Here is a 230,686-nt window from a genome sequence, read left to right on the forward strand (position 1 = left end):
CGCCTCAGTGTCAGTTACAGACCAGAAAGTCGCCTTCGCCACTGGTGTTCCTCCAAATCTCTACGCATTTCACCGCTACACTTGGAATTCCACTTTCCTCTTCTGCACTCAAGTTCCCCAGTTTCCAATGACCCTCCACGGTTGAGCCGTGGGCTTTCACATCAGACTTAAGGAACCACCTGCGCGCGCTTTACGCCCAATAATTCCGGACAACGCTTGCCACCTACGTATTACCGCGGCTGCTGGCACGTAGTTAGCCGTGGCTTTCTGGTTAGGTACCGTCAAGGTACCAGCAGTTACTCTGGTACTTGTTCTTCCCTAACAACAGAACTTTACGACCCGAAGGCCTTCTTCGTTCACGCGGCGTTGCTCCGTCAGACTTTCGTCCATTGCGGAAGATTCCCTACTGCTGCCTCCCGTAGGAGTCTGGGCCGTGTCTCAGTCCCAGTGTGGCCGATCACCCTCTCAGGTCGGCTACGCATCGTCGCCTTGGTGAGCCATTACCTCACCAACTAGCTAATGCGCCGCGGGCCCATCTATAAGTGACAGCGTAAACCGTCTTTCCATCTTCTCTCATGCGAGAAAAGAACGTATCCGGTATTAGCTCCGGTTTCCCGAAGTTATCCCAGTCTTATAGGCAGGTTGCCCACGTGTTACTCACCCGTCCGCCGCTAATCTCAGGGAGCAAGCTCCCGTAGATTCGCTCGACTTGCATGTATTAGGCACGCCGCCAGCGTTCGTCCTGAGCCAGGATCAAACTCTCCGAAGAAATGTTTGACTTGCTCATTTGCTTTTTTGATAGTGTGTGCTCACTTAAAATTTAACGTTGGCGCTTTGTTTTGTTCAGTTTTCAAAGAGCAATTTCGTTGCCGTTTACTTCGTAAGCGACTTTTACATCTTATCACGTTTTCAACATTGTTGTCAACATGTTTTTTAAGTTTTTTTGTTTTGATGAAGCTGCGAAAGCTGATGTCCCGCAGCGACATGTATTAATATAACACCTATATTACTATTGGTCAACAATAAAAATACATTTTTTTAAAAGTTTTTTGACACCCGATAAAACCGGTGATATACCTCGTGACCTTTTGTCTCCGCTTTGATGACGTCGATTACCTTCTTCTCTATCAAATATTCCAATAAAACACCTAGGTCGACTGAATAAAACTTAACTTCCGGATGCTCCATAAGCTCCGCAATCGTCCACGGATCTTCTTTCGTCCCCATTATTTCGACCAAATGCTGTGAACCTGCATTCGTCCTCGAATAAATAAGAAATTCGCTCGCAAGGAAAAGAAGCTCCAATCTTTTTTCGAGAGTTTCCTCACTGCTGATCAATTCTTTATACAACTTATAGATCTCTGGTTCCATATGCTTCACTTGGTTCCAGACCGTAACCTCCGGATAAAAGCCTTGTTCTATTATTTCCAAACGGGCCAAGTGATGCAGGGAATGAACGATATGGTTGTATGCCTCCAGATAATGGCCTTTTTCAAAGAAGCTTTTCCCATCCATGTACCTGCGAATTAACTTCGCAAACTCCATCCCCATCTTTAACTTCCTTCCATAGAAGGGGAACTCCCGGATTTCTGTTTTCAAACGGTTCAAATATTCATTCCGGTCAAAAAGAACCTTCCCGTTATATATCCAGTCAACCACTTTGCGGTTCGTACCTAATAGAAGCCATTCTTTTAACTGGTCTTCCTTTACGATATGTAAGGCTGCCTTTTTATCCCGGTAAGTGTAATGTTTTAAAAACACGGCCTCTTCGGCTTCGTCTGCAATCACAAAAAGGATGTAGTCAAATGTATCGGTAATCGGGCTATTATCATCCCTTTTTTCTACTAACAAGATTCCAAGTGTAGATTTTAAACTTGCTCGCTCTTGATAAATCGGGCGAAGGATATCTTCCATCATAAATTCCTCCAAAACCTTTTTTTTTAGATTTTCGACAAAACTCTTCAAATTCCTGCTTATGTCCCTTACCCCAAACCATCTCAATTCAAAAGTAATATGTATCCTTTATTTCTTTTTTGTTCCATCCATTGTTTATGTTATAGTTAAAGTTATATTTTAGGAGGGACAATCCATGGCTAAATATTCTAGCAAAATCAATAAAATACGCACTTTTGCTTTGAGTTTGATTTTCATCGGCTTCATCGTAATGTACCTTGGGCTTTTCTTCAAAACGCATCCTGTTGTCATGACGATTTTCATGGGGCTGGGCCTTTTATTCATAATCGCAAGTACAGGGGTTTATTTTTGGATTGGAATGCTTTCCACAAAATCGATCCAGGTTGTCTGTCCTAACTGCAGCAAACCTACAAAAATACTAGGGCGTGTAGATATTTGCATGCATTGTGAAGAACCATTGACACTTGACAAAAAGTTGGAAGGCGAAGAATTCAACGAAAAATATAACCGGAAAAGCCTGCATGACTAAAGGAATTCGGCTAGCTGAATTCCAGAAGTCTTTAACAATTGTATCATTTCTTCATAACACGAAAAAAAGTTCCAACCAAGTGGAGGAACTTTTTTTAATGCGATTCTTTTTTCGCACATTCCGTACAGTCGCCGTAGATTTCCATCCGATGGTGACTAACATTGAAACCGGTGACTTGTGCTGCGAAATGCTCGACTTCATCCAATGCAGGATAATCGAAATCCACAATTTTCCCGCAAGTTTGGCAAATTACATGATAATGATTCGTCGTCACAAAATCAAACCTTGCTGAAGAATCACCATACGTAAGTTCTTTTACCAAACCTACCTCACGGAACACACGCAGGTTGTTATAAACCGTTGCCACACTCATATTCGGAAACTTGCCTTCCAGCGCTTTATATATATCATCAGCGGTAGGGTGGGACATGGAGCTTATCAAATACTCAAGTATCGCATGGCGTTGAGGAGTTATTCTTACACCGGTATCTTTTAAGGAATCCAACGCTTCTTTTAACTGAACTTCAGACACCGTCATCCACCTCTTTTTCTCATTAAGTATGCATTCTTAAATTATAATGTTTATAAATAGTGTACCTTTTATGCGTTGAATTTGTCAATAATTCAATGGCTTAACCATTCTTTTTAAGTTTATTCATGAACACATTGAATCTTTCCCATTTTTGCATTGAGTTTAGTATCCCCTGGATAAGTCGATTACGTTGGTGAAGTCTTTTCCAGCTTTCAGGTATTCACGCATATTTTTTTCGAATATGGCAAAGGTTCTTGGTAAATATTCTCCGCTTTTACTTGAAAGATGCGGAGTGACTGTAACATTCTCCATCCTCCAAAACGGATGCCCTTTTCCTAAAGGTTCCGGATCAAATACATCCAAGATGGCATGAGATAATTCCCCGGCATCCAGCGCTTCGATCAACATTTCATCATTAATCAGGTCGCCGCGGCCAATATTCACGAATACTGCAGTTTCTTTCATTGCTTCAAAGTGTTCTTTTTGCAGAAGGCCCTTCGTTTCATCCGTACTTGGCAGGACGGATACGATATAATCGGCTCCCGGTATGGCTTCCAATAAATTATCCAGGGCATAAAGGTGATCGATGGATTCCACTGGTTTCCCGCTCCGATTCACTCCTATCATCGTCATCCCAAAGGCTTTCCCAAGACGAGCCACTTCCCCTCCAATTGCACCCACACCAATAACGAGCATCGTCTTGCCATTCAATTCCCCTACTTCAATCTTTCTATCCCACAATTCTTCCTTTTCATTCTTCATAAGCAGTTTCAATTTCTTTTCATATTGCAAAAGCATCCCTATCGTATACTCTGCCATCGGGATTTTATGAATGCCTCTTGCGTTGGTCACCAGAATTCCCCGTTCCTCTATGGCTTTAAAAGGCATTAATTCCATCCCTGCACTCATGACCATGATCCATTTCAAGTTCGCAGCTTTTTCAATGATTTCTTCAGTTAAGTCTTCACCATATGTAATTAAGATTTCCGCTTCACGAAGCGGCCCACCCGTCCATCCTTTTTGATAAATGAAGCCCAAGTCAGGAAAAGCTTCCGTCATCTTCTTTTGGATGCCTTCATTCGGAATGACAGTTGAAAGTATTAACATGTTTATCTCTCCCTTTTAATTAACATAAAAAAACACGGGCTCTATGTGTCCCGCGCAACTTTCTCTGAGGAGGTATTCCCTTAATAAAGCATATTCAGGTGTCCCCTTTTTGAGTTGGACAAAAGCCTTAGCCTTATTAAAAAAGGCTTTATTTTAAGGAATTTGGGTTTAATGCATCTAATTCAGGCAAAATGAAAACGCCATCCCTTCTGATCAGGACGTCGTCAAAGAAGATGTCACCACCCCCATATTCGGGCCGCTGAATCAAAACCATATCCCAATGAATCGATGATCGGTTTCCATTATCCGCTTCTTGATAGGCAAGTCCAAGAGCCAAGTGCAGACTCCCGCTTATTTTCTCATCGAACAGGATATCATCCATAGGTTCCAATATGTATGGATTGATTCCAATTGCAAACTCCCCGATAAATCGGGACCCTTCATCAATATTCAGAATTCGGTTCATTTCAGAGTCACGATCGGAAGTAGCTTTAATGATTTTTCCCTTTTCCAAGTTTAATTCTATGTCACTAAAGGTGAATCCTTCATAGGTTGTTGGTGTGTTGAAGGATATCCTTCCATTGAGACTATCTTTTATGGGTGCCGTAAACACTTCCCCATCCGGTAAATTCTTTTTTCCGGCACATATGACGGCCGGCATACCTTTGATGGAGAAGGTCAAATCCGTTCCTGGCGAGACGATCCTGACATTGTCAGTTCGTTCCATCAATTGTTTTAACGGTTTCAAGGCCGTCTCCATTTTCCCGTAATCCATGTTGCATACATTCAAAAGAAAATCTTCGTACCTGTCGAAGGTCATGCCGGCTTTTTGCGCTAATGCGTTGGTGGGATAATTAAGCAAGACCCAACGTCGGTTGTTTACATAGAAAAGAGTGGGGGAATTCATAGCCTCCCCTTGAAGACGGTGCCTCTCGATGGGAACATCGGTCATTCCCACATCGTTTTCCTCCCCGGTGATGATGATGACCGCATCGATATCCTTATATTTCTTCAAGGCCCATTGCGAAGAGGTGTCAAGTTGTTCCTTTACATTCCCTTGTAACAGGTGGCGGCTTATTTCATCGTCTTCGAGTTCTACATATGGGTAAGCACCCACTCTATAAATTTCATCAATCAGCTCTTTCAATAATGGTTTCGTGTTGATATGACCCCGTATGAGGATTCTCTCTTTTGGCTGTAATTGTATCGAATGATGAATCAGCCTGGCTGCAAGCTTCGTTATTCGCTCATCCTTCATCTGCCTGTCCCTTATTTTTCGAGGTCACGAAGAGTTTCAAGAGCTTCTTCGACGTGGCCTTTGACTTTTACTTTACGCCATTCTTTGACTACCTTACCAGACTTATCAATCAGGAAAGTTGAACGTTCAATGCCCATATACTCCTTGCCGAAGTTCTTTTTCAATTGCCACACATCAAATGATTCAGCCGCTTCATGATTTTCATCAGCCAGCAGCAGAAAAGGCAATCCATGTTTTTCGATGAATTTTTCATGACGTGCAGCTGGGTCTGGGCTGATTCCAATGATGACAGCGTTCATTTCCTCAAATTGCTCATTATGGTCCCGGAAATCACAGGCCTCCGTCGTGCAGCCTGGCGTCATGTCTTTTGGATAAAAATATAAAACAATATATTTCCCCTTAAAATCCGATAGGGACACCATTTCACCATTGTTTGCAGGGAGCTTGAAATCAGGTGCTTTTTCTCCAATTTTAACTGTCATATTGAACCCTCCATTTCTTTCATTATGGTAAGAGTACCCAATAATCGAAAGAAACACAACTTTCATTTATCCTTCCTATCTTTGTGCTCCAAATCAATCACCGTCCGGATCACGAACGCTGCCGGCAGTGTATAACCGATGAAAGCCTGAATCGTAGCTATCATCCTCCCCATGCCAATCGGGGCTATATCTCCATACCCTACAGAAAACATCGTCATCGCACTAAAATAAAAAGAAGTCTTCAACTGTTCATAGAAAGTGCCATCCAATCGATTGCCCATATCAAGAATCACCGAATGATTCTGAAGTTCGTATAATAAATAAATCAGTGCAAATCCAACTAATATCGTCGCATATAAATTGCCTAGCCACAGCATATCCTCCAGAGAAAACTTCTTTCCTCCCGACTCAACAAGAAATAACGTACGAATGCTCATCACCATGCAAAAAATGATTCCTGCAATCAAGATGTAGAAAGTCATCCCCCACGCCCCATTTCAAAACGCCACTTCCTCTATACATACTCCCTGTCCAAACAATATATTCTTTTTTAGGAACAGACCCTTATCACCTACACACCTAATAGCCGCATACTTTTCCTGAATCTTTTTTTCATGTTGACCCTTTTGGTCGGATATGTTAAGATTGTCTAAATTTTTATAATAGTTTTTATTTTATAAATTTTTAGCCTGCAAACAGTTATCAAGGCAGGTTTTGTCAAATTTCATATGTGGAAATAGGTTCCTAATTTTAAATTAGGATTAAAAGGGAAGTCCGGTGTAATTCCGGCACGGTCCCGCCACTGTAATGGGAGTGTTAGCGCCATCCAATATGCCACTGATCCACAGATCGGGAAGGCCCGTCGCTAATGTTAATCCCTAAGTCAGGAGACCTGCCTATTTCGACAACACTGTTTTAACCTACGGGAGATAGGGAGGTGTTAGGGACCTTATAATTTTAAGGGGCATTTTGCATGCCTCTTTATTTTAAGCATTTCTAACCATCTCTTTTGACGGTTAGGAATGCTTTTTTTATTGCTCAATTAAATGAATATAGGAGGATGGGAATATTGAAAAGCAGTAGTTTGGGTTACCCTCGAATCGGGGAAAATCGTGAATGGAAACGTACATTGGAGTCTTACTGGTCCGGTAAAATCGATGAAGCAGAATTTACGGCACAGCTAAAAGCCATCCGTTTAGGCAACTTACAAAAACAGAAGAAGCGAGGCATTGATATCATTCCTGTCAACGACTTCACTTGCTATGATCAAATGCTCGATATGTCCGTCATGTTCGGTCTTGTTCCTGAACGTTATTCAGCCTATGAAAGCGGAAGCGTCCCCCTTTCCGTTTATTATTCAATGGCTCGCGGAAACAATGATGAAGTAGCTTCCGAAATGACGAAATGGTTCAATACGAACTATCACTATATTGTCCCTGAATTAAAGGTGCCACAGCTGACGTTAACAGAAAACAAACCACTTGCAGCATATCGGGAAGCCAAGGAAAACCTAGGGATTGAAACGAAGCCCGTATTGATCGGTCCTTATACTTTCATCTCCCTTTCCAAAGGCTTCAAAAAACAAGATATCCCTGGCATCATCCTGAGCCTGCTTCCCCTATACACGCAAATCCTGCGGGAGTTGGAGCAAGAAGGCGTGAAGTGGGTTCAAATGGACGAGCCTTCACTTGTTTCATCGATTTCCAAAGAAGATATGCAAACTGTTACTTACCTCTATGAAAAACTGAATGAAGCAGCACCAAACCTGAACATCATGCTACAAACATACTTTGATGCCGTGGAACATTACCAAGAAGTCATCGAATTACAAGTCCAAGGAATCGGTCTTGATTTTGTACATGACAAAGGGAGGAATCTAAGCAACCTGGAAGCATTCGGCTTCCCGAAGGACAAAGTGCTTGCTGCAGGTGTGATTGACGGAAAAAACATTTGGCTTTCTGATTTATCGAAAAAAATCCAATTGATCGAGACTCTTAAGACAATTGTAGCCGAAGACCAAATCTGGCTTCAGCCCTCTTGTTCCCTGCTTCATGTCCCGGTGACAGTTCGTAATGAAACCGCCCTTTCAAAAGAAGCGAAAGAGGCACTCGCTTTCGCTGATGAGAAACTTGAGGAAATCACACTCTTGGTCAAAGGGAATAATCAAGGCTTTGAAGCAATTGCCGAAAAAGTCGATGCCAATAAATTCACGCTTCAAACTTTAGCAAGTTCAAATGCCCGGAATCACGGAACTGTACAAGCCAATGTCGAAAAGGTTAAAACCAGGACCGCCGCCCGTCAGCTTCCATTTAAGGAACGTTACCAAAAACAACAGGAATTTTTCAAATTGCCTTTTCTCCCTTCGACTACGATCGGCAGCTTTCCGCAAACATTTGAAGTTAAACAAGCACGCGGGAAATTCAAAAGAGGAGAATGGACCGCTTCGCAATATGAAATATTCGTTAACGAAGAAATTGGCAGATGGATTGAAATCCAAGAAGAAATCGGTTTGGATGTCCTTGTTCACGGGGAATTCGAACGGACGGATATGGTTGAATACTTCGGCCATAAGTTAGGCGGATTCGTCTTTTTAGAAAAGGGTTGGGTACAATCCTATGGATCCCGCTGTGTGAAACCACCAGTCATCTACGGCGACATCCATTTCATCGAACCGATGACAGTCAGAGAAAGTGTATATGCACAATCACTGACGAAGAAGACGGTAAAGGGAATGCTTACAGGTCCTGTTACGATTTTGAACTGGTCATTTGTTCGTGATGATATTTCCAGGGAGAATGTTTGCTATCAGCTGGCGCTCGCTTTGGAAAAAGAAGTCATTGCATTGGAATCCGCTGGAATCAAAATGATTCAGGTTGATGAGCCTGCACTTAGAGAAGGTCTGCCATTGAAAAGAAGCGATCGCGACGAGTATTTGAACTGGGCTGTGAATTCGTTCTTGATATCCACATCAAGCGTGGAGGATACAACCCAAATTCATACGCATATGTGCTATTGCGACTTCAACAGTTTCATGGATGTCATCTCCTCCCTGGATGCCGATGTAATTTCCATCGAAACATCCCGTAGCCATGGGGAGCTTGCTTCCGCATTCGAGGAAAAAACGTATGAAAAAGGCATTGGTCTGGGTGTGTATGATATTCATAGCCCGCGTGTGCCGGCAGTGGAAGAAATGGTAGATATGATTGAACGTGGGATCAAGGTATTGGATAAAGACCAGTTTTGGATCAATCCCGACTGCGGACTGAAAACAAGGGGTATCCCGGAAACCGTCGCTTCCTTGAAAAACATGGTCGAAGCAGCAAAAATCGTCCGTGAAAACCTTTTAGCAAAAACAACAGGCAAATGATTGAAAAGAACGTTGCCCATCCAATACAGCAGTCCCGGACTTTTTTAACCGACCTTGTTTTTCCACCGGATACAAATCATCACAATACCATCTTTGGCGGTAAAGTAATGGCCTATGTTGATAAAATAGCCTGCATTTCAGCTATGCGCCATTGTCGAAAACCCGTTGTGACTGCTTCAAGCGACTCTTTTGATTTTTTGGCCCCCATCAAGACGGGGGATGCGATCAACCTTGAAGCTTATGTTACCTGTGCCCATCGCACATCAATGGAGGTATTCGTGAAAGTGGAGCGCGAGAACCTATTAACAGGTGAGAAACAGCTTACGGCCCGTGCTTTTTTAACGATGCTGGCCATTGATGAAGACGGTAAGCCGACAAACGTACCACAGGTCATTCCGGAAACCGAAGAGGAAAAGCAGCAATATGTTCAAGCACAAGCAAGATATATTGAAAGAAAGAATAAACGCAACTAAACAAAAACCCCTTCAACATGAATGCTGTTGAAGGGGTTAATAAACAACAATTTCAAACTTTTATATAAAGCCATTACTTATAATTTTAGGAGTGGTTGTTTCTTGAAAATATTTAAAAGGTAACTGAAAGGTAACATTCGTATTTCCCTTCAAAGAGGAAAACCCCAGTCTATATCAAGTGTATTAAGCAATTCTCCCCCAACTTTGATATCACCTTTTCTGATATACCAATACGCAATGTTGTGTACGTCTGATGGATCATTAATTTCAAAATTCAGATATTCTGAGTAATAACCCATCATAATATTTACAAAATCCAAACTATTTTTTAAATACCTTCTCACCAAGTCACACCTTGAACTAGTTGCCAATGTTAAAGCTCTTTCATAAAATAAAAACAAACACACCAATCAAAGTATCTAAAACAATGATCAATGTATTATTAGTTTTTGTTCTCATTCTTTCCCAATAATAAAAAGCACTTAACCCTAAATGGTCGAGTGCTTTTTCTATGTATATAGTTGTTTTTACGAAACAAAAGCCACCGACTAAGGTGACCAAATGTTCATTCTTCATTATTATTCATTTAAAAATTCAAGAAACTCACTAGAACTAATAACTCGGAATGAGTATGTACTGTCCACATCAAACATTCCACTTTTGAAATCATTAGAAATCAGGAAATCTGAATCTTTATATCCTATTGCACAATGAACAAACATAAGATCAGTCTTGTCCTTTACTTCAGGTATGTCTTCCATACCCACAGTATTTACAGAGCTACCATATAAAAATAATTTAGCTACACCTTCAATTAGTGCAATTTGTTTTTTCTTATCAGAACTCAAATATTGTCTAGCAAAGTTTTTTGTAACATACATTAATTCACCAATGCTATCTTGCGAAAAAGCTAAATAGATTTTCCTATTCTTCACTAAGTCTAATATTTCTTGACATTCACTATCGTTAAAAAACCAGGCTTTAATAAATACATTTGTATCGATTACTGTTTTATAAATTTTTTCACTCATCTTCTTTTATAGTCCAGTGCCTTCTCAATTTCTTCTTTAGATAGATTATTTTTATTGACCGTCTCACTAATAATTGATTTGATTTCATCCATAAAATCTAGAGTTTCTACATCTTCTTGGATTAAAGCAGCCATATTTTTCTTCTCCTTTTTCTGCATATTTACCACCTCCAGAAAAAAATATATGGGGGTATTAGTATATGCATTATTTACCCGAATTATACCATCACTAACCAAATTTTAACAAGGAATAAATAACATTTAGGTAAGCCATGCTTTTCAATTTTTACTATGTACTATCTTTTCAACCATCACCATGTCTTCATCAGATAACACTCCATTTTCTTTTGCATTGTTATATTTACAGCCATGTAACTGAATTAATGGAAAAAGAAGTCTTATCTAAACTCGAAGATATAAAAAAACCCACCAATTGAGGTGAGCTAAAAAAGGTAACGAAAAAGGTAACGAACCTTATATAATTTGGCGATTTTATATGACAGCACATATTATACAAACCCTATTAAATCAACATATATGATATGCGTCGTTACCTTAAAGTATTACTTTTCAACATGAATGCTGTTGAAGGGGTTTCTTTCAGTTCCCTGCCCCGCGGTACCTCTTCACTCCCTGATTCCATATGAATACGGATATCACGAAAAAGGCTACCCCAATTACAGGTGTGGCAAATGCATATGCATACCACTCTTCTTTTCTAAGGAAATAAGATGCCGGATAGACACCAACAAACGCGAATGGCAGCACCCATGTAAGGACAAAACGAATGACCTTATTATAAATATCAACAGGATAGCGCCCATAGTTCCCGATATTGTACATCATTGGCATGATGGAGGTTTTCGCATCCGACCAGAAACCAATGCTTGCTATCGCAACGAATATGGCTGCATAAGCAAGGGCCCCGCCTATAGCAAAAATGATGAAAAGAATCGGATCATACCACGCAAGCTGCAGATCCAATGAAATCCCCGAATAGAATATAATGATCAAACCGGTCACAACACCAAATAACGCTTCAAGCTCGATTCTTTCTAAAATGACTTGAAACAGGCTATGTATCGGTCTTGTTAATATCCGGTCCATTTCACCTTTGACGATATAACGGTCATTAAAATCCCAGATGTTGAAAAAGGCTGAAAAAAGGGCGAATGGGATAAGGAAAAATCCATAAATGAATATGATTTCTTCACGGCTCCATCCGCTTAAAAATTGCGTATGTCCAAAAACGACTAAGATAAATACTAGATTCACGACCTGATTCAGCAGGTCAGATAGGATTTCCATGAAGAAATCGGCTCGATATTGCAGTCTTGTTTTCATATATTGACTCACATATTGAAAAAACATCGATACATAAAACATCCCGTCAACCTCCTTGAATAATCAGCTGTTTTTTTGCGACTATCCATAAAAGCTGAATCGGTATTATGAGAATGATGCACCAAATTAACTGCTGTAAAAGCGCCATGCCAATTTCGCCTGAACTGTACCCATTCGTAAAAATCATGCTTGGTACATAGCTGATCCCTTGAAAGGGTAAATATTTCATCACTTCCTGCGCCCATATAGGATAGAAACTGATGGGCAGCAGCAGACCGGAAAATAAATCAATGATAACCCTTTTAGCGCGGATTAATCCGGCATTATTATATAAGAAAAAGGTGGTGATTCCCGTCAATAAGTTGATTTGTGTATTGATGATGAAGCTGAACAGCAAGGAAATGCCGAACATCCCCCACGTAGCCGGCTCGTGCGGCAATTCGATAGGAAAAATGAAAGCTACCAGCAGCATCCCCGGAATCGAGAAGAAGAAGAAACGGAATATCCCTTCCCCAAGCCCTTGCATCGTTTTCATGCCTAAATAGTTATAAGGCCTTATCATTTCAATGGCAACCTTGCCGTCTTTAATCTCAGTGGCGATTTCGCGGTCAATATTATTGAAATAAAAAGCGCGCGCCATCCATGCAACCGCGACATAGGTTGTCATCTGCATGCTTGAAAGTCCTTCGATGGAGCTTTTTTCTCCATATATCGCATTCCATAAGAAATAATAAGCACCGATATTAATGCTATAAATTAAAATGCCGGTATAATAATCCGTTCGATACGCAAGCATCATTAAAAAACGCATGCGGATCATGGCAAGATACTTCCCCATGGCCCTCCCCCTTCTTGATAGACACGTTGTTTCTTAATGATAAGAGAGTCAGACAGTGCCTTCTTCGTAAATATTGCGAACGATCTCTTCAATGGACGTTTCATGGATTTTGATGTCTTTTATTTTAAAATGAGATACGACAGCTGAAACAAGCTGTGAAATATGATCACTTTCTTCTTTCAACAAGGCAATGTAAGTTTGATTTTTCTCATCATAAACCCAGTTAGCGGTAAATGGGAGCGCTAATGATTGTAATTCCTTCAATGCGATCGGCTCGATGAATTGAAAATGGATCTGTTTTTCCTCAGCCCAGTTATCTTTCAAACTCTGCAATTCCCCATCATAGATGATTTGTCCTTCATCAAGCATGATTACACGCTCACATAATGCTTCAATATCTCCTAAATCATGTGTAGTCAAAAGGATTGTCGTATTATATTTCTCATTGATTTCTTTCAGGAACTCACGAATCTTCATTTTCACGAGCACATCAAGTCCAATTGTCGGCTCATCCAGGAACAGCAAAGGCGGATTGTGGATCAAGGCTGCCGCAAGCTCGCAGCGCATTCGCTGACCAAGCGAGAGTTTACGCACTGGTTTGTCCAGCAAAGGGCCGATATCAAGCGTCTTGATGACATGTTCCATATGATCGTCATATTGTTCATCCGTTACCTTATAGACCTTTTTTAACAGCCTAAACGATTCTTGAACTGCAATATCCCACCAAAGCTGTGAGCGCTGACCGAATACGACTCCGATTGTCTGAGTGAACTTTTCCCTTTCTTTATGCGGATTCATACCATTGACCGTGATTTCACCTGCTGTCGGTTCCAAAATACCTGTCAGCATTTTGATCGTGGTCGATTTCCCTGCACCATTTTCCCCGATATAAGCTACCATCTCACCCTTTTTTACAGTAAAATTGATATCATTGACGGCAGGGACGACCTTATAATTTCTGGTAAGTAAATCCCGGAAGGCACCCTTTAGCCCTGAACGGCTTGATGCCGACTTAAATTCCTTCCGAAGCTGTTTCACTTGAATTGCATCACTCATCCTGTTACATCCTCCGTAATCTCTTGTCCTAATGAATTAGTTTATCCAAACCAACCTTTTTAGACAATAAAAATGCTTGGATGCCATATACCATTTTCAGGGAGGAAATGGCCGTTGTACCAGATACATATATAAAGGAGACGAGTATGCTATGAATATCAAAAAATTATTACTATCCCAAATTGAAAAGGTCGTTTTCGACCTTCGATATGACTTCCTTTATGAAGATGAGTACGGTGAATTATTATGCCAGGTCATCAAAAGGGATTCCAGCGGGTCGATCGAAAGCACACCCATCAGTTTCCACCTTCGCATTAATGAAGAGAAAGGAACCGGGCAGCTAATCTATTACCAAGCCCAGGGCGAAATGAACCGCCAATCCTTCGACATCGAAAACCCTGACACCATCTTGGCCATTCTTACTTTCATAACAGGAGTTATGAAATCCGACTCTATTTCGCAAACAAAATGAAGGCCCGGAACCCTGATGCTTATAGGGCTTCAGCGCTTCCACCAGTGAATGAATCACATTTCCCGGCCTTCGACCCCAGATTTACGGACGGAAAAGTGCTATGATTAAGGGGAAATATGTTTATATATTTAGGAGGTTTTAAGATTGGATTTTAGTAATTCGGAGCTTTTACATAAAGAGGCATTGGAACATATCGTTGGCGGGGTTAACAGCCCATCCCGTTCTTACAAAGCTGTAGGCGGCGGTTCACCTGTGGCGATGGATCATGCCAAAGGTGCTTATTTCTGGGATGTTGATGGCAATAAATATATCGATTACTTAGCTGCATATGGCCCGATCATCACAGGTCATGCGCATCCACATATTACGGAGGCGATTGTTAAAGCAGCAGAAACGGGCGTTTTATACGGCACACCGACCAAACATGAAGTCAAATTTGCCAAAATGTTGAAAGAAGCCATACCATCCATGGATAAAGTCCGCTTCACCAATTCAGGAACCGAGTCCGTCATGTCCACCATCCGCGTTGCCCGCGCTTACACAGGACGCGATAAGATCATCAAGTTTGCAGGCTGTTACCATGGACACTCCGACCTTGTTCTCGTCGCTGCAGGCTCCGGCCCGTCCACTTTAGGTACACCGGACTCTGCCGGCGTTCCCAAAAGCATCGCACAAGAAGTCATCACGGTACCTTTCAATGATATTGAGCCATTTAAAGAAGCACTGGATAAATGGGGCAATGAAATTGCTGGCGTGCTGGTTGAACCGATCGTCGGCAACTTCGGAATCGTGGAACCAAGCCCCGGCTTTTTGGAAGAAGTCATTTCATTATCTCACGAAGCCGGATCACTAGTCATTTTCGACGAGGTCATCACAGCGTTCCGCTTCATGTACGGAGGGGCACAGGACTTTTTGGGAATTCAACCCGATTTGACCGCGCTTGGAAAAATCATCGGGGGCGGGCTTCCTATTGGTGCCTATGGCGGTAAAAAAGAGATCATGGATTCTGTGGCACCGCTGGGACCAGCCTATCAAGCGGGTACGATGGCAGGAAATCCGGCTTCCATGCTTTCCGGGATAGCTTGCTTAGAAGTACTTAAAGAAGAGGGGCTGTATGACGAGCTGGACCGGCTGGGGAAAATCCTTGAAGAAGGTATCCTGAAAGCAGCCCGCCAATATAATGTACCGATCACCATCAACCGCCTTAAAGGAGCGTTGACGATCTATTTCACGACAGAAAAAATTGAAAACTATGAGCAGGCGGAAAATACGGATGGCGAAATGTTCGCTAAGTTCTTCAAGCTCATGCTCAACCAGGGAATCAATTTGGCACCGTCCAAATACGAAGCCTGGTTCTTGACAATTGCTCACACGGATGATGATATCGCTTATACTTTAAAAGCGGTTGAACATGCATTCAAAAACCTAATATAATAAATCGAATCAGCATAATTATGCATTTTTTATACACCCTCAGGATGTTCATCAATCTTGAGGGTTTCTTATTTCCCTGTAATAAATCTTTAATATTGGCATTTGAAGCCACTCCTTACAAAAATCCCACCAATTACAGCATCCATTCCATTGTATAAAAAATTGATTTCTGAATATTTAAATGATATGATATGGATACATTTATACACTTTCTTTCAATCTATCAAAACTTGGACTATTGTTCGGGTTTACTAATATTTCCCCCATTAAACACATGCTACAGGAGGTGAAAGGCAGAGAATAAGGGTAACCTTATTCAAGCCACATATATGACCCAACAATGGACACCTGCTACATTCAAAGAATTTCACAAGGAAGAACATGATGCCTGCGGTATCGTGTCCTGCATCGAAAAAAAGAAGATCCCTACTAACGAAAACATCTTTGCCTGTATCGACGCCCTGGTTAAAATGAACCATCGCTGCGGCTTCATCAATGGTGAGGGCGATGGCGCCGGCATCCATATCGATATTCCCCGGGCTCTTTGGAAAAAGAAGCTTGAAGCGGTAAATGTCGATCCAAGCATCGTCGATCAAGATTCCTTCATAGTCGGCCATTTATTTTTAAGCAAAAAAACAGAAGCTAACGACTTAAAAATCGAAGTCAAGGAGAAACTGCTCCAACATGGTCTCTCATTGATATTCGAAACGGATAAAGCCTACCGTTCCGAGGCATTGGGACCGATTGCCATTCAAGAAGACCCAGTGTTCTGGCAATTTGCCTGTTCCTCCACCATCAATAACAACCAGGAGCTTTCAAATGTTCTTTTTGAGCTGACTTCCGACATCGAAAAAAGTGATTTCATCCATGTTGCATCTTTAAGCCAGCATCATGCGGTATACAAAGTGATGGGTGCTGGAGATACACTCCCTGCCTATTATCTTGATCTTGCCGACCCTTTGGCTGCCTCCACCATGACACTGGGGCATAATCGTTTTTCAACCAATACTCTATCAAGCTTCTTCCGGGTCCAGCCTTTCAGTGTACTTGGTCATAATGGCGAAATCAATACCATCGCCAAATTGCGTGATGAAGCGAAAATGATCGGAGTTCCCATCGCTAAAGATGGAAGCGACTCACAGGATTTAAACAAAACGATCGAAACTTTCATCTGCCGTCATGGCTACTCTTTATTTGAAGCTGTCGATCTTATGTTCCCGCCAATCATTAATGAAATCAAGGAATATCCCGAGCACTTACAAGACTTATATACGTATTTAAGGGAAGCATGGGGTCATTTTGCACAAGGTCCGGCAGGCATCATCTCCCGTTTCGGCGATGAAGCCGTGTTCTCAGTCGACTCTTTAGGCTTGCGCCCACTATGGAATATTGAAACGGAATCATCTTATATGTTCACTTCCGAACCAGGAATCATCCCTTCCAGTGAATATACCGGAGATCCGAAACCGATGGGGCCAGGGGAAAAAATCGGTTTGAAATGGAACGGCGACCGTATTGAATTGTACACTTACAAGGATTACCAGGATAAAGTATTTGAACTCTTCAATGATCGTTTCGTCCTTTCCAATGACCGAGTCCGCTTACAGCCCCAAGTGTTTGAAAAGGTTGTCTCCATGACAAATACGCAAGCCATTCATAATGGTCAGTATAAAGCCTTTGGGTGGGAAAGGGAGCATGTCCAATTAGTGGAACAGATGGCCGAAAAAGGCGCCGAGCCCATTCGTTCACTTGGTCATGATGCGCCACTCGCAGCACTTAATCCCCAACGGACCAACATTGCTGATTTCATTAAGGAAAGTGTGGCCGTTGTAACCAACCCTGCGATCGACCGAGACCGGGAAACCGAGCACTTCTCAACAAGAACGATCATCGGAAAACGTCCTTCCCTTTTCGAAGCGAATAAGGCAGGAAAGGTTACGGAGCTGCTGACTCCCTTATTGATTGAAGGGTCAACGGGTTATGAGTGCTCATCTATCGTATCGCAGCCAAGCTATGATCAGTTCATTAAATATAACCAAGATCAAAAACTCGTGCACTTCATTTCAAGCACGTTCAAAGAGGATGAAAACATCACGGATGCCTTGACCAGGATTACGGATCAAAGTGTCAATGCAGTGGATGAAGGAAAAACGCTGCTCGTTCTGGATGATGCCCTTGCCCATCAAAACGGCAACCTTTGGCTTGATCCCCACCTTGTCACTTCAGCCGTCGATCAAGCGTTGGTCCGCACAGGCAAGCGCCGTGATTGTTCCATCCTTTTACGTTCAGCATCGCTAAGGTCACTGCATGATATCATCGTTTCTTATGGTCTTGGGGCCAACTTAATCAGCCCCTATTATATGTTCCTTTCCTTATCTTCGGATGACCTCAAGGGGGTTACCAATCTATATAACTCCTTGACGAAAGGTCTTGAGAAAGTCATCTCCACCATTGGCATTCATGAGCTGCGCGGCTATGGAAGACTTTTCTCAAGCATCGGTTTACATGAGGAAATCGCGAAATATTTAAATGTGGCTAACTTCTTCGGATCCAATGATCTGGACTATAATTTTGATAAAATCAAGGCAGATGCCATCCAGCGTGCAGAAGATTACGGCAATGAAAAAGAACGAATGGGCAAAACCTTCCATTTGTTCCCAAGGATTTGGAAGTCTATCGGGGAAGTTGCTTCAACCGGGGACTATGATGCTTATCGCGAAAAGATCACCGAACAGGAAGAATCCAATCCTACGACGATCCGCCACTTGACATCTTTAAAAACTTCAGATGCTTCCATCCCTTCTGAAGAAGTCAGTCTTTCGGTCGGCGAACAGGAATTGCCGTTCGTCATAGCCTCCATGTCTTTTGGGTCACAAAATGAGATTGCTTTCCGGGCCTATGCAGAAGCTGCCGAGAGGTTAGGCATGATCAGCATGAATGGTGAAGGCGGGGAAATAAAGGATATGCTTGGCAAGTACCCGAAATCCCGCGGACAGCAAATCGCTTCCGGCCGTTTCGGTGTCAATGCAGAACTATTGAACTCTTCAAATCTATTGGAAATTAAAATTGGGCAAGGGGCAAAACCTGGTGAAGGCGGTCACCTTCCAGGTTCCAAGGTCACAGCGAAAATCGCAGAAGCCCGAAATGCAACAATCGGTTCCGATTTGATCTCCCCTTCCAATAATCATGATATATACTCAATTGAAGATTTGGCCCAAATGATCCATGAGCTAAAAACGGCAAACGACAAGGCAAAAGTTGCCGTCAAAGTACCAGTCGTTCCAAACATTGGTACGATTGCTGTCGGCGTCGCAAAAGCGGGGGCCGATATCATAACGCTTTCCGGTTTTGATGGCGGAACGGGTGCTGCCAGGATCCATGCACTCGCACATGTCGGTCTGCCAGTAGAGATAGGTGTGAAAGCCGCCCATAATGCGCTGCTTGAGTCAGGTATCAGACAGAATGTTGAAATTTGGGCAGACGGTGGGTTAAAAAGCTCAATGGATGTATTGAAGGTAATGCTGCTTGGTGCAAACCGTGTAGGTTTTGGAACCCTTTCGATGATTGCCGTCGGCTGTACAACGTGCCGCGGATGTCATCTTGATACTTGCCATGTGGGCATCGCCACACAAATTGAATCGGAAGCACAGGCGAAGGAACACGGGCTGCGCCGTTTTGTTCCACGAAAATTTGATTTAGCCGTTCAGGGATTAACGAATATGTTCAGTGCATTTGCAAAAGAACTCAAATCTTTGACCGGATCACTTGGGGTGAAGAATCTTCAGGATATCGTCGGACGTTCTGATTTACTGCAACAAGTTAAAGGTCAACAATCATTGGATTTAACCTATTTATTGAAAAACTTGGATATAACACCGTTCTCACATAAGGAAACTGCGGCGTATCTGAATGAAGGCTCCATGCAGGTAGCCGTTGGCGCTGAATATCTAGATTCGCATGTAGATGATCTGCAGCAATCCCGTAGCTATAGCTCGATCACTTCCGAGCAGCGTGTACTCGGCAGCAGGGTGTCCTGTCACCGTGTTAGGGGCAGATTGGACGGATCATACAAAAAACTTCCCCCCGTCCACCTATCCTACCAGGATGGTTCCATCCCGGGTAATGGACTCGGGGCATACAATACGGAGGGAATTTCAATCAGCGTGAATGGCGGTGCCCAGGATGGTATCGGCAAAACATCGATTGGCGGTAATATTGCCATCTTTAAATCTCCAGGAAAAGATGGAAAGTTCTACAATGGCTCTGTAGGCAAGGGATTTGGTTACGGTGCACAGCATGGTCTTCTCATTGCCCAAGGTGATGCCGATGCCAGGGCAGGAATCCGGCTTTCCGGAGCGGATATAATCATTGGAGGATTATTGAAACAACCGCTTCCTAAAAAGGAAACCGGCAATATTGCGGTAACTTCCAATATTAAGGGATTCGCTTTTGAATACATGACAAATGGAAGAGGTTTGGTTCTGGGAGATCCCGGTCCATGGATTTGCGCAGGGATGACAGGCGGTGTCGTTTATTTACGGCAACAGCCTGAATCTGGATTAACCAAAGAGGTCATTAAGAAGCGGGTTGCGAAAGGTGCAAAGATTTCCATTGAGCCCCTATCCGCAAGAGGCCTGCAGGATGTGGCCGAACTTCTGGGCAAATACACGGCCCTCTTGAAAGATCATGGCCAAACCGAAGAAGCGGCCTCTTTAGAGGCCCTGCTACAAAATCCTGAAGAGCACTTCCTTCAGGTCGTTCCAGTTAAAGAACAGGCGGATCCTGCTGTTTCCACGGAGTGATGCCGAAAATATATATTAATAAAGGCTGATGCTCTTTAATGCGAGCATCAGCCTTTTCCAGTCATATACCTCTGGAATGTCTTCAAACGATGGAAAAACAAACTTGAAAGCAATCAAGAAATTGCCTATCGTTTCTTTATATATTAAACTTGATTTTAGCTATTGTAACTCTTAGGAAAATCCTGTATATTACTTTTTGTTTACATCTTCTTATTTTCGTGTAAAGTACTAACAAATAAGTTAGAATACAACTTTAAGCAAAAGCCTATATATAAATAGAGCCACTTATCCATTACAATACAAAGAAAGGATTAACCCATATATGAAGTTTGGTGCCCGCATTCTCAAAACAGGAATAGCAATCGTTTTAGCGCTTTATCTCTCGGAACTGCTTAACCTTCCTGCTCCTGTCCTTTCTGGGATTGCTGCAATTTTTGCAATACAGCCGACCATTTACCGTTCATATCAAACGGTGCTGGAGCAAATTCAAGGAAATATCATTGGCGCATTGGTTGCTGTCTCCTTCGTTTTGTTGTTCGGAAATGATATTTTTATGATCGGTCTTGCCGTAATGGTTGTCATAACCATCAATTTAAAATTGAAAATGGATAAAACGATCGTCCTTTCCATCGTGACGGTCATCGCCATCATGGAAAGCCAGGAAGGGGAATTCCTGAATTTTGCCTTTATTCGTCTCTCATCCGTTTTGCTTGGAATCGTTTCTTCGTTTATCGTGAATCTAGTTTTCATTCCTCCAAAATATGAAGCAAAGCTTTATACACGCATTACAGATGTAACCGAAGACATCTTGAAATGGATTAGAATCAGCACAAGACATGCTACAGAACACACTTTATTAAAAAAAGACATCAGCCGATTGAAGGCGGAGTTACTCGATCTGGAACATATCTATTCCATGTACAAAGAGGAACGGGAATATTTCAAGAAAAACAGTGTAGCTAAAGCAAGAAAGCTTGTCGTTTATCGGCAAATGATCATAACGACAAAAAAAGCGTTTGAAACCTTGAAGAGAATTCATAAGTTCGAGAATGAAGTATATCAAATGCCTGAGGATTTCCAACGGAGCATCTTACAGCAGCTTGATTCCTTGATCCGCAAGCATGAACAGTTGATATTACTGCATATCGAAAAAATCAAGTCAATCGAGGAGATTGAAGATTGGGACCAGGATTGTTTAAGTCGTAAAGAGCTGCTCGCCCATTTTTTCGAACAGCAGAATCAAGTGGACGAAATGCATGATAACCTAGGCCATCTCTCTGCCCGCCTTGTACCATTGATTTCTGCGGTCATAGAATATGACGAGCAATTGGAACATCTTGAAAAGCTGATTGTCAGCTTCCAGTCCTTCCATAAGGAAGATAACGAAATATCTGTCCACTATGAAGAAGATTAAAAAAGACGGTTCCCAGGAACCGTCTTTTTTCGTCTCTATTTAGAGCATGCCCCTCATTCAATCATCCAAAAGGTTCTTATCTGCCGCCTTTTCAATCGTATCCAATTTCTTCAAAAGATCCTGCAGCTCATCTTCTGAGAATGAATTAAAGTTCTTGCCCATCAATTGGTTATGCTCCGCAAGGACTCTCCCCAAAATCGCTTCCCCTGCCTCTTTCAATTCAAGGTTGATGACCCTGCGATCCTTATCAGAAGGCTGCCTTTTTACATAATCCATTTCGACCAACTTATCTACAAATACGGTAATCGCACTTGGCTTAACGGTTAAGAAGTCAGCCAGCTGGGTCGATTTGATCGACCCCTCTTTTTTCAATATCAATAATATGAAAAACTGAGGCGATGTTAATCCATAAGGCTGAAGATTTTTTGCTACGATGGCCCTAAGCTTCTTCCTAATCCGAAAAATCTGCATTTCTATACTATTAGTTACTTCCCATTTAAATTCCAGCCTTCTCACTCCTTATATAGGACAATCCTACCTCTTAAATTTAATTAAATGGCATTCCAATGTCAACTTTACTTTCCATATATCCTTAAAACTAAAAAAAATTCAAATTTTTACTATTTCGCTGTATTTATTTCCCACCATTTTTCCGAATAAATTACATGACAAAAAATAATTAAACTGGTAAACTCTTTACTTAATAATATTAATACTTATAAAAGTTAATATTTATTTAATTTAACAAATAAACATTAGAATAGGAGGCGTTGTCATTTCTGGCTAGTGAACAGTATCGAAAAAAGGAATACATCATCAATATTTTTTGGAGGCGAAACAAGTGAATAGAGGACGTTTAGTTTTAATCAATGTCATTGGTTTGGTTATTATCATAGCGGTATTAGCCGGTGGGGCTTATTACTATTATGAAAGCACGAATTTCATTAAAACGGATGAAGCGAAGGTTTCAGGAGAGCTATATACCATCGTTGCCCCCGCTGCCGGTAAATTAGCAGATTGGGACTTACATGAAGGAGACAGTGTAAGTAAGGATGACAATGTTGCCAATGTAACCACTTTAGATGGAAAAGAAGCTGTAAAAACCGCAGCACAGGGTACTATCGTTAAAACACAAGTGCATGATGAGCAGCTTGTTCAAGCGGGTCAAACGCTGGCTCAGACCATCAATATGGATGATCTGTCCATAACGGCTAATATTGAAGAAAATAAATTAAAGGATATCGAAAAAGGTGACAGCGTAGATATTATCATCGATGGAGATCCCGATACTGTCTTCGAAGGTACATTGGAACAGATCGGTTATGCTACAACGTCCGTCTTTTCAGTGATGGGCAATCAAAACAGCAGCGGAAACTATACGAAAGTCACTCAAAAAGTACCAGTTAAAATTTCCATCAAAGCACCATCCGATAAAGTTCTGCCTGGAATGAACGCAGAAGTGAAAATTTCAACTAAATAAAATGGCTACACAGTTATACAGAAAGGAGGCTTTTCTTTAAATGGCTTCTCAAACCATCACAGTAAATGAAAACAAGGGAATGAAGCAGTTTGCCCCCATGTTAATTATCTTAATGCTAGGTTTGTTCATGGTCATTTTGAATCAAACCCTGCTTAGTGTCGCCATGCCCAGGATGATGGCAGAATTCAATGTAGCTGCGACTACGATTCAATGGTTATCAACTGGATTCATGCTCGTGAATGGAGCCTTGATCCCACTGTCCGCTTTTTTAATTGAACGGTTTGGCACGCGCATTTTATTCCTTGCTGCCATGTTTTTATTCACCGTCGGGACATTCATCTGCGGCATCGCACCCAATTTCCCAGTCATCCTTACAGGCCGGCTGATTCAGGCGGCTGGCGGCGGGATCCTGCAGCCATTGGTCATGACGATCATTCTTTTCATCTTCCCTCCGGAAATGCGCGGGAAAGGCATGGGAATCTTTGGACTTGCCATTATGTTTGCCCCTGCAATCGGCCCGACTTTATCTGGTTGGGTCATTCAGGAATATAGCTGGCGGGTCATGTTCTACGCAATGGTGCCATTAGGCATGATAGTCATGACACTCGCCTTTTTAAGTATGCGTAATGTAGCAGAACCAAAGAAAATCAAATTGGATTTGTTGGGTGCGTCTCTTTCCTTGCTGGGAGTTGCTTCCTTACTATACGGTGTCAGTGAAGCGGGTTCCAAAGGCTGGACGGATCCCATCGTTCTGGGAACGATCATCATCGGGCTGATCCTTTTGACGCTTTTTGTGGTTCAACAGCTTAAATCGGAAACACCTATGCTCGACTTCCGTGTATTTAAGTATGACATGTTCGTATTATCGAATATCATTTCCGCCATCGTCACAGTTGCCATGTTTACCGGGATATTCTTATTGCCTATATATTTGCAGACATTAAGAGGCTTCACACCAGTTCAATCCGGCCTATTGATGTTACCCGGAGCCCTTGTGATGATGGTGATGTCACCCATTTCAGGAGCATTATTTGACAAAATCGGACCTCGTCCATTAGCACTAATTGGTTTAGCGATTACTGCCGTCACAACCTTTGAGTTCGCTAAATTGACTACGGAAACTACCTATTCGACTTTGGTCATCATCTATGCCATCCGCGCACTTGGAATGTCTTTACTGATGATGCCGATCATGACTGCTGGGATGAATCAGCTTCCTAAGCATTTGAATACACATGGTACGGCAATGAGCAATACGCTGAAACAAGTGACCGGAGCCATTGGTACGAGCTTCGTGACGACCATTTATACAACCCGTGCATCTTTCCATGGAACTGCTTTAGGAACGGAAATGAGTACGAGTGATTCCGGTTTTGTTCAGAATTTCCAAACAATCGTTCAATCCATCATGAGTTCGATGAATCAAACTAGTGAACAGGCACAGGAAACTGCCATGTCCCTGATTTCTTCACAAATCCAGGGTCAAGCAAATGTGATGGGAATCAATGATGCATTCTTTTGGGCAACAGGCTTCGCAATTGCCGGTATCGTTCTTTCCCTGTTTTTGCGTGACGTTCGGAAGGACAAAGCAATGAAAAAAGCTAAACAAGAACATTTGGATGTACCTTTGCTTCCTTCACCAGTAAAAAAATCGGTTTAATTAATGGGGGAATAAAAATGAAGATCTATGTTGTTTACGACAGTGAAGGCAACCATACGAAAGCACTTGCCGAATCAATAGCTCAAGGGGCCGCCGCGGTCCCTGGCGCTGAGGTTCTCATTGACCATGTGAACGAGGCGGATGTTTATAAGCTCCAAGAAATGGATGCCATCATTTGGGGCTGTCCCGGTCATTTCGGCACCATCAGTTCGAGTTTGAAAACATGGATCGATAAACTTGGGTATCTATGGGCGGAAGGTGCGCTGATCAATAAAGTGGGTGCTGTGTTCTGTACGACGGCCACCGTACATGGCGGACTCGAGGCTACCATGCTGAACTTAATCACCCCTATGCTTCATCAAGGCATGATCATTGTCGGCTTGCCCGGCACTGTCCCGGAAAACGCCTTATATGGCTCCTACTATGGAGTAGGGATAAGCTGTCCGCCCGGTGTGGATGACAACATCACCAAAAATGACTTGCAGCTTGGAGAAGCATTAGGAAAACGGGTAGCCCATGTCACCCGTTCATTCATAAACGAGCTCTAGGAGGCTTGATTCAATGGGCATAATTCTAATTATCATCGTTGCCATATTAGCGGTTACGGGCTTGATCACATACAATATCAAAGCCTTATCGCCTGAAGGTAAGCCGCCGGGTGTCGAGGAAGAGAACTCATTGGAAGAGTCCGCTTTCTCTTCGGCTGATGATTCCGTTACCGAAATCATCTCCCCAACAGACAATGATGAATTGAAAATGAAAGATCAGGATTATCGTTTGGCACTTTCCAAGCTTCACAATCAAAAGCCAAATGATGAGCCAACTGCAGAAAAAAAGCCTAATCTTCGAAAAATGAAAGACGAGGAATACCGTGGTACATTGGAAGACTTCCGGCAAAATGGCGATTGAAGCACCTCACCCCATTCGGCATATTCGCCTTTTTGGGGGTTTTCAATTACTTTGGGTGAAAGGAACATCTCCTGCCTCTCACACCGCCTTTAGCTTAAAGATAGACCTGCAGGCTTAACTTATTTTCCTGGTTGACAAATATTCACAAAGACTTTAAGCTAAGGTAATGCAATACAAACATTTTTTTAAACTCAGCTTTTGTTGAGAGACGGAATTTTAAAAGGATTTCCTTTTTTCGTTCGTCACTTGCCTTTTTGGCAGGTGGCGATTTTTATTTTTACAGGGGTGAAAAACATGCAACTTTTGAAGTATTCCATAATGGTCTTAATCGGTTCGATCTCATATGGCACATTATCCACCATGATGAAGTTTGGATTCATGGATGGCCATTCATCCGGAGAACTGGTCGGCAGTCAATACCTCGTCGGTTGGCTGATTGTCTCCGTGTTATTTCTTTTTTCGTTTAAATATAAAGTTTCATGGAAGAGTGCCGGATTACTTTTAATCACGGGCATGATGTCCACTTTCGTCGGAAAGGCATATGCCGTTTCCGTATCCGAGCTTCCCGCTTCCATTGCCGTTGTCTTTTTATTTCAATTTACCTGGATAGGCGTCCTCATTGAAAGTTTCATAAATAAAAGACGCCCGGATAAAAATAAACTCATTGCCATTTTCGTTCTCTTCATCGGAACATTATTGGCAGGCGCGATCTTTGGTCAGCCTCTATCCGGCCTAAGCCTAAAAGGCGTATTGTTCGGTCTATTGTCTGCCTTGCTTTTTGCGCTATATATGTATTGCAACTCTCAATTCGCAGTTGGGGAATCTTCAATGAAACGGCTGTTTTACATTGCAACAGGTGGTATGCTGACTGCTGTATTCACAACTAACCCCGTCACACTTGTGACGAATCTTGTCCAAACGAACCTATGGTACTACGGTCTGCTGCTCGGCACATTGGGTGTTTTAGTTCCTTTCTTTTTCTTTGCTGTCAGTTTGCCCAAAGTGGGTGTCGGCCTTGGAACGATTCTTTGTGCTGCGGAACTGCCCTCAGCGATGGTCGTTTCCGTCATCTTTTTGCATGAACAGGTTACGTCACTGCAATGGTTCGGGATGTGCTTGATCATCGTAGGCATCGCCTTGCCTGAGGGAATAAAGCATCTGCCGCATTTCCTTCCTGACAGAAAAAAAACGCTGCATGAAAAAAGGATTTCATAACGTGCATGCACAAGTAAGACCATTCCCGTTAGCGGAATGGTCTTCTTTTGTATATTGTTTTTCCTATTCTTCTTAAGAATCCAATTGTTGTACTTGAAATAGGTTGTAGTAATGCCCTTGCTTTTTCATAAGTTCTTCGTGTGTTCCCATTTCCGTAATTTCCCCATTATCGATATGAACGATCCGATCGGCATGGGTGATGGTGGATAACCGATGGGCCACGATGATGGTTGTCCGGTCTTTCGCTAAAATATCCAGCGCCTCCTGGATGTAGTGTTCACTTTCCAAATCCAATGCGGATGTGGCTTCATCAAGTACAAGGATTGGCGGGTTTTTCAAAAATACCCTCGCAATGGCCACCCGTTGCTTTTGGCCTCCGGATAATTTAACTCCCCGCTCCCCGACTTTCGTTTCATATCCTTCTTTCAGACCCATGATGAAGTCATGGGCATTCGCCGCCTTTGCCGCTTCAAATACTTCTTCATCACTTGCATCAGGTCGTCCCATAAGGATGTTGGCCTTAACCGATTCGCTAAATAAGATATTATCCTGTAGAACCATTCCTATTTTATCTCTTAGGGAGCGGACTTGATACTTACGGATATCCGTCCCATCCAATAATACCCTTCCCTCCGTCACATCATAGAAACGGGAAATCAAACTGACGATCGAGGATTTCCCGCCGCCGCTCATCCCGACAAGTGCAATGGTTTCCCCTGGTTTGACATCCAAGTTTATATGTTTCAAAACGGGTGCCTCTTTTTCGTCATAAGCAAACGATACATCCTGAAAGGTTATTCTGCCTTCCACATGCTTAAGCTCTTTCGCCCCTGGTTCGTCATCGATATCATACTTCTCATCCACAAACTCAAAAACCCTGTCCATGGACGCCAATGTCTGGGTCATTGTCGTCGAAGAGTTAACTAAACGTCTGAGGGGATTATAAAGCCGGTCAATGAAACCGACGAAGGCAACCATGGTACCCAGTGACAATTGTTCATGAATGACCTGATAACCGGCAAATCCTATTACGAGCAAGGGGGCAATATCCGTGATCGTATTCACGACGGCAAATGACTTGGCATTCCAGCTTGTATGCTTTAGGGCCTTATCGAGGAAATTCTTGTTTTGCTTCGCAAACAATTCCTGTTCCCTGTCTTCTATCGCAAAGCTTTTGATGACTGACATCCCTGAAACCCGTTCATGAAGGTGACTCTGTACATCAGCTAACGCTTGGGATCGAATCCTTGTATAAGTTCTCAGCTTGCCAAAGAAATGCTTAATCGAAAATGCGTAAAAAGGAAGCATGATGATCGATACAACGGTTAACTTCACGTCCATTGTAAACATGATGACTATCACTATGATGATCGTTGCTATATCGAGCCAAAGGTTCATCAAACCCGTGATAACAAAGTTCTTCGTTTGTTCCACATCCGTGATCATCCTCGAAATGACCTCGCCCACCCTTGTATTGGAATAATATTTAAAACTCAGTTTCTGTATATGAGTAAATAAATCATTACGAATATCATATAAGATTTTCGTTCCGGTCCATTGCGCAAAATATTGTCTGTAATACTCAATCGGCGGTCTAACTGCAACGAAAATGAAAATCATGATGGCCATTGCCCATAAAAGGCGTTCGGATTTCACGGCTTTGGACAGGTCACCATTTCCGATGATGTCATCCACTATATACTTACTGAGCAATGGAAGCAGTAGCGGAATTGCGAACTTTAGCAATCCAATCAGTACCGTTCCGATTATCTGCCATTTATATGGTTTGACGAATTGCAAATATCTCTTAATGCTCCCCACGGAATACCTCCTTTTCTGAATCATTAAATCCAAATGAAAAAAGTCCATACCAGTCAATTTGGAATCTTATATGCACTGTTCAATTATATTTTCCTTTTCGATGATTAAGTATCAAAAGGATTTCATTCACTAACTTTCAAACACATTTTAAAGGAGGTTTAAAGGTTCCTGCATCGTGATAGATTGAAACAGTTGGTAGATACGTTACACAATGAAAAAGCCTGCCAATTAAGCAGCAGGCCTTTTCTATCATCGATAGGTTAAAAAGCGTTCATACCAACTATCAATAAACTCTGCGGAGAATGGTCCTTTTCGCTGGCGTATCATATAAATCAAATAGTCTACGTTCTGTTTCAATATTGAATCGATGGCATCCGGGTAATTCATTTCTTTCCGATGCCTTTCATATTCATCCTCATCCAGCAAATTAAACGTCATATCTGGGAATACTTTAATGTCCAGGTCATAATCAATGTATTTCAATGCTCCCGAATCGTATGTGAACGGCGAACTGATATTGCAATAATAATAAACCCCGTCCTCTCTCAACATACCAATAACATTAAACCAATACTTTGAATGAAAATAGCAAATCGCCGGCTCTCTCGTAATCCAGGTCCTTCCATCTGATTCCGTTACCATAGTACGGTCATTCGCTGCTATCACCAGATTTTGGGTCCCTTTTAAAACGGTTGTCTCTTCCCAGATACGATGGATATGTCCATTATGTTTATAGCTATGGATTTGGATTTTTCCTCCTTCGGCAGGAACAATCCCCATTTATCTCTCCCTACTTTCTATAGACACCCTGACAGCGTACTGTGCCCTATTCCGTTTGCAGTTGTTGTGTGTATTTAAAATATATACTTTTTTCCATTTACCCTATATTCCTATATTATAGCGATTTATTCATAAATTTAAAACAAAAGTGGCTAATCTCCCAGTGAAAATGTGTAAATAAGTCGAAAAAGTCTGACCATCCACCCATTTTAACTAAGAAATTAGCCGGTTATTTATCGTATGGCAGCCTGTCCTTGCTGAAAATAACGGATGACTTCTTCCGTTTGCTTCTCGAACATATCATGGATACTTTTCAATTCCTGCTTTTTGAGTTGAATCTCTTCCTGAATGGTGACCGCTTCACTCTCCTCTTCCAGTGCAAGGAGTTGCTTCTCTATATCTTGGCATCTTTCGATTTCGGATTGTAAAAGTAAAAGCTTATCCATCGTTTTCAACTGGTTGTTTATAAGCCGGTTAAATTCCTCCATGAATGCACCTTCCTAATCTGTATTTTTTCTATAGTATGTATATTCTATTTTTATCCTTTTTTTCCTTTGACATAAAATGTAAACACGACGAAACATTTGTCGAATCCAATGAAAGGCAAAAAAAAAGCACCCTTCAAAAGAAGGATGCTTTTCATCGGCGATTAGCCTTGGCTTTTATTGCTTTGAGATTTTTGGTTTTGTTGTTTCACTTCTTGAACGTTAGTTTCAGAAGCAAACTCTGTACCGAATTGGCCTTGTGCTTGACCTTGACCTTTTTTTTGCTGAGATTGCGCGTTTTGTTGTCTCACTTCTTGAGCGTTGGTTTCAGAAGCAAACTCTGTACCGAATTGGCCTTGACCTTGTTGAGATTGCGCGTTTTGTTGTCTCACTTGTTGAACATTAGTACCTGCTTGTGATTTATTTTTGTTATTAGCCATTGATATCACCTCCACAGATAATAAGATAACCATTATCCAAGAGTGTTATCCAACTAAAAACATTTAAATTTTTCCAGTTATATTAAACAAGCAATGAAATGCCTCCATCAACTATTACGGTTTGTCCACGAATCATACTGGCTCCATCGGAAATTAAAAACAGGATGGTATTCACCATATCTTCCACCTCGACCATCCGTCCAGCCGGAGTCTGATCTGCCGCCTCAGCAAGCATTTCATCCCGATTCGGGAAAGACTTAAGGGCATCCGTATCGATCACACCGCCTGAAACGGCATTGACACAAATATTTTTAGCAGCCAGTTCGACCGCTAAATATCTTGTCAGGGCTTCAAGCGCAGCTTTGGAAACTCCAACAGCTGTATAATTTTTTAAATAGCGAATGGATCCCAGTGAACTGATGCTGACAATTTTCCCTCCGCCGTTCCTCTCCATTAATTTCGCCGCTTCCTGTGCGCAGAAAAGGAGGGCTTTTGTATTGATATCCATGGTCCAGTTCCAATGGGATTCCTCCAGCTCCATCAATGGGCGCTGCACTCCAGAGGCAGCATTATTAATGAAAATATCCAAACGTCCATAATAAGCATCGATTTCCTCGAACATGCTTTTCACTTTCGCAACGTCACCGACATTTGCCTTAACTACAAGGGCTTTGCGCCCCAACGCTTCAATTTCGCCTGCCACTTCTAATGCTTTCGACTTGCTCCGGGCATAATTAATAACGAGGTCGTAACCTTCCTCTGCAAGCCTTATTGCCGTGCTTCTTCCTAAACCTTTACTGCTACCTGTAACGAGTGCCACTTTTTGTTCCATTCGTTTATTCATCCTTTCTGAGTAAACACCGAGTAATAAAAATCATTTTTTTAAGGAGTGTTACTGTTATGTATGTTGGACGTGATATGACAGAGTTGTCGATGATGAAAAAATCGGATTGGGAAAATAGTGAACTTGCCTATTTTCATCACTCCCTTCAACAAATGGTACCTTATTTAAACCAAGAAGGACAGAGTATCCATAGCGAAATCGTCAAAGAAATTGAAAATAGAGGCGGACTTAATAGACAAGAAGCAGATTATACCCATGGAACGAAAACCATTTACGATTGATTTTATACAGATATCGCTTTAATAATCAACAAAAGGAAGAGGATATCTTAGCGGATATCCTCTTTTTAGCATAATATCCCTGTTCCCACTGATTTTCAAATCGCACCCAAAGAATGCAATATGATTGAACCCACGAATGCTTGTGACTATAATCTTTTATTCAATACACTCTTTTTCTTTATACGCTCTCATCATTTTTTGGTGGGAAACCGGAAATGCTAACTCACCCATCTCTGCTTCACTTACCCACTTAAGTTGCTGTTCTCTTAATGTCTCTTCACTGATTGCTTCTTTGACCATTCCGATATACGTGTCCACTTTCCAAACGAGGTGTGAGAAAACATGTTCAATTCTCACAAGTGATTCAGTGATTTCTGGTTTGACGCCATACATTTCCTGAAACCGACTCTCGAAGAATTCCCTCTTATGCAAAAGGGATGAATGGTTTTCGAAATTCGGATATTCCCAAAGATTTGCAAGCAATCCTTCTGATGCTCGCTTGTGAATTAAAAATTCGCCTTTTTCATTCGTTAAAACGGCAGCTACAATTGGTACATCCCGCGTTTTTTTCTTTTGGATTTTTACCGGCAATTCCGACTGAACCCCAGCTTCAAATGCTAGACAATGACTTTGAACTGGACATAATAGGCAGGCAGGCTTACCTGGTGTACAAATCAATGCTCCAAGTTCCATCAACGCTTGATTGAAGGCAGAGGTATGCTCATGATCGATCAGCTTTCTGACGGCTGCTTCGAAAGTCTTTCTTGTCTTTGGCTTTGCTATGTCTTCATATATCATCAATATCCTTGATAAAACACGCATGACGTTTCCATCAACGGCTGGCTCCGGCTTACCGTACGCGATACTAAGAATCGCACCAGCTGTATAAGGGCCGACACCTTTCAATTTGGCTATTTCCTCGGGATCATCCGGTACAATCCCATTATAGGATGCTTTCACTTCCTGAACGGCACTATGCAGATTCCTTACACGTGAATAATATCCCAGCCCTTCCCATGCTTTTAGGATTTTCTCTTCATCGGCATTGGCAAAATCCTCGAGTGTAGGGAACCATTCCACAAACCGGTTGAAATAAGGAATCACCGTGTCCACTCTCGTTTGCTGCAGCATTATTTCAGAAACCCAAACACGGTACGGGTCCTTATTTTCCCTCCATGGCAATTCTCTTTGTTCTTCGAGAAACCATGAAACCAAATCTTTTTGAAATTCATCGATTTTTATTTTTTCTATTGTCGGGATCGTTATTTCTTTCACATCAGTTCCTCCAAAGATGTTACACTCTTATCAAAATTGGGAATACCTATAGTAGGCCATTCTTTTTTAATATCATGTTCATATTCATTTATTTGTAAAGGTTCACGGAAATAAATCTAAATTATATTCATTTGATGGTTAATATATAAATACGGTATGATGAAAGAAGACCATTTTTTTCAAATTGTGGCAGGGAGGTTAGATTTTTGGATACAGGTACTCACTTTGTCATGGGAATTGCTCTTGGAGGTCTTGCCACATTAGATCCTGTCATTGCGCAGAGCCCAGTCACTGCAAGTGCAGTCATAGCAGGTACGATATTGGGATCACAAGCTCCGGACATTGACACTGTTTTAAAATTAAGGAATAACGCTGTATATATACGAAACCACCGTGGAATCACGCATTCCATTCCCGCTGTTTTACTTTGGCCCTTGATTATCAGCGGAGCACTTTTCGCCATCATACCTGAAGCAAATTACCTACATCTTTGGCTTTGGACCTTTTTAGCCGTTTTCCTTCACGTATTCGTGGATATATTCAATGCTTATGGGACCCAGGCTCTTAGGCCGATTTCGTCAAAATGGGTAGCTTTAGGGGTCATCAATACATTTGACCCGTTCATTTTTGGAATACATGTTGCCGGCCTGATATTATGGGGCTATGGATTTCCTCCAGGCTATTTATTTCTTTCCATTTACGGAATACTCGTCATTTATTATATTTCCAGGTTCAGGGAACAGGCTTTTATAAAAAAAGTGGTCAAAAAGCAAATTCCTGGAGCAAGGAAAATTCTATTATCACCGACGATGCGTTTTCATCGCTGGAAAATTGCGGTGATTACCGAAAAGAATTATTATGTGGCACGGGCTGATAATGGATATGTGACGATTCTAGATACGTTCGATCGAGTGCCATTGCCTGAAAGTGAAATTCTTGAAGCCGCCAAAAAGGATATCAACTTGGCAGCCTTTCTGTCCTTTTCGCCGGTATACCGCTTTGAAATCGAACAGATAAAAGAATATTATGAAGTCCGTTTTATCGATTTAAGATACCGCAGCAATGGATATTACCCGTTTGTGGCAGTGGTCCATTTAGACAGCGAATTGAATATCTTGAATTCTTATACTGGCTGGATCTTTAGCGAAGCGAAACTGCAGAAGAAATTGAATATTATTTTGTAGTCACTGCGTATTGAAAAAGAGCTGATTCCAGGGAACCCCTCTGGAATCAGCTTTTTTAATGCAGTCGATTCTGCTGATTTAATAACTGTTGATATTTAGGGTTTTTTGCAATGAATTCGTGGAATTGCTCACCGTAGTTATCAATCCAGGTCCTTACAACGCGCGATGTCATTTCTTCTCCGGCATATTCATGCCCGGCCTTTGCATAGGTCGCCTCGAAATCTTCCCATAATAATTCCACCCAAGTCAAAGCTTGCTCATACGTGATGTGTTCATTTTTCTCAAGCAGTATCTTGGTTAATCTTTCATGGTAATCATTCATTAGAACCACCTCATTGCCAATATTTTTACAGAATGAACTATACTGTTCCATACCCATACTAGTAGTAAGCGGAAACGCTTCTGTCTTTAATCTGATGCTTGGAGGAGAAAAATTTGCGAAATAAACAAAAAGGATTCCCCAACCAAAACAATAATAAATTCCAAGGCGAGCCTCGTGCCAAAGCAAGATATGCTTCAAAGCGTGCAGATGGCAGTATAAATACACACCCTCAAGAAAGAATGAAAGCATCAAACGAGCGATCGAATTAAAAGATGCACCAGAAGGAATCGGGTACTTCCCCGGTTCCTTTTTATTTTAACATTGAAATCGGCAGTGCTTCTTCCTTACCGCTTCCACCTAAGCGGTATCCCCAGGCGAATACGCCATTCATATAATCAATTTTGAAATAGACACCGGGATCTCCGTCAATTTGATATATTTCACCTTTTTTGAAATCATCCGGATTTAACAAATAGGCCTTGGCCATCGTCACTTTTCGTTCCAATACTGAAAATTCATTAACCATTCCCAATTGCTCTGCTTTTCTTGCTTTTTCAGTCAACGCTGCAATTTCCTGCTGTAGTTCATAGGCGGACAACTTGCTGTATCTTACGTCGCTCATATATATGACTCCTTAAATGAAATATTAATTTACCTCTATATTAAACAAAATTTTGAGATTTGGCTATCAATGCACTTAATCCCCATCTGCATTGGAAAGATAACGCTCAATCAATTCTATTGGAAAACCTTTTCGGTATAATGCCTGCTTCATTTTTTGTTCATATTCGAAGCCTTCATGGTTTTTATATCGACGTTGCATTTTTTCGGCATGGTGGCAAAGAGAATCCCATTGTTCATCTTCATCCTTTTCAACCGTCACATCTTCAAGTGCTTCATGGATGACATCTCTAGGGAAGCCTTTCCGTAACAAGGTTTGTTCAACCTTCAGCCTTAAAGCTCGTTCGGAAATGTTTTTTTCCTTTTTGACCGCTTTTCCAGCAAGTTTGCTTGCATGTTCAATCTGAATATCATAGGGGTATTCCTTCAATGCCTCGACAACCAACTTTTCTTGCACCCCTTTTTCCTTAAGCTCGAGCTTAAGGGTAGTGGGCCCTTTATTGCCTCCATTCACATGGGTCCGTACGTAAGCCTTGGCAAATTCAAGGTCGTCTAAATAGTTAAAGCTATAAAGTTTATGTATCGCTTCCTTAATGATCGGCTCTTCCGTTTCCTTCTTTTTTAAATAAAGGCGAATTTCCGATTCCGAGCGCATCCGGTATGATAAATAATTAAGTGCATCGGTAAATGCTTTTTGGATTTCATCATGGAATTGTATTTCAGCCAAAAGCAGGTCATCAAGTTCCATACCCTTTTTCAAATGAAATTTCAATAGCACTTCTTCATCTACACTGAAGGCATATTTTTCGTCAACGAAAATGTTAAAACGATCTTTACGTTTCTTTTGGGTTGTTATTTTTGTTATGTTTGGCATAATTCCACCCCCACCCCTACTTTACCCCTTTACGTTTACCATTTCTATATATAGCATGTCTAAAAATGAAAAAAGAACATGGGCATGTTAAAGTGAAGGAAAGAAAGGGAAAGGAAGTGGTTTTCATGAAAATAGCCATTGCTGGTGGAAGCGGTTTTGTCGGCACAGCCCTTATTGATGAATTATCAAAAGAAAATCATGATATATATATTTTGACCCGTCATCCCGAAAAATTTAATAAACAGACTAATTTGACATATATCGGTTGGTTGTTGACCAAGGACGCAAAGCCGGAAAAGCACTTGGCGGGGCTCGATGTTTTCATTAACCTTGCAGGTGAATCTCTGAACAGCGGGCGTTGGACACCTGAACGAAAACGCCGGATTGTCGAAAGCAGGGTCGAAGCTTCCAAAGAGATGAACCGGATCCTTTCCATACTGCCCGATAAAGTGCCCGTCATCATTAATGCAAGTGCAATCGGATATTATGGTATTTCAGATGATGAAACCTTTAACGAAACCTCTGAATCCATTGGTGATGATTTCTTGGCCCGTACTGTTCAACTATGGGAAAATGAAGCGGCTAAATCACGATCTTATAGTAACAGGTTGATCCTGACAAGATTCGGGGTGATTCTTGGAGAAAAAGACGGTGCACTGCCAATGATGGTCCTACCATATAAACTATTCGGCGGAGGAAAGATGGGCAAAGGGAATCAGTGGCTTTCCTGGATTCATATCCATGACGTGGTCCGTGCAATCATCTTTTGCATGAACGATGCTCGGATAGAAGGTCCAGTCAATTTTACGGCACCGAATCCCGTTCAGATGGATACATTCGGAAAAACCATAGGAGCTGTCCTGCACCGGCCCCATTGGTTGCCCGTACCACCCTTCTTCCTCAAGAAACTGCTTGGGGAAATGAGCATACTTGTACTTGAAGGGCAAAATGTCCTTCCCACTAAACTTAAAGAGGAAGGATTCACCTTCTCCTTTCCAACCCTTAAAGAAGCTTTACAAAATATCTTAAAGGAAGATTCTCACGTATGAAAGGGTCATTTTAGGAAAAAATAGGGATATTAAGTGGAATGGAGATGATTTAATTGCTCAAAAAACACGATAAAGAGAAAAGTAACTTGACTAGTACACAAGCGATTCTTTATGCTCGCGAATTTAAAAAAGCAGATCGAGCTGGTGGATATACCGAAAAGAAATCCCGTCGTTAAGTTTGGTGTTTTTTCCCGTACATTTTGAACAGCCACTCAACACAAAATAAGCTGGAGATGATTAATGAATTCATCTCCAGCTTATTTTTATTCTAGGGGGCGCTAACATGGGACGCAACAATATACACCATAATCGAGATAAGAACAAACAGAAACTTCCTCAGGTTCCTAAAAACCTGAAAAGTGACGGACTTGACGTTGAATATTCTTCCGAACTGGCTGACCAGGAAGACATCGAGGCACAAGCCCGGGCAAATGCTGCTGACCGCCGTGCTCATAGTCGCCGCTTATAAGCAGGAGAAACCAACCAAGGGGCTGTAAATCAGCCCCTTTTGTTTTCTTTATTTACATAGCTTATCCACAGCCCTGTGTATATTGTGGATATATTCTGAAAATACTGATAAAAAACAAGTGCAATAAATCACCTTATCAACATGAAAATAATGTTATTTCTGGATAACCCTGTGGATTATGTGGATAAAGGCGATTTTAAGCTAACCACTCTGCATTATTGTTGTGGATAACTATTCTCTCTCCTTGAATTGTTCCACAGGATTATTATTTATATAATAACTATCTGCTACGATCTTTATTAAATGTCTTCCCTCCAAGTATCATCGCATGCCAAATGACTTTTCCAACCCTAACTTGTCAGTAGTTTTATCGCTATTGACCCCGGCATTAAAGAAGGTTCCCCAAACTCTTTCCATCAGCATTTTCTTCCAACTGTTTACGAAGCAAGAATTTTTGTATCTTCCCACTTGCGTTTCGAGGCAGCTCATTAATGAAGATATATCTTCTTGGACGTTTATAGTTCGCCAGTGTTTCACTGTTCTTACACCAAGTTTCTAAGTCGGATTCCGCCAGCGTTGGGTCTTTGGCTACGATGAAGGCCGTTACCATTTCCCCCCAATGACCATCTGGCTGACCAAGGACTGCACAGTCGAGAACTCCTGGATGCTCATATAATGTATCTTCCACTTCACGTGGATAAATATTTTCCCCTCCAGAAATGATCATGTCGTCCACCCGGTCCTTGACCCACAGATATCCATCCTCATCCAGGAAACCGATATCACCGGAATGATACCAGCCTTTGTAAAGCGCCGTTTCGGTCTCTTTATCTTTTTGAAAGTAACCCTGCATGATACATGGACCTTTCACAAGGATCTCCCCTGTTTCCCCAGGCTCCAGCATATCCTCGGGATCCGATGGCCCTTCGTCATTCGGACGGGCAATGATGATTTCATGACCGGAACATGCCTTGCCGGCAGAACCCGCTTTCCTAATTTGATCTTCCTCCAATAGGAGAGTGATGGCGGGACCCATTTCAGTCATTCCATAAGCTTGGATGAACTGGATTCCGAGTTTCTCCTGACAGGCCCTTACAAGTGAGGGAGCCATCGGGGCTGCTCCATAAAGCCCAAGCTTCAAACTCTGGAATTTATAATCATCCAAGTTTTCATGAATGAGCATGTTCCACATCGTAGGAGCAGCAAAAAACTTGGTGATCCCCTCGGATTCAATCAGTTCCATGGCTTTTTTTGGATTAAACTGATGTAATATGACATTTGCGGCACCGACCTGTACGCGAGGTAAAAAGGAACAGTGCAATTCGGCACAATGAAACATCGGTGCAGTAATCAAACCGATATCAGAGCGTTCGTACTTCATTGCCTCTATTAAAATCTCTGCTTGTTTGACCATATCTTTATGAAGGTGAATGACCCCTTTGGGACGTCCGGTTGTCCCGCTCGTATACATGATGGCATAGATATCATCCTCGTGAACATCCACTTCTTCTGGCTTTGATGAGATACTGGCCATTTTCTGGCGGTAACCTTTGGCATATCCAGGCACATCATCATCAATATACCAGAAGGCCGTTTCCGGAAATCGCTTTTCAACCGCGGCAACGTTCGCTTCCAATTCGTGTTCGAATAAAACAACCTTTGGAGCAGCGTCGTTCAAGATGAAGGCCAACTCTTCCGGCATTAAACGGAAGTTGATTGGATTAAAGATTGCACCGATTTTTGCACAGGCAAAGAATGCTGTTGCAAGCTCTTCATTGTTGTAAAGGTACGTAGAGACCCTGTCCCCTTTTCGCACCCCTTCCGCTTGAAGGGCCGCCGCCAACCTATTCACCTGCTCATTCCATTGAATGTACGTATAGCGGATATTTCTTCTCACGTCGTAGATAGCTTCTTTAATGGGGAATTCCTGAACCGTCTGATCAAAGATATTTTTAATCGTTACTGACATATCATTTTCCTCCTCAAGTAGGCCCACCATCAACAGGAAGAGTTCAGGCAAAGCCTGCGATGGTCGGCTTCATCCCTTTTCAGCTTTTACTTTCGTGCGAATTACGAATATTCATAAATGGAATGTCCAGATTCAGTCCAATCTTTCAATGATGGTCGCATTCGCCATCCCATGGCCTTCACACATTGTTTGCAGACCATAACGGCCGCCCGTCCTTTCTAACTCATGGATCATTGACACCATCAATCTGGCCCCGCTGCCGCCAAGAGGATGACCCAAGGCAATCGCCCCGCCATTTGGATTCAGTTTCTTCGGGTCTGCCCCCGTTTCTTTTAGCCAGGCAATCGGTACAGGCGCGAAAGCCTCATTCACTTCAAAGATGTCGATATCATCAATTGTAAGACCTGCTTTTTCCAAAGCTTTTTGGGTAGCCGGAATCGGCCCCGTAAGCATCAGGGTGGGATCTGACCCGACAACAACCCGTGTATGCACTTTAAAGCGCGGTTTCAATCCAAGCTCTTCGGCTTTACTGCGTTCCATCAATAATAAAGCGGCAGCACCGTCACTTATTTGACTTGAATTCCCCGCATGGATTAAACCGTCTTCTTGGAAAACCGGTTTCAATCCAGCAAGTACTTCAAGCGTAGTTCCACCCCTTGGGCCTTGATCTTCCGTAACTTCGATATGATTTCCTTCTTTATCAGTACCCGATACTGATATCATTTCACGGTTAAAATGTCCTTCTTTTTGAGCACGTATTGCTTTGGCATGACTCTCCACGGAAAACTGATCACAATCTTCACGTGTTATTTCCCACTTATCGGCGATTCTCTCAGCTGATAAACCTTGGTTGATCACCTCATAATGGTCCATATACTTTTGGCTTGTTACAGCACCTTGATAATTAGATCCCATGGGAACTCGTGACATGTTTTCCACTCCACCGGCCACTACCACATCCATATCACCCGACAAGATGGCCTGGGAAGCGAAGTGGACTGCCTGCTGACTTGATCCGCATTGACGGTCAATCGTCGTTCCAGGCACTTCAATCGGAAATCCGGCAATCAGTGCAGCAACCCTTGCTATATCACCGGCCTGTTCGCCCGACTGTGAAACACAGCCTAAAATGACATCATCGACAATAGCCGGATCGATGCCCGCCTTTTCAATCAGCTTCTTCAATACTTCCCCTGCCAGATCATCAGGGCGGACGTCTTTCAAGACACCGTTCCTTCTGCCTACTGGCGTGCGAATCCCTTCAACGATAACCACTTCCCGCATATACTCTCTTCCCTTCTCAGCCTTTTTATTGAATTAAAGACCCATATTCTTAGCGATGATCTTCTTCATGATTTCATTTGTCCCGGCATAGATGCTCGCTACCGGAACATCCCGATACCTTCTGGCAATCTTGTATTCCTCCATATATCCATAGCCGCCATGGAGCTGCATGCATTCAATGGATATTTTTCTGGCAGTCTCCGTCAAACGCCATTTTGCCATCGAAACTTCCGTTACAATCTGTTCACCAGCCACATGTTTGGCAATCAATTGATCTAGGAAGGCACGCCCCATTTTGATTTCCGTTGCCATTTCCGCGATTTTGAATTGAGTATTTTGAAACTGACTTACGGATTTTCCGAACGCTTCCCTGCCCTTCACATACTCAATCGTATCGGCCAACATATCCTCAGATGCGGTTTGAGCACAAATTGCCACCACAAGTCGTTCCTGCTGCAGTTTATCCATTAGGTAATTAAACCCTTTGCCTTCTTCACCAAGCAGGTTTTCCTTTGGAACACGGCAATCCTCGAAGATGAGCTCCGCTGTATCCTGACTGTGCAAACCAAGCTTCTTCAGTTTTCGCCCCCTGGAAAACCCGGGTGTATCCCTTTCGACCACGACTAAGCTAACGCCTTTATGTTTCGGAACGGCATTTGGATCCGTTTTACAGGCAACGATGACCAAATCGGAATGTATGCCATTCGTGATGAATGTCTTTTGGCCATTTACTATGTAATGATCTCCATCCAAAATGGCAGTCGTTTTAATATTGGCCAAATCCGAACCTGTACCAGGCTCTGTCATGGCAATGGCTGTAATGATTTCCCCCGTCGTGCATTTGGGAAGCCAGCGCTGTTTCTGCGACTCATTTCCGTATGCGGAAATATACGGGACGGTGATGTCACTGTGAAGTCCGAAACCAATGAAACCAGAACCGACTCTTTCCAATTCCTCATTAATTATGACGGCAAAGCCCCAATCTACCCCTGAACCCCCATAATCTTCTCCTAGGTCCGGACATAAAAAACCCTGTTCCCCCATTTTCACCCAAAATGACCGGGGAATGATCCTCTCTTCTTCCCATCGTTCATAGTGGGGAACTGCTTCTTTCTCTAAAAACTTTCGGAATGACTTACGGAAAATCTCATGATCTTCACTTAGGTATGGATGTTTCATCTGTTTTATCTCCTCTCCAATTCTTTGTCGGAGGCTCTTTTCCTGAATTTAGAATGGATTGCCCTGAAAGAATTAATAACTTACCTGGGTGACATTCTAATGGCCCCATCCAGTCTGATGGTTTCCCCATTCAGCATTGGATTCGTTATGATGCTTTCCGTTAGTTTAGCGTACTCTTCTGGATAACCGAGCCTTGATGGGAATGGTACGGTTTTCCCTAATGACGACCTAGCTTCATCAGGTAACGAATCAAACATCGGAGTATGGAATAGACCCGGTGCAATCGATATGACACGTATCCCTTTGTTGGCTAACTCCCTTGCAATCGGCAAAGTCATACCAACAATCCCTCCCTTGGAGGCACTATATGCGGCTTGTCCGATTTGCCCTTCAAAGGCAGCGACCGAAGCTGTATTGATAATGACCCCACGCTCCCCCTCTTGGTTCGGTTCATTTTCGACCATCTTTTCCGCAGCAAGCCGGATTACGTTAAACGTACCGACCAAATTGATTTGAATGACTTTTGAGAACGCTTTCAATTCGTGTGTACCTTTTCTGCCTATGACCTTCTCTGCAATTGCAATGCCTGCACAGTTGATGACCGTATTGATGCTCCCGAATTTTTTCATCCCTTCATCCAACGCCACCGATACGCTTTCTTCACTTGTTACATCCGTTTTAATAAATAGGACTGAATCTCCCAATTCCTGAGCCATTTTAGCGCCTTTTTCCTCAGAGAGGTCAAATATGACCGCTTTTCCGCCTTTTTTAATGATGTTTCTTACTGTCGCGGCTCCAAGACCTGAAGCTCCTCCTGTCACAACTGCAATCGTTTCTTGAATTTCCAAATCCTCACCCCATTTGTTTCTATTATATATATTCGTCTTTCACTATCATCAAAACCTATTTTCAAGATTAATTTCACCGCTTGCATGTTTTATCGTTCACTTTCAAGTCATGAAGGGTTTCGGTAAAGCCTTTGATTACCTGTTCAAAATCTTGCTTCAACCCATCCAGCTCTTTAATGCGTTCATTTATTTCGTTTAGCTTCTGTCCTGCAGTTTCAATCGTTTTTTCCAATTGCTTTATGCCTGTCCTATCCTTATCGAATAAAAGGACGATATCCTTTATTTCCACTAACGAAAAACCATACTTCTTACCGCGCATTATGATTTTGAGCTGTGCATATTCCTTCTTTCCATAAACCCTTTTTCCCGTTTCGGTACGCTTTGGTCTAAGCATACCAAGTTCCTCATAATATCGGAGGGTCCTTGTCGTCAATCCGAATTCTTTTGCTAAATCAGAAATGGTGTACATGTTAAAACCACACTTTGCAAAGGGATTATTTACCTTCATTTTAACATTGACGTTAACGTAAACTTCAATAATTATTCACAAAATTTATAATATATGAAACTGTATGAAAGATTTAAATTGATATACTAAGGGTATATTCTTTAAAGAAGGGAATGATCGCTCCATGCTATGTTCAAAAATATTAGTTGCTTATGATGAATCCGAATTGGCACTTAAATCTTTAGAAAAAGCGATTGAATTAGCGAAGCTGGATCCCGCTATCGAAATCCAGGTGCTTCACGCTGTTACGCTGCCAATCAAGCCAAATATATATGGCAATGCCTTTCAGGAAATTGAAGAATCCATGCTCAAGTATGGCAAGGAAGTGATTAAAAAAGCGGAAGCGCTTTTATCCGAAATACCGAATGCATCCCAAACATTTGTCGTAGAGGGTTCAGCCATCACGACTTTATTGGAACATGCAAAATCCCAGAATTGTGACCTTATCATCATGGGCAGCCGCGGATTGAGTGGCTTCAAGGAATTCCTAGGCAGCGTGAGTCACTATATCGTTCAACATTCCCCAGTTCCTGTCTTACTGGTCAAATAAAATACTCTTTATAGCCAGCCCTTTCCTAGGCTGGGTTCCCCTTGGAATCCAGCTTATTTATGCGTGCATGAACTCCAAACTTATCATGTTTTACAAACACTTCCGTTTGCAGGTAAAATGAAACTAATTTAAACGAGGATAACAGGTGACGCAATGGATATTAAACATTTGCAATACTTTATAGAGGTAACCAATTTCAATAGCTTCACTCGGGCTGCCGACCATTTATTCATTACCCAGCCGACCATCAGCAAGATGATTAAAAACCTGGAAACCGAGCTAGGCGTTGAGCTTTTTGATCGTTCACGCAAGCAACTGATCTTGACCGATGCAGGCAGGGTCGTCTTAGAGCAGGCAAAATTGATTGATAAGGCCTTTCACAATTTAGAAACGGAAATGGACAATTTATTAGGTTTGAAAAAGGGACATATCCGTATCGGCCTTCCGCCGATAATAGACGCTTCTTTCTTCCCCCGGATACTTAGCCGTTTTCACGAGGATTATCCTAATATTACCTTTCAATTAGTAGAGGATGGTTCAAAGAAAATAGAAGAATCCGTTCAAAATGACTTAATTGATATAGGCGTAATAGTCCTGCCAACCAACACCGCACTTTTTCATCATTTTGCTTTTTTGGAAGAAGACATCAACTTGATTGTTCATCCCTCCCATCCGCATGCTTGTGTGGAAGAAATTGATTTGGCCGACCTGGAAAACGAATCTTTCATCTTATTCAATAAAGATTACGCCCTTCGAGATCTCATCATTTCATCCTGTAATGAAGCTGGTTTTTCTCCACATATCGTCACGGAAAGCTCACGCTGGGATTTTATTGAGGAAATGGTTTACTGTAAACTTGGCGTTGCTCTATTACCTGAAAGTTTATGCCGTCATGATGAGCGCGTAAAGACAATCAAGGTTAAAAATCCCTCCATTAGTTGGAATTTGGGATTGATATGGAGTAAGGACCATTACCTTTCATTCGCTGCAAAAGAATGGCTGAAATATACGAGGGAAGCATTGTCCCATAAGCAGTGAATTATCTAGCATGATTATGTAAGCAGTATCATAGATTTAGGTTATGCACATGATAACATCTAACCATTTTACAATGCGTTACGGCGGGGTTAGACTAGTATAAGTAAAAAGCACGGTAATTGCTGGTGGATTCCATATATTCTTAAAAGGAGATATTCATGATCACTTTATCTAGTGTCGATGAGTTACAGGCAACAGAAGCAACTCTGGAGAAAATTAAATATTCATACCCCGAACTATTTGATAAACTGCACCATGTCGTTGCTTTAACACGGGCTCTTCAATTTAAATATCAATTTATGGGCACATTAATCATGGATGAAAACCCTAACGAATACACCCCTGAATTCGTTATGCCCTCCGTTATCGGATTATATATAGAGGAAGTTCAAAAGTTAAAGGATGATCCGAATATCCAGGTATTACTACAGACCTTCTCCCAAAATAAAATTATTGGATATGCCAAAATCAGCATGCTTGTGCTCGGTAAAAGCCCTGAATCGCTTTTAGGCGCATCATGCATCAAATGAAGCCCCCAGATATACTCCGAAAAAAACCTCCCATAATGGAAGGTTTCTTTTCTTTACATGTAATTAAAGTACTTTACTCAAAAAGGCTTTAGTTCTTTCCTGCTGGGGATTATTAAAAATCTCACTAGGAATATTTTCTTCAATAATATAACCTTCGTCCATGAAAATCACGCGATCTCCAACTTCTTTTGCAAACCCCATCTCATGGGTCACAACTACCATGGTCATGCCTTCCTTAGCCAGCTGCTTCATGACCTCAAGGACTTCGCCGACCATTTCCGGATCTAGAGCGGAAGTAGGCTCGTCGAATAGCATGATTTTCGGTTCCATCGCCAACGCCCTGGCAATGGCGACGCGCTGCTTTTGTCCCCCCGATAATGAATCCGGATATGCGTTCGCTTTCTCGGCAAGTCCGACTTTCTTAAGCAATTCCATCCCTCTTTGGGAAGCCTGTTCTTTGGATATCTTGCGGACCTTTATAGGCGCAAGCATTATATTCTCAAGAACAGTCTTATGTGGAAATAAGTTAAAATGCTGAAATACCATGCCAACTTCCGTCCGGACTTTATTGATATTGACCTTCTTGTCTGTCGTATCAAGCCCTTCAATGAAAATATGGCCTCCCGTTATCGTTTCAAGTTGATTGATACACCTCAGGAAAGTGGATTTTCCCGACCCAGAAGGACCAATTACCACGACTACTTCCCGAGGGGAAACGATTGCATTGATATTTTTCAATACATCATTATCGCCAAATGACTTCTTAAGATTCTCCACCTTTATCATTCTGTTTTCAACCTTCTTTCGAGTCTATTTAATACGAAACTTAAAATGAGGGTAAGGAATAGATAGATGAAGGCACACGCCAAGTATGGCTCCCACACTTTAAAGTACTGACTCCCCATCGCTTTCCCCCAATACATCAATTCCGGGGCAGCAATGACACAAAGCAGGGATGAATCCTTCAATAATACGATGAACTCATTTCCTAACGGAGGAATCATCCGTTTGAAAGCTTGAGGCAATACAATATGTATCATTGTTTGGACATGAGTCATTCCCAATGAACGGGCACCTTCCATTTGCCCTTTATCGATGGATTGAATGCCCGCCCGGAAAATTTCGGCAATATATGCGGCTGCATTTAACGATAAAGCAATGACACCGGCGGTTACTGCATTCGTTTCCCCGGTAAAAAAGGGCACAATTCCAAAATGGATTAAAAAGATTTGAACTAAAAGCGGTGTTCCGCGAAAAACCGTGACATAACAGTAAAATGGAAAGGCAAACACCTTGTTTCTCATGATTTTCCCTAAACCGATAAATAACCCCAAAAAGGTTCCTATGAGGATGGAGGAAACTGACAGCCCTATTGTAAGCAATGTTCCTTTTAATAAGAAAGGAGCATATTCAAAAATAATATCCCAGCGAAAACTCATTTTGTTTCCCTCCTAAGGCCAAAAAAACTGCGTAACTTCACACGTAAAGTTACGCAATCTTTTACTATCCATTTGTTTTTATTGTTGTGCTTTCAATGTTTCTATATCTGGATCAGTACCAAACCACTCTTTATAAATTTCTGCATATTTCCCATTTTCATAAATGGCATTCACGGCTTTATCGAATTCCGATTTCAATTCACTGCCTTTTGGGAACATAAGACCATAAAACTCCTCATTGAAACTTTTGCTGTCTTCAACAACTTTAAGTTTTTGATCGGGGTTATTTTTCACATATTCTTCAACAACCGTATTATCAGCCACGACTGCCGCAGCTCCGCCTTTTAGTAATTCCTGAATGGCCAGGTTATTATTTTCGAACTTTTTGATATCCTTGTGATTCTTTCCAAGGAGTTTCTCTACCGCTTCCTGTCCGGTAGTACCAGTCTGAACGGCAATGACGTTTCCTTTCAATTCATCTCCTGATTTTATATCACTATCCTCAGGAACGAGAATCTTGTTTGTGGATAAGAAATACGGAACCGAGAAGTCATAAGATTGTTTTCTTTCGTCATTCACTGTAATCGCAGATATGGCGACATCCGCTCTCTTACCTTCGATTTCAACAAAAATCGGATCCCAGCCAACACTTTCCAATTTAATTTCATAACCCGCTTCTTTTGCAACGGCATTGATGAAATCAACATCGAATCCTACAATCTTATCTCCTTCAAGATATTCAAATGGAGCATAGTTGGCGTCCGTCACGATCCTGAGTGTTTTCCCATTGGATTCTTCTTCTTTTCCAGTTGTCGAGACTTCCTTACCCTTCCCGCATCCTGTCATGACTAGTAACAAAGAAGCAACCATGGCAAACACTAAAAAAGAAACCTTTTTCAAAATAATCCCCTCTTCTCTCTCGTAAACTCTCTTTTTTTAAAAAACAGATAAATCTAACTTTAGAGAACATTCAGTATATTCTTTTAAGAATATTATACGTTTATTTGTTTTTTTATGCAATAAAAAGTCGATAAATAACTTTAGTAAAATAAAATTTTAATCAATTAACTTGGTAAATCAAAAACGCAGCTAAGCTCCAATCGGTAAAGATGGACCCTTTTACCCTTTACTCGAATGAATTGATATTATATTGAAAACAGATATCGCCACCTTTCAAAAGGTTTAATAGAACAAAAATAAGCAGCGGCCATATTAGCGTGGCCGCTGCTCGAATGATTATTATGGGACTTCCTTATTCCCCTCTTCAATATCCAACATATCCAACAGGAAGATGAAGATCGGTATTCCGATGATCAATCCCCATATCCCAAGGAAATGCTCGGAAAACAATAGGATGATGAAGGTGAAAAATGTTGGAAGATTTGTTTTTGCCGACATGAATTTCGGATTTAAAATATAGCTTTCAATTGCATGGATCACAACAATCATGATCAATACAGCAATCACTTTGGGCATGCCGCCGATACTATAGGCAATCATGCTAAGTGGAATGAGGGAGATGATGACCCCTGCAACCGGGATCAAACCCAGGAAGAAAATCATGATCCCTAGACCGAGCAACTGCGGGAAGCCAAGAATCCATAAGAAAGTTACAGATAGGACAGCATTCGTGATGGCTATCAAGAACTGGACCTCAATCACCTTTCCGAATGAATTGATGAATTTGACGCCAAAGTGGCTTAAGTTTATAAAGAAAGATTTAAATTTGGCCCGCTTGAATTTAGAAGTGAAGCGAATGATTTTATCTTTTTCCAATAAGAAAAATAGACTAAGCAACATGGAAATGAAAATTTGAAATGCCAGTTTACCGAAATCGGATATATAAAGATAGAGTGTATTCATCTGTGTTTGAAGATCGAGCGGCGATCGCAGCTCGTTCATTATATTAATGGCATATTGAATGACCCTACTATCTGGTGGATGTTGAAAGAAGAAAACGATCTGTGTCACTAATTCCGTGAATTGCAGCGTAATGACCGGTAGATATTTATAAAGAACGATGGCTAAACAAGAAATGACGACTGCATATAAAAAGCTTATAACAACCTTAGAGTTGATATGCATCACTTTATTCAGCCGAATCATGATAAATTGCTCCAGCCTTCCCATCAGGAAAGTGAAAACAAATGTGAATAACACGATATTAACCATACTGCCGATGCTTATTAAAAAGAGAACTAATACAATTAATGTAATTAACCTTGAAAAACCTTCGCTTTGCAAATACTCTTTTACCACTTACCTATCTCCTAACTACCGTTCTGCCGTTATAATTCCTTTACCTTTCATTTTACACGGAATTGAGGAATTCTACTACAATTACCTTCCATTGACAACAAAATTATTTGAATGATCAGTAAAACCCATGCTGAAGAAGCCGTTAAGATGTTTTCGAAAAATTCAATCTTTTATCCCAAGCCATTTCTGCATGAAAAAACATCTGCCAAATCGGCAGATGCCAGACCGTAGACAAACTCAATGAAAATCGAGTATGTCTACGGTTTTTTATTGGTTTTTAGATTTTGGACGTTGATTTCCACTCCAGGCACTCGCTTTCCGCGGGCGGTCCGGGAGCCTCCTCGGCTTGCGCCTGTGGGGTCTCCCCTAGACGCGCTTTTCCCGCAGGAGTCTCGCACCTTCCATTCCAATCAACTTAACTTTAGATAGAACCCCTTTTGTCTACAAACTCAACATCTGCCAAATCGGCAGATGCTAATCTTCATCCTTCACATCGATATCTTCGGGGATGGGTTCGTTATAATAATCCGCTAATTCCTTCTTATATTTCTCCATCTGTTCAAGATGCATATTAAACTGATCTTTAAAAATCAAATGCTGCTCTCCATCATGAACGGTGCGAATTTTATTTTGAACGATCAAACTTTCTATATAAGATTCCGGCATCGATAGATATTCCGCAGTCTCTTTTACTGTCAAGTACATGCCTTCACCCCTTTTCCTCTCTAACTATACTAGATATGAGGCATTATTTGAAGCGCTTGATTTTTAACTGAAAACCCCTTACATGCCAAGGAAAGGACGCTATCCGGTTCAGGGTATTGTCATGCAATCTCACCAGCTCAATCGATTTCCATCAATGGAACATTTTAGATAAAAAACTTACAATCCCTTCCAAGAACATGTAAGATAATGTTAAAGCAATATATCCATAGATTAAGAGGAGTGGACAAAAATGACCTTCTTTTATGTCATTCTTGCGGCAATTTTTGCTGTTTTCCTGGTCAATTTCGTTAAAGGGCTAAGTGAACCGGCTAAATTAGAACGCTATCAAAATGAATTCCGAAAATACCATGGTGAAACTTTAGATCTGCATGCAACGGAAATCGTTTCAGAAGCATTGATAGAAAAGCTTAATATAGCACTTGATTTCAATTATATGGAAAAGGTCAATACTGAATACCGCCTGAAGCATCCAAGGGACTCACAGTTAAAGGTCAATCAGGCTTGGCGTGAATTGAAACGCTACTTGATCATGACTGCTGTGTTTGGAAAAGTTGAAATGTTTAATTCAGTCATCGATGAGTTATGGCATATCATGCTGAACTATAGACAGGAATATGATGAGTTTTGCCAGGCTTTCATCGGTAGGACCATTCAGCACCATCCTCATTCAGAACCTGTTTTCAAACCCGATGAGCGCACTCTTTTTGACTTTTACTATGTACAGCTATTTACGGTGGACTCCCATTCCATTCAAAAATGGGGTAAATTTTTCAAACATGATAAAGGGCTAACGCTTCTCCGCGATTTTGAAACGTTGGAGCTGGAGCAGTTAAAAGAGAAATATATGCGTAAACCGACAAGTATACAAGCGGAACGGACCTTTGAATCTTTCACTTCCCAATTTAAAGAAAATCGCCCCATGACAGAATTGAATTGGCGGAAAACGTACGATCAGACTGACTACGCAGCTCCTGCCTATTTCACTTATGCAAGCACCGATGATTTTGACAGCGAATTTAAAGATATATTCGGGAATGAACCGAACACAGTTTCCTCTGGATCCGGCCATGCCGATCATGGTGGCCATAACGGTTCCCATGACAGCAGTTCTGATTCCTCTTCCAGCTGTTCTTCATGCAGTTCTTGTTCGTCTTGAGCTTTTCGCTTGGAGAAATCCAAGCGTTTTTTTATACCATTAGATGAACTGGATTGATGAAGCTTAGTTTTTACTCAATATAAAAGGAGTTACAACTGATATGCATGATAATGAGATACGAAAATTCAGACCAGTTTTTGTCTATGCAAATTTGGAAAACAAGAAAAAATTAGTACAAGGTTTAACTGAAGATCGAGTGAAATTAATTCAAGAACTAAAAAAATATAGAAATGTCCTTTCACCATTTTTAATTAATGTTTTGCAAACTAATATAGATCAGTGGGAAATAGAAATACATGATTGGCAAGAGGAAATAAAAAAAGTGGAAGAAGAGAAAGAGAGCTTTTAAGTGCTCTCAGTTTGCAGACAAAAGGGGTTCGAAATTTATATAAATTCCGAACCCCTTTGAATTATCGTCCAAGGTTAAGGGATTGGGGCTCTGCAAGCCCGCTCACTTAGTCCATTATTAAACATGTGCAATTGAGCTATTTTCTCCAAGTTAAAGGTAAGCATCGCCTTCATCGGAAATTTTCAAGTCAATTGACGCATTCCGTTTTCCTTATTCATTAATTCCACCGATTGAACCAATTCTTGATCCTTTGTTTATTTTTCTCAAGAACCTCCTTGGAAGTCCGGTTGTCTTTTTGTTTTTTCCATTCAAAGAAAGATGCAATTCCGATAAGCAGCCCTCCGCCGATGATTAAGTACAGCCACCATGGCATCTCGCTCCACATCGAATTGGTATTCATATAGACATTGAATAAAATCGTCCCAGTTCCAGCGATGAAATAGGATTTGTATTTCATCATGAATCCAAACAGCATTGCTGCCAATGACAAGGTTCCGATAATGAGGGCATCATATAAGGTGTTTCCTGCCATTGCATCAATGATCAAGGCCAAAAACAAAAGGGAAACTATACCACTTTCGATATATTGTGTGATTTTGCCTTTAACAAGGATTTTCCTCAGCAGAGTGGTGCTGACAATGAACAGCGGCAGAATATTAACCTCCTCCTCAAGTACAGGAGGGATCGTGAGCTGATCGACAATGACCCAATACGGATATAGACTGAACAAAATCGCTGCCGCCAACTGGAATTTCCTTTCCAACATGTCTGTCGTCGTGCTTCTCATCAAAATGAAATAGGCCGGAATCAGAAGTGCCGCGAAGATTTCCAAAATGAAATGTGCCGGTCCCCCCGTCAAAACATCCATGTTCATGGCAAGAAGAAACAGCAGACCATAGACTCTGTAAAAATCCAATTGAAGTCCTTCCCTGCCTTTATCAAGCAAGCCTTTAAAGTATTTCCTGCTTATCAGTACCATTATGGCCGTACACCCAAAAAGGACTGCCATTCCAACGAAAGGCTGTAATGTGTCGGCGTACATGATGATGATCCAATACGGATACAAACTGAGAACTCCCGTCAGCCAAACGTAGATGCCCTTTTCTTTTACATCCTTTGTGAAACTTCCAATCAAGATGAAGTAAACCGTGATCAAGAGCGATACAAAAACTTCGAGTAACGGGGTCAATGTTTCAGTTACTGGAAATCCCCGATTCATGGCCAGTAAAAACAGCAGGCCATATATCCTGTATGCATCGATGGTGATTCCTGTTTCTTCCTTTTTGATTAAACCATCGAAATAACGCCGGCTCAAAAGCAGCATCCCTGACATACAGCCGAAAAGGAACAACAATCCCATTACAACCGATAAGCTGTCGGCATACCCGACGATGATTACGAAGGGATACAGACTGACTAGTGCAGCAATATTGGAATAGATTTTCCTTTCTAGCTTTTCCGCTGTCAAGCTTCTCAGGAAAATGAAATAAGCGGTTAACAGCAGCGATACAAAGACTTGGAGTAACTGATGCTTAGTATCATTAAAAACCTCTGCATTCATATCGATCAAAAAGAATAAACCATAAATCCTGAAAGGATCAAAGCTGATGATACTTGATTCAATTTTCTTGAGTAATCCGCTGGAATACAGCCTGCTTAACAACAACATTCCTGCCATACAGCCAAAAAGAATTGCCAAACTCGTGGCGATTGGGAGTGTATGGGCATAGTCTATGATATTGATGAACGGGAAAAGGCCGATGATGGCCGCTATTCCCGAGTAAATGCTTTTTTCTTTCTTATAGATCGTGAATCTTTCCATTAGGATGAAGTAGCCCGGCAACAGCAGGGAAACAAAAATCCCCAAAATCGCAGAATCTGTATCGCTCATAAACACTTCCAGATTCAGAGTACACAGATATAACAAGCCAAAAATCCGATAATAATCAATGACTCTCTTCGTTCCGTCTTGGTTGAGCAATCCTTTGAAAAGGCGTCTGCTAGCCATCACCATCACAGCCATACATACAAGCAATACGATAATCGCCATAACCAGAGGTAATGTATTTACATACATATTATAGAAGATGTACGCCAGACCTAGAGGAACCACAACATAGTTCCGCCAATTCCTTTGCATGAGGAGATACCAGGCAAACAAGAGCTGTGCAGTCATCACCCCTACCCAGACCAACTCCCGGTTAAGCGGGAAGTCCCGGATTGCCGTTTCCAAAATGGATATGCTTATCCCTAAATGAATGAATGGAATAAGGTAATACTCCATGATGCCTTTCCAATTCTTATTGGATAACGCCCACAGAATGGTTATGAGTCCTGCTGTAATCATCAAGCATATTGATGTAATGAATACCATTTGCTCCATGTTTACGACAAATAAATGGACCTGCAGGAAAAGGACTGAAAACCCTAGGTACGTAAAAACATATTTTTCCCATTTCACGTGCGCCCTTAAAGCACTCAAAATATAAATCAACAGTTGTGCAACATATAGTAACGGTGAGCTTTCCGTATGAATAATGAGCAAATATCCAACAGGAATCGCCAGTAAATTGGCAAGGTGACTTGCGTAAAAGAAACACAGTTTCCCATTTTTCGAATATTTCCCAAGCCATTCTCCTAATAGGAAAAAGATAATGGGGCCGAGCAACACGAACGCAATCCTCAACACCATTGAAGCAAAATCAAAAACATCGTAGAGTGAAGCATATAAGCTGGCACTTGTAATCACGACAGGCACCCAGAATATTTGCTTCCTATGGATATGGACGGACCAGCCGTTTATTGCAGTAGCTACGGCAATCACTCCGCTTGCCTCCAAAGGATTCAGTGAATCGAATGGAATCGATATCAAGGAAAGGAAGGAAAGAATCTGTCCGCTATATGCAAAAACAGGAAAGAATTTATGGTATCCCTTTTTAAATGTGTAAGCTGCACCGATGGAAATCAGTGAAACACCCATTAAATAGACGCTGAGTGGGATATTTGACCGAACCCATTCTAAACTCTCCAACAAATATGGATAGAAAGCAACCAAAGCCAGTACGAAAGTGATTGGAAATCCGTATAAGGCGTTTTCCTTCATATGCTTTGATTCGTCTTTTATATATGTGATGAAGAAAAGCCCAGAGATCATGGCGAGCGCCGCACTAACTGCAAGCCAATCCATTTCGCTGAATTTAATAGTCAGTATCACTAACATGATCATTGGGGAGATAAGTAAGATACTCTTCTTAAACAGGCTGTACCTTGGGTGACGATTATATAAATATACTCCAAGATATTGAATGACCTGAATAACAAAAATCAGATTTAAGATGGTAGAAAAAGAGACTGGCAATGCAAAGAAAAGATATAGTAACGCTAAGTCGAAAATAACAACAGCCGGGTACGTGAGGCTTGAATTTCTCGAATGAAGGGAAAAATAGGTAAGCTGAGCGGAAACTAACATGAGCGCGACGAATATTTGCGCATAGTTCTCCTCGTACACCATCGCGTTACTATATAAGAAAACGATCCCGCTCCCAATCAAACTGGTGAACATGAAGTTTTTGGAAAGCTTAGTCATTTTGGATTTAGCCAGATATTTCGATAGCATAGTAAAAATGATTGGTACAAGTGCAAATGCAGTGATCATGTACTCACTTAAAAACGAGTTATAAACAAGATGGATATATCCATACGTGAAAATGGCGCTAAAAGCCATTTCATAATATTTTTTTTGGAATTTGACCGAAAAAATTAAAAACAAAACAGAAAAAACCATTAACGTTAGCGAATACAAAAAGTTGCTTGAAAATAACGTCAGGATTACAAAGGTCTCCACGATAATCTTAAACTGGATAAATTGAAAAATGAATGGTTTAAATAACGTTAATGCTTTTTGATTTTTCAACTGCTCAATATTCCATAATATTATTAAATTAAGAACGCCAATCGTCAAAAACATCCACTCGATAGTCGGCGTCACAAAAGCCAATCCGAAATAGCAGGTAATGCCAAACGTGAATATTGAAATGAAAATGAATATTTTCGACTTGAAGTAGTCAGCAATCTTACAATAAATGGCTAAGCAGAGTAATCCCCCAAGAAACCCCAGAAGCCCCCGCCCCCCACCATTAAGTGAAAGGTACTCTCCAAAAATCCGATAATATGAAGCTGATAAAATCGTAATCGGAATGAATAAACCCGCTAGCGTCAGGAATGCAAAAGAGGTCTGTTTAATTTTCAGCTTCGAAGCGATGAAGGCCATCCCTGCAAAAATGACGGATATCATTCCAATGAAGAGAACTTTCAGGACCGCATTCAGATCCCCCCATGAAGTGGTTGCTAAAATCAACCCGCCAAACAGAAGCAATATGACCCCAGTGAGCAGGATGACAGAAATATTCCGTTCCCTGATTTGCTCAGGTGTTTTCTTCGGCTTTGCCGGTTTTACCGGTTTCTCCCGTTTGATGGCCTGCTGTTGAATAACCGGTTTCCTATCAGTAATTTCCTTGACAGGTTCAAGGCTTTCCTCGAAAACGGATTCACTAGGAGCATACCCGGCCTTCTCATCTTTCATTTTCGATTCGTTCAATCCACTGGATTCCTGTAATTGCAATGAAGATTCTTCAATCAGGCTATCCTGAACCCTCTTATCGGCACTTTCGCCGATTATCGTTTCAGTTCCATGGGTGGATTTCTTTTTTACTTGCTCTAAGCGCTTTTGTTTATGGAGGGCTAATTGGAAATGCCGATTGTATGCCCTGCTAATCCGGATATATTCTGATTTAGGGATGAGCCGCCTTTCCCATAAAACATCCAGCTCTTCTTGGAAAATACGCTTCCTTCTTTCTAATGTCATTTCTTCGTTTGAAGAATCATTCATTCCAAGCTTCCCCTTCCTTCAAATAGACCTTCTATCATCTTATGTATATTCTCTTTTCGATAATAACAAACTTTTTCCATTTTTAAAATATTTAGGATAATGCACCAAGAGTGTTCCTGCTGACTCAAAAAAAAGAATGACTTCCATAGAAGCCATCCAACGTCCCTATATTGATTTTACTTTATCCTCGCTCCTGATAATGCATAAATAAACGATCATTGAAATGAAAATCGAGGCGGCTGCCGTGATATAGATGCTCCTATAGCCGAAGAGGAAGCCTATCTGCCCGAACACGATGGCTCCTATGCCCACTCCAAGATCGAAAAATGAAAAGTATGTGGCATTCGCCATCGCCTTCCGATTGGGTGCCGTCTTTTCAATCGACCATGCCTGCAGCGCAGGCTGGACAGAACCGAATCCGAATCCATAAAGCACTGCCGCAATGTAAAGGACCGCTTCACTCGGCATCCACGCAAGCAGGAGCATCCCAGCCATGATGAGTACTGTTGAAGGCACGAATATGGCTCGATGTCCCCTTCGGTCATATAATCGACCTGCGAATAATCTCGTGACCATGAGGGCCATTGCATATACTAAAAAGTACCACTGAATTCCATCTACACCTTTTTCCGCTGTATACAGGGGAAGGAAGGTTGCAATTCCACCAAATGTAACGGAAATGAAGAAAATGAGCAATGATGGCTGAAGGGCACTTTTTTCATATATATCAAACCTTTTGGCCCTGACAGCCGCGGAAGGATCACTTTCCCCTTTTTGATACCGAATAAGTGATGCTGTAACGATGGCAAACAATCCTAATAATGAACAGATCAAAAACAACTCTTGAAACGGAAGGACCGTAACTAGAAAAAGACCCAATGATGGCCCGAATGCCAATGCTAAGTTACCCGATAATCCGTAATACCCCATCCCCTCACCACGCCGTTTCGCAGGGATTATATCGGAAGCAATCGTTCCTGAAGCCGTTGAGGAAAATCCCCAGCCGACGCCCTGTACAATCCGCATCATGAATAACAAGCCGATGCTCCCCATAAAACCGAAGGAACCCACTGACAATGCAAAAATGGCTAAACCGGCAAGAAAAATCATGCGCCTTCCCTTCGTCTCCAATAATCTGCCGGCAATTGGCCGAACGAGCAAGGCCGAAAAAGTGAAGATTCCAAGGACAGCCCCCACCAGGCGATCGTCACCGCCAAGCTGTTCTACAAACAGCGGGAGGGTCGGCATCGTCATTTGAAAACCCATGAAGATGCACATATTTGCCAAACAGATCATGATGAAATCACGTGTCCAGATTTTATCAGTCCCTCTTACCCGTTCATCCACTAAGGTTTCCCTCATATCCCTTCACCTTCTAATTATAATAGTCATTGCCAGTTTACTAAAATTGGTTAAAATAAGCGAATGATTTATTTCGTGTACCTAAATATATATATATAAATAAAAGCCCAGTATGACACTGGGCTCCCCCTATATCTTTCATCTACCCGCCCTAACGAGTTTCTGTTCTTTTCTTCGCCGTTTATCTTGAAACATTTTTTGATCCGCTTCCATGAATAAACTATCCATATTTCCTTTTGAATGCGAACGGTAAGCATGCCCGAATGACATACTGATGTGAGGGCCTTTTTTTAGGGAGTTTTGCAAAAGGATTTCTTCCTTTAATAATTCACAAAGAGATTCCACTTCTCGCTTGCTTCTATCAATCAGCAGAATGGCAAACTCATCTCCTCCCACTCTCGCTAAAACAGCGATGTCCGAGAAAATCCGTTTCAATAGATTGGCCGCTTCTTTAATCAATTCATCCCCTTTCTTATGGCCATACGTATCATTCATATATTTCAGCTCATCTAAATCACACAGAATCATGGCAACCGGAGTATCAAAATCCAGATTGGATTTGGCAAATATATTATCAAAAAACTGTCGATTATGGATATTCGTTAATGGGTCATGGGACATTTGATACTCAATATCCTGTATGAATCTCACTCTTTCATCGATATTGCGAATGATTCCTTGAACGGCTACCAATTGCTCTTTTTCATATATAGGTGTAGCATATTCCTCGAACCACAAAAAATCCCCCTCGATATTTCTCCAGCGTTGAATGACCGGCTTAGTATAATCAATCCCACCATATATCTTTTCATTCAAGATTTCAAAGTCATCAGGATGAATCCTTCCGAAAGGGGAGGAAGGGTCATTGTATGCTTCTTCCAAGACACCTTGACCTAAAAGTGTATTGATGGATGGACTTAGGTACCTAAACTCGGAACTTGGGTTTGTTTCGTAGCAGTAGATAATATCCTGAGAACTTTCCACTATATTAAAAACCTTTTTTTGCACTTCGAATCCTTTCTTCTGATAGTCCTTTTCCCTTTTCTTGCGAGTGAAGATCGAACGTTTAAATATATCCAATGACAATTTATTGAATTTCATTCCACAGCCCCCATACTTTTGAAGTCATTTTCATTAAAATCTTTAGATTTGATGGCGGACTTACACACATTACTTTTAACATAATTATCCTTTATTTATTATAATTCCAAAACTTCTAAAAGGAAAAACTTTAAATGTTTTTCCTTTACTCCTTAAGTAAAGGGGACAGCTTCTAGCAATGACCGCATAATTGAAAAAAACCGATTCCAATTGGATCGGCTTTTTCATGCTTCACGACTATTTCGTTATCTCGATTTTCCCATTATTAGTTTCCAATTTCACTAGATTTTCACCTTTGCCAATGACAGTATCTCCCTCATACTTACCAAGGATATCCACTCTCCCATTGTCAACATGAACATCGAAAGTTGTATTTGTCGGTTCCTTCTCCGTTTTGATCATGATTTTACCATTATTACTTTCGAAGTCGATCTCCCTATCCAAGTCTTTCGTGACCAATGTGATTTTACCGTTATTCGATGACCCAACCAGTTTTCCTTCCACATTATTAAGCTCTACTTTTCCATTAGCAGATTTCACTTCAACTTTTTCGGTTATTATATCATTTAATTCTACCCGGCCATTTTGAGATTTCACTTTTAGATTTTCGCTTTTCAATCCTGATATTTGCAATTTTCCATTATCGGATTCGGCGACAAAGGATTTATAAGATTCATCAGGCACATACACCTTTAAATGTAGGGATTGAATATGAAAACCAAAGCTAAAGGTACGTCGATCTTTTAATTGTACCGAAAGCTTCTTCCCTTCCACATCTGCAGTGAAATCCAACTTGGAAACATCCATCCCTTTTGAAACCAACTCTATCCTGGTCTCCTTATCCTTCGTTGGAACGATCTCTACAGCTGCATTGTCAGTGTCGATCTGAATGTCCGTTACGATTTCCGATATCGTTTTTTCCTCTGTAGTAGTTTCCTTATTCGTCACTTGGGAAAACGTAAACATACTTCCTATTACTCCGATCAATAACAATACAAGTGCAAAGATCGATAATTTTTTTACATTAATCATTTTTCAAACCGCCTTTCACAAGAGAAGCGTTAAATTTTAAATAGCGAACGAACCCTTTAGTTAAAGCACTAGTAGCGACAAACATTCCCATGGCAATGAAAATGCCAATCCCACATAGTCCCAATGCGAAGAAAAGATCGAATAATTGAAAGTTACCTATCGCAAGGTTAAAAAGAACGCCAAACGGAGCTAGAATGAACGCTATCGCCGAAGCCCATCCTGCAATGACAACTCCGATCAATGCTATAAATGGCCCCAAAACGATCACTAAATTAAAGAATCCCAAACCAATGACTGCCCAAACTGCCCGCATTACATTACCTGCAGAAGTCGTTTGTTCGACCTGACCAAGACGATAGGATGCCATCAGTTCCTTGGAAATCTGTTTAGGATTCCCAAGCGATTTGGAGATTTCCTGCTCTGACTTTCCTTCTTCCTTTCCAATTTCGAAGTACTCTTCGTAATCTTGAAGGATATCTTCCCGTTCCTCTAAGGAAAGTCTGGTTAAAGAAGCATTCAATTGTTTTAAAAATTGTTCTTTATTCATTGGTTCACACCTTCCTTAATTAATTGATTGACCCCATTGGAAAATTCATTCCATTCCGTCAACAACTCTTGAAGGTATCTCCGGCCTTTGTCGGTTAATGTATAATACTTGCGCGGAGGCCCTTCTGTTGATTCTTGTAAATATGTCGTAAAATACTCTTCCTTCGTCAATCGTCGTAAAAGTGGATATACCGATCCTTCCGATATTTCAATTTGATCCGATATCTTCTGTACAAGTTCATACCCATAGCGATCCTGCTTATCCAATAAGACCAGGACACATAGTTCCAGGACACCTTTCTTAAATTGCACATTCATAGCACCAACACTCCTTCCAAGAGTTCTTTAGTATAGTTCAATAAACAGTACTGAACACCGAACAATACATCATATGTAAATAATTTACCACATGGTACTGTTCATTGCAAGGTACTATAAATATTTTTTTGGTTTTACATGCATTCCAATAAGGGTAGAAGAAAATTAACATTATATTCAAAGCTGCAAGAGAATACGATGTATAATAGTAAAATGTGGAAGGAGGAGTTACTTTGGCCAACAAAGAAATAACAAAAAAGCAATTCGAGTTTCTTGAACATGAATTTAATTACCTTGAAAAGGAAGGAGTCATCTCCCAGCAAGAGAAAGTGAGGATGTTAGATTCCTATGACGTAAAAGGTAATTTGAGCTTCATCACTATTCTATTATCCATTGGCGCACTTCTTTTAGGTTTGGGCGTATTGACCTTCGTAGCCAGTAACTGGATCTATTTAAGTAAAGCGGTTAAATTCCTGCTTATCATTGCATGCCTCATCGGAGTGAACTTTGCTGGCGTGAAGGTGCAGGTACGCTTTCCCAAAACGTCACGAAGTCTGCATTATGCAGGTATTCTGATCTTTGGTGCAGGGATTTTTTTAATCGAGCAGATGTTTAATATCAGCATCAATTTCAATAGTTCCTTTTTATTATGGGCGATCGGTACGGTATTCATTGGATATTATTTGAAGGATGTCTTCGTTCTCCTTTTTACATCTTTCCTGCTTTTCATTTATATTAACGGAAGTATATTCGTTGATGAAACGTCTTATCCGCTTGCCATTCTTGTATTTCTACCGGCTTTATACATTATGTTAAAGAAATTCGATTACCCTAAATATCTGACCTTTTTCATTAACGCTTTAGCCATCAATACAATTGCCTTATTTCTTATGGAATTCGTGCCTAAGCTGGAGTTTGAAAATTCGAATACGATTGTCCTTTCCATTTTGTTTGTACTGGGAATCGTACTTGCCTATATTCCGGTAAGAGCCAAACTACAAAACATCACCCACATACAAGGGCATATCTTACATGGTATAACCGCACTCTTCCTTACCTTTGATTTTTCAATCTGGTTCCCTTTAGCTTATTTCGTTTTTCTGCTTTATCTCATTCTAAAAGGCAGTTTGACCAGTATCGTGATAATATGTGCACTGATTTTCAGATATTACATCTACTCCTTTGACTTCCTGCCAAAATCGCTTACATTCATCATCGGTGGAATAATGCTTATCGGTTTTGGCTTCTTCTTTGAAAATCAACGAAAAAAAGGAGGGGAGCTCAATGAATAATCCGTTATTCCGGCCACTTATCGTATTTTCCATTCCAGTCTTGATTCTGTTAGTCTTGGCGATTCCTCCGGTCTGGACAACAATGACAGGAGATGTAATCAAGATCAAAACAGCCCCGGTCGACCCGACTGATTTGTTTAGGGGAAGCTATGTGGCTTTGAAATATGAAATTGAATCCGTTAAGCCATCACAAGTCGATGACTCGATTAAAACCGAGTTCCATACAAGAAATATGGGTGATTTTAAAAAGGTATATGTACGTTTAAAACAAAATAAGGATGGACTATACGTTGTCGATTACGTAACGAAAGAAAAACCCGGCAAAGGCGTTTACCTAAAAGGGGAATTGGAAATCCCATATGACCTGCAAAATGCTGAAACCATTCAAATCAGATACGGTCTGGACAATTATTTCGCATCCGAAGAAAAGGCAAAGGAAATGGAGAAGGAAGCATTGGCCAATCCTTCAGTCGCCGTCGTAAAGGTTCGTAATGGGAATGTTGTTTTAACGGATATCATCATTAAATGAATGAACCCGGAAATGACTAGCAAAAAGAGCATCGGTTTTTCGATGCTCTTTTTATTGCTGGACTTTTTTCATATGAATATCAGATGTTACTTAATGACACGTTTTGCCCCTATATATTTTTCTTTCCAATACTTATCACTCATTTTGACCACCTTGACCCCTTTGGTGGTGGTACCGATAAATGTACCATTTCCATAATAGATTCCTACAAAAGAGACCTGCCCTTTCTTACCTGTCGCATAGAAGACCAAATCGCCCGCTTTTAAATCTTTTTGCTTAACGGCCTTTCCCGTTTTATACTGGTCCGCACTCGTTCTTGGAATCTTCATTTCTGTGGCGGCATTTTTATATACATACTGGGTTAGACCGCTAGCATCAAACCCTTTAGGGGTCGTCCCCCCATATTTATATTTGCTTCCCACCTGCTTCTTTGCCAAAGCGGCAACTTCATCGCCATAATTGATAGAGGCTGAAGCATTAGCCGGACTGAATATGAATACCGTCAATAATGCTCCGATCAAAACTATGGCTGCAAGCCATTTTGAAACTGGTAAACTATAACTCATCCTTTTTCCTCCCTAAACTGAAAATGAACCACAATTTTAAATGTATGCTTCATTTCGGTTTTCAGACCAAAATCATTTTTAATTGGTGCGATCATCATTTTTGCAAAAAAACAAATAACCAGATAACGCCGTTGTGTAGCAAGTTACGGTGTTATCTGGTATATTCTACTCTTCAATAGATGAAAGAATAGTGCCCATTACTTAGGCTCCTCGTATTGTCGTGCATTCTCACTATCGCTTAGACCTTTAGTGGTATGATCGACCACACCGCCGACCCCAAAGAATGTAAGCGCTATGAAGTTAATGATGCCTAAAGCCCCGTTCAATGCATCATCAGTAATGGTAAAGCCTATAGGGGTAATGAAATTGTTTATGAACGCGGCAACCATCTGCGCCAATAATAAAAGCCCAGGAAGGAGTACCGTGAATATAAACGTCGGATTCTTAAGACGCACTTTCCAGTTGATCATTGCTTTTCCCCCTCTCTATCATATTAAGTCCGAAAATGGATGCGGACTTGCTATATATTATGCGGCTTGTCCTTTTTACGTTCGGAAATTCCATAAATCTCTCTAGTTTCCCATTACATAAAAAAAAGCCCATCGGTGGATGGACCTTCTCTCAAACTTCAAAGTAGTTTTTAAAAACACTAGAGAGCGCCTCACTTTAACAAGTAAGCAACAACTTCCTCAAGCTCTATATACTCCTTTGTGTGCCAGTTGATTCCTTCCTTTACTAAATAAGCTTCTGCCTCTAAAGGAAGTCACCGTCCGCAAATCTTTTCTCTCAATCTCCCCCGGAATGGATACTGCCAGCCAAAACCGTTTATACTGCTGAGCCAATTTATAACCTGAATATATTAAATGCTAGATTTTTCACACTCCATTTTTTCCTGCAAAAACATTCTGATCCGCTCAGCAGCTTCTGTCAATCTCTCGACCGGCTGGACCAAGGCAATCCGGACATACCCTTCACCCTGCTTCCCAAAAGCATCGCCTGGAACGACCGTCACCCCTGCTTTTTCAATCAATGCATAAGCAAAATCCCACGATTTCCAGCCAGCAGGAATTCTGGCCCAAATAAACATGGTAGCTGAAGTTTTCGGCACGTGCCAGCCCCCTTCCGCAAGACCTGATATCAAGGCATCACGTCGGGACTCGTATTCCTTAACCTGTTCGGACAGCAGCGAAAGATTGGAAGTTAGCGCCATCTCGGCAGCTTTTTGGATAGGATAAAAAACCCCATAATCGATGTGTGATTTCAACGTTCCCAGGATGTTCAGCACCTCTCGATTGCCCACCGCATACCCAATGCGGCAGCCGGCCATGTTAAAAGTTTTGGAAAGTGAGTTAAACTCAATCCCCACTTCCTTGGCACCAGGAATGGCCATAAAACTAATTTGGGGATGATCATCAAAAATCAATTCGGAATAAGCAAAATCGTGAACCACCATGATCTCGTTCTTTTTCGCAAACGATATGACTTCCGAAAAGAAAGCTTCATCAGCAAGGGCGGTGACAGGATTTCCTGGATAACTGATGATCATCATCTTAGTCTTTTTCACTATTTCATCCGGAATTCCGTTGAGCTGCGGCAGGAATCCATTTTCGGCAGTAAGCGGCATCGGATAAATGATTCCGCCGGCAAGCTCTACACTCGCTTCATAAATTGGATATCCCGGATCTGGCACCAGCACATAATCTCCAGGGTTTATCATCGCCGTTGCCAAGTGTGCAAGCCCATCCTGCGATCCCATCAGTTGGAGGACTTCCCTTTCTGCATCCAGCTCCACTCCATAACGCTTCCGATAAAAATAACGGACTGCCTCATGGAATTCAGGCGTACCTTTTAACGTATACCCATAGGAACTGGGATCCTGCGCATACTTCACAAGCGTATCCACTACGAAATCAGGCGGTGGTAAATCCGGACTTCCTACACTCAAATCGATAACATCCAGCCCACGTTTCATTGCATCCTGCTTGCGTTTCGCCAACTCTGAAAATATCCCTGTTGTGAATCTTCCGACTTTTTCAGATGGAGTCATATTCATTCTACAATTCCCCTCCATTAATGATTTCTATCTATCATTATAGCAATCAATCTCGAGTATTTTAAGAATTCATCAATATCTGTTCCAGAGCCTCATCAAGATGAGGGAATTTAAATGCATACCCCGCCTTTTCCAATCTCTCAGGTATGACCCACCGGCTTTTTAATATCAATTCCGTTTCGGTACCCATAAAGAAAGCCCCCATTTCAAGCATGGGTGTTGGACAGGGCAGTCCCATCCTAATATTCATGAGCTTTCTCAAATGAGCCATCCATTCACGATTTGTAACTGGATGCGGCGATGAACAATTGAATACCCCGCTCAAATCCTGATTCTTTCTTAGAAAAAGGACAATGTTAAATAAATCTTCTATATGTATCCAACTGAATTTCTGATTTCCTGATCCTTGATGACCTCCCAGTCCGAATTTAACCAAATTCCTATATGGGGTCATCACTCCCCCATCTCCCAATACAATGGCGATCCGTAAAGCGATTTGTCTCGTCCTGGGTAATCGGAAATCGAAAAATGAGCGCTCCCACGCTTTCGCAACATCTACGGAAAAGCCTGAACCGATTACACCATCCCCCTCTGTCATTGGTTTATCCTCAGCATGCCTGTATATCGTTGCAGTACTTGAGTTTATCCATAATGATGGAGGATTTTCACATTGTTCAATCGCCTTACCTATCACTCCAGTCGTATCGGTTCGTGAATCCAATATTTCTTTCTTATTCTTGGCATTGTAGCGGCAATTGACCGTTTTTCCTGCTAGGTTGATTAACATATCCGAATTATCGATCGTTTCCCTTATTCCTTCTATATCTTCCCAGCCAGTATGCGGGGTTTGCCTGGAGATGATCCTTACCTCATATCCCAAATTCCTGAAATGCTTTTCAAAGTATTGACCGACAAAACCAGTCCCGCCAGCTAAAACCACTTTCTTCAGCATATAACCAACCCGCTTTCTTTTATGAATGAATAGGTCCAATTAAAACCAATTTGGTCCTTTTTGTGAATTATTTCACAATTATACCACCTTATTACATTAATTGGTATCACGAATACATAACGCATGTAACAAATGGTGAACTTGTCCAAGCAAAAAAGAATATTACACATAAATTAGTAATGTGAAAATTTATAAAGCAAAGGGATGATTGCAGTGTCAAGCAAAAAACTAAGAAGAACTGGTGAATCCAATAATGGTGGATCCAATAATGGCGGATCCAATAATGGTGGATCCAATAATGGCGGTTCAGGTAATGGTAATTCCGAAAATGGAAATAGCAGTGTTAGGTCTGCCTTGAAAAGAATCTTAAAAGATTTATTAAAGAATAATAGAGGTACTTCAATCAAGGAACCTATTTCAATCAAGAAAATCAAAAGGGATTAAGAGATTTCTTTTTTGAGATTAACATGGAAACCCTTTGGAATCTTTTAAAGGGTTTCCATATTAATAAATAATAATAGGATTTTCCGCATTTTGGTTTAATAGAGAAAAAGGAGAAGTTATGATGTATTTTCGAGACTGGAAACCTAAAAAAGATATCAAGAAATTAACGGATATTACGGTAAGTAATTTTCGGGTTTCGTCTGATACAGTACATGAAATTTTGCAAAGGTCACATAAGGTACTTGTGATTTGTAATGATAAAGGTAAAGTAGTGGGGTTTCTTTGTTATAATCTTTATTTATATAAAGTCGCTCATGTTAATTATGTAGTCCTTGACAAGAAATATAGAGGAAAGGGAATTCTACAATCCCTTTTACCGAAATTAGTAGCTTATGCGAGAGAAATAGGGATCCTTGCAGTGTCCGGTTTGGTAAACAAAAATAACCCTGAAGCATTGCAAAAATTTAAAGACTTTGGCTTTAAACCAATTTTAACTTATCAAGATGACATTCTAATTCAATCCTTTATATAACAAGTGCCACCTGTCCCCTCTTTGCGTAATTAAAGAAGATAGATTGTGAAAATACAATGTGTTCCTCCATACAAAACTAGGGAATGAAATCGCCTGTAAATTCTGCTGGAATTCATAGGCATTTTCCTTGTACTCTCATAAATAATGGTAGGAATACGCAATAAATTCACTACCTCAAATAGTTAATTCAATTTTCTATTTTTTCAAATGAATCCCATTATTTCCACCTTCCATTAGTGTATAGTGAATGTATACCTGCAAAAAGGGGGATCTTTATGAAATCGATAGAACTTATCATCTTGAATCTGGAAGAGGTTAGAAGAAGAAACATTAAACTATGGACTTCAATACCTAAAGGCACACTACATTGGAAGCCAGACGACAAGGCAATGAGCTGTTTAGAAATGGTTAGACATGTCCTTGATAGTGAACATTACTATCATTTATCCATTAAAAATCAAGGCAGCTTACCCGTTTATGAATCACCATTTGAAAAACAGCCGCTTATCTCTGTCGAAGCCGAATTAAACTTTGCGGAACCTTACAGACGTGATTTTTTGGAAACAATCATATCCTTCTGCGAGGACGACTTATCCACTATTAAAATTGATCGCTCCGATATTGGGTATATCAGGGATTTAGGAGATATGTTGCTAAGGATCGCTTATCATGAATCTGTACATACTGGTCAATTATTAGACTACTTAAGAACTGCTGGAGTTCCCAGAATCAGCGTTTGGGATTAACTGCATCATTTTCAAAGGGTGTTTCATCACAATGAAGCACCCAGACTGTAGGCAAACTCGATGAAAATCGAGTTTGCCTACAGTTTTTTTGCTTGTACAATTTGGATGTTGATTTCCGCTCCAAGCACTCGCTTTCCGCGGGCGGTCCGGGAGCCTCACGGCGCCTTTGCGCCTACGGGCCTGATGCTCTACGATAATCAAACAATCCAGTGGATCATCAAGAACATGTTTCACGTTAGAAAATTGTGGAAAAGTAATGATATAGGAGGGATAAGAAATGTTATCAAAAAAACCGGCGGCCAGAATGGTCAGCGCCGTTATTCTAACCGGTTCACTTTTAGGAGCAGGTGCATCGTTTCCAACAGAACCGGTTGGGGCTGCATCTACAATGGATTCCGCTTCTGGCATAGCTAAGGAACACGCTCTTACCACCTTACATGAAATCTACAACAAAGCTTTTTCAGGGGAAATGCCTTATACTGCCGTGGGTTTGAAAATTAATGAAAACACCCAAAAAGAAGTATATGATGCATTTGGTCCTCCCCCTGAGCCAGGTAACCCAGATGAAGCTTTTGACTATTACCATGCAGAAATGGGGCATCCAGGATTTGCATTTGCCTATAACGATGACAAAACCATCTCACAAATCCGATATTTTGGGACAAATGTAGAACGGGACCATAACCTAGGAAGCATCACTCCTAAAGTTTTAGGAAAACAACTCGGCAGTGCTGACGAAATACGCCACATTTCCAGTACGAATGAAATAAACTACATTTACAAGACCGGAATTTATGAACTGCAATTCATTGTTGGTGAAGATCAAACTGTAGATCATATCAATCTACTCGAAGCTAATTAATATGTATGGCAAAATGGTTGTCGAAGGTTGCAGAGAATGCAAATTATCTCTGCAACCTTTTTTTGTTTCAAGCCCCTCCCCCTTCTTTCCTCTTCAACTTCAAAGCCGTGTCACTGCCAAAATCAGATAATGGAAGCAAAAGGTTCATTTCATTTACATAAACCATACTCACCCCAAACGGATTCTTAATATTTTTACAATAAAATTAGCTTGTTCAAAATTATTTCAATATATGGAGGGTGTCAGTAAAATGATTAATAAATTCAGGGCTTTCACAGTATCGGTTCTAAGCATAGCCATCCTCTTTCAGGGTCTTCCAGCCGCGGTTGCTGCAAAAGATGCAGAAGACAATCAGACAGATCCGGGAGGCAGATGGATGAAGGGGGAATATCATGCCCATACCACTCAGTCCGATGATGCCGAGGGATCACAGAGCCTTGAGAGCTTGCTGAATAACGCATTTGATAAGTATGGTATGGATTGGAAGGGAATTTCCGACCACTTGAGGATGTCTTCAAGGGATGCTGAGGGAAATTTGATTCCAGGCGGGCCGATACCGCTATCTCAGGGAATCATACAATATCAAGCCCCGAAAATGGAGCAACTGCAAAAAGAGGGCAAATTTAAAAATAAAGTCATCTTTTCAGGCCTCGAATGGGATATGCCCACATACGAGCATGTCGGCATAGGAATTCTGGGAGACCAGCCGAGCTCACCGAAAAGTCTGAAAGCTAGCAATCAGTTCGAATACCTGTTCACCAACCAGGATGAAAAGATGTTTGATCCTGATGATGTAGCCGTCTGGAAAGCACAGGATCAAAGAGCCAATAAGACATCCGAGGACGCTCGAACAGCATTGGCATGGCTCGAGAAAAATTATAAGAATACAAGTTATGCCATATTGAACCACCCATCAAGAAAAAGGGTGTACAACATATCTGATTTTCGCGACTTCAACAATATAGCCCCGGATGTCATGTTCGGATTTGAAGGTATGCCAGGTAACCAGATGGAGCCGGATAGAGGCGGTTTAAATCTGACAACACCGGAAAACCGGACCTACGGCGGTTCCGATTACATGCTCGCTAAGGTAGGAGGTGCATGGGATGCGCTTCTTGGGGAAGGTCGTAAGTTCTGGAACTTTTCCAATTCGGACTCCCATTTTGAAATCAGTGAAAACCGCCTATACTCAAGCGGCTACTGGCCAGGTGAATATTCCAAGAATTATACATGGGTAAATGGTTCATCGATGCAATCCGTCCTTGATGGCATGCGATCAGGGAAATCCTTCTCTGTTTTTGGTGACTTGATCGACGCCCTTAATTTCCAAGCTAAAAACGGAAACAACAAGGCAGATATGGGCGGGGATCTTAAAGTGAAGGAAGGACAGATGGTCAAGATTACCATCCGATTTAAGAGCCCCCAAAAGAACAATAACGGGGACCCGGTCAAGGTGGATCACGTGGATCTGATTTCCGGGGAAGTAACCGGGAAAGCAGATCCTGGAACACCTGCTTATAATAAAGACACCAATGATACGACAAAAGTGGTTAAACGCTTTACAAGTAAAGACTGGAAAAGCGATCGCGATGGTTTTCATGCCATCACTTACAAAGTCAAAGCAAATAAGGATCAATATTTCCGTTTGCGCGGCACGAATCTAGGGGAAAATGTCTCTGGAGAAACGATGGACGGTGAACCGCTGATCGATGCAAAGACTGAAATCGAGGATAACGAAACACGCTTTTCAGAAATAAACAAACGTAACTATAAAGACCTTTGGTTCTATTCAAACCCTATCTTCGTCAGTGTAGAGGATAAAAATCATGGTAAACACTAAGTTAAAAAGAATCCTGAAATAGTTCTGGACAGTCCAAAAAGCCCCTCTTCCACTTAGCTAATAGTTGACGTGGATAAGGGGTTTTTTGTCTCCTTAGAATGGATATCGGTTCAGTTCCTTCCCTGGATGACGATACACCTTTCTTTTAGTTTTATTTTCACTTCCATGCGTGAAAAACCGTATAATTCACCAAGTTTCATTAACACTAATGATATAAGTTATTTTCATTGACTTTTTTCCTTTTCTTGTATAGTATCACAGAGTATCAATCCCTATCAGATTACTAGGAGGTTTACCCAAATGAAAAAAATGGTTGCACTTTTATCGCTATTGTTAGCTTTCACGGTTGTACTTACCGCTTGTGGTACCGATACAAAAAATGAGGCAAACGATACCGGCAATAAATCTTCTTCACAAGAAAGTCTATATGATAAAGTCAAAAAAGATGGCGTATTAACTGTTGGAACAGAAGGTACATACCCTCCTTTCACATTCCACGATGATTCAGATAAACTAACGGGGTTTGATGTTGAAATTGCTCAAGAAGTGGCAAAACGCCTTGGAGTAAAAGCTGAATTCAAGGAAACACAATGGGACGGCATGTTTGCAGGCTTGGATGCAAAACGTTTTGATATGATCGCAAACCAAGTGGGCATCGATGAAGACCGTCAAAAGAAATATGATTTCTCTGACCCATATATTCAATCAGGAGCGGTATTACTGGTACACAAAGATAATACGGATATTAAATCCTTCGATGATTTAAAAGGCAAGACCTCTGCACAATCATTAACGAGTAACTACAATGATCTAGCCAAATCACATGGTGCTGAAGTTACAGGTATTGAAGGATTTTCTCAATCCGTACAGCTTATTGGTTCTAAACGTGTAGATGCCACGATCAATGACAAATTATCGTACCTTGATTATAAAAAGCAACACCCGGATGCACCTATCAAAGTGGCTGATGAGGAAGAAAGCGGAGTAGCAAGTGGTTTAATGTTCAGAAAAGACAGCGGCAAATTAGTGGAAGAAGTAAACAAAGCACTTAAAGCAATGCAAGACGACGGCACGTACGCGAAAATCTCGGATAAATGGTTTGGTGAAGATGTTTCTCCTAAGTAATATTTTTGCTGACCCCGAGCGTATGAACCAGCTTGTTTCCATCGCTCAAACCTCCCTCTATCCTATGATAGAGGGAGCTATTCAATATACGATTCCACTAACATTGATCACATTCGTTCTCGGCCTTATTCTTGCTGTACTTACAGCATTGGCCAGATTATCTTCCATAAGGATTCTTCAAATAATTGCGCGTGTATATGTGTCAATCATCCGCGGGACACCTTTACTTGTGCAATTATTTATCATTTTCTATGGACTTCCAAATTTAGGTGTAACCATCAATCCTTTCATATCGGCTATTATAGGATTCTCTTTAAATGTGGGAGCATACGCTTCGGAAATTATCCGGGCAGCCATTTTATCCATACCAAAAGGGCAATGGGAAGCAGGCTATTCAATCGGGATGACATATACCCAAGCTTTAAAGCGCATCATTTTGCCTCAAGCTGCACGGGTATCCATTCCCCCATTATCCAATACGTTCATTAGCCTTTTAAAAGATACATCGCTTGCCTCACTCATTCTTGTAACGGAATTATTCCGTAAAGCTCAAGAAATCGCTGCAAAAAACTATGAATTTCTACTACTTTACATAGAAGCAGCTGCTTTATATTGGATTTTGTGTACCATTCTATCTTTCATTCAAGGAAGTTTAGAGGACAGACTTAATCGTTATGTAGCAAAATAAGAACCGCAGTAGTTAAAGGAGATTTTAAAATGATCAACATTAAGAATCTTCATAAATCGTTTGGTGACCTTGAAGTATTAAAGGGCATCGATTTGGAAGTGGAGCAAGGTAAAGTCATTGTATTGATCGGTCCTTCCGGTTCAGGTAAAACAACCTTTCTTCGGTGTTTGAATCTCCTTGAGGTGCCAACGGACGGGACGATTGAAATCGATGCAACGGAAATGGACTTCAAAAAACCCGTTAGAAAAAATTCGATTACATCTTTTCGCAGTTTGACAGGGATGGTTTTCCAAAGCTATAACCTCTTCCCCCACAAAACAGCATTGGAAAATGTAATGGAAGGACCCATCATTGTAAAAAACATAGCCAAACAGCAAGCGAAGGAAACGGCTGCTGCCCTGCTTACAAAGGTGGGCTTAGGTGAAAAAATCGATTTTTATCCGTTTCAATTGTCCGGCGGACAGCAACAACGGGTCGGAATTGCAAGGGCACTGGCCATGGAGCCTAAGGTCATGCTATTCGATGAACCCACTTCCGCTTTGGATCCCGAACTAGTTGGAGACGTCCTGCAGGTCATGAAAGACCTGACGAAAGATGAAGGCATGACAATGATCGTGGTAACCCATGAAATGCGTTTCGCCCGCGAAGTCGCCGATGAAGTCATTTTCATGGATGAAGGAAAAATAATGGAGCGGGGAACACCCGAGCAGATTTTCACCAACCCTAAAGAAGCGCGCACACGAAAATTCCTCAATATGATTCAATAAAAAAACGGTGCTATTCAAGCACCGCTCGCAGCCCCCCCATTTTTTAGAAATGGGGGTTTTTGCCCATCATTATATTAATGAGATGCTTGGACCTGTTTAGTATGTGTCCGTGCATGGTATAACTGAAAAAGAATCAAAGCAAAAACGGAAAGGATGGCACCCGATATAAATGGTAAATCAATAGAAATCGAAAATAACCAACCGCCGATTGGAGGACCCGCAATCCTGCCGAACGAGTCGAAGGAAGATAGCAGTCCCGTGACACTGCCATGGCCCGTCATGGAACTTTTGGTAAGCAGTGCCGAAATTGCCGGCCGGATGAACCCATTCCCCACTCCGAAAATCGTCAGGAAGACCGCCGATGTCCAGAACCCGGAAGAAAACAGGATGAGAATGAAACCAACTGCCGAGACGATGATTCCCATTCGGATGACCGCGCCTTCCCCATATTTCTTTGTCATCCTACCCACTAATCCACCTTGAACGATCGCACTCCCAAACCCCATGATCATAAAGATATAGCCTAATTGTACAAGACTTATATCAGCCTTTTTGGCTGCAAAATAAGCAAAAGTCGTTTCGAGTCCTGCCATTGAAAGAGTGACGATCAATTGCAGAAAGAACATGGTTTTAAGAGACCCACTAAAGGCTTTCCACATGGACTCTTTATTTTTTGACTGCTGGGTCCTCTTTTCAACTGTATGTGATTCCTTCAGCATCGCAATCACTAAGAATAAAGTAATCAAAGAGGAAATTCCAGCAATGTAAAAAGGTAAATTCAAACTTGATTTGGAAAACACCCCGCCAATCGCCGGACCAAAGATGAAACCAAGCCCTGTAGCGGCCCCGATGATTCCCATCCCTTTTCCGCGATCTTCCGGCGTCGTGATGTCAGCCACATACGCCATTGCGGTTGGCATGTTTGCCGATGACAAAATCCCGCCAATGATCCTTGCTACAAATAATATCCATAAGGAATCTGCCGAGGCCGTGATAAAAAACGAAAGAGCCAAGCCAGCAATCCCGATTATCATGACAGGCTTACGTCCTATCCGGTCAGATATACGTCCCCACACCGGGGCAAAAAATAATTGCATTAATGAATAAACAGCCATTAAAAGTCCAAGCTCAGTAGGACTGCCACCAACCTTTTCGGCAAGAAACGGAATTACGGGAATGATGATCCCAAATCCGACCATGACTAAAAACATCACTAAAAAAAGAACGGGTAACACCTTTTTTGTTTCCATTATTTTTTTCTCCTTTTACTCTTCCACATTCGCTGCATACGGCAATGAATTCCTGAATCATATTACTTAGCATAATCTTCCTAACAATACTTTAAACAGTTTATCATACAACCTTTACCAAATCAGTATGAAGCACGATCTTCTTGCCCAAACCACCTTAACTAAATACAGAACAGACAACAGGATTCCTGATCTCAACATTAATTTTTCATGTAATGGCATTTCGTGAAAATAATGGATGAGTTTGTTAAAAAACTTTCCCTCCCCTTATTTTTTGTTAAGGGGTACTCTATACTGTAGGGTATGATTGATGTTTAGGAGGTAAAAGAATGTCTAATGATCAGTGGATTTTAATTATTGACGATGAAGAAGATTTGGCACGTCTCATGGAGACGGTTTTACATAAAGAAGGTATCCCGAATATTGTTACGGCGGGGACGATTGCGGATGGGTGGGCAAAGTTTCAAAAGTTCGATCCATCACTAGTCTTGCTAGATATTATGCTGCCAGATGGTGAAGGCTATGATTTATGCAAGCAAATTCGGGAAGTGTCGAATGTGCCCATTTTATTTTTGTCGGCAAAGGATGAGGAAATTGATAAGCTTTTAGGGTTGGCGATTGGCGGGGATGATTATATTACCAAGCCATTCAGTCCGAAGGAAGTTGCATATCGGGTAAAGGCGCAGCTGAGGCGTGCGGGCTTTTCAGAGGAAAAAGCTGCTCCAAAAAAATTTCAAGTTGGTCCTTTTGAGCTTAGTGCAAATGAAAATGAATTGAAAAAGGATGGCAAAACGCTAGAGCTCACAGCTAAAGAAATCGGACTGATGAGCTGTTTTATCCATCACCCAAATCAGATTTTGAGCAAGGAAACTTTATTTGAACATGTGTGGGGCGATGATTACTTTGGCTCTGATAATACAGTGATGGTTCATATTCGCCGTTTACGCGAAAAAATTGAAGCAGATCCTTCAAATCCTTCTTTTTTAATAACCGTTAAAGGACTTGGTTATAAATTACAAACAAAGGGTGAAACAAGATGAAGTGGAAATTGACACGGCGCTTTTTAGGATCCGTTGTGACAATTGTTGTAATCGTAGGGATCGTAAATACAATTTTACTTTTATGCTTACTCTTTGTTCATTTCGACACGGAAGAGGAATCTGCGGAAAACTTTAGCCGATCTTTTTCACAATATGTAGAACTGATAGATGACAAACCGATGGTAAATGAAGAAGGACTGGAAAAACTGCGGAACAATAACGCCTGGATACAATTTTTGAATGATAAGGGTGAACAAGTTGCAGCCTATTACACACCTCAAAAATTGCAAACCGTATATTCTCCTGTTGAAATCGTCCAAATGTATAAGTATAAAGAAATTGATGCAGAGACGACTGTTTTTGTCGGCGAAGCTCATGATTTCAGCTATTTTGTAGGGGTTAAAGATCGAGGAATTGGCCGATATGTAATGTCCTATAATTATGTTCACATTTTAAAGTACATCAACATCATACTTTTACTGTTTTTAACCGTGGATATTATTATCGCCCTAGTCATTGGGCTATTATTTGGTAAAAGATTAACGACACCACTTAACATTTTAATAGAAGGAATACAGCAGCTTCGCGAAAGACGTTTCAAAAAGATGAGTATACCAAAAGGCGTTTATGAGGATGTATTTCACAATATGAATGAACTATCTATAAAGTTGGATCAGTATGAAAAGGAACGTGATCAACTCGACCAAATGCGTGAGGAATGGATTAGCAATGTTTCTCATGACATGAAGACACCACTTGCTTCCATCCATGGGTATACAGAATTGATGAAAGATAATGCCACTGAATTAACACCACAGGAATTGTATGAGTTTACATCCATTATTAATAGACAGTCCGTATATATGAAAGATTTGTTGGATGATCTCAATTTAACGATGCGTTTGCGCAACCAACGACTTCCTTTGCAATTTGAAGATGTTGATATCGTTGGGTTTATAAGGGAAATGACGATCGAGCTTTTAAATGATTCACAATTTGGTGATAAACAGGTTGAATTTGAGGCAAATGTGGATAAAGCAACACATAAAGTGGATAAAAAATTACTGAAACGGGCGATTTTTAACTTTATCTACAATGCGCTCGTACATAATGATGAAAATGTAATCGTGAAAATACAAATTGATGATATTGGTCCACAATCGGAACTTCATACCAAAATTACCATTGCCGATAATGGCCGCGGTATTCCCGACAAAGACTTGGAACAGGTTTTTGAACGCTACTATCGAGGTACGAATACTGCCAGTACACATGGGACCGGTTTAGGAATGGCCATTGCAAGGGACATTATTCTGGCTCATAAAGGTAAACTTGATTTGACTAGCGTTGAAAATAAGGTAACCACAATTACGATACTTTTATAATTATTTAAAGGGCTGTCCATAATTTACAGACAGCCCTTCTTTCATTTATTTTGTTCGTGCCTTTTTTGGAATATCCTCAAATTTCACTTCATCATATGACGAAACCTCATCACCATTTTTCACGTACATCTTTAAGTAAGCGTCTTTTCGAAGGTTTTTTTGTGCCGTGAATTCAAGGGGTATCGTTTCACCATCTGCATTTTTGGCGTCCAGTTTATAAGAATAGTAAGTCATCACTGAACCATCATCCAGTTTGGTTTCATGTTGTACCCCATCCTCTGTAATTTGCAAATAATAATTATCGGCATTCATGCGGTTAAAGTCTATTTTAGTAAGCGCGAAGACCCCTGCCGCTCCCAGTATAAACAAAATGCCAACTACCATAATAAATTTCTTCATCTCGATCATCCTTCTGTTTTATTATTTTGTGTGATAATACGATTATAGGAAGCTACCGTTAAGATATAATACAGACCGTAAATGACCGTATAAGCGATCATCCAGATCAACACAGGTTTTGCCAGGTCCATCATCAATAAGCCCGAGAAGGCTTTTAAAGCAACCGCACTGTGCAATAACCCCACTGCAAGTGGAACGAAAAAGATTACAAACACTTGTGATGCAGTGGATTTCCGCATTTCTTTTGCGTTAACGCCCATTTTATGAAGCATATTGTATTGTGATTTATCTTCCTCAGCTTCCGTTAGAACTTTAAAGTAAATGATACTGCCTGTTGCCGCTAAAAAAACAAGACCAAGAAAGCTTCCGATAAAGAGCAATGAGCCTACACTTTCAATGCTTGTTTGAAAATCTTGAGGGGCACTGGAAAATAGGGCTTCTTCAGGCAATTGTTTTGCAATTTCCCCCGATAAATCAGTGGAAGCTTGATCAACCCCGATAACACGATAGCTTAGGGCTTCCCCTTCTTTTTGCAATGATTTAAATTGATCATTCGATACAACCACTGCTATGCCTGCTGTTTTCGCATTTAAAACTGTTTGTGTCTTAAAACTTTGGAATGTGATTGCCGTGTTGTTTTCTGTCGTGATGGTTTTGTCCTTATATATAGGTGAGAACCTTTTGTCATATCCAATATCTAAAATTACTGCTTTGTCATTATTCACAAGCAGTGCTTCCTTGCCTTGAACTTCTGCTAATTTGTTATATGTTTTTTCGTCGATAACCGTGTAAATCCTTTTATCAGAGCTATCGAATGCTGATCCCTTGCTAAGTTCTTTCGTATTAAATGTGACAGATAGTGCTTCAATATTTTCATCATACTTTGTATCTGACAATACAGCGCTCACTTGTTGATCGCTTTTTGCATCCGTAAGCTGATACATGAAGGTGTTCGGATCAACGGTCATAACTTGGTCATTTGCATTGTAATAAAGACCATAAACCGCACCGCCGGCCGTTACAGTTGTAGCACTTAACACCGCAATTACGGTCAATGTACGTGCATTACCCCGAATGCGATACAGCAGTTGCGAGATCGTCATTATATGAAGGCCTTTCCATAGCCATTTTTCATTTTTCTTAATCACGGCTAACACAAAGCCTGTCACGCTATGAAACAAGAGAAACGTACCGACAATAACTGTTGTCAATATAATGAGTGCTGTCATTAAAAACCCGACCTTTTCCCACACTTTAGAAGTAAAAAGATCTTGCATCGCCAACCAATAACCCATGACAATCAGGAAAATTCCCATAATGGCTACAATCATTGATGGCTTCGGGGCTGCTTCCCCTTTTTTCGATGCATGGAAGAGATCAATTAGTTTAAATTGATAAATTAAACGATAGCCCTGGAAAGATGTCACCAAGAAAATAATCAGAAATACGATAGAGGTGTTCAATGCTGCAGATACCGAAAAAGTAAATGGTGCGATGACATCATAGCCCATTAAATAGATCAAAACTGTCATGAACCCTTTTGAACAAAGAAATCCAAGTAAAATTCCCACAACCAATGAAACCAAGCCTAGCAATAGGTTTTCAAAGAAGAGCATAAAACCAATCTGACGATTACGTACGCCAAGCAATGCATATAATGCCACTTCTTTTTTACGTTTTTTCATGAAGAATGAATTGGAATAGGCAATGAAAATGGCAACGAAGAAAATCAGGATGACTGCAGCACCACTCATTAATGAACCTAATTTTTGTGATGAAGCCGTTTGTTCTGCAACTGTGTCGCTATATTTTAATGTTACAAATGTAAAATAGATGATAATGCTAAATACCATGGATGCGATATATAAAAAATATTGGGAGAGGTTTCGAGCAATATTCTTTCTCGCCAGACTAAATAACGTCATCTACCTCACCTCCAATTGTTGCAAGGACATCCATAATTTCTTGGAAGAAAGCTTTACGTGATTGGCCACGACGATAAATTTCTGTTGAAAGCGTCCCATCCTTGATGAAAATGATCCGCCGGCAGAAGCTTGCGGCATATGCATCATGTGTCACCAACATGATGGTGGAATTATTATTTTCATTCAGTTCACTTAAGCTTTCCAGCAGACCTGTTGCTGATTTTGAATCAAGTGCACCTGTTGGCTCATCTGCCAGGATCAATGCTGGCTCCGTCACAAGCGCTCTGGCTGCAGCTGTTCTTTGCTTTTGCCCACCGGAGATTTGGTATGGATATTTAGCTAATAAACCTTCAATCCCGAATACTTTAGCAATACGATTCACCAAGGCAGTAATTTCTTTCGCTGGAACTTTCGCAATCGCCAGTGGTAATAATATATTTTCCTTCACAGTCAATGAGTCTAGCAAATTGTAATCCTGGAAGATGAAACCAAGATTATCACGTCTGAAATCCGTTAAGTCAGCCCCTTTCATATCGTGAATGCTCGTATCATTCATATAAATTTCCCCTTCAGTCGGCGAGTCAATGGTTGCTAACAAATTGAGTAACGTCGATTTCCCCGCTCCAGAAGGTCCCATGATCCCTACAAACTCCCCTGCATGTATGTCAAAAGATATATTTTCCAGCGCTGTGTAGGCAGCGCTTGATTTACCATATGTTTTTTTTATATTTTTCACTTTTAATAATGGTTCCATTTGTTTCACCTCTTCAGTATTGTTGATACTTATACTTTACATGCCCATTCTTACAGCATCTTTGTGCCAACCTTACAGCAAGCTTAAATCCATAAAAAAAACGCCTGCCATTTAAATAGCAAGACGTTTTTTTATGGGATTTTTTTAAAGTAAAAGTATTTAACTTTGCTTCAGAAGCCTGCGATCGATTACAAAATTACCAAATGGAATGAATGAAACGATGAAAATCATCGCCATTTTTAAAAAGGACCATTTTGATATGATGCTTACATAAAGTAATAAAAGCCCAAATACGACAAATAAGAAACCATGGATGCTGCCTAAAATGAGTGTTGCTTCCCCAATATCCAATATGTACTTAATGGGCATACCAATGGCAAGCAATAAAACATATGAGATTCCCTCAATTATTGTAATAAACCGAAACCAACCAATAGCTGTCGAAAACATTCGCTCATCCCCTTATTCATTGTACAAGTACGGCACACAAATCCAGCTTCTTGTCCTAATCCAAAATCTGTTACTTCATCATATTATATTACTGTGACATCCACTAATAAATAGTACCAGGTTTGCCTAAAAATAGAACAACAAAAGCCCAATCCAAGGATTGGGCCAGTTAACAACACAAGGTTCAAATTTACTTAAAGACGTTCAATTTCGAAACCAATTCGCTCCCTCATCCATATGCACGAAGGGAATATCCGTATCAATTACACCTTTGATTCGTTTTAACTCAACATCTTCCCCTTCGAGCCATTTTGCAAAATCTATTGAAGTCGGCTCCTGGTTCCCTCCCAAGGCAATCCAAGCTCTCATTTTCTTAGGTAAATAAGCGGATGTATGAATCGTTCCCGCCCAGCTGCTATATAAATCCGAGAAGACACCTTGGTTGGTATCATTAAACAACCTATAAGCATCGTAGGCAGATGAAAGTTTCCCTTCGTGATCTTGGATGATCTCTAATCGGCGTTTTGAATCGATAAGATGGTTACGGTTTTCATTTTTCATGATTTCAAAGTGATTTGTACAGGCATTTGACGTGCGCACCTCTACATTTCTCGGGGAGGTTTCCACAATATAGGTACTTCCGCTTTTATCATAAACGACGTAAGTGAAAGAATGACGATGCGGGATTTCCTTCAACATCGCGACCGCTTCTTGAACGTTTGCACAAGATTCAACAATCAGTCTGCCAATCATGCAGCAAATGAAACCATCACCAGGATTCTTGCGATTCATGAAGTTATAGCCTATCACCAAACCTTTTTCATTCATTCCATCCATCCGACCAGTCCCTCGCTGACTCGGGCCGATGCTTGAATACCCTTGATCGGTTGGCTGGAATAGGACATAGCGTCCTTCATAGGTCTTTGGGTGGTAATCATAATTGCGAATGAGATAATCATCGCCTGTCATGATCGAACAGCCCGACCGAACATAATCCAATCGGTATCCACCAAACTCTTGCAGTACGCGGTCAATTGGCCATTTCAGCGCTTCTTGCAACCCCAGTAATTCTTCCCAAACTCCAGGGGCGAATTGTGTAATTGCTTTCTTGACCTCTTCTTCTTCAACCGTAAACCGAGGCTGCCTGATCTTCCACTGATCTTCACGATTTTTTACCGTTAGTGAATCTTTTAATTCCTCCCCTTGCATGTATCCAAACTCATAATGTGTACCCCTAAATTGTATGACATCACTATATATTTGCTTCACGGCTTATCCCTCATTTACAGTAGTTGCTATTCAAGTTAAGAATACTTGAAGTATTGTTGAAAATAAAGAAGATAAGCCTTCAATCATGTTATTAGTTGAGATATCAAGAAAATATTTTCCTGATACCTTACTATGGGTGGAGACACGAATAAAGGCAGTGTAACGGATAAAAAGCATCTTCATAAATTAGGAAAATAAGCGGTTTTTTCGTGCTATATTATTTATAATATAAAATTTTTGAATTAAAGGAGGGTCTTACTTTGAAGGTACTCATTGGAACAATACTTTTATCAATTAGCCTTTTATTTTGGTCTTTTTCTAATTTTGACAATTACTATCCAACAAGAGAATTTATACTTGTACATATAATAGTTAGTATCGTTGCCATTTTTATATTACTGTCATCATTAATACAATATATTAAAAACCCAAATGAAAAAATATAAAACCCACTTATACAATTGGTGTTTATCTCCCCACCCTGTTTAAACCATCTGAGTATTGCTGTACACTGATAGTCAATTCCTCACAACAAACTTCTTACTTTTACGGAATAAGTTAAATTTATTTAATTTGTAATATTTTTAAAAAGGCCCCTACTCTAAATGGGTAAGGGCTCAGGATTGATAAAGATATAATATTTTTTAAACACTTCTTCAACCTTTGTCAAATGTCTACTTTCAAACCCGTTAAATATAAGGTGTTGTAAAAAACTTATTTATTACGCCTATTCATTTTCTTAATTTTTCACGAATCTGTTTATAAGAAATCCAATTGTAACTACAATAACTAAAAAGCCAATTTGATATCATATATCAAACAAATTAATAATAGACACTGTAGTCCCATACTAATTCCCTTTTCTTACTGGCTAAAATTTAGATGTTACTGACTTATTTAGAAACAATTATTAAATCATTTCTATTTAAAAATTCATATAACAATTTCCATATAAGAAAGCCAATAACAGTTCCTAACACATTAAAAATCAAATCATCAATATCGACAGCACGATAGTTATAACCAACCCATAAACCAGCTAATCCTTGAAACAGTTCAATTGATAAACTTGTTAAGGTTCCGATGAATATAACTTTTCCTATTGTTTGTAGATTTGTAATAATCATTGGTAAAACAAATCCCATCGGAAGAAAAAGAATGATATTACCAACTGCTTGTTTTAAAAGGATTGTTAAACCAAAACTTAAAGAACCATAACTCATAGCATCATAAAAAATTTTAAATGGAATGAAATTATGTTTTAACCCAAACTGATCCTCTATCATTGTTTCTATAAGATATTGTTGAAATGGAATTGGAAATATCGTTATTCCAATAACAGTGCAAATATAAATAATAAACAATAATAAATACATAAATTTCAAAATAGATATACGTCTTTTTACAAGTGGAAACATTAATAGCATAATAGATAACGATACTATTATTAAACTAGGGTATAAAGCAGATAGCATAATTAACTCTCCATTTTTTTCATTTAATAACTTCTTGTACCATACCATTTTTTAAAAATTAGATGTCAGTTCCCTAACTAGTCATAGCTGCAAAATTGTAATTTTTTACAGTTTTTTTAAAAGAGAAAAAGGAAATACTTCTGCAGAAGGTTATTATCACCACTTCCACTTATATAATCGTACTGGTGGCCATTCATTTTATTATTAAAAGGATGATATAAATTATGAATGTAGAAATTGAAAAACTATACAAGAAATATCTTAACCGTTCGATACCAAATAAATTTTTATTTTCTGATGTAGAAAATGTTCTAATAAATGAATATCTTTCTAAATCACTAGATAAAAAAGAGATGGCTTTTCTGGTTGAACCAAAAGAATTGGATTTTTATAATAAGTGTTACATCATTAATAATGTTGAAATTCTACACAACTTATTTACAGATCAAGAAAAAAGTGATTTTCGAAGTTTAAAAGAATTATTCAAACAATATACACTTGATCCTTCTGAAACTACAAATGCAGAAATTGAATATACTCTTATTCAAGAAGGAGAATATTTGGTGATATTTTTAGGAGTTGACAGTGATGGTTACATTAAAGATTTCAAAACAATTGGGAATAGCGAGAGATTATTTCATAGATTAGTCGTCTTAATGGGAATCGAAAAAGAAGATTGCAACCTGGAAAATAGAGATTTTCATGATTATTTAGAAGCCCTTTCAAATTTAGGCTACTTAGATTAATTGTGGCCCTTACCGCAAAAAGCAAATGAAAATACAATTCTGCTTTTACTAACGATAGATAGCTCCTAAATATTGATTTAAACAAAAAATAGTAAGTCTTTCTAAAGTAAATCCTACACTTTTTAGACTATATTAATAAAAAGTCGATTCCTTAATGTTTAGGGTCGAATTTTTTTATGCCGAAGTAATTAAATGGGTGTATTATAGGAGTGATTTTATAATAGTATCTTTCTCATAATGCAGTCCACTTAGGTCACTCGCTTTAAATCAATCATAATTAGATCTATCTTGTCCAACTTCGTTCTATGCAGATTCTATTGCATCATTTTTCTATTTCGGCTAAGTTGGTTACCATACACAATAAACCAAATGAAAAAATACTCTGACCAATTATTCTCTTCTAAAACCCGATATTTACATCTAAGTGAAAATTAGATAAGCCTTTAAATTCATGAAACAACTCACCACCCCGTACCTCCCTCATAATCTGTAACTAGGTACATTTATGAGGGGGACGGATCATGGAGATGGAATTAACGGCACTCCATTGGATTTATGTTGTATTCATTGCATTGATAATCGGGTTTATGGTAAAACGTCGTGATACTACCCTCATCTGCATAATTGGTATTTTCCTTTTGGCTTTAGTGGCTACAGGCAGTTTAGCATCTTCGATAAGCGGGATATTCAACAGCTTCATTTTCGCAATCACGGAATTAATGTCCACGATTTTAATCATTTCAATCATCGTTGCCATGAGCACGGTATTAACGAAGTCGGGCATTAATGATGTCATGATTGCACCGTTTGCGAAATTCATTAAAAATCCTACACTTGCCTTTTGGGTAATCGGAATCGTCATGATGATGATATCCTGGTTTTTTTGGCCATCACCTGCCGTTGCCTTATTGGGTGCCGTTCTGCTCCCCGTTGCTTTACGGGCAGGTTTACCAGCCCTTGGCGTGCCAAATGCCACTAAAGGAATCTTTTTAATACAAGTTATTGTCTTTTTTGGAAACCTCAATTAATTTAAGAAAGGGTTTTTACTAAATAGCTCCTCCAACACCAGCCAAGATTTTTATGAACATAGGTGTTAATTGCACTAAGCAATAGCCAATTGAAGCACTAAACATCATTGGATAACCTCTTTCTTTGAATCCCATTAGGATCATTAACGAGGCCCCTGTGATTATTACGGATGCTATAGGTAAACTAAGGGACATCATCAAATCAACCAGTGGATCAAATGCGTGAATGACTTGCTGTTTAACTGCTCCGCTAACTGTTGTTGCAGGTACAGATAACCCTTGTGGTGCTTCTACGGCTGCCAATGCTAAAGGAGTTTTTGCTAACATTATAGCACCAGCTGTGGCAGCTCCTGCCTTCTTTATCACACTACCTATATCTTTCATAGTTTTACGCTCTTGGAAACTCTGGCCGCCCATATAATCGCTGTATTTAATCGCTTCAATTTTCATGTTGTTACCTCCTATTTTGTGAGGTTCATCTTGAAACTGGCAAATTATACGAATAAGAAAGCAAATAACGTACCTACACAATACCAACGGGTGGGTTTGAAAATAATCATAAGAGTAAACAAGAAAAGTATGGACAATAAAGTAACGGGAGCAATCACACTGATTCTAAATAAAGTACCGAATAAAAATGTCATATGATTTCCTCCACAGTATAGACATGGCCTTTCAACCCTCCTGATAATTCCATTAACTTTTTCTTTCGACCAGGGAATTTCGTTACCCATACCACATAAAAAGGATCTTTCGATACGGACTGAAGCTTTTTGTATTTTTGGATTTTCGCTTTATTAACTTGCATCGGTTGGGATATATCCACTTCGACAAACACCGGAATGTTGTTCTGTGACGTTTTAGCATCGCACACTATGGAAATATCCCCTGCTTTGATTTGCACCTCATTTTCCCACTCTTTTGGTCTTCTAAGGTGTATCCATAACTGATTCCGTGTAATGAAATGTTCTATGTTCGGTGTTTTCTTACGAATTATATTGTGATCCACATATTCGCGCCCGTTTTTATTTAGGTAATAAACTTTTTCTAATCCATTTCGGAATGAGCATATATAATCGGACATGCTATTTAGTATGCGGTTTGCGTTTCTGTCACCTTTTAAATTATGAATAGCTTGAATTTGTGTTTGAGTTAGATAATCAAAGCGTTTTAAACTCCAAAGAATGCTTTCTATCCTCATTTGTTTCTTTAAGCTGTTGTTCATTTATACCTTCCTTTCTTGGTCTGATATTTATATAAGGCGCAATCTGTTTATCTATTTCACTGTTTTTAATAAAAGGAGTTTGTAAGATCGTTTGCTTTGCCATCTTATAAATCCCCCTACCTGGTGTTTCCGGAAGCTCTTCAGCGCCTTTGGTATCAAGTACCGCATTTGATGCAATGGCACTATCCAAAACGTAAGTTAATCGGGCTGGAATGTTTCTTTTTATCTGACTAGCAACGGTTTGGACGGTAGGATACTGAGTCGCATAAATCACGTAATGCCCGGACCCTCTACCTTTACGGACTATGTTGGTTAATATCTCGACCGCCTCTTTATCCCCGGCCAGGTCCGCTGCTTCGTCTATGACCAGGAAGTTCCTTTCTTTTACACCAGCTTCGCTTATATCCTCGTAACCTTTAGCGATTAATACATCCCGGTAAACTCTTTCCATATCTTCTTCAACCTTCTTTAATACCCCTATAGCTCCTTCGTTATCAACCGCAAAACTTTGAACCTGTTTGCAATCTTTGAACCTGGCAAATGCCGGGCCGCCCTTTAAATCAATCAATGAAAATGTAACGTTGTCAGGCTGTGACAATATCAAACTAGTTATAATCAATTTCATGACCACACTTTTACCCGATCCAGGAACACCAGCTATAATTAAATGCTTCGTTTTATCGAAGTCGTGATAAATGAATTCCGTTCGTTTCTTCCCTATAAGAACTTTCCAGGTACCAGGCTCCAGCATTTCTTTATTCCAGGGAATCTTTTCATCCATTGGCCCTTCAAACACTTTCACTTTTAACATGCCGTCATATTCAATTTCAACTTCTTTATTAAGCATTTTCGTTTTGGTGAATACCTTTTTCAGCTGCTTAAAAATCGTTGTATCCCATTTCAAATCTTTAAGTTTTTTAATATCCATGAAGTGAATTTCCGTCTCCCGGCTCCTAGTGTTCAATCCATCCTCAATTACGCTTTTTTTTCTAAAAATATCCTCTGACCCTAAACCTAAGGGAAGTTGGAATACGTACATCATGCCGTTATCAATTTTTTCTTTCCTGATGATTCGGATTGTTTCGCCACCTTTGTTTAATCCAGCATTATTGAATATTTTTAAAATCTTATCTGAGTCACTTTTTACAGGTTTGTTTCCGTTTGATTTTACGTAAGAATACCCAGCCAGGCCGCCAAAAGCTAAAGTGCTTGCGATTTCAACTAACATTTGCTCACCATCCTTATTATTTACGGAGTAAATAGTTGTAGTTATTTGGAATTAATGTGAAGTTGATGAAATTAAGCTCTGGTGCATCATGAACCATACCTCCAATCCTTCCGTTTCTCTGTCTGTTGAAGAATATACTTAAGAATATTCCGACCACCGCCCAATATTACTTGTACCTTAAATTTAATTTTGATTTTTTGTTAAATTATATTTTGAAAGGTATTTCTTAAATGGAAGAGAATATCTTTGTAGAGGTGTAAAAATGAAAAGTCGAATAGGAGAATGTATAGACAAAAGTGGATTTAAAAAGAAATTTATAGCAGGTAAACTTGAAGTATCCCCTACACAACTATCTAATTGGATCAGTGGTCGTTCTTTTCCTACAATTGAAAAAGCCTTTAGGTTGGCTAAATTATTAGATGTGAAGGTCGATGATTTATATGAGGAGGATGAAATATGAAAAAAATATTTGTTTTATTATTAGTTATGTTTTTACTTACTGCTTGCGGGAAGGCTGACGAAGGGAAGGAAGTTAGTCCAGATAAAAGCAGTACTAACGAAACAACAGTTGAATCTGCAACTGTAGAAACCGTTGAGCCAACCATAACGTTTGAGGACGGAACCGTTGAAACTGAAGATTTTAGTTTAGCAATATCTGAAACTAAAATTATCCAAAGTCCAATGGAAGCTAATCCTGGGTTATTTGTCACTTTTACACTTACAAATAAAACAAAAGATAAAGATATTATTCCAGATGATACTCTCATGAGTTTACTGGCTCAGCAAGAGAATGGAACATCAAGAATTGATTTAAGTGAAAATTATCATTTTCTTGATGCGTTCGGAAGTGAAGATGATATTGAGACATACAACAAAATGGTTGATTTAGATAATGCCGGTTCAAACGCTTTACTACCTGGAAAAAGTGTTGAATACGTGGCAGCTTACGGATTAGACAATGATACTCACGATGTTACTTTTACAGCGATAGATCAAATTACTTTTGAACAAGTCGGAAAGTATAATGTAAAATTGAAATAATATATATTGCCCCTTACCTTTATGAGAGGGGCTTTCGTCATTCCTAATTACAAGAATATAGAGGGAATAACTATGAACATAAATATTAAGGTTTACTTACATTCAAAAGGAACTAAGTTTTTACAAAGTGGAAGCTTTCCTGTTGTGAATTCTGAATTTAAAAAGGATCCTGACTGGACGGCTGCCATTGCTGCCTATGAATGGATTCAGCAGATTAAAATTAAGTTCGCTGCCGGTGATGATTTTAGAATAGATGAGGTAATTTATAACGAGGATATTGATATTACGGAGTTAGTAAAGAAGGTAATACAAAAATAATCCCCCTACTCAATTCGAGTAAGGATTAATTATTTTGGAAAATACACGGAATTTTTTCACAGAAGAGAGTGGGAGTAATAAAATGGAGATTTCCTCAATAAAAGAATTTAAACATAAAAGCATTTTAACTATCACTGGAAATAATGGAGAACTTATTAGAAAAATAGATTTAATACCAGGTAATAAATACATTATAAATCCTTTGAATCCAAACAAGCTTAAAAATCGAGATAGGAATGTGATTTTAGTGAAGATAGAAAATGAAAAAAGAGGGATATATGGCAAAGTTAAGTATCTCGATACATCCCGTCCGGGTAAAGTTGAAATTAGTGACTTAGATTCAATAGTGTAATTATAATTGAAATAACTTCCACATTGGCTATTTATAATATAAAATCCCCTCACACTAATAGAAGGCTTTACAAAAAGCCCTTCTCAATTAAGAGAAGGGTCTTTTTAATCCTCTACAATCACATCAATAATCTCATTAAACTGAATATACTCAAAGGAACTATCTTTCTTCTGAATACGTAATTCTTTCGTGACAGGATGTATGTACACACAATAACCATGAAATTTTTGTTGATTTCCCTCGTTATGTAATCTAAATCTTATCGGTAAATGATATTCCATCGCATAGTTAATATTGTTTTCAAACTCTTCAACCTGGTATTCATCGAGGATAGGTTTCTTATTTAAGAAATAATCAACCTCACCCAGTTTTTTATTTAAAGCTTTATGTTCTGGCATTATCAATGCTGCTTGCCATTTAACGAGACCTCTATCACGAATTGTACTCATCAGAAAGATCCCTCCTTTCCACCTATTATACACGAACGTTTGTTCTTACAAAAGACAAAAAAAATTCCTTCCCCAATTAAGTTCGGGTAGAGAAATTTTGATTTTTGAACAGATATAGGAGACCACTTATTGTGGCCTTCCTTTATGCAGATGAATAAAAAAGAGAAATCTTTTGATAATAATAACTGGAGGTGTTTATATGGATGAGAATAGATTAGACAACTGGGAAATACAAGTTTCAAATTTCTTGGAACAGTATCGCTTGTTCCCAGAAGCATACGAAGAATTCACAGAAATGATTCTTACACCTAATCAGTTAGTTGCATCAGATGGTACACGACTTGAAACTGTTGATAGTATGCTAAAAAGAAAAGCTGAGTTTTATCTTGCAGAGAGAATTGATATATATCTAGATGTAGCAGTAATATCTCAGGATATTAAAACAGGTTGTAATTCAAGAGGATGTTATTGTAAAAAACGTAGGGTTGAAGGACAATGCTGGGCTTGGTTTAGTCACCCAAAAATTGAAGATATTGTGGGAGACATAGAGGAGTGTGTAAGAGCAGCTGTTACAGCCGCAATCATTGCAGCCATTTGGGCAGATCCTGATGCAGCAACGCCAGCATTTAAAGCTACAATTGTTGCTTGTTTGGAGTTGAAAGGTATTGAATGGGCCAATGAGATTGGTATAGGCTGTTATAAACATGAAGAGAGAGGTCAATGGATTCCTTGCGAAAACTAAAAAATATCATTAAAAGGGAGGCATATTGTGAATCAAGAATCAATTAAGAAAGTAAAACGGCCAACATTTTCTCTTGAATATGAAGAAAAAAACCTTAGGAATCTTGGCATAACTCCAATTAGATGGCTTGGAGATGAAACTCCATTTAGAACTGGAGGGATACCAGAAGGGTATATCGGTAGAACGTATTTTAGAGAATGGAGAAAAAGGGACCATAATCCTGACTATCTATCTTATGGACCTTATTTTGAACCAACAGGTCTGGGATCACTTGTCGAACTAATATTTTTCCTTGATTCTAGAAACTGGCAGGGGAGTGATGATGCTGTATTTACTGTAGACTTAGTTGACCATGCATCTGGTGGTACAAATTTAGTTGATCCTGTAACTTTTTATGTTAGAGATTTATCTCCAAAATTTGCATGTAATATATATCTTCATGGAGATTTAGAGTTAAAACCTGGAATGAGTATTGAATCACGTGTAGTGATACATGGAGGAGCAGATGTTAGATTTTATGGTCTTCATTATGGAGTAAATTATCTATAATAGGAATTTGGTTGTAAAAAATATTGAGATTATATGTTCAGATAAAAAGGACAGATAAGGAAATTTTTTGTTTTTTCTATCCTTTAATTTGTCTTATTTAGCAATAGAATACCACTTGGTTTAATGGCAAAGGTAGAGGGGATTTAGTTGAGTAAAACCTAAGTAAAAGAGTATTTTTATATCGAATATACTTAAACAAACCTGTCCCTTTAGTTCATAAGGAAATACATAAACACCTTTAACAGAGCTTTAACAAGAAAAGCCCCTCACTAAGAGAAGGGCTTTTTATGACGGAGGTACCATTTGGAGTTAGCAACATAATTATACTTTATCCACTCGTTTTCAAATTATTCATTCACGTAACAAAACCCTTTAAAACATACGATTCCAAGTGTTAGGGCCAACTCGTCCATCTTGGCTTAAACCTTGCCTCTTCTGATAAACTTTGACGGCTTTTGTAGTTTTGGGACCGTACTTTCCATCCACATCCTTTTCAGGCATGCCAGCAGCACGTTGGACCCTTTTGATATCGATTGCTTTCATCCCTTTTGTGCCTTCTTTTAATATGATCCCTGGATAAGGAACAATAGGCTTTGGTGTAACTTCCACTTTTACATCAGGTTTTTTGTTATTTTCAGGTTTTGCAATAACCTCTTTAGCATTTCCAAAGTTAATTTTCTGGCCTATTTTTAATTTAGTAGGATCGATACCAGGATTCGCTTTTATTAAATCTTCAACTTGAACGCCGCCTACTCCATCCTTATGCGCAATGCTCCATAATGTGTCTCCTTCTTGGATTGTATAAACATCGGGAGCCGGTGATGGTTTGGATGGTGTTTTTGAACCTTTCCAATCAAAAGCGTTTCTATAGTTATACTCACAACATGCTTTCCAATCATAACCAGGCATTTCATTATGGGCCTTGTCATATTTCCCTATACCATCTTTAACAAGTGCAGCGTGAAGTTCTGCAATACTGGCAATTGTGGCTTCATCCATAGTGTCATATCTATAATCCCCAGCAACACAGATTCCGAGTGAAAATTGATTGCTATTCCCCACATGGTAGGTCCGGTGGTTAATATCATTTGCATAAACAATCCTAGCCCTTTTACCATTCGGAGTATTAATTATATTCTTAGGCTCTATAACAAAGGCATAGCCACACCCAGGCCATCCCAGAGTATTTACATGGTAATTCGCAAAGCTTTCAGCATCAGATCCAGCCAAATCCTTCTTTGTTAACGAATGATGCCATACACGGTGAGTAATTGTTTTCGTGCGCTTTGAATAAGTGCCTTTTGACTTTAATTTGCCTCTTCTATCGACTAATTGTGGAAGATTATTAAAGTTCATTTCCCATCGTCTCCTTTTAATTTAAATTCATAAGAAAAAGCCACCCGATGGGCAGCTTATTTTAATCCATTCTTTTTCAAGACTTCTTCTTGTTTCTGAGACTTTTTAGTCAACAAATATTGATTCTTATATACGCCATACAAAGCAAATCCCAGGGGAATCACAGCTGTTAGAAAGTTAATAAATGAATTAATCGTATTTTCATTGAACCATTCAATTTGAAAATCTAAAGATTGAACAAATAAAAGCAGTGCACCAAGTGCACCGCCTATCATTGCTACATATTGTTTTGCTTTATCCATTCTATATTCCTCCTTATCCTTTCCAAACAGTGAAGACAATCGCTATTACACCGCCAATAACCGCGGATATAGTTGCTGTAACGATAGCGTTTGTAATAGTTCTCTTTAGCCATTTGGTATCTTCATTAATTTCCTTCAAAGTGTCCTTAATATCCTTGATGTCTCTTTCGTGAAAATCCGTAACCCTTTTTAATTCAACTATCTTTTCTTTGGATTCCTTATTATCTTTTTTTAGTTCTTCGATGTCTTTTTGGATGGTTTGCTTCCATATGTCCACTCCTATCTCCTCCAATGTCCATGACCCCCTTTAACATAAAATTCTCTCTATCTCTGTATGTCTAGGATGTTTATACAAAATAAAAAGCCGCCCTGTTGGACGACTTGAAAATTGTAATTAATAAATTACAATCCTTCTATCTTCTCACGCATTGAATCTCTTAGTTCTTTAATTTCTGGCACATTCATTACTAAAAATGCTGGATTTGCTTTTAAATCATAAATTTCCCCTCGAAATATTTTCTGTTGTCTTCTTATCTCGTCGTGCTTCTCCCACTTAGCTAATAATCCAATACCCGGTATTCCAAGTATGGATCCTACAACTCCAATTCCCGCCGATTCAATTACCTTTTCTTTCAATGACAGCTTTTGTTCTAATTCTTCATAATTGAAATCATTAGGATCAAAAATAATTCCATCATTATAGGAGAGCTTAAAGTTACAATAAGCTAGGATATAAAACATTATCAAAGCATCAATTTCTCCTTCAACCTCATAATGATAACTAAATGCATCCCAAAGCTTAACCGCACCTAACTCATTGTTTTCCAAATCTTTATGAAACTTAGATATTGCCTTTGCCTTATAAAAAGGCTGATGAAAATCTGTCACTTTTATTTTCCATTGCCAAGTAATATAACTAGAAACATCCTCATCTTTTAATAGTTTTGGGAACAATTCCTCCTCCCAAGATAAAAGTTCTTCTTTTATTTCATTTAGGTCTTCATCTGTTAAATTACGGTAATTTTGATTAATAAATGACTCATATTGTTCCCCTCTTAAGCTCATTCCCTATCTCCTTTCAGAATTTAAAATATAGGAGTGTCTATTTTACTTAAACAAGCCTCTTGGGAATATTTTTCATTAACAAAGAATAAAAGTCAATACAACTAATAATAATCAAAATTCAGCCCACCGGTTCAGTATGAAGTGTCCTGACATACTATTGTGGTAGCTGAGTGAAATATTGATCTTATCATCTTCATAGGTATTAAGATGAGTTTCTCTCTTTTTGTTTTCAATACCGCACAGTTTGTTCCGACTGTTCTAAAGTACCACTACTCGATAGGTGCTTAGAATTCCTCTGTTTCTTCTTCAGGTAATCCCAAAGCTGTTCGAACTTCGCTCTGATAATTTGAAGGAACCTTTTCGATGGATAAAAGCCCGTATCTAACTGCAGTAATATAAAAATTAGGCATTTGCGTTTCCCTCCAATTCGTTCATTCTTTGTTCCATTTCGAAAACTTTTTTCATTAATTCCGCATTAACTTGGGCCATTGTTTCTGTATTGACAATTAAAAAAGCCGTTACTTCAGCAAGGGAAGCAACGTCTTGATTGATTAGGGATTTACCTTTTTGTTCCTCGACTTCACGATCATATTCCTCACGAGTCTTTCCGACTGCTACCAAAACTCTATCTAATAATTCATCCATTACAGGCCACCAGCTTTCAATCTTTTTAAAACGTCATATAATAACATGGCGTTAATGCTAACGTTCGTTGCAGTATCTTCAACCTTTTTTGTGGTATCTTCTAAAGCGCCACGAATGTTATTGGCAAAGGATGCAGAAACGTTTGTCGCATTTGCCGTGAATTTATCACGATCGTAGACCAGGTATGTTACGGTGTATTCGGCTGTTGAATCGAACTTGTCCTTATCCAACCCCATCCTTTCACTACCAATTGCGAATGTATCCCTTAAAACAAAGTAAGAATTGTCAGTAATCCCATTCTTTCGAAGTCCTAAAAATTTCGACACCCTCTGTTTTAGAGCTGTTCCAGAGATAGCGTTGTTATTAATGTTATAAGAAGTTCCTCCCCCGTTTAATAGGAAGTTTGCTTTTTCCCTTATAATAACCCCACTTGTAACTTCTATCTGGGTAAGCCCATTTACGGATATATCCCCCTCGACTTTATCCGTCACACCCTCGGTAATAGGTGACGCTAATACATAATTTAATTTATATGGTGTGTAATTTGGGGCCTTGTTTGCTGATACATAAGCAAGGGTTTGTGTAGGTGCATCTGCTCCATCAACTAGTGACTTCCAGGCTGTCGGTTTTCCTATTCCGTCTATGGTCTTCGCTTGCCATCCATTAAAGTACGCTTTGATTTCGTCAGCTATCGGTGTATATGTTTCTCCCCAACCTGTTTCAGTATCAGAAAGTGATATATATAACTTATTATCATTGGCAATATTGAACTTATCGGCCACATCATAGATATAAGATGGCGATACATGTCTTAACGATTTCCCATCAAACTTATTTAATATATGAGTGGAGGCAATTGTATTAGCATTTACAAACACATTCCCACAACCGACTTGTTTAAATCCGGGATAATCATTTGTAAATAACCAGTTCAGAGATCCGTCTAAAGTAACGTCCTTCTCAATCTCTTTTCTCAACTTCCAATCCGGTCCATCCTTATATAACCGATCTTTTGCAGTACCAATCTGACCTAACTTAGTCTGTGCATACAAGTATGAAGGGTTTCTCGGAACAAATGGTTTCTTTACCGTTCCAACCGTTAACATCAAGTTTTTAAAAGTTACTTTACCAATAAATCCGCCCGTATTCCGAACACCTAATGTCATCATTTTTGCATTCACTGGCGGTTTTAAAATCGTTGGTTGTGTTCTATCATAAACACCGGAAATATATGCATTATTAGCATCGAAGTATTCAACATAGAATCCACCGTTCGCCACTTCATCCATATATGCAATATAGGATTGTTCCGCAATTATAGGGAATTTTGAAGCCATGGAACTCTGATTGCTTCCTGTAGAGTTTAATTCTAACTCATACGGAGAGATAGCTTTAGCGTTTGGATGAATTGTCCAATCATTAAAGGGAGGGGCCATATTTTCACCCTCTGCCATAATTACTGGGTTCTGTAAATGCTGTACACCCTGGACTTTTGGATAACGGTTAATTACTTCCGTATCGTTCCAATCAACTAGAATCTTTGCGTATTCATCGGAAGCCACTTCATACAAGGGTAAACAAGGATCATGCAAAACAACATCTGGCTTTAATTCTAATTCCAATTCCACATAGTCGGTGTTAATTGTGGAAGGTATTGTACCATCGGAGGGCTCTCCATTCACCATAAATGATGCAAAACCATCGTCCCCTACAGCATTTGAAAGTATCGAAGATATAGATAATTTTTGTACGGTACCTTGTGTATGACTCATCACTGTAGAGAAGTATGTTCCATTTCCCCACATCCTTAAAGTTGCTTTGTTCCCTGTAGGACTCGTTCCAAAACCATACCAGACAAATCTAATTTCTTTAAAATTGGTTCGTAACCAGCCCACTTTTTCTGAAAAAGTAGCTCTCGGAATACGTCCCATTTGCCGTTCGACTTCTGCTATGAGATCGAAAGAGAAAAGGTGCTGTGCCATATTTCCACTCTTGGTATTACTTAGAGATGTTACGCTTCCATCTAGTTTGGTTATAAAACCATAAATATTCCCGTCGCTTTCTATTGGAAAACTTGAAGGAGTTAGGAGCGTGTTTTCATTGCCAATTGCTCCATATTGCGTCCTTTTCATAATATGTGGATTTTCTAACGGGCTACCACTAACTTTTCCCTCAAAGTTAGCAATTCGTGTAATTTGCGGTTTCCCATTTTCGCCAGTAAACTTAGCCACGCCTTGATAGGTGTTATTCGTAAATTTCAGCCTTGTTTTTTTATCAGCAAGTACATAATTCTTGAACGGATCTAAGGGGGTATTTCCCATAGAAACAAGCGTACGTCCTTCAATCTGAATGTCCACAGGCGCGGTGTTATTTCCGTTTAAGATAGATACGCCATGCTGTAAGGTTTGGGTTGCTCTTCCTGACCCTTCCAGCTGGGCGTGTGCGTCTTCTATTCCTTTTTCAATCTTATTTAAATTTGTTGCACTTACCGGTGTTCCTTGTTGAATAATGGATCCGGTTGTCGCATCTACCACGTGATCTTTCCATTCTGTTTTTGCATAAACCATTTAACTCACATCCCTTACACTCTTTTGATTGTATATTTAAAGGCAACGAGCAATCCGTTAATTCCTGATTTAGAAATGTTGTCAGGTTGATCGTCAAAAATAGCGCCATCCTGATCCACTAATTGAAACTTTGTAATAGAACCACTAATTTCATCATTAAAGTACAAATAGAAAGTGATAATGTCACCACTTTCATTTATGTTAAAAATAGGCGTTGTCTTGGTTGAACCGTTGATAATATAGCGACCTTCTTTAATTAATCCTTTTACCCAATTCTTCATCTTGGTGTGTCCAGTTGTACTGATAGCCATTAAGAATTAACCCCCTTTCCTGCAACGAATGTCCCGCAGATATAATTCCATTTGGTTAACGCAGTAAATTGAGAGGAAGCTTCAATGTTTTGATCATAATAACGGCCTTCTTGTTCATATTTTTTTTCGTATCCCGTTAAAAGTTGTTGTGGCATTAAGCTTTCCGAAATAACTGGATATGAACTAGATACTTTTATAACTTCCTGGGAAGTGTCTAATGAACCTCCAAAATAGCTGGTAAAATCATTTGGTGGTGCTTTTAAGAAAGGTATGGTTTCTCCAGCATAAATAGCAGCCGTAAATGGATACGTACTGCTGCTTTTTTCTATAGGACTGGATTTAACTTGAACCTCTCTCTCAACAATCCGGCCAAGTGTCGATATAGTTGGCCATTTGCCAGCCACTGCCACACCACAAATCAACTGTAAATGAATATTATTGTTTTCTTCTTCGTTTCGGACAGCTTGAATTTGAAAGCCGCCATCCCCTTTAAACAAAACCCCCTCTAAACGAGAGCTCTTTCTTTTGGTTGTTTCGATAAGGCGAAACAACCGGGCGATATCAGCTTCACTTTTAAAGGTTTCATCCGTTTCAATTCTGAAATAATATGGATCTCCTCCATATTCAAACCATTCTCTTACTCTGGCATTTTTAAAGAATATACTTGCGACTTCCTCTATGGCTGCTGGTGTTCCTTTTAATTGATGGACGATTTGTGCTCTATCTATTAATGCTCTTTTTTCTTCCACCGACATTGTTGTTTCATAGAAATCCACTATTTCTTCATACGCGATGAAGTCCAATAAATTGTCGGGGATCCCTTCAAATTGCTTAATTAGTTTAGTTTTTTCATAAATCATCTGAAAGATGGGTGTCAAGGCATCTGCCATAGCCACTATTTCAGTATCCTTTTTTAAAGATGGGGGAATAAAATCTCGAAGTTCAAAGTTATTTAAGGTCTTAATCATTTATAACTCCCCCAAATGTAACTGTGACCAGCCTTGCTTTTCCGACTTGCGTTTTGGTTAGAGGAATAAAAGAAGAGGGACTGTTTATTGAAATTCTTTTCCCCCCTGCTTCCTGTATTCTGGCGTTTAATTCACTTGAATCGATTCCTCTACCCAATTTACTTTTTTGCCATATTTGATAATCTTCTATCGCTTGGTTAACGGCGTTTTGTATATCTGGAAGTACATTTGATTTTTCAGAGGATACATAATACGTAGCTTCAATGTCGTAAAAAATTTCTTCCGGCTTTTGAACAACTACATGATCAGTTAAAGGTCTAACTGTACGATGATTTAGCTTTTCGAATACCTGATTTATAATCAAATCATCTGGAATTGCCCCATTCTCTAAAAGAGGCACAACAATTATTCTTCCCTCGCTAGGCGAAAAAACGGAAACGTCGATGATTAATGAATTAGCTGATTTTGCATGGTAAAGGTAGGCATCTTCTGGACCTGCAGTACTATATTGTGAATTTGCACGACGAATACGGTCTGCGTAGGAATCATCATCTTCCCAATCGACCCCACCTTCAGTTTTCGTTAGATTATATGCTCTCGAAACCCAAGGTAAAGGATCAACTAAATCTGCTATTTGTCCAGGAGAAAAATCATTTCCCACTGTACCGACTTCTTCACATACACCAGGAATGTCGACTATAGTAGTACCGGATTTCACGACTTTTTCTTCAGTTGTATAGAAAATGATTTCATTGATAGAGAAACGGGTCCCATTTGGAATGGAGAAGTCAACCGGACTTTCCACTTCAAATCGAAAAGTGGTGGTTGCTGCTATCGGCTCCAATCGAAATACATTTTTCTTTACCCCTAAATGGTCCAAAAAGTTGTCTGTTGAATAGGCTAGAAGATTTTGTTTTCCGGTAAAGTCGATATTATTTGCCAATGTCGTACCAATAAAGGCAATCGAAGCAATAAATTTTCTTCGAGGATCGGATTCAGTTAACGTTACCCCTTGTAATGCTTCGAACTTTGAGATAGCCATATTCTCCAATTCTTCGGCATCGACTTCAACAAACTCAATATTTGGTAAATTAAATCTGGCTTCCATCATTAATCACCACCTTTACGCGGGGAAATATTTTACCAGTCTCAAACTCTTCGTCAAATGAAACTTCTTCAACAGAAATTTCAGGTATGGTTTTTTCTAGGACTTCAACAATTTGGGCAGACATAAGCACTTTTGCTTGTTCGCTTGGATCATCAATAGGGGGTTCCCACCCAAATTCACGGTCCATGAAACAAGTATTCATAACCGTAGAAAGGACAAATTGCGCATTTTGTAAGATTGCTAAGTTGCCAGTAGCTCCAAAATCGATATCTTTCAAGGGGATTATTTCATACATACTCAATCACCCTTTCTTCAAACTTGTATATTTAGAAACGGCTGATGTCCATTTGCCGCCGCCAAGGTCATACCAGGGGATGTCCGTTTTCTTAATTCCATAGACAGTATATTTCTGGTTTTTTCTAAGTACCTTAAGTATTCGTCCCTTTAATGATGGTTTTGCTCGACAATTTAACATGCCAACTTTAATTGTAATGACTCCAAGCTTTTTCCTTTTTGAAGAAGCCGGCTTTTTCGGTTTTGGCTTTGGTTTCTTCTTTACCGTTACAACCACTGGTTTTGGGTATTCTTTAATGGTTAAGGTGACTTCTATGGATAAAATCCGCCCTTTACCATCTATGTTGGTATATCCCTCTGAAATATCTTCAATATACCAATAGCTAGATGAAATTGGTTTTGTTCCAATAATAAAGGACCCATATTTACCTTTATCTTTAAACGACCGCAATGTATTTAATACTGTTGTGGGGCTAATCCCATGATAAGCACTTAATTTAATTTTTAATGAAAGACTGTCTTGTCCTGGACCAAGGAATTCAGGCATTGGTTTCCTTAGATTTACGTCATGTGTAGCCCAACGTGAACTGCCACTCCTTGAAAACTCGTCAAAGGTCAGTAACTTTTTAGAAGATACTTCAAATGTTACACCTGCAAAGCTTCCGATTTTGCCCATTCTTTTTCACCTACATTCCACCCAATATACAACCTGCAGATGACCCCACAGGTAAAAACAGACACCAGACAGGGTCTCCTACAGATGGAAGATAGTTGTCCCCTCTATCCAATATGGCCAGTTCAGCCGTTACGATTTCCTTATCTTCTCGAAATACCTTAGCTGTCATTCTGTCTGGATATACAGCTGATACACGGCCTATAGCCGCTATTTCCTTTGTTGAATTCATCAATATCCCTCCAGGCATTTTCTGAGCTCCAGGCCGGTTTCTGAACCGTTTCCGGTCTTACCATTAACGGATAAGATAATATACTTCCCGTCAAATCCTCCAAATTCAGCAAGATTTACCGTTTGACCAGCATAATAAGAATGGAAACCAGCTAATTTAATGGAAAAAGTGGTTCCATTTTTATTTTCTGCCCGTAATCTCTTCTTCGCTAAATTCTTAGCAGCTGCAGTGGACTTCACTTCTTCATTTACGATCAAAACCCGGTCAGACTTTGGCGGTTTTGATGGAGTAAAAGTATAGGAAATGGTTTTTGTCCGTTTCCTTTCTTTCTTCGAATTAGGAATTTTTTCGGTAACGGTATAGGTGTGAGAGACTTTGCAAGATTTATAGATGCTGCTCAATGTGTCATTCCCTGAATAATCCTTCACCCGGTAATCTGTCCGTTTAATGGTGTCCACAATCGCTTCCTTTTCAAATTTAACTTCATCGAAAATGGAAATGCTTTTATTGGCTACCTTTAAAGCGAAGCCTGCATCATTACAGAGCTTCATTAAAAAGGCTAAATCTGTTTCATATTCCTGGTCCACCCGGTCAAAGCTAGGGTTTTCCTCTGCGCTAAAGTACAATTTCATTTTATTTCTCTTAGCGATATCAGACGCTACATGTTTGAAATTGGTCTTTTCCCATGATCGGTTTTTTCGCTGCCCCTTCAGGGAACTGGATTGAGGAACGGAAGTCCCTCCGATATTCAGTTTATTCGGTGGGCCACTCACATTAATGTCATCAATTTCAAAGTATCCAAGTTTTCTTTTAGAAGATTTGGTACTGCCCCAATCAGAAGAAATAATAAGAGACGCTTCCAAGGAAGCGCCCTTTTTCGGCATCCATGTATTCATCCATTTACGTTCCCGATCACCAATCGATAGAGAAATAGTATCTGCCTGACCACTGAAGTTGTCAGAAAAGGAGACATCCGTAATGAAGGGGTCAATATCAACAGAAATGGTCTGATTATCATATAAAATATCCGTGGATATTCTCCTTCCATCCATTATGAATCCACCCCTTCCAAGGCCACTTCAGCAGTTTCTTCCTCTGCATAATCCCCTGTCTCATCCACAAAATCACCCGTCATCCACTCTGGGATATTTTCATAGTCATCTGTTTCCACTTCAGGAATATTCAAGACAACTCCGGCAGAAAACATCAAGACTTCACGATATTGTTGATTCTCTGCAAGGAGTAAGGGGAAAAGATACTCGCTCCCTAACAGTTCGAAGGCGATTTTGTCAAAGGTATCCCCCAAAATTGTGGTATAAGTCTTCAAAATATCGCCTCCTACGTGTTAAAAGACATACGGTCTTCATCCTTTTTGAATTTCTTCATCATTTTTTTGAACTCTTCGTACTGATCACCGAGAATTGTTTTTACATAATTCTCGATTTCCATTTTATCTGTACGTTCTGCTATGTGAATGACCGGTGCAAAAACAAATTGGTCGTTCGATTCACTATTCTTATTGTTCTGCTGATTGGTTTGGCCTTCAGAGTTGCCAAATGAAAGCAGTCTCGAAAGAATCGAATTGCTTTTCTTATTGTTGAATACACGTGATCCACCACGCATCTTCATAAGTTCGGGACCATCCTCGCCAACCCAAGCCCATTGTGAAGAATCAACTTGTCCGCCCTTATAATACCCTTTGTAAGCACCGCCCCGGGCCATACTTTTAATACCTGGAGTATTAAACACGGTTCCATAACGACTCTTAATGTATCTGATGGCTGCAACAGCATTATGAATGGGATTATAAATATCGTTCATACCAGCCATTTTATAGGCATTAAAGGTTGGATCAATCGTTTGGAATAATCCCTTACTCGGTATTCCGCGCTTGGCGTTGATATCCCACAAATTTATTGCCCGTGGATTATAACCAGATTCTTTTTGAGCTTTGACAAGCATAGCAGGTAACCAAGATAAAGGAGTCCCTGTCATATTTAATGCTTGAGTCACCCATGATTTTACTTGTGAAGGTGCTGCAGTACCGCCAGACCAATTCCCACCACCGCCGAAATCTGCCAGCTTACTTTTCAAGAATTTTTTGGCACTCTCTTTTATCATCTTAAATGAACCTGTTGCCATGTCACCGAAGGTGCCGGAAAAAGAAGGAACAGTCACATTATATTTTTCAAGCAATTTATTCATTAACTTCCCCGGATCCGATATATATTCATAAATATCGAAGGCGGTTTCTTTAACTTTTTTTGCTCCAGATTTTGTTTTATTGGCAATTGTTTTAGTACCATTACCTACCCATTTCCCCGCTGTTTGTATTCTGTTGGTAACCGTTCCACTATCATATGCAGGAATATTACTTAGAGCTTGTCGCGTCTCTTTGGCCGGGATAACGTGCGTACCCCTTGGTAAGTTCATAAGAGTGTCTGTCCCTGGGCTCAACCCTGTAAATCCAGAAGGAGTACGGTACAATTCCGGGCCTGCATTTGCCCCTTTTCCATCTCCAAGTATAGCTAGACCACCCGGATGGCCCGATGTACCTTTTGCGTATTGGGGAACGTCCCATTTACCAATCGTTATCCCAAGACTAAGACCCTTTTTACCCATGATGAAATTGAGTCCATCAATTACGCCATTTACGATTTTCCCAATGCCTCTTAGCATTCTATTTCCCATAGAAACAGTTCCATCAAGAGCTTTTCCAGCCATACTTTTTATACCTGAACCCATTTTACCTGGGAGAGCCTTAGCTCCTTCAACGATTTTTCCAAACTGCTCTTTTATACCAGACCACATTTCCTTCGCAAAATTAATGGCCTTATCCTTTATACTAGAAAATCCTGACTGTAGTTTCGGACCTAAATTGACTACCTTCTGCCAGACCGCTGTAGCTCCACCTGTGAAAAATTCTTTAATGGACGTCCACATTCCCGACACTTTAGTAATAGCCCCTGATGCTAAAGCCTTAATACCACCCAAGATCTTTCCTATGAACAAAAGGTTCACGTAATTCCAAACAACTTGGATCGCTCCAAAGAAAAGTTGTTTGACTCCTTCCCACATTTTCGAGAAATCTCCAGTAAATAAGCCAGAAAAAATCTTTATGGCGCCCATTATGATATTTAAGGCCCCTTGGATAATACCCTTCACATTACTCCAAACCGAATTAAGGATGAAAAGGAGGACCGGTGCTAAAAATTGAATGATTTTATTGATTCCAGAAAAAAGATTTTGCACCGCCTGGATAATTTGGGATCCATTTTCATTCCAAAATACAACGAGCTGCTTAATAATTCCACCTGCAAAGGAAACGATTTTACTGACGATTGGCATGATAATGGGGAGGATTGTCTGGACTACGCTTACAAGTCCCTTAAAAATTGCCCCTGCCACACCGAAAACTTTCGACAGTGCTGAGATTATACTGCTTCCGTTTTCACTCCAGAAGGCTGAAATCTTCCGGAACGTATTCAAAACAAAGGAGCCTACCTTTGATACGAGAGGCAAAACAAACTGCTGCACCTTCCCAAATATTTCGAGTGCTTTTGCTTTAAAAGCATCCATATTAGTCCCTGTAGATGTTAGCTTAGCAATAAATCCTGTAATACTTTCAACAACCTTTAGTACAGTAGATCCTAATGGGGCAAGGCCCACTATAAGGTTTTTAATAACTGTTAAGATATTCCCTACTACACCTAAAAGAACGGGACCATTTGCTTTTGCGTACTCAATGAAATTTTGAAAACCCTTAGAATTACTTAATCCTGCTGCCCATTCCTTAAACCTTGCAGTCATTCCGACTAGTCCTTCTTCCATACTTGCGCCTAATGGAGCAAAAGCCTGGAATAGACTCATCGTCCCACTTAAGGTGTTTCCGGCTACATGAGCGAAATTATAGAGGCTTTCCGCAGCGTTTGTAGTTAGCCACTCAAAAAAGCCCTTCATGGATGAACCTTTCAGTGCCGTATTAAATTTCTCTGTCAGTTCTACCACAACACCGGCTACATTTTGAATGGTAGGCCCCAGGAGTTTTAAACCATTTTTAGCGATTTGCAAGGATGTCCCAAACGCTTTAAAGATCGGTTTTTCAAAACCTTTAACAAACCCACCCCAAAAAGATTTGAAGCCCTGTAAGTTTTTTAAGGCACCTCTCTGTTCAGAACTCATGCCTGCATAAACAGCAGCTAGTTCCTTTTGTGCAGCAATACGTTCTTTTGCTGAGTCAGCCTTTGCGATTTTCTCTTCGATTTTTTCAACTTCTCCTGAGGCTTCTACTACTTTTCCAATGGCAGAAGCTGCTACCGCACCGAATGCAGCAGCTCCTATTCCTGCCGATGCTAATGAAGCACCTAAAGCCCCAACGCCCGCTATGACAGGAGCTGATGCCGCTGTCACGCCTGCTAAAGCAACCTTTACCGCAGACATAGCAACAGCCATCTTTACAGTAGATGCTGCTGTCTTGGTTACGGATTTTGAAACACCTATCATGCTTTTCTCTAGCAACCTAGAATTGTTATTGAGACTGGATAAACGCTTATTAGTACTGGCAATTGCCGCTTTCAAACTAGGACTTACGGAAGCGCCAAGTCTAAAAGCAATCTCATACATTTTTTGATTGCTCATTTCTTGCTCGCCTCCTCAAAGTCCTCAATGAATTCACCCAATTCAATCAGACTCATCCTCATGTAGCGCCCCCAACCTGAATTCGTGGCATAAGAAAGACGAATGCATGATTTTCTCAGCATTCGTCCTGTTATGTTTCTTATGAATTTACCGTTACTGAGCTCTATGATGCCTAATTGTTCAAAAAACCAATCACCTGGTTTTTAACCTTCATGACTTCCTTTGCAGGTAACTTATTAAAAAATTCGATTGGTTGTCCAATTGTCAGGGCTGCGATGATAAAGCAATATCCCATGCTCATTTCAGTTACCACAGCAAACTGCCCGCTAGCTGCAAATTGTTTGTCAGCTTCTAACAGATCTTCTCCTGTAAGGTCTTCAAGCTTTGATAGATCGATTTCCTTATATTCATTGCCCTCAAATTGATACGGTTTATTAAAAACTACGACTTTATTATTTTCTACCTTTTTATTTTCAGTTGTTTTCTCTGCATTCATTCCCGATCAGCTCCTTAAATTAATTTTTTAATATTCTTCAAGACGTCTTCACCATCTACGATATAAACGAAATTCAGCTTGTCTAATTCGAGCAAGGTCTTGCCATTTTCTTCAACCTTAATATATAAAACCTCCAGAGTGTTTTTGGATTCTGTAGCTGCACCTACGGCCAATTTACCAAGTTCAAGTCCTTTTGCTGCATATTTTAATGTGATTTTTAACCCTCGGTGACTGATCGTTCCATTGGATACATCAAAACTTTGCTGTGCAGCTCGTAATACTAAAGATTTCCCTCTGTTTTTCATTAATGAAAATGATTTTTGAAAAAGCGTTCGAAAAGCAATCTCGATGGTCAATGAACCGAAGTGACCAGGGTTTACACTGTCGAATTCCCCCAGAATACCAGCACCTGATACTGTTTCAGACATGGCTTCCAAATTAGGAAGGGTAACCTCACCAGCTAACCCCACAAGTTTTTCTGTATCATCGTACACGTTATAATTGACCACTTTTTCTGGAATTGGATTCCCCATGGTTATTCACCTCCGAAAATTGAGTTAGTTAATTTTGTTGGATCAAATTCCAAAATATTTACGATATGTTCAGCTGGTGTAAAGGCAGCGATTTTTTGTATAAAAGTAATTTTCCCTGCTAAAATATCTGATTGACTATTAAGTTCTTCACTAAATTCAATAGAAGCACCTGCGATTTGACCTTTAGCTTGATAGCCGTTTGCCCTTAAATTTTCACTATCTACGACACTTTCAATCAATCGGAAATTGAGGGGATCATCTACTCGTTCAAAGTATGTTTGAATAAATGTATTACCCCACCAATCAAACACCCTTCTGATTGCAATGAAACGATCCTTAGGATCTGTGGTATTTGGATAAGCTGCCGTATTATTCCCCCAAGATCTCCAACCATTCCAATTAATTGCGGTCACAATGCCGGATCCATTTAAGGAATTTGCCTGTGTTTGTTCCAAATAAACTTCTGTACCATCTGCCAAAACCGTACCAGAAATCGGAAGACGTTTATTAGACGGAGAAACAAATGGGACATCCTCATTTGAAGCGTCTAGAGAGGCCATAGAAGCCGCCATTACTGCACTGTGAGATAAAATTAAGTTTCCAATTTTGGTTTTCGGCCATAAAACAACGGATTTTTCACTTGTATAGGAATTATTAGCTTTCCAAGCCGCAGCATCTTCGTATTTTTTTACGACACTACTATCAATGTCCAATACATTCATACAGTTAAAATTCCCATTAATTTTTCTTCCCTTTGCATCTAAAACGAGGGCGACTTCAGGTAACTGGCTCCAACCTGGTGCTAAGAGTAGACCTGGAACCAATCCAAACATAGGGAAGACTTGACGGATGAGCTCTGCTCCACTGTATTTACCCGTTGCAGCATTATACCCACCGATAATGTCCTCTTTGTTGACTTTCGTTGGATCCAACTTGTCGAAAGTTGCTTTTACTCCAGCTGCAACACCAATAGCTCCCGTTGGAATGACAGAAATTACAGGTCTGTTATTTTTATTGAAAGCAATGGTGTAATCGGTATTTTTCACGAAGGTTTTTACACCATCCGTGCTTTTTAAGACGACTGAACTTAATAGAACACCATCAACGTCGATAATGCCTGAATCTTTTGTTAGGGTAATGGCTTGATCTGTTACAGCCGTTTTGTGTATGGAAGGATCCAAAACATTAATAAAGACAATCGGTGCCACTTGAAATAGTTTAAAGGACGCATACATGGATTCACAAAGGCTATAGGATTTAAAATTCTCACTGTATCCCAACCCTTTTACAGCTTGATCCCATGTACTAGCTAAAATCGGCTTATTAACGGCAGCTAGTGGATCTAAGGCCAAATGAATGGGTGCAGTTCCAATAACCACTTGAACACCCGAACTCGTTTGAATCGGTGGTATGACGGATGTTGCGTTCTCTTGAATGGAAATCCCGTGTTCATATACCATTAGTTTTCACTCCTAACATATTGGGTGATTTGGCTGTTCAAGGTATGTTCCATTGTTCCTTGAATAGTCAATTTTCGTCTCGATTCTCCTAATTGGGAAATAGGTAGAATCAAAGAGTTAATTGCAGGGCATTTTTCAATATCCTCCGCTAAGAATTGAGGGATTCCGTTATTAAATACGGTGAATTGTTCAAGCTTCCCATTCTTTAGGCTTTCGCCAATATAGATAACCAATTCTGTATTTTCTTTTTTGATTGCTGTATCCAGCGTTTCCTCTTCGTTATCCACTGGCCCTAATTCTATTTCTTCACTAATTGGGCCTTTTTTTTGTTTGGTCATATCAATTCCTCCACATCTTGTCGTGAGAAAGTCGAGACTGCCCACGTTGTTTCTATTCCTCCAAAAAAATAAGGAGCCACATCTTCCTCATAAATCGTCCATTTTATAGGATAATTCATTTCGAATTTTCTATTTACCAATGGATTTAATGTAAGATTGGTCGTAATGCGATTGATGATCCTCGTTACTTCCCGATATCCTTGATTGGAACTGTCATTATCAAATATTCCAATAATAAACATGATTTTTATATCTTCAGAAGAAACGTCCGTAACTTGGGTTCCTTCGTTTAATTGAATAATCACGTAGGGATACAAGCTTAAGTCCTCTTTCTTTTTTTGAGGCAAATGCTGTTCGAATACATTGAGTGGCACATCCTGATTGTTGGGATTTTTAAATGTTCTATTGGCAAATACCGCTTCCAATCGGGTTTTAAGTCCTGCTTGTAAGTCTATTGGAATCAAGATGAAGCACTTCCTTTATCCAGGATTCGATTAATTTCATGATCAAGGCGGCGATTGAAGGTTTCAGAGCCTTCTCGGTCAATGTTTTTTCGAATATCCTCATTCTTCAGCATTTGAGGAATGGATGGGCCAAATAGTTTTCTAACTGGTAACCTTGCCTTCCCTTTTCTTTCAAACACTTTAATTCCGTTTACATCCGCAACAAAAGCATGGAGGATTTGTTTCAATCCATCCTTTTTCACGCCAACTTTGATGGGTTTCTTCCTCTTAGGCTGTACATTACGAGGAGAAACCTTGAATTTGTCCAAGGGAATTAATTCCCCTCTCGATTCTACAATGGCGTTTAAATTGGACCGACTAGCCCTTGTTTTACTTAATGTACTCTTAATGTCTGCAGACTTTATGTTGTATTCCTTTCGAACTTCCTTACTGACATTGGAGGCAACATTTGTCACGGCACGGTTTAAGGAACTAGAGATAGCATTAGGGGCCTTTTTCGATAAGGCCCCTAACTTATCTTGAACGTCCTTTAACATCCGTTTATCTAAACTTACGGAAAAATCGTTCATGAATGATACCCCTTCAAGGTAATGGTATATACACCAGCATTTTCTGAGAGATAAAGGACCTCATAAAGGCTGTTATTGAACATCATCCGCTTTTCAACAAAGGGATCTTCTACAAAGTCTGCTTTTTTTGCATGAAAAAGGAGCTCGCCCATCGCAAGCCCCTCTCCACCACTTTTAAGATTATGTTTTTGCAGCTGCTCGTCATCGATCATGACCAGCATTGGTTGACCGTCGATTAACTCTTCTGAAGCAAATTCCCTAATATTGAAAAACACATTGTGAATATCCGTTGAAAGATAATCCTTTAAGGCTGGCATGTTACTCCGTTTCCTCAAAGAAGTCATCAATCTTACCAGATTCAATAATCAAGGTAATCAGGTCCTTTTTGCTGATAGTTCCCTTGAAATTTAGACCTTCTACACCTGCAGCTGTTTCTTTTAAATCTTCGAGTGTATAGGCTTCATCCAGTGCCTGGTAATCCTCTTCAGGATTATTGACCGAATGAACGATCTGACCGGAATCTGGCTCATCATCTTTAGTCACTGAGGAAATTTCACGAACAAAAGAAGCGACTCCCAAATCAACCAGGCGCTCCGCTTCTACCTTTTTAATTTTTTCTATGATATCTCCGGCCAGGAATGTTTCCCCGTTATGCCGAACCTTTTCGTTTAATTCAATAGCCATCATGAATCACTCCCTTAAAGTACTTTTGCAACAAACCAAGAATCGACTTCGGCTGGTACTGGTAAAGGGCTGCTATTCAACTGCAGGAATCTTGCAGCTGGATTTTTTTGAATCCAAGAATCCGGAATACGTGAACCTTCATACGTCACGAAATTTTCAGTTTGAGAATCTGCAATCGTTACCGCGCCATATAAAATAGAAGAACGTGTCCTTGTTGATGCAAGGGAGATGGTACCAGCCGGAACCATAGGTTTATCTGTTTGTGTTTCTTCATCGTAGTACCACTCGTCATAACTGTATAAATCAAGACCAAGAGAGGAAATGGAACCAATATACGTCACACCGTCTGGTAGTGTTTGAGGTTCGATTTTCCCTAGTATGATTCGTTGAGTATCCATGACTTTAACCACTGCAGGGTGACTCGTGAACGCATCTACCACATCGGATGCCATGATCACTCGGTCAGGATTAATACCCGAACTTTTAATGATTTGCGTTCTCCATCTTTTTAAATCGCCAATGGGATCACTTTCTGTTCCTGAAGCAGAGTGATTGCTCCATAAATCTGTACCACTAAGTGTTTCTTTATTTGTAAAGTCAAAATTCATTTCAGCTTGAACACCTTCACCGAAGATATCCACTTTCCCTGTGAAATGTATTTGCGCAGCCATCCATTCTTCGCGACGCGTAATAGCTGCATCCATCTCAGATAAATCACGGGCAATCATTTCAATCGCGCGATCATCTGGACTTTTGGCAGAATAAAAATTCTCCCCAAAGGAACGTTTTTTAATATCATCCCCTGTGATAATTCTTAGTGGTTTAATGGTTGCTGGCTTAAAGGACTTAGTTTTAAATCCTTGTCTTTCCATCACTTGACCAGGAAGACGGGGTGAAACGAATGGAGCCATTTTTCTACGGCCTTTTGCGTAATCAACATCGACATGTTCCGATGTGAATGTTTTTACATTTGGAAAAAAAGTTGATTTTAAAAATGTATTGACCGGCAGCATGGCTTCCGTTGCTGCCAATAGTGTTCTTGTATCATATAGACTGATTGCCATGATTAATATTCCCCCTTATGCCTTCTGAGTTTTCTTTAAAATGATTCCGATATCCCGTAGTGCACCTTTATGTGTATTGAATGTATCGGTCCCTCCAAAAACAAGAGCCTCTTGATTAAATTCACCAGTTAAATAGACGGTCGTTGGCACGTTTTCAGTCGTGGCATCCACATCATCGGTCAAAATCCCGAATGGTTTTTTAATAGAGGCAGTAGCCGAAGCCGAATCAACTAAGACCGCGATACCATCTGCACCTTTTGCCAAGACACTCCCTCTTACATAAGATTGTCCAGATTTCACGATAATAGAATCTGTCACGACTGGTTGAACTCCACCAGCAAATAGATTGTCATATTCAAATGAACCGAGTGTATTCCCTAATTGTTCAGGCATTATCGAATTCCACCTCTCATTTTATTAATCGATGCCGCAATGTTGGCCCCTAAGTTCGAAGCTTTCACACTATCCGATTCCCCGCCTTCTTCTGGAGCTGGTGAACCAGGGACCTTATTAATAGGGTCCGCATCCTCTTTTAAATTCTGTAAGTAATTTTGACCGCGGCTTTTCTCAGCCTTGATGATTTGAACGGCTACACTTTCCGCACTATCATTGGTTTCGAACTTGGCCTGATTAATTAAGGCTTCGTTACCGGGCATTTGTAAATCTTCAATGGATTTAATCCGGCTGTTTTCAGCCTTCACGCCCTCTGTATACCCCTCATTCCTAATTTGGTTATATAATTCCGGGTGTTTATTCTTCAATTCTTCCAGATTCATAGTTTCCTTTTCCTCCTGTTCATTCCCGTGGTTAACCGCTGCCTGTGCCGGGATTTCGGCTTGATTAAGGGGTGGGTTTGCATGTAATTCATTTCTGATCTTGTCGATGACCTGTTGTGGAATCATTCCCCCGTCAGCACTTGCCACAAATTCAACGCCTTGACCCTCGAACATGATTTCATCAATTAAATGATGCTGCAGGGCCTGTTGTGGCGTTAGCCAGGTCTCCTTATCCATCATGTTCAACAATTCCTCATAAGATTTCCCGCTTTTTATGTTATAAGCGTTCGCGATTGTCTGATTCACGTTCTTTAGAAAACTGGAGGTTTGGTCCATATCCCGATAATCTCCCTGTGAACGGGTTGATGCGTTATGAATCATCATTTGCGCAGTTGGAGCCATTAAAAGATTATCTGCAGCCATGGCAATGACAGAAGCTGCACTTGCCGCAAGTCCAAGGATTTTCCCCGTTTTTTTGCCTTTGTAATCTTTTAACAAGGCATAAATTTCAGAGGCATCAAATACCGAACCGCCGCCACTGTTAATGTCAATGTCAATGTCTTCTCCGTTGAGCTTACTCAACTGATCCGATACCTTTTTCGGACTGGTTGCCTCAATTCCAAACCAATCATAAATCCATTGTTCATTGCTTGAAATAATGGGCCCTTTTACACTAATTTTCATTCTTCCACCTCCTCTTTTTCGTCTTTCGAGCCTTTTTCTGAAGATTTATCTAGGTTGATGGACGTTCCCTCCGTAGTTAGGCCACCTTCTCGTCTGGCCTTTTCTTCTCTCACCCGTAAAGCGTGGTTTTTAAAGAAATCACCTGACGTCAATTCAATGGTTTCCCTAGTACGAGTGGTAAAGCCATTATTCACCCGTTTCTCTGCCGCGTTCACCTCCTTAAGAGGATCCAACTGACCTTGGCTTGGTCCATTCCATTCCGCATTAGAATAGGCTTTCCTAGCTAATGGATCTGTAAAGAAACCAGGCGCATAAATTCGCCCTTTGGCAATACCTTCCGCCAAAAATTCCTCGTAAATCGGTTGGCAAAAATCATTCGCCATCCAATCGCGGCGCATCCGAAACATTTTCCAAGCCTCCAAAAGCGCTCCCCGACTTGCTGAATAAGAAGACGTGAAGTTTTTCAGCAATAGTTCATAGGGAATTTCCAAAGCTGCACCAATTTGACGGCAAATGGACGTCACAAACCCGTCGAATGCCACGTTTGGGCGTCCCGGGTTCGACTCTTGAATCTTTTCGTTTTCCCCAAGAAAATGTACGGATCCATTGCCTAACTCCAAAGAAGTATCATCTTCCTCATCGATTAAATCCTGGTCCGCAATACCTGACCCGAATTCATCTCCCTTTTGATTGGTTTCCGTCGTAACAAACACGGTATACATGCCAGAAATGACGGCTGCCATGAGTTCAGCTTCCGTATATCGGGATAATTGTTTTAAGCTTTCCATAACGGGCGCCAAAATGGGAACGCCTCTTCGTTGTTCAGGTCGTTCTGATTCCATCAGGTGAATAATATTCGGTCTCCCCGTTTTTGCACCAAATTTAGGAATCCGGCTCCATTCATTATTCTGAACGGAAAGGGAATGAGGATGATTCTTGGCGATATGATAGGCGGAAATTTCTCCTAATGGAGACACCTCTACACCATTTACAATTTTATGATCCAGATTTAAGAGCTGCTTGTTTGGTGTGCATATACGGTCCGCTTCAATTAATTTCACCCGCAAGTCATAAGGCATCCCCACTCTAGGAATGACGGGAAGTAAGGCAAATACATCACCCGATGCAAGCCAGGATAAGAACGCTAATTGCTGCAGCTCATAAAAGTTATTCATCCGTTGGGCATCGCAATGGAGAGATTCAGCCCAAAGGGAAAACTCTCTTTCCACTTGTGTTTCCCAAAGGTCTGCTTGATCTGTGGTCAAATTAAGATACTCATAATCAATTTGAGCATTCAATTTCAAACCAGACCCAATGACATTGGTGCGCATCGTTTTCAACGCCCCAGTGGCAAGAGGTACACCCATATATAAATCACGGGACCTTCCCCGAAGTTTATCGACGTTATACTCTATATCCTCCAAGGCCGAACCAGAGCCAGCTAGCCATCCGAGCAAGCTTTTCTTTTTTGTGCTGGCCCCGTGGTTTCCGTACCCCTGATTCAAAACTTGCAATTGTTTGCGGGCACTTGCTCTTTTTAAACCTGTTTGAGGGGAAATTACCGCAACCATTCGGTCGAATACATTCATATTTTTCACCTCCTTTAAATTAGAGTTGCCGTTAACTTGCCAATAAAAAAACGCCCCATTGCAAATGAGCCGTTACACTTTTTTATTAAAGATCACGAGGAATATATCGCATTACTCTTTTGCCACTCTGACCACTCAAAGAATTAATTTCTTTTCTCCAAAAAGCAATTTGTTTGCTTATTTCTGTGAGATTCGCCCGTGTTAATTGCCGTGTTCCCATGCTATAGCTCTGACCGGTTGATACTGCAAGTTCTGCATCGAGCCACGCTTCCAAATGAAGCTGTGCTCTTTCTAAAGTTACTCCATTCATCTATTCAATCCCCCTTGAAGCCGTTCTACGTTTTTTTCGTCTTATCTTCGGTGCAAGTGTATATTCTTTTTCTAAATTCGGGTTTAAAATCTCAAGTGCTGCTGTATTGTACACTCGTAAATCCAGTGGTTCGTTTCGGGCCCGGATCTTTTTCCATACTTGATAAGGGACTCCTTTTGTATACCGAGTTTCAAGCCGTTCCGCTGTTAATCCTTCAAAATACTTCTGATTGTACCCTCGCCCCTTCGGAAAATGGCAATAGTTTGGACCAAATTCACCTAATTGGAGATTGGACATCACCCGTGATTTCCCATCATTGACGCCTAAATGAATCAAGAGGGTTTTAGAAGGCTTCGGTCGGGTGTAGCCGGCAATAAGGGGAACATATTCACCCATTTGTACGGATTTCCCTTTTATCGCATAAATCCGACGGGGTTCTCTTGGTCTAGTAAACGTATAAACTTCTTGGGTGAAATGCCCACCACTATCCATACACGTACAAGCTATGCCAAATTTTCGACCATCGGATTTTTCCCATGTCCTGGACAAATATTCGTCAAGCTCATCCCATATTTTTTGCTGTTTCAAATCTCCGTATATTTGATGGTACTCAATGCCCCACGATTCTTTCCCAGCACCCCAACCCATCACTTCCACTTCGAATCGGTCATCCTGCACATCCACCGCAGCCGTTAATATTTTCACTTCTTCCGGAATGTCTGCTTCATATTCCTCCCGACGATTGAATAAATCCGCCTCGTCCAACTGCTCCCCTTGTTCCTCCCATGTTTCTCCAAGTGAGGTATTGACCCATACTTTCATGGCCTCAGGTCCTTTTACTTTAGCCTTTTTGAAAGCATCGATGATTTTTCCCCACTTACTCCAAGGACTCAATAGCTCATTCAAATGAAAACCACGTATATTCGCACCTGGCTCCTCGGCCACCCATTTTCCTTTTTGGTCTTTCCATTCATATTCATTGTGTAAAAAACCGCACTCTCTACAGCGATGGGATTCCGTTTCAAAATCGATTTGTTCCCATTTCAAAGGCTGATAATCACCGCAGGATGGACACGGTAGATGATAATATTCCTTGGTGCTGAGGTTGAATTCCGTTTCAATCCTGGATGATCCTTTATTAGTAGGCGTGGAAACCTTGATTTTCTTACGATTATAAAAGTTGTTCGTCCGCTTTTCTGCCAAGTCGAGTGGATCCCCCTCGGTTCCAGCAGAAGCAGGAAACCGGTCGATTTCATCAGCCAATAAAATCCGAATAGGACGAGAGGCCAAACCAGCTGGCGCATTCGCTCCGCCCAATGCGACGTACCCTCCAGGAAAGCTCTTTTGCAACTTGGTATTTCCTCCGTCCCTTGTCTTGACATCAGACACTTTATTTCGAAGGGCCGGGGAATCCCGTAACATAGGGGCTAATCGTTCGGTCGAAAAATCCTTCGCCTTTTGCTCGGTCGGCTGGATAATCAAGATTGGTGCCGGGTCATAATCGATGTGATACCCGACAGCATTTAAGATAATTTCACTCTTTCCGACCTGAGCGCTCGCCATGATTACGATATCTTCAAAGTTCGGGTCGGTGATGGTGTCCATGATTTCTCTTTGATAGGGCGCTCGGTCTGTCCTCCATTGCCCAGGCTCTGCTGATGATTCGCTGGACAATTTTCGGTAGGTATCCGCCCACTCTGAGACGGTCAAATCAGGAGGAGGCGATAATATGTCTTTTGCTAGTCGCTTAAAAAGAGAGAATGTATCAGTTTTTCTTTTTTGACTGGCCATACGCTTTCGGCCCTTCTGTTTCTAGCATATCTTCTTCCTCCTCGTCCCCTAAGAACATCTTATCCGTACTATAATCGTAGAATTTTTGAGGATCATAATCTGATAGTTCATTCAAAGCTTCATAGACTGCCTCTTTTAATAGATCCTTCACAACCGGTATTTCCGTTTTACCTACTAATTGAGGGGCCATCTTGGTTGGCAAAGAAGTAAGTTTCGCTTTAAACCCCAGTAGCATATCATTCATGACCCGTTCCACATCCGAGGAACGATGAAGCTCCCCTTTAATGATCTGTACTTCCAACTCAGTTTTTTCTTTACGGGCTCTTGTCCATAATGCCGTCTCGACGGAATTATCAATTTCCTCATCACCTGCAGGTCTAACCTGGCTTACTTGGTAATCCACGTAAGCACCAACGGAACGAGGCAAATCAAATTTCCCATGACCGACTCTCACCAAGGCTCCTTCATTCGCCAATTGCTGAATTCTGCGTGGTTTCAGCCCTATGATTTCGCAAATTTGTTGGGTTGTGACGATTGTCCAATTTGTTGAAGAATCCTTATTTTTCAAGGGTTTCCCCACCTCCCAAAATTATTTCCCGAGATTTCCGAATCCGAAAACGCAATCGCCTTTTTGGCCCAGAAACTAGACGCTTTTTGGGGTCGTATGCACCCGTAGGAAGAATAAATCTCCCGGAGGACCCAAATTTTTCTGACAGGTTTTTATTTTTAAAAAAGTTTAGTGAAACCTAGTGACACCAAGGCTTCGCGCCACTTCTTCGTATGTATTTGTAATGTTTCAGAAAAACTTCTTCTCACTCTTAGGTGGCAAGTGGGTGACAAATCTCAATCAGTACATCATATCTTAGAATTCTGGTGCAGTCGTTTTGCCCTCTTCATCCCTTGATACATAAGGATTTATTAAACATTTATACTTTTAGTGCACAATCTTCCAATTATGTTGCACCGGAGGCGCAGAAGGTGTGCAGACAGCCAAAACGAAATGATAGTCAAAACTCCTCCGTTCGTCCACTCAACATCCATAAAAAAAGCATCCCGATGGATGCAGTTGGTAATTCTATTTATAAGTACTTTATTTAACTTAATTGGATCCTAAGGCTATAGCATAGTCAATAAACGAATATTCCTTTCGTTGTTTCCAATCACATATAAAACCATCCAGTTCAAACACACCGTCAAAGTCCTCGCATAACTGAACTATTGTTGTAAATGCATTGCCATAAAAACTGATATAACCTATTAATGATTTCCCGTGTTTTACAATAAAAAGTTTATGGGCTTGATCTGGAAAAGGAATCTTGAAGTCTTTCTCCTCACCGGTCAGGTTTGCAAATTTATTTCCCCCACCGTGTACAATCCAGGCTCTCAATGGATTAAATTCATCCCTTAAAGCAAAGTCTTGCCCTTTTGCATAGGCTAGATAATTAAAAATGATTTTAGCACATACTCTGTAATATTCATCTGTATTAATCTCTAAGATTTGATGTGTTTTGGGTTGATAAGTTTCTGTTTTCAATTCTTCCTTTAGAGGAGCTTCGATAAGACGCTCTATAAAACTTGTAATTTCTTCTTCGAGGGATTTATTTCCTAATGCCACAAACCATTTCCCCTCTAAATAGCCCAAAATAAATTCATCTTGATCATACTGTTCATGTTCAATGAGTACATATTTACCTTCAAATGTTGCTAACCTTTTCTTGAATTCATCAAGCTCTTCTGTGCCATCTTCTTCAACCGTACTGCCTAAAATAATTGTGGCATTTCCATCCTTATTCATCTTTACTTGCGGCAAGCTATATGCCACCCCCAAACTTGTATACCCTAGTTCGAAGGCGGTAGGATCAATCGTGTTACTGATTAAATGTACATTGGATTTTGTTGCTTTGTTAGGATTTAATTTACCTCTTTTTCCCGGGCCTTCAAATTGCCGTGGAAGTGAAAGTAAAGAACTCCTCATAAAAGGCCCTTCCATTCCGGAAAAGGCATTATTACATTCATGACTTACATATTCTAACGGGAGCTTTTGTATGCCGCCAATACCTGCAGGAAAAATGTGTTCTCCTGATTGGAAAGAGACCTCTGGTTCCGTTTTCTTTAAATAAATACAATGTTTCATAGCTTCACCTCTAATATGAAAGTCCTCATTTGTTACCATATTATCACCTTTAATCGACGAAGGTCAAATATGGTCAAATTTTTCTTTTCCTTACAAACTCCATAAAAAAGGATAAAACGAATGGGCTATCGGTATAGTCCCATAATCGTCTTATCCAAGAAATCATCCTCCAGTCCAATGTAGGCGAAGGTGACCAGTTCCGTATCGTGATTGAAGATTTTCTGAAGCGCAGCAACATTTCCCCACTTCTTATAATGCATGTACCCAAAGGTCTTCCGCATCGTATGCGTCCCGCAGTTATCCCGGAACCCAGCCTTGCGTGCAGCTTCCTTGATGATTCGGTAGGCGGTGCTGCGGTCAATCGGTTTAATGTTTCCTTCTCGTCCCTTTTGCCGACTGAGGAATAACCATTCATCCTCTGGCTTATTCTTGATAAACGGAGCCAATGCTTTCCGAAGTTCGGGGGAAATGGGTGTCCGCCTTCCCTTGCCCGTCTTGATTTCCTTTCTCCGAATGTGTGTACCTTGCACATCGCCCACCTTTAACTGCAAGATGTCCGATATTCGAAGGCCCGTCGTGATTCCCACCATAAACAAGACATAATCCCGTTCATTCCTTTCCTTCAAGTAGGACTGGATGGTCTCGACCATCTCCATATCCCGTATGGGTTGCACATACTCCATCAGTTTTCACCTTCTTTAGCTCATTACGCTCCTTTAACATCCCCTTAATTTCTTGGATGGTGCTTAGTTTGCAATGAGTTCTACAATATTCACCTTTCCTTACCTACTCTTATTTTCTTTTGGGTAAAAAGGAAATCATTATTGTACAGTGATCTCCTTTCTTTACTGGTTTTATTTCCTTCTTATATCCACCTTCTTGATACCCAATATAGCTTGCGCCTTTAGCCATATCCTTTACACTTGGGAGCCCCAAAGAAATTATTGTTGGCATAACGTTTCATTAGATAACTAATAGCTGCTTTGCAAATATGAATAGGATTTTTTGGGTAGCTTTATGAGTCATACCTACTCACTCCTTTATCATTTCAAGTTTCAATTAAGGACCTCTTACACACCATCATAAAATCCAACGCCCCATCCAATCAAATACACAATCACCAATAGAGTCCAAAAGAAAAGCCAATTCAAATCTTTCATGTATTCACCTTATTTCTCCAAAATAAAAAGCACTCAATAAATGAGTGCCTTCACATTCTTTATTTAGTATCCAACTGTGCCTGAATCTAAGTGTTCACTGGTAACTACTCCTGGATCAAATGTATATCCGCCTATTGGTGGTTTGTATTCCACTGTACCTGGGTCTAAGTTTTTTGTACCTACTGTACCTGGATCTAGCATAGCATGTCCTCCTTTTTATCATAAACTCTTATTTATTTCGTAATATAAACAATAAATTGTTCATGCCACTTCCCGTTCTCTAAATAATGGTTTAATAAGAAGCTTTCAAGTTTATATGTATCATGTTGAAAGTGGAGACTCTCGGATTTTTCAATAGCAGCAATCAAACCTGCTAAATCATTTGTTTTAGTACTATATACTAGATTATCTTCATGATAATAATTTACGTTCACAATAACACCTCCTTCGCCCTATTAATTATGGATGAGGGAAGATTATTCAACAATCACTATCGTTCGCCAAATTATGACATTATACCTATAACCTAACCACCTCATTATGCTAATTGCTTATATGTATTTATCCCGTCCTTATCAATACCCCAGGAGGAAAGCTAGGATTGCAGTAACGGTCGCTGTACAAATCGACAGTCAGTCATTCCCATTGGATTTTCACCAATGGTTCCCCGTGGCAAATCAACCGCACTACAGCTGTATCGACTCCGGCTGTCCCCCCTGTATAGCTGGCAACCTTCAACATCGACTGATTCTCCCGAGTACACCATTGATATGGGAAAGATGCGTCTCCCACCAGGTGATTTACCTGATAAGAAAATCTTACCTTTCATGGAAAAATAAAAATTCCCCTGCTTTATCCCTAAAAAAGTCCATGTTTTTGTCCCTAGTTTTGTCGTGTTTTTGCCGTGCTTTTATCGGAAAGTAAAAAAACAGCACTCAAATGATGCCGAGTGCTGTAGCGATTAAGAAGATAGCTTGTCTTTTATGAATGTAATATTGATCTTTAGTTAATCCCATATCTAGATACAGATTTATATCTTTTACTCTGTTAGTAGAAAGATATTTCTGTTCAATGATTTGTCGTTCAACGTCATCAAGAGCATGTTCGAGGGTCCGATTGATTTGTCTGACCTTAAATTCTTTCACCTTGTCTTTACTGCAGAAAGATGGAAAAAGTGGATTCAATCCTTCTTCCTTTATTTCTGATTTGTTTTGCAAAGCAATTCTTAGGGCCTTGTAATGTTTAAGTTCTCTTGCTATTGTCTTCCGCACTTCTTTTTCATTGACTTCTTCAAACAGGGATAATTGTTTTGTTTGTATAAAGGACTCAGTTTTACTAGATAAGCTGGCAGCTTCTTTCATTGAGATTCCTCCTATGCTAAAATAAGGATAGGATTATGCATAGAGAAATCTCGAATCCCCCGTCGGCAAACGGGGATTTTTTACTTTTCTATAGTTTTTGCAAAGCAACTAAGGTGACAATATAGGTCTTTACCTTTTTTCCAAACTCGATCACCTAAATAGATTGGTTTTTCGCATTTCGAATTAGTACATACACTAATGGGGATAACTTCCTTTTGTATATCTACTAATATATTATTATTTTCGTAGCCCACAATTTCACCTCCTCTTGACGGACTTTTACGTTAATCTTTCCCATCATTTCTATTAAATTCAATGACCATTATGTTCGAACTCTACACTAACAACAGGTAAATTAATTTCCACGATAAGCTCGTCCTGACGATTAAATAATTTGAATACTCCATCGTGATCGATAATGTCATCCACAACTTGTCCACCAAATTCCTTACCAATCTCAAAGGTATAAATAAATGGTTTAGTGGCTTCGGCAACTACATCTAAGGACTTAATTGTTCTTTCCAAGTGATCCATCCCCTTTTAATTTTTTTCTTCGTTCACCATAAGCACCGATATTTGAGAAAGCCGCCCCACTTTTATTTGGCTTTTCCTTAGAAGGTACAATGGGGTGTTTTTCAATGTAAGCCAACCGTTCCTTTTCAGCCATAACCCAAACTTTAACTTCACTCATTCGACACACCTCCCTGGCATCTTACATAAGCACGGTAAACTTCCATGTAACGGTCTACCTCAGTCATCGCTAACCATTCTTTAGAATTTATTTTCAACTCGTCACTTCCCTTTAGTTATTCATTCCAAAAACCTTTCATCAAATTCTGCAAGGCGAGTAAAAGAGAAAGGGCCTATTAGGCTTTAATGGTTACTGTTTATTCGTACTGTTCATTAACCCCTATGTTTTACCTAATCCATTTGATAAAATATAATTAGTGAATGGGGGACTAGTTGACAATGAAAGCAGAAAATAAATTAACAATACTAAAAAACTATGCAAGAAAATTAAAACAAGATCTATTCGTACTTTACTTATCTTACAAAGACAGCAGAACTCCTTGGTACGCAAAAGCTTTTGCAATCTGTGTCGTTGCTTATGCATTTAGTCCAATTGATTTAATCCCTGACTTTATTCCTATTTTAGGTTATCTAGATGACCTTATTCTTGTTCCTCTAGGAATCTCGCTTGCCTTAAATTTGATACCACCTCATGTAATAGAGGATAATCGAGAAAAGGCGGAAGAAGTGAAAAGAAACGGAAAACCAAAGAATTGGTTAGTTGGCATTCTCTTTATTTTAATATGGGTGCTATTTGCAATTTGGGTTAGTAAATTGATAATTGATCTTATTTCATGAGATTTATTAATTCGCAATATGTGTCTACCCTACTAAAACCCACCCTTTCCTGATCTTGTTTGCCAACTCCTTCTTTCGCAATGGGTCATAAACAAAAACCTGACGCCCCTCTTCCAAATGGAAGAGAAGCAGCCATTGTCTTTGAATATTGCGCCTGGTCATTAAGCAATGATTACTAGTTTGCCAGATTCAAATTCCTTCTGTAAGGCAACTAATAAGTAGTCTTTAATGTTTCTCATTGCGTCAATTTTCCAAGCTCCACCATCTGCTTCGAATAAAGCGCATCGAGGTCCGTTTTGCATGCGGAAAATAAATTCACTTTCTGGTTGTTCAACCTCCACAAATGTTCGATAAGGTTTCATTGCGACTGGATTAGGGACTTCAACCAACCCGACTGCAGCAACACCAGTCCTTGCTGTTACAGCTTGCGATACCCCATTATCACCAACCGTTCGAACGTCTTCCTCTTTGATGTTACCCACTACTTGTAAGACGATGTCACGGTCTTCATTTTTTACGAATGTTGATTGGAGTTTAATATTAAAATCTTCAACTTCATAAAAGCGATCAAATGTAAATGATGGAATCATAGCTGATGCCCTAATATATTCGTTTCGATTTTCATTCGAATTTAATGCCCCGCATACCACTACTTCGGTTGGACTAATAACATGAATCATTAATTGATCCTTTACATCAAAACTAGACTGCAAATACTCGACTAACCCTGATAGGCTCCGAACTTGGATGGCTTCAGCGATTGGCTCCTTGATTAGGCTTAATGGTTGAGTTGAATACGCTTGACCATTTTCATGTTTTACCTCTACATTTCCTAAACCGATAATGTACTGCAGTGCTTCTTTAATCATTTTTCATTCCTCCATTTTTTTATTTTGAATTTGTATTTTTAAAACTGATGATTTTTTCACCTTGATCGCTTGAAATATCACCATCAGGGTCAATAAATGTTTGACCTTTTATGCCTGATTTTAATTCAGCTCCCGTAATTTTCCCCTTCCCATCAAAATCCATAATGAGTTTCGCTTCAATTTGTTTTGCTGGGGCCAAGGAAAGTTTGGCTAACACACTGGTAAAAATGACGTCTCTTTTTTCATCAGCATTAAATGCTACCGTCATGGTAAGTTTCCTAGTTTTCTTTGGATCAGTATTTGGGTCCGCGATATTCTCTAGGACTCTTTGTAATTCATTGTTGAAGCGCTCAGAAAGAGCTCCTTCTGCGAAAGTATTTAAATCAATAATTTTTGACATGTACTATTCCTCCTAAAACCACTTATTGGCGTCACTTGTTGCATCATTTTCTCTATATGCTGCTAAAATTAACTCATATTTCAATTCACCATAATCCAGTAATTCAATGGGCTGTCCTTGTTGGGAATGAGCCACTTCAAGTTCTTTCAACCTATCCAAGACAAAGTTACGTTTCATCTGGTTTTGAGTTTGTACAGCATCATATAGCCGACCCATAAATCCTCCTCTGATATTCATTTAACAACTCATTCATTCTCGGTCTATTATTCTCTTTGAAATAAAGATCGAGTACTGATTCATCGTCATTAAAGTTCACTGTATTTTTTTCATATACCAGAAATTCAATCAACAAACGGAGTGGCGTATGCTTGTGTTTGACAGACTCATGATAAAGTTCCCTAACCGTCATGATCTGCGCTCCAGATTGAAGAACACCCCATACTCTTTGATGAATGCTAGTGATATGGTGCCAATGGGACCATTTCTTTGTTTGCCAATAATGATTTCGATAATGTTTTTGCTCTCCGATTCCTTATCATAATAATCATCCCGATACAGAAATCCAATCACGTCCGCATCTTGTTCAATTTGGCCTGATTCACGTATATCTGACATCATAGGCCGTTTATCTTGCCTTTGTTCAACCGCCCTGGATAACTGACTTAAAGCAATGACACATACATCCAATTCCCTTGCCATATGCTTTAGCATCCGACTGATTTCACTAATTTCCTGCATCCGATTCCCTTTATGTTTAGCTGAACCTGTAATGAGCTGCAGGTAATCAATAATGACCAGAATGTCTTTTCCTTCGTAATCCCGTTTCATCTTGCGGACCTTCGCCCAAATTTGATTAACTGTAACACCTGGATTATCAAAGATTCTTAGATTAAGGTTGCTAACATCTCCCATTGCACCAGTTAGCTTTCCCCAATCGTTATCAACAAGGTTACTTGTTCGGATATGCTGCGCATTGATTCTACCGTTGCTTGAAAGCATTCTTTTTAATAATTGTTTTCTGCCCATTTCCAAGGAGAAGATCCCGACTGCGTATTGCTGCTGTTTGGCAACTCCCTCTGCAATATTCAAGGCAAATGCCGTTTTCCCAACAGATGGCCGGGCGGCAATAACAATAAGGTCTTGTTTTTGTAATCCGGCTGTCATTCGATCTAATTCATTAAATCCTGTAGGCATACCGGTAATTTCACCTTTTGGCGTTTCTAACTCATCGTAGACCGTAACTAAATCATCCTTTATTGACCCGTCATCATCGTCAGTTGAGTTATCTTCTAGCCGCATCAACTCATTGATTCCTGTCTGAATAACCTCAGCAGGATCTCCAGAAAGAGCAGATTCCTTAATTTGATTTGCGACTACGATTGCTTCTCGCCTTTGCCAGTATTCGTGAAGTATTTTTTCGTAGTATGTAAAACTGGCTGTGGATGGTACCGACGCTGCCAAGTCACCTAAATAATCTGGTCCACCAATTTTATCTATGTTTTTCCTTCCGACTCGTTCCATGACCGAAACAAAATCAATGGGAATCCCTTTCTCATCTAAATCTTGTATCGTCCATAAGACATTGAAATTCTTCCCTGGTGATAATTGAAAAGGTTTTATCTTCCCGTCTTTAATTAATCCAGGCTCAATTAGTAGAATCCCTAAATATGATTTTTCAGCTTCAAGATTGTATAAAAGTAGCTCTTCCATATTTAAGACCTTCCTAGTATTTTTCTGATTTGCGCCTTGGATTCCTCGATAGAACGGGTGGCCTCTTCGCTCATTTCCGATTTACTTTCTAGCAATCTTAGATATTCTAATGTTTCATCAACGCTTGGAATGGAGTCCATTCTGTCTAACGACCTTTTCTTCACCAGATCAGCAATCGTAGGAGGAAAAACACTGGATTCAAGGTGACGATCAAAATTTTTCAGGACCTTTTCAGAATCGTGTTTTTTCAAAACTCGTTCCCAAGAATCAAGTAAACTAGTTGGATCCTGAACCACGAACTTTCCTGGATAACTAGATTGAATCGAATCTAGTAATTCTGCAATCTGCCTTCTCTCCAAGAGTTAACCTCCCTTTTCTACAAGAGCTAAAAAGCTATTTTGTTTTTTGTGTGTACCCGTATTCAATTGCGGCAATGTCTTGGATAACTTATCAGCTGCCTCATCTGCTGTCGTGTTTCGAATGATCCCACTGGTGTAATTCTCCTTCTTAGAATGGTAAGCAGGATTTTCAGTATGAGTTTTTAAGCCGTACTCTACGCAAACTGTTGGATGCTTGTCCCAGTCTTGATACATTCCTAAAATCACAGAAGGAGATATCTTAGCACTCACCCTTGTATGTCGAATCATTTCTAGGTAATCATCAATAATCTTTAATTGGTTATCGGAATACCTAAGACGCAAATTTTCAATTTGTTCGGGTATATTGTTTTTATTACTTTCCTTTACTTTACTTTCCTTTACTTTACTTTGGGGATTGATGTTACCATTTACTATGTTTGATTGGGAATTAATGTTTACATTAACTTCTTTATTGTCTGCATTAACTAGCGAAATGGTAATTTTACTAGAGCCAATATGTTCTCGATAATCTATTAGCAAAAATTCTTCGTAAAGAGTAACGGACTTTCTCCTGATAATTGCCTCTAAATAACGTGTTTGAATGCCTTTTGATGTTAGAATCTCATATCTATCAAACGTTTCTTGGTCAAATAGTCCCCAGTTAATGCAATCATTAACGATTTCATTAACGGTATTAATGTTTACATTTATTCGGCTAGAAAAGAGTAATTGCTCTCTTTCTGTCCAGCGATAAAAGTAACCTTCTTTATAGATTTTCATTAGAAGTTTCAACGTGATTCCAAATCCTATGACACCATGTTTTGCTTCAATCAAAGCAATTTTATCGTCTTGATCCATATCAACATCCAACGGAAAATAATCTAAGCCTTCTTTTTTAGGTCTGGCCATTATCACCTCGCCTCCTTTTTAAAAAATTGCGATATAGTGTTGTGCCTCATCATTTGCTACCCGTCCTAAACCCTTGATTTAGCATTAAAAGATTGCTAAAATGGGAGTATCAAATATTTACTTCGGTAAAAGTAGGGAGCCCCTCAGTTCTCTGCTTTTTTTTTGTGCTATCCCCTTTCCGGTACTTTTATTCGTACCGTCCGTCCTAAAAATGAGTATGTTGTTTCGATGGATACTCACTTTTAGAGCCGACGGCAAGAACAAATGTTTGCCGCAGCAGAAATTATCTGCTAAAATAGATATATACTGAGTTATTGAGTAGTTGAGTCGGAAGCTCACTGCTCTTTTTTTGTGTTGTTTTTTAATAAATAGTGTTTCTGCATAAGAGATAACTGCAACCATTCCCCTGCGGTAATCTTCACTTTATTCCCTCCTAATATTTTCATTTCAAAATAAGGATAGTTGTTCAGGTCTTGAAGTTTGTTTCTTACCTTCCACCCTTTTGTCCAATTGTTCCTTCCAGATTATTAGAGAACGATAATATGGAGTATTAAAAGCTAGTTGTCTGCCTAAATTAGCGATTTCTTTCTTGTACCACTGGATTGCTTCTGAATCATCCATTTCCTTCAAATCAGGCAGTTTCATGTGGTCTCAGCACCAACTCAATATGTATTCCTCTTGATGAAAGTATGTTCACAATTTCAACCATTTGATCATGGTTTTCTTTCCGTTTATTCATTTTTTCTATTTCGTTTACAGAACGATATAAATCTTGGATTGATAATTTAACTTCCTCAAAATCACCTTTGAATAGTTTTTCTTCGATACGGCCTAAACAAGAATAAATACATCGATATTCTGAAATGGCCTTTTTGTTATCCCGTGGTAAAAAAGCAGGTAAACTCATAACATTAATCCTCCGATCATTGGTAACAGTTGATGAATCATATTTATACCGTCCATACCATAAAGGTAAGCTACTGCGACCTCAGGTGCGTTAGTCACCTGAACCCATTGCATGAACGTTGCCATGTCTGGAACTTTGCGGTCTTTCTCAAATTTAGAAACACAAGACTGTGTACGGTTCAATTGGTGTGCTAACTCTTCTTGCGATAGACCGGCCCGTTCCCTACACGCTTGCAGAACAGATCCGAATTTCATTTATTTTCACCACCTTTATATGCTAATTTGGAATACTTCACCTTGGTAAAACTTGCTAAGATTAAGGTGACCATTTTTCAATGAGCTGTATAACAGACTGAAGGTCCTTGCTCTTTACATCTTTGTAAGTAGGCACGCCGAACTGATTTTTGATTTCTCGATACAGTTTTTCAAAAAGCCTGGCAGCTTCTTTCCTGTCATCGGTGATTTCAAAGACTCGGCGTGTCACTCCTATTTGAATGCGGCGTTTTTCTCCGGGACCTAACAAGTTGGTTTGTTCCAATCCAAATCGCCTCCTGTTATGAACTTTTTTGATTAACCTCTCCCGTTAAATCTTTTTGTTGCTCAGATATGCTTCTAAGCAATCCTGGTAACAAATGTTTTTTAACAGCGTTCGCTAATTTCTCTGCTGGAATCTTTATCATTGAATCACTCCTTTTCATATCCTAAAAAATTGTATGTTAAGTGGACGTTAGTACTAACCATGAACTTTATGCAGAACTACTTTTGATACCCTTCGTATCATCATGTTCCTGAAAAAGATCTTCGAAAAGAATCCTATCCTGAATGCCGTATAGCTTCTCGAATTTTAGCATTGTTTCTCTGCCTGGATTTCTCTCACCTTTTTCTATTTTTCTTACATAAATTGAAGAAATATTAAGAGTTTCTGCGACTTGTTTTTGAGTAAGTTTTCTTTTTTTTCTTTCATTTACAAGTCTCTTTCGCATTTATTTCACCTCTTTCTCGATACGTTTTGTATCACTCGTTACCTGAAGTATAAATGATACGTTTTGTATCGTCAATAGTTTTCGATACATTTTTTATCATTTATTTATTTAGATACTTTTTGTATCTATAATTAGATAATAAAAACATTTATAGGATGTGTTCTATAATGATTGGGAGTAAACTAAAAAAGCTTAGAGGCAAGAGAACTCAGGAAGAAGTCGCTTTAAAAATCGGTGTTTCTCGCGCAAGATATTCCCATTATGAAAATGGAAGAAGCGAACCTGATATGGAAATCTTGCAAAAAATGGCAGATTACTTTGGAGTATCCACAGATTATCTCCTTGGAAGAACTAATGATTATAATATTAAAGAAACAATATATAAAAATGAGGAAGAGGATTCACCTTTCGACTCTCTTTCCGAAATTAACAAGCTTGTAAAAGAATTCGGCATAGAAAATTTTGGTTTTTTTGACATTGAAAAGTGGAGAAATTTAAGCCCAGATGATCTGGACGAAATTAGAAGGCATTTTGAATGGGTGGCTCAGAAGGCGAAGGAACGAAACGAGGAACAAAAATAAGTTGTTACGCACATTGTTAATATGTGCGTTTTTTTTACAGATTTAAATACATAAAATGGATATATAGGAGGTTTTTACATGAAGACTATGACAGTCGAAGGAAAACAAATATTTGCAGTCCACCAAATAGATCATGAAAACAGCAGCATAAGTAAAGTGAATATAAAGACTATAGATTTTCAAAAATTCACGACTAAATTATTTGCTCAAGATTTAGCCGCCACCAACAAACGGGGTTTTAAATTTTCTAGGGAATCAACTGAACTATCCCAGATAGTCGAAAGTCTTATAAGTAACTCTGAAGCAGAAAACTTTGATAGTATATTCGAAGCTAAAACTGATCAATTAGCTAAAAAGTTATTAGATGCTCAAATAAAAGCAGCTTTAAGAAATCCAGGGATTAATCCTCCAAAGAAAGGTAGCCTTGTAGTTATCTACCTAAAAAAAGAAAATCAAATTAACCTTTTAATATCAAAAATAGATCAAGCTATATTTATGAATTTAGAGGATTCTCTTTATAAGGCTGGATTACCTGAAGAAAAAGCCACCCAAAAGACCTGTAGTATTTCATTTCAGCTAGTAGGTGAAGAGTATCAACTAATTGATATAATAGTTTCGGATTCTAAACCAAAAATAGCTACATTTTGGTATGATGATTTCCTAGAACTTAAAGAATTAAATACAAATGAGAGAAATACTCTAAATGCTTTCAATGCAATCGATAATGTACTTTCTTCATACGTGAAGAGGCAATCTAAACGGGATTATACAGAATTAAGGAATACCCTAACTGGATATTTTAAAACAAAAACATCATTCAAATTTGATGATATGGTAGAGTATGTTATAGGTGATTATTCCCCTGAAAATGATAAAATTAATATCGAAGGATTGAAAGAAAGTTTAAAGAAACTTCCAGAAAAAAAAGATTTTGATACATCTTTTAATATTGTAGTTTCACAAATCAAGGCAAGATTTAAACGCAGTTACAAAGTAACTGAAAAAATTGAACTACGCACCTCTGATTATATCGAGGACTTAAAAAATGTAATTTTAGCTCAAGAAGATGAATATGGTGAAAAGGTACTAATTATTAAACATATTGATGAGGATCTTTATAATACATTTAAATTAAAAGAGGAGGATTGAATTTTAGTGGAAAGAGTATTGGATGTATATGAAAAATATACAAAGGATATTGAAATAAAAAAACATGAAGATTTTGGATCCTATACTCTTTCCCTAGAATTATCAAGCATAGAATCCTATATAAATTGGGATGATTTAGCATCCATTTCACATTTTATTAATGTTCGTGATAGGATTTCAATAAATATTTATGTGAATGATGGCGAGCCGTATCATTTTAACCAAAAAGATAATATAGAAGAACAACAGACTATGTTAGATAGTATTAATAAAATTATTGATAAAGAAAGCGTTATAAAGATAATATATATAGTCTCTAAAGAAAAAACTGATTCTACGTTGTCTGTCTATGATTTGGAATTATTATTTGACTATCTAAACAAACAAAAATTAATGCACGTTTTGAATATTCTACAAAAAACTCTAGATTTTTCAATCCTAAATAGATTTGAGATACAAAACGAAGAAATTGGAAACTTATACTTTTATAGTCCTTTAATTGTATTTGCTTCACAAAATAAACTATCCAATGTAGTTGAAAACCATGATGATGTAAAAAGAAATGTTATTATTAAAAACCGTCAGCTTTATACAAATCCACAGAATTTTTCTAAATATAATTTTATTCCTAAAGACTTTAATAATACTGCTATTAAACATCAAAATTCAAACAAAATTATTACTTTTTTTGATAAATTAAAAGTAATTTTTGCTGCTTCATTTATATCTAATACATCTGATATTATTAACAACTCAAATTTCCAGATGGGTATTATTGGACACAAGTATCTTGAAGTTACGGCTGATTTTAATAAACTGAATATTTCAGAGGCTCATAGCTTTTATTCAATTTATAATTGGGTTTATGAGTCTGCTGAAACTAATGACAAACTGGATTTAGCCAGGAATATCATTTCTAGGTACCTTTCCTATTCAGAAAGTAAATGGATTTTACCTTCTGATACATTGAATTCAATACAATCCGCACATGCCATCTATTTAAAAGAAAATGTTGAAAAATATATTGAAACAAAAAATAAAGTTGCAGAAATTACAACCGAATTATCAATAAAAAGTAAAGACATTTCTCAATACTTTATATCCAGCTTTAAGAATAACAACCTTACGCTATTGACTTATTTTATTTCTATTTTTATCTTTAATTCTTTATCTGACAATAGCGACAAAAAAATATTCTCCTTAGAAAAATACTATTTATCAATGGTCTTTCTTTTAATATCATTTATTTATCTATTAATTACACGTTTACAATTGTTTAAAGACATAAAATTAAATATAAGATATTTTTATTCTATGAAAAGGATTTACAGAGACATATTCGATAATAAAGAATTAAATAAATTATTTCATAAGCGACATTTACAGTACAACATTAATAATATTTTTCAGACCATGGACTTATATACTATAGTATGGATAATTGAGTTGATATTACTTACTTTAATATCAATATACCTTACTTTTTATCTATAGAAATTATGAGAACACTGAAATATTATTTCGTTTTTGTGCCCGAATCGGGCATTTTCTTTTTATTGCAAAACAGAACATATATTCGTATAATTGCTTTGAGGTGATACGATTGTCCTATTTAAAATATCCTACAACAGCCTTAGAAGACTGGGTTATTAATTTTTATTCAGAGCTTAAAATTTTTCATCCAAAACAAATAAACGAAGAATTTATTTCAAGTTCGAATCACATTTTCTTACATAGAAAACCGCGATATGGTAATTACGAAATAGTTGGCCTGTATCAGGGAATCACAATTGATTCAAGGGAGTCACTTGAAGTACAACGCGAAATGTTTTTTCATGAACTTTGTCACTTATTACGTCATACAGGTGTACAGAGTATGATGTCTAAAGCCTTTCGAGAACTTCAAGAAAGAGACGCACAACATTTTACGCGATATGCAGCTATCCCCTTTCATATGCTTAAGTATATCGATACTCAAGATCCTTATGTAATTGATCAAATGGTTGAGTTATTTAAAGTCACACCAGAACTGTGTGAATCAAGGTTATTGCAAATTAAAAATAAAATAAATATGTATAAAGTTTGCATTGGTTAAAATCAGGAGGTTTTATAATTGAGAGTAGCTATTTATGCCCGTGTCTCAACAGATGAACAATTCAAAGAAGGATATAGTATTGACTCACAGAAAGAAAACATCCTTAACTTTGTAAAATCACAGGGCTGGGAAGTCCATGATTTTTATGTAGAAGAAGGTGTCAGCGCCAAAAATTTAAAGCGACCTTCCATGCAAAGGTTAATTCAAGATACTGAAGATAGAAAATTTGATGTGGTTGTATTTTATAAACTGGATCGCCTTGTTCGGTCTGTGAGTGATTTGGATAGTTTACTTCAATTGTTTGATGAAAATAAAGTAGCAATTCGTTCTGTAACCGAGCCCTTTGACACTACCACTGCAATCGGCCGATTTCTCATAACTCTAGTTGCTGCTATTGCTCAATGGGAACGGGAAACAATTTCAGAACGTGTTGTAATTAACATGGTTAAAAAAGCTACTTTGGGAGAAAGGAATGGAGGCCGCGCTCCCTATGGATACAGATTAAAGGAAGGAAAACTTATTATTAATGATGAAGAAGCACGTTTTGTTAAGGATATTTTCAATCTCTACACCTCTGGTAAAGGAATTAGGTCGATAGTATTGTACTTAAATCAGTTTGGTGTCAAAAAGGACATCCGAACCATAAGCAGAATGCTTGAAAACCCTGTATATTCAGGTAGGTTGAGATGGGCGAACAACTCCAAAATGGATTCGATTACTAGTGATGGATTAACTCACCTTCCAATCATTGATCTTGAACTATATGAACAGACTCAACAGTTACGAAACCAAAGGACGAAGGAAGGGAAAAAAGCCACTTCCCCTTACCCGTTTTCAGGTGTTCTTAGATGTGGCAGATGTGGATCTTCACTATCCGGGTATTATAAAAAGGCTAGAGGTTCAAAACATTATATTTGTATAGCCAAAAAGAATAAAGGTACGTGTGACTTACCTATGTTTACCGAAAATGCATTAACAAAAGTGTTCTTAGAAAGTTTATCACCTGATAATGCAGAAAAATTTCTTAGCCTTACCAGTAATTTCGAATTGGAATCTCCTAAAGAAGAGGACAATGATAATACAATTAAGGAACTGGAAAAAGAGCTGTCCATTATAAAAACTAGGAAAAAAAATTGGTTATTGGCTCTTGGTAATGGTGTAATCAGCCAAGAGGAATATCTGACTATGACGAAAGACGATACTAAGAACGAGGATGTAATCAAGGAACAACTGAGTGGACTATCACCACAAAAAGTTGTTTTCGATAAGGACACTATATTAAACTTATTACTAAGCCTCACTGATCTTTGGAATACTGCAACAGACTTTGAAAAGAAAAGCTTCATTAATGAGCTATTTAAATATATCGTAGTTGATATTCCCTCCGATTATTACAGGGCCCCCGGCAAAACACCCACTGTCATTATTAAAGAATTCACACTCTCTTAATAAAAATAAAGATTCCTTTGTTAGCACTAGGCGTGGCAATGGCGATGAACCTTTTTGGTCACGGAATAGCATTATCAGGGGATTTCATCATTCAGGCTGCACCTAAACTTACGGGTGATGCGGCTTCCATACCAGTCGGTGATGTCATCGCTGCAAGCATACCCCTTGTCATTACAATGGGGGTCGTCACCACCATCTCCGCCTTTATCCTTTTAAAGCGGGATATGAAGCTGGGAAAAATCAAGGCGGCGGATACTGAGGGGATCAGCCAAGATCAGACAATCAGTGAAAATCTGCTCACTCTGGGACAAAAGAAGTTTTTTGCAATTTTCATTCCGATCGCCTTTCTGTTGGATGTTGTGGCATTGTCGATTTTGAAGTTGCAAGGTGGAGATGCAACGGCATTGGTTGGGGGTACTGCTGTTTTCATATTGCTGATTTTATCCCTTGTCGCACATAAACAACAAGGACTTGAAAAATCAACGGCCTATTTGATTCAAGGTTTTCAATTTGGCTTCAAAGTATTCGGACCCGTCATTCCAATCGCCGCATTCTTCTATTTAGGTGATTCTGGATTCAATCAGATCATCGGTGAGTACTTACCGAAAACATCCCTCGGCATCGTCAATGACCTCGGTGCCGCCTTAGCGGCCTCCGTTCCTTTAACGAAAGAAATAGCCGCCGTCACATTAACGGGCATCGGTGCCATCACTGGCTTGGATGGATCGGGCTTCTCAGGCATTTCTTTAGCGGGATCTGTCGCCAAACTTTTTGGCACGGCAATCGGAGGCGGAACCGCAACCTTGACCGCACTCGGGCAGATAACCGCAATTTGGGTTGGCGGAGGTACCCTGATACCATGGGCACTGATCCCTGCAGCTGCCATATGTAACGTCAGTCCCTTTGAACTTGCCCGCCGGAACCTGCTGCCGGTAACCATTGGTTTGGCAGTCACTACAATAGTCGCGATGTTTCTCATATAATTGATCTGCATCAATGTTGTGGACTCTAAAACACGGAACGGCATTTCGATTTCCATTCCCATATTTAAAAAGGACTGAGTAAAAAAATCAGTCCTTTATCATTTTAATCATCGATATAACTGTATTCGTCGATATATTCTTATTTTCGGAGATATAACTGTAGATTTCGCCGATATATTCCTATTTTCGGAGATATAACTGTAGATTTCGCCGATATATTCCTATTTTCGGAGATATAACTGTATTCGTCGATTTATTTTTCTTCATACCCAACTTATTCGTTATTGAATTTCTTTTTTGAAATCCATATGTTCGTTATCAATATCGTTACTGCCGTCAATGCAAGTGCAGCTAATGCACTCCAAATCGCCTGTGAATTGACTGTGCCTAAAATCAGTACTTCCATGGCATGTTTACTCATGCTTGCTGGATTCACATTGTCTATTACGGGACTTAATCCAACTATGATTCTACAGCCGAGGAGAAATACTATCGAAATTAATGCAATAATACCCTGGCTATTAAAAATGGTACTGACCATCGTCGTGAATGAAACGATAAATAGGATCCACAGCAGATAGAACAGTAAAGCCACTATTAAATCCGCAAAATCAACACTCGTAAACAAAAAAACTACATACAAATATGAAACCAAGTATCCCAATGCCACACTGCAGGCAACAAACAGATAATTGGAAATGATTTTCCCGCTTATATAAGATCCAACCGTCACGGGCCTTGTAAGAATGAAAGCCAGCATACCATTTGCTTTATCGGATTGTACGACTCCCATCATGGAAACGATGATAATCATGACCCCTAGCTGATCAAATTGAGACCCTAAAGTACTGGCCAGAACTTCGCCGCCTTTTTGGGCAGCCATGCTTGGATCAATGGTGATCCCTTGGCTCCCGCCCAGTGCCTCTAAAATTGAAGGTAAATAATAACTTACGACTGGTTGAGTTATTCCTAAAAATATAAATACAAGCGGCAGCCAAATCACTTTAAATTCACGTACCATCTGAACAAATTCCTTTTTAGCTAAAACGGCAAAATTATTCATGTTTCCACCACCAATTTCAAGAATATCTCTTCCAATGTATCGTTATCTATTTCGAACCTTATAAGATCAACATTATGCTCCAGAGCATTTGCAAGTAACATATTCTTGTTTGAATCAATATTTTCCACTTCTATCTTCAATTTATTTCCCATTACCTCTACACCTTTGACAAAGTTCAAGCTTTTAACATGTTCAATCCATTTTTGACTTCTAGAGGTTATGGCGACATTGATTTTATTTCCACTATTCCTGGTTAATAATTCAGACATTGTAGTGTCCTCAATTTTTTCACCACTTTTTATAATGACAAACCTCTCACATATCTCTTCTGCATCGCTTAATATATGCGTCGATAATAAAATGGTCGTATCTTTCTTTATCTCTTTTATGATATTTAACACTTCTCTCCGGCCGATTGGATCTAATGCCGAAACCGGTTCATCCATGACAATCAAAGCTGGTTTATGTAACAGTGCCTGTGCAATTCCAAGCCTTTGTTTCATTCCGCCTGAAAAAGTCCGCACCTTTGAATTTTCTTCCCCGCTCAACCCTACCTTCGACAATATCTCTGGAATGCCGCTTAATAATTCTTCCTTTTTGATACCCGAGAGCTGCCCCATGAATGTAAGGGTTTCTTTGGCAGTCATCCATTGAAAGAAGTTAGGGTATTGTGGTAAGTAGCCTATTTCCTTTTTCATTTTTGAAATTTTCTTACCGTCAAGCAATACTTCTCCCATAGTTGGATCAATAATATCTGCAATGACTTTTATTAGTGTCGACTTACCAGCCCCATTGGGCCCTATCAATCCAACACATTCCCCAGATTGCAATTCCATTGAAAAATTATTGACCGCTGTTTTTTCTTTGAATTTTTTTGTGACATTATTAATCTGTAATTTCATATTCTGTCACTGTCCTTTCTACCAATAACGAAGTATAGAATTGGACCGATAGTATTTGCAAAAATAATGATGAGTGTCCACAATAAAACATTTTTCCGTGTCTTTCGATTTCTGTATAAATCAATTAATGCAATAAGGATTAAAATCATCCCAATAGCAATTACCGGTAAAATAATCGGCAGAATAGGCATGAAATCAATATCTTTCAATTCGTTCCATCCATAATGCAATTTCATATATACCACTCCTTAATAACAAATTTTATTATCATTATCAGTAATGATAACATTTAAAATGGGATTTTTCACCTACTTTTTTCACCTACTTTTTTCTTGATAAAATATTGTTTGAGGTTTTATTGTTATTTATAATGATAATATTATCATTATAAATAACAATAAAAATATAGTCGCTTTATAGCATGAAGACATTAATTATTTACAATTGAAATTATTTCATTTCCAATGTGAGGAGAATAAGATGATTAATAAAGCCGAAATTTTAATGCATCCTGTAAGAATGAAAATTACCCAAGCTTTAATGAGAAACAGGGAAAATGGTTTAACACCATTAGAAATGTTAAAAATCATTAAAGATGTACCCCAAGCAACATTATATAGACATATACAGGTTCTATTTGATTCAGGGGTCATCCGCATTGTAAAAGAGAAAAAAGTGAGATCCGTTTCCGAAAAATACTATGTTTTAAATGAAGAAGAAGCGCGACTTAGCGGGGAAGAATGGAAAAAATATTCTAATGAGAAAAAGGTGAACTACTTTTCTTATTATCAATTATCTCTTATGACTCAATATCAAAACTATCTTACTAAATTAGAAGAAAGAGATTGCACTGAAGATGGTTCAACCTTTTCCCTTTTAGAACTAAAGCTTGATGATGAAAGCTTTATTAACTTTCAAAATGAATTGAACGATTTAATGGTAAAATACTACAACGCTACGAATCAGAGTGCTAAACAAGTTTCACCTATTCGAACAATCGGCGTTACAATCATTCCTGAATCATAAGTAAATGAAAAGGCTGTTCTCAAACCTTGGACTAAAAGAACCATGAATACTATAGATTCTCCAACCAAAATGGTTGCAGTCTCCGTTTTGAAACAGCCCTTCATTATGGAAGAAACCCCAGGGTTAAAAAGGGATATCCCTGCTGTCAGCAGCTTCCCAATGCTTCCTTGATACTGCTGTATACTTCATCCCATAGTTGTTTTTCTTCAGCAAAAGCCGCAGTTATCTTTTGGATGACCGCTTTTTGCGCTGCCTCGAAACGTTCATCATCCTTGGCCGGCAGGTCTGACCTTAACTCCATTACATACTCTTGTACTTTTGGTGCACGTGGTCCCCAAACAGCTTTTTCTTCACCATTCTTATCAATAAATATAAAAATGGGAATTGAACGCGCTGTTCCATTCGTTAAGTATTGATCCATCAGTTCTAGATTTTGATCTCGTAAAACCATACGAGTTTCAATATTTGCCGCTTCAGCAATATTCAGCAGGATTGGAATGTTCATCATTGCGTCTCCGCACCAGTCTTCAGTAATGACAATGGCCCGAAGTTCCTTCGTCTTTAATTCATCGAAAAAACCTTGGTCCTCTGCTGAAACGGAAAAACCCTCCTGAATCGATTGTAAGTTTTCTTTATGAACCTTCATCGAAGATACAAATTCTTTAGCGGGAATCCCCTTTTCAAACCATTCATTCAGTGTCGTCATACTATTTCTCCTAACTGTTTTTAAGTTAAAAGTACCATAAACCTCATATTTTTTCATTGTTTCCACCCTGAAAAATAAAATTCCAAATTGGTAAATTAAAACCATGTTTTCTTTCCCGTGTAAAGGGAAAACTCTAAATACATTCAATAGCTTACTAACTAACTATTTTATATTCATTAGAACATTGTTTTCTAGTTTAGGAGATGAAATTTGTGGAAGGTTTTCTCTTTGCGCTACTCCCTGCATTGACATGGGGCAGCTTAGTGCTTGTTTCCGAAAAGCTCGGAGGCAACTCTTATAATCAAACACTTGGCATTACAATCGGTTCATTACTGTTTGCCATCATGATGTCTTTCATCAATCCGCCGGAATGGAGCAGTACAGTGTGGATTGTCGGTATCATTTCCGGGATAGGCTGGGCATTCGGGCAGTTATTTCAATTCAACAGCGTCAAGGAAATCGGGGTATCGAAAACCGTTCCAATCTCAACAGGACTGCAAATTCTAGGAAATACATTTTTTGCAGTTATCATTTTCAGGGAATGGAATGACAGGATGACAATCATCATCGGCATAGTTGCAATAATCTGTTTGATTACAGGTGTCTTGCTGACGAGCTACGGCGATGGTGATAACAAAAAAGCAGGAAGCATGAAAAAAGGGGTTTTATATCTTGCCATTTCAACGGTGGGTTATGTTACATATGTCATTGTCGTCAGATGGAATGAAGTTGACGGATGGTCGGCAATCCTACCACAAGCAATTGGCATGTTCCTGGCTGCCCTGCTCCTATCCATCAAACATAAACCGTTTAATAAATATGCCGGAAGAAATATTCTAACCGGAATGATGTGGGCAGTCGGTAATATCGGCCTCCTGCTCGCTAATCCAAAAGTGGGTGTTGCCATCGCATTCTCATTTTCCCAAATGGGGATCGTCATTTCCACTTTAGGCGGCATCTTTCTTTTAGGGGAGAAAAAATCCAAAAAGCAAATGGTCTTCGTCATCACCGGGTGTGTACTCGTAATTGCTGGCGGAATCATGATCGGCTTTACAAAAGAATAGTCAAAGGAGCGATAAATGATGTATGACGATTTAGAGAAAAAAGTGGTAGTGATCACTGGGGCGGCAAAAGGGTTAGGAAAAGCCATGGCCGAAAGGTTCGGTAAAGAAAAAGCACATGTCGTATTAAATTATCACACTGAAAATGGCGAACATAAGGAAATCATCAAAACGATTGAAGCGGCAGGCGGGAAAGCCGCAGCCATTCAAGGCGACGTTTCAAAGGAGGCGGATGTGAAGAAATTGCTTTCATTCGCTGTGGACACCTTTGGCACAATCGATATCATGATCAACAATGCTGGTATTGAAAATGAAGTGCCCAGCGAAAAATTGACTCTTGAAGATTGGCAGAAAGTCATCGATGTAAATCTAACCGGGATGTTCCTGGCAAGCAGGGAAGCAATCAGTTATATGCTCGATCATGGCATTAAGGGGAATATCATTAACATGTCTTCAGTTCATGACCGGATCCCTTGGCCTCATTTTGTCCACTATGCAGCAAGTAAGGGCGGAGTGAAGATGATGACAGAAACCCTTGCACTTGAATATGCTCCTAAAGGGATTCGCATTAATAATATTTCACCCGGTGCGATCGACACACCCATCAATGCCGAAAAATTCAATGACCCAAAAGCTAAACAAGATGTCATCGACCTGATACCGATGGGATATATCGGAAAACCGGAACAAATTGCGTCTTGTGCCGCTTGGTTAGCTTCCTCCGAATCGAGCTATGTAACGGGAATGACCTTATATGCTGATGGCGGAATGACCAAATATCCAGGATTCCAAGCTGGAAAAGGCTGAACTTAACTAATGAGAAGAACCATTTCAATGACTAAAACGAATAAAACCAATAAGAAAACCATGGTGAAATGACGTGTTTGACCCAATAAAGGAAAAGGTTCTTACAACCAGAAAAAGAGCAATCCTATAAAGGATGCTCTTTTTTCATATTCGCTTATTTTTTACCTGACAACAGTATCATATTTCGTTTTATTTCATTTTAGGATATTGTATTTTCTTTATCACGGATATCGGGCCCTTCCCAAGCTTAGTGTTCACTATGAATCATATTAAAAATAATTTAAAGGATTGAATCATAACCGTGAAAAAAATCGATCATATTTCAAGGACGAAATAAAAAAAGATGACCCCTTTTATTCAGAGGTCATCTTTCTTTTACTGCTAACTAAGTGTTAGCGAATGCCTTTCATGTAGCCTTGAATCTTTGGTGATAAGGCCATCAGGACAAGTCCAAGGACCATTGAGGCAATACCGATCACTCCAAAATAAGCCATTTCGGTTTGAGGTGTGTAGAATCTTACGATTTGTGCGTTCAGTGCTTGTGCTGCTGCACTTGCCAGGAACCACAGGCTCATCGTTTGTGCCGAGAATGCGGCCGGAGCCAATTTTGTAGTAGCTGAAAGTCCTACAGGAGATAAACAAAGTTCTCCAAGTACTACAAGGAAATAGCTAAGTACAAGCCATAGCGGATTGACTAATGCGTCTGATCCACCGAAATAAACAGGAAGCAGGATCACCAGGAATGATAAACCGGCGAACAGTAAACCGATTGAGAATTTTTGAGGAATGGTCGGCTGACGCTTTCCTAGTTTAATCCATAACCATGCGAATACTGGTGCAAGGGTTATGATGAACAAAGGGTTCAAAGATTGGAACCATGCCGGGTTTATTTCTATTCCAGCAAAATTCAACTGTGTCCTTTTGTCTGCATAGTTTGCCAATATTGTTGCACCTTGCTCTTGAATCGCCCAGAACATGACGGCTGCTATAAACAAAGGAATATAGGCAATCAAGCGTGAACGTTCAACAGAAGTTGTTTTAGGGCTGCGATACATGAAAATGAAATAAAGGGTCGGAATAACGATTCCTAGAATACCTACAAGATTAATAAAGGTTTCAATCGTTAAGATGCCTGCAGAAGCAGTGATGCCAATGATGGCAGCGATGATCAGTGCAGCTATCCCTAATTTAGTGAATACTTTTTTCTTTTCATTCTGTGATAATGGATTAGCAGGAAAAGTTCCGGCCAGGCCCAGGTTCTTTTTCTTTGTTGCAACAAAGACGATGAGTCCGATTAACATACCAATTGCGGCTATGCCAAAACCAAGGTGAAAGCTGTAGTTCATGACAGAACCAACAATTAGTGGTGAAAGGAATGCACCCATGTTGATACCCATATAGAATATACTGAAACCGGAATCCCGGCGTTCATCATTTTCTGCGTAAATTTCCCCGACAATGCTGGAGACATTCGGTTTTAATAAACCAGTACCCAGAACAATGAGTACCATGGAAACAAAGAACATGGAGAGATTGCCTGGTACAGCAAGGACAATATGCCCGAGCATGATCAAGATACCACCGTATAATACGGCTTTTGAAGTCCCGAAAATCCTATCGGCGAGCCATCCGCCAATTATTCCCGACATATATACTAAAGATCCGTAGATTGATACAAGGGAAAGGGCTGTGGTTTCATCAAGGCCAAGTCCCCCTTTAGAAACTTCGTAATACATATAGTAAACAAGAATGGCCCTCATGCCATAATAGGAGAAACGCTCCCAGAACTCAGTAAAGAAAAGGGTGAATAATCCTTTAGGGTTTCCAAAAAAACCTTTTTGAGGTACACTATCCACAATTTTCTGTTTATTTATCGTTGCCATACCTAGCCCTCCTTTTATTATTGTATAATAACTTTTATTTTTACTATTGTAAACAAATATTTAGTATATTTAAATAATTAATTTCAGAATAAATAGAAGTGGCTTTCCACCACGCAAGCAAAAGTCCGGATTTCGCACTAAAAAACAGTCCATATAATCTAATAGAAAGCGACCATCAATGATATATTGCCCTAACTTCACTAATGGTATTGCTTTGGTAGCCATGCACTTATTAATGAGAATCAAAATGGCAAATTTTCAAAATCCAAACCACAACCGTTATATACACCGTATAATAGATATAAAAACGAGGAGGCACCTTAATGTTCGGGATCATAACCGTCGTAATGATTTTTTCCATCCCTATACTCGGAATACTGACAAGCCATTTCGAAAAACAGTCAAAAACCAAACACAAGATGCTACAAGTTGAATTGGAACTTGAAAAACTTAAACATGAAAACTTTCTGATGGAGACAGAAAAAATGAGGCTGGAACTGGATCAGATGAAATTCGAACAAAAAAGAGACGAGCCAAGGTTACTGTAATCAAGTAACGTTGTTTCGTCTTTTTTAATGAGTATTGTACCGTTTTAAAAACCTTCTGCCCGTCATAAGATACAATAGGCCGTTTTAATGGATATATTGATCGCCAACAAGAAGGTCTGACAGCACCTTTGTCGGGATGATGAACTCGACGGCCCCCATATATCCCGGTGCAGCTTCGTAGCTGTTAAAGGCGATGACTAGCTTGCCATTTTCGTTTATATAAAAGTTTTGGTTTTCATCGATGCCTTTAAATGCAGTAAGGTCATCTTCTTCGACCCAATATATCTTTTCCGGATCTTCAGCCATCTGTCGCTTCATCTGTTCCTTGATGTTCTCGCTGATCACCTGAAGATAGCGATCATCTTTAAATAAGCTATTTAGCGTTAATAGCACTTCGTTTTTCTTGTCGACTGTATCGAATTGACTTTCCGTGGAACTGGAAGCCTGAATCGTATCCGTATAACGCTGTACGGATAATATCGTTTCATTATCCGTCAATATCACATATCCGCTTTCCACCGAGATATTGCCCTTTTCCCCTTCCTTCAGTTTTGACATGGAGTCCGTGAATTCCTTATAAAGCTGTTTGCTTTCCGATAAGTATTTATCATTCAAGCTATCTTCGAGCTGTTTATTCTCCAGACCGGATATAGCAGGTGTTTTGATTACTGCCGAGGAATTATTCGCTTCTTCTTTCCATTCGACGAAGGTAATCACTTTGATGACCTTCTCGACTATCGGAATATCACTCATGGCTTTCGCCGCTGCCGGGCTGATGTTTACGGAAGCTGTCACAATCAGAAGCGCCGCTGCCGCTGACACGAGGATATTCCTGCCAACCCTCGGCCTCTTCCTTGGCTTTTCATTCAAGGCTGCTTGAACGACATCATTCAATTCCTTTGGTATCGGTATTTTAAGATATTCTTCCCGCAGATCTTTTAATTTTTTTTCCATTTTTTCGTTTCCTCCTGTTCAGTCATGTTGATCCGCAATAGTTGCAGCGCTTTATATAATCTTGTTTTGATCGTGCTTACGTTCTCTTCCAGCACTTCCGCTATCTCGTCCAACTTCAGGTCCTCAAAGAAACGGAGGACGACTACCGTTTTGTACTTGACTGAAAGTCCTTCCAGGGCCTTTTGCAAATCCAGGTCAGGATAGTGATCCTCCTCACCGCTGCGTAAGTATTCTATTGTTTCGTCATCGGCGACGGTCAGTTTCTTTTTCTTCCGCAAAACATCCAGTGCCGTTCTGACGATGATCTTATATAACCAACTATCTATAGATGCAGCGTCTTTGATTTTGCTGCTGGAGGCTAGCGCTTTCCTTATTGATTCCTGCACGATATCAAGGGCATCCTCTTGGTTTTTGACATAGTAAAAAGCAAGTCTGTACAAATTCTCTTGCCGTTCGGTTATCCGGGCCGCGATTAATTGATTCATATCTGGATTTTTCATTGCATGATAGAGCTCCTTACATTTAAATTACGTATCCTAGGTACAAAGAATAGACGTTGGTGCAGCCATAAAAGTTTGAAAATGAGCAAGGAAATATATTAATATAAAAAAATGAAATTTTTTACAAACTTTTAAGGCTTTTGGCGCGTCTATATAGTAGAATGATTATCGAGGTGGAGTGCATCATGAGGAAATTAAATTATAAAAAAGTCTTTATTTTTCTATTTTGTCTAACAGCTGCTGTGGGAACGATGGGGTTAGCCATTAAAAGCCTTGCTTTTGATAAGAAGAGAACCGTTTCGGCCTATACAACTGATAAAAATTACCCAGAAGCCGATATTCAAACGTATGTGAAAGATAATACGAAAGGCGGGTATTCAGCCAGCAGGCCCGTTCTGCATTTAGAAAAGATCGACAAACAGCTAGAAGCCTACATAAAGAAAGAAATTAAGGATTATGAAAAGAAATGGAAAGCATCCGATGGAAAAGCTTCCGAGCTTAACCTCACCTATACGATCCTCCATTTCAGTAAACAGACCATTACGATTTCCTTCGATAAATATGAGCAAGTGGAAGGAAAGAAGCAGTCTGGAACCCAGATCTTCACTTATGATATTCCATCTCAGCAAAAGCTCTCCATAGAAGACATCTTTGCCACGGATACTGATTATTTATCCGTTTTATCCGATATTGTTTTTGAAGAGTTAACGCAGAAGGAAGAAGAAGGCATTTCAAACAGTCTCATTAAAAAGGAAAACAAACTGAAGGCAGCCAACTTCAATTCTTTTTCAGTCTTGAAAAATACGCTTGTATTCTACGTTAAGACTGATGATTCAACTAAGACTCATACAATAGCCATCAAGAAGGATCTTTTTAAAGATAGTTTGCTAGATTCATATCAAAGTCAAGATTTGAATGAGGATCGTGTAAAGGAATGGCAGCCGAAACATATCGTCGCCAAACTGCCCGTGCAAAATGAATGGATCGACCCTTCAAAAAAGGTCATTGCCTTGACGTTCGATGACGGGCCGCATCCAAGTCATACCATGTCCATTCTGGAAGACCTGAAAAAATATGATGGACACGCGACGTTTTTCGTACTTGGAAGCCGCGTACAGCACTATCCGGAAGTTCTGCAAAAAATGCTGCAGCAAGGAAATGAGATCGGCAACCATTCATGGGATCATCCGCAGCTGACGCGCTTAAGCAAGAACAAAATTGAAGATCAAATCGAAAAGACCCAAGACGCTGTAGAAAAAGCAACAGGTACTGAGCCAAATCTCGTCCGTCCCCCATATGGAGCGATTAACAATAATGTGCGGGAATACATGGAGGATATGAAAGTCTCACTTTGGGATGTCGATCCAGAAGATTGGAAAGAACGCGATGAAAAGAAAATCGTAAACAAGGTGATGAGCAAAGCCAAGGATGGCAGAATCATATTAATGCATGATATCTATCAAACTAGCGCCCAGGCTGCAGGAAAAATCATCAAACAACTGCATGACCAAGGTTATCAACTGGTCACAATTTCGGAATTGGATAAGGTAAAGAAGGACCGTGAACTTTCCGGAATCACCATAAGTGAATAATCAAAAGGAAAGAGCCTGTTTCGTGATTCGGAACAGGCTCTTTCCTTTCAAATAAAATAAGCAGGCCTTTGATCATTTAGCAAAGGTCTGCTTGTCATTTCATTAACCAAGATCTACATTATGATAAACTTGTTGAACATCTTCCAAATCTTCCAGTGCATCAATCATTTTTTCGAATTGTGCTTGTGCATCTTCTGGTAGGGTTAGGTCATTTTGTGCAAGCATCGTCAGCTCGGCCACTGTAAAATCGCTGATTCCTGCATCCTTGAATGCTTGTTGTACAGCATGGAATTGTTCAGGTTCGGCATAAACGATGACACTTTCTTCTTCTTCAATGATGTCACGTACATCAACATCCGCTTCCATTAACAGTTCAAGAACATCATCAGCCGTTTTACCTTCAATCCCGATGACTGCCGTTGCATCGAACATATAAGCAACAGATCCGCTGACACCCATATTCCCGCCATTTTTCCCAAATGCGGCACGTACATCAGATGCCGTCCGGTTCACGTTGTTTGTCAATGCATCCACGATGACCATTGAACCATTTGGACCGAACCCTTCATAACGAAGTTCGTCATAGTTTTCTTCAGAACCGCCTTTGGCTTTTTCAATCGCACGGTCAATGATCGCTCTTGGAACATTGTACGTTTTCGCACGCTCAAGCACGACCCTTAATGCTTGATTGGATTCTGGATCTGGTTCACCTTGTTTTGCCACTACATATATTTCCCGTCCGAACTTAGCATAAATCCGACTAGTATTAGCATCTTTTGACGCTTTTTTTTCTTTAATGTTATTCCACTTACGACCCATTATAAACACTCTCTTTCATCATTGATATATACGAATAGATTATTAAGATACGGCCCTATGAGAAAACCCTAAGGGGAATTCCTACGAAGATAGGCTATACGTTTACTAGATTATATTATACATCAATTGTATAATTTTGAAAAAGTCCTGCACATCCCTCACTGGCATTTATCGGTGCTTGGCACTATTTTTTTTGAAATACTATGGAAAACATCAGCAGTGGTATAGTATGAAGTGATCGGAAAGGAGAGATGATCCATGAAGGACAACCAAATCATCATCGGGATACCCGGTAAATGGAAGGACCGGACAGAATTGATTCAAACGGTCGCTTCCCAAAGCGAAGGGTATCTGTTAGCCGGGAATGTTTTTCATAACAGTGATAAAAACATTACTTTTCAGGCGGAGATCCATGATTATGAACCCACATTAAAGGAGAGCTTTTCCTACGCCAGTAAAGAAGCCTTTTCAGAGAATGCATTAGAGGAAATCAATGACCATACCTTTACCGTTTATATAATAGCCGATGTATCCGATACCGGAACTGTTATCGATTTGATCGATGCCGGGGCAGCGATCCTAAGGGCAGGCGGAATGGCAGTGAAGATAGAAACGGCAGGAATTGCCCATTCAAAGGAAGATTGGCAGCATCTTCATCATAGCCCGGATATTCTCTCGGTATATGCCCATTTTGTCACGATCATCGGAGAGGAAGACTATTATTGTTCATTCGGAATGAAAGCCTTTGGTCTTCCGGATGCCGTGACACTTAACACAATGAGTCCGAAAGAGGCGGCTGCTCTGCTTAACACATTTAATTATTACCATGTAGGTGAACGTCCTCTCTTTAAGAATGGCGAAACCTTTAGCATTCAGCAAGATGCACCCGACTTTATATTGACTGGCCTTCAGGACTTTAGATATGAAGAAGACCATCCCTTCTACAACCCGTTTGGATTATGGAATTTAGGGACAAGTAAATAGAGGAGCGATTCGCTCCCCCAGACTGCAGGCAAATTCGAATAAATCGAGTTTGCCTGCAGTTTTTATTTAAAAACGTACCAGCTGATTTCAGAAATCCGCTCCCTTTCCGCCGACTGTCTGCAAAGCCTCCTCGACGCAAGCGCCTGTGGGGTCTCGGCTAGCCAGTTAATCGGCAGGAGTGTCGCAAATTTCTTCAATCCAATAAGGGATTACAGTAAAAAACATTAAGGGTTATAAAATCATGCTTTGGGATGAGAACAGACTACAGTTTTTCTAAAAAAATCAATCCAGTTGTTTGGAATGGAAGGTACGCGACTCCTGCGGGAAAAGCGCGTCTAAGGGAGACCCCACAGGCGCAAAGAGCGCCGAGGAGGCTCCCGGACCGCCCGCGGAAAGCGAGTGCCTGAAGTGGAAATCAACGTTCAAAACCATAAAGTATAACCTAGTCTTAATCATGGTTTGGAATGAAACTGCTCCAAACCTCCATTTTTATACAATGTTTGTTCAACCGAGTTTTTCACGCTTTTCTTCTTCATGTTCCTTTTTTACGAGGGACATGCCGCTCGCTTGGTATTTGAGGATCTTTTGAATGACCGTGCCAAGATGTGCCCCAGCTTCAACCGGGGGAATCCCTCCTTTATGAATGTTTGAAATGACCATCCTCTCCGCTTCAATGGTGCCCAAACGTGGTTTATAGCAAATGTAAGCGCTCAATGATTCAGCACTTACCAGACCAGGCCGTTCACCGATCAGCAGGACAATGACCTCAGGTCCAAGGATTTCACCGATATCATCCATCACGGCAACCCGGCCCTTTTCAATATAAAAAGGTGTACCCGTATCCAGACTTGCCACTGCCAAAGATTGTTTGAAAGATAAATAGACGTCTTCCACATTTTCTTCGATCGCCTTGGCACTTAAGCCATCGGAAATGATGATTTGAACCGTTGGAGCCTTTATGCATTTTGCTTCTATCACCCGCTTTGCTTCATCCGAAAGCTTCCTGCCATAATCCGGACGCCGTAAATAGACTTCCTTATCATCTGCCTTCGTTTTCACCTTGAATAAATTCAAGCGCTTCAAAAGAATATCACTGACTTCACCATATACAGCATCGACGGCCGCCGCATGGTCAAAACGGAATTTCAGCCAAGAATCCGTTTTCGGCCGGGTCCCTGACCTGCCTACACCTATCCGCGCAGGGGTTTTCGCTATCAAGGCATCCAAATCTTCCTTATTATTCATTCCCATATCATCCACTCCTAATGGTTAAATATAGTTGGATCACCGGCACGCTTCGTTAATTTTCCGTTCTCCATAATCTCCATCTTCTCCAGCCAAGCTTCAAATAATGGGGCAGGCCGCTTATCCATCGTTTGCCTCAAAGTTGCTATATCGTGGTAACTCAAAGACTGATAGTTTAACATGCAGTCATCACCCATCGGAGTTGCGATGATGAAATTCACACCAGCCGCGGTTAAAAGTACACCCAAGTCCTCAATATCATTTTGATCCGCCTTCATATGATTCGTATAGCAAATATCCACACCCATCGGCAGTCCATGCATTTTTCCCATGAAATGATCTTCTAACCCGGCGCGGATGACCTGCTTGCTGTTATATAGATATTCAGGACCGATGAATCCGACGACCGTATTAACAATGTACGGATCAAAATAGCGGGCAAATCCATAGTTCCTGGCTTCGAGCGTCACCTGATCGATTCCGAAATGCGCTTCAGCCGATAACTCGGAGCCTTGCCCCGTTTCAAAATAAAGATGCTGCGGGCCTGTGCCGGTCCCATAGGCCTTCGCGATCGCATTAGCTTCTTCGAGCAATTGTACGTTAATTCCAAAAGAGCGATTGGCCGTTTCCGTTCCGGCTATGCTTTGAAAGATCATATCAGCAGGTGCCCCCTGCTGTACGGCCTTCATTTGCGTGGTCACATGTGCAAGCACACAATTTTGGGTCGGGATGTTCCACTTCTGGTTGACATCCTGTGTCGCATGAAGCAGCCGCTTTACGCTTTCGACCGAATCATCGACAGGGTTGATTCCAATGAGTGCATCCCCGATTCCATAGGAGAGGCCCTCTTTTAAAGAAGCGAGCATGCCATCCACATTGTCAGTCGGGTGGTTAGGCTGAAGGCGCGAAGCAAGCGTTCCTTTGTAGCCGATCGTGCTATTATTCTTGGTGAGCACTTCGATTTTATTGGCTGCATGGATAAGGTCGAGGTTCGACATTAGCTTGGCCGCCGCAGCAATCATCTCACTATTCAATCCCCTGCTTAATCGCATTAAATCTTCACCGGTCGTTTCGTCACTCAAAATATATTCACGCAGCTCGGCAACGCTCCAATTCTTCACAGATTGATAGATGGTTCCATTGATGAGACCATCTATGATCCGCGAAACCTCATCCTCTTCCGGGGAGAGCAAGGGATAGTTCCTAATGTCCGCCAAAGTCAATTCGCTAAGCACCGCTTTCGCCGCAATCCGTTCTTGGACAGAATCTGCTGCAATTCCCGCAAGCCTATCTCCTGATTTCTCTTCATTCGCTTTGGCCAGGACTTCTTTCAACGATTTGAATTGATGGATTTCCCCAAAGTATTGAGTGGATAATTTCATTTCGTATAATCCTCCTTTTCCTAACTGTGAAAGGTTAGCGTTTTTACTACAACCGGAACGACCCCTGTCCGCAGCAGCCTTCCTATATCCAAATAATCACCATGTTCGACTTCTGTCTGATCAATGCAGATGACCGGCAGATCCGGTTGGTTCGCTAGAATGGTTTGACCAAGTGCCTTCCCATAATCACTATCCATGACAATGATCAGAGGCTGCCGCCAATTCGGTTTTTGCTTCAGTGCCTCGGTAAAAGCGACTGCGAGCCGGTGAATGTCCCGAAATGATTGATAAGGTAAATTCGTTAAATAAAAAGCAAAATTCAGCCCCTCCTGCAAGGCGTCGTATATTGTGATCGCATCCTTAACAGCTTGTGCCATTTTCGCGGTTACATCCTCAAGCACGCCATGAAAATCGACCCGATAGACTGGGATATTACGAACTGGCAGATGAGAATCATTCACCTCGATGGTTGCTCCGCTGATTTCAGTTGTATGTGCGCCTGCTCCAAGTACAGTCGCCCGAACCGTTTCAACGGGCTGTTCCCACTCCCAGGCAGCCAGTTCTTCATTTCCCTTAATATAGGCCGCAAGCATCATGCCGATATCCCGGAAGCTTTTGTCCTCCCGTTCTTCATGATAGATGCAATCACTGACACCGCCCGAGAACATCAACACATCGATTCGTCCTGTCCAAGATGGCTCCCTCCCCACTAATAGAAGTTCATCTTCTTTTGTGAATGAACCAGCCAAAAACCTCGATAGCACCCTAGTCATTTCATTTGCGATGATTGCCCCATCACCATTCAAAGGAGAATACCCCTTTGATTTCAGCCATTTCCCTATTGAAGGAGCAACCTTCACCTTTGCTCCCTCCCACTCCACCAAACGGCCTCCTATATGCAGTGTGCAAGTTCCGCAAAGCATGCCAGAACGGTATACGGCGATATTCGCCGTTCCCCCGCCAATGTCTATGTTCGCTACAGTCTTTCTTGTCTTGATGGAATGTTGATAGGCGCCAGATCCCTTGGCGGCAATGATTCCCTCCAAATCCGGACCGGCTGCCGCTACAAGGAATTCTCCCGCCGCTTTAGATAACCGGTATACCATTTCTTCTGCATTTTGTTTGGTTGCCGTTTCCCCAGTGATGATGACAGCCCCTGTTTGTATGCTTTCGATCGTGATTCCTGCTTTTTTGTATTCACTTTCCACCATTCTTTGAACAGCAGGTATATCAATTACCGTCTCGGATAAAAGCGGGGTCCTGAAAATGGGACTTCGATACAGAATTTCCTTATCGGTAATTTCGATTTTTGGCACCTGTCCGCCACCCGCCACATTCCTAAGCGAAAGCTCGCTGATAACAAGTTTCGTCGTACTGGTGCCAATATCAATTCCTGCACTGATGATTCGTTCCACCTTTTCATTCATTAAAATCACACCCCAGTTTTATACCACTTGGATTTCATTGCTGTTTTCTTCCTCGTTTTTCGTTTTATATTCATTTATGCCGATAACTCCTGCTGCACGATCCTTTTCTTCTAATTCCAAAGCTTTCGGAACGGACAGCCAGTAAGCAAGACCGATTCCAATCGCTCCGGCAGATAGCTTTCCGACAATGATCGGTAATATTAAGGAGGGCTGAAAGTTGGCTGTGAATGATAAATGATCGCCTAATAGGAAGGCCGCACACACAGCGAAGGAAATGTTTATGACCTTATCCTTCGGCGGCATTTCTTTAACAAGCTTGAACATTGCTAATATATTTGCTACCGTGGCTAATATCCCTGCACTCCCAGCTTTGCTCAACCCAATTTTCCCGCCCATCGCTTCCAAAGGCTTGCCTGCATATTTTTGAATCAGGTAAATCATTGGAAATGCACCTGCCAGCATTATCCCGATATACCCCGCCGTTTCCAGGGCACGGAACTGGTCTGCCTTATCAGCCATGATCGGATGGAAACCCCAAGTACCAAATACATTGGAAAACAGTCCGGTAAAAATTTCCACGATTGAAAACACGAGTACAAGTTTAATTGCGGCATCCAATATTTTTCCAAACCACATGAAACCTTTGATCATCAAATCCGGCAGGAAATAAAGACCTAAAGCGAGCAAGATTACAAAAATAAGAAGAGGAGAAAGATTCAGGGCAATTTTCAAATAGCTCAACGCGAATTCGTATGTAGAATCCGCATTCGTGGAAATCACTTCACGGATTTTCGAATTCGTTGCCACCACCAGCACGCTTGAGATAAAAGCGCCAATCGGAATCGTCAGGATTCCTGACATGACACCAAGTGCCATGTATTTATGATCACGCTTCTCCAGCATCGCAAGCCCCATTGGAATCGAGAATACAATCGTTGCCCCAGACATAAAGCCGACAATCATCGCCATGATCCAGCCTTCATATGATTCCTTAAGCTCGGCCGCTAATTGGTAACCCCCCATATCCGTCGCCAAAATCGTTGTTGCGGCGAGGGCTGGATCTGCACCGATCGCAGCGAAAACCGGGCCGCATACTGTATTGATGAACCATGATAAATAAGGGATCGAGGCCATGATTCCAGCTGCCGGAATAAATATATGGCCAACGGTATGCAAACCTTCCATGAACTGTTTCCCCAAGCCTTGCTCACTGTCTTTAATCGATGCAATAGCACCGACAACAGCACACACCATAATGATGTAAATAACGATTTTACCTACCATCTCCATACATATTCCCCCTGAATTCCGATTTGATTTGGCCTATCGACTATAAAAAAGGGTATAAAAAAGACGCCTCTTATAGCCCAAACTTAGGTTTTTCGGCAGAAAAGCCTACAACCAATTTGGTCCATCAAAGCGCCATTGCTTCATCTATTTACTTGTTTTTGATCATTTGCAATGATTCGACGTGCCACCGTCTCCATGGAAAGCTGCTTATCCATACTAAGCCTTCTCATCTTATTGTAAGCGATTTCTTCTGTTACATTCTTCCTTTTCATGATAATACCTTTTGCCTTTTCAATGACTTTACGATTTGTGAGCGTTTCATCTAATTGAGCATTTCGTTCCTGATACTTCTTTGTATTGGCAGCTTGCAGCAATGCTATCTCCACTGCCGGAATCAAATTCGCCTCCGTAATTGGCTTAACAAGATATCCGACGATATTCGCGCGTTTCGCCTCGTCGATATATTCACGCTGGCTGAATGCAGTTAAAAGCAGGACCGGAATCTGAAAGGTATTGGATATCACATCGCTAGCCTTAAGCCCATTCATTTTAGGCATTTTAATATCCATCAAAACGAGATCCGGCTGTAGTGCATGTGCCATTTCAATTGCCTTCTCGCCATTACGGGCATGTCCAACCACATCGAAGCCTGCATCCTTGAGCATGATCGTTATATCAAGCAGAACAATCGATTCATCCTCCACGACCAAAATCCTCTTGACCACTTCTCCCACCTACCTCTTGTATGGAAATCTTACAGAAGCCAGGGTACCTTCTTTAATCCGATGAATCAAAAACTCCCCATCCAAATCGTTTTCCACCGTCATACGGATGATATCCAGCCCCAAAGAGGGTTTCATTGCAGGTGAATACCCGATGCCATCATCTCTTACTTGAATTTCCAATTCAGGACCATCCTTATGAAAGCATACGGTAATCTTCCCTTCCGACCCTTCCTTGAAAGCATGCTTCACACAATTATGGATGAGCTCATTCACCACCAGCGCGACAGATATGCCAATGTCGGAATCAATGGAATGAAACTCACCACCACTATATTCGATGCTTAGGCTTTGACGGGTATGATCCTCCGTATGAACAATCATATCGCCTATTTTCCTAATAAGCTCCAGCAGATCCACATGGTCGGCATGACTGCTTGCCAAAATGATTTCGTAAACCGACGAGATGCTTAACACCCGGTTCAGACTGACCAATAAATGGGGCTTGATTTCTTCAGGGGCCCCTATCCTCATTTGCAGCCGAAGTAAACTGGCCACTGTCTGCAAATTATTCTTCACCCTATGATGAATTTCACGAATGGCTACTGATTTGCTGATCAGCTCTCTCTCTTTATCCCGCAGTTCAGTCAGGTCACGGATGATGATGAACGTTTCATTGGAATTCTTGTTGCCCAAATGGAATTTCTTTATTTGGAAAATCTTTTTACCAATGTTCATTTCCTTCATTAAAATGTCCTCTTTTGAAGCAAGAACATCGGCAAAGTCAGGAAAATATTCGAAAATCGATTCACCTAAGATACATTCCGTCATGCATATTTCCGATACTAAATTAATGGCAGAAGGATTCGTATAGACAAGTCGATTTTGATTATTAATCAGGAAAATGGACTCCTCGATAAATTCAGGAACCAAGGAATTTTGTTGATCTTGCCTATCAAACTGATTTGACGTTTCAGGTTCTTCATGAATCACCTTTTCCATGATTAAAACGGCGATGACCCGATCGCATTCCCCCTTGATTGGAACGACACTTTGCTGGACCATTGCCCCCTCTTGAGTCAATGCCCGATTCACGAACATGTCCTTTCCGGTGCGCAATACATAAAATACGGCCGGTTCAAAAGCCTTATAGGCAAATTTCCCGACAACCGGATGATCATAAACCGATTTCACGGAATGTCCGCATGCCTCTGCCACGACAATGGCATGCTTCCCTTCACGCACCGGACAATCAATAAACACATTCGCTTTATTCAAATTAGCTATCAATGATAAATTCGTTGATAGGTTTTCAAGAATTTGAATATCACTGTCCAGTAAATGAGTATGCAACTCACATAAATCTCGGACAGTCATTGTCCGTTCCATAGGCAAAACCCCAATAAACGTTTATTCATGGATATTATTATTGATTATTATAGATACCGACCCTATTTTTGTCAATATTCAAAATATTCTAATGTAATGTATTCTAACATAGATAACGATATTTAAAACGATTGATTCACATTCTAATCAACTCACTTGTGGAACAAACACCTATACATCAGCAAACCCCCTGACTGTATATCTACAGGCTTGTAGCAGGAGGGGCTTTCTCGTTCTTCATCTGAGGAATATTTGCTGTACTTCGGAAGACAGGACAAATTGAAATAGTTGTGAATAGATTAGCATTTAATGAGATACAACAATAGCGGAAGAAGGCTATTAAATGTAGCTCTGTAGAAATCTTTGTAAAAAGATGAGCAAGGAAAAAATGTCCACTTTTTAAAAAAAGAGAACATTTTTTCCTTGCTATTAAATTCCTAACATTGGGTACGCTTTTATATACTCTTTATTATTTATTTGAATGACTAATTCCTTATAATTTTCATCCTCAAATTGTATTTTAGATTCGAAGATTTTTGTTCCCTTTTCTAAAACATTAGATTCTCCATGGTTATCAGGAGTGCTATTGCTACTTATTTTTCGAATAACTTCCCCTGCATTATTTCCTATATCTTGAATTTCAACAGATTCATCAGTAATTCTATAAGATTGTCCTTCCCAAACAATTGAAGGTGGTACATCTTCGAATAATCCCAATTTATCACTGCTAACAAAACAAACAACTAATAATATGCCAACTAGAAAAAATAAAGATGATTTTTTAAAAATTTTATCTCAACCCTTTATCCTAATACAAAATTTTTATATAAGTTTTTGTTGTATGATAGTACGTTACATAAGTTGTGCTTATTAGTTTTCCAGCGCCTGTATATGATTTTACCCGATATTTGGTAGCGATTAAATCTCCATAGATAGCAGGTCTACTCCATTTTTTCGGGTTCGCTTTAATTGAGTACCCGGAACCTTTAGGACTATATGAAACTGAAACACTCCTATATGCCCCTCCTAAAGCTACAGAAATCGAGGTACTTGAATTAGAAAAATTATAATAACTTATATTGTAGTTTTTACCGAAAAAAGCTGGATGCCAACGTAAAAACACTTTACTCTTTTCTGTCCAGCTTGAAACTTTTGTATGATCCTTCCATCCGATACTAGATCGAGACGATAGTTTACCGTTAGTTGGTTGCATTAACTCTCTATATTCAACTTTAGGTTCTTCGGTGAATAATATTGGCGATTCAATATTATTATAATCAAAAGTTCCAAATAAATCCTCGGTCGAATAATCTAATGCATTTTCCCCTTCATTTTCAGCAGCAAATATAAATGATGGAATAATCGTTAAGCATATTAAAAAACCAACTAAAACTGCTAATAATTTTTTCATATAATCCCTCCTAATCTAAAACCCAAACAAGCTACGTGGTTTTTTTATAATTCAATTAAATCATCTGAATTGCATCATGGAGTTTCATCTTTGAAATTCAAATTCCCAAATTTGAGACACGTAACTGGCGTTTTAGCAAAAGCTTGTTTATTAATAAATGGAAGGACTTTTTATATAAAAGCATCGTTGGTGGTTTAATTAGCCGGGTTAAACTTAACAGAAATTTTCGAAGGCTATTAATGAATGATTTCGAGGAGTTTCGTTTGGTGCTATGCTAGTGGGCGTGCAAAAGTTGTTGCTGGAAAATGGTCGTGTAATGGATACATCATTCATAACTACGTCAATCCAGAGGCTGCCTTTTTTTATTTATTGCCATGATTTTTATGTTATTTAGTCTGTCTTTATCACCTTTAAACTTTCGTAACCATTTTAAGTCCATATATGACCACCGTTACTTTTTTGCATACTCATGAATTCCACCTCTTCTGGTTATAGTAAAAAAGAAAATAACGGAGGAGGTACATTCCATGAAAAGTTCAAAGGAGTTTGTTGAAAGCATTCAAGAGCAGCAAAAAAAGGAAGAAGGCAATATGCGCCGTCAAGGCAATGGGAATCCCGCTCAGAAATTACCGAATAAAAAACATTAATGAAGCCCTTCTTTAAAATATCCCAGCCTTAAATTTCAGGCTGGGATCCCTTTACTCCGATGCACTTTTTTTCTTCTTCATCTCTTCGATTTCTTTAGAAAATGTTTCTTCTATCTCTTTTTTATTTCCATATAAAAAGAGGTTATCCCCTAATTTAATTTTATACTCATATAACCCTTTCCTGATCTTCACTTCTCCGCTTTCAATAAATAAAATATTGATGTCGGCTCCATCTGAAATGACATCAAATGCTTTGACATCGATGAATTCGGAATCCTCATAAATATCGATCTCCATGACGACGTCTTCCTCTTCTAAAAATAGAACCTCCTCTATCGGGTGTTCCCATAATTCATAATGATTGTACATTTCACTTTTCATCTTATTCGATAATCTATTATTCAGGAATGGAGCTTTCACTAAAACCACCAGGACCACCAGTATCCCTATAATGATGCTTAACTCCATCAAGCGGAGATCATCTGTAAGCAATGTACTAATCGATGAAATGATGACAGCAAGTGAGAAAGCACCAAATAAAATCAAGAACATGCTTATTTTCCTTCGAACGGGATGATCAATAATCGATTTTGACTCGTCAGTTGTAAAACCAGTACCCGTCAGCATGGAGATAACCTGAAATCTTGCCACTGTACTTTTTAATCCAGTCAATTTCATCAAGGTGACCGATATTTCAATAACAAGAATAATGATTATAAGATAAAGCAACATAAAAAGTAAATTCATCAAAACGATCACTTCCTCATTTATGGTTTACCCTAATACGCCAAAAGAAATCGCATTCGTTGTTTTTCAAGTCTCCACCAATATATTCACTTAATGCTAATAACTGACATGAAAACAAAAAACACAGTAAGATCTCATTGAATCTTACTGTGTTTTATTCTTTATTCTAATCAGGATACCTTTTTCCGTTCTAATCTTGCTTTTCGCGGGAAACTTGATTTCTCAAATGGTCTTCAGCAGCAGCTTTTTTAACAACGGTGTAAATTGCTCTGGCAATTCCGCTACGCTTGGAATCATTAGGCGTTCTTTTCCATAGATGTTTTTCATAGTCATTTCTTCACTTTCATCGATGCCTCCATCGGCTAAAAACAGGCCGATGACTTCTATGCCTTTTTTCCTGGCTTCCGAAACAGCAAGATGTGTATCGACAATGCCATTTTGATCATAATCGGCAGCTGCCGGCTCACCATCGGAAAATACGAGCAAGAAACGGTTTTTTTCGCGTCTTTTTTCCAATTCCATTGCGGCAACCCTGATACTGTATCCGTCCCGGTTGTCTTCCTCAGGTTCAAGCTGCATGATTTTAGCTCCTGAGTTTAGATAAAGAGAATCGGAATGGGATTGGATCACATGGAAGTAGTTTGGCTGATATCCTTCTCTCACTTCATTTGCATCTTCCCAAAATCCCACGATCGAGTGGGGGATCTTTAATTTCTTCAGTACTTCATGAAACAGGACCACTCCTCGTTTCGTTTCATCCATCTTGTTATGCATGGAAGCCGAGCAATCGATAAGCAATGTGAATACGGCATCCATTTCATTTGAATCCTGGTTCTTTTTATAAAAAACCCGAGGATTCTCTTCAAATACAAGCGGCAGTAATTTTTTAGATAAACGGCCAAAAACCAAATCTTTTCTTGGTGCGTTCTTTTTATTTTCCAGTGTTTTTTCAATTGTACTGGAGAGTTTTCTCTTAAACGGTTCGATATCCGCAACAAACCCACGGTAGCGTCTCTCTTCCGTTATTGTTGGAATTTTTGCTTCCTTGATTACCTGAACGACGTCTTTATTTTCTTCACCAAATGGATGTTCACCACTTTTGCCCATATTGGTTTGTTTCTTCTCCAGCGTTTCCTGCTGATTGTATTCCTTTTGTTGACTTTCCCCTGATGAACCCTGGATCGAAGCCAGTGCTTGGTCGGCATCTTCCGCTTCCCGGGCACCGCCGCCCATCAGACTTGTTTTCGTTCCCTGCTCCAATTCAAATTGAAGAAATGTCGAATTGCTCTCGCCGTTCTTATTCTCCCGGTGCCAAGTCGAGAATTTCTCATCAATGAACTCACTTTTTTCTTCGTCTGCCTCTTCTGTATCATCGTTCAACAGTTCATCATTTCTAGTCAGTTCATCAAATAAGGTATTTGCCTTATACTTTTCCACCTTTGCAATGGGGAAGATGAAATACTCATTCATCGTATCCTCGTATCCATCGTTGACACGGAAAACGATTTGCTCGCAAATCCTCGTGATATCACTGGTTTTAGTGGCTTCAAAGACGGAATGGATGAACGGTTTGAGTTTCTCCAGTTCTTCAAGCTGCCTTACATTGGCTCTTGGAAAAATCGGATCCGGCCTGTCAGATTGAAGCAGTAAATATATGAGGCAGTATAATTCATCCAGTGCAAAACTTCTTGTGACATTCGTCGCCAATTGGCTTTCGAAATATTGTTTAAGGTAAGCCCCCCTTACCGAAAACCATTTTTTCGTGCCTGGTCTTTCTTTCTTCACCAATTCTTCCAATCGCAAATCTTCCAGCAAAGCGAATAATTGGGCTGCAAACTTCGGAAGGGAACTTTCCCCGATGCTGTCCTGGTACTCCTTCATGCTCCGGATTGTGGTATGATGCAGCGTGCCTATCGTTCGAAGAAGCACGTCCGTTTTCAGCCCCGCTTCCTTCACTTCCTTATTGCCATTTTCCCAAAAATGGCTGGCAGTGACCTTATTCTCGATCAGATCAATGAAGGATCCATAATTGTATTCGAATTCCAGCTCAGGAATGCCGGATAAAACAGTCGAAAGATCCTGAAGCTGTAAAAAAAGTGCCGTATCTATTATTGAATCATTGAACCTGATATACTTCATGAGGCATTCTCCTAGTTAGAATAATGTGTCAGCCAAGTTCTTCACGAACTCACGCTCCCGTTCCTCGTCCAACTTATCCACAATGGAACGAAGAATCGCCCGTTTCGGCGGGATCAACACACTTAGATCGCAAGCATCAAGCAAAGCCCTAATTGACGCCGCATCTTCAGCCACCTTCCCTTGATTCACGGCATTTATCAAATCACTCGACAGTTTAACGAACAAATCAATACTTCTTGGGTCCTTCAACTTTGTATTGGTTTCTATCAATTGCTTTAACTGCTCTCCTTCAATATAAGGAACTTCAATGACGACAAACCTATTTTTTAGCGCTTCGTTCAGCGGCACTGTCCCGACATACCCTTCGTTGATTGCAGCAATCACATTAAAGCCTTCTTTTGCCGTTATGACTTCATTCGTGAAGGGATTCGTTATCGTCCTTCTGTAATCAAGCACACCATTGATAAGCGGCAGAGTTTCCGGTTTTGCCATGTTGATTTCATCTATATATAGGAAGTGACCGTGATTCATCGAATTGGTCACTGGTCCAGGTACGAATTCTATCACTTGTTTTTCCTCTTTGTAAGCCAGCGTCTTGAAGCCCAATAAGCTTTCGGCATCCAAGTCGACTGAGCAGTTGACGCTGAACATCGGCTGATTGAATAAGTTCGATAAAGTCTCGGCAAACTTTGTCTTTCCAGCCCCTGTCGGACCCTTCAAAAGGATATTCTTCCCCATACTCAAGGCCGTTATGGCATCCACCATCAACTCCATCTCGGGAGGCAGATATCCGCCGCTCCTGATCAATTCCTCAAATTGAGCAGGATTCTTTTTGCTTGTTTGTAAAATATTCGCTATTTCTTTTGGTAATCGATTGATCATTATGTTCCTACACCCCTTTCTGAACATTTTAAGGCTCTTTCCCATTAAAAACAAACACTAAGAAAAGGAGCTGTCATCAAGACAGCTCCTTTCAAGATTCGATGTTAGAGAATGATACCCCTTAATAGGCTTCCTTAGGGTCACCTTTCAATAGGTATACCATATAGCCCAATACACCGCCAATGATGGCGGGAATCACCCACCCTATCCCTACACTATATAGTGGAAGGTATTGAGTGAAAAGGTCAGAAACGGCATCCAGTTTAATGCCTGATGCCACTATTCCATCCATTATGCTGATGATGGCCGTTAATAATAAGCTTCCTAAATATACCTCCGATTTCCCTTTGAATAAGGAATGGAAGAACGTAAGAACAATCAAAACGATCGCCACGGGATAAAGCGCCGTTAACACAGGCACTGTAATGGAAATCAGCTTGGTCAAACCTACATTGGCAACAGCCGCACTGAAAACGGAGAAGATGACGACATATGATTTATACGATACGGCAGGCAGTATTTTATTGAAATACGTAGCACAAGCCGTTATCAAACCGACGCTTGTCGTCAGGCAAGCAGCGATCACAATCAACCCTAACAACACGGCACCAGCCGGTCCAAAAAAATGATTCGAGGCTTGGGCCAAAACGTCTCCGCCATTACCCAGTTGACCGAGTTTTTCCACACTTGTTGCCCCGACATAAGTTATAGACGCATAAACGATCACCAACAAGGTGGCAGCTATTAAGCCGGCTTTCAGACAGAAGCCCAACACTTCTTTTCTTGATGTTATCCCTCTATCTTTGATCGCATTGATGACGATGATCCCAAATGCAAATCCGGCCAGCGTATCCATGGTCAAATATCCTTCTTTAAACCCCTTGAAGAAAGAATTATCTGAATAATTTGCCGCTGGTGATTGGATTTCACCCATTGGGTTAATAATTGCGACCACAATGAGAATCCCGATGAAAATCAATAATAAAGGCGTTAATATTTTTCCGACGATATCGAGCATTTTTGATGGATTGATGGATAATAAACAGGCAATCCCAAAGTATATGATCGTGAATATTAGCAATGGTAAAAAACCGACATCATTAGATAGGAAAGGTTTAATCCCTATTTCGTAGGATACACTCCCCGTTCTGGGAAGCGCGAACAGCGGTCCCAAAGATAAATAAAGAACGACTGTGAAAATGATGCCGAATAACGGGTGTGCCCTGCTTGCAAGCGATTGAACATCATTTTTGCCTGAAAAACCAAAGGCCAATATTGTAATGAATGGCAGTCCAACACCAGTAATGATGAATCCTAAACTGGCCGACCATAAATTGGTCCCCGCGGATTGACCGAGCATGGCAGGGAAAATTAAGTTTCCTGCACCAAAAAATAAAGCAAAAAGCATTAATCCTGTTACAATGACAAAAGACAGCGGTGCTTTCTGTGACATATAGAGCCCTCCATTGTTTTTTGATTATCTTAACGAAGAAAAGAGTTGTCCACAATTTCCTAAAATAAAATGACATGAACTTCGAACCATTCTACTTATCTGTTAAAATGGACCTTCATGAAACTATGAATCATCCATAACTCTTCTTACTATAAAATCCGGCGGAACGTTTGTCAAAGCTATTTCATTCATTATTCGGAAAAATCTTTCTTTTCTTACTTCTTTTTAAGAAAACGAGAGAGGCATTTAGATTCAACAGAAAAGTTGAGTAAAAAGTACTGCAATTTATTTTGCAGGAAAAATGTTTTAATATTCAGATATCTATCTAAACTATACAAAAAACAAAGAAACAGGAGGAGTAAACATGAATACTGAAAAAGAAAAAATGGTAAGCGGGAAACCTTACATGGCCGCTGATCCGGAATTAATAAAAGATAGGGAAAGTGCCAGAAAGTTGACCCGGTTATACAATCAGACAACGGAAAGCGAAGGAGATGAACGGACTGCACTGCTGAAACGGCTTTTAGGTTCCACTGGGCTAAATGTATATATTGAACCCACTTTCCGTTGTGACTATGGATACAACATTTCTGTCGGGGAAAACTTTTATGCTAATTTTGATTGTGTCATTTTGGATGTTTGTGAAGTGAAAATTGGCAGGGACTGCATGTTGGCTCCCGGAGTGCATATCTATACCGCCACACATCCACTGGATCCCTTTGAACGCAGTTCTGGAGTGGAATACGGAAAACCGGTTACGATAGGGGATCATGTATGGATTGGCGGAAGGGCCATCATCAATCCTGGCGTTACAATAGGGAGTCATTCCGTCGTCGCCTCAGGAGCCGTCGTAACAAAGGATGTTCCTGAAGGCGTTGTTGTCGGCGGAAACCCAGCGAAGGTCATCAAGCATATTGAAGGAATTAAATAAGCAGAGCCCACTTGAGTGGCTCTGCCCCTTGTTTTTCGTTAAATTTTCCTCAATGCTTCCGCGATTGCAGTATCGCCAGAGATTAAATCAAATGAACGCTTATAGGTATTTTCTTCGTTCAATGAAGCAAGAATCGTTCGAGCCACATCTTCACGGGTAATCGAACCTCTTTCCAATTCCTCGGCGGCGGTCACTTTGCCCGTTCCCGGTTCATTCACCAGACCGCCAGGCCGAATGATCGTATAATTTAAATCGCTTTGTAACAATGCCCTATCCGCATAGTGCTTGGCCACATAATACGGTTTGATGGCCTCATTCCAGTTATCGCGATTATTGGCCTGAAAAGCACTCACCATGATAAATCGGTTGATTCCCAAGTTTTCTGCCGCTTCAATCGTTTTAACTGCACCATCCAGATCAATCAACAGCGTTTGATCAGCACCGGTGCTCCCTCCTGATCCTGCTGTGAATACGATGGCATCACAGCCTTTTGCCGCATTCGCAATCTCATCCACAGATCCAGTTAAACTGACGACTGCAGATTCAATTCCATTTTTCTCTAAAGACTTACTTTGTTCTTCTTTGCGAACCATTGCCCGTACACTATGTTCCGGGCTATCTTTTAATAAATCCACAAGATGTTTACCGATCTGCCCATTTGCCCCAACTACGAATACTTTCATAAAGTCAGCTCCCATAATGGTTAGTTTGGTTTCCATTCAAATTATTTCATGGACTCAGAACATTATCAAACAATCAGCCCGGCGATTCTGCTTTAACATTGGAAAAAGTTTGGCAACCACTCTTATATATTTTATAATAAGAACAATAAGTGTTCTTCAGAAACACAAAGGGGAGGTGTAAAGATGGCAATAAGAATGTTAATGCCACCTTCTGCAGCGTCTCATGCAAAGCCTAGTATTGGAGGCGATACTTTGCATGGGGTTGAATTAAGCTAAATTTAATCGCCCGCCTTATCATTTCTAATATTCGGCTTTGCACCTTATTTCATTCTTAATAAAGAATAAGGGGCTGGCAGAAATGAAATATGTAAAAGCGACGGCCGTTTTACCTGAAAAGCTGATCGTTGAAATTCAAAAATATGTGCAAGGTGAAACCATATATATCCCTAAACCTGAAACTTCCCATCACAAATGGGGAACCCGATCGGGATCAAGGGAATTGATCGATGACAGAAATGCCTCTATAAAATATGCATTCAAACACGGGCATACCATCCATCAATTAGCCGAGGAACATTTTCTCTCCGCGGAAACCATCAAGAAAATCGTTTATTCTAAATAGGATTGCATGGGTAGCACTGATAATGATATCAGTGCTATTCGTATGCCGAGTATGTTTCTTACTCGTTTTCTCCCTTTTAAAGCAGATCCGATTTCTGTAAAGTAAAGAGAAACGGTATACTGTGAAAAGTATCGAGCAACAGAAACAGGAGTGAAGAAAATGGAACCTTTTATCAGGAGCGAGCAGTATAACTTCATAAAATCCCAAACACAGATTCTCATAAATGGACACGCGACTGCCAACGATAAGGATGTGATCAACACCCTGAAAACAGTCGCCAAAGAAAGAGTATTAAGCTTATTCAGTGACTTGAACGAAGAGCAAAAACAACTGCTGGATCCAGTAGATACCATTAAAGATCCCGCACAAGCCGAAGCCTTTCTCTTACAGGTAAAACCATTTGTGATTCCATTTAAAGAAGTAACCGAAAAAACGATAAAAAAATTATTTCCTAAAGCAAAGAAATTAAAAACCCCTTTGTTGGAAAACATCGATTTGAGAGAGATTTCATACCTGGGATGGGATGATGTGGGATCCGGAAAGAAATTCATCATTGCACCCCATCATAATAAACTCACCGGATTACATGGAACCATTAAACCTGCCAACAAAAAAGGGATCTGTGCCATATGCAGCCGTTTTGAAGAAGTAGGGATGTTCATGTCTGAAACAAAAGGAACCATCCAAGGGACATTCATTAAAAAAGGGAATTATATTTGTCTGGACAGTATGAAATGCAACCAGAACATAACCACTTTGGATAAAATGACCGATCTGATTGAACGGCTGAAATAATACGGAAAAGCAATCCTTCAAAAGCGAAGGATTGCTTTTCGTTCTTGTTAAAAAATCCTCATTTTGTCTTGCTTATAGAATTCAAGTATAATTTAAGCGATACATGAAAGAAGGATTGATATATTGAAAAGCAAAATGAATCAGTTGTTTGAAGACCAAAAAAATGTTCATGTGCTATATTCCTATACTGAAATGGAAAATTACATTAAACAAGTTTTAAGTTATATCCAAGATGGCATCGCAGCGGGAGATTATGTCATTCTTGTTGAAAATGACCGTATTTACTCCATTATTCATAAAGAACTAAGCACTCGGTTAACGAACGATCAAATGGAGCTCCTTCACTTTGTGAACAACTTCGATTTCTATTGCTCAAGCGGCAGTTATCATCCTCCTGCAATCGAAGAATACTTTAATAAAATGGTACAGCCCTATGTGGAAAATAAAATCTCTTTCCGATCATGGGCACATGTGGAATGGGCAACCCTGGAAGAGCCGCTGCACATCATAGAGGAATTTGAAAGAACAGTAGAAGAAGCTGTAAATCAGCTTTCTTTCCCATTAATTTGTGCGTACAAAAGTGAGAGAATGCCAGACTATCTCAAAACCATATTGCTGGAAACACATCCTTATATCCTAAAAGACGAGGATATCATCATCTGTGAACAATACTTGCCATCTAGCTTGTAATAATACACAACACGCTTAGGAATTCCCCTAGGCGTGTTGTTTTCCGTTGCATTATTGAAAATTTTGGTTAGTTACTTTTTGAGTTTTGTGCTTTACTCGTGAGTTTCAGCGTTTTACTCGTGAATTCAGGGCATTTACTCGTGAGTTTTGGCGTTTTACTCGTGAGTTTCCACCATTTACTCGTGAATTCCAACTTTTTACTCGTGAGTACCACATTTCCCACCACAAAAAAAAGAAGCACCATTATGGCACTTCTTTTTTTAAAATTATGGCAATACCGATGCGCCCATCAAGTAGCGGTCCACTTCTCTTGCCACTTCACGGCCTTCATTGATTGCCCAAACGATGAGGCTTTGCCCTCTCCTTGCATCTCCGGCAGCGAAAACTCCTTCGACGTTGGTTCTGTAATCGCCATAAACGGCATCAATTTTTTGATTTACTGTTTCTACGCCAAATTGAGTTAATAGCGGCATTTCCGTTCCTTCAAATCCGATTGCGATGAAAACGAATTGTGCAGGCCATACTTTTTCAGTTCCTGGAACTTCCCTGAAAATGTACATTCCGTCATCGCCTTTGATTTTTTCCATTGAGATTGTGTGCAATTCTTTAACGTTGCCATTTTCATCGGCTACAATCTTCTTTGTTTGGATTGAATATTGACGCGGATCTGCACCGAATTTCGCTTCCGCTTCTTCATACGCATAATCGAGGGAAAACACATTCGGGTAGGCTGGCCACATATTATCAGATGTACGGGCCGTCGGAAGGATTGGATGCTTCCCGAATTGTACGACGCTCTTACATTCCTGGCGAAGAGCAGTTGCAACACAGTCAGCTCCTGTATCCCCGCCGCCGATTACGATGACGTCCTTCCCCTTAGTGTCTAAAAACTTGCCGTCTTCAAAATTGGAGTCCAACAGGCTTTTTGTCGAAGTCGTTAAGTAATCCATTGCAAGGTGAATGCCTGTTGCCCCTCGGCCTTCAATTTTCAGGTCACGCTGCTTTTGGGCACCTGTGCAAAGGATGACTGCATCATATTGATCTTGCAGTTCTTCGGCTGAAATATCTTTGCCTACTTCTGTATTGGTAATGAAGTCGATGCCTTCCTGGGTCAATAATTTGATTCGGCGTGCAACGACATCTTTTTCAAGCTTCATGTTAGGGATACCGTATGTCAACAGCCCGCCTGCACGGTCTGAACGCTCATAAACCGTGACCGAATGACCTGCTTGATTCAACTGGTCGGCACTCGCCAATCCTGCCGGGCCTGAACCGATGATGGCAATTTTCTTGCCGGTCCTGCTTTCAGGGATGCGAGGCGTGATCCAGCCATTTTCAAATCCTTTATCGATGATGGTCCGTTCAATGTTCTTGATGGTAACGGCAGGATCGCTTATCGCTACCGTACAAGACCCTTCACAAGGGGCCGGGCAGACGCGCCCGGTGAATTCAGGGAAATTATTCGTTTTCGATAAACGGTCCAATGCTTCTTTCCATCTGCCGCGGTACACCAAATCATTCCATTCCGGAATCAGATTATGAATCGGACAGCCCGTTGTGACTCGGTTCAATTCCATGCCCATATGGCAGAAAGGGGTGGCGCAGTCCATACACCGCGCTCCCTGTGTACTTAACTTTTCATCAGAGAAAGGAGCTGTATACTCTCTCCAGTCGTTTAAACGAGTGAGAGGATTCCGGTCTTTTGGTTTTTCTCGCGGATAATCCATAAATCCTGTTGCTTTTCCCATCTTTCTCTCCCCTTCCTTACTGCATCACAGCTTGTTTAGTGATTTTTTTATCTTGAACGGCATTTGCTTGAAAAGCACTCATGATCGCTTCTTCATCCGTCAGCCCTGCACGCTTCTGCTCATTGATGCTTTTGATCATCCGTTTGTAATCTTTCGGAATGACTTTTACGAATTTCTTAGCGAAATCCTCCCAGTTCTCCAATACATACGATGCTTTGGCACTTTCTGTATAATGAAGGTGGCTGTAAAGCATTTCTTTTACCTCTTTTGCATCATCCATATCATCAAGTGTCTCGAATTCTATCATTTCACCATTGCATAATGCCTTGAATTCTTCTGCATCATCAGCGAGTACATAAGCGATGCCGCCTGACATGCCTGCCGCAAAGTTTTTGCCGACGTCGCCCAGAATGACCACGCGTCCTCCTGTCATATACTCACAGCCATGGTCTCCAATTCCTTCAACGACGACATTGACTCCACTGTTCCTTACGGCAAATCGTTCTCCCGCACGGCCATTAATGTAGGCCTCGCCGCTTGTAGCACCGTATAAGGCGATATTTCCGGCAATTACATTGTCCCCGGCCTCGATCTGATTGCCAGAAGGTGCCGTGACAATGATTTTTCCGCCAGATAAGCCTTTCCCAACATAGTCATTGACATCACCTGTCAAATACATCGACATCCCTTTTGGAATGAACGCACCGAAGCTCTGGCCCGCCGATCCCGTAAAACGAAGTGTGATCGTATCTTCCGGCAACCCTTCTTCACCATAGCGTTTGGATACTTCACTGCCGACAATCGTTCCGACCACACGGTTCACGTTTGTAATCGGGAAGCTGGCATCCACCTGGGTTTGATCATTTAAAGCAGGCTCCACAACAGGTAAAATCTCACGGATATCCAAGGATTCATCTATTTTATGGTTTTGAGGAAGTTGATACGTACGTATCCCCTCAGGTTGAAAAAGTAGTGTCGTCAAGTCCAGATGCTTCGCTTTCCAATGGTTTTGTGCCCGCTCGCTCACTTGTAAAACGTCAGTGCGGCCGACCATTTCTTCCAGTGTTCTAAAACCAAGCTCAGCCATCGTTTCCCGAACTTCCTCAGCGATGAAGCGCATGAAATTCACGACATGATCCGGATCTCCTGTGAATTTGCTGCGAAGCTCAGGGTTTTGAGTAGCTACCCCGACAGGACATGTATCCAAATGGCAAGCACGCATCATCACACAGCCAAGAACCACAAGCGGTGCTGTAGCAAAGCCGAATTCTTCCGCTCCAAGGATAGCTGCCATGACCACATCGCGTCCCGTCATTAATTTTCCATCCGTTTCAAGGACTACACGGCTGCGCAGGCCATTCAGCATCAATGTTTGGTGTGCTTCCGCAAGTCCCAGCTCCCAAGGAAGACCAGTATGTTTGATACTCGTTTTTGGTGATGCACCCGTACCGCCATCATACCCGCTGATAACGATGACATCTGCGGCTCCTTTGGCCACACCGGCTGCAATCGTGCCTACGCCTGCTTTTGACACAAGCTTGACGCTGATCCTGGCATCACGGTTCGCATTTTTCAAATCATGGATCAGCTGTGCCAGATCTTCAATCGAATAGATATCATGATGCGGAGGCGGTGAAATCAGGCCGACACCCGGTGTGGAACCACGGACCTCTGCGACCCAAGGGTATACTTTGTTTCCAGGCAGCTGGCCGCCTTCACCCGGCTTTGCACCTTGCGCCATTTTGATTTGAAGTTCATCAGCATTAACAAGGTAATGGCTTTTCACTCCAAAACGACCGGACGCAATTTGTTTAATTCCGCTGCGGCGGTCATCGCCGTTTTCATCCAGTTGGTAACGGCCAGGGTGTTCCCCGCCTTCACCGCTATTGCTTTTTCCGCCTAAACGGTTCATCGCAATCGCTAATGTTTCATGTGCTTCCTGACTCAATGAACCGAATGACATCGCACCCGTTTTGAATCGGCTGACGATGGATTCCACGGATTCCACTTCATCTATAGAAATACTTTGGCGTTTTTGATCGAACGAGAATAAATTCCGTAAAAAACCGAGTCTCTCTTCATTCGCCAAGTTTGAATATTGCTTAAATAAATTATAATCGCCTTTCCGGCAGGCCCATTGCAGTGTATGGATCGTTTTCGGATTGAAAGCATGATGTTCCCCTGTTTTTCTCCATTGAAAATCACTTCCGCTTTCAAGAGTTTGGTCAAGGGAATCAGCTGCAGCTTTCCTATGACGTATCAACGCTTCATCTGCGATCGTTTCCAAATCGATCCCACTAAGCTGCGATGCCGTACCGCTGAAATAGCGTTCAATCACATCAGCACCGATTCCGACCGCTTCGAAAATTTGCGCTCCGCGATAACTTTGAATCGTTGAAATCCCCATTTTCGACATCACTTTTACGATGCCTTCCGTCAACGAGCGTACATATTTCCTCACCGTTTCTTCGTAGCTGATGGCCAAACTGCCTTCCAATACCGCCTGCTTATATGTTTCATAAGCAAGATATGGGTAAATCGCATCCACTCCATACCCGATCAGGGACGCATAATGATGGACCTCCCTTGCTTCCCCCGATTCAACGATAATGCTCACTTTCGTACGATTCCCATGACGAATCAGCTCCTGATGAAGGGCGCTCGCAGCCAGCAGGGAAGGAATCGCAGCTTTTTCCTTGCTCATATCCTTGTCAGATAAAATCAAAAGGCTGACACCATCAGCGATCGCTTGTTCCGCTTCACGGCAGATGCGATCAAGTTCGCAATCTAAATCTTCTGAAAATAAAGTATAAATGACTTTGCTCCTGAATTCAGGATAGGCATTTTCTTTCAACTGCTGCATTTGACCTGGCGTCAACACAGGTGAATCCAATTGAATGCGGCGGCTGTTCGTTTCATCCGGTTTCAGCAAATCTCCTTCCGCACCGAGGAATGTCATCGTTGACGTGACGATCTGTTCACGAAGCGAATCGATTGGCGGGTTGGTTACCTGTGCAAAGGATTGCTTGAAATAGTTGAATAGCGATTGCGGGCGATCCGATAAGACCGCTAACGGAATGTCATTCCCCATGCTGCCCAGCGGATCTTTGCCTTCATTAATGACCGGCAGTAAATATTTTTGGACATCTTCATACGTGTATCCAAACGCTTTTTGCCTGAATAGTAAATCACTCAATGGCTCCCCTTCGAGCACAGGTTCTTCGTCACTTAATTGAACAAGCTGTTCGTCCAGCCATTGCTGGTAAGGATTTTCCTGAGCCATTTCCGACTTGATCTCTTCATCGGAAACAATACGGCCTTCCTCTAAATCTATTAAAAGCATTCTGCCTGGGCTTAAACGATCTTTATATAATACATTCTCCGGCTCCACATCGATCACGCCGACTTCAGAGGAGAAAATGATGTAATCATCTTTAGTCACATAATACCTTGCCGGCCTTAAACCATTACGATCCAGGATGGCACCGATTTGCTTGCCATTCGTAAAGGATATGGCCGTCGGACCATCCCATGGCTCCATGAGCATGCTATGATATTCGTAAAATGCCTTCTTTTCCTTCGTCATATGCGGATTTTCCGTCCATGGTTCAGGAATGAGCATCATCGCCGCATGTGCTGGTTTACGCCCGGCAAGCACGAAGAATTCAAGTGCATTATCAAGAATCGAGGAATCACTGCCGTCTATATCCAGAATGGGCAGGACCTTTTGCAGGTCATCCCCGAATGCTTCCGAAACAAACTGCTGCTCACGCGCTTTCATCCAATTCACATTACCTCTAAGCGTATTGATTTCACCATTATGGATCAGGTAACGGTTTGGATGTGCCCGTTCCCAACTAGGAAAAGTATTCGTGCTGAAGCGGGAATGCACTAAAGCGAAAGCCGAAACGAAAGACTCCTGTTGAAGATCAAGATAAAAAGCATCCACCTGTTCTGGCGTCAACAATCCTTTGTATACGATCGTAGCACTTGAAAGGCTGGCAAAATAAAAACGATTGCCGCGTTCACGAGCCCAGTTTTCAGCTTGTTTTCTGATAACGAACAATTTACGCTCAAAAGCTAAATCATCGGTCATCTCTACGCTTGCCCCGATGAATACTTGGCGGATCGTCGGACATGTCTCCTTGCCGACCTCCCCGATTTTCGTTGCATCAACAGGAACCGTTCTCCAGCCTAATAACGTTTGGCCCTCTTGTTCGATAAATGCATTCAAACGAGCTTCGATTTCATTCCGTTCATCATCATTGTTAGAGAAAAAGAGCATGCCTACACCATAGCGTCCTTTTGCCGGCAAGTTCATTTCCGGGCATGCCAGCCTGAAATATTCATCAGGAATCTGTACCATTAATCCTGCGCCATCTCCTGTAAGGGGATCGCTGCCTTGTCCGCCGCGATGATCTAATTGGCACAGCATATTCAGTCCTTGTTTGACGATGTCATGTGTAGCAAGCCCTTTTAAATGAGCGTATAAACCGATCCCACATGCATCATGTTCAAATTCAGGATGGTAGAGCCCTTGTGCTTTTGGTATTTGATTGTATGTCATATTAATCGCCCCCATCGTATTCTTACACCGTTATGTCACTTACATTTATTCTAGGTTTTCAAATCGATATAAACAATATATAATTCTAGTAGAATCCATCTCAATTTGAGATGAATGGCAGGAGGATGAATAAATGGAACTACGACAATTACGTTATTTTGTTGAAGTCGCCGAGAGGGAACACGTCTCAGAAGCCGCAGAGCACCTGCATATTGCACAATCAGCAATCAGCCGGCAAATATCCAGATTGGAAGATGAGCTTGGCGTTCTTTTATTCGAGAAAATCGGCCGGAATATCCAGTTAACTCCCATTGGTAAAATATTCTTGATCCATGCCAAAACAGCGATACAGGCGATAGAATATGCCAAATATCAAATTGAGGAGTTTTTAGACCCTGAACACGGAAGCATTAAAATCGGGTTTCCGACCAGCCTTTCCACCCATTTACTGCCTACCGTCATTTCCGCTTTTAAAGATGAGCAGCCAAATATCGGCTTCCACTTAAGACAGGGATCTTATTCCTCTTTAAAGGAAGCTGTCAAAAATCGCGAAATCGGATTAGCCTTCCTTGGACCTATTCCGACAAACGATCCAGATATCGAAGGTCATATCCTGTTCACGGAAAACATATCTGCCTTACTGCCAATAACTCACCCATTGGCTGAAAGAAAGAGTCTGCGCCTAAGTGATTTACGAAATGATCCCTTCGTCTTGTTTCCCAAAGGATACATCTTTCACACTATCGCTCTTGAAGCGTGCAAAGCAGCCGGTTTCGCACCTAATATCGCCTCGGAAGGTGAAGACATGGATTCCATAAAAGGGCTCGTTTCTGCCGGAATCGGAGTCAGTCTGCTCCCTGACAGTACTTTTTATGAAGTCATTCCAAGACTGACTGTCAAGATCCCGATCGATACACCCGAAGTCAAACGGACTGTCGGCATCATCACTCCTAAAAACAGGGACTTGGCTCCATCAGAAAAACTTTTTTACCAATTTGCCAAAAAGTTTTTCTCTGTTCTCGAGCAATATCAATAAAACAAACTGTGAATGGGAATCGTAAATTGGACAGCTCTTCCCATAAATACCTTCACTAGACAACTTGCCTATAGCCCACTGAACGAATAATGTATCAAGATTATTCGTTCAGGAGGAATTTACATGCAACCCCACCCATTCACATCTTGCTTGGCATGAAACACTCGAGCTTCATGAGTTGGTCGCCGCCCAGTCCAATGCCCTTATTAAATTTAAAAAAGCTTACCCAAAAATAAAAGACCCCATTCTAAAAACGATTTATAAGCAAACGATCGATACCCTTACCCAAAACATCATGGAGCTGCTGCAGTTTTACCCATTGACGCCTAAAACGCACCGGGATGAAGATGAATCAAGGGATGACGCATCGGCAGCTGTTGCCGGGGAGTTGCTAGGCTTTGCCAAAACATCGATTAAAAGTTATGCACTTGCCATTACGGAAACAGCCACCCCTTCCCTACGAAAAGTATTTAAGAAACATTTAAATGGAGCCATCGATACTCATGCCAAGATTTTCAACTACCTTTATGAAAGAAACCTCTATCCTGCTTCCAACCATTCTAAATGCAAAAAAAGGCAAGCATACCGATTGCTTGCCTTTTTGCCGCGTTCCGATTCCGTTTTTCATTATAATGTTATAATATATAAGAATTGGTTTTAATTAGGTTAATATTATTCAAGAGGTGAAAATCATGAAAAAGATCTATTTATCCATCATCCTTTCCCTGCTCTCATTTTCTTTAGTTGCCTGTAAGGCTGATGATCCAAAATCCGAGAATAACCTTTCAGTTCCTGAGCTGACAGCAAGGGAGAAAGCCATCCTCGAGAATTCAAGTGAACATTCCTTTCTTATCGATTTCAGTGTTGATGATACATACAAGGAGATGTCAGTCTGGGTCGAAAAATATGAATTTGGAAAACTTGTCGAATCTGAAATGGGACGCATGACAACTGCCATCAAAGATAATGGGACGATCATCTTCACCATATCCAAAACGGATGCTGACCAAAAACGATCGATGTTCAACGTCAGCATTCAAAACGATGATGGTACGGATACAGTTACTTATCCTGAAACCCTTGATGAAATGGATTCCAGCGTATGGGGCAGTGCTGGCAAACTCAAAATAAACAGCACAGACAAGCTTGCATTGGCGAGTATATGCTACTCAAGCGGAAATGAAGGCATACGTTCACTTTCCACTGATTTTTATGGTAATAGTGAAGACCATATGGACGAGTTGAAGGAATACGATGTTGTCTATCTACTAAGAAGTGAATTCACTAAATGAGCTGACAAATGCAGGGGCAGGTTTGTTTTAGCACGATACTATTGCAAAAGTGGATCGTTAAACTCTATGACTTTGAGAAAATAAATGAGGCATTTGAAGAATCAAAAAAAGGTTTGTCATTGGGTATATGAGCAAGTCCAAAATATGGGGTAAGATTTTAATGAAGCCGATTTTTTCTATATTTTAGGGGTTGAAGGAAGAGGAATTTGGGTGTACTCTTTAAAAATAATAAAACGGAAAGAAGATTATTAATTTGAAGAAAATCATCCTCCTCTTTGCAGCAGTAGTCATTGCGAGCTCTCTCGGACATCAAATAACCGGCGGATATATGGACCCTCGAAAATCCCGCCCTCGGTATATACATTTGAAATAAGGAATCCGCTTTTGCGCTTGATTCCTTATCATTTCGGAAGGCAATAAATATTAATATTTTAAGAAACGATCATGGAATTTAAATTTGTGCAAATATTTTCTCAATTGGACTTATATTAAATCCCCTTATTTCGCTCCAAACAGATCACCCTCACTTGATATACAACCATCTTACCCATTTTTTAATATACACGTTATAGCCTTTTTTCAGTTCATTCCAATTGGCTTTTTCACTTTTTCGTCGATTTCCCATTGAATCGTTGGCAAATTTTCGGACTTAGAGCTCATCGATATCCGGTTTTTCAAATATCGCTTTGGTGACACTTCAATGTTGTGTCATCCTCACATTCTGGTTTCAAGGGAAAACAGTCCTGATTTTTTAAGTCAGGAGGGATACAAATCCGATTATTCAAAAAGTTATTTACTGATCCTACTTGAAAATGAATTTCACGTCCAACCTCGGCAAATGTGTGATCATTTTCAATCAGAGTTTTTTCCATGGTCAATGGCAGGGTTGTGTAGTCATTATTAAAGTTCCCATTATTATGAGACCCGCGTATGCCAATGCCAGCTTGGATAAAGTTATTTTCGGATTTTTCGACATGGTGAATCTTGTTTCTTTGTAGTTTCGTGAACTTGTTGGAACTAAGAAACACGATCCCGTTGTTGAAACTGTTTTCAATGGTATTGTCTTCAATGGTCGCATTTTTTGTCACGTGGATGCTGATGCCTCCATGTGACTCTACAGCGGCTTGGATATCGCTTACGTAATTATCCTTAATCACTACCGAGTCCAAGAACCCCATCTCCATTTTGGTCAGGTCCGTAAATTGTGCTCCGGTAACGGCTATGCCTCGTTCTGTAATCGTGTCATTTTTTTCTATGCCATAAAAATCATAATCACCCTTGGTTCCCACTCCATGGCTGTTAATTCGATTCCCTGAAATCGTAATGTTTTGAGGCGGGTAAGCGGACATCTTGCCTTTATCATACTCCATTCCTCCAACGACAATGGGGAAACGTGTATTTAAGATGACATTGTTCGTGAATGATACGTTTTGTCCCGAATGTGTGTCGATTCCCTCCCATGTCGGGTTGTTGGCGACCACGTTCTGATCGACCACAATGGTATCGCTTGGCGGGAACTTCGCTTGCGCTTTGGCATCATCTGTTGTATTGACTTTCCTATGGCTAAAGGCCACCCCATAGCTTTGCTGAACACTTCCAACGGTTGCTCCTGGCCAAAGATCACTAACGGTCGCATGCTTTATGGTCACGTTATTCGCTGAGACGCCGCCAATGCCCGCATATCCAATATCCGTGATACTCATGCTTTTTTTAGAAATGGGATCGGATCCTTTGATGGTTACTCCATCCACATGCTCTAAATAGATGCCATACCCTTCATATCCCGTAATATGAACATCCTCAATCGTGATATTTTTCAGCCGTTTCGCGTCACCATCTTTATCATTTATCGGGTAATCACCCACTAAATCATCCGTTGATTTCGTTTGATCAATAGCGGTAATCTGGATGCCTCTATGTCTTGATGAATAATACTTCCTTGGTTCTCCTGTTACGGCATCTTCTGTTTTTCTTTTCCCATCCAAAATAAGATTTTTTATGCCCATATGACTTTCCATTATTTTAATGGTAACAGGGTCACTTCTTGATTCAGTACAGATTGTCGTGACAGCCTTTCCATTCTCCACTGTTCCTTCCAAGGTAACTCCAGATTTCATCACAATAAAGGCACTCGCCGTGAAATTCCCTTTTGATAAGAGAACGGTCCCTCGTTTTCCGGTTTCCCCATCCTTCGGAAATTTTGAAGCACTTAGAACGGCATGATTAATAGCAGATCTTACGGATGACGTTGTAGAGTTGGGTGCTAATGTTGACGTTTCCATCAGGGTATTGTTGTGTTCGAATAATTGGATTGTCGTTCCTGTTGTTGGTTCGCAATCCGGATTTGCTGCCGCTGTCATGGATGGGAGCGGAAAGAAAACGGCCGCAAACAGAATGAATATTACGGTACTTCTACATACTTTCATCTGAAAACTCCCCATGCATGTAATTATTCCTTGATAATTGATAACGTTGAATGCTTACCCTTGAGACGTTCGAGTCATTTATTATCCACCGTTCAATCAGCCAAAGATGGTTTTGGAGTATAATTTTGCGAACTCTAAAGTTTCAATAGGATGGCAACACACCATTGTTATCACTGTAAGAAACGTTGCCATTGCTTTTTCTTGCATCTTCTTTCTCTCCTCTTCTTTTTTGTAATACCAGATATATTACAAGAAAGAAGGGAACGGGAAATTTCATTATTAAAACGAGAAATACCAAATCTGACATCATGAAATGAAAATGCACATATAATCATTGACCCACGCCTAGCAAAAAGCCGCTGAAAATTAGAGCTGTAGTAACCCATGCTTTAAGTGAGGACATCCAGATCGAAGATGGAGATGTGTTCATTTTAATGAAGTAACAGCTAACATTTTTTCAACGTCTGTAAAAAGGGAAGTGTAGTCGCCTGTTACATGTTGGTTTCAATTCACGAAAACGCGATAGGACCCAATATGGGTCCCTAAAATTTGAGTATAGGAATTAGTTCTGTCTTAAAACCTTAATTACTTTCCTGATCATTTACCTCCAATATCAGATCACCTTCATTTGATATATATCCATCTTTTCCTGTTTTATCGATATATACGTTATAGCCCTTTTTCAGTTCGATCTCTATTGGTTTTTTCACTTTTTCGTCGATTTCCCATGGAATCGTTTGCAAGCTTTCGGTTTGCGTTTCATCTTTTATATCGACAAATACTCGGATTTTATCGGTTGTCCTTGATAGTACATAATTCCCCGCTGGGATTTCTGTACCGACCACATAATGACCAGGATCTTTCATGATGATTTGTTGATTTTTTTTCACTGTTTTTTTAAATTCAGAAGGCTTGAATTCAATCTTCCCTTTAATCGAGAATGTCACATTCATATGATATGGCTCTGCATGTAAAACAGCATTTTTGTGCATTTTATCGCTACCAACTACCGCTTCATTATCGAGGGCTTTAATATCATAATAGCCCTGATCGATATCCTTTCCGACAATGATGTTTTGTGACTCCAACACCTTATAGGAGGCAGCATTATTTTCTGTATTTCTATTAGCGGCACTCATCGCTGATGGAACAATGTACATTTTATAGATAAGGAATCCGCCTACTAATATGAATAAACTAATCGCGGCTATTCTTTTATTTAAGGTCAAGGACGATCCCTCCAATCTATACTCAGCTGAAAATGCTTTAATATATCCTTAATTACTTTCCTGATTGTTTACCTCCAATATCAAATCACCTTCATTCGATATATATCCATCTTTTCCCGTTTTTTTGATATACACGTTATAGCCCTTTTTTAGTTCGATCTCGATTGGTTTTTTCACTTTTTCGTCGATATCCCATTGAATCGTTTGCAAGCTTCCAGATTTTGTTCCATGTCTAATATCGACAAACACTCCGATTTTATCGCTTGTTCTTGATAGTACATAATTCCCCGCTGGTATTTCTGTACCGACCACATAATGACCAGGATCTTTCATGATGATTTGTTGATTTTTTTTCACTGCTTTTTTAAATTCAGAAGGCTTGAATTCAAACTTCCCTTTAATCGACATTTTCGCATTCAGATAAAAAGGTCTTGCATGTAAAACAGCATTTTCATGCATTTTATCGCCAAAAAACTCCGCTTCACTATCGAGAGCTTTAATATCATAATAGCCCTGATCGATATCCTTGCCGACTATGATGTTTTGTGACTCCAACACCTTATAGGAAGCAGTATTATTTTCCGTATTTCTATTAGCGGCACTCATAGCTGATGGAAAAATGTACACTTTATAAATAAGGAATCCGCTTATCAATACGAGTAAAGTTAACGCGGCTATGCTTTTATTTAGAGTCAAGGACGATTCCTCCATTATCCATCTTTACATACTCATCGGCTAATGCCTCCAGGTCCTGTTTATGATGGCTTGTCAACAGAATGAGGGCGCCGCGCTCTTTTTCTTCCTTCAAGATTCGATAAACTAGCGTAACACCTTCTTCATCGATGGCATTTGTCGGTTCATCCAATAATAAGATGTCCGGTTTTTCAAATATCGCTTGGGCGACGCTTAGACGCTGCTTCATTCCTAACGAAAATTTTCCAACCTTCATTTTTGAATCAGGATCCAGGCCGACTCTTTTTATATTCAGTTTAATATCCTCATCAGTGGCGATGTTCCTGATTTTTGCTAATATTTTCAGATTTGTATAAGCGTCATATTGGTGCAGCAGCGAAGTGTTTTCAATAATGACACTAATATTAGCAGGAAAGGAAATATCTTTATGAAGAATTTTTTCGTCTATGGCAATTTCTCCTGAGCTTGGCATGATTAATCCTGCAATCGCTCTAAGCAGCATCGTTTTACCGGAGCCATTCCTTCCATACAAACCATAAATTTTCCCGCTGTTAAACTCATAATTGATATCATGCAAAAGTGTCTTCTTCTTCATCATTTTATGTAAAGAGCTAATTCGTATTTTTGTCATTGTGCACCTCTTTAAATTAAATCGATTTTCTTTAATCGTCTATAGGTTAAAACAGTTAAAATGATCGTCATTACATTTAAAACGATATAAGCATTTACTGTTGATATTCCGCCAGTTTCAAGTACATCACTTCTTACATACATGCCGAAATTGGGAAGCAAAAAATATAAAATCCACGTCAGCTTTTGTGTAGATAATAGAACTCCGCCTAATGTAACCGAAAAAAGCACATAAACATTTATCAGCAATAAAGATACTTCCTCCGTAAAATGAAGTTCGAGTGCCATTTGAATGAAAATCAGGACAAAATTGGACATCATATAAAGACCTGCTATACAAATCAATGATTGGAAATTATCATAAAAAAAGGCCTGATCGACATTATTTATAAAAGCGAATACGATCGAGAAAAGAAGTTGAATTATAGATAATCCAGATATAAGGATCATTAAGTTCACGATTCTTCTAAACCCAAGTTTCACCCTGCTTTTTTCCCTGATCATCAGGTAGACCCCATAACCGGATATATATTGCCGCAAATACCCTAACGACAAAAAACTCAATCCAGAAAAGAACATATACCATGTTCCCAATACAACAAATTTATTACTGATGGGAACTCCGCTAACGATCATATATCCCGTAAGATCGGCTTTAGAGCCATCGAAATAATCAAATAGGAAAATTTGCAACAAAATGACGATCAACATCGTTATGAAGATTCGTTTAGTCATCAGAAACACCAAACATGAAATCTTTTTTCTCGATCGCGAATAGCCCAAGTAAAACCATCACGAGAGATAGAAATAATTCTTTTCCAATCATGATTAGCGAATAATATCCTGTAATTCCGCTGCTTAATAAAGGATCGATAACATTTGCGGAACTGGCAGGGCCCCAATCAATATTCAGCTGACTCTTCATCACATATAAGAGAAAACAGATACAAAAGGTCGCTGCCATCGCTATGATTGAATTGGAATAATCAAAAATGAAATAATAAAGCAGGCCAATCGAGAAATAAATGCACGTTAATAGCGCTAGATTAAGAAGAGATAAGTTCCAATAATTTGATGATATAAAGTGAAATCTATCGAATAAGAAAACAGCTGCGAAATTAATCAATAAAATGATGAACGCAAAGATAAACGAACTTATAAAAACTTGGATGGTCCGTCTCCGATACATGTCGATTCTTGATTTTAAGCGAACGATAATGTGTGGATGTTCATCTTCAATAAAAAAACGATAAAATAGTAACAAAGGAACAATATATGTGATCAATAAATTTTTAACCGAGAGATAGCCTTCTACACTCGCACTTACATCAATGATCAATGGATACGCTGGGTCAAGCTGCTTTATTTTTAAATAATGAATATTATAGGACATCCATAAACATCCAAATAACAGAACAAGCAGCAGTGATACATACACTTTTTTTTGATTAGACTTCATCACTTTTCACCTTATACATGAACCCGACTGTGATGACCGCTAAAAAAAGGATGGTCGATCTAAAGAAAATAAAAACGAAAGCTTCCAAGGTCACTTCGTTAAACGGCTGGATGATCATTGCTAGTGAATAATTCAGTCCTAAAATTTGTGAAAACCAGATAACAAAGCTTAACGGATATGTATACTTTATATCCGGGAAACACCAACTAAGAACAGTCGCCATCCCTGCACATAAACTAGTGTAAAACCCAAAAATGATGATATAAACCACATTAGTGACAGCAGGCATTTTGTTGGCGAGTGTATATAAAGGATTTTCCGGCGATAAATCTGGGGCCAAACCCATATTAAATTCACCATTCATGAATACCAAATATGCAATAATCATGTTTAATAGCAAGCAACCAACCATCACTAAAAAGGCAAATGACATATTTCCTAATAACATGGTTTTATAATAAGAATATCGCCCTTTTTTGGTCGCTACGATATATCGGTAGCCTGTTTTATAGTCTTGGATATAGCTGTCGGCGCACAGAATCAATAGAAAAATGGGCAAAAACCAGATTAGTAGTATTTGCATCATATGACCTAATGAACTTGACTGCAAAAAGGTCGCTAAATGGGGCATGATCCATGATTCTGAAACATTGCCAATCAAGATAAATATGTCAATAATAACAATCGCCACAATACATAACACGATGAACTTTGTTTTTTTATTATTTGTTAATCGATAATAATAACTATTCATTTTGTCTCCCTTTATAAGGCCACCTTGAATCAACAATCATCCAAGGTGGCTTCACCATATTCAACATTTTTATTTATTATATTCCGTGGTGTAATAAGTCTTATACTGGGAAGGTAACATTCTCCCTGTTTCTTCATCCCAATATCCGTCTATAGTATAGGTACTAGAGCTATAATTATTATTTTCTGCCGTTAATCTTACCTCGGTGGCATTGGCACCTGCATTGCCTTTAATATAATAATTGCGCCCACTATTTAAACCGCCGCTACCAGCTTTCACATCTACTGAAGGAGATACGTTCGTGCCATCGCTTCTTTCCAACCAATAAGTCGTATAAGTATTTGTACCTTCTTGTGAATGATACATTCTCACCTTCCATGTATTCCGTTCTGTAGTTGTTTGGCGATACTTTGTACGTGTATATTCGTTGCCTTGCTCTTTCTTAATCTTAAAGGAATATACCGAATTCTCATTCCCAGCTTCAACTGAAAGCGTTCCTAACCCGATTGAGCAAGCTAAAATAGTACATAATGCTATTACTCTTCCCTTTCTTTTTTTCATCATATGTTCTCCTGAAATTTATTTTTGAACAGATTAATGATATATGAACGGCAAGTATGTGAAGTTTCAGAATTAAAATGGGTCATCCCAAATCTGACATCATGAAGAAAATGCACATGATAAATCATTTTCTAGCATTACAGCTCGGAAAAAGGCACGCTCATAGCAAAAACACCGCCGATGAGGAGCGGTGTTTTAATTCGTTTCCACACAAAAAAAGGCCGTTTAACATGTAGTTAAACGGCCTTCACCTACTATTTATTTGGATTTTTTAACCGTTACTTTTGTTGCTTTTCCTGTATTGCCCGCTTTGTCATTTGCTGAGACGTATAATGCGGAGCCTGCTTTTTTCTTGCTGATTTTGATGGAGAAGTTCCCCTTACCATCAGCTTTTGCCGTTCCGATGTTTTTATTACTGTACTTCACGGTAACGGTTGAACCGATTTCCGCTTTACCTGTTAATTTTGTTGCTTTATCGTTTACTTCATTCACTTTCGGTGCACCTGGAGCCGTTTTATCTTTAACCGTTACTTTTGCTGCTTTTCCTGTATTGCCCGCTTTGTCTTTTGCTGAGACGTATAATGCGGAGCCTGCTTTTTTCTTACTGATCTTGATGGAGAAGCTCCCCTTACCATCAGCTTTTGCCGTTCCGATGTTTTTATTGCTGTGCTTCGCGGTAACGGTTGAACCGATTTCCGCTTTACCTGTTACGGTAGTAGCTTTGTCGCTTACTTCATTCACTTTCGGTGCATCTGGAGCTGTTTTATCGAGAACAGTCACGGTTGCCGCCTTGCTTTCACGTTTTGCTAAGTCTGTAGCTGTGACTGAAAGTTTAGTGCCGGCCTTTTGCTTGCTGATTTTCACTTTGAAATTCCCTTTGCTGTCCGTGTTACCTGAACCAATCACTTTTTTTGCGCTATTTTTGATCGTGATTTTCATTTCCGCTTGCGATTGACCCGTTACATACGTATCTTTGTCACTTAAAGCTTTAACAGTTGGCTTGTTAGGGGTTGCACCCTTATTCACGAATACTTTGATTGAAGATACTGCTAGTTTGGAAGAATCAGAGATATTCACAGTAAGCTGCTGCGCAGCTTTTTGAACCGGAATCGTAACGGTGAACGTTCCGTTAGCTGCCGCCGTTCCTTTACCGAGCGTTTTGTTTCCGCTTTTCACTTCGATTACTGAACCTTTTTTAGCTGAACCAGTCAGTTTTGTTTGCGTATCCATCACAAGATTGACTTTAGCTTGTAAATCCACTGCACTAATTGCACTGTACGCATTCAGCCTTCCATATCCAGATACTAAATCTTTTCCGACAGGCAGTTCTACTTCTGGTATTATGATTTCTCCATCTTCAGGTTGATAGTCCTCATAAGGGTCTTTTACATTATCTTCTTCTTCAAAAGCGACATATTCCGATGTCTCATGCAGGATTTCCCTTACCTCATTCACTTTCAACCCAGGGTTTCCGGATAATAACAAAGCTGTAGCTGCCGCAACATGGGGAGCTGCCATTGATGTACCATCCATGTAGGTAACATTCCCATTAGGCACAAGGCTCGGGATTCCTGTCCCTGGAGCGACCATGTCCAATTTCGATCCATAATTGGAATAATCGGATACTAAATCAAGGGCATTGGTTGCGCCAACGGATATGGCGTATTTAGATGATGCAGGATAAGAAAGACCCTCCATCCCATCATTACCGCTTGCTACGACAACCATTACATTCTTGGCGGCTGCATCTTTCAAGGCGTGTTCAATCGTCCTGCTATATTCTCCGCCCAAGCTAAGGTTTATCACCTTTGCTCCATGTTCCACGGCATATTTAATGCCTAGTGCAATTTTCTCATTATCTCCATATCCTGAAGAGTCCAAGACCTTTACAGGCAAGATTTTAGCTACTGGATTGATTCCTTGCATGGAATAACCATTATCTGCTTTTGCAGCGATGATTCCGGATACATGTGTACCATGGCCATTGTCATCGATTGCTTTTTCTTTCTTATCAATGAAATTCTTACCATCCTTCATTTCAACAATACCTTGTAAATCCGCCAGTGAATCATCGACACCTGTGTCGATAACCGCTACCAATGTATCTTTTAAATTACGTTTCTTAATAAGGTTCTGCAGTTTTTCGTTATCGATGTCCGCTCCCTTTATGCCTTCATCGCCCCCGGCGTTATTTAAAGACCATTGATACGGTGATTGTATGTCGGCAGAAAGTGCTTTGTACGTTTTTACCGGCTCGATATATTCCACTTCCGGAAGTTTTTCGATACTGGATAGAGCTGCTGTGCTCATTTTAGCTTGGTTCTTTAACTCTACAACATACATATCATCATACAGAACCTCTTGTTGCTTAGGTGCCGATAATGTTCCATATCCTTTTCCGCTTAGGACAGCGCTTAATGACTTCCCAGGTTTAAGTTTGACGATATATTTGTTCTTTACATTTTTCGAAGCAGGAAGTTCGATTCCCGCTTTGCTTGCGATATCGACGATTTTCTCACCTGCAAGATTATCAAGATCGATTTTCTTTGCCAGGCTGTCCATATCCTTTTTCAATCCAGCCGGTGCGGCATCTGCAGCCATAGTGAACAATTCTTTAATCGCTTTTTGCTGATCTTTGTTAATGTCTTCGGTGCTGCTTGCTCCGTTTTCATTAATATCATCAATCAGGTCCTTAATGACGACTAAATGATCATAGACGGCTTCCCTGGCTTTTTTATTACCAGCAAGATGAAGGGCCAGGAATGGCGAAGCTTTATAGTATAAAGAGGAAAGGGTGCGTCCCTCAGACGACTTCGTGAGAACTTCATCTCTAAACACGCGGAGTGTTTTCAACATGGATTCTCCCGTTTTCTTATCGTTTACACTCAGTTCAACCGGGCAAGATTCAAGCTCTTCCCCTTCGTCCCCGGCAGATGGCGGCAATGTCACTGAATGAGCATTGATGGAGTATTCAGCTACATTTTTTGCATCCGGGATGGGATTTCCCTCATCATCCGTATCGCCGAAATATTCAACTTTAACATAATATGTTCCTTCCCAAGCATATGGGAAATCGACTACAGCTTTTTCATCAGGATAAGAAGAGACAATATAATTGCTCTCATCCTTTTCTGCTTTTTCTTTATCTTGATATACGGAGATATTCAAGACTTTGTCCGAATTGACTTCGAACTCAATATGGGAAAACTTTTGTACTTCTTCTGTTGTGGGACTGATTTGGTACCATTGGACATCCGGTTTTTCAAACTTTCCGTCCAGAGTGTCCCCATTTTTAATCGTTTTTACATTTTCAATAGGCGTTGCAGCTGCAGCTTGAGAATTTAGCGGAACCATCAAGCTGAATATCAGTGTAAAAATAAGTACACACGCCGTAATTCGACTCACATTCTTAAATTTCACGGTTTCCCCTCCAATAATTGGTTAAAAAATAACAGTACTATACCAAACTATCACACTGTAAAATTTTATCAACCAATTTTTTCCCTTTTTTATGTCAAATGCTTGATATATATGGCCATAGAGCTAAAAAATGATTCTCATGAACCAATTAAGCAAGATATTTGCGTTCCGATGCTCCTCTCATGACGATAGTAGATGTCCAATTGGTAGATTGATCGCTAATAGATTTAAATCGGTGAGAATCCTAACATGACCTAATCCCTAGTTCTGCCTGCCCACGAAAAAAAAGCTGCCCAGCAGTAAAAATATGCGGGACAGCTTCCAATCGATTTATTTAGTTTGCGACGATATTGACTAATTTGCCTGGTACGGCAATCACTTTACGAATGGTTTTTCCATCGATTTGTTCTTTGATGGAATCATCACCCATCGCGATTTCTTCCAGTTTTTCTCTCGTAGTGTCAGTCGGCACCATTAATTTCGCTTTGACTTTTCCGTTGATTTGGATGACGATTTCGACTTCGTTATCCACTAACTTCGCTTCGTCGAAAGCAGGCCATGTTCCGTACGTGATGCTCTCGGAATGGCCCAGTTTAGACCAAAGCTCCTCGGCGATGTGCGGTGCAACCGGTGCAAGCAGCTTTACGAAGCCTTCGATATATACTTTAGGAAGCGATTCCGCTTTATAAGCATCATTAATGAATACCATCAATTGTGATATCGCCGTATTGAATTTCAATTCCTCATAGTTCTCGGTCACTTTTTTAACCGTTTGATGATAGACTTTTTCAAGCTTGCCCGTGTCATCCGTTTCGGTCATCTTATCTGTGATCGTACCGTCATCATTGACTAATAAACGCCAGATGCGGTCAAGGAATCGGCGGGAACCGTCCAATCCGTTTGTGGACCAAGCAATCGAAGCATCCAATGGCCCCATGAACATTTCGTACATGCGAAGTGTATCGGCACCATGGCTTTCAACGATATCATCCGGGTTCACGACATTCCCTTTTGATTTACTCATTTTTTCATTATTCTCGCCAAGGATCATTCCTTGGTTAAATAGGTTTTGGAATGGCTCCTTCGTTGGCACGACACCGATATCGTACAGGAATTTATGCCAGAAACGAGCGTAAAGCAAGTGAAGCACCGCATGCTCAGCGCCGCCAATATAAATGTCGACCGGCATCCATTCTTTTAATTTTTCAGGATCTGCAAGTGCTTCCTTGTTGTCCGGATCGATATAACGAAGGAAGTACCAGCTGCTGCCTGCCCACTGTGGCATCGTGTTTGTCTCACGGCGCCCTTTTCGTCCATTTTCATCCGTTACATTCACCCATTCCGATATGTTAGCAAGTGGTGATTCGCCTGTACCTGAAGGCTTGATATCCGTAGCTTTCGGTAAAATCAAGGGAAGATCTTCTTCCTTCACTGCAGACATCGTGCCGTCTTCCCAATGAATGATTGGAATCGGTTCACCCCAGTAACGCTGACGGCTGAATAACCAGTCGCGAAGACGGTATGTTATTTTCTTCGTACCGATTTCTTTTTCTTCCAGCCATTTGATCATGGTCGAAATGCCTTCTTCTTTATTCAATCCATCAAGGAATTCCGAATTCACATGAAGACCATCGCCTGTATATGCTTCACTTGTCACATCTCCGCCAGCTACGACTTCCTTGATCGGCAAGTCGAACTTGACTGCAAATTCATAATCACGCTCATCATGGGCAGGAACGGCCATGATTGCACCTGTTCCATAGCTGATCAACACGTAATCGGCAATCCAGATCGGCATTTTTTCGCCATTTACCGGGTTAATGGCATAAGCCCCCGTGAACACGCCTGATTTATCCTTGGCCAAGTCTGTTCTTTCCAAATCGCTTTTATGTTTCACTTCATCTAAATAGGCTTCAACCGCCGCTCTTTGATCAGCCGACGTAATCTTATCTACAAACTGATGTTCAGGTGCCAATACTGCATATGTTGCACCGAATAACGTATCCGGACGAGTCGTGAACACCGTGAATGTATCATCAAAGCCATCAATATTGAATGTAACCTCCGCTCCCTCGGAACGGCCAATCCAGTTACGCTGCATATCCTTGATGTTTTCCGGCCAATCCACATCGTTCAAATCGTCGATCAAGCGGTCTGCATACGCAGTGATACGAAGCATCCACTGTTTCATCGGGCGGCGCTCAACCGGATGGCCTCCACGCTCACTTTTCCCATCGATGACTTCTTCATTAGCCAATACCGTGCCAAGTGCCGGACACCAGTTAACGGCAACTTCATCAATATATGCAAGGCCCTTTTCATATAATTTCAAGAAGATCCACTGCGTCCATTTGTAATAGTCGGGATCTGTCGTGTTTATTTCGCGATCCCAGTCATAAGAAAAACCTAGGGCTTTGATTTGGCGGCGGAACGTGTTGATGTTGTGCTCCGTGAATTCGGCTGGATCATTGCCCGTATCGATCGCATATTGCTCTGCCGGAAGTCCAAAAGCGTCCCAGCCGATCGGATGCAATACATTATACCCCTGCGCCCGTTTCATCCGTGCCAGGATATCGCTTGCCGTATAACCTTCCGGGTGCCCCACATGAAGACCTGCCCCTGAAGGATATGGGAACATATCCAGCGCGTAGAATTTACGTTTGCCGCTTTCTTCACCTGTCTTGAATGTCTTATTGCCTTCCCAATACTTTTGCCATTTCGTTTCTATGCTCCTATGGTCAAAACTCATATGATTTCCTCCTAATTTCCGTATAAAAAAACAATAAAAAACCCCTCATCCCAAAATAGGGACGAGAGGATTATGTATATCTTCCCGCGGTACCACCCACATTGGCGATAGCTAAAATCCGCCCAGCTTAAAATATCCGTAACATGGATTAAAACGCCAGGCATTACTTTTCACCTTCACACCCGGGACTCCAAGGCGAGTTCACGACCATCCCAGGTTGACTTGCACCACCCGTCAACTCTCTTTACTGGTTTAAACCGTTACTATTCCTCATCATAGTCTTTATGAGAATATTGGATTTTATTACATTCTAGTCAATTTCAACGATAATTGCAATAGCCGTACATAAACATTATCGACAGGTTTTTCTTTATATATGCGAATTCAAGAAAAATCGTGCAAAAAAGGGAGCTATTCATTCATAGCTCCCTTGCTTCCATTTAATGTCGCAGTAAAGTCATTTCATTCCTCAATTGATTCAACTGCTGCTTCATCCGCGAAAGCATTTCCCGTTGCTGGTCATTCGAACTGGCATACAATCGTTCCATATCCGTCAAAGCCTCTTCGATATACCTTTGCGAATTTTGAAATTGTTCATCATCATAATGCTCCTGCCGTGAGGCCTCGTTGAATTCAAACTCTGCAAAATGGAGAGCACCTTCACATTGCTCTAAAAAATGATCGACGGATTGTCTGGTTGCCATTTCAAACCCTCTCCTTCGCGTCTCATTTGGATGATTCGGAATCATCTTGTCTAGTTTGAGCAAATAACGGGTGGATTATCATTTTTTTTGAGCAATCAACCTTTATCCCAAAACTTTTCACCTTGATGGGAAATGAATTGCTCAATCCATTCGGCAAAACCCATGTGGAGTTTCTCGCCTTCTTCAAAATCATCGATATGGCCTTTTACCATTAAATACTCCTTATCGCCTTTAGCGACGGCTTCCCCATCAATGACGATATTATCTTGATAAATGCAGGCCACTTTATAGCATCCCTCGTAGGAATTTTCATATGTGTAATTAATAATATCATCCAGGCTGTATAAATCATTTTCCCCGCCCGATTCTCGTGTTTCGAACAGACGGCATCCATTGGTTATTTTTAAAAACTCCTTATAATCCTCGGGCAGAAGCAGTCCGGTTTTCTTTTCAAAGGAATGAATTTGTTCATCCGAAGCAGGTGAATTGAAGGTGCAAGTGGCTTTGTATATGAATCCATCTTCATTTTCTTCGATCACCTGATTATTTTCGGCTAATTTCTTTTTCATTTGATTAATCGCTTCTTCAACTTGACCGGTCATGTCCATCAGCTCCCGATTGGATATAGTCATTCAAAGATATACTGGGAATAGCAGCAAAATGTTTAGCCCTCAAGTATACAGTATACGCTTATTTTTCAAAAAAAGACCTAGCTGCGAGAATGTTGTATAATATATGTTGCGATTTAATTTATTTAGGAGGTTGCTGATTTGAATCAGGCAAACCCGTTTATATATGCAACGGATAACAAACGATATCATACATGGAATTACCACCTGAGGGAACATTTTGGACATAAGGTTTTTAAAGTTGCCCTGGATGGCGGCTTTGACTGCCCGAACCGTGATGGCACCGTCGCACATGGCGGCTGTACCTTCTGCAGTGCCTCAGGCTCTGGTGACTTTGCGGGCAACAGGGTTGAACCCCTCGACGTCCAGTTTAAGAAGATCAGCGAACGGATGCATCACAAATGGAAAGATGGAAAATATATGGCCTATTTCCAAGCGTTCACGAATACGCATGCCCCAGTGGAAGAACTTCGCGAGAAATATGAAAGTGTATTGACCCAGGAGGGTGTCGTCGGTCTCTCCATTGCGACACGTCCGGATTGCCTTCCAGATGATGTAGTCGAGTATTTAGCCGAATTGAACGAACGGACCTACCTTTGGGTGGAGCTGGGTCTCCAGACAGTTCATGAAAAGACCGCGACGATGATCAACCGTGCCCATGACTTCGATTGCTACAAAGAAGGCGTCGATAAACTGCGGAAACATGGGATCCGCATATGCTCCCATATCATCAATGGCCTTCCTCAGGAAGATTACGGCATGATGCTGGAAACAGCCCGGGAAGTTGCCAAACTCGATGTGCAGGGGATAAAGATCCATTTACTTCATTTATTAAAAGGGACACCGATGGTCAAACAATACGAAAAAGGCCTGCTCGAGTTTCTTGACCGTGACGATTATGTCAGCCTGGTATGTGACCAGCTGGAAATAATCCCCCCAGAAATGATTGTTCACCGCATTACGGGTGACGGTCCGATCGATTTGATGATCGGTCCAATGTGGAGCGTCAATAAATGGGATGTCTTGAATGCCATTGATGCCGAATTGAAACGCCGTAACAGCTGGCAAGGAAAAAATCATCATACGGAGGTACAATCATGAAACTTGACCGAATTTTGCCATTCGCCAGGATTCTGCTTGAAAAAGCGGTCCATCCCGGGGATATAACCATTGATTGCACGATGGGCAACAGTTTTGATACGGTCTTTCTTGCAGGACTTACAGGTGAAAACGGGCATGTCTATAGTTTTGATATTCAGAAAGAAGCCATCCAAACCACAGCGGCGAAACTAAAGGCCGAGAATTTACAAGAGTGCTGCACCCTCATTCACGATGGGCATCAACATTTGAGCAAATACATCGGGAAAGAGCATTCCGGAAAGGTCACGGGTGCCATATTCAACCTGGGCTACCTTCCTGGCGGTGACAAATCAATCATCACCCAAGCCGATACGACGATATCAGCCATTGAACAGCTATTCGAACTGCTGGCGCCTGAAGGCATCATCATCCTCGTCATTTACCATGGTCATCCAGGGGGATCGGCAGAACGGGATGCATTGATGGATTATGTACAGAACTTCCCTCAACAGAAAGCCCATATCCTGAAATACGGGTTCATCAACCAATCAAACAATCCGCCATTCATTGTCGCGATTGAAAAGAGATGATAAATCTGACACCGTTCTGTTCGAACGGTGTTTTTTTCAATCCCAACTCGCAGAAGCAGAATTACCAATCACAACATTTTGAATTTTTCGTCTATAATGATTATAATGATAGAAAATAGATAAGAGGGTGCAGAAAATGGAACATTTGCCTACTTCATTACTGACGGATATATTATCTGAAAAAATCAAAAGGGATTCAAGTGAACAATACGGGGAGTTTGTCAGCTCGCTTAACTCGTTGACAGAAAACCAAAAAACCATGGAGGACCTCAAACAATTCGATCACCATTTTGATAGGTTCCTGCCACAGCTCGATTTAATGATTTCCACTCAAAACCATGAAGCGATCATGAATATGAAAGCGACGCTTTTGGACCTATTCGCCAATGACTTAACCTTCAAATCCATTCATCTTCTATCAACCGCATTATCCAATAAAAAAGAACTTACACACTTGAACCAATTTATGTACCCGGTTACTTTCTGGGCACCGGTGATCAAGTCGAACGAGTTGCTTAAAAACGCAGGCTGATTCAAATAAAAAAACTGCCGAAGGTCTAACCTCGGCAGTTTTTTATTTATCCTGAAGTATGTACTGATCAAACGACATACCCTAATATTTTTAAACGGTTTTCAACAAAACTCAGTGCATATTGAAATACATCATCACGCTCTGGTTCATTGAAGATTTCATGATATAGCTTCGGCCATTCCTTATATTGCTTTTCACTGGCCAAGTTATAATTAAACCACTCACGAACCGCCTTCTTGTTCACGACTCGGTCATCTCCACCCTGCATGACCAAAAGCGGCACATCCTGAAATTCAGGAATCTCTTCAAAAGCATCCTTCATAGCCTGTGCAAGCTCGCGATACCAGCGAACCGAAACCCTTGTGATATATAATGTATCGTTTCTATCGGATTCACGGATTTCTGCGCTTCTCGTCGCCATTTCAGGTGTCAATCCAGATTCAACCCTGAACTTAGGCATCACGATGTTCAAACCATGCGAGATGGTTGTAAGGAACTTCGGCGGCTTCGTCACGAGGCCCAAGCATGGAGAAGAAAGAATTACCCCTGCAATGTCCCATTCCTCTTCCTGAAGAAGGCGTATCGAAATCAAACCACCCATGCTGTGTCCAAGTAAAAAGACCGGCAACGAATATTCGTAAGCCTCTTCTATCCAGCTTTTCACTTCGTCCAAATACTCATCAAAGGAATCGATATGTCCCCGGTAGGCGCGAGTAGTCATACCCTGCCCAGGAAGGTCGCCCATGACGACATGGTATCCAGCCGAAAGCCACATTTGTGTTACCCACTTATAACGTCCGTGATGTTCCATTGCCCCATGAATGATGACAATGACGCCCTTTGCGTCTCCTTCTGTCTCCCATTTCCACATTCGAAATCCCCCTTTCACTTTTCACTTGTTGTGTACGATCCATGATAGTTAAAATAATATATATAAATTATAACCATATTCGTGATTTTCGACAAAAAAGAAATCTAACAAGTTGTACATTGCTATTATAAATAGCCAAGTGTATATGCATACGGTATATTAAAATAATACATAAAAACACTCACTTCGGAAAGGAAATGATTGAAAATGATTATTTATCCGTATAAAGGCAAAGAACCTGAAATCGCCGAAAGCGCTTATATTGCTGAGAATGCTGTCGTGACAGGTGATGTCAAAATTGGCGACGAAACATCAATTTGGTTCAATTCCGTCATTCGCGGTGATGTATCCCCAACCATCATCGGGAAAAAAGTCAGTATACAGGATAACAGCGTCCTGCACCAAAGCCCAAATAATCCATTGATCATCGAGGATGAAGTAACCATTGGCCATCAGGTCATTTTACATAGCTGTAAAGTCCGTAAAGGAGCTCTGATCGGCATGGGATCGATTGTACTTGATGAAGCCGAAATCGGCGAAGGGGCCTTCATCGGTGCCGGCAGTCTCGTTCCCCAAGGTAAAGTCATTCCACCGAACATGCTGGCATTCGGACGCCCAGCTAAAGTCATTCGCGAAATCAACGAAGAAGATCGCCAGGATATGGAACGCATCGTTCGCGAATATGCCGAAAAAGGACAATACTATAAAACGGCGGAACGAATAAAGTGAATTGACTGAAAGTTACGAGTATTGTACTCAAACTCACGAGTAAACGTTCCAAATTCATGAGTAACGCTTCAACCTCACGAGTAGATGACCCAAACAAACTTGTAAACGACCTTAACTCACGAGTTTTGCACATATTTTATATTTCTTTGGGATTTCTTGAATTATTCCCGCTGAGGGTAAAATTAATCCACAAAAAAAGGTGCCCCGCAAATTGCGGGACACCTTTTTTATATGATTTACGCTTGTGCTTTTAATGTTTCTGCTTTGTCCGTACGTTCCCATGGAAGATCGACATCTGTACGGCCAAAGTGTCCGTATGCAGCTGTTTGTTTGTAGATCGGGCGACGAAGGTCAAGCATTTTGATGATGCCAGCTGGACGAAGGTCGAAGTTGGCGCGAACTAGGTCAACAAGGACTTCTTCGCTAACTGTACCAGTTCCGAACGTATCAATTGAAATCGATACAGGCTCTGCCACACCAATTGCGTATGCCAATTGAACTTCCGCTTTGTCGGCAAGGCCTGCTGCCACGATGTTTTTCGCAACGTAACGAGCAGCGTATGCAGCAGAACGGTCAACTTTAGTAGCATCCTTACCAGAGAATGCACCGCCGCCATGACGAGCGTATCCGCCGTAAGTATCAACTATGATTTTACGTCCAGTAAGACCAGCATCCCCTTGAGGTCCGCCAATTACGAAACGGCCAGTAGGGTTGATGAAGTATTTAGTTTGAGCATCGATCAATTCAGCTGGAACGACAGCTTTGATCACATGTTCTTTTAGATCTGCTTGAATTTGTTCAAGTGTAATTTCTGCATCATGCTGTGTAGAGATAACGATCGTATCTACACGTACGGGACGGTTATTCTCATCATATTCCACTGTTACCTGTGTTTTACCATCAGGGCGTAGGTAAGCAAGAGTTTCATCTTTACGAACTTGAGCCAAGCGGAATGAAAGTTTATGCGCCAATGAAATCGGAAGCGGCATAAGCTCTTCTGTTTCATTACAAGCAAATCCGAACATAAGACCTTGGTCCCCTGCACCGATTGCATCGATTTCTTCCTCAGACATGTTTCCTTCACGAGCTTCCAATGCTTTATCGACACCAGCTGCGATATCGGCAGACTGCTCATCAATGGAACTCAACACGGCACAAGTTTCAGCATCGAAACCGTATTTCGCACGTGTGTAGCCAATTCCTTTAATCGTATCACGAACGATACGCGGAATATCCACGTAAGCGGACGTTGTAATTTCACCAGCAACAAGTACAAGACCTGTTGTTACACTAGTTTCACACGCAACACGTGCATTTGCATCCTTAGCTAGGATAGCATCTAAAATGGAATCTGAAATCTGATCACAAATTTTGTCCGGATGGCCCTCTGTAACAGATTCAGAAGTAAATAGACGTTTCTTTGACATCATATTTCCTCCTTGGAAGTTAGTATGTTGTAGGCATAAGCCTGTTTTTTACGGAACTCGTTTCCCTCATTAGTTTCAACTATAGACACAGAATTACTTATAAAAAACACAAAAACCTTCCCTGGCAAATGAGGAAAGGTTTAAAATTCTGTCTTCTATCCTTTCACTCTTATCGTTCAAGGGTTTTTTACCTTGCTCAGGTTAGCACCATCACCACTATTCCTTGAAGATCTTCGCTTTATTTTCGGCGATCGATCTTGGAGTCAAGTTCAATATGGCAGGTTGCTGGGTTTCAAAGGGCCTGTCCCTCCACCAACTCGGGATAAGAGAATCCGTACAATTTAAGATATTATCGTATCTGCTTGGAATTTGTCAATGCTTTTCTAAAAAGAACATTTCCGCCCAGTATGGCGTTCATTTGAAAAACATGTTGATACAGCGTCTTAGAAGGGTTTACAATGCAAAATACGAATAGAAATGTTGAAAATTGCCATTAATAATAAGTATTAAGCAAACGAAAAACGACTTCATTGGAAATATATTGCTTACTTACTTCCTATTAAAATAAAATTGACTTCATTAAAGTATATGTGTTAAATCCTGACTCGGTTCCTGCCGGAATAAATGATTAACGCGACCAACTGAAAATAATCACAAATTAGAAGAAATAGTATAGACTATTTAAATGAATGTGTTATACTAATTGTAATCTAAAAACTTAAACAAAGGAAGGTACCTCATATATGAATTCTGTAGATGTTTCTAATGAGTTACACCAGTTATTAACAGGAAACAATGTGCAAACTCAACTTTCAGTTCCTCAATTGGTCGAAAAAGTATTAAGCAGAAATGAAGGCGTTTTAACATCAACAGGCGCAGTAAAAGCTGAAACTGGCAAATATACTGGTCGTTCACCTAAAGATAAATTTATCGTGGAAGAAGCATCCGTTAAAGATAAAATCGATTGGGGTTCAGTGAACCAGCCAATTTCCGAAGATGTGTTCAATAAACTATATAATAAAGTAGTTGACTACCTAAAAGCAAAAGAAGAGATTTTTGTTTTTAAAGGTTTCGCTGGTGCAGACGAATCATCTCGTCTTCCAATCCGTGTTGTTAATGAATATGCTTGGCATAACCTTTTCGCCCATACTTTGTTCATCCGTCCAAATGAAGAGGAACTAAGAGGTCACGAAGCTGAATTCACAATCCTTTCTGCACCTAACTTCAAAGCAGACCCAGAAGTGGACGGAACCACTTCCGAAACTTTCATCATCGTTTCATTTGAACGCCGTACCATCCTGATTGGCGGAACGGAATATGCAGGAGAAATGAAAAAATCGATCTTCTCGATCATGAACTACTTACTTCCAGAGGCTGGAATCCTTCCAATGCATTGCTCTGCTAACGTAGGACGTGAAGGGGACGTCGCTTTATTCTTCGGACTGTCCGGTACAGGCAAAACAACTTTATCAGCAGACACTAGCCGTAAACTGATTGGCGATGACGAGCACGGCTGGTCTTCTAATGGCGTATTCAACATCGAAGGCGGCTGCTATGCGAAAACGATCAATCTTTCACGTGAAAAAGAACCACAAATTTTCGATGCAATCCGTTTCGGTGCGGTATTGGAAAATGTTGTTGTTGATCCGGATACACGTGAAGCGAACTATGATGACAGTTCATTGACTGAAAACACTCGTGCTGCTTACCAAATGCAAGCGATCGATAACATCGTGAACCCAAGTATTGCAGGACATCCAAATACAATCATTTTCTTAACAGCTGATGCTTCAGGCGTTCTGCCTCCAATCAGCAAGCTTTCCAAAGAACAGGCAATGTTCCACTTCCTAAGCGGATACACTAGTAAATTGGCTGGTACTGAAAGAGGCGTAACTTCACCGGAAGCTACATTCTCCACTTGCTTCGGATCTCCATTCTTACCTCTTCCAGCTCAACGCTATGCTGAAATGCTTGGTGATAAAATTGACGAGCACAATGCAAAGGTATACCTTGTCAACACTGGATGGACTGGCGGAGCATACGGAACTGGAAGCCGTATGAAACTTGCTTACACTCGTGCAATGGTACAAGCGGCACTTGAAGGTGAATTAGCGAACATCGAAACGATCAAAGATGATATCTTCGGCTTGGATATCCCGCTTCATGTTCCTGGTGTTCCTGATGAAGTGCTTCAGCCAATCAAGACTTGGGCAGATCCTGCCGCTTATAAAGAAGCAGCAACGGACCTTGCCGCACAATTCCGTGCTAACTTCAAGAAATTCGGCAGCGTTCCAAGTGAAATCGAAGAACTTGGCGGACCGACAGCTTAATAAATTGTACACAAAAGGACCAAGCTCTTGCTTGGTCCTTTCAGTTTGTCGACAAGAAATGTCTCATCCCGAACCATGATTTCAAAACATTACTTGGTTAACCTTCATGGTTTACTTTTTGAATGGAATCCCCAGAAATTTGCTACAATCCTGCAACTGGCTATCCAAGATCCCGCTAGATACATCAGCGAGGAGTCCGAATAGTGAGGTGTAGATCGGATAAATTCGTGAACGGCCGAATAATGTGCCCTGGAGGTCGATTAACTGCAGTGAACGGCCGAATATAGTGCCCTGGAGGTCGATTAACGGCGTCTTAGGTCAATAGTTCGGTCTAGGTCGAATAACGCCGGCAACGGCCTAATATCTGGCCAGCCAAGCCCCAGCCAGATTGTTTGGCGGAAAGGAAGCTGAATTTCTGAAACCGACTGGAACGTTTCTACAGTCTGAAAGGACCAACTCTTGCATGGTCCTTATCTTCATTGGAAAAAGGGCACTGTCATAGTCAGCGCCCCTTAATCCTTATTCCAATATGGATTTTTTTGTCCAGGTTTTTTTTAAATGATCGCTTTATTCCTGGCTTTTTTCATGGACATCGTTTTGTATTGATATATATTGCCCAGGTTGGCCACCGGGACATCTGTTTTAGTTGCATCAATGCAATTGCGTGTATCCAAAATCAATTTATTTCTCATGAGATTTGATAGATTATCATAATCCATTTGTTTAAATTCATCATGGTCGGTCAGGACAAGTATCAAGTCGGCATCATTTACAGCGTCTTCCACTGATACGACTGGCATCTTTCCAGATTGGACATGCGGGTCATGCAAGGATACATCCATGTTTTCCATCCCCATCAAGATATTGACGACATCAATGGCTGGGCTTTCACGAATATCATCTACATTTCCTTTGTATGCAAGACCGAAAACAGCTACTTTTGGCTTCCGGATCCCCTCTAGCATCATCCTTACGGAATTAACGATATAATAAGGCATCGATACGTTGGTATCGCGGGCCAATTTAATGATTCTCGCTTGCTCTGGTGCCTTTGCAACGACGAAATACGGATCGACCGCTAAACAATGGCCGCCAACTCCTGGTCCTGGTTGGTGTATATTGACACGAGGGTGTTTGTTTGCCATCGATATGACATCCAAAACATTGATGTCCAGCTCGAAACAGATTTTCGTCAGCTCATTCGCAAGGGCGATATTGACATCCCTGAAGGTGTTTTCCATCAGTTTGGACATTTCAGCCGTTTTCGCATCCGTCTGAATGATCTCCCCTTGAACGAAGGTTTTGTAAACAACACTTCCTTTATATGAGCATGTTTCCGTGATGCCCCCGACGATACGGTTATTATGAACCAACTCTTCAAGAATCCTTCCAGGTAAAACGCGTTCCGGACAATGAACGAGGAAAATGTCTTTTCCGATGGTAAGGCCCGTCCTCTCAATCATCGGTTTAATATGATCATCCATGCTTCTTGGCGCTATCGTCGATTCGATAATGATGACATTCCCTTTTTTGATAAAAGGAAGAATGTTTGAGGTTGCATCCATGACATGAGTTAAATCACAGGATTGATGCATGTCCTTTTTATTTGGAGTAGGTACCGCGATGATGAAAACATCCGCATGTTCCGGGCTTAACGTAGCCCGGAACTTATTGGTAGTAAGCACTTCTTGCAATACCTCCTCCAATCCTGGTTCTTCGATATGGAGCCTGCCGCTATTCAAATTGGAAATAATCTCAGGATGGATATCCACGCCGACAACATCGACACCGTGTTTCGCAAACATTAAAGAAGTTGGAAGTCCTATATAACCAAGTCCGATTGTACAAAGTTTCATATAAACCACTCCTATCTATTTTTCTGCTACACTCAAATTTGTTAGGCTGTTTGATAGATTTCGATAAAGATTTCCTTCTCTTGTTTCCAATTGTATTTTTGTCGCGCCTTCAGGCAGTTTTGGCTCATTTCCGCCCTTTTTTCAGGATGCTTCAATAAGTAATTGACACCTTCGGCAATTGATTTTGGATCATGTGAATCGACACACACACCGATTTTTTCCGTATCGACAACCTTTTGAATTTCAGGAAAGCTGCAGGCAACCACAGGAACACCGCTCATCATGTATTCAAACAATTTATTTGAAGAAGCGGAGTAGTGATTAAAGCAGACATTATTCAATATTTGAAAACCTAAATACGCATGTTTTGTATAATGGAGCAGCTCGTCGACCGGAACCTTCGGCAGGAACTTCACACGATGCTCCAGATTCATGTCGCTTACTTTTTTCATTAATTCATCCTTGATCCTTCCATCCCCGATAAAAACTACCGTCCCGCCCTCGATCATCGGTACAGCATCAACCAATTGCTCTAACCCTCTTCCCATTTGAACGCCGCCTTGGTATAACAATATCGGTTCATTCTCTGGCAAATCGAGCAGCTCATGCAAATTCACGGCCGTACTTTCCTCAGGATTGGTTGGAATCGGGTAGTTATGGACCACCTTGGGATATAGACCATATAAGTCTTCGTTATACTTAGCTCTCGTATGGTTTTCAGCAATCATTTCATCAACGAACATTAATAGGAATTTCTCCATCATCCCGTAAATCCGGCTATTATATCCCGTCCTGCTCGTTTGTACCTCATGTGAGTCATAAATCAGCTTTTTCCTTCTCAACCATTTACTGCTGATCGCTCCCTGCAAGAGCGTATTCAAGTCATTCGAATGGTAAAAATCATATTTCCTTTTCCGGCCATGATAGATCATTTGACCAAAAATGTAGCTCCTCGTTAATAGTGTCGGCAGCTTCGTTTTAGTGATAATCACGGTGCCCATCGCTAGGAGTGCAAGGGAACCGAACAGTATTGCCGATCCCAACCAGCCGTTGATCAAGTTCAAATTCCACAACGTATTCCAGACCAATAAGGCCAATAGAACGATTTCAAACTTCTTTTTCTTCAATTTGCCTACGATCCTGAGAATCTTATGAAGCCCCTCCCAGCGGTTATTCACCCTGGTGACCGAGAAACCATTTTGGTGTTTCTCCTTTTTGGCCAAACCCTCGATTTTCCAATTATGAATGGCAATTAAATCGACTTCATAACCCGCTTCAGTAAGTGCTGTGCATTCTCTTAGAACCCTCGCATCGTTCGTAAAGTGATTCCACACGAACATACATACTTTCTTCGCCATGTTGTCCTCCACTTCCGGATTTTTCAGCCTGAGGCTTCCATCACGTTGATGAGACCTTTAATATTTTTAGACCATTGAAAATGTTGTTTAGCATACCGATGACCGTTTTCCCCCAGTTCTTCACGAAGAGCTGGATCTGAGGCCATTGTCAATATATGCTGACAGATTTCATCAACATTTCTGCTCTCTGCCACCAACCCGCATTTCGCCTCTGATAGCATCTTCTTGGCCCTGCCGTCCACATCTCCGACAATGGGTATTCCGACACACATATAATCGATGATTTTACCAGGCAGCACCTTATTGAAGACTTCTTTTTCAACCAAGCTCACATAGGCAATATGGGACGTTGAAACTTCATGAAGAGTCACTCTTCGATTCATCGCATTAATCATCTTAATATTTGTCAGCCCTCTAGAGCTTATCTCCTTCTCCACTTCGGATATCCGATATCCATATCCAATCATCGAGAATTCGATTTGTTTATGTTCCCTTAGCTTTTCAGCTACGGCTATCAGTTTTTTCAAGTCCTGGGCCAGTCCGATATTCCCCGCATAAACGACCTTGATTACCTTTTCCGATACGGGTGTAAGTAAATTCTTTAAAGTCAGCTCATCCGCAGTAAGCGAATTGGGGATGTATTGGATGGCCTCCTCCTTGACTCCCTTTGCAACGATATAATCCCTGAAACCAGGACTATTGATGATAATGAAATCTGAATGCCGATATAACTTCCTTTCCAGGAAGAAAGCGACTTTCAAAACCCACTTATTAGTAAATACTCCTACTCCTATCAACGATTCCGGCCATAAATCCCTGACATCGGTAATGAGTTTCGCCTTCATCTTTTTCTTGGCGATCAACGCCGCCAATGTCGGGAAGATCGGCGGGGTCGTGGCAAACACATAATCATATTTTTTTTCGAGACGGATGATTGTATAAATGAAAAGCCACATCGCTTCAAGATAATGAAGCAACCGCTTCCCCATATTGCTTGTATACCTCTTCACTTTGTCCGGTTTAATCCTGATGACATCCTCTTCAATGCTTTCTTCATCCCAAAACTTTGTATCTTGATATAAACTTTGATTAGGATAACTCGGCTTCAATGTGATGACCGTTACCTCAAATCCGTTTCTTTTCAAATGGAGATATATATTTTTCATTCTATTTCCCGCACTTCCGATTTCCGGATAAAAGTTTTGCACGATCATCAGGACGCTTTTCATATTCGCCTATCACCTCTATTCTGCTTTGCTTTACTTCATGCTTTATATTGTAAATGCCAGATATTAACTGAAGGTTAAAGAAATATAAAGTCCTTATTAATATTGTAAAAATTCTGTTAATTATTGTTTCATTTTCATATTTCCCATGAACTTCCCGTTATAATGGGGGAGACATTCAGAATGGGAGGAAATGAGCATGCCTAAACAACGTATTAAGGTCATGACCGTATTTGGTACAAGACCAGAGGCTATCAAAATGGCACCAGTCGTTTTGGAACTGAAAAAGCATCCAGAAGAAATAGAAACCATCGTGGTGGTCACCGCCCAGCATAGGGAAATGCTCGACCAAGTCTTGCAATGTTTTCAAATAAAGCCAGATCACGATTTGGATATGATGAAGGATAGACAAACATTAGAAGAGATAACAACTCGAGGGCTTGAAAAATTGAGTTCGCTCATGAAAGATATAAAACCGGATATCGTCCTCGTTCATGGGGATACAACGACAACTTTCATCGCAAGCTTGGCAGCTTTCTATAATAAGATACAGATTGGCCACGTTGAAGCTGGTCTCCGGACTGGTAATAAGTATTCTCCATATCCTGAAGAAATGAATAGGCAGCTGACAGGCGTCCTGGCTGATTTGCACTTTGCGCCAACAAATCAGGCGGCAGAGAATCTAATTTTGGAAAATAAAAAGAGTGATTGTATCCATATTACTGGAAATACGGCAATCGATGCGTTGAAAACAACAGTACGGAAAGATTATGAACATCCGATTCTATCTGGTTTGAATGGAGATCGTATGTTATTGATGACAGCGCACAGACGAGAAAATATCGGAAAACCAATGGAAGAAATATTCCGTTCCGTCAAACGGCTGCTGGAAGATCACACGGATATCCAAGTTGTTTTCCCGCTTCATAAAAACCCAGTAGTCCGTGAAATTGCTTACCGGATATTTGGTGAAACGGAAAGACTTCACTTAATAGAGCCGCTTGAAGTACTTGATTTTCATAATTTTGCGGCGCATGCCCATCTAATATTGACAGATTCCGGAGGGGTGCAAGAAGAAGCTCCCTCACTTGGTGTTCCTGTCCTTGTGTTACGCGATACAACAGAACGTCCGGAAGGAATCGATGCTGGTACCCTTTTATTGGCAGGAATTGAGGAAGAACGAATTTATCAATTAGCCTCAGACTTACTTACAAATGAAGAAACCTATAAAAAAATGGCGACAGCTTCCAATCCATATGGAGATGGATTCGCTTCACAGCGGATTGTCGATATCCTATTAACGCATTGCGGAATGAAATCCCCCCTTCTATTATGAAAAATAAAATAGTGAGAAAAGCCTGTCACGTAAAGCGGCAGGCTTTTTCTATTCAGTCAGATTATGAAACGGCTGCTTCCATTTTCATTAGCGAAGGATTAAAACAAAGTCCAATTTAGATTTGAAAATGTTAAATACATATGTGATAGTTTGGGTAAATCAAAGTATCATTGAAGTCAATCGTATTAGATTAAAACCTGCTTGGAGGTGTTGTAATGTTCGGGAAAGATCCCAATTGTGTTAAATGTGGTAAAGAAATTAAGGGGGACGAAGTCGTTCTTGTGAGAATGCGTTATCCGAAGCGTAAAGGGATGACTGAAATTAAAGCATATTTAAAAAATGAAGGAAGTTTCATCTGCGAAGCTTGTTTCGATAAGAAAATTTGATTTTAATTTTTTGGATGGGGAACTGAACATAACTCACAATCTAAAATGCAGCTAAGCCCCCGTGAATATAAAGGAGGATTAGATTCCCCCGTCGAATTGATAGTCATGACACGAAACAGGAGGATTAGTATGAAAAATCAAGTTACCCCCTATTTAATCTTCGATGGACAAGCAAAAGACGCATTAGCCTTTTATGCAGAGGTATTTCATGCAGAGATTACCGATATGCAAACCTACGGGGAAGCTAATTTCCCAACACCTGAAGAAGCGAATGACCTTGTCCTGCATGCCAAAATCAAAAAAGGCGATATGTTGATCATGGTATCCGATACGTTTCCAGGCAATCCCTTTGAAGCCGGGAATAATGTTGCGTTGGTCCTCGAATGTGAAAGCGACTCGGAAATCAAGCATTTATATAAGGTTATGTGTGAACAAGGATTATCCTTAATGGAACTGCAAGATACCTTTTGGGGAGCTAAGTATGGTAAGGTCAAGGATCAATTTGGCATTCACTGGGATTTGAATTTAACAAAATGAATGTAAAATGGCCGAAAATACGATTTGTATCCCCGGCCATTTTCAATATTAATCATTCGCGGAACACTCCATCAAAAAATATGAAAATAATTAAGAACATTTTTTCCAATCAATAAAAGCGTGACGCAAATGAATAATATACGGACATAGGAAGCACCTTTCTTAATGGCGAAGTTCGTTCCTACCAAAGCTCCCGCGACCATTGCAAGGCCCATCGGGATTCCATAGGCAAAATTGACGGTCCCCATAGATAAAAAAATGATAAGTGCGGCAATATTGCTTCCAAAATTCAATATTCTTGCATTCCCTGCAGCCTGGACAAAATCAAACCCAATGATCAATAATGAAAATAATAAAAAGGAACCTGTGCCTGGTCCAAGAAAACCATCATAAAAACCAATCGCAAATATTATGACTATCAAAAGAATCATTTTCTTCCTTGTCAGCCCTTTATACTTTGCATCTTTACCCCAATCCTTTTTTACCAACGTATAAATCGCGACAATGACCAGCAAGATCAAAATGAGGGGCTTCAGTATCTCTGCGGAAACGAAATGTACAATGTATGCTCCTAACGCCGCTCCAATCACGGTAATCGGAAACAGCTTGATGACGAATTTGAAATCCACTTTTCCAGCCCGAATGAATGAAATCGTACTCGTTAAAGATCCCATGGTACCCGCCAGCTTGTTAGTGGCAAGTGCCGCTGAAGGCGAAATCCCCGTGAACAATAATGCCGGAATGGAAATTAAACCGCCCCCGCCCACAACGGAATCGATGAATGCGGCAATAAAACCCGCAAGTACTAAAAATAGCAAAGTATAGAGATTGATATCCTCCATGTATTCCCCTTCTTTCAAAAGCACTATCTAAAATGCCATTACTCTTTTTCATATAACCCTTCCTCTGATATGACAATGAATCCATGCCGCCTAAGCAAAGCCGCGGTCACGCCATTCCCGACCTTCTTCTCCCCCTTGAATTCGCCATTATAAATCGGGGCACTCCCACAGGATGGACTATTTTCTTTTAAAACGACTAACGTCGCCCCTACTTCCTGGGCTTTCAATAACGTAAGATTGGCTCCCTTTATGTACAATTCCGTTACATCCCGGCCCGACTTCTCGATGATCTTCGCTTTTCCATCAAGGACATCCCCACCTTCACCGCCAACTATCTCAGCAGGCTCCCTCGGTGTCGAAAAACCGCCAAGCAACTCAGGACAAACCGCTATAGCCTTTTTCTCCCTCATTAATTCCATAATTCCATCATCCAGGCTATGTGTACCATTGTATCTTACCTCAAGACCCGCTAAACAAGCACTCACCAAAATCATCAAATCCCCCCGCCTCATGCGCTTTCCACCATTTTACCACTTAGGTTGGATTATTGGTGCAGAGGTCGAATTTGTTGATGCGTAGGTCGAATTATAAGCGTTTACGGTTGAATTGTTGGTGCGGGGGTCGAATTATGGGTGTGTACGGTCGAATTTGTTCATGCGTGGGTCGAATTTGTTGGTGCGGGGGGCGAATTATAGGCGGTTACGGTCGAATTGTTGGTGTACATCGCGAATCTTTCGCACATCTGGTCGAAATCTGCCACACAATACAAAAAAGCGCTTGCAGCGAAGACGATTCCCGGCAAGCGCTTGTCTATTTAGTTAGTAGAGTTCAGTGATAGTAGTTGGTACGTAATGATGGTCTTTTCACTGGTCCATTCAATTTTTTGGATAACGGCTGTTCCGCTTGAGTCAGATTGAATGGTTTTGCGGACATCGATTGGAATATCGATAGGGTATAATCTGTATCCAGCTTTCGACAGCCGAAAAATGTTTTCTTCTTCACGGGTTTCGTTCCCTTTTGTAACGATCATGGTATTTAGCTCCATAGGCATGCCCATGTGTATCTCCTCCTTGCCAATATACTTAGTATATACTTCATTCTATCATTATTCGGTTTTACTTTTCATCCAAGATGTTAAATCTTCGACTACTTTTCTGTTCACGGCCGGTGGGAAGTAATGTGTGAATTGAGGGAAATACCAGCTTTCGACCTCTTTGTCATGCATTTTCAACCTTTTTTCCAACCGGTACGCGTGTTCAATGGCGACATTATCATCTTTTTCACCATGAATGATCAATACGGGTACATTCAAATCTTCAATCGCAAACAATGGCGTACGGTATTCATATTGATCGGGGCATTTTTTAGGTGTACCGCCGATGACCCGCTTCATCATCCGACGCATATCGACACGTTCGACATATGTTAAAAACATATCCGACACTCCACCCCATGTAACGATCGACGCTGCATTCCTGCAGTATATCCCCGTCCAAAGCGCCATGATGCCACCACGGGAAAATCCAAGGATATGAATGTGATCCTTATTCACTCTGGGATGCTGTTCAAGAAGATTGAATCCTGATATCGCATCGAATCTATCTTCGCCTCCAAAATCCTCATCTCCCTCTCCGCCTTGATTCCCACGGTAAAAAGGGGCAAAAACGATGAAACCTTCTACGGCATACTGCACGATCCTAGCGGGCCTCACCTTGCCGACATTTTTAATACCGCCGCGTAAATATAAGAAGGCATCATGTATTTCGCCATCAACCGGTTCAGCCAGCAACCCCTTTACCTTCAGGCCTTGTGATATGTACGTAACTGAATAAAGATGGATTCGTGGATGCGGTGATGGAAACCGCCGTTTTGAAATAATCGTTCCGTTCTCCAATTTCCACTCTCCTTTCTCTTTAATCTTATTGTAAAACATCCGCTTGTTTTTATCCCCTGCGAGGCATTCACATTTTTTTCTTCCGTTCATACGATAATGTAGGCAAAATACCTATATATCAAGGAGGAAGGAATTTTGAAAAAATGGTGTAAAGCAGGTGTCGTATTTTTACTTCTGTGCATGCTGGTAATCCCGCTTGGAGCATGCGGCAACAAGGAACAGGAAACAACGAAGGTCAGGGTTGCCGAAGTAACCCGTTCCCTTTTCTATACACCTCAATATGTAGCTATTGAAAAAGGATTTTTTAAAGATGAGGGTCTCAGCATTGATTTGAAAACGACGGCAGGCGGCGACAAGACGATGACCACGCTTCTGTCCGATGGGGCGGATATTGCTCTCGTTGGCTCTGAAACATCGATTTACGTTCAGGCACAAGGTTCGAACGACCCCGTCATCAACTTCGCTCAATTAACACAGACGGATGGAACGTTTCTTGTTTCACGTGAAAAAATTGACAACTTCAATTGGGATATGCTGAAAAACTCTACATTCCTGGGCCAGCGAAAAGGCGGGATGCCGCAAATGGCCGGCGAGTTCGTATTGAAAAAACATAACATAGACCCGAAAAAAGATTTGAACCTCATCCAGAACATTGATTTTGCGAATGTCGCAACTGCCTTCGCTTCCGGAACCGGCGATTTTGTTCAACTGTTCGAACCAACGGCCAGTGTGTTTGAAAAAGAAGGAAAAGGCTATATCGTCGCTTCTTTCGGCACCGAGTCCGGGCATCTTCCCTATACAGTTTATATGGCTAAGGAAAGCTATTTGAAAGAAGACAAAGAGACTGTCGAAAAATTCACGAGGGCATTGAAGAAAGCACAGGATTGGGTTCAGGAAAATGATGCTGCCGAAATTGCCGAAGTCATTCAGCCGTACTTTGAGGATACGAATATCGAAACGATGGAAACAGTTATCAACCGCTACAAAGAACAAGGATCCTTTGCAACCGACCCCATCCTTGATGAAGAAGAATGGAACAATCTGCAAAACATCATGGATGAAGCAGGCGAGCTGCCTTCACGTATAAGCCATGAAGAGCTGGTCAATACCGATTTTGCTGAAGAAGTCACAAAATAGCTTAGCTAAAGGTAAGGAGGATGTCAGATGAGCTTTTTAAAAATCCAAGACATTCACCATACTTATTTTTCAAATCAGACGGCAGCGACCGCACTAGCGGACATTTCCCTCGACATTGAAAAAGGTGAATTCGTCTCTTTTCTAGGTCCGAGCGGCTGCGGAAAAACCACCCTGCTTTCCATCATCGCCGGGCTATTTCCACCCACTGCAGGAAAGATCCTGCTCGAAAACAAACCGCTGAAAGCCAACAGTGACCTATCAATCGGCTATATGCTGCAGCAGGATTATCTATTTCCATGGAAGACGATTGAAGAAAATATATTATTAGGATTGAAACTGATTAAAAAAGATGAAGGCCTTGAGAGAATAAAAACGCTGAAACTTTTAAGTGACGTTGGATTGGGAGGCACCGGAAAATTATATCCGCGCGAACTCTCGGGAGGAATGAGGCAAAGGGCTGCACTGGCACGGACACTGGCGGTCGACCCAAAAATCCTTTTGCTTGATGAACCGTTTTCGGCTCTTGATTACCAAACGAAGTTGAAGCTGGAAGACCTTGTTTTTGAAACCCTGAAATCCTTCGGAAAGACAGCTGTGCTCGTCACCCATGATATCGGTGAAGCCATTGCAATGAGTGACCGCATCTATCTGTTTTCCGCGAACCCGGGAAGTGTGCACAAAACCTTCAAGGTGCCCGATGAACTGCGGGAACTCACGCCTTTCCATGCACGCAACCATCCACAGTATCCGACCATATTCCAAACGATCTGGAAGGAGCTTGAGAGCCTTGAATATTGAACAGCTTCATAACCAATATAAAACCTCATTAAAAAAAGAAAACAGGCTCATTCGCTTTTATCAGATCCTGATTTTCATCGTTTTTTTCAGCAGTTGGGAACTTTTATCCAGAATGGAAGTGATCGATCCGCTCATCTTCAGCTCCCCAACTAAAGTGTGGCATCTTTTCATACAGAAATTGGGTGATGGAACACTGCTATCCCATTCCGGAGTGACCCTATTCGAGACCGTTCTCGGCTTTATCATAGGGACACTACTTGGAACGATCCTGGCATCCCTGCTATGGTGGTCGCCAAGATTATCCAAAACACTTGACCCCTATCTCGTCATTTTAAATGCCATGCCGAAAGTGGCACTCGGTCCCATCATCATCGTAGCATTCGGCCCTGGCTTTCCATCCATCATCTCGATGGGGGCGATCATCTCCATCATCATCACCACCATCGTCGTCTACACCGCATTTCGCGAAGTGGACCCGAACTACCTGAAGGTGCTCCAAACTTTTGGCGCCACGAGAACACAAGCTTTTCGGGAAGCCATATTACCCGCCTCCTTCCCAACGATCATCTCAACATTGAAAGTGAATGTCGGCCTCTCCTGGGTCGGCGTCATCGTAGGGGAATTCCTTGTTTCAGCCAAAGGACTCGGCTACCTAATCATTTATGGCTTTCAAGTCTTCAACTTCACCCTCGTAATGCTTGCCTTAATGATCATTGCCGTATTTGCCACAATCATGTATCAACTAGTCGAACTGCTCGAGAGAAAATTAATCAAAGACTAACCAAACTGCCGATAAACCTCGGCAGTTTTTCATTCATGCTAGAGGCGAAAAATGAATTTAGTTGAGTTTCGGCTGTTTACTCGTGAGTTTCGGCTGTTTACTCGTGAGTTTCGGCGATTTACTCGTGAATAAGGCTTTTACTCTTGAATTCATGCGGTTTACACGTATTCTCGGCGGTTTACTCGTGAATTTTGCCTTTTTACTCGTGAATTTCTGCTGTTTACTCGTGAGTTTAGGCCATTTACTCGTGAATTTCGGCCATTTACTCGTGAATTTTGCCTTTTTACTCGAGAATTTCGGCCATTTACTCGTGAGTACCGGCGATTCAATCGTTTCTCAGCAAAGTGCCCTCATCCAATCTTGATAAGCTCAACGGTACAATCTCATCTTTCATGATGAAGCTAAACTCCTCACCGAGTATATCCGGCAATGCTTCTAAAAAGACCGGGCCATCCGTTTCCAGGTAATTTTGTTTCTTTTCTACCCCACGCAATGCAGCATAGTATATCGATTTAACAAATGGCTTGACCGGATGATGTACCTTATATTGTCCCAAAAATTGCAGCTGGCCCACCAAGCCTCCTGTTTCTTCATACACTTCACGTATGGCTGTTTCTTCAATCGATTCCCCTGCTTCCCGTTTACCTCCAGGAAACTCCAATCCCCGTTCTCTGTGTTTGGTCAATACCCAACTGCCCTTATATCTGCAAAGTACAAAAACATGCCAAGACTCTCCAAATACAGGATTCTCGGAGAATTCAACCTTATATCCGTTCTTATCAAGAAAACGTTTCATTTTTCCCCTTCTCTCCGTATAAGAAATAATGCTATGCCCCATCATTCATTATATGGGTTTAAAAAAACACTATCCAGCAAGAATCCATCAAAAAAACGATGGACCCTCAATATTCGAGGCCATCGTCTGCTGGTTTTGCCTGTAAAATTCCCATGCTTTCTATATGCCGTCTTCCTTCTTCAGTACCCAGGGCATAAATCATCTCGTAAATTTTTTGGAGTGTTATATCCTGTTTATCATTTTCACGGTCAAAATGATATTGAAGGTATGGGACATGCGCCCGGTAAAAATTTTCTTCCCCTACTGAATAATTATAATCAAATAATTCACGTAATTTTATGATTTCATTATCTGTCGCCTCGATTTCGAAATTCCATGGAGAACTTTCCCTATCTTGTGTTATCTGCCCATTCGGAAGCCAAATGTAATATTTTTTCCTGTTTTCAGACACATCCATCCACCCTTTCCATATATCCTACGCTTATTTTTCACGTATTTCCCGACTTCATACAATGGAAAATTTTGTTTACAGAAGAACAAAGATGTTAAATAATAGATTAAAGTATCTTTCAAAGGGTAAAACATATAATAAGCCCAAGCATCCCTTAAGATTTTTATATGCACCCAGAGGTTTTTTTGATAACCTACATATAAAGAGATAACGGATTTCTAATAAATGTGAGGTGAGAGTTTTGAAGTTAATTGAAGAATTATACAATATGTACCGTGATAAGATGACTGGTGATGAAGAAGATATTGATATGCTTACTTTTGCGGTTCTGGAACAGCTTGACCGCAAGGAAATTTTCGAATTGCTTCAAGAGATGGATGATCAAGAACTGACCAATTTGATGGGCCTTTACATTATTGAAACGTTAAAAGGGAAGTTCGCTCAAAATAGTATGGACGACACGAAACCTACACATTTTCCGCCTAGGAATATTCATTAATACATACCTTCAGGTGTCCCTCTTTTGATGGATGCCTTTTTTATTGTTTTCCCCATAAAAAAAAGCCCTACCGAAGCAGGGCTTTTCCTAAATCTTAATGTCCTAAATACGCTCGCAGCATCCATGCATGTTTGTTTAAGCTTTTCTTCATGCCTGTCAGCATATCAGCCGTAACCGGATCTTCTTGTTCGGCAACTTCGATGATTTCCAGGAACTCTTCGGAAAGCTTCTCAAAATCACTGATGACGCTTTGAACCATATCTTCTGTATTTTCTTTACCTGTCGCTTCTTCGATCGTAGTTAATTCCATGTACTCTTTAAGGGTAGCAACTGGCTTTTCACCAATGGCCAATAGTCTTTCAGCCAATTCGTCATAGTTGGATGTCACTTCTTTGTATAATTCCTCCAATTTTTGGTGAAGTTCAAAGAAGTGCGGTCCATTCACGAACCAGTGGTAATTATGAATTTTCGTATAAAGAACACTGAAGTTTGCAATTTCCTTATTCACTAAAGTTCCTAATTTTTTCTGAGCCATAAATATCTACCTCCGTAAGTTGGTTATACCTTTATATTTCCCTCTATTCAAAAATTGAAACATTAACTGACTAGGTTCTTATGCTAAAATGAATCTAAATTGTGAACGTTAGGAGCTGTAAAGTATGATTACGGTTTTAGTTATCTCCATCATTGTGATTCTGATTGTATTGGCATTATCGGTCCTAACAATCGGAAAAGGTTATAGCTACAAGCATACAGTGGATCCCGTCGAACCTTTGCCCGAGGATGAGGGAAAAAAAGAAGAACCCGAAAAATGAAAAAAGTTCCTGTCACAAATAGACAGGAACTTTTTTTATTAACCAAAAACTTTATGAAGATCTTCTTTATCTTGTGCAAGCCAGAAATTCATCAATTTCTTAGCTCCTTCAAGATCATGCAATTTTGCTTGGCCGCATTGTTTTTCGTTTGCAGCAGGAATTTCGGTAATTGTAACGGCATCCTTGAATGTATCTTCAAGAACATCGATGATTTCCGTCACTGTCGGCTCGCCGCTTACCACAAGGTAATATCCTGTTTGACATCCCATTGGCGAAATGTCGATGATATCAAAGTGATCGTAGCGCTCGGAATGCTTACGGATATTGAATGCAAGCAAGTGTTCCAGGGTATGGATCGTATCCGGCTTCATCGCTTGTTTATTCGGCTGGCAAAAACGGATATCAAATTTATTAACAACACCGTCTGTTCCTACCTTATGGACACCGCAATGTCTAACATATGGGGCTTTAACAGCGTTATGATCTAATTCAAAGCTTTCAACTGAAGGCATTTAATTCACTCCTTAATTGTATGTCATCTCTATTTTACCTTGAATAACAATATATTTCATCCTTTAAAATTAATTCTCATTATATCAATCGGATTACCAATATGCTCATTCCTTTTTTACCCTTATTGGAAATTTAGAAAATATGCTATAATTGAGGATAGTCAAATTACTCGAAAAGAGCTGAAAGCATCGTGTTGAAAAAATTATTAATGGGAATCATCCGTTTTTACCAAGTTTCTATTTCTCCATTAAAACCGCCCACCTGCCGTTTTTACCCAACTTGTTCCCATTATGGTTTGGAAGCGATCAATCGTTTCGGACCTATAAAAGGAAGCTGGTTAGCACTCATCCGGATTCTTAAATGTCATCCGTTTCATCCAGGGGGCATTGACCTTGTTCCCGAAAAAAAAGAAAAAAGTGAGGACCAATAGAAAAAAACCTTGCTTTCTTTTGCAATCTTTTGTATCATACAGAAGTCAAATCGTAATCATTTCGTTTTTACCACATAAAATCCAAATCGTAATCAATACGAATTATAAAGGAGCATTTCATATGAAAATTCGAGCATTGCTCTCACTTTTCCTTGTTACTGCGGTATTTCTGTCAGCCTGCGGCAACTCAAAGGGAGAATCGAGTAAAGAAGAAACCAAGGATGCCTTGGATATATATACGACGGTTTACCCTTTACAATACTTCACGGAGGCCATTGGCGGGGAGTACGTGAATGTCGAGACCGTTTATCCTCCCGGAACGGATGAACACTCATTCGAACCCTCTCAAAAAGATATTGTGAAAATGGCTGAGTCAGACCTGTTTTTCTATATTGGCTATAATCTTGAAGGCTTTGTAACCAAAGCTGAACCAATTCTAAGCAAAGAAGGCGTCAGCACAATTGCGGTGGGCGAAACGGTTCATCTTGATGAAGAAGAGCATGGACACGAAGAGAAACATGCACATGAAGACGAACATGCACATGAAGAAGACGGTCATGACCATGGGGGCGTTAATCCGCATTTGTGGTTAGATCCCGTCTATTCCATTGACATGGCTAAAACCATCAAGGACGAATTAACGAAAAAAATGCCGGAACAGGAAGAATATTTCAACAGCCAATTCAATGAGCTTTCCGAAAAGCTTGAGGCACTTGATGAAAAATTCGAGACGACGATCGAGTCGGGCCGTACCAATAAAATCATCGTTTCCCATTCTGCATATGGGTATTGGGAGGAACGCTACGGATTGGAACAAATTGGCGTGACAGGACTTACGTCATCAAACGAACCTTCTCAAAAGGAACTGGGGAAAATCGTAACCATGGCTGAAGAAGAAGACTTGAACTACGTCATCTTTGAACAGAATATCAGTTCTAAACTAACCGAAATCATCCAAAAGGAAATGGGAGCGAAATCACTTGAGCTCCATAACCTTTCAGTGTTGACGGATAAAGATATCGAAGCCGGCGAAGATTACTTCAGTTTAATGGAAAAGAACATCAAGACACTGCAAACTGCATTGCAATAGACGAGAAAGAAGCGGATCCCTATTGGATCCGCTTCTTTTTTGTACCTCGGTACTATAAAGAGTTCTTTTTCGTTTTGTCAGCTTTCAGCAAAAATACCTGCCCTTATTTGAGTTGGAGTTTCGGTTCTAGACAAAGCAAATTGATTGCCGATAGCCAATTTATGGAATAATTAAATTTAAGCTTAGAGAGGGAAAAATATGAAAAAGATCATAAATGGAAGTTTAACGTTTCTACTCCTATCGATGCTAATTGCTTGCACGGATGAAAAAGATGATTATGCTATAATTCATCCGAATCTTTTGCCTAGTGAGGGTCATAAGTATTCGCTCCAAGCCGTTGGTAAAGAAATTACATTTGATTTAGAGAGTAATATCACCAATGTGGGCCCAATTACAAATTGTAGCATCTTACAAGTCATTGAATGAGCAATATCCAAAACTTGAATTAAAGAAAGAACCTGCATTCACCGTGTTTGATGAAAATGGTTTGGTTTTAAAAACATATGATTATGAAGAGATGATTGATTTTTTACAAAATCCAGACAAGTAATTCTATCGGGAACGATAAAGAAGAAGGGAACCCCTTTCAATGGGATTCCCTTACGTTAGTTATTCCTTTAAATGTTTCTCACGAATCTTTTCCATTTTCGTCATCAATTCGGTTCCAATCGTTGGTTCGAAATCCGGATAAATGACAGTCATCTCATCCATCCATTCTTTCTTTTCTTCATCTGACAGTGTATAGATGTCGATATTCGATTTTTGCTGGATTTCCCGAAGCTGTTCCTGATTTAATTCATTTGATTTGATCCATAGCCATTTCGTTGTATCATCCATCGCCCTTTGGATTTGCTGCTGAATATCCAAAGGGAGTTTGTTCCAAAACTGTTTGTTTATCATGACTACATACCCTAAATAGCCATGATCACTGATCGTTAAATATTTTTGCACCTCATATAATTTCTTGGAATAGATATTCGAAATCGTATTTTCCTGGCTGTCCGTTTCATTGATTTCAAGGCTTTTAAACGTTTCATTAAACTCCAGCTCAGAAGTTGTCGCCCCAAAATGCTTGAATTGGCTTTCCAATACTGCACTTGGCATGATTCTAAAATTCTTTCCGGCAAAATCACTTGGATGCCGTATCGGTTTATTGCTTGTCATCTGTTTATAGTTATTCGACCAAAATGCAAGTCCCTCGATATCGATGGTATTCAGCTGCTTTAGCAGCTCTTCCCCCACTTCCCCATTCAACGCTTCCTGCAAGGCAGCGTCCGTTGGAAAGACGTAAGGGAGGTCCAATAGCATCCATTTCTTTGATATGCTCGTAATTTTAGATGTAGTCGGTGCAATCATCTGCACCTTGTTTTCTTGTAATGCTTCGATTTCTTCATGATCACTATATAATGACTGATTAGGATAAACTTCAATTTTGACACGATGACCTGTATATTCATCGACCAGTTTGGCAAATCGGTTCGCCGCTAGCCCTTTAGGTGTATTTTCGGCAACGACATGACTGAACTTAATCACGATTTGATCCTTCATCCCGACCTGCTCCTCATCCTTCGGCAAATTGAAACCGAAGCTTGTAAAGAACGATTGAAACGATATATACACGGCTATCAACAGCCCCAAACCAATTAATAAGAAGTACCCCCATAATGCACGCATACCGACAACTCCTCACCGCTCACTTCACATTATCACTATTCTATCACAGCTTTTTCCTGTCGTAATACAATGCGCGAAAAATAGCGAAAAGTGATAGAAATTCTGTTACTATAAAGTATAGAAGTAATGGAGGAAAAACAATGGATAAATCCTTTCATATGCCCATTCAAATTAAAATCACCCTGCTATCATTTGTAATCGTCGCGTTTTCGATACTAATAGGCGGGATTTTTATATTCGGAAATATCGTTTCGGTCAGGGAGGATGAAATCGGCAAACGATCCATGATCACTGCCCATACCATCGCCGAACTCCCTGAAGTACAAAAATTGGTCCGTGAGCCTGAAGGATGGACGCAGCTTAATCCGATTATTGAAAACTTAAGGAAAATCCATCAAGCGGATTATATAGTTGTACTCAACAATCAGCATATACGCTATTCCCACCCGGTGTTCAGTCAATTGGGGACCCCATCTAGCAGCAGCGACGAAAGCGCTGCGTTCGCTGAACACGAATACCTTTCAAAGGCTGCTGGTGAACTTGGCATTTCTGTCCGCGCCTTTGTCCCGATCCTTGATAGAGATAGAGAGCAAATCGGCGTCGTACTGGTTGGGAATATCTTGCCTACGATACCGGAATTAATCAAGGACTTGAAAGGCGAAATCGCGATTATCCTGGTCCTTACACTTCTATTCGGTGTATGCGGCTCATGGCTCATGGCAAGAAGGATAAAAAAAGAGACCTTCCAACTTGAACCCCATGAAATTTCACGGATGTTAGTTGAAAGGACAGCCGCTTTCAATGCCATGCATGAAGGGGTGATCGCCATAGATAATAATCAGACAATCACGATTTTCAATGAAAAGGCTAAGCAAATATTCAATATTAACGGTGCGGTCATTGGCAAGAATATCAATGATATTATACATGATACCCGTCTCCCGGAAGTGCTTGACCGGACATCTCCCATCTTCAATCAGGAAATCTCCGTTCAAAACAGGAATATTGTAAGCAACCGGGTACCAATAAAGATTGCGGATAAAACGATTGGTGCCGTGGCCATATTCCAGGATCGCACCGATGTGACGAAGCTAGCTGAAGAGTTGACTAGTGTCAAAGCATTCGTTGAAGCCCTGCGAGTTCAAAACCATGAACATATGAACAAACTTCATACGATAGCAGGATTGATCCAGCTAGGCAATCTTGACGAAGCGCTGCATTACATTTTTCAGATTACGGAAGAACAAGAGGAATTGACCAGGTTTTTAACGAAGCACATTCACGATGATAATTTAGTGGGGCTGATATTAAGTAAGATCTCCTTGGGTAGGGAACTCGGAATCGAGCTCATCATGGACAAGCACACGAAATTGGACCGCTTCCCCGCTGATTTGGATCATCACGATTTTGTTTTGATAATCGGAAACCTGATCGAAAACTCATTCGCAGCGCTAAAGCATTGTTCAGAGGAAACAAAACAGGTTTATCTATCCATCTACCAGGATGACCGTCATTGTCAAATCGTGCTTGAGGATAATGGACCCGGCATTCCAGAGGACATTCATAAAGATATATTCGAGTATGGTTTTACAACAAAGGGTGCGGAAGGATCAGGAATTGGTCTTTATCTAATAGACCAAATTGTAAAAAAAGCGAACGGCGAAATGAAATTCACGACACGCCCTGACGAAGGAACAAGCTTTTTTCTTTCTTTTCCGATGCACGATATAGAGGAGAACCAAAATGACTAACGAAATTCGTGTACTTTTAATTGAAGACGACCCAATGGTCCAAGAGGTCAACAAACAGTTCATCGAGCGCCTGCCTGCCTTTAAAGTCGTTGATACAGCTTCAAATGGGCTTGAAGGGCTGGAAAAAATCAAGCAGTCTAAACCCGACCTTGTCATTTTGGACATCTTCATGCCATCTTTAAACGGGGTTGATACGCTTTATCAAATCAGAAAAGAGCAAATGGATGTGGATGTCATCATCATTTCAGCGGCAAATGATCAGAAAACGATTCGAAAAATGATACAGAACGGGGCTTTTGACTATTTAATCAAGCCATTTAAATTCGATAGGCTAAAACATACTCTGGAGCAATACTTTGCTTTTCGGATGGAGGTTGAACCTGACCATCAAATTTCTCAAAATCAGCTCGACCGAATCCTCTTTCAAAATAAAACACAATCTGAAGCGAGTCCGAAATATGATGTTCCGAAAGGATTGAATGGCGCGACTCTTGAGCAAGTGACGAAGTTCATTAAGACCCAGCCTGGTTCACTATCTGCAGAAGAAGTGGCTGATGGGATTGGAATCGCCAGAGTTACAGCAAGGCGCTATCTTGAATACTTGCATGGCGAAGAAGTCCTTCAGCTTGACGTACAATATGGCAGCATAGGCCGTCCAGTCAATAGATACCGGCTTAAAAAACCATAAAACGCATGGGGACCGGCTCGAAACGGTTCCCTTTTACTTTCATCTTTACGCACCTGTCTTCCGGTCATATAGGCCCCACTTTTTCTTCAAAAGAAACAGCTCACACTCTTCCAATGCCGTCACTTCTTTAATGACATAGTCCGGCATGCCCCTTCTTAGTAGAATCTCCGCAATAAGGTACGGTTTTTTCTTCATACACTCTCCCCTCCCTTTCCCTTGGTTGCCATTCTTTTAAATTCATTATACAAAATAATCCAATAAAGAAAAAATAGACAAAGCCCCATTTTCCGAAAAAAAATTATGATCTATCCTGTCAATCTGGACAATTAAAAAAAGTTCCTGGTTGATTTCAGTCACTCGTTCCCTTTCCGCCGACAGTCTGCCAAGCCTCATCAAAGCAAGTATCTAGCGTAATCTTGGCTAGCGAGTTATTCGGCAGAAGGTCGCAAATTTCTTCAATTTAATATGAGTTTTAACAGAAAAAACAATGAACTGATTTGTTAGTATCCTATTAAAATCATTTTCCAAAAGGGTGGGGTTTCCGTCCAATAAAGTACTAATTGGGTGAGTTACATAGCCCGTGGGAGTAAAAGGAGATAGGATTAATATTTGATCAAAAGAGGTGGGCCGTGCACCTCCTTTGATGTTTCACTTGTACAGTTTACTATATGTAGTCAATTCCTTTAGCCGCTTTTCATTGATGGCAAAACCGATTCCAGCTTTATCGGGAACTTGGATCATGCCATTTTCGACAAGTACTTCAGGATATATTATATCTTCATCCCAATAACGGGATGAAGATGATATATCCCCGGGAATCGTGAATCCTTTTAATGTGGCAAGTGCAATATTATGTGCACGTGAAATGCCAAATTCAATCATACCGCCGCACCAAACTGGCACATCATTTCCCAGGCATAGATCATGGATTCTTACAGCTTCCATCCAGCCGCCGACTTTAGCCATCTTAATGTTGATGACCCCACAGCTCTGGAGCGACAGTGCACTTTTGGCATCATGAAATGAATTTATGCTTTCATCAAGGCAAATGGGTGTCTGCAGCTGTTTCTGCAAAAATGAATGTTCCACAATGTCGTCATGCCCCAGCGGCTGCTCAATCATCATCAGCTTAAACACATCAAGCTTCTGAAGGTGTGTGATGTCATCGAGAGTGTACGCTGAATTGGCATCTGCAATGAGCGGGATATCGGGATAGGCCCGACGGATTTCTGCTAAAAACTCCAGATCATTTTGAGGATTTATTTTTATTTTATATCGCTGATAACCGGATCCGGAAAAATCCTCGATCTGGCGCATCGCATCTTCTATATCATTCGATGCAATGACTACGCCAGCGGCCACTTCACTTCGTTCGCCGCCAAACAGCCGTCCAAGGTAGACTCCTTTCTGCTTCGCATATAAATCGAGGATTGCCTGCTCTAAAGCCGACTTCGCCATTGCATTCCGCTTGATTCCGCTCCATAAGTTCGGCAGCTCATCAGGATGCTTGATCTGACTGGCCAATGTTAGCGGGATTAAGAAGTCCTCCAACATATGAAAGCATGTTTTGGTCGTTTCCTCGGTATACCAAGGACTTGCAAAAGGCACAGCTTCCCCGTATCCAATCAATCCATCCTTATCCATGGCTTCGACAATTATCACTTCCCGATCGCTTACCGTTTCGAGATGCGTCTTGAATGGCCGTTTTAAAGGGGCCTTAATGTGCTTTAGGGAAATGGAGGATAACTTCATTGCCATTCCCCCATCTCCTTCTTCAGTTTCCGTCTCAGAAGCTTGCTAGCGCCATTACGGGGAAGCTCATTACAAAAAATCACGTTCCGGGGAATCTTATAGGATGCTAAATATCCCCTGCAATATTCCAGCAGTTCGCTCTCATCAAGCTCTGCACCTTGATGCAAGACAACAAAAGCAAGCGGGACCTGTCCCCACTTTTCATCGTCAGTCCCCGTCACTCCCGCTTCGAAAACATCAGGATGCATACTGAGGACGTTTTCAATCTCGGCCGGATAGACATTTTCACCGCCGGAGATGATTAAATCCGAACGTCGGTCAAGCACATATAAAAAGCCTTCCTCGTCAAGATAACCAAGATCCCCGGTATAAAGCCATCCATCGGTAATCGCTTGCTGTGTAGCGTCCATCCGATTAAAATAACCTTTCGTGACATTCGGACCTGAAACCACGATTTCACCCACTGCACCCGGTTCACACATCGTGCCTTCTTTCTCTATCCGTAACTGCGAAGGAAACAAAGGCTTTCCCGCAGAGCCGATTTTTGTCATGCTATATTCCGGTGCCAGTGTCACAATCTGTGAAGATGTTTCTGTCATCCCATATGTTTGATAAACGGGAATCCCTTTCTCCTTACATACCTCAAGCAAATGGACGGGTGCAGGGCCGCCGCCCAACAGGAAACAGCGGAAAGATTTTGGATAGCTTGTTCCCTTCATATCCTGCACCATCCTATTCAGCATCGCCGTCACGACCGAAATGATCGTCACGCCATTTTCCTGGATGCTCCGGTTTGCTTCCCGTTCATCGAAACGTTCAGCCAAAACGACTTTCATGCCATAAATCACATTTTTCATCAAGATGGATAAACCGCTAATATGAAAGATCGGAACCGCACAATACCAAGAATCCTCCTCATGCAATCCAAGGTTCAGAACTGACCCTACTGCACTCCACCAATGGTTGCCGAATGTTTGGATCACACCCTTTGGATTTCCTGTCGTACCTGATGTATACATGATCGTTGCGGTATCCTCAAGGTAAAACTCTTGAAGTATCTCCGCCGTGGCTTCATCCGGCAATTCTTCCATTAAATTAAGGTTCAATTCCGGGAGAATCTCACCAATATTAGAAAGTTTGTCGGAGAAGGCACCTTCTGAAACCAAATAGGTAGTCCCACTATCCTCGATCTGCCAGGACAGCTCTTTTGCCGTTAACTTATTATTCAGCATCACAATCTTCACACCGAGATAAAAAAGTGCATGGATAACTACAACACCATCAATATGGTTACGGAGCAAAACCGCGCATGAATCACCGGAGCCCAGACCAATGCTTGCCAGCTTACCAGCCATCTTCTCCGATAATGTATGCAGTTCAAGAAAGCTATACGTATGACCTTCAAACTCGATTGCCGGGCGCCCCGGTGAAAGATGCGCCCGATTTTTCAGCCAGTTCGGCAACTTTTCTTCTGCCATTGCTGCTTACCCTCTTCCATTTTGATATAGAAAACAGCCCGGCGTTTTTCCGCCAAGCTGTCAGTCTCATCGATTCACGCGTTTCATTAAGGGAAACGAGGGAATTGCCCAAAGTCCGGAGTGCGCTTTTCTTTGAATGCGTCGCGGCCTTCTTTTGCTTCTTCTGTTGTATAGTATAAAAGTGTAGCGTCACCAGCCAATTGTTGAAGACCTGCAAGGCCATCCGTATCAGCGTTCATTGCCGCTTTCAAGAAACGAAGTGCAGTAGGGCTCTTCTCAAGCATCTCTTCACACCATTTAACCGTTTCCGCTTCTAATTGGTCTAATGGTACGACTGTGTTGACCAATCCCATATCCAATGCTTCCTGTGCATTGTATTGACGGCATAGGTACCAGATTTCACGCGCCTTTTTATGACCCACGATACGTGCAAGGTAGCCAGAACCATAACCAGCATCAAAGCTTCCTACATTCGGTCCAGTTTGTCCGAAAATTGCATTGTCAGCAGCAATCGTCAAGTCACATACCACGTTCAAGACATTACCGCCGCCAATTGCATATCCTGCAACCATGGCTACGACCGGTTTTGGAATTACGCGAATCAAACGTTGCAGATCAAGAACATTTAGACGCGGAATGTTATCTTCACCCACATATCCGCCATTTCCGCGTACTTTTTGGTCTCCGCCTGAACAGAATGCTTTGCCGCCTACACCTGTTAAAATAATGACACCAATGCTGGAATCATCACGCGCTCTTGCGAATGCATCAATCATTTCAGCAGTCGTTTTTGGCGTGAATGCATTATGTACATGTGGTCGATTGATGGACACTTTCGCAATCCCGTTATATTTTTCATACAAAATTTCATCATACTCACGTATTGTTTCCCATTGAATCGTCATCTTAATTCCTCCTTTTATTTCGCTTTAAAAACTCACTTATTATTTTACCAAACTTTTCTCCAACTTCCACATGAATCGCATGTCCCGCATCATTTATTATTTTCCATTCGGCCCGCTTCAGCTTTTTTTTCATCGAGTCCGCAATTCGACAAAACTTCCGGTCAAGCTCACCGGTAACAAGGAGCACAGGGAAATCAAGGGTTTGCAGTTGTTCCCAGTATGAAGCCTGATTGCCGGTCCCCATACCAAGCAGGCTATTGGAAAGGCCGGTAGGGTCATTTGCCAACCGCTGCTCCCGAATGGCCGACCTGGTTTTGGCCGACAACCGTTTTTGACTTTCAAACAGCGGGATGTTTTCCCATTGAAGTACAAACGCTTCCATGCCATTTTCAAGTATCCTTTCGGCAAGCTTCCGATCATTTTCCCTACGGATTTCCCGTTCCCCTTCTGTTAAAAGGCCCGGTGAAGCGCTCTCCAATATCAATGTATCAACATACTCAGGAAACAAACAGGCAAATCCCAATCCGAGTCTTCCGCCCATCGAGTATCCAAGGATATGGGCTTTCGGGAAATGTAACACATCCAAAATATACTTGATATCCTCAGCGACACGCTCCATCTCATACCTTCGATGATCGGCTGGTGATGCAGACATGCCATGACCGATGATATCAACCATGATCAGCGTATACCTGTCACTCAGTAGCGGAATGAGGAATTTCCATGTATCCCGATTTCCCGTAAATCCATGTAAAAGTACAAGAGGATCTCCATTTCCCGTTATTTCAACAGCATAATTGACATCCTTACTGACAATATTCATGATATTTCCTTGTCTAACACCATTTTTATTTCCTGGGAAACAAAGCTCCACAAATTTCGATGCTTTTGTAGATTGGACTCTCTTTCTGTCGGAACTTCAATGATTTTGAGTCCTTGGATTTCGAATGACTCTGTAAATACATTCTCTAACTCATCCCAATTTTGGACCTTGTTGTATTTACCGCCATAAAGCTCGGCAGTATGGGAAAAATCAAGCCCATGAGGCGTGCCGAATAGCGTTTCGAAATGTTCCCTCTCATTCGCCTGCGGCAAGAAGGAGAAAATGCCGCCGCCATCATTATTAACCAGCAATATCGTGATATTTTGTTTTTGAAGTTTTGCCGCAAGCAAGCCATTCATATCATGGAAAAAGCTTAAATCCCCGATTGCCAGCACTGTATTTTTTGATACCGTGCTTACGCCAAGCGCAGTGGAAACGACACCATCGATACCATTCGCCCCACGATTTGCAATGGTTTTGATTCCTTTTCCATTATTCAAAAAGAAAGTATCCAAATCGCGTATGGGCATACTATTCCCGACAAATAACGTCGATTCCAACGGCATCATATCAGCAAGCAGGGCGAAAAGCTTGCCTTCGCTTAACTCCGCTTCATCCCTGACGGAGGCTAAGGCCTCCTTCGTCGCTCCGTTGACGGTTTGCCATAACCGAAGCCATTCATCATCAGGAGAGGGAGTAATGCTTTCAGAAATTCGCAAACAAAAATCTTTCTCTTCGCTGTAAATCATATTCGTCGCCAATCCGGCTGGTTCGCGCCAGCCTGCTCCGCCATCGACGACCAAAGTGATTGCCTGTTTTTGTTTTTTCATGAATAACAATAACGGTTTAGAAACAGGCATTGCCCCGAATCGCAAGATCACTTCCGGCCTGAAAGCCGCTTTTGCCGTTTCATCGCGTAGAAACGTATCATAAGAATCAATAATTACGGCTTTGTCATGACTTCCGCTCCTTAACTGTGAAAGGGGATCAGCCAGTACCGGAAAAGCAAGTTTTTCCGCTAATGCGACGATGGCTTCCTTCATCTCTGGATGAGGTAATTCGCCACATACAATCATACCTTGCTTAGCTTGTGACAATGTAGTTGCAACCGCTTCTATTTGTGATGATGACAGTGACAGTTCTCCACTTTCAATCAACACTGCAGGCTTCATTTTATTTTGCCTGCACTCCTTTGCTTGCTCCAAATCAGGAATCAATGGTTCGCGAAGTGGGAAATTCAAATGCACAGGCCCTGCAGGTTCAGCTGCAGCTGTTGCCACTGCCCTTGCACCGACCGTTCTGGCATACCGCATCATCCCATCCGTGCTTTCAGGAAGTGCCATTTCGACAAACCATTTTACATGTCTCCCGTAAAGGTGTATCTGATCGATCGCCTGCGGGGCTCCGACATCACGCAATTCATGCGGGCGGTCAGCGGTAAGTACAATAAGCGGCACTCTTGAATAGAAAGCCTCAATGACGGCTGGGTAATAGTTTGCAGCGGCTGTACCTGACGTACAAAGAAGTCCGACTGGTTCTTTTAGGGCCTTAGCCAAACCAAGGGCAAAAAAAGCAGCCGAACGCTCATCCACATTAATATGAATTTCAATATCAGGATGTTCCACCAGCAACAAAGCCAGGGGTGTGGATCGTGAACCAGGGCTCACCACCACATGCTTCACCTTATTTTGTGCCAGCTCATCGACGAATGAAGCAGCATAAGCTGTCAATGCATCTCGGTCATTCATTAAGATTTCCTCCTAAAGCACTTAACATCGGATTGAATTTAATCCCCGTTTCCCGGTATTCACTTTCGGGAGTCGAATCTTCCACTACTCCGCAACCGGCAAAGAGCGATGCCTCATTATTCTGTATTAGTGCAGAACGTATCCCAACAGCGAATTCCCCGTTTCCATACGTATCCACCCAGCCTAAGGGACCTGCATAAAAGCCACGTTCCAGACCTTCCATTTCCCGAATTCGGACAACGGCCTTTTCTTTGGGAAGTCCTCCCATAGCAGGTGTTGGGTGGAGATTCTCGACAAATTCAAAAATCGTGACACCTTCCTTTGATATACCCCGGACCGGTGTGTACAAATGCTGGATATGACGGTTTTTCATAAGTGTCGGTCCGGCCGGGACCACCACCTTTTCGCATACTGAATCAAAGGCATTGGATATCATCGAAACGACATATTGATGTTCTTGTAAATTCTTTTCGTCATGAAGCAATTCTTCACCAAGACAAACATCTTCCTGCTCATCTTTCCCTCGTCCCATCGATCCAGCAAGACAGGTAGAAAAAACTTCATTTCCCTGTTTCTTAATCAAACGTTCAGGGGTGGCACCGACAAAACAGTCACCACCAGCCTCCAAACTGAAAATATAACTCAACGGCTGCTCAGCAATCAATTGTTCAAGCACTTTCCCTGAATCGATGGAACGTTCAAAACCAAGTCGAAGCTCCCTTGCCAAAACGATTTTGTCGAGATCTGTCGTCTTGATTTCCTGAACAGCCTCTGCGACCGTCCGCTTCCATTCCTCAGGTTCGACTTCCCTCTGCATAACCAGGGAATTTGCACCCAATCCATTACCATCCAAGCTTTCGAAAAGGAAAGCTTCCCGTTCATTTATCATATCTATGAAGAGTTTTTCTGAATCATCAGGCGAACAAAGTAAGTTTGTCGTTAAGTAAGCTTGTTTCCCCACTATTGACAGCATGAAGGCAGGTATATAAAAAAGGTTGTCCCCGAACTGATTCCAAAGGAGCGTACTGTCAGTTTCATAATCAAAAGAAAAGCCCCCAAACAGTAAAGGACCTGTCGCTTCTACATCGGTCACTCCTGTTTTGACAGCATTATTCTGCAGTTTGATCCAGCTCTTTTCGACTTCTCTATAACGTTCGGCATTCGATGCCGCTTTGAGTTTCTTAACATTGCCTAAACCGGTGATGGTTATTTCCTTTGCAGGGTCCTCCCAGAAAAAGCGTTCACCCGCGTACCGTTCTCTTCCAGCTTGATAAAATGAAAGGGGGTTGTTGCATTTAATCTTCTTAATATGACTGAATAGAACTTGATCATTCAAGTCCTTCGCCTTTTGTATAGCTGAAGCCAGTCCCCGAAACTGTTCAGTTTCCTCTGAGATAGCCAAAAAAATCCCCCCAAATGTACATTTTAAAAGCTTTTTAACCTATTTAAAGATACACCTCACTTGAACCCCATGTCAATAAAACGCCCCTTTACCGAACGATTCTTTCCTGCTTTTTTCCTTATTATATGAATCTTAGCGAATGTAGAGAAATACCCTGGATTTTGGAAATGGATCATCCAGGAATTCCAATTATCGCCCTTACCCACTTTTCCTGCATTTATTAGGATAACCTTTTGTGCAACATTTCAATATTTGTTATAATTTCGAGAGAACCAATAATGATTTTGAGGAGAGAAATAATGCAAACAGAATACGATGGACTTCCCCTTAAACGGACCTGGAAGATTTGGTGGGAGTTAATACGTCCACATACACTAACCGCAGCTTTTGTCCCAGTCTTACTTGGAACTGTGATTGCACTTTTGGAAGATGGAGTGAATTGGTTACTCTTCGCTGCCATGATGATTGCCAGTATCCTGATTCAAGCTGCAACCAATTTATTCAATGAATACTACGATTTCAAGAGAGGCTTGGATACGGAGGAATCCGTAGGCATCGGCGGCGGGATCGTCCGTCATGGGATGACCCCCAAACTAATCATGAGCTTGGCCCTATGCATGTATGCCATCGCCTTGATAATTGGAATCTATATCTGTGCCGCATCATCTTGGTGGCTTGCTGCAGTAGGACTGGTTTGCATGCTTGTCGGCTATCTTTATACAGGCGGTCCCCTGCCCATTTCATATACACCATTCGGGGAACTTTTTTCTGGATTGTTCATGGGCTTTTTGATAATCTTGATCGCCTTTTTCATTCAAACCGGTGATGTTTCTTCAACAGCCATCTTAATTGCCATTCCAAGTGGGATTTTGGTTGGGCTGATCAACTTATCCAATAACCTACGTGACCATGATGGAGATAAGGCTCATGGGCGCAAAACGATGCCTGTAGTGATGGGCAGGAAAAACGCCCTGACATTCATGGCAATAATGTTCGCCTTCTCTTATCTATGGCTTGTTGGGCTAGTCCTTACCGGAAGCGTAACGGCGTGGATTCTCCTTGCCTTCCTTAGCATACCGAAGGCCATGGCCGCAATCAAAGGCTTCGTAGGCAAAACACAGCCGATCACGATGGTCCCGGCAATGAAAGCCACGGCCCAAACGAACACCTTCTTTGGCTTACTCATGGCCATTGGATTATTCATCAGCTATCTTATATAATCTCCGAGGACTGAGCTCATCCGCTCAGTCCTTTTTTCTATGTTCCGATGCATATTGTTTTCCTATACTCCAATTCGGGTAATAGATAATACAACCATCTTACCAATATAAAATGAGATTTGGACTTTAGAAGGAGTGAATAGGATATGGCAACGAAACATCAAACGCAAAAATTAAAAAAGGAACTGCTTCAAGAAAGAAATGAATTAAGTAGTAGAATTCAAAATGATGAACAATCCGTTCTGGATAAAAGCCAGACGGAATCCGTAGGGGAATTATCATCTTATGATAATCATCCTGCTGACCTAGGAACCGAATTATTCGAGATGGAACGGAATCAAGCACTCGATGAGCATGCACAATCAGAAATGGAGAAAATCGAGGAAGCATTAAAAGCAATGGAAGAAGGTTCGTATGGCCAGTGTAAAACCTGCAATAGGGAAATCCCCATCGAGAGGCTTGAAGCGATCCCAAGCACCCTCTACTGTGTCGAGCATGCCCCGGAAGGTCCTAATACACAAGAGCGACCAGTGGAAGAGGATATATTGATTCCATCCAAGGGTGATCATTTTGAAAACCGTCATGGAAATGAAATAGTGGATAAAGAGGATAGCTTTGGTGAAGTCGCCAAATTCGGTACATCCGAAACGCCATCTGATTACACCGGCGATCATGACAATTATAATGACCTTTATAAAACCGAAGATGAAACGGATGGATTTCCAGAAGACTATGAAGGATTTGCAGCAAATGATATCGAAGGTAAAAATAGGGTGGATATACCGAACAAAAAGCAAAAGGAATATGAAGATACATTAGAAGAAGAAAATATCGATTCCCTGCTTGGGGACATCCCTTATAAACAAAAAGATAGTTATGTCAATGAAAAGAAATGAAAAAAAGAAGCATACATGAATGTATGCTTCCTTTTTTGTTATGACCCGTACGGGATTCGAACCCGTGTTACCGCCGTGAAAGGGCGGTGTCTTAACCGCTTGACCAACGGGCCAAATGGCGGAGAAGGAGGGATTTGAACCCTCGCGCCGCTCGCGCGACCTACACCCTTAGCAGGGGCGCCTCTTCAGCCTCTTGAGTACTTCCCCATGGCTCCGCAGGTAGGACTCGAACCTACGACCGTTCGGTTAACAGCCGAATGCTCTACCACTGAGCTACTGCGGAACAATATGAATATGGTGGGCCTAAATGGACTCGAACCATCGACCTCACGCTTATCAGGCGTGCGCTCTAACCAGCTGAGCTATAGGCCCATATTTGGAGCGGGTGAAGGGAATCGAACCCTCATCATCAGCTTGGAAGGCTGAGGTTTTACCACTAAACTACACCCGCGAAATGGGGCGACTGATGGGAATCGAACCCACGAATGCCTGAACCACAATCAGGTGCGTTAACCACTTCGCCACAACCGCCGTAATATGAAAGATATGGTGGCTCAGGACGGAATCGAACCGCCGACACAAGGATTTTCAGTCCTTTGCTCTACCGACTGAGCTACTGAGCCCCATTTGTATTAAATTTAAAAAATGGCGGTCCCGACGGGAATCGAACCCGCGATCTCCTGCGTGACAGGCAGGCATGTTAACCGCTACACCACGGGACCTAATAATTGCGGGGACAGGATTTGAACCTGCGACCTTCGGGTTATGAGCCCGACGAGCTACCGGACTGCTCCACCCCGCGACGGTAATAATGAAACGATTTGCATCAAGTTTTCGTGTATATCGTTTTTTCGCTTCCTCTATGTAAGGTTGTTTAAAAACAACTTGCTGCTTTTTTAAAAAAATGGAGGAGGTAGAGGGATTCGAACCCCCGCGGGATTTGACTCCCCTGTCGGTTTTCAAGACCGATCCCTTCAGCCGAACTTGGGTATACCTCCACGGCATTAAAAAATGAATATGGTGGACCTTGTAGGACTCGAACCTACGACCGGACGGTTATGAGCCGTCTGCTCTAACCAGCTGAGCTAAAGGTCCTTATATTTATTGGTAGCGGCGGAGGGGATCGAACCCCCGACCTCACGGGTATGAACCGTACGCTCTAGCCAGCTGAGCTACACCGCCAATATAATATAAGTATCTGATTGAAAAATGGTGGAGCCTAGCGGGATCGAACCGCTGACCTCCTGCGTGCAAGGCAGGCGCTCTCCCAGCTGAGCTAAGGCCCCATTCATTAAAAATCACGTGGTCGGGAAGACAGGATTCGAACCTGCGACCCCTTGGTCCCAAACCAAGTGCTCTACCAAGCTGAGCTACTTCCCGCAATAAACATGGTGCGCCCGGCGGGAGTCGAACCTACAACCTTCTGATTCGTAGTCAGATGCTCTATCCAATTGAGCTACGGGCGCATATTAAGATGGTGCCGAGGACCGGAATCGAACCGGTACGGTAGTCACCTACCGCAGGATTTTAAGTCCTGTGCGTCTGCCAGTTCCGCCACCCCGGCACATACGAAAAGTGGAGCGGAAGACGGGATTCGAACCCGCGACCCCAACCTTGGCAAGGTTGTATTCTACCACTGAACTACTTCCGCATGTAAGATGCGGGTGAAGGGACTTGAACCCCCACGCCTTGCGGCGCCAGATCCTAAGTCTGGTGCGTCTGCCAATTCCGCCACACCCGCATATAAAATGGTGAGCCATGAAGGATTCGAACCTTCGACCCTCTGATTAAAAGTCAGATGCTCTACCAACTGAGCTAATGGCTCGTGCTTGTACTATCTTAAAATGGTGCCGGCAAGAGGACTTGAACCCCCAACCTACTGATTACAAGTCAGTTGCTCTACCAGTTGAGCTACACCGGCAGGTGTAAAATGGTGGAGGATGACGGGATCGAACCGCCGACCCTCTGCTTGTAAGGCAGATGCTCTCCCAGCTGAGCTAATCCTCCATATAAAACCTGCTTGGCGACGTCCTACTCTCACAGGGGGAAACCCCCAACTACCATCGGCGCTGAAGAGCTTAACTGCCGTGTTCGGAATGGGAACGGGTGTGACCTCTTCGCTATCGTCACCAAACAATGTTTACATTTTTTCAAGACATATATTATTATAACGTCTTTTTGAGAAAATGCAAGAAGAAATTTTCATTCCTTCAAAACTAGATAATAAGAAGGTATTTCATTTTTAAAAAGCGTTGGTTAAGTCCTCGATCTATTAGTATCAGTCAGCTCCACATGTCACCATGCTTCCACCTCTGACCTATCAACCTGATCATCTTTCAGGGATCTTACTAGCTTGCGCCATGGGAAATCTCATCTTGAGGGGGGCTTCATGCTTAGATGCTTTCAGCACTTATCCCGTCCGCACGTAGCTACCCAGCTATGCCTTTGGCAAGACAACTGGTACACCAGCGGTGCGTCCATCCCGGTCCTCTCGTACTAAGGACAGCTCCTCTCAAATTTCCTGCGCCCGCGACGGATAGGGACCGAACTGTCTCACGACGTTCTGAACCCAGCTCGCGTACCGCTTTAATGGGCGAACAGCCCAACCCTTGGGACCGACTACAGCCCCAGGATGCGATGAGCCGACATCG

The 230,686-nt window shown here is 40.7% G+C and carries 241 protein-coding genes, 21 tRNA genes, 3 rRNA genes, 4 pseudogenes, 2 riboswitches and 1 other annotated feature (2 of these 272 running past the window's edge); of the genes and pseudogenes, 86 read left to right on the forward strand and 183 right to left on the reverse strand.

The window, feature by feature from the left end:
• Both ABC374_RS21205 and ABC374_RS21210 read right to left on the reverse strand, forming a co-directional pair.
• Positions 1-769, reverse strand: a 16S ribosomal RNA gene (locus ABC374_RS21205) (it extends 782 nt beyond the left edge of the window).
• Positions 770-1,038: 269 nt separating this feature from the next.
• Positions 1,039-1,914, reverse strand: coding sequence for a nucleotidyltransferase-like protein (locus ABC374_RS21210; RefSeq protein WP_350302958.1), 876 nt, complete (start codon positions 1,912-1,914; stop codon positions 1,039-1,041).
• Positions 1,915-2,089: 175 nt separating this feature from the next.
• Between ABC374_RS21210 and ABC374_RS21215 the strand changes: the two genes are divergently transcribed.
• Positions 2,090-2,443, forward strand: a complete 354-nt coding sequence (locus ABC374_RS21215) for a YgzB family protein (protein WP_034305326.1) — start codon at positions 2,090-2,092, stop codon at positions 2,441-2,443.
• Positions 2,444-2,537: 94 nt separating this feature from the next.
• Here ABC374_RS21215 and perR read toward each other — a convergent pair whose 3' ends face one another.
• From perR to ABC374_RS21240, 5 genes are all read right to left on the reverse strand, one after another.
• The gene (perR, locus tag ABC374_RS21220; protein ID WP_413019659.1) at positions 2,538-2,981 is read right to left on the reverse strand and encodes a peroxide-responsive transcriptional repressor PerR; all 444 of its coding nucleotides are present in this window, start codon (positions 2,979-2,981) and stop codon (positions 2,538-2,540) included.
• 156 nt (positions 2,982-3,137) lie between these two features.
• Positions 3,138-4,082 carry a D-2-hydroxyacid dehydrogenase gene (locus ABC374_RS21225; protein ID WP_350300247.1) on the reverse strand — a complete coding sequence of 315 codons (945 nt, stop codon included), beginning with the start codon at positions 4,080-4,082 and terminating at the stop codon, positions 3,138-3,140.
• A 148-nt stretch (positions 4,083-4,230) separates the two neighbouring features.
• The gene (locus ABC374_RS21230) at positions 4,231-5,340 is read right to left on the reverse strand and encodes an aminopeptidase (protein ID WP_350300248.1); all 1,110 of its coding nucleotides are present in this window, start codon (positions 5,338-5,340) and stop codon (positions 4,231-4,233) included.
• Between the two features lie 11 nt (positions 5,341-5,351).
• Positions 5,352-5,822 carry a thioredoxin-dependent thiol peroxidase gene (bcp, locus tag ABC374_RS21235; protein WP_350300249.1) on the reverse strand — a complete coding sequence of 157 codons (471 nt, stop codon included), beginning with the start codon at positions 5,820-5,822 and terminating at the stop codon, positions 5,352-5,354.
• A gap of 62 nt (positions 5,823-5,884) precedes the next feature.
• Positions 5,885-6,304: a potassium channel family protein gene (locus ABC374_RS21240; RefSeq protein ID WP_101225970.1), complete on the reverse strand. Its 420-nt coding sequence runs from the start codon at positions 6,302-6,304 to the stop codon at positions 5,885-5,887.
• A 239-nt stretch (positions 6,305-6,543) separates the two neighbouring features.
• Positions 6,544-6,736: riboswitch (cobalamin riboswitch) on the forward strand.
• Between the two features lie 146 nt (positions 6,737-6,882).
• On the opposite strand from ABC374_RS21240, the gene metE reads away from it, so the two are divergent.
• Together metE and ABC374_RS21250 are read left to right on the forward strand one after the other, a co-directional pair.
• Complete coding sequence (gene metE, locus ABC374_RS21245; RefSeq protein WP_350300250.1) at positions 6,883-9,189, forward strand: 5-methyltetrahydropteroyltriglutamate--homocysteine S-methyltransferase; 2,307 nt, start codon at positions 6,883-6,885, stop codon at positions 9,187-9,189.
• On the forward strand, positions 9,186-9,662 hold the full coding sequence (locus tag ABC374_RS21250) for an acyl-CoA thioesterase (RefSeq protein WP_350300251.1): 477 nt from the start codon (positions 9,186-9,188) through the stop codon (positions 9,660-9,662). Before metE ends, ABC374_RS21250 begins: the two co-directional genes overlap by 4 nt.
• Before the next feature lie 149 nt (positions 9,663-9,811).
• Here ABC374_RS21250 and ABC374_RS21255 read toward each other — a convergent pair whose 3' ends face one another.
• The 6 genes from ABC374_RS21255 to ABC374_RS21280 all read right to left on the reverse strand — a co-directional run bounded on the left by ABC374_RS21255 (position 9,812) and on the right by ABC374_RS21280 (position 13,930).
• Positions 9,812-10,033: a hypothetical protein gene (locus ABC374_RS21255; RefSeq protein ID WP_413019660.1), complete on the reverse strand. Its 222-nt coding sequence runs from the start codon at positions 10,031-10,033 to the stop codon at positions 9,812-9,814.
• A 207-nt stretch (positions 10,034-10,240) separates the two neighbouring features.
• Positions 10,241-10,693, reverse strand: coding sequence for a putative toxin-antitoxin system toxin component, PIN family (locus tag ABC374_RS21260; protein WP_413019661.1), 453 nt, complete (start codon positions 10,691-10,693; stop codon positions 10,241-10,243).
• Positions 10,690-10,851 carry a hypothetical protein gene (locus tag ABC374_RS21265; RefSeq protein ID WP_413019662.1) on the reverse strand — a complete coding sequence of 54 codons (162 nt, stop codon included), beginning with the start codon at positions 10,849-10,851 and terminating at the stop codon, positions 10,690-10,692. Before ABC374_RS21265 ends, ABC374_RS21260 begins: the two co-directional genes overlap by 4 nt.
• Before the next feature lie 441 nt (positions 10,852-11,292).
• Positions 11,293-12,078, reverse strand: a complete 786-nt coding sequence (locus ABC374_RS21270) for an ABC transporter permease (protein WP_048678294.1) — start codon at positions 12,076-12,078, stop codon at positions 11,293-11,295.
• Positions 12,079-12,082: 4 nt separating this feature from the next.
• Positions 12,083-12,874, reverse strand: a complete 792-nt coding sequence (locus tag ABC374_RS21275) for an ABC transporter permease (RefSeq protein WP_072272421.1) — start codon at positions 12,872-12,874, stop codon at positions 12,083-12,085.
• Between the two features lie 48 nt (positions 12,875-12,922).
• Complete coding sequence (locus ABC374_RS21280; RefSeq protein WP_413019663.1) at positions 12,923-13,930, reverse strand: ABC transporter ATP-binding protein; 1,008 nt, start codon at positions 13,928-13,930, stop codon at positions 12,923-12,925.
• A gap of 151 nt (positions 13,931-14,081) precedes the next feature.
• Between ABC374_RS21280 and ABC374_RS21285 the strand changes: the two genes are divergently transcribed.
• The 4 genes from ABC374_RS21285 to ABC374_RS21300 all read left to right on the forward strand — a co-directional run bounded on the left by ABC374_RS21285 (position 14,082) and on the right by ABC374_RS21300 (position 22,052).
• Positions 14,082-14,402, forward strand: a complete 321-nt coding sequence (locus tag ABC374_RS21285) for a hypothetical protein (RefSeq protein ID WP_350300255.1) — start codon at positions 14,082-14,084, stop codon at positions 14,400-14,402.
• Positions 14,403-14,546: 144 nt separating this feature from the next.
• Positions 14,547-15,836, forward strand: coding sequence for a glutamate-1-semialdehyde 2,1-aminomutase (locus ABC374_RS21290; RefSeq protein ID WP_350300256.1), 1,290 nt, complete (start codon positions 14,547-14,549; stop codon positions 15,834-15,836).
• A 329-nt stretch (positions 15,837-16,165) separates the two neighbouring features.
• The gene (locus ABC374_RS21295) at positions 16,166-20,638 is read left to right on the forward strand and encodes a glutamate synthase-related protein (protein WP_413019664.1); all 4,473 of its coding nucleotides are present in this window, start codon (positions 16,166-16,168) and stop codon (positions 20,636-20,638) included.
• Between the two features lie 322 nt (positions 20,639-20,960).
• Entirely contained in the window at positions 20,961-22,052 is a 1,092-nt protein-coding gene (locus tag ABC374_RS21300; protein ID WP_413019665.1) for an FUSC family protein, read from the forward strand.
• Between the two features lie 57 nt (positions 22,053-22,109).
• Here the strand turns inward: ABC374_RS21300 and ABC374_RS21305 are convergent, their stop codons facing one another.
• Positions 22,110-22,568, reverse strand: a complete 459-nt coding sequence (locus tag ABC374_RS21305) for a MarR family winged helix-turn-helix transcriptional regulator (protein WP_214747548.1) — start codon at positions 22,566-22,568, stop codon at positions 22,110-22,112.
• 325 nt (positions 22,569-22,893) lie between these two features.
• Between ABC374_RS21305 and ABC374_RS21310 the strand changes: the two genes are divergently transcribed.
• The 5 genes from ABC374_RS21310 to ABC374_RS21330 all read left to right on the forward strand — a co-directional run bounded on the left by ABC374_RS21310 (position 22,894) and on the right by ABC374_RS21330 (position 27,316).
• Positions 22,894-23,532, forward strand: coding sequence for a biotin/lipoyl-containing protein (locus tag ABC374_RS21310; RefSeq protein WP_101225963.1), 639 nt, complete (start codon positions 22,894-22,896; stop codon positions 23,530-23,532).
• Between the two features lie 40 nt (positions 23,533-23,572).
• Complete coding sequence (locus ABC374_RS21315) at positions 23,573-25,192, forward strand: DHA2 family efflux MFS transporter permease subunit (protein ID WP_413019666.1); 1,620 nt, start codon at positions 23,573-23,575, stop codon at positions 25,190-25,192.
• 17 nt (positions 25,193-25,209) lie between these two features.
• Positions 25,210-25,740, forward strand: coding sequence for an NAD(P)H-dependent oxidoreductase (locus ABC374_RS21320; protein WP_063234827.1), 531 nt, complete (start codon positions 25,210-25,212; stop codon positions 25,738-25,740).
• Positions 25,741-25,753: 13 nt separating this feature from the next.
• Positions 25,754-26,101 (forward strand): hypothetical protein, encoded by a 348-nt coding sequence (locus ABC374_RS21325; protein WP_413019667.1) that lies wholly within the window; start codon positions 25,754-25,756, stop codon positions 26,099-26,101.
• A gap of 294 nt (positions 26,102-26,395) precedes the next feature.
• Positions 26,396-27,316 carry an EamA family transporter gene (locus tag ABC374_RS21330; RefSeq protein WP_260359073.1) on the forward strand — a complete coding sequence of 307 codons (921 nt, stop codon included), beginning with the start codon at positions 26,396-26,398 and terminating at the stop codon, positions 27,314-27,316.
• A gap of 72 nt (positions 27,317-27,388) precedes the next feature.
• Here ABC374_RS21330 and ABC374_RS21335 read toward each other — a convergent pair whose 3' ends face one another.
• The 5 genes from ABC374_RS21335 to fabL all read right to left on the reverse strand — a co-directional run bounded on the left by ABC374_RS21335 (position 27,389) and on the right by fabL (position 31,674).
• Positions 27,389-29,137, reverse strand: a complete 1,749-nt coding sequence (locus tag ABC374_RS21335; RefSeq protein ID WP_101225958.1) for an ABC transporter ATP-binding protein — start codon at positions 29,135-29,137, stop codon at positions 27,389-27,391.
• Positions 29,138-29,386: 249 nt separating this feature from the next.
• Complete coding sequence (gene ntdP / locus ABC374_RS21340) at positions 29,387-29,917, reverse strand: nucleoside tri-diphosphate phosphatase (RefSeq protein ID WP_048685440.1); 531 nt, start codon at positions 29,915-29,917, stop codon at positions 29,387-29,389.
• 233 nt (positions 29,918-30,150) lie between these two features.
• Positions 30,151-30,405 carry a YgaB family protein gene (locus ABC374_RS21345; protein WP_063577340.1) on the reverse strand — a complete coding sequence of 85 codons (255 nt, stop codon included), beginning with the start codon at positions 30,403-30,405 and terminating at the stop codon, positions 30,151-30,153.
• A gap of 161 nt (positions 30,406-30,566) precedes the next feature.
• Positions 30,567-30,842 carry a gamma-type small acid-soluble spore protein gene (locus tag ABC374_RS21350; RefSeq protein ID WP_413019668.1) on the reverse strand — a complete coding sequence of 92 codons (276 nt, stop codon included), beginning with the start codon at positions 30,840-30,842 and terminating at the stop codon, positions 30,567-30,569.
• A gap of 82 nt (positions 30,843-30,924) precedes the next feature.
• Positions 30,925-31,674, reverse strand: a complete 750-nt coding sequence (gene fabL / locus ABC374_RS21355; protein ID WP_413019669.1) for an enoyl-[acyl-carrier-protein] reductase FabL — start codon at positions 31,672-31,674, stop codon at positions 30,925-30,927.
• 68 nt (positions 31,675-31,742) lie between these two features.
• Here fabL and ABC374_RS21360 point away from each other — a divergent pair, with 68 nt between their 5' ends.
• On the forward strand, positions 31,743-31,967 hold the full coding sequence (locus tag ABC374_RS21360; RefSeq protein ID WP_061461732.1) for a hypothetical protein: 225 nt from the start codon (positions 31,743-31,745) through the stop codon (positions 31,965-31,967).
• 156 nt (positions 31,968-32,123) lie between these two features.
• Here ABC374_RS21360 and mutY read toward each other — a convergent pair whose 3' ends face one another.
• Positions 32,124-33,242 (reverse strand): A/G-specific adenine glycosylase, encoded by a 1,119-nt coding sequence (gene mutY, locus ABC374_RS21365; RefSeq protein ID WP_413019670.1) that lies wholly within the window; start codon positions 33,240-33,242, stop codon positions 32,124-32,126.
• Positions 33,243-33,448: 206 nt separating this feature from the next.
• Here mutY and ABC374_RS21370 point away from each other — a divergent pair, with 206 nt between their 5' ends.
• On the forward strand, positions 33,449-34,426 hold the full coding sequence (locus ABC374_RS21370) for a metal-dependent hydrolase (protein WP_413019671.1): 978 nt from the start codon (positions 33,449-33,451) through the stop codon (positions 34,424-34,426).
• Between the two features lie 55 nt (positions 34,427-34,481).
• Here ABC374_RS21370 and ABC374_RS21375 read toward each other — a convergent pair whose 3' ends face one another.
• Positions 34,482-34,748, reverse strand: coding sequence for a YfhJ family protein (locus ABC374_RS21375; RefSeq protein ID WP_034305384.1), 267 nt, complete (start codon positions 34,746-34,748; stop codon positions 34,482-34,484).
• 113 nt (positions 34,749-34,861) lie between these two features.
• Here ABC374_RS21375 and ABC374_RS21380 point away from each other — a divergent pair, with 113 nt between their 5' ends.
• Positions 34,862-35,017: a small, acid-soluble spore protein K gene (locus ABC374_RS21380; RefSeq protein ID WP_034305387.1), complete on the forward strand. Its 156-nt coding sequence runs from the start codon at positions 34,862-34,864 to the stop codon at positions 35,015-35,017.
• A gap of 41 nt (positions 35,018-35,058) precedes the next feature.
• On the opposite strand, the gene ABC374_RS21385 is transcribed toward ABC374_RS21380, so the two are convergent.
• Together ABC374_RS21385 and recX are read right to left on the reverse strand one after the other, a co-directional pair.
• The gene (locus ABC374_RS21385) at positions 35,059-35,370 is read right to left on the reverse strand and encodes a YfhH family protein (protein ID WP_063234815.1); all 312 of its coding nucleotides are present in this window, start codon (positions 35,368-35,370) and stop codon (positions 35,059-35,061) included.
• Between the two features lie 75 nt (positions 35,371-35,445).
• Positions 35,446-36,243: a recombination regulator RecX gene (recX, locus tag ABC374_RS21390; RefSeq protein WP_350300266.1), complete on the reverse strand. Its 798-nt coding sequence runs from the start codon at positions 36,241-36,243 to the stop codon at positions 35,446-35,448.
• A 125-nt stretch (positions 36,244-36,368) separates the two neighbouring features.
• Here recX and ABC374_RS21395 point away from each other — a divergent pair, with 125 nt between their 5' ends.
• The 3 genes from ABC374_RS21395 (at position 36,369) to ABC374_RS21405 (ending at position 37,761) form a co-directional block, all read left to right on the forward strand.
• Positions 36,369-37,292, forward strand: a complete 924-nt coding sequence (locus tag ABC374_RS21395; RefSeq protein WP_413020420.1) for a TIGR01777 family oxidoreductase — start codon at positions 36,369-36,371, stop codon at positions 37,290-37,292.
• A 53-nt stretch (positions 37,293-37,345) separates the two neighbouring features.
• On the forward strand, positions 37,346-37,468 hold the full coding sequence (locus tag ABC374_RS21400) for a YfhE family protein (protein ID WP_081088510.1): 123 nt from the start codon (positions 37,346-37,348) through the stop codon (positions 37,466-37,468).
• Between the two features lie 107 nt (positions 37,469-37,575).
• Complete coding sequence (locus ABC374_RS21405; protein WP_350300267.1) at positions 37,576-37,761, forward strand: YfhD family protein; 186 nt, start codon at positions 37,576-37,578, stop codon at positions 37,759-37,761.
• A 388-nt stretch (positions 37,762-38,149) separates the two neighbouring features.
• On the opposite strand, the gene ABC374_RS21410 is transcribed toward ABC374_RS21405, so the two are convergent.
• From ABC374_RS21410 to ABC374_RS21430, 5 genes are all read right to left on the reverse strand, one after another.
• Positions 38,150-39,730: a fatty acid--CoA ligase gene (locus tag ABC374_RS21410; protein ID WP_413019672.1), complete on the reverse strand. Its 1,581-nt coding sequence runs from the start codon at positions 39,728-39,730 to the stop codon at positions 38,150-38,152.
• A 132-nt stretch (positions 39,731-39,862) separates the two neighbouring features.
• Positions 39,863-41,014: a thiolase family protein gene (locus tag ABC374_RS21415; protein ID WP_413019673.1), complete on the reverse strand. Its 1,152-nt coding sequence runs from the start codon at positions 41,012-41,014 to the stop codon at positions 39,863-39,865.
• Positions 41,015-41,047: 33 nt separating this feature from the next.
• Positions 41,048-42,193: an acyl-CoA dehydrogenase family protein gene (locus ABC374_RS21420; RefSeq protein ID WP_413019674.1), complete on the reverse strand. Its 1,146-nt coding sequence runs from the start codon at positions 42,191-42,193 to the stop codon at positions 41,048-41,050.
• Between the two features lie 80 nt (positions 42,194-42,273).
• A complete protein-coding gene (locus tag ABC374_RS21425) occupies positions 42,274-43,041 on the reverse strand; it encodes a 3-hydroxyacyl-CoA dehydrogenase (RefSeq protein WP_413019675.1) in 768 nt (255 codons plus the stop codon).
• Positions 43,042-43,114: 73 nt separating this feature from the next.
• Positions 43,115-43,510 carry a MerR family transcriptional regulator gene (locus ABC374_RS21430; RefSeq protein WP_350300272.1) on the reverse strand — a complete coding sequence of 132 codons (396 nt, stop codon included), beginning with the start codon at positions 43,508-43,510 and terminating at the stop codon, positions 43,115-43,117.
• A 163-nt stretch (positions 43,511-43,673) separates the two neighbouring features.
• Here ABC374_RS21430 and ABC374_RS21435 point away from each other — a divergent pair, with 163 nt between their 5' ends.
• The 3 genes from ABC374_RS21435 (at position 43,674) to ABC374_RS21445 (ending at position 45,667) form a co-directional block, all read left to right on the forward strand.
• A complete protein-coding gene (locus tag ABC374_RS21435; protein WP_137020306.1) occupies positions 43,674-44,099 on the forward strand; it encodes a universal stress protein in 426 nt (141 codons plus the stop codon).
• 153 nt (positions 44,100-44,252) lie between these two features.
• Positions 44,253-45,137 carry a cidABC operon transcriptional activator CidR gene (gene cidR, locus ABC374_RS21440; RefSeq protein WP_350300274.1) on the forward strand — a complete coding sequence of 295 codons (885 nt, stop codon included), beginning with the start codon at positions 44,253-44,255 and terminating at the stop codon, positions 45,135-45,137.
• Between the two features lie 158 nt (positions 45,138-45,295).
• On the forward strand, positions 45,296-45,667 hold the full coding sequence (locus ABC374_RS21445) for a hypothetical protein (RefSeq protein ID WP_413019676.1): 372 nt from the start codon (positions 45,296-45,298) through the stop codon (positions 45,665-45,667).
• 63 nt (positions 45,668-45,730) lie between these two features.
• Here ABC374_RS21445 and ABC374_RS21450 read toward each other — a convergent pair whose 3' ends face one another.
• The 5 genes from ABC374_RS21450 to ABC374_RS21470 all read right to left on the reverse strand — a co-directional run bounded on the left by ABC374_RS21450 (position 45,731) and on the right by ABC374_RS21470 (position 50,070).
• Positions 45,731-46,453: an amino acid ABC transporter ATP-binding protein gene (locus tag ABC374_RS21450; RefSeq protein ID WP_076371113.1), complete on the reverse strand. Its 723-nt coding sequence runs from the start codon at positions 46,451-46,453 to the stop codon at positions 45,731-45,733.
• Positions 46,450-47,106 carry an amino acid ABC transporter permease gene (locus tag ABC374_RS21455; protein ID WP_413019677.1) on the reverse strand — a complete coding sequence of 219 codons (657 nt, stop codon included), beginning with the start codon at positions 47,104-47,106 and terminating at the stop codon, positions 46,450-46,452. Before ABC374_RS21455 ends, ABC374_RS21450 begins: the two co-directional genes overlap by 4 nt.
• Positions 47,107-47,184: 78 nt before the next feature.
• Entirely contained in the window at positions 47,185-48,006 is an 822-nt protein-coding gene (locus ABC374_RS21460; protein WP_413019678.1) for a basic amino acid ABC transporter substrate-binding protein, read from the reverse strand.
• Between the two features lie 339 nt (positions 48,007-48,345).
• The gene (locus ABC374_RS21465; RefSeq protein WP_230178816.1) at positions 48,346-49,365 is read right to left on the reverse strand and encodes an AI-2E family transporter; all 1,020 of its coding nucleotides are present in this window, start codon (positions 49,363-49,365) and stop codon (positions 48,346-48,348) included.
• 474 nt (positions 49,366-49,839) lie between these two features.
• A complete protein-coding gene (locus tag ABC374_RS21470; RefSeq protein WP_283900766.1) occupies positions 49,840-50,070 on the reverse strand; it encodes an excisionase family DNA-binding protein in 231 nt (76 codons plus the stop codon).
• A 250-nt stretch (positions 50,071-50,320) separates the two neighbouring features.
• Here ABC374_RS21470 and ABC374_RS21475 point away from each other — a divergent pair, with 250 nt between their 5' ends.
• Together ABC374_RS21475 and ABC374_RS21480 are read left to right on the forward strand one after the other, a co-directional pair.
• Positions 50,321-51,247: a glycine-rich domain-containing protein gene (locus ABC374_RS21475; RefSeq protein WP_413019679.1), complete on the forward strand. Its 927-nt coding sequence runs from the start codon at positions 50,321-50,323 to the stop codon at positions 51,245-51,247.
• A 100-nt stretch (positions 51,248-51,347) separates the two neighbouring features.
• Positions 51,348-51,596 carry a hypothetical protein gene (locus ABC374_RS21480; RefSeq protein ID WP_413019680.1) on the forward strand — a complete coding sequence of 83 codons (249 nt, stop codon included), beginning with the start codon at positions 51,348-51,350 and terminating at the stop codon, positions 51,594-51,596.
• Positions 51,597-51,813: 217 nt separating this feature from the next.
• On the opposite strand, the gene ABC374_RS21485 is transcribed toward ABC374_RS21480, so the two are convergent.
• The 6 genes from ABC374_RS21485 to ABC374_RS21510 all read right to left on the reverse strand — a co-directional run bounded on the left by ABC374_RS21485 (position 51,814) and on the right by ABC374_RS21510 (position 60,843).
• A complete protein-coding gene (locus tag ABC374_RS21485) occupies positions 51,814-56,484 on the reverse strand; it encodes a hypothetical protein (RefSeq protein WP_413019681.1) in 4,671 nt (1,556 codons plus the stop codon).
• Positions 56,485-56,649: 165 nt separating this feature from the next.
• On the reverse strand, positions 56,650-57,846 hold the full coding sequence (locus tag ABC374_RS21490; RefSeq protein ID WP_413019682.1) for an MFS transporter: 1,197 nt from the start codon (positions 57,844-57,846) through the stop codon (positions 56,650-56,652).
• Positions 57,847-57,984: 138 nt separating this feature from the next.
• Positions 57,985-58,947: a sensor domain-containing diguanylate cyclase gene (locus ABC374_RS21495; RefSeq protein WP_413019683.1), complete on the reverse strand. Its 963-nt coding sequence runs from the start codon at positions 58,945-58,947 to the stop codon at positions 57,985-57,987.
• Positions 58,948-59,184: 237 nt separating this feature from the next.
• Positions 59,185-59,979: a DUF4097 family beta strand repeat-containing protein gene (locus ABC374_RS21500; protein ID WP_413019684.1), complete on the reverse strand. Its 795-nt coding sequence runs from the start codon at positions 59,977-59,979 to the stop codon at positions 59,185-59,187.
• Positions 59,972-60,526, reverse strand: coding sequence for an HAAS signaling domain-containing protein (locus tag ABC374_RS21505; protein WP_350300282.1), 555 nt, complete (start codon positions 60,524-60,526; stop codon positions 59,972-59,974). The genes ABC374_RS21500 and ABC374_RS21505 overlap by 8 nt, the downstream gene beginning before the upstream one ends.
• A complete protein-coding gene (locus ABC374_RS21510) occupies positions 60,523-60,843 on the reverse strand; it encodes a PadR family transcriptional regulator (protein WP_101225495.1) in 321 nt (106 codons plus the stop codon). The genes ABC374_RS21505 and ABC374_RS21510 overlap by 4 nt, the downstream gene beginning before the upstream one ends.
• A gap of 233 nt (positions 60,844-61,076) precedes the next feature.
• Here ABC374_RS21510 and ABC374_RS21515 point away from each other — a divergent pair, with 233 nt between their 5' ends.
• A complete protein-coding gene (locus tag ABC374_RS21515; protein WP_413019685.1) occupies positions 61,077-62,135 on the forward strand; it encodes a DUF2157 domain-containing protein in 1,059 nt (352 codons plus the stop codon).
• Entirely contained in the window at positions 62,128-62,664 is a 537-nt protein-coding gene (locus ABC374_RS21520; RefSeq protein WP_350300284.1) for a GDYXXLXY domain-containing protein, read from the forward strand. The genes ABC374_RS21515 and ABC374_RS21520 overlap by 8 nt, the downstream gene beginning before the upstream one ends.
• An 86-nt stretch (positions 62,665-62,750) precedes the next feature.
• On the opposite strand, the gene ABC374_RS21525 is transcribed toward ABC374_RS21520, so the two are convergent.
• The 4 genes from ABC374_RS21525 to ABC374_RS21540 all read right to left on the reverse strand — a co-directional run bounded on the left by ABC374_RS21525 (position 62,751) and on the right by ABC374_RS21540 (position 66,235).
• Positions 62,751-63,230 (reverse strand): C40 family peptidase, encoded by a 480-nt coding sequence (locus ABC374_RS21525; protein ID WP_413019686.1) that lies wholly within the window; start codon positions 63,228-63,230, stop codon positions 62,751-62,753.
• A 197-nt stretch (positions 63,231-63,427) separates the two neighbouring features.
• On the reverse strand, positions 63,428-63,700 hold the full coding sequence (locus ABC374_RS21530; protein WP_350300286.1) for a phage holin: 273 nt from the start codon (positions 63,698-63,700) through the stop codon (positions 63,428-63,430).
• Positions 63,701-64,089: 389 nt separating this feature from the next.
• Complete coding sequence (locus ABC374_RS21535; protein ID WP_413019687.1) at positions 64,090-65,283, reverse strand: LL-diaminopimelate aminotransferase; 1,194 nt, start codon at positions 65,281-65,283, stop codon at positions 64,090-64,092.
• A gap of 61 nt (positions 65,284-65,344) precedes the next feature.
• Positions 65,345-66,235 (reverse strand): TIGR01777 family oxidoreductase, encoded by an 891-nt coding sequence (locus ABC374_RS21540; RefSeq protein WP_413019688.1) that lies wholly within the window; start codon positions 66,233-66,235, stop codon positions 65,345-65,347.
• 213 nt (positions 66,236-66,448) lie between these two features.
• On the opposite strand from ABC374_RS21540, the gene ABC374_RS21545 reads away from it, so the two are divergent.
• The 8 genes from ABC374_RS21545 to ABC374_RS21580 all read left to right on the forward strand — a co-directional run bounded on the left by ABC374_RS21545 (position 66,449) and on the right by ABC374_RS21580 (position 73,239).
• The gene (locus ABC374_RS21545; protein ID WP_413019689.1) at positions 66,449-66,679 is read left to right on the forward strand and encodes a hypothetical protein; all 231 of its coding nucleotides are present in this window, start codon (positions 66,449-66,451) and stop codon (positions 66,677-66,679) included.
• Positions 66,680-66,797: 118 nt separating this feature from the next.
• Complete coding sequence (locus ABC374_RS21550; RefSeq protein ID WP_413019690.1) at positions 66,798-67,211, forward strand: GNAT family N-acetyltransferase; 414 nt, start codon at positions 66,798-66,800, stop codon at positions 67,209-67,211.
• A gap of 275 nt (positions 67,212-67,486) precedes the next feature.
• Complete coding sequence (locus ABC374_RS21555; RefSeq protein WP_413019691.1) at positions 67,487-67,957, forward strand: DinB family protein; 471 nt, start codon at positions 67,487-67,489, stop codon at positions 67,955-67,957.
• A gap of 277 nt (positions 67,958-68,234) precedes the next feature.
• On the forward strand, positions 68,235-68,819 hold the full coding sequence (locus ABC374_RS21560; protein WP_413019692.1) for a YjgB family protein: 585 nt from the start codon (positions 68,235-68,237) through the stop codon (positions 68,817-68,819).
• Between the two features lie 250 nt (positions 68,820-69,069).
• Positions 69,070-70,659 (forward strand): S-layer protein, encoded by a 1,590-nt coding sequence (locus tag ABC374_RS21565; protein ID WP_413019693.1) that lies wholly within the window; start codon positions 69,070-69,072, stop codon positions 70,657-70,659.
• A 300-nt stretch (positions 70,660-70,959) separates the two neighbouring features.
• A complete protein-coding gene (locus ABC374_RS21570) occupies positions 70,960-71,784 on the forward strand; it encodes an amino acid ABC transporter substrate-binding protein (RefSeq protein WP_350300294.1) in 825 nt (274 codons plus the stop codon).
• Complete coding sequence (locus ABC374_RS21575; RefSeq protein ID WP_387551429.1) at positions 71,768-72,472, forward strand: amino acid ABC transporter permease; 705 nt, start codon at positions 71,768-71,770, stop codon at positions 72,470-72,472. The genes ABC374_RS21570 and ABC374_RS21575 overlap by 17 nt, the downstream gene beginning before the upstream one ends.
• 29 nt (positions 72,473-72,501) lie before the next feature.
• Positions 72,502-73,239, forward strand: coding sequence for an amino acid ABC transporter ATP-binding protein (locus ABC374_RS21580; protein ID WP_413019694.1), 738 nt, complete (start codon positions 72,502-72,504; stop codon positions 73,237-73,239).
• A 74-nt stretch (positions 73,240-73,313) separates the two neighbouring features.
• On the opposite strand, the gene ABC374_RS21585 is transcribed toward ABC374_RS21580, so the two are convergent.
• A complete protein-coding gene (locus ABC374_RS21585; protein WP_413019695.1) occupies positions 73,314-74,489 on the reverse strand; it encodes an MFS transporter in 1,176 nt (391 codons plus the stop codon).
• 329 nt (positions 74,490-74,818) lie between these two features.
• On the opposite strand from ABC374_RS21585, the gene ABC374_RS21590 reads away from it, so the two are divergent.
• Both ABC374_RS21590 and ABC374_RS21595 read left to right on the forward strand, forming a co-directional pair.
• On the forward strand, positions 74,819-75,529 hold the full coding sequence (locus ABC374_RS21590; protein WP_413019696.1) for a response regulator transcription factor: 711 nt from the start codon (positions 74,819-74,821) through the stop codon (positions 75,527-75,529).
• Complete coding sequence (locus ABC374_RS21595; protein ID WP_413019697.1) at positions 75,526-76,914, forward strand: sensor histidine kinase; 1,389 nt, start codon at positions 75,526-75,528, stop codon at positions 76,912-76,914. Before ABC374_RS21590 ends, ABC374_RS21595 begins: the two co-directional genes overlap by 4 nt.
• 45 nt (positions 76,915-76,959) lie before the next feature.
• On the opposite strand, the gene ABC374_RS21600 is transcribed toward ABC374_RS21595, so the two are convergent.
• From ABC374_RS21600 to ABC374_RS21625, 6 genes are all read right to left on the reverse strand, one after another.
• On the reverse strand, positions 76,960-77,313 hold the full coding sequence (locus ABC374_RS21600) for a YxeA family protein (RefSeq protein WP_413019698.1): 354 nt from the start codon (positions 77,311-77,313) through the stop codon (positions 76,960-76,962).
• Between the two features lie 5 nt (positions 77,314-77,318).
• On the reverse strand, positions 77,319-79,238 hold the full coding sequence (locus tag ABC374_RS21605) for an ABC transporter permease (protein WP_413019699.1): 1,920 nt from the start codon (positions 79,236-79,238) through the stop codon (positions 77,319-77,321).
• Positions 79,225-79,992 carry an ABC transporter ATP-binding protein gene (locus ABC374_RS21610; protein WP_413019700.1) on the reverse strand — a complete coding sequence of 256 codons (768 nt, stop codon included), beginning with the start codon at positions 79,990-79,992 and terminating at the stop codon, positions 79,225-79,227. Before ABC374_RS21610 ends, ABC374_RS21605 begins: the two co-directional genes overlap by 14 nt.
• 159 nt (positions 79,993-80,151) lie before the next feature.
• Positions 80,152-80,442 (reverse strand): DUF3817 domain-containing protein, encoded by a 291-nt coding sequence (locus ABC374_RS21615; RefSeq protein ID WP_034305497.1) that lies wholly within the window; start codon positions 80,440-80,442, stop codon positions 80,152-80,154.
• Positions 80,443-80,646: 204 nt separating this feature from the next.
• Entirely contained in the window at positions 80,647-81,711 is a 1,065-nt protein-coding gene (locus tag ABC374_RS21620; protein WP_350300302.1) for a C45 family autoproteolytic acyltransferase/hydrolase, read from the reverse strand.
• Positions 81,712-82,604: 893 nt separating this feature from the next.
• On the reverse strand, positions 82,605-83,186 hold the full coding sequence (locus ABC374_RS21625; protein ID WP_413019701.1) for a VanZ family protein: 582 nt from the start codon (positions 83,184-83,186) through the stop codon (positions 82,605-82,607).
• Between the two features lie 118 nt (positions 83,187-83,304).
• Between ABC374_RS21625 and ABC374_RS21630 the strand changes: the two are divergent.
• The 3 genes and pseudogenes from ABC374_RS21630 to ABC374_RS21640 form a co-directional block, all read left to right on the forward strand.
• Positions 83,305-83,394, forward strand: a pseudogene (locus ABC374_RS21630) (SAR2788 family putative toxin); the annotation flags it as partial.
• Positions 83,395-83,410: 16 nt separating this feature from the next.
• Positions 83,411-83,932, forward strand: a complete 522-nt coding sequence (locus ABC374_RS21635) for a hypothetical protein (protein WP_413019702.1) — start codon at positions 83,411-83,413, stop codon at positions 83,930-83,932.
• A gap of 521 nt (positions 83,933-84,453) precedes the next feature.
• Positions 84,454-84,906 (forward strand): annotated as a pseudogene (locus ABC374_RS21640) (hypothetical protein); the annotation flags it as partial.
• Between the two features lie 72 nt (positions 84,907-84,978).
• On the opposite strand, the gene ABC374_RS21645 reads toward ABC374_RS21640, so the two are convergent.
• Positions 84,979-85,410 carry a hypothetical protein gene (locus tag ABC374_RS21645; RefSeq protein WP_413019703.1) on the reverse strand — a complete coding sequence of 144 codons (432 nt, stop codon included), beginning with the start codon at positions 85,408-85,410 and terminating at the stop codon, positions 84,979-84,981.
• Positions 85,411-85,440: 30 nt separating this feature from the next.
• Here ABC374_RS21645 and ABC374_RS21650 point away from each other — a divergent pair, with 30 nt between their 5' ends.
• Entirely contained in the window at positions 85,441-85,608 is a 168-nt protein-coding gene (locus ABC374_RS21650; RefSeq protein ID WP_413019704.1) for a hypothetical protein, read from the forward strand.
• Here the strand turns inward: ABC374_RS21650 and ABC374_RS21655 are convergent.
• Complete coding sequence (locus tag ABC374_RS21655; protein WP_413019705.1) at positions 85,601-86,185, reverse strand: replication-relaxation family protein; 585 nt, start codon at positions 86,183-86,185, stop codon at positions 85,601-85,603. The two genes, ABC374_RS21650 and ABC374_RS21655, sit on opposite strands and share 8 nt — an antisense overlap.
• Positions 86,121-87,413: an FtsK/SpoIIIE domain-containing protein gene (locus tag ABC374_RS21660; RefSeq protein WP_413019706.1), complete on the reverse strand. Its 1,293-nt coding sequence runs from the start codon at positions 87,411-87,413 to the stop codon at positions 86,121-86,123. The genes ABC374_RS21655 and ABC374_RS21660 overlap by 65 nt, the downstream gene beginning before the upstream one ends.
• Before the next feature lie 262 nt (positions 87,414-87,675).
• On the opposite strand from ABC374_RS21660, the gene ABC374_RS21665 reads away from it, so the two are divergent.
• From ABC374_RS21665 to ABC374_RS21680, 4 genes are all read left to right on the forward strand, one after another.
• Positions 87,676-87,873, forward strand: coding sequence for a helix-turn-helix transcriptional regulator (locus ABC374_RS21665; RefSeq protein WP_413019707.1), 198 nt, complete (start codon positions 87,676-87,678; stop codon positions 87,871-87,873).
• Complete coding sequence (locus ABC374_RS21670; RefSeq protein WP_413019708.1) at positions 87,870-88,454, forward strand: DUF5067 domain-containing protein; 585 nt, start codon at positions 87,870-87,872, stop codon at positions 88,452-88,454. The genes ABC374_RS21665 and ABC374_RS21670 overlap by 4 nt, the downstream gene beginning before the upstream one ends.
• Positions 88,455-88,526: 72 nt before the next feature.
• On the forward strand, positions 88,527-88,772 hold the full coding sequence (locus ABC374_RS21675) for a hypothetical protein (RefSeq protein ID WP_413019709.1): 246 nt from the start codon (positions 88,527-88,529) through the stop codon (positions 88,770-88,772).
• Positions 88,773-88,854: 82 nt separating this feature from the next.
• Positions 88,855-89,124 (forward strand): hypothetical protein, encoded by a 270-nt coding sequence (locus ABC374_RS21680; RefSeq protein ID WP_413019710.1) that lies wholly within the window; start codon positions 88,855-88,857, stop codon positions 89,122-89,124.
• 104 nt (positions 89,125-89,228) lie between these two features.
• Here the strand turns inward: ABC374_RS21680 and ABC374_RS21685 are convergent, their stop codons facing one another.
• Positions 89,229-89,573, reverse strand: coding sequence for a YolD-like family protein (locus ABC374_RS21685; protein WP_413019711.1), 345 nt, complete (start codon positions 89,571-89,573; stop codon positions 89,229-89,231).
• A 199-nt stretch (positions 89,574-89,772) separates the two neighbouring features.
• Here ABC374_RS21685 and ABC374_RS21690 point away from each other — a divergent pair, with 199 nt between their 5' ends.
• Positions 89,773-90,315, forward strand: a complete 543-nt coding sequence (locus ABC374_RS21690; protein WP_413019712.1) for a hypothetical protein — start codon at positions 89,773-89,775, stop codon at positions 90,313-90,315.
• Between the two features lie 27 nt (positions 90,316-90,342).
• A complete protein-coding gene (locus ABC374_RS21695; protein WP_413019713.1) occupies positions 90,343-90,864 on the forward strand; it encodes a hypothetical protein in 522 nt (173 codons plus the stop codon).
• Between the two features lie 372 nt (positions 90,865-91,236).
• Here ABC374_RS21695 and ABC374_RS21700 read toward each other — a convergent pair whose 3' ends face one another.
• From ABC374_RS21700 to ABC374_RS21885, 38 genes are all read right to left on the reverse strand, one after another.
• Positions 91,237-92,220 carry a peptidoglycan-binding protein gene (locus tag ABC374_RS21700; protein WP_413019714.1) on the reverse strand — a complete coding sequence of 328 codons (984 nt, stop codon included), beginning with the start codon at positions 92,218-92,220 and terminating at the stop codon, positions 91,237-91,239.
• A 56-nt stretch (positions 92,221-92,276) separates the two neighbouring features.
• A complete protein-coding gene (locus ABC374_RS21705) occupies positions 92,277-92,522 on the reverse strand; it encodes a phage holin (protein ID WP_413019715.1) in 246 nt (81 codons plus the stop codon).
• 13 nt (positions 92,523-92,535) lie between these two features.
• Positions 92,536-92,814, reverse strand: a complete 279-nt coding sequence (locus tag ABC374_RS21710) for a hemolysin XhlA family protein (RefSeq protein WP_251025342.1) — start codon at positions 92,812-92,814, stop codon at positions 92,536-92,538.
• A gap of 110 nt (positions 92,815-92,924) precedes the next feature.
• Complete coding sequence (locus tag ABC374_RS21715) at positions 92,925-93,587, reverse strand: hypothetical protein (RefSeq protein WP_413019716.1); 663 nt, start codon at positions 93,585-93,587, stop codon at positions 92,925-92,927.
• A gap of 284 nt (positions 93,588-93,871) precedes the next feature.
• On the reverse strand, positions 93,872-93,997 hold the full coding sequence (locus tag ABC374_RS21720) for a hypothetical protein (RefSeq protein WP_413019717.1): 126 nt from the start codon (positions 93,995-93,997) through the stop codon (positions 93,872-93,874).
• Positions 93,990-94,232 carry a hypothetical protein gene (locus tag ABC374_RS21725; RefSeq protein ID WP_413019718.1) on the reverse strand — a complete coding sequence of 81 codons (243 nt, stop codon included), beginning with the start codon at positions 94,230-94,232 and terminating at the stop codon, positions 93,990-93,992. The genes ABC374_RS21720 and ABC374_RS21725 overlap by 8 nt, the downstream gene beginning before the upstream one ends.
• Positions 94,232-96,799: a hypothetical protein gene (locus tag ABC374_RS21730; RefSeq protein WP_413019719.1), complete on the reverse strand. Its 2,568-nt coding sequence runs from the start codon at positions 96,797-96,799 to the stop codon at positions 94,232-94,234. Before ABC374_RS21730 ends, ABC374_RS21725 begins: the two co-directional genes overlap by 1 nt.
• A 14-nt stretch (positions 96,800-96,813) precedes the next feature.
• Positions 96,814-97,110 (reverse strand): hypothetical protein, encoded by a 297-nt coding sequence (locus tag ABC374_RS21735; RefSeq protein ID WP_413019720.1) that lies wholly within the window; start codon positions 97,108-97,110, stop codon positions 96,814-96,816.
• Positions 97,110-98,078, reverse strand: a complete 969-nt coding sequence (locus tag ABC374_RS21740) for a phage tail protein I (RefSeq protein ID WP_413019721.1) — start codon at positions 98,076-98,078, stop codon at positions 97,110-97,112. Before ABC374_RS21740 ends, ABC374_RS21735 begins: the two co-directional genes overlap by 1 nt.
• The gene (locus ABC374_RS21745) at positions 98,071-99,189 is read right to left on the reverse strand and encodes a baseplate assembly protein (RefSeq protein WP_413019722.1); all 1,119 of its coding nucleotides are present in this window, start codon (positions 99,187-99,189) and stop codon (positions 98,071-98,073) included. Before ABC374_RS21745 ends, ABC374_RS21740 begins: the two co-directional genes overlap by 8 nt.
• On the reverse strand, positions 99,170-99,481 hold the full coding sequence (locus ABC374_RS21750) for a hypothetical protein (RefSeq protein WP_413019723.1): 312 nt from the start codon (positions 99,479-99,481) through the stop codon (positions 99,170-99,172). Before ABC374_RS21750 ends, ABC374_RS21745 begins: the two co-directional genes overlap by 20 nt.
• Before the next feature lie 6 nt (positions 99,482-99,487).
• On the reverse strand, positions 99,488-100,156 hold the full coding sequence (locus tag ABC374_RS21755; protein ID WP_413019724.1) for a phage tail protein: 669 nt from the start codon (positions 100,154-100,156) through the stop codon (positions 99,488-99,490).
• Positions 100,157-100,166: 10 nt separating this feature from the next.
• Complete coding sequence (locus ABC374_RS21760; protein ID WP_413019725.1) at positions 100,167-100,385, reverse strand: hypothetical protein; 219 nt, start codon at positions 100,383-100,385, stop codon at positions 100,167-100,169.
• Positions 100,385-101,437, reverse strand: coding sequence for a phage late control D family protein (locus ABC374_RS21765; protein WP_413019726.1), 1,053 nt, complete (start codon positions 101,435-101,437; stop codon positions 100,385-100,387). Before ABC374_RS21765 ends, ABC374_RS21760 begins: the two co-directional genes overlap by 1 nt.
• On the reverse strand, positions 101,437-101,712 hold the full coding sequence (locus ABC374_RS21770) for a tail protein X (protein WP_413019727.1): 276 nt from the start codon (positions 101,710-101,712) through the stop codon (positions 101,437-101,439). Before ABC374_RS21770 ends, ABC374_RS21765 begins: the two co-directional genes overlap by 1 nt.
• An 11-nt stretch (positions 101,713-101,723) precedes the next feature.
• The gene (locus tag ABC374_RS21775) at positions 101,724-105,023 is read right to left on the reverse strand and encodes a transglycosylase SLT domain-containing protein (RefSeq protein WP_413019728.1); all 3,300 of its coding nucleotides are present in this window, start codon (positions 105,021-105,023) and stop codon (positions 101,724-101,726) included.
• A gap of 172 nt (positions 105,024-105,195) precedes the next feature.
• Positions 105,196-105,519 (reverse strand): phage tail assembly protein, encoded by a 324-nt coding sequence (locus ABC374_RS21780; protein ID WP_214772949.1) that lies wholly within the window; start codon positions 105,517-105,519, stop codon positions 105,196-105,198.
• Between the two features lie 14 nt (positions 105,520-105,533).
• Positions 105,534-106,052 carry a phage major tail tube protein gene (locus ABC374_RS21785; RefSeq protein ID WP_413019729.1) on the reverse strand — a complete coding sequence of 173 codons (519 nt, stop codon included), beginning with the start codon at positions 106,050-106,052 and terminating at the stop codon, positions 105,534-105,536.
• Between the two features lie 2 nt (positions 106,053-106,054).
• Entirely contained in the window at positions 106,055-107,512 is a 1,458-nt protein-coding gene (locus ABC374_RS21790) for a phage tail sheath family protein (RefSeq protein ID WP_413019730.1), read from the reverse strand.
• Positions 107,512-107,850 carry a hypothetical protein gene (locus ABC374_RS21795; RefSeq protein ID WP_413019731.1) on the reverse strand — a complete coding sequence of 113 codons (339 nt, stop codon included), beginning with the start codon at positions 107,848-107,850 and terminating at the stop codon, positions 107,512-107,514. The genes ABC374_RS21790 and ABC374_RS21795 overlap by 1 nt, the downstream gene beginning before the upstream one ends.
• Entirely contained in the window at positions 107,847-108,314 is a 468-nt protein-coding gene (locus ABC374_RS21800) for a hypothetical protein (RefSeq protein WP_413019732.1), read from the reverse strand. Before ABC374_RS21800 ends, ABC374_RS21795 begins: the two co-directional genes overlap by 4 nt.
• Positions 108,311-108,883, reverse strand: coding sequence for a phage tail protein (locus ABC374_RS21805; protein ID WP_413019733.1), 573 nt, complete (start codon positions 108,881-108,883; stop codon positions 108,311-108,313). Before ABC374_RS21805 ends, ABC374_RS21800 begins: the two co-directional genes overlap by 4 nt.
• Positions 108,880-109,200 carry a hypothetical protein gene (locus tag ABC374_RS21810; RefSeq protein WP_413019734.1) on the reverse strand — a complete coding sequence of 107 codons (321 nt, stop codon included), beginning with the start codon at positions 109,198-109,200 and terminating at the stop codon, positions 108,880-108,882. Before ABC374_RS21810 ends, ABC374_RS21805 begins: the two co-directional genes overlap by 4 nt.
• A gap of 1 nt (position 109,201) precedes the next feature.
• Positions 109,202-109,570, reverse strand: coding sequence for a DUF7210 family protein (locus tag ABC374_RS21815; protein WP_413019735.1), 369 nt, complete (start codon positions 109,568-109,570; stop codon positions 109,202-109,204).
• Between the two features lie 11 nt (positions 109,571-109,581).
• Positions 109,582-110,631, reverse strand: a complete 1,050-nt coding sequence (locus tag ABC374_RS21820; RefSeq protein ID WP_413019736.1) for a major capsid protein — start codon at positions 110,629-110,631, stop codon at positions 109,582-109,584.
• Between the two features lie 15 nt (positions 110,632-110,646).
• A complete protein-coding gene (locus ABC374_RS21825; RefSeq protein ID WP_413019737.1) occupies positions 110,647-111,024 on the reverse strand; it encodes a head decoration protein in 378 nt (125 codons plus the stop codon).
• Positions 111,024-112,091: a head maturation protease, ClpP-related gene (locus ABC374_RS21830; protein WP_413019738.1), complete on the reverse strand. Its 1,068-nt coding sequence runs from the start codon at positions 112,089-112,091 to the stop codon at positions 111,024-111,026. Before ABC374_RS21830 ends, ABC374_RS21825 begins: the two co-directional genes overlap by 1 nt.
• Positions 112,088-113,680 carry a phage portal protein gene (locus ABC374_RS21835; protein WP_413019739.1) on the reverse strand — a complete coding sequence of 531 codons (1,593 nt, stop codon included), beginning with the start codon at positions 113,678-113,680 and terminating at the stop codon, positions 112,088-112,090. Before ABC374_RS21835 ends, ABC374_RS21830 begins: the two co-directional genes overlap by 4 nt.
• 85 nt (positions 113,681-113,765) lie before the next feature.
• Positions 113,766-113,990, reverse strand: a complete 225-nt coding sequence (locus tag ABC374_RS21840; RefSeq protein WP_214772937.1) for a DUF6148 family protein — start codon at positions 113,988-113,990, stop codon at positions 113,766-113,768.
• Positions 113,991-115,781, reverse strand: coding sequence for a phage terminase large subunit family protein (locus tag ABC374_RS21845; RefSeq protein WP_413019740.1), 1,791 nt, complete (start codon positions 115,779-115,781; stop codon positions 113,991-113,993). It lies immediately after the preceding gene.
• Entirely contained in the window at positions 115,756-116,349 is a 594-nt protein-coding gene (locus ABC374_RS21850; RefSeq protein ID WP_413019741.1) for a hypothetical protein, read from the reverse strand. The genes ABC374_RS21845 and ABC374_RS21850 overlap by 26 nt, the downstream gene beginning before the upstream one ends.
• A gap of 531 nt (positions 116,350-116,880) precedes the next feature.
• Positions 116,881-117,954 carry a hypothetical protein gene (locus tag ABC374_RS21855; RefSeq protein ID WP_413019742.1) on the reverse strand — a complete coding sequence of 358 codons (1,074 nt, stop codon included), beginning with the start codon at positions 117,952-117,954 and terminating at the stop codon, positions 116,881-116,883.
• A gap of 86 nt (positions 117,955-118,040) precedes the next feature.
• Positions 118,041-118,598, reverse strand: coding sequence for a site-specific integrase (locus tag ABC374_RS21860; protein WP_413019743.1), 558 nt, complete (start codon positions 118,596-118,598; stop codon positions 118,041-118,043).
• Between the two features lie 540 nt (positions 118,599-119,138).
• A complete protein-coding gene (locus tag ABC374_RS21865) occupies positions 119,139-119,276 on the reverse strand; it encodes a hypothetical protein (RefSeq protein ID WP_413019744.1) in 138 nt (45 codons plus the stop codon).
• Between the two features lie 32 nt (positions 119,277-119,308).
• The gene (locus ABC374_RS21870; protein WP_413019745.1) at positions 119,309-119,509 is read right to left on the reverse strand and encodes a hypothetical protein; all 201 of its coding nucleotides are present in this window, start codon (positions 119,507-119,509) and stop codon (positions 119,309-119,311) included.
• A 501-nt stretch (positions 119,510-120,010) separates the two neighbouring features.
• Positions 120,011-120,436: an ArpU family phage packaging/lysis transcriptional regulator gene (locus ABC374_RS21875; RefSeq protein ID WP_413019746.1), complete on the reverse strand. Its 426-nt coding sequence runs from the start codon at positions 120,434-120,436 to the stop codon at positions 120,011-120,013.
• A gap of 312 nt (positions 120,437-120,748) precedes the next feature.
• On the reverse strand, positions 120,749-120,961 hold the full coding sequence (locus ABC374_RS21880; RefSeq protein ID WP_413019747.1) for a hypothetical protein: 213 nt from the start codon (positions 120,959-120,961) through the stop codon (positions 120,749-120,751).
• On the reverse strand, positions 120,945-121,127 hold the full coding sequence (locus ABC374_RS21885; RefSeq protein ID WP_413019748.1) for a hypothetical protein: 183 nt from the start codon (positions 121,125-121,127) through the stop codon (positions 120,945-120,947). The genes ABC374_RS21880 and ABC374_RS21885 overlap by 17 nt, the downstream gene beginning before the upstream one ends.
• Before the next feature lie 278 nt (positions 121,128-121,405).
• Between ABC374_RS21885 and ABC374_RS21890 the strand changes: the two genes are divergently transcribed.
• Positions 121,406-121,804: a YkvA family protein gene (locus ABC374_RS21890; RefSeq protein ID WP_413019749.1), complete on the forward strand. Its 399-nt coding sequence runs from the start codon at positions 121,406-121,408 to the stop codon at positions 121,802-121,804.
• 161 nt (positions 121,805-121,965) lie between these two features.
• Here ABC374_RS21890 and ABC374_RS21895 read toward each other — a convergent pair whose 3' ends face one another.
• The 12 genes from ABC374_RS21895 to ABC374_RS21950 all read right to left on the reverse strand — a co-directional run bounded on the left by ABC374_RS21895 (position 121,966) and on the right by ABC374_RS21950 (position 127,940).
• Positions 121,966-122,673 (reverse strand): hypothetical protein, encoded by a 708-nt coding sequence (locus ABC374_RS21895; protein ID WP_413019750.1) that lies wholly within the window; start codon positions 122,671-122,673, stop codon positions 121,966-121,968.
• A 19-nt stretch (positions 122,674-122,692) separates the two neighbouring features.
• The gene (locus tag ABC374_RS21900; protein WP_413019751.1) at positions 122,693-123,073 is read right to left on the reverse strand and encodes a replication terminator protein; all 381 of its coding nucleotides are present in this window, start codon (positions 123,071-123,073) and stop codon (positions 122,693-122,695) included.
• A 12-nt stretch (positions 123,074-123,085) separates the two neighbouring features.
• On the reverse strand, positions 123,086-123,289 hold the full coding sequence (locus ABC374_RS21905) for a hypothetical protein (RefSeq protein ID WP_413019752.1): 204 nt from the start codon (positions 123,287-123,289) through the stop codon (positions 123,086-123,088).
• Positions 123,290-123,478: 189 nt separating this feature from the next.
• The gene (gene dnaB / locus ABC374_RS21910) at positions 123,479-124,783 is read right to left on the reverse strand and encodes a replicative DNA helicase (RefSeq protein WP_413019753.1); all 1,305 of its coding nucleotides are present in this window, start codon (positions 124,781-124,783) and stop codon (positions 123,479-123,481) included.
• A gap of 2 nt (positions 124,784-124,785) precedes the next feature.
• Positions 124,786-125,142, reverse strand: a complete 357-nt coding sequence (locus tag ABC374_RS21915; protein ID WP_413019754.1) for a replicative helicase loader/inhibitor — start codon at positions 125,140-125,142, stop codon at positions 124,786-124,788.
• Positions 125,143-125,145: 3 nt separating this feature from the next.
• The gene (locus ABC374_RS21920) at positions 125,146-126,051 is read right to left on the reverse strand and encodes a DUF4373 domain-containing protein (protein WP_413019755.1); all 906 of its coding nucleotides are present in this window, start codon (positions 126,049-126,051) and stop codon (positions 125,146-125,148) included.
• Positions 126,052-126,498: 447 nt separating this feature from the next.
• Complete coding sequence (locus tag ABC374_RS21925; protein WP_413019756.1) at positions 126,499-126,696, reverse strand: hypothetical protein; 198 nt, start codon at positions 126,694-126,696, stop codon at positions 126,499-126,501.
• Entirely contained in the window at positions 126,683-126,958 is a 276-nt protein-coding gene (locus ABC374_RS21930) for a hypothetical protein (protein WP_413019757.1), read from the reverse strand. The genes ABC374_RS21925 and ABC374_RS21930 overlap by 14 nt, the downstream gene beginning before the upstream one ends.
• The gene (locus ABC374_RS21935) at positions 126,955-127,212 is read right to left on the reverse strand and encodes a helix-turn-helix domain-containing protein (protein ID WP_063595179.1); all 258 of its coding nucleotides are present in this window, start codon (positions 127,210-127,212) and stop codon (positions 126,955-126,957) included. The genes ABC374_RS21930 and ABC374_RS21935 overlap by 4 nt, the downstream gene beginning before the upstream one ends.
• Before the next feature lie 61 nt (positions 127,213-127,273).
• A complete protein-coding gene (locus ABC374_RS21940) occupies positions 127,274-127,495 on the reverse strand; it encodes an ORF6C domain-containing protein (RefSeq protein WP_413019758.1) in 222 nt (73 codons plus the stop codon).
• A gap of 16 nt (positions 127,496-127,511) precedes the next feature.
• Positions 127,512-127,637: a hypothetical protein gene (locus ABC374_RS21945; protein ID WP_413019759.1), complete on the reverse strand. Its 126-nt coding sequence runs from the start codon at positions 127,635-127,637 to the stop codon at positions 127,512-127,514.
• 66 nt (positions 127,638-127,703) lie between these two features.
• Positions 127,704-127,940: a helix-turn-helix transcriptional regulator gene (locus ABC374_RS21950; protein ID WP_413019760.1), complete on the reverse strand. Its 237-nt coding sequence runs from the start codon at positions 127,938-127,940 to the stop codon at positions 127,704-127,706.
• Between the two features lie 167 nt (positions 127,941-128,107).
• On the opposite strand from ABC374_RS21950, the gene ABC374_RS21955 reads away from it, so the two are divergent.
• From ABC374_RS21955 to ABC374_RS21980, 6 genes and pseudogenes are all read left to right on the forward strand, one after another.
• A complete protein-coding gene (locus tag ABC374_RS21955; RefSeq protein WP_413019761.1) occupies positions 128,108-128,521 on the forward strand; it encodes a helix-turn-helix domain-containing protein in 414 nt (137 codons plus the stop codon).
• A gap of 78 nt (positions 128,522-128,599) precedes the next feature.
• Positions 128,600-129,670 (forward strand): hypothetical protein, encoded by a 1,071-nt coding sequence (locus ABC374_RS21960; RefSeq protein WP_413019762.1) that lies wholly within the window; start codon positions 128,600-128,602, stop codon positions 129,668-129,670.
• Positions 129,671-129,676: 6 nt separating this feature from the next.
• A complete protein-coding gene (locus tag ABC374_RS21965; RefSeq protein WP_413019763.1) occupies positions 129,677-131,164 on the forward strand; it encodes a hypothetical protein in 1,488 nt (495 codons plus the stop codon).
• A gap of 109 nt (positions 131,165-131,273) precedes the next feature.
• Positions 131,274-131,765 (forward strand): ImmA/IrrE family metallo-endopeptidase, encoded by a 492-nt coding sequence (locus tag ABC374_RS21970; protein WP_413019764.1) that lies wholly within the window; start codon positions 131,274-131,276, stop codon positions 131,763-131,765.
• 18 nt (positions 131,766-131,783) lie between these two features.
• Positions 131,784-133,214: a recombinase family protein gene (locus tag ABC374_RS21975; RefSeq protein ID WP_413019765.1), complete on the forward strand. Its 1,431-nt coding sequence runs from the start codon at positions 131,784-131,786 to the stop codon at positions 133,212-133,214.
• 14 nt (positions 133,215-133,228) lie between these two features.
• Positions 133,229-134,197 (forward strand): annotated as a pseudogene (locus ABC374_RS21980) (hypothetical protein); the annotation flags it as partial.
• A 274-nt stretch (positions 134,198-134,471) separates the two neighbouring features.
• On the opposite strand, the gene ABC374_RS21985 reads toward ABC374_RS21980, so the two are convergent.
• Genes ABC374_RS21985 through ABC374_RS21995 form a run of 3 tightly spaced genes read right to left on the reverse strand, consistent with a single transcriptional unit; the run spans position 134,472 to position 136,398 of the window.
• Positions 134,472-135,260 (reverse strand): ABC transporter permease, encoded by a 789-nt coding sequence (locus ABC374_RS21985; RefSeq protein ID WP_413019766.1) that lies wholly within the window; start codon positions 135,258-135,260, stop codon positions 134,472-134,474.
• Positions 135,257-136,162, reverse strand: coding sequence for an ABC transporter ATP-binding protein (locus tag ABC374_RS21990; RefSeq protein ID WP_413019767.1), 906 nt, complete (start codon positions 136,160-136,162; stop codon positions 135,257-135,259). The genes ABC374_RS21985 and ABC374_RS21990 overlap by 4 nt, the downstream gene beginning before the upstream one ends.
• Positions 136,159-136,398, reverse strand: coding sequence for a PLDc N-terminal domain-containing protein (locus ABC374_RS21995; RefSeq protein ID WP_101225520.1), 240 nt, complete (start codon positions 136,396-136,398; stop codon positions 136,159-136,161). The genes ABC374_RS21990 and ABC374_RS21995 overlap by 4 nt, the downstream gene beginning before the upstream one ends.
• 244 nt (positions 136,399-136,642) lie before the next feature.
• Between ABC374_RS21995 and ABC374_RS22000 the strand changes: the two genes are divergently transcribed.
• The gene (locus ABC374_RS22000) at positions 136,643-137,188 is read left to right on the forward strand and encodes a helix-turn-helix domain-containing protein (RefSeq protein ID WP_413019768.1); all 546 of its coding nucleotides are present in this window, start codon (positions 136,643-136,645) and stop codon (positions 137,186-137,188) included.
• Between the two features lie 145 nt (positions 137,189-137,333).
• On the opposite strand, the gene ABC374_RS22005 is transcribed toward ABC374_RS22000, so the two are convergent.
• Positions 137,334-137,894, reverse strand: coding sequence for a thioredoxin family protein (locus tag ABC374_RS22005; protein WP_413019769.1), 561 nt, complete (start codon positions 137,892-137,894; stop codon positions 137,334-137,336).
• 203 nt (positions 137,895-138,097) lie between these two features.
• On the opposite strand from ABC374_RS22005, the gene ABC374_RS22010 reads away from it, so the two are divergent.
• Both ABC374_RS22010 and ABC374_RS22015 read left to right on the forward strand, forming a co-directional pair.
• Positions 138,098-138,958: a GRP family sugar transporter gene (locus tag ABC374_RS22010; RefSeq protein WP_413019770.1), complete on the forward strand. Its 861-nt coding sequence runs from the start codon at positions 138,098-138,100 to the stop codon at positions 138,956-138,958.
• An 18-nt stretch (positions 138,959-138,976) separates the two neighbouring features.
• Positions 138,977-139,762 carry a glucose-1-dehydrogenase gene (locus ABC374_RS22015; protein ID WP_413020421.1) on the forward strand — a complete coding sequence of 262 codons (786 nt, stop codon included), beginning with the start codon at positions 138,977-138,979 and terminating at the stop codon, positions 139,760-139,762.
• A gap of 392 nt (positions 139,763-140,154) precedes the next feature.
• Here ABC374_RS22015 and ABC374_RS22020 read toward each other — a convergent pair whose 3' ends face one another.
• Entirely contained in the window at positions 140,155-141,645 is a 1,491-nt protein-coding gene (locus ABC374_RS22020; protein WP_413019771.1) for a peptide MFS transporter, read from the reverse strand.
• A gap of 323 nt (positions 141,646-141,968) precedes the next feature.
• On the opposite strand from ABC374_RS22020, the gene ABC374_RS22025 reads away from it, so the two are divergent.
• A complete protein-coding gene (locus ABC374_RS22025; RefSeq protein ID WP_063589875.1) occupies positions 141,969-142,193 on the forward strand; it encodes a hypothetical protein in 225 nt (74 codons plus the stop codon).
• Between the two features lie 84 nt (positions 142,194-142,277).
• On the opposite strand, the gene rsiV is transcribed toward ABC374_RS22025, so the two are convergent.
• Together rsiV and sigV are read right to left on the reverse strand one after the other, a co-directional pair.
• Positions 142,278-143,147, reverse strand: a complete 870-nt coding sequence (rsiV, locus tag ABC374_RS22030) for an anti-sigma-V factor RsiV (RefSeq protein WP_413019772.1) — start codon at positions 143,145-143,147, stop codon at positions 142,278-142,280.
• The gene (gene sigV / locus ABC374_RS22035; protein WP_350300316.1) at positions 143,132-143,647 is read right to left on the reverse strand and encodes an RNA polymerase sigma factor SigV; all 516 of its coding nucleotides are present in this window, start codon (positions 143,645-143,647) and stop codon (positions 143,132-143,134) included. Before sigV ends, rsiV begins: the two co-directional genes overlap by 16 nt.
• A 185-nt stretch (positions 143,648-143,832) precedes the next feature.
• Between sigV and ABC374_RS22040 the strand changes: the two genes are divergently transcribed.
• Positions 143,833-145,239, forward strand: a complete 1,407-nt coding sequence (locus tag ABC374_RS22040; protein WP_413019773.1) for a polysaccharide deacetylase family protein — start codon at positions 143,833-143,835, stop codon at positions 145,237-145,239.
• Positions 145,240-145,341: 102 nt separating this feature from the next.
• Here the strand turns inward: ABC374_RS22040 and ABC374_RS22045 are convergent, their stop codons facing one another.
• Complete coding sequence (locus tag ABC374_RS22045) at positions 145,342-146,058, reverse strand: YebC/PmpR family DNA-binding transcriptional regulator (RefSeq protein WP_048686262.1); 717 nt, start codon at positions 146,056-146,058, stop codon at positions 145,342-145,344.
• A 258-nt stretch (positions 146,059-146,316) separates the two neighbouring features.
• On the opposite strand from ABC374_RS22045, the gene ABC374_RS22050 reads away from it, so the two are divergent.
• On the forward strand, positions 146,317-147,042 hold the full coding sequence (locus ABC374_RS22050; RefSeq protein ID WP_413019774.1) for a DUF4261 domain-containing protein: 726 nt from the start codon (positions 146,317-146,319) through the stop codon (positions 147,040-147,042).
• Positions 147,043-147,546: 504 nt separating this feature from the next.
• On the opposite strand, the pseudogene eutC reads toward ABC374_RS22050, so the two are convergent.
• The 8 genes and pseudogenes from eutC to ABC374_RS22090 form a co-directional block, all read right to left on the reverse strand.
• A pseudogene (gene eutC, locus ABC374_RS22055) lies at positions 147,547-148,272 on the reverse strand (ethanolamine ammonia-lyase subunit EutC); the annotation flags it as partial.
• Between the two features lie 32 nt (positions 148,273-148,304).
• Entirely contained in the window at positions 148,305-149,669 is a 1,365-nt protein-coding gene (locus tag ABC374_RS22060; RefSeq protein WP_413019775.1) for an ethanolamine ammonia-lyase subunit EutB, read from the reverse strand.
• Positions 149,670-149,689: 20 nt separating this feature from the next.
• Positions 149,690-151,096, reverse strand: a complete 1,407-nt coding sequence (locus tag ABC374_RS22065; RefSeq protein WP_413019776.1) for an ethanolamine ammonia-lyase reactivating factor EutA — start codon at positions 151,094-151,096, stop codon at positions 149,690-149,692.
• An 18-nt stretch (positions 151,097-151,114) separates the two neighbouring features.
• Positions 151,115-152,386, reverse strand: coding sequence for an ethanolamine utilization protein EutH (eutH, locus tag ABC374_RS22070; protein ID WP_413019777.1), 1,272 nt, complete (start codon positions 152,384-152,386; stop codon positions 151,115-151,117).
• A gap of 140 nt (positions 152,387-152,526) precedes the next feature.
• Positions 152,527-153,111 (reverse strand): ANTAR domain-containing response regulator, encoded by a 585-nt coding sequence (locus tag ABC374_RS22075; RefSeq protein ID WP_413019778.1) that lies wholly within the window; start codon positions 153,109-153,111, stop codon positions 152,527-152,529.
• A gap of 9 nt (positions 153,112-153,120) precedes the next feature.
• Entirely contained in the window at positions 153,121-154,497 is a 1,377-nt protein-coding gene (locus ABC374_RS22080; RefSeq protein WP_413019779.1) for a sensor histidine kinase, read from the reverse strand.
• Between the two features lie 429 nt (positions 154,498-154,926).
• Complete coding sequence (locus tag ABC374_RS22085; protein ID WP_413019780.1) at positions 154,927-155,214, reverse strand: hypothetical protein; 288 nt, start codon at positions 155,212-155,214, stop codon at positions 154,927-154,929.
• Positions 155,215-155,305: 91 nt separating this feature from the next.
• Positions 155,306-155,908: a hypothetical protein gene (locus ABC374_RS22090; RefSeq protein ID WP_413019781.1), complete on the reverse strand. Its 603-nt coding sequence runs from the start codon at positions 155,906-155,908 to the stop codon at positions 155,306-155,308.
• Between the two features lie 527 nt (positions 155,909-156,435).
• Here ABC374_RS22090 and ABC374_RS22095 point away from each other — a divergent pair.
• Positions 156,436-156,555, forward strand: a complete 120-nt coding sequence (locus tag ABC374_RS22095) for a DUF4023 family protein (RefSeq protein ID WP_048686276.1) — start codon at positions 156,436-156,438, stop codon at positions 156,553-156,555.
• Positions 156,556-156,606: 51 nt separating this feature from the next.
• Here ABC374_RS22095 and ABC374_RS22100 read toward each other — a convergent pair whose 3' ends face one another.
• From ABC374_RS22100 to brnQ, 4 genes are all read right to left on the reverse strand, one after another.
• Positions 156,607-157,302 carry a hypothetical protein gene (locus ABC374_RS22100; RefSeq protein ID WP_413020422.1) on the reverse strand — a complete coding sequence of 232 codons (696 nt, stop codon included), beginning with the start codon at positions 157,300-157,302 and terminating at the stop codon, positions 156,607-156,609.
• 222 nt (positions 157,303-157,524) lie between these two features.
• Entirely contained in the window at positions 157,525-159,441 is a 1,917-nt protein-coding gene (locus tag ABC374_RS22105) for a vWA domain-containing protein (RefSeq protein ID WP_413019782.1), read from the reverse strand.
• Positions 159,442-159,456: 15 nt separating this feature from the next.
• Positions 159,457-160,323, reverse strand: coding sequence for an ATP-binding protein (locus tag ABC374_RS22110; protein WP_350300325.1), 867 nt, complete (start codon positions 160,321-160,323; stop codon positions 159,457-159,459).
• Between the two features lie 121 nt (positions 160,324-160,444).
• Positions 160,445-161,776 (reverse strand): branched-chain amino acid transport system II carrier protein, encoded by a 1,332-nt coding sequence (gene brnQ / locus ABC374_RS22115; protein ID WP_413019783.1) that lies wholly within the window; start codon positions 161,774-161,776, stop codon positions 160,445-160,447.
• Between the two features lie 364 nt (positions 161,777-162,140).
• Between brnQ and ABC374_RS22120 the strand changes: the two genes are divergently transcribed.
• The gene (locus tag ABC374_RS22120; RefSeq protein WP_413019784.1) at positions 162,141-162,707 is read left to right on the forward strand and encodes a sugar O-acetyltransferase; all 567 of its coding nucleotides are present in this window, start codon (positions 162,141-162,143) and stop codon (positions 162,705-162,707) included.
• A 38-nt stretch (positions 162,708-162,745) separates the two neighbouring features.
• Here the strand turns inward: ABC374_RS22120 and ABC374_RS22125 are convergent, their stop codons facing one another.
• Entirely contained in the window at positions 162,746-163,390 is a 645-nt protein-coding gene (locus ABC374_RS22125) for an SDR family oxidoreductase (RefSeq protein WP_413019785.1), read from the reverse strand.
• Between the two features lie 358 nt (positions 163,391-163,748).
• Here ABC374_RS22125 and ABC374_RS22130 point away from each other — a divergent pair, with 358 nt between their 5' ends.
• From ABC374_RS22130 to ABC374_RS22140, 3 genes are all read left to right on the forward strand, one after another.
• Positions 163,749-164,012 carry a CD3324 family protein gene (locus ABC374_RS22130; RefSeq protein ID WP_350300329.1) on the forward strand — a complete coding sequence of 88 codons (264 nt, stop codon included), beginning with the start codon at positions 163,749-163,751 and terminating at the stop codon, positions 164,010-164,012.
• Between the two features lie 159 nt (positions 164,013-164,171).
• The gene (locus tag ABC374_RS22135) at positions 164,172-164,807 is read left to right on the forward strand and encodes a FusB/FusC family EF-G-binding protein (RefSeq protein WP_413019786.1); all 636 of its coding nucleotides are present in this window, start codon (positions 164,172-164,174) and stop codon (positions 164,805-164,807) included.
• Between the two features lie 123 nt (positions 164,808-164,930).
• Positions 164,931-165,497, forward strand: a complete 567-nt coding sequence (locus ABC374_RS22140) for an MEDS domain-containing protein (protein ID WP_413019787.1) — start codon at positions 164,931-164,933, stop codon at positions 165,495-165,497.
• Positions 165,498-165,763: 266 nt separating this feature from the next.
• On the opposite strand, the gene gltD is transcribed toward ABC374_RS22140, so the two are convergent.
• Together gltD and gltB are read right to left on the reverse strand one after the other, a co-directional pair.
• Entirely contained in the window at positions 165,764-167,245 is a 1,482-nt protein-coding gene (gene gltD, locus ABC374_RS22145; protein ID WP_350300339.1) for a glutamate synthase small subunit, read from the reverse strand.
• 16 nt (positions 167,246-167,261) lie between these two features.
• Complete coding sequence (gene gltB / locus ABC374_RS22150; protein ID WP_413019788.1) at positions 167,262-171,812, reverse strand: glutamate synthase large subunit; 4,551 nt, start codon at positions 171,810-171,812, stop codon at positions 167,262-167,264.
• A 133-nt stretch (positions 171,813-171,945) separates the two neighbouring features.
• On the opposite strand from gltB, the gene gltC reads away from it, so the two are divergent.
• The 3 genes from gltC (at position 171,946) to ABC374_RS22165 (ending at position 174,140) form a co-directional block, all read left to right on the forward strand.
• Positions 171,946-172,848 (forward strand): glutamate biosynthesis transcriptional regulator GltC, encoded by a 903-nt coding sequence (gene gltC, locus ABC374_RS22155; RefSeq protein ID WP_076370054.1) that lies wholly within the window; start codon positions 171,946-171,948, stop codon positions 172,846-172,848.
• Between the two features lie 178 nt (positions 172,849-173,026).
• Positions 173,027-173,509 (forward strand): spore coat protein, encoded by a 483-nt coding sequence (locus ABC374_RS22160; RefSeq protein WP_413019789.1) that lies wholly within the window; start codon positions 173,027-173,029, stop codon positions 173,507-173,509.
• A gap of 31 nt (positions 173,510-173,540) precedes the next feature.
• Positions 173,541-174,140, forward strand: a complete 600-nt coding sequence (locus tag ABC374_RS22165) for a hypothetical protein (protein WP_413019790.1) — start codon at positions 173,541-173,543, stop codon at positions 174,138-174,140.
• 674 nt (positions 174,141-174,814) lie between these two features.
• On the opposite strand, the gene ABC374_RS22170 is transcribed toward ABC374_RS22165, so the two are convergent.
• The 12 genes from ABC374_RS22170 to ABC374_RS22225 all read right to left on the reverse strand — a co-directional run bounded on the left by ABC374_RS22170 (position 174,815) and on the right by ABC374_RS22225 (position 189,367).
• Positions 174,815-176,566 (reverse strand): right-handed parallel beta-helix repeat-containing protein, encoded by a 1,752-nt coding sequence (locus ABC374_RS22170; RefSeq protein ID WP_413019791.1) that lies wholly within the window; start codon positions 176,564-176,566, stop codon positions 174,815-174,817.
• Between the two features lie 581 nt (positions 176,567-177,147).
• Complete coding sequence (locus ABC374_RS22175) at positions 177,148-177,795, reverse strand: hypothetical protein (protein ID WP_413019792.1); 648 nt, start codon at positions 177,793-177,795, stop codon at positions 177,148-177,150.
• 48 nt (positions 177,796-177,843) lie between these two features.
• Positions 177,844-178,491 carry a hypothetical protein gene (locus ABC374_RS22180; protein ID WP_413019793.1) on the reverse strand — a complete coding sequence of 216 codons (648 nt, stop codon included), beginning with the start codon at positions 178,489-178,491 and terminating at the stop codon, positions 177,844-177,846.
• Complete coding sequence (locus tag ABC374_RS22185) at positions 178,478-179,119, reverse strand: ATP-binding cassette domain-containing protein (protein WP_413019794.1); 642 nt, start codon at positions 179,117-179,119, stop codon at positions 178,478-178,480. The genes ABC374_RS22180 and ABC374_RS22185 overlap by 14 nt, the downstream gene beginning before the upstream one ends.
• Before the next feature lie 11 nt (positions 179,120-179,130).
• A complete protein-coding gene (locus tag ABC374_RS22190) occupies positions 179,131-179,853 on the reverse strand; it encodes a DUF2705 family protein (protein WP_413019795.1) in 723 nt (240 codons plus the stop codon).
• On the reverse strand, positions 179,846-180,577 hold the full coding sequence (locus tag ABC374_RS22195; RefSeq protein WP_413019796.1) for a WxPxxD family membrane protein: 732 nt from the start codon (positions 180,575-180,577) through the stop codon (positions 179,846-179,848). Before ABC374_RS22195 ends, ABC374_RS22190 begins: the two co-directional genes overlap by 8 nt.
• Positions 180,567-181,331, reverse strand: a complete 765-nt coding sequence (locus ABC374_RS22200; RefSeq protein ID WP_413019797.1) for a DUF2705 family protein — start codon at positions 181,329-181,331, stop codon at positions 180,567-180,569. The genes ABC374_RS22195 and ABC374_RS22200 overlap by 11 nt, the downstream gene beginning before the upstream one ends.
• Positions 181,332-181,400: 69 nt before the next feature.
• Positions 181,401-181,895 (reverse strand): DUF2712 domain-containing protein, encoded by a 495-nt coding sequence (locus tag ABC374_RS22205; RefSeq protein WP_413019798.1) that lies wholly within the window; start codon positions 181,893-181,895, stop codon positions 181,401-181,403.
• Positions 181,896-182,150: 255 nt separating this feature from the next.
• The gene (locus ABC374_RS22210; protein ID WP_413019799.1) at positions 182,151-185,312 is read right to left on the reverse strand and encodes an Ig-like domain-containing protein; all 3,162 of its coding nucleotides are present in this window, start codon (positions 185,310-185,312) and stop codon (positions 182,151-182,153) included.
• 334 nt (positions 185,313-185,646) lie between these two features.
• Positions 185,647-188,061 carry a leucine--tRNA ligase gene (gene leuS / locus ABC374_RS22215; protein ID WP_350300352.1) on the reverse strand — a complete coding sequence of 805 codons (2,415 nt, stop codon included), beginning with the start codon at positions 188,059-188,061 and terminating at the stop codon, positions 185,647-185,649.
• 54 nt (positions 188,062-188,115) lie between these two features.
• Positions 188,116-188,347 (reverse strand) — a binding site (T-box leader).
• Between the two features lie 154 nt (positions 188,348-188,501).
• On the reverse strand, positions 188,502-188,765 hold the full coding sequence (locus ABC374_RS22220) for a DUF2524 family protein (RefSeq protein ID WP_101225556.1): 264 nt from the start codon (positions 188,763-188,765) through the stop codon (positions 188,502-188,504).
• A gap of 95 nt (positions 188,766-188,860) precedes the next feature.
• Positions 188,861-189,367, reverse strand: a complete 507-nt coding sequence (locus ABC374_RS22225; protein ID WP_350300353.1) for an SMI1/KNR4 family protein — start codon at positions 189,365-189,367, stop codon at positions 188,861-188,863.
• 168 nt (positions 189,368-189,535) lie between these two features.
• On the opposite strand from ABC374_RS22225, the gene mnmL reads away from it, so the two are divergent.
• The 3 genes from mnmL to ABC374_RS22240 all read left to right on the forward strand — a co-directional run bounded on the left by mnmL (position 189,536) and on the right by ABC374_RS22240 (position 191,596).
• On the forward strand, positions 189,536-190,495 hold the full coding sequence (mnmL, locus tag ABC374_RS22230; RefSeq protein WP_413019800.1) for a tRNA modification radical SAM protein MnmL/YtqA: 960 nt from the start codon (positions 189,536-189,538) through the stop codon (positions 190,493-190,495).
• Positions 190,492-191,064 (forward strand): tRNA 5-(aminomethyl)-2-thiouridylate-methyltransferase MnmM, encoded by a 573-nt coding sequence (mnmM, locus tag ABC374_RS22235; RefSeq protein WP_413019801.1) that lies wholly within the window; start codon positions 190,492-190,494, stop codon positions 191,062-191,064. Before mnmL ends, mnmM begins: the two co-directional genes overlap by 4 nt.
• A gap of 136 nt (positions 191,065-191,200) precedes the next feature.
• The gene (locus ABC374_RS22240; RefSeq protein ID WP_413019802.1) at positions 191,201-191,596 is read left to right on the forward strand and encodes a hypothetical protein; all 396 of its coding nucleotides are present in this window, start codon (positions 191,201-191,203) and stop codon (positions 191,594-191,596) included.
• Positions 191,597-191,663: 67 nt separating this feature from the next.
• Here the strand turns inward: ABC374_RS22240 and ABC374_RS22245 are convergent, their stop codons facing one another.
• Positions 191,664-192,467, reverse strand: coding sequence for an alpha/beta hydrolase (locus tag ABC374_RS22245; protein ID WP_350300357.1), 804 nt, complete (start codon positions 192,465-192,467; stop codon positions 191,664-191,666).
• 210 nt (positions 192,468-192,677) lie between these two features.
• On the opposite strand from ABC374_RS22245, the gene ABC374_RS22250 reads away from it, so the two are divergent.
• Positions 192,678-193,196, forward strand: a complete 519-nt coding sequence (locus ABC374_RS22250; RefSeq protein WP_350302963.1) for a gamma carbonic anhydrase — start codon at positions 192,678-192,680, stop codon at positions 193,194-193,196.
• A 236-nt stretch (positions 193,197-193,432) separates the two neighbouring features.
• Here the strand turns inward: ABC374_RS22250 and metK are convergent, their stop codons facing one another.
• Positions 193,433-194,626: a methionine adenosyltransferase gene (metK, locus tag ABC374_RS22255; RefSeq protein ID WP_241594195.1), complete on the reverse strand. Its 1,194-nt coding sequence runs from the start codon at positions 194,624-194,626 to the stop codon at positions 193,433-193,435.
• A gap of 163 nt (positions 194,627-194,789) precedes the next feature.
• Positions 194,790-194,952: riboswitch (SAM riboswitch) on the reverse strand.
• Positions 194,953-195,366: 414 nt separating this feature from the next.
• Here metK and pckA point away from each other — a divergent pair.
• Positions 195,367-196,953, forward strand: coding sequence for a phosphoenolpyruvate carboxykinase (ATP) (gene pckA, locus ABC374_RS22260; RefSeq protein ID WP_101225563.1), 1,587 nt, complete (start codon positions 195,367-195,369; stop codon positions 196,951-196,953).
• A 554-nt stretch (positions 196,954-197,507) separates the two neighbouring features.
• On the opposite strand, the gene ABC374_RS22265 is transcribed toward pckA, so the two are convergent.
• The 3 genes from ABC374_RS22265 to ABC374_RS22275 are packed head-to-tail and all read right to left on the reverse strand — an operon-like array spanning position 197,508 to position 201,396.
• On the reverse strand, positions 197,508-198,809 hold the full coding sequence (locus ABC374_RS22265; RefSeq protein ID WP_413019803.1) for a nucleotide sugar dehydrogenase: 1,302 nt from the start codon (positions 198,807-198,809) through the stop codon (positions 197,508-197,510).
• Positions 198,810-198,850: 41 nt separating this feature from the next.
• Positions 198,851-200,167 (reverse strand): glycosyltransferase, encoded by a 1,317-nt coding sequence (locus tag ABC374_RS22270; RefSeq protein ID WP_413019804.1) that lies wholly within the window; start codon positions 200,165-200,167, stop codon positions 198,851-198,853.
• 23 nt (positions 200,168-200,190) lie between these two features.
• On the reverse strand, positions 200,191-201,396 hold the full coding sequence (locus tag ABC374_RS22275; protein ID WP_350300360.1) for a glycosyltransferase family 4 protein: 1,206 nt from the start codon (positions 201,394-201,396) through the stop codon (positions 200,191-200,193).
• 196 nt (positions 201,397-201,592) lie between these two features.
• Here ABC374_RS22275 and wecB point away from each other — a divergent pair, with 196 nt between their 5' ends.
• From wecB to ABC374_RS22290, 3 genes are all read left to right on the forward strand, one after another.
• Positions 201,593-202,729, forward strand: a complete 1,137-nt coding sequence (gene wecB / locus ABC374_RS22280; RefSeq protein ID WP_413019805.1) for a non-hydrolyzing UDP-N-acetylglucosamine 2-epimerase — start codon at positions 201,593-201,595, stop codon at positions 202,727-202,729.
• Positions 202,730-202,944: 215 nt separating this feature from the next.
• A complete protein-coding gene (locus ABC374_RS22285; protein ID WP_413019806.1) occupies positions 202,945-203,115 on the forward strand; it encodes a Fe3+ hydroxamate ABC transporter substrate-binding protein in 171 nt (56 codons plus the stop codon).
• Positions 203,116-203,244: 129 nt separating this feature from the next.
• Complete coding sequence (locus tag ABC374_RS22290; RefSeq protein WP_413019807.1) at positions 203,245-203,652, forward strand: VOC family protein; 408 nt, start codon at positions 203,245-203,247, stop codon at positions 203,650-203,652.
• 71 nt (positions 203,653-203,723) lie between these two features.
• On the opposite strand, the gene ABC374_RS22295 is transcribed toward ABC374_RS22290, so the two are convergent.
• The 4 genes from ABC374_RS22295 to ABC374_RS22310 all read right to left on the reverse strand — a co-directional run bounded on the left by ABC374_RS22295 (position 203,724) and on the right by ABC374_RS22310 (position 206,388).
• A complete protein-coding gene (locus tag ABC374_RS22295; protein ID WP_350300363.1) occupies positions 203,724-204,494 on the reverse strand; it encodes a sulfite exporter TauE/SafE family protein in 771 nt (256 codons plus the stop codon).
• Positions 204,495-204,532: 38 nt separating this feature from the next.
• Positions 204,533-204,988, reverse strand: coding sequence for a 2-thiouracil desulfurase family protein (locus ABC374_RS22300; protein ID WP_413019808.1), 456 nt, complete (start codon positions 204,986-204,988; stop codon positions 204,533-204,535).
• 320 nt (positions 204,989-205,308) lie between these two features.
• Positions 205,309-205,551: a DUF2584 domain-containing protein gene (locus ABC374_RS22305; protein ID WP_101225571.1), complete on the reverse strand. Its 243-nt coding sequence runs from the start codon at positions 205,549-205,551 to the stop codon at positions 205,309-205,311.
• Positions 205,552-205,599: 48 nt separating this feature from the next.
• Positions 205,600-206,388, reverse strand: coding sequence for an alpha/beta hydrolase family protein (locus ABC374_RS22310; protein WP_241594698.1), 789 nt, complete (start codon positions 206,386-206,388; stop codon positions 205,600-205,602).
• A 135-nt stretch (positions 206,389-206,523) separates the two neighbouring features.
• Here ABC374_RS22310 and ABC374_RS22315 point away from each other — a divergent pair, with 135 nt between their 5' ends.
• The 3 genes from ABC374_RS22315 to ABC374_RS22325 are packed head-to-tail and all read left to right on the forward strand — an operon-like array spanning position 206,524 to position 209,104.
• On the forward strand, positions 206,524-207,525 hold the full coding sequence (locus ABC374_RS22315) for an ABC transporter substrate-binding protein (protein WP_402906582.1): 1,002 nt from the start codon (positions 206,524-206,526) through the stop codon (positions 207,523-207,525).
• A gap of 27 nt (positions 207,526-207,552) precedes the next feature.
• Positions 207,553-208,323 carry an ABC transporter ATP-binding protein gene (locus ABC374_RS22320; RefSeq protein ID WP_413019809.1) on the forward strand — a complete coding sequence of 257 codons (771 nt, stop codon included), beginning with the start codon at positions 207,553-207,555 and terminating at the stop codon, positions 208,321-208,323.
• Positions 208,313-209,104, forward strand: a complete 792-nt coding sequence (locus tag ABC374_RS22325) for an ABC transporter permease (RefSeq protein WP_230160637.1) — start codon at positions 208,313-208,315, stop codon at positions 209,102-209,104. Before ABC374_RS22320 ends, ABC374_RS22325 begins: the two co-directional genes overlap by 11 nt.
• A gap of 325 nt (positions 209,105-209,429) precedes the next feature.
• Here the strand turns inward: ABC374_RS22325 and ytkD are convergent, their stop codons facing one another.
• Positions 209,430-209,900, reverse strand: coding sequence for an RNA deprotection pyrophosphohydrolase (gene ytkD / locus ABC374_RS22330; RefSeq protein ID WP_413019810.1), 471 nt, complete (start codon positions 209,898-209,900; stop codon positions 209,430-209,432).
• A 106-nt stretch (positions 209,901-210,006) separates the two neighbouring features.
• On the reverse strand, positions 210,007-210,357 hold the full coding sequence (locus tag ABC374_RS22335; RefSeq protein ID WP_413019811.1) for a hydrolase: 351 nt from the start codon (positions 210,355-210,357) through the stop codon (positions 210,007-210,009).
• A gap of 226 nt (positions 210,358-210,583) precedes the next feature.
• Here ABC374_RS22335 and ABC374_RS22340 point away from each other — a divergent pair, with 226 nt between their 5' ends.
• Entirely contained in the window at positions 210,584-210,850 is a 267-nt protein-coding gene (locus ABC374_RS22340; RefSeq protein WP_396020578.1) for a DUF6154 family protein, read from the forward strand.
• Positions 210,851-210,944: 94 nt separating this feature from the next.
• Here the strand turns inward: ABC374_RS22340 and ABC374_RS22345 are convergent, their stop codons facing one another.
• Positions 210,945-211,385 (reverse strand): Dps family protein, encoded by a 441-nt coding sequence (locus ABC374_RS22345; protein ID WP_413019812.1) that lies wholly within the window; start codon positions 211,383-211,385, stop codon positions 210,945-210,947.
• Positions 211,386-211,509: 124 nt separating this feature from the next.
• On the opposite strand from ABC374_RS22345, the gene ytzI reads away from it, so the two are divergent.
• Entirely contained in the window at positions 211,510-211,665 is a 156-nt protein-coding gene (gene ytzI / locus ABC374_RS22350; protein ID WP_101225577.1) for a YtzI protein, read from the forward strand.
• A gap of 38 nt (positions 211,666-211,703) precedes the next feature.
• Here ytzI and ABC374_RS22355 read toward each other — a convergent pair whose 3' ends face one another.
• Entirely contained in the window at positions 211,704-212,177 is a 474-nt protein-coding gene (locus tag ABC374_RS22355; RefSeq protein WP_137019600.1) for an S-ribosylhomocysteine lyase, read from the reverse strand.
• A 209-nt stretch (positions 212,178-212,386) separates the two neighbouring features.
• Between ABC374_RS22355 and yidD the strand changes: the two genes are divergently transcribed.
• From yidD to ABC374_RS22370, 3 genes are all read left to right on the forward strand, one after another.
• Positions 212,387-212,608 carry a membrane protein insertion efficiency factor YidD gene (gene yidD, locus ABC374_RS22360; protein ID WP_413020423.1) on the forward strand — a complete coding sequence of 74 codons (222 nt, stop codon included), beginning with the start codon at positions 212,387-212,389 and terminating at the stop codon, positions 212,606-212,608.
• A gap of 121 nt (positions 212,609-212,729) precedes the next feature.
• Positions 212,730-213,698 (forward strand): metal ABC transporter solute-binding protein, Zn/Mn family, encoded by a 969-nt coding sequence (locus tag ABC374_RS22365; protein ID WP_413019813.1) that lies wholly within the window; start codon positions 212,730-212,732, stop codon positions 213,696-213,698.
• Positions 213,699-214,077: 379 nt separating this feature from the next.
• Entirely contained in the window at positions 214,078-214,248 is a 171-nt protein-coding gene (locus ABC374_RS22370) for a hypothetical protein (RefSeq protein ID WP_413019814.1), read from the forward strand.
• A gap of 59 nt (positions 214,249-214,307) precedes the next feature.
• Here ABC374_RS22370 and ABC374_RS22375 read toward each other — a convergent pair whose 3' ends face one another.
• Positions 214,308-215,372: a DctP family TRAP transporter solute-binding subunit gene (locus ABC374_RS22375; protein ID WP_413019815.1), complete on the reverse strand. Its 1,065-nt coding sequence runs from the start codon at positions 215,370-215,372 to the stop codon at positions 214,308-214,310.
• A 140-nt stretch (positions 215,373-215,512) separates the two neighbouring features.
• Here ABC374_RS22375 and ABC374_RS22380 point away from each other — a divergent pair, with 140 nt between their 5' ends.
• A complete protein-coding gene (locus ABC374_RS22380) occupies positions 215,513-217,123 on the forward strand; it encodes an ATP-binding protein (protein WP_350300371.1) in 1,611 nt (536 codons plus the stop codon).
• On the forward strand, positions 217,116-217,811 hold the full coding sequence (locus ABC374_RS22385) for a response regulator (RefSeq protein ID WP_413019816.1): 696 nt from the start codon (positions 217,116-217,118) through the stop codon (positions 217,809-217,811). The genes ABC374_RS22380 and ABC374_RS22385 overlap by 8 nt, the downstream gene beginning before the upstream one ends.
• 45 nt (positions 217,812-217,856) lie before the next feature.
• Here the strand turns inward: ABC374_RS22385 and ABC374_RS22390 are convergent, their stop codons facing one another.
• The 7 genes from ABC374_RS22390 to ABC374_RS22420 form a co-directional block, all read right to left on the reverse strand.
• Entirely contained in the window at positions 217,857-218,006 is a 150-nt protein-coding gene (locus ABC374_RS22390) for a hypothetical protein (RefSeq protein WP_413019817.1), read from the reverse strand.
• Positions 218,007-218,459: 453 nt separating this feature from the next.
• Positions 218,460-219,563, reverse strand: a complete 1,104-nt coding sequence (menC, locus tag ABC374_RS22395) for an o-succinylbenzoate synthase (protein WP_413020424.1) — start codon at positions 219,561-219,563, stop codon at positions 218,460-218,462.
• The gene (locus ABC374_RS22400) at positions 219,560-221,041 is read right to left on the reverse strand and encodes an o-succinylbenzoate--CoA ligase (protein ID WP_413019818.1); all 1,482 of its coding nucleotides are present in this window, start codon (positions 221,039-221,041) and stop codon (positions 219,560-219,562) included. The genes menC and ABC374_RS22400 overlap by 4 nt, the downstream gene beginning before the upstream one ends.
• An 86-nt stretch (positions 221,042-221,127) precedes the next feature.
• Positions 221,128-221,946, reverse strand: a complete 819-nt coding sequence (menB, locus tag ABC374_RS22405; protein WP_034310494.1) for a 1,4-dihydroxy-2-naphthoyl-CoA synthase — start codon at positions 221,944-221,946, stop codon at positions 221,128-221,130.
• Between the two features lies 1 nt (position 221,947).
• Positions 221,948-222,769, reverse strand: a complete 822-nt coding sequence (gene menH, locus ABC374_RS22410; protein ID WP_413019819.1) for a 2-succinyl-6-hydroxy-2,4-cyclohexadiene-1-carboxylate synthase — start codon at positions 222,767-222,769, stop codon at positions 221,948-221,950.
• Positions 222,766-224,517 carry a 2-succinyl-5-enolpyruvyl-6-hydroxy-3-cyclohexene-1-carboxylic-acid synthase gene (gene menD, locus ABC374_RS22415; protein WP_413019820.1) on the reverse strand — a complete coding sequence of 584 codons (1,752 nt, stop codon included), beginning with the start codon at positions 224,515-224,517 and terminating at the stop codon, positions 222,766-222,768. Before menD ends, menH begins: the two co-directional genes overlap by 4 nt.
• Positions 224,510-225,919 (reverse strand): isochorismate synthase, encoded by a 1,410-nt coding sequence (locus ABC374_RS22420; protein WP_413019821.1) that lies wholly within the window; start codon positions 225,917-225,919, stop codon positions 224,510-224,512. The genes menD and ABC374_RS22420 overlap by 8 nt, the downstream gene beginning before the upstream one ends.
• 299 nt (positions 225,920-226,218) lie before the next feature.
• On the opposite strand from ABC374_RS22420, the gene ABC374_RS22425 reads away from it, so the two are divergent.
• Positions 226,219-227,139 (forward strand): 1,4-dihydroxy-2-naphthoate polyprenyltransferase, encoded by a 921-nt coding sequence (locus ABC374_RS22425; RefSeq protein WP_230178518.1) that lies wholly within the window; start codon positions 226,219-226,221, stop codon positions 227,137-227,139.
• Between the two features lie 146 nt (positions 227,140-227,285).
• Entirely contained in the window at positions 227,286-228,035 is a 750-nt protein-coding gene (locus ABC374_RS22430; protein WP_413019822.1) for a TraR/DksA C4-type zinc finger protein, read from the forward strand.
• Between the two features lie 41 nt (positions 228,036-228,076).
• On the opposite strand, the gene ABC374_RS22435 is transcribed toward ABC374_RS22430, so the two are convergent.
• From ABC374_RS22435 to ABC374_RS22545, 23 genes are all read right to left on the reverse strand, one after another.
• A tRNA-Glu gene (locus tag ABC374_RS22435) sits at positions 228,077-228,148 on the reverse strand.
• 3 nt (positions 228,149-228,151) lie between these two features.
• Positions 228,152-228,242 (reverse strand) — tRNA-Ser (locus ABC374_RS22440).
• A 1-nt stretch (position 228,243) separates the two neighbouring features.
• Positions 228,244-228,318 (reverse strand) — tRNA-Asn (locus tag ABC374_RS22445).
• 12 nt (positions 228,319-228,330) lie between these two features.
• Positions 228,331-228,407, reverse strand: a tRNA-Ile gene (locus ABC374_RS22450).
• A gap of 5 nt (positions 228,408-228,412) precedes the next feature.
• Positions 228,413-228,486: transfer RNA gene (locus ABC374_RS22455), tRNA-Gly, on the reverse strand.
• A 4-nt stretch (positions 228,487-228,490) separates the two neighbouring features.
• Positions 228,491-228,566: transfer RNA gene (locus tag ABC374_RS22460), tRNA-His, on the reverse strand.
• Positions 228,567-228,582: 16 nt separating this feature from the next.
• Positions 228,583-228,658: transfer RNA gene (locus ABC374_RS22465), tRNA-Phe, on the reverse strand.
• Positions 228,659-228,681: 23 nt separating this feature from the next.
• Positions 228,682-228,757, reverse strand: a tRNA-Asp gene (locus tag ABC374_RS22470).
• Positions 228,758-228,763: 6 nt separating this feature from the next.
• Positions 228,764-228,837: transfer RNA gene (locus ABC374_RS22475), tRNA-Met, on the reverse strand.
• A gap of 103 nt (positions 228,838-228,940) precedes the next feature.
• Positions 228,941-229,033: transfer RNA gene (locus ABC374_RS22480), tRNA-Ser, on the reverse strand.
• 20 nt (positions 229,034-229,053) lie between these two features.
• Positions 229,054-229,130: transfer RNA gene (locus ABC374_RS22485), tRNA-Ile, on the reverse strand.
• Positions 229,131-229,140: 10 nt separating this feature from the next.
• Positions 229,141-229,217: transfer RNA gene (locus ABC374_RS22490), tRNA-Met, on the reverse strand.
• Between the two features lie 28 nt (positions 229,218-229,245).
• Positions 229,246-229,321 (reverse strand) — tRNA-Ala (locus ABC374_RS22495).
• A gap of 17 nt (positions 229,322-229,338) precedes the next feature.
• Positions 229,339-229,415, reverse strand: a tRNA-Pro gene (locus ABC374_RS22500).
• 9 nt (positions 229,416-229,424) lie between these two features.
• Positions 229,425-229,501: transfer RNA gene (locus ABC374_RS22505), tRNA-Arg, on the reverse strand.
• A gap of 9 nt (positions 229,502-229,510) precedes the next feature.
• Positions 229,511-229,599 (reverse strand) — tRNA-Leu (locus ABC374_RS22510).
• 12 nt (positions 229,600-229,611) lie between these two features.
• Positions 229,612-229,686: transfer RNA gene (locus ABC374_RS22515), tRNA-Gly, on the reverse strand.
• 8 nt (positions 229,687-229,694) lie between these two features.
• Positions 229,695-229,776 (reverse strand) — tRNA-Leu (locus ABC374_RS22520).
• A gap of 8 nt (positions 229,777-229,784) precedes the next feature.
• A tRNA-Lys gene (locus ABC374_RS22525) sits at positions 229,785-229,860 on the reverse strand.
• 20 nt (positions 229,861-229,880) lie between these two features.
• Positions 229,881-229,956: transfer RNA gene (locus tag ABC374_RS22530), tRNA-Thr, on the reverse strand.
• Between the two features lie 10 nt (positions 229,957-229,966).
• Positions 229,967-230,042, reverse strand: a tRNA-Val gene (locus ABC374_RS22535).
• A gap of 11 nt (positions 230,043-230,053) precedes the next feature.
• Positions 230,054-230,169 (reverse strand): 5S ribosomal RNA (gene rrf / locus ABC374_RS22540).
• Between the two features lie 118 nt (positions 230,170-230,287).
• Positions 230,288-230,686: ribosomal RNA gene (locus tag ABC374_RS22545) — 23S ribosomal RNA — on the reverse strand; it runs 2,534 nt beyond the window's last position.

It is taken from the genome of Peribacillus phoenicis (assembly GCF_047238085.1).
GTDB lineage: Bacteria > Bacillota > Bacilli > Bacillales > DSM-1321 > Peribacillus.

What these genes read in the sequence shown, in the direction of transcription:
- ABC374_RS21395 (WP_413020420.1), top strand. Translation starts at nt 36,369, where the DNA reads ATGAAAATAGCCATTGCTGGTGGAAGCGGTTTTGTCGGCACAGCCCTT.
- ABC374_RS22370 (WP_413019814.1), top strand. Translation starts at nt 214,078, where the DNA reads ATGTGGGCCCAATTACAAATTGTAGCATCTTACAAGTCATTGAATGAG.
- ABC374_RS21565 (WP_413019693.1), top strand. Translation starts at nt 69,070, where the DNA reads ATGATTAATAAATTCAGGGCTTTCACAGTATCGGTTCTAAGCATAGCC.
- menH (WP_413019819.1), bottom strand. Translation starts at nt 222,769, where the DNA reads ATGAATATTGTCAGTAAGGATGTCAATTATGCTGTTGAAATAACGGGA.
- ABC374_RS21950 (WP_413019760.1), bottom strand. Translation starts at nt 127,940, where the DNA reads ATGCGAAAGAGACTTGTAAATGAAAGAAAAAAAAGAAAACTTACTCAA.
- ABC374_RS21455 (WP_413019677.1), bottom strand. Translation starts at nt 47,106, where the DNA reads ATGAGTTTTCGCTGGGATATTATTTTTGAATATGCTCCTTTCTTATTA.
- ABC374_RS21745 (WP_413019722.1), bottom strand. Translation starts at nt 99,189, where the DNA reads ATGATGGAAGCCAGATTTAATTTACCAAATATTGAGTTTGTTGAAGTC.
- ABC374_RS22355 (WP_137019600.1), bottom strand. Translation starts at nt 212,177, where the DNA reads ATGCCTTCAGTTGAAAGCTTTGAATTAGATCATAACGCTGTTAAAGCC.
- ABC374_RS21705 (WP_413019715.1), bottom strand. Translation starts at nt 92,522, where the DNA reads ATGGATAAAGCAAAACAATATGTAGCAATGATAGGCGGTGCACTTGGT.
- ABC374_RS21905 (WP_413019752.1), bottom strand. Translation starts at nt 123,289, where the DNA reads ATGGGTCGGCTATATGATGCTGTACAAACTCAAAACCAGATGAAACGT.
- ABC374_RS21990 (WP_413019767.1), bottom strand. Translation starts at nt 136,162, where the DNA reads ATGAAATTACAGATTAATAATGTCACAAAAAAATTCAAAGAAAAAACA.
- pckA (WP_101225563.1), top strand. Translation starts at nt 195,367, where the DNA reads ATGAATTCTGTAGATGTTTCTAATGAGTTACACCAGTTATTAACAGGA.
- ABC374_RS21960 (WP_413019762.1), top strand. Translation starts at nt 128,600, where the DNA reads ATGAAGACTATGACAGTCGAAGGAAAACAAATATTTGCAGTCCACCAA.
- ABC374_RS21885 (WP_413019748.1), bottom strand. Translation starts at nt 121,127, where the DNA reads ATGAGTGAAGTTAAAGTTTGGGTTATGGCTGAAAAGGAACGGTTGGCT.
- ABC374_RS22305 (WP_101225571.1), bottom strand. Translation starts at nt 205,551, where the DNA reads ATGGGCATGCCTATGGAGCTAAATACCATGATCGTTACAAAAGGGAAC.
- dnaB (WP_413019753.1), bottom strand. Translation starts at nt 124,783, where the DNA reads ATGGAAGAGCTACTTTTATACAATCTTGAAGCTGAAAAATCATATTTA.
- ABC374_RS21265 (WP_413019662.1), bottom strand. Translation starts at nt 10,851, where the DNA reads ATGCAGAAAAAGGAGAAGAAAAATATGGCTGCTTTAATCCAAGAAGAT.
- ABC374_RS22010 (WP_413019770.1), top strand. Translation starts at nt 138,098, where the DNA reads ATGAAATTTGTGGAAGGTTTTCTCTTTGCGCTACTCCCTGCATTGACA.
- ABC374_RS22390 (WP_413019817.1), bottom strand. Translation starts at nt 218,006, where the DNA reads ATGAAGAAAAAACCGTACCTTATTGCGGAGATTCTACTAAGAAGGGGC.
- ABC374_RS21360 (WP_061461732.1), top strand. Translation starts at nt 31,743, where the DNA reads ATGTATGTTGGACGTGATATGACAGAGTTGTCGATGATGAAAAAATCG.
- ABC374_RS21475 (WP_413019679.1), top strand. Translation starts at nt 50,321, where the DNA reads ATGACCTTCTTTTATGTCATTCTTGCGGCAATTTTTGCTGTTTTCCTG.
- ABC374_RS21825 (WP_413019737.1), bottom strand. Translation starts at nt 111,024, where the DNA reads ATGCCTGAACAATTAGGGAATACACTCGGTTCATTTGAATATGACAAT.
- metE (WP_350300250.1), top strand. Translation starts at nt 6,883, where the DNA reads ATGGGAATATTGAAAAGCAGTAGTTTGGGTTACCCTCGAATCGGGGAA.
- ABC374_RS21900 (WP_413019751.1), bottom strand. Translation starts at nt 123,073, where the DNA reads ATGTCAAAAATTATTGATTTAAATACTTTCGCAGAAGGAGCTCTTTCT.
- ABC374_RS21585 (WP_413019695.1), bottom strand. Translation starts at nt 74,489, where the DNA reads ATGGAAACAAAAAAGGTGTTACCCGTTCTTTTTTTAGTGATGTTTTTA.
- ABC374_RS21840 (WP_214772937.1), bottom strand. Translation starts at nt 113,990, where the DNA reads ATGAATGGAGTAACTTTAGAAAGAGCACAGCTTCATTTGGAAGCGTGG.
- cidR (WP_350300274.1), top strand. Translation starts at nt 44,253, where the DNA reads ATGGATATTAAACATTTGCAATACTTTATAGAGGTAACCAATTTCAAT.
- ABC374_RS22220 (WP_101225556.1), bottom strand. Translation starts at nt 188,765, where the DNA reads ATGGCAACCAGACAATCCGTCGATCATTTTTTAGAGCAATGTGAAGGT.
- ABC374_RS21645 (WP_413019703.1), bottom strand. Translation starts at nt 85,410, where the DNA reads ATGAAAATTGAAGCGATTAAATACAGCGATTATATGGGCGGCCAGAGT.
- ABC374_RS21860 (WP_413019743.1), bottom strand. Translation starts at nt 118,598, where the DNA reads ATGGAGTATGTGCAACCCATACGGGATATGGAGATGGTCGAGACCATC.
- ABC374_RS21855 (WP_413019742.1), bottom strand. Translation starts at nt 117,954, where the DNA reads ATGGTAACAAATGAGGACTTTCATATTAGAGGTGAAGCTATGAAACAT.
- ABC374_RS21700 (WP_413019714.1), bottom strand. Translation starts at nt 92,220, where the DNA reads ATGAACTTTAATAATCTTCCACAATTAGTCGATAGAAGAGGCAAATTA.
- ABC374_RS22320 (WP_413019809.1), top strand. Translation starts at nt 207,553, where the DNA reads ATGAGCTTTTTAAAAATCCAAGACATTCACCATACTTATTTTTCAAAT.
- ABC374_RS21210 (WP_350302958.1), bottom strand. Translation starts at nt 1,914, where the DNA reads ATGGAAGATATCCTTCGCCCGATTTATCAAGAGCGAGCAAGTTTAAAA.
- ABC374_RS21280 (WP_413019663.1), bottom strand. Translation starts at nt 13,930, where the DNA reads ATGAGTGATGCAATTCAAGTGAAACAGCTTCGGAAGGAATTTAAGTCG.
- ABC374_RS21895 (WP_413019750.1), bottom strand. Translation starts at nt 122,673, where the DNA reads ATGATTAAAGAAGCACTGCAGTACATTATCGGTTTAGGAAATGTAGAG.
- ABC374_RS21575 (WP_387551429.1), top strand. Translation starts at nt 71,768, where the DNA reads ATGTTTCTCCTAAGTAATATTTTTGCTGACCCCGAGCGTATGAACCAG.
- ABC374_RS22365 (WP_413019813.1), top strand. Translation starts at nt 212,730, where the DNA reads ATGAAAATTCGAGCATTGCTCTCACTTTTCCTTGTTACTGCGGTATTT.
- ABC374_RS21535 (WP_413019687.1), bottom strand. Translation starts at nt 65,283, where the DNA reads ATGAATATGACTCCATCTGAAAAAGTCGGAAGATTCACAACAGGGATA.
- ABC374_RS21660 (WP_413019706.1), bottom strand. Translation starts at nt 87,413, where the DNA reads ATGTTAGTTGAAATCGCAAGCACTTTAGCTTTTGGCGGCCTGGCTGGG.
- yidD (WP_413020423.1), top strand. Translation starts at nt 212,387, where the DNA reads ATGGGAATCATCCGTTTTTACCAAGTTTCTATTTCTCCATTAAAACCG.
- menC (WP_413020424.1), bottom strand. Translation starts at nt 219,563, where the DNA reads ATGAAGTTATCCTCCATTTCCCTAAAGCACATTAAGGCCCCTTTAAAA.
- ABC374_RS21295 (WP_413019664.1), top strand. Translation starts at nt 16,166, where the DNA reads ATGACCCAACAATGGACACCTGCTACATTCAAAGAATTTCACAAGGAA.
- ABC374_RS22265 (WP_413019803.1), bottom strand. Translation starts at nt 198,809, where the DNA reads ATGAAACTTTGTACAATCGGACTTGGTTATATAGGACTTCCAACTTCT.
- ABC374_RS22080 (WP_413019779.1), bottom strand. Translation starts at nt 154,497, where the DNA reads ATGGAACGGACAATGACTGTCCGAGATTTATGTGAGTTGCATACTCAT.
- ABC374_RS21945 (WP_413019759.1), bottom strand. Translation starts at nt 127,637, where the DNA reads ATGATAAAGATTCCAGCAGAGAAATTAGCGAACGCTGTTAAAAAACAT.
- ABC374_RS21445 (WP_413019676.1), top strand. Translation starts at nt 45,296, where the DNA reads ATGATCACTTTATCTAGTGTCGATGAGTTACAGGCAACAGAAGCAACT.
- ABC374_RS21875 (WP_413019746.1), bottom strand. Translation starts at nt 120,436, where the DNA reads ATGAAAGAAGCTGCCAGCTTATCTAGTAAAACTGAGTCCTTTATACAA.
- ABC374_RS22200 (WP_413019797.1), bottom strand. Translation starts at nt 181,331, where the DNA reads ATGAATAGTTATTATTATCGATTAACAAATAATAAAAAAACAAAGTTC.
- ABC374_RS21690 (WP_413019712.1), top strand. Translation starts at nt 89,773, where the DNA reads ATGGATGAGAATAGATTAGACAACTGGGAAATACAAGTTTCAAATTTC.
- ABC374_RS22090 (WP_413019781.1), bottom strand. Translation starts at nt 155,908, where the DNA reads ATGAAAAAATTATTAGCAGTTTTAGTTGGTTTTTTAATATGCTTAACG.
- bcp (WP_350300249.1), bottom strand. Translation starts at nt 5,822, where the DNA reads ATGACAGTTAAAATTGGAGAAAAAGCACCTGATTTCAAGCTCCCTGCA.
- ABC374_RS21925 (WP_413019756.1), bottom strand. Translation starts at nt 126,696, where the DNA reads ATGAAACTGCCTGATTTGAAGGAAATGGATGATTCAGAAGCAATCCAG.
- ABC374_RS21670 (WP_413019708.1), top strand. Translation starts at nt 87,870, where the DNA reads ATGAAAAAAATATTTGTTTTATTATTAGTTATGTTTTTACTTACTGCT.
- ABC374_RS21510 (WP_101225495.1), bottom strand. Translation starts at nt 60,843, where the DNA reads ATGAATGTGCAATTTAAGAAAGGTGTCCTGGAACTATGTGTCCTGGTC.
- ABC374_RS21955 (WP_413019761.1), top strand. Translation starts at nt 128,108, where the DNA reads ATGATTGGGAGTAAACTAAAAAAGCTTAGAGGCAAGAGAACTCAGGAA.
- ABC374_RS22295 (WP_350300363.1), bottom strand. Translation starts at nt 204,494, where the DNA reads ATGGAGGATATCAATCTCTATACTTTGCTATTTTTAGTACTTGCGGGT.
- ABC374_RS21615 (WP_034305497.1), bottom strand. Translation starts at nt 80,442, where the DNA reads ATGTTTTCGACAGCTATTGGTTGGTTTCGGTTTATTACAATAATTGAG.
- ABC374_RS21415 (WP_413019673.1), bottom strand. Translation starts at nt 41,014, where the DNA reads ATGCGGGAAGTGGTTATCGTTGAAGGGATTCGCACGCCAGTAGGCAGA.
- ABC374_RS22105 (WP_413019782.1), bottom strand. Translation starts at nt 159,441, where the DNA reads ATGAAGTATATCAGGTTCAATGATTCAATAATAGATACGGCACTTTTT.
- ABC374_RS21830 (WP_413019738.1), bottom strand. Translation starts at nt 112,091, where the DNA reads ATGAAAATTAGTGTAAAAGGGCCCATTATTTCAAGCAATGAACAATGG.
- ABC374_RS21685 (WP_413019711.1), bottom strand. Translation starts at nt 89,573, where the DNA reads ATGAGTACAATTCGTGATAGAGGTCTCGTTAAATGGCAAGCAGCATTG.
- ABC374_RS21835 (WP_413019739.1), bottom strand. Translation starts at nt 113,680, where the DNA reads ATGAATGTATTCGACCGAATGGTTGCGGTAATTTCCCCTCAAACAGGT.
- ytzI (WP_101225577.1), top strand. Translation starts at nt 211,510, where the DNA reads ATGATTACGGTTTTAGTTATCTCCATCATTGTGATTCTGATTGTATTG.
- ABC374_RS21410 (WP_413019672.1), bottom strand. Translation starts at nt 39,730, where the DNA reads ATGTCAGTAACGATTAAAAATATCTTTGATCAGACGGTTCAGGAATTC.
- ABC374_RS22225 (WP_350300353.1), bottom strand. Translation starts at nt 189,367, where the DNA reads ATGACCGGTCAAGTTGAAGAAGCGATTAATCAAATGAAAAAGAAATTA.
- ABC374_RS21500 (WP_413019684.1), bottom strand. Translation starts at nt 59,979, where the DNA reads ATGATTAATGTAAAAAAATTATCGATCTTTGCACTTGTATTGTTATTG.
- ABC374_RS21375 (WP_034305384.1), bottom strand. Translation starts at nt 34,748, where the DNA reads ATGAATGATTACCATGAAAGATTAACCAAGATACTGCTTGAGAAAAAT.
- ABC374_RS22165 (WP_413019790.1), top strand. Translation starts at nt 173,541, where the DNA reads ATGAAAAAGATCTATTTATCCATCATCCTTTCCCTGCTCTCATTTTCT.
- ABC374_RS21505 (WP_350300282.1), bottom strand. Translation starts at nt 60,526, where the DNA reads ATGAATAAAGAACAATTTTTAAAACAATTGAATGCTTCTTTAACCAGA.
- ABC374_RS22130 (WP_350300329.1), top strand. Translation starts at nt 163,749, where the DNA reads ATGAAATATGTAAAAGCGACGGCCGTTTTACCTGAAAAGCTGATCGTT.
- ABC374_RS21790 (WP_413019730.1), bottom strand. Translation starts at nt 107,512, where the DNA reads ATGGTATATGAACACGGGATTTCCATTCAAGAGAACGCAACATCCGTC.
- sigV (WP_350300316.1), bottom strand. Translation starts at nt 143,647, where the DNA reads ATGAAAAATCCAGATATGAATCAATTAATCGCGGCCCGGATAACCGAA.
- ABC374_RS21495 (WP_413019683.1), bottom strand. Translation starts at nt 58,947, where the DNA reads ATGAAATTCAATAAATTGTCATTGGATATATTTAAACGTTCGATCTTC.
- ABC374_RS21350 (WP_413019668.1), bottom strand. Translation starts at nt 30,842, where the DNA reads ATGGCTAATAACAAAAATAAATCACAAGCAGGTACTAATGTTCAACAA.
- ABC374_RS21985 (WP_413019766.1), bottom strand. Translation starts at nt 135,260, where the DNA reads ATGAATAATTTTGCCGTTTTAGCTAAAAAGGAATTTGTTCAGATGGTA.
- ABC374_RS21635 (WP_413019702.1), top strand. Translation starts at nt 83,411, where the DNA reads ATGAATGTAGAAATTGAAAAACTATACAAGAAATATCTTAACCGTTCG.
- ABC374_RS21560 (WP_413019692.1), top strand. Translation starts at nt 68,235, where the DNA reads ATGTTATCAAAAAAACCGGCGGCCAGAATGGTCAGCGCCGTTATTCTA.
- ABC374_RS21625 (WP_413019701.1), bottom strand. Translation starts at nt 83,186, where the DNA reads ATGCTATCTGCTTTATACCCTAGTTTAATAATAGTATCGTTATCTATT.
- ABC374_RS21480 (WP_413019680.1), top strand. Translation starts at nt 51,348, where the DNA reads ATGCATGATAATGAGATACGAAAATTCAGACCAGTTTTTGTCTATGCA.
- ABC374_RS21240 (WP_101225970.1), bottom strand. Translation starts at nt 6,304, where the DNA reads ATGACTTTCTACATCTTGATTGCAGGAATCATTTTTTGCATGGTGATG.
- eutH (WP_413019777.1), bottom strand. Translation starts at nt 152,386, where the DNA reads ATGGAGATGGTAGGTAAAATCGTTATTTACATCATTATGGTGTGTGCT.
- ABC374_RS22375 (WP_413019815.1), bottom strand. Translation starts at nt 215,372, where the DNA reads ATGCGTGCATTATGGGGGTACTTCTTATTAATTGGTTTGGGGCTGTTG.
- ABC374_RS21765 (WP_413019726.1), bottom strand. Translation starts at nt 101,437, where the DNA reads ATGGATGGAAGGAGAATATCCACGGATATTTTATATGATAATCAGACC.
- ABC374_RS22345 (WP_413019812.1), bottom strand. Translation starts at nt 211,385, where the DNA reads ATGGCTCAGAAAAAATTAGGAACTTTAGTGAATAAGGAAATTGCAAAC.
- ABC374_RS22135 (WP_413019786.1), top strand. Translation starts at nt 164,172, where the DNA reads ATGGAACCTTTTATCAGGAGCGAGCAGTATAACTTCATAAAATCCCAA.
- ABC374_RS21995 (WP_101225520.1), bottom strand. Translation starts at nt 136,398, where the DNA reads ATGAAATTGCATTATGGATGGAACGAATTGAAAGATATTGATTTCATG.
- ABC374_RS21930 (WP_413019757.1), bottom strand. Translation starts at nt 126,958, where the DNA reads ATGAGTTTACCTGCTTTTTTACCACGGGATAACAAAAAGGCCATTTCA.
- ABC374_RS21935 (WP_063595179.1), bottom strand. Translation starts at nt 127,212, where the DNA reads ATGAAATTCGGATCTGTTCTGCAAGCGTGTAGGGAACGGGCCGGTCTA.
- ABC374_RS21845 (WP_413019740.1), bottom strand. Translation starts at nt 115,781, where the DNA reads ATGGCCAGTCAAAAAAGAAAAACTGATACATTCTCTCTTTTTAAGCGA.
- gltB (WP_413019788.1), bottom strand. Translation starts at nt 171,812, where the DNA reads ATGACATACAATCAAATACCAAAAGCACAAGGGCTCTACCATCCTGAA.
- ntdP (WP_048685440.1), bottom strand. Translation starts at nt 29,917, where the DNA reads ATGGGGATTGTTCCTGCCGAAGGAGGAAAAATCCAAATCCATAGCTAT.
- ABC374_RS21780 (WP_214772949.1), bottom strand. Translation starts at nt 105,519, where the DNA reads ATGAATGCAGAGAAAACAACTGAAAATAAAAAGGTAGAAAATAATAAA.
- ABC374_RS22245 (WP_350300357.1), bottom strand. Translation starts at nt 192,467, where the DNA reads ATGTGGAAATGGGAGACAGAAGGAGACGCAAAGGGCGTCATTGTCATC.
- ABC374_RS22015 (WP_413020421.1), top strand. Translation starts at nt 138,977, where the DNA reads ATGTATGACGATTTAGAGAAAAAAGTGGTAGTGATCACTGGGGCGGCA.
- ABC374_RS21520 (WP_350300284.1), top strand. Translation starts at nt 62,128, where the DNA reads ATGAATAATCCGTTATTCCGGCCACTTATCGTATTTTCCATTCCAGTC.
- rsiV (WP_413019772.1), bottom strand. Translation starts at nt 143,147, where the DNA reads ATGGAAAAAAAATTAAAAGATCTGCGGGAAGAATATCTTAAAATACCG.
- ABC374_RS21590 (WP_413019696.1), top strand. Translation starts at nt 74,819, where the DNA reads ATGTCTAATGATCAGTGGATTTTAATTATTGACGATGAAGAAGATTTG.
- ABC374_RS21815 (WP_413019735.1), bottom strand. Translation starts at nt 109,570, where the DNA reads ATGATGGCTATTGAATTAAACGAAAAGGTTCGGCATAACGGGGAAACA.
- ABC374_RS22050 (WP_413019774.1), top strand. Translation starts at nt 146,317, where the DNA reads ATGAAGGACAACCAAATCATCATCGGGATACCCGGTAAATGGAAGGAC.
- ABC374_RS22095 (WP_048686276.1), top strand. Translation starts at nt 156,436, where the DNA reads ATGAAAAGTTCAAAGGAGTTTGTTGAAAGCATTCAAGAGCAGCAAAAA.
- ABC374_RS21215 (WP_034305326.1), top strand. Translation starts at nt 2,090, where the DNA reads ATGGCTAAATATTCTAGCAAAATCAATAAAATACGCACTTTTGCTTTG.
- ABC374_RS21715 (WP_413019716.1), bottom strand. Translation starts at nt 93,587, where the DNA reads ATGAGCTTAAGAGGGGAACAATATGAGTCATTTATTAATCAAAATTAC.
- ABC374_RS21775 (WP_413019728.1), bottom strand. Translation starts at nt 105,023, where the DNA reads ATGAGCAATCAAAAAATGTATGAGATTGCTTTTAGACTTGGCGCTTCC.
- ABC374_RS21920 (WP_413019755.1), bottom strand. Translation starts at nt 126,051, where the DNA reads ATGGCCAGACCTAAAAAAGAAGGCTTAGATTATTTTCCGTTGGATGTT.
- ABC374_RS22000 (WP_413019768.1), top strand. Translation starts at nt 136,643, where the DNA reads ATGATTAATAAAGCCGAAATTTTAATGCATCCTGTAAGAATGAAAATT.
- brnQ (WP_413019783.1), bottom strand. Translation starts at nt 161,776, where the DNA reads ATGTCACAGAAAGCACCGCTGTCTTTTGTCATTGTAACAGGATTAATG.
- ABC374_RS21325 (WP_413019667.1), top strand. Translation starts at nt 25,754, where the DNA reads ATGGGCATAATTCTAATTATCATCGTTGCCATATTAGCGGTTACGGGC.
- ABC374_RS22205 (WP_413019798.1), bottom strand. Translation starts at nt 181,895, where the DNA reads ATGATGAAAAAAAGAAAGGGAAGAGTAATAGCATTATGTACTATTTTA.
- mnmM (WP_413019801.1), top strand. Translation starts at nt 190,492, where the DNA reads ATGAAACTTGACCGAATTTTGCCATTCGCCAGGATTCTGCTTGAAAAA.
- ABC374_RS22240 (WP_413019802.1), top strand. Translation starts at nt 191,201, where the DNA reads ATGGAACATTTGCCTACTTCATTACTGACGGATATATTATCTGAAAAA.
- ABC374_RS22005 (WP_413019769.1), bottom strand. Translation starts at nt 137,894, where the DNA reads ATGACGACACTGAATGAATGGTTTGAAAAGGGGATTCCCGCTAAAGAA.
- ABC374_RS21530 (WP_350300286.1), bottom strand. Translation starts at nt 63,700, where the DNA reads ATGATCAACTGGAAAGTGCGTCTTAAGAATCCGACGTTTATATTCACG.
- ABC374_RS21750 (WP_413019723.1), bottom strand. Translation starts at nt 99,481, where the DNA reads ATGTATGAAATAATCCCCTTGAAAGATATCGATTTTGGAGCTACTGGC.
- ABC374_RS21275 (WP_072272421.1), bottom strand. Translation starts at nt 12,874, where the DNA reads ATGGGGAAGTATCTTGCCATGATCCGCATGCGTTTTTTAATGATGCTT.
- ABC374_RS22335 (WP_413019811.1), bottom strand. Translation starts at nt 210,357, where the DNA reads ATGGATGTGTCTGAAAACAGGAAAAAATATTACATTTGGCTTCCGAAT.
- ABC374_RS22060 (WP_413019775.1), bottom strand. Translation starts at nt 149,669, where the DNA reads ATGAAATTATCCACTCAATACTTTGGGGAAATCCATCAATTCAAATCG.
- ABC374_RS22040 (WP_413019773.1), top strand. Translation starts at nt 143,833, where the DNA reads ATGAGGAAATTAAATTATAAAAAAGTCTTTATTTTTCTATTTTGTCTA.
- gltD (WP_350300339.1), bottom strand. Translation starts at nt 167,245, where the DNA reads ATGGGAAAAGCAACAGGATTTATGGATTATCCGCGAGAAAAACCAAAA.
- ABC374_RS21470 (WP_283900766.1), bottom strand. Translation starts at nt 50,070, where the DNA reads ATGTACTTGACAGTAAAAGAGACTGCGGAATATCTATCGATGCCGGAA.
- ABC374_RS22170 (WP_413019791.1), bottom strand. Translation starts at nt 176,566, where the DNA reads ATGAAAGTATGTAGAAGTACCGTAATATTCATTCTGTTTGCGGCCGTT.
- ABC374_RS21430 (WP_350300272.1), bottom strand. Translation starts at nt 43,510, where the DNA reads ATGTACACCATTTCTGATTTAGCAAAAGAATTCGGATTGACGACAAGG.
- ABC374_RS21300 (WP_413019665.1), top strand. Translation starts at nt 20,961, where the DNA reads ATGAAGTTTGGTGCCCGCATTCTCAAAACAGGAATAGCAATCGTTTTA.
- ABC374_RS22110 (WP_350300325.1), bottom strand. Translation starts at nt 160,323, where the DNA reads ATGATCAATCGATTACCAAAAGAAATAGCGAATATTTTACAAACAAGC.
- ABC374_RS21490 (WP_413019682.1), bottom strand. Translation starts at nt 57,846, where the DNA reads ATGAGGGAAACCTTAGTGGATGAACGGGTAAGAGGGACTGATAAAATC.
- ABC374_RS21680 (WP_413019710.1), top strand. Translation starts at nt 88,855, where the DNA reads ATGGAGATTTCCTCAATAAAAGAATTTAAACATAAAAGCATTTTAACT.
- ABC374_RS21580 (WP_413019694.1), top strand. Translation starts at nt 72,502, where the DNA reads ATGATCAACATTAAGAATCTTCATAAATCGTTTGGTGACCTTGAAGTA.
- ABC374_RS22100 (WP_413020422.1), bottom strand. Translation starts at nt 157,302, where the DNA reads ATGAATTTACTTTTTATGTTGCTTTATCTTATAATCATTATTCTTGTT.
- ABC374_RS21250 (WP_350300251.1), top strand. Translation starts at nt 9,186, where the DNA reads ATGATTGAAAAGAACGTTGCCCATCCAATACAGCAGTCCCGGACTTTT.
- ABC374_RS21555 (WP_413019691.1), top strand. Translation starts at nt 67,487, where the DNA reads ATGAAATCGATAGAACTTATCATCTTGAATCTGGAAGAGGTTAGAAGA.
- ABC374_RS21230 (WP_350300248.1), bottom strand. Translation starts at nt 5,340, where the DNA reads ATGAAGGATGAGCGAATAACGAAGCTTGCAGCCAGGCTGATTCATCAT.
- ABC374_RS21725 (WP_413019718.1), bottom strand. Translation starts at nt 94,232, where the DNA reads ATGGATGAATTATTAGATAGAGTTTTGGTAGCAGTCGGAAAGACTCGT.
- ABC374_RS21345 (WP_063577340.1), bottom strand. Translation starts at nt 30,405, where the DNA reads ATGGAGGAATTTAACCGGCTTATAAACAACCAGTTGAAAACGATGGAT.
- ABC374_RS21865 (WP_413019744.1), bottom strand. Translation starts at nt 119,276, where the DNA reads ATGCTAGATCCAGGTACAGTAGGTACAAAAAACTTAGACCCAGGTACA.
- ABC374_RS21525 (WP_413019686.1), bottom strand. Translation starts at nt 63,230, where the DNA reads ATGAGTTATAGTTTACCAGTTTCAAAATGGCTTGCAGCCATAGTTTTG.
- ABC374_RS22120 (WP_413019784.1), top strand. Translation starts at nt 162,141, where the DNA reads ATGAATACTGAAAAAGAAAAAATGGTAAGCGGGAAACCTTACATGGCC.
- ABC374_RS22400 (WP_413019818.1), bottom strand. Translation starts at nt 221,041, where the DNA reads ATGGCAGAAGAAAAGTTGCCGAACTGGCTGAAAAATCGGGCGCATCTT.
- ABC374_RS21760 (WP_413019725.1), bottom strand. Translation starts at nt 100,385, where the DNA reads ATGAATTCAACAAAGGAAATAGCGGCTATAGGCCGTGTATCAGCTGTA.
- ABC374_RS22020 (WP_413019771.1), bottom strand. Translation starts at nt 141,645, where the DNA reads ATGGCAACGATAAATAAACAGAAAATTGTGGATAGTGTACCTCAAAAA.
- gltC (WP_076370054.1), top strand. Translation starts at nt 171,946, where the DNA reads ATGGAACTACGACAATTACGTTATTTTGTTGAAGTCGCCGAGAGGGAA.
- wecB (WP_413019805.1), top strand. Translation starts at nt 201,593, where the DNA reads ATGCCTAAACAACGTATTAAGGTCATGACCGTATTTGGTACAAGACCA.
- ABC374_RS21540 (WP_413019688.1), bottom strand. Translation starts at nt 66,235, where the DNA reads ATGCTGAAGAAAGTGGTTTTAGCTGGCGGGACTGGTTTTGTCGGTCAA.
- ABC374_RS21315 (WP_413019666.1), top strand. Translation starts at nt 23,573, where the DNA reads ATGGCTTCTCAAACCATCACAGTAAATGAAAACAAGGGAATGAAGCAG.
- ABC374_RS21285 (WP_350300255.1), top strand. Translation starts at nt 14,082, where the DNA reads ATGAATATCAAAAAATTATTACTATCCCAAATTGAAAAGGTCGTTTTC.
- ABC374_RS22065 (WP_413019776.1), bottom strand. Translation starts at nt 151,096, where the DNA reads ATGAATGAAAAGGTGGAACGAATCATCAGTGCAGGAATTGATATTGGC.
- ABC374_RS21450 (WP_076371113.1), bottom strand. Translation starts at nt 46,453, where the DNA reads ATGATAAAGGTGGAGAATCTTAAGAAGTCATTTGGCGATAATGATGTA.
- ABC374_RS21405 (WP_350300267.1), top strand. Translation starts at nt 37,576, where the DNA reads ATGGGACGCAACAATATACACCATAATCGAGATAAGAACAAACAGAAA.
- ABC374_RS22045 (WP_048686262.1), bottom strand. Translation starts at nt 146,058, where the DNA reads ATGGGTCGTAAGTGGAATAACATTAAAGAAAAAAAAGCGTCAAAAGAT.
- ABC374_RS21260 (WP_413019661.1), bottom strand. Translation starts at nt 10,693, where the DNA reads ATGAGTGAAAAAATTTATAAAACAGTAATCGATACAAATGTATTTATT.
- ABC374_RS22385 (WP_413019816.1), top strand. Translation starts at nt 217,116, where the DNA reads ATGACTAACGAAATTCGTGTACTTTTAATTGAAGACGACCCAATGGTC.
- ABC374_RS21225 (WP_350300247.1), bottom strand. Translation starts at nt 4,082, where the DNA reads ATGTTAATACTTTCAACTGTCATTCCGAATGAAGGCATCCAAAAGAAG.
- ABC374_RS22125 (WP_413019785.1), bottom strand. Translation starts at nt 163,390, where the DNA reads ATGAAAGTATTCGTAGTTGGGGCAAATGGGCAGATCGGTAAACATCTT.
- ytkD (WP_413019810.1), bottom strand. Translation starts at nt 209,900, where the DNA reads ATGAAACGTTTTCTTGATAAGAACGGATATAAGGTTGAATTCTCCGAG.
- leuS (WP_350300352.1), bottom strand. Translation starts at nt 188,061, where the DNA reads ATGAGTTTTGACCATAGGAGCATAGAAACGAAATGGCAAAAGTATTGG.
- ABC374_RS21270 (WP_048678294.1), bottom strand. Translation starts at nt 12,078, where the DNA reads ATGTTTTATGTATCGATGTTTTTTCAATATGTGAGTCAATATATGAAA.
- ABC374_RS21330 (WP_260359073.1), top strand. Translation starts at nt 26,396, where the DNA reads ATGCAACTTTTGAAGTATTCCATAATGGTCTTAATCGGTTCGATCTCA.
- ABC374_RS21740 (WP_413019721.1), bottom strand. Translation starts at nt 98,078, where the DNA reads ATGATTAAGACCTTAAATAACTTTGAACTTCGAGATTTTATTCCCCCA.
- ABC374_RS21805 (WP_413019733.1), bottom strand. Translation starts at nt 108,883, where the DNA reads ATGAACGATTTTTCCGTAAGTTTAGATAAACGGATGTTAAAGGACGTT.
- menB (WP_034310494.1), bottom strand. Translation starts at nt 221,946, where the DNA reads ATGACGATTCAATGGGAAACAATACGTGAGTATGATGAAATTTTGTAT.
- ABC374_RS22025 (WP_063589875.1), top strand. Translation starts at nt 141,969, where the DNA reads ATGTTCGGGATCATAACCGTCGTAATGATTTTTTCCATCCCTATACTC.
- menD (WP_413019820.1), bottom strand. Translation starts at nt 224,517, where the DNA reads ATGAATGACCGAGATGCATTGACAGCTTATGCTGCTTCATTCGTCGAT.
- ABC374_RS22380 (WP_350300371.1), top strand. Translation starts at nt 215,513, where the DNA reads ATGGATAAATCCTTTCATATGCCCATTCAAATTAAAATCACCCTGCTA.
- ABC374_RS21755 (WP_413019724.1), bottom strand. Translation starts at nt 100,156, where the DNA reads ATGGGCAAAATCGGAAGCTTTGCAGGTGTAACATTTGAAGTATCTTCT.
- ABC374_RS21605 (WP_413019699.1), bottom strand. Translation starts at nt 79,238, where the DNA reads ATGACGTTATTTAGTCTGGCGAGAAAGAATATTGCTCGAAACCTCTCC.
- ABC374_RS21735 (WP_413019720.1), bottom strand. Translation starts at nt 97,110, where the DNA reads ATGGCTATCAGTACAACTGGACACACCAAGATGAAGAATTGGGTAAAA.
- ABC374_RS21730 (WP_413019719.1), bottom strand. Translation starts at nt 96,799, where the DNA reads ATGGTTTATGCAAAAACAGAATGGAAAGATCACGTGGTAGATGCGACA.
- ABC374_RS22270 (WP_413019804.1), bottom strand. Translation starts at nt 200,167, where the DNA reads ATGGCGAAGAAAGTATGTATGTTCGTGTGGAATCACTTTACGAACGAT.
- ABC374_RS21320 (WP_063234827.1), top strand. Translation starts at nt 25,210, where the DNA reads ATGAAGATCTATGTTGTTTACGACAGTGAAGGCAACCATACGAAAGCA.
- ABC374_RS21810 (WP_413019734.1), bottom strand. Translation starts at nt 109,200, where the DNA reads ATGCCAGCCTTAAAGGATTATCTTTCAACGGATATTCACAATGTGTTT.
- ABC374_RS21435 (WP_137020306.1), top strand. Translation starts at nt 43,674, where the DNA reads ATGCTATGTTCAAAAATATTAGTTGCTTATGATGAATCCGAATTGGCA.
- ABC374_RS21550 (WP_413019690.1), top strand. Translation starts at nt 66,798, where the DNA reads ATGATGTATTTTCGAGACTGGAAACCTAAAAAAGATATCAAGAAATTA.
- ABC374_RS21600 (WP_413019698.1), bottom strand. Translation starts at nt 77,313, where the DNA reads ATGAAGAAATTTATTATGGTAGTTGGCATTTTGTTTATACTGGGAGCG.
- ABC374_RS22300 (WP_413019808.1), bottom strand. Translation starts at nt 204,988, where the DNA reads ATGATTTTGGTGAGTGCTTGTTTAGCGGGTCTTGAGGTAAGATACAAT.
- ABC374_RS21655 (WP_413019705.1), bottom strand. Translation starts at nt 86,185, where the DNA reads ATGAACAACAGCTTAAAGAAACAAATGAGGATAGAAAGCATTCTTTGG.
- ABC374_RS22425 (WP_230178518.1), top strand. Translation starts at nt 226,219, where the DNA reads ATGCAAACAGAATACGATGGACTTCCCCTTAAACGGACCTGGAAGATT.
- ABC374_RS21785 (WP_413019729.1), bottom strand. Translation starts at nt 106,052, where the DNA reads ATGGGGAATCCAATTCCAGAAAAAGTGGTCAATTATAACGTGTACGAT.
- ABC374_RS21420 (WP_413019674.1), bottom strand. Translation starts at nt 42,193, where the DNA reads ATGAAACATCCATACCTAAGTGAAGATCATGAGATTTTCCGTAAGTCA.
- ABC374_RS22430 (WP_413019822.1), top strand. Translation starts at nt 227,286, where the DNA reads ATGGCAACGAAACATCAAACGCAAAAATTAAAAAAGGAACTGCTTCAA.
- metK (WP_241594195.1), bottom strand. Translation starts at nt 194,626, where the DNA reads ATGATGTCAAAGAAACGTCTATTTACTTCTGAATCTGTTACAGAGGGC.
- ABC374_RS22285 (WP_413019806.1), top strand. Translation starts at nt 202,945, where the DNA reads ATGTTCGGGAAAGATCCCAATTGTGTTAAATGTGGTAAAGAAATTAAG.
- ABC374_RS21720 (WP_413019717.1), bottom strand. Translation starts at nt 93,997, where the DNA reads ATGCCTAATTTTTATATTACTGCAGTTAGATACGGGCTTTTATCCATC.
- fabL (WP_413019669.1), bottom strand. Translation starts at nt 31,674, where the DNA reads ATGGAACAAAAAGTGGCACTCGTTACAGGTAGCAGTAAAGGTTTAGGA.
- ABC374_RS22190 (WP_413019795.1), bottom strand. Translation starts at nt 179,853, where the DNA reads ATGACTAAACGAATCTTCATAACGATGTTGATCGTCATTTTGTTGCAA.
- ABC374_RS21570 (WP_350300294.1), top strand. Translation starts at nt 70,960, where the DNA reads ATGAAAAAAATGGTTGCACTTTTATCGCTATTGTTAGCTTTCACGGTT.
- ABC374_RS22275 (WP_350300360.1), bottom strand. Translation starts at nt 201,396, where the DNA reads ATGAAAAGCGTCCTGATGATCGTGCAAAACTTTTATCCGGAAATCGGA.
- ABC374_RS22290 (WP_413019807.1), top strand. Translation starts at nt 203,245, where the DNA reads ATGAAAAATCAAGTTACCCCCTATTTAATCTTCGATGGACAAGCAAAA.
- ABC374_RS21385 (WP_063234815.1), bottom strand. Translation starts at nt 35,370, where the DNA reads ATGAGCGACGTAAGATACAGCAAGTTGTCCGCCTATGAACTACAGCAG.
- ABC374_RS21610 (WP_413019700.1), bottom strand. Translation starts at nt 79,992, where the DNA reads ATGGAACCATTATTAAAAGTGAAAAATATAAAAAAAACATATGGTAAA.
- ABC374_RS22185 (WP_413019794.1), bottom strand. Translation starts at nt 179,119, where the DNA reads ATGACAAAAATACGAATTAGCTCTTTACATAAAATGATGAAGAAGAAG.
- ABC374_RS22195 (WP_413019796.1), bottom strand. Translation starts at nt 180,577, where the DNA reads ATGAAGTCTAATCAAAAAAAAGTGTATGTATCACTGCTGCTTGTTCTG.
- ABC374_RS21890 (WP_413019749.1), top strand. Translation starts at nt 121,406, where the DNA reads ATGAAAGCAGAAAATAAATTAACAATACTAAAAAACTATGCAAGAAAA.
- ABC374_RS21820 (WP_413019736.1), bottom strand. Translation starts at nt 110,631, where the DNA reads ATGGCAATCAGTCTATATGATACAAGAACACTATTGGCAGCAACGGAA.
- ABC374_RS21485 (WP_413019681.1), bottom strand. Translation starts at nt 56,484, where the DNA reads ATGAATGATTCTTCAAACGAAGAAATGACATTAGAAAGAAGGAAGCGT.
- ABC374_RS21665 (WP_413019707.1), top strand. Translation starts at nt 87,676, where the DNA reads ATGAAAAGTCGAATAGGAGAATGTATAGACAAAAGTGGATTTAAAAAG.
- recX (WP_350300266.1), bottom strand. Translation starts at nt 36,243, where the DNA reads ATGCCAAACATAACAAAAATAACAACCCAAAAGAAACGTAAAGATCGT.
- ABC374_RS21595 (WP_413019697.1), top strand. Translation starts at nt 75,526, where the DNA reads ATGAAGTGGAAATTGACACGGCGCTTTTTAGGATCCGTTGTGACAATT.
- ABC374_RS21675 (WP_413019709.1), top strand. Translation starts at nt 88,527, where the DNA reads ATGAACATAAATATTAAGGTTTACTTACATTCAAAAGGAACTAAGTTT.
- perR (WP_413019659.1), bottom strand. Translation starts at nt 2,981, where the DNA reads ATGACGGTGTCTGAAGTTCAGTTAAAAGAAGCGTTGGATTCCTTAAAA.
- ABC374_RS21795 (WP_413019731.1), bottom strand. Translation starts at nt 107,850, where the DNA reads ATGACCAAACAAAAAAAAGGCCCAATTAGTGAAGAAATAGAATTAGGG.